The organism is Paractinoplanes bogorensis (assembly GCF_018829635.1).
In the GTDB taxonomy this organism is placed as follows: domain Bacteria; phylum Actinomycetota; class Actinomycetes; order Mycobacteriales; family Micromonosporaceae; genus Actinoplanes; species Actinoplanes bogorensis.
On record NZ_JAHKKG010000001.1, the window covers coordinates 1 to 226,884 of the forward strand.

General features: G+C 70.3%; 210 protein-coding genes, 3 tRNA genes and 2 pseudogenes (1 of these 215 only partly in view). 125 read left to right on the top strand and 90 right to left on the bottom strand.

Annotation, left to right across the window (positions count from 1 at the left end; all coding sequences use genetic code 11):
• Positions 1–167: 167 nt before the first annotated feature.
• The gene (locus KOI35_RS00005; RefSeq protein WP_215783892.1) at positions 168–737 is read right to left on the bottom strand and encodes a hypothetical protein; all 570 of its coding nucleotides are present in this window, start codon (positions 735–737) and stop codon (positions 168–170) included.
• A 189-nt stretch (positions 738–926) separates the two neighbouring features.
• Between KOI35_RS00005 and KOI35_RS00010 the strand changes: the two genes are divergently transcribed.
• The 4 genes from KOI35_RS00010 to rocD all read left to right on the top strand — a co-directional run bounded on the left by KOI35_RS00010 (position 927) and on the right by rocD (position 4,574).
• Positions 927–1,535, top strand: a complete 609-nt coding sequence (locus KOI35_RS00010; RefSeq protein WP_215783893.1) for an ATP-dependent Clp protease proteolytic subunit — start codon at positions 927–929, stop codon at positions 1,533–1,535.
• A 114-nt stretch (positions 1,536–1,649) separates the two neighbouring features.
• Complete coding sequence (locus KOI35_RS00015; protein ID WP_215783894.1) at positions 1,650–2,282, top strand: hypothetical protein; 633 nt, start codon at positions 1,650–1,652, stop codon at positions 2,280–2,282.
• Between the two features lie 277 nt (positions 2,283–2,559).
• Complete coding sequence (ddaH, locus tag KOI35_RS00020) at positions 2,560–3,366, top strand: dimethylargininase (protein ID WP_215783895.1); 807 nt, start codon at positions 2,560–2,562, stop codon at positions 3,364–3,366.
• Complete coding sequence (rocD, locus tag KOI35_RS00025; RefSeq protein WP_215783896.1) at positions 3,363–4,574, top strand: ornithine--oxo-acid transaminase; 1,212 nt, start codon at positions 3,363–3,365, stop codon at positions 4,572–4,574. Before ddaH ends, rocD begins: the two co-directional genes overlap by 4 nt.
• Here the strand turns inward: rocD and KOI35_RS00030 are convergent.
• A complete protein-coding gene (locus KOI35_RS00030) occupies positions 4,567–5,721 on the bottom strand; it encodes an FHA domain-containing protein (RefSeq protein ID WP_215783897.1) in 1,155 nt (384 codons plus the stop codon). The genes rocD and KOI35_RS00030 overlap by 8 nt on opposite strands.
• A 179-nt stretch (positions 5,722–5,900) precedes the next feature.
• Here KOI35_RS00030 and KOI35_RS00035 point away from each other — a divergent pair, with 179 nt between their 5' ends.
• Positions 5,901–6,707 carry a hypothetical protein gene (locus KOI35_RS00035; RefSeq protein WP_215783898.1) on the top strand — a complete coding sequence of 269 codons (807 nt, stop codon included), beginning with the start codon at positions 5,901–5,903 and terminating at the stop codon, positions 6,705–6,707.
• Here the strand turns inward: KOI35_RS00035 and KOI35_RS00040 are convergent.
• Together KOI35_RS00040 and KOI35_RS00045 are read right to left on the bottom strand one after the other, a co-directional pair.
• Positions 6,693–7,778 (bottom strand): 1-acyl-sn-glycerol-3-phosphate acyltransferase, encoded by a 1,086-nt coding sequence (locus KOI35_RS00040; protein ID WP_215783899.1) that lies wholly within the window; start codon positions 7,776–7,778, stop codon positions 6,693–6,695. The two genes, KOI35_RS00035 and KOI35_RS00040, sit on opposite strands and share 15 nt — an antisense overlap.
• Positions 7,778–8,617 carry a patatin-like phospholipase family protein gene (locus KOI35_RS00045; protein ID WP_215783900.1) on the bottom strand — a complete coding sequence of 280 codons (840 nt, stop codon included), beginning with the start codon at positions 8,615–8,617 and terminating at the stop codon, positions 7,778–7,780. The genes KOI35_RS00040 and KOI35_RS00045 overlap by 1 nt, the downstream gene beginning before the upstream one ends.
• Before the next feature lie 293 nt (positions 8,618–8,910).
• Between KOI35_RS00045 and KOI35_RS00050 the strand changes: the two genes are divergently transcribed.
• Both KOI35_RS00050 and KOI35_RS00055 read left to right on the top strand, forming a co-directional pair.
• Positions 8,911–9,096: a hypothetical protein gene (locus tag KOI35_RS00050; protein ID WP_215783901.1), complete on the top strand. Its 186-nt coding sequence runs from the start codon at positions 8,911–8,913 to the stop codon at positions 9,094–9,096.
• Between the two features lie 351 nt (positions 9,097–9,447).
• Complete coding sequence (locus tag KOI35_RS00055; protein WP_438870571.1) at positions 9,448–10,524, top strand: Fpg/Nei family DNA glycosylase; 1,077 nt, start codon at positions 9,448–9,450, stop codon at positions 10,522–10,524.
• Here KOI35_RS00055 and KOI35_RS00060 read toward each other — a convergent pair.
• From KOI35_RS00060 to KOI35_RS00070, 3 genes are all read right to left on the bottom strand, one after another.
• A complete protein-coding gene (locus KOI35_RS00060; RefSeq protein ID WP_246612342.1) occupies positions 10,502–11,725 on the bottom strand; it encodes a polysaccharide deacetylase family protein in 1,224 nt (407 codons plus the stop codon). The genes KOI35_RS00055 and KOI35_RS00060 overlap by 23 nt on opposite strands.
• Before the next feature lie 113 nt (positions 11,726–11,838).
• Positions 11,839–13,209, bottom strand: a complete 1,371-nt coding sequence (locus tag KOI35_RS00065) for an FAD-dependent oxidoreductase (protein ID WP_215783902.1) — start codon at positions 13,207–13,209, stop codon at positions 11,839–11,841.
• 9 nt (positions 13,210–13,218) lie between these two features.
• Entirely contained in the window at positions 13,219–14,388 is a 1,170-nt protein-coding gene (locus KOI35_RS00070) for a carboxylate-amine ligase (RefSeq protein WP_215783903.1), read from the bottom strand.
• Between the two features lie 174 nt (positions 14,389–14,562).
• Here KOI35_RS00070 and KOI35_RS00075 point away from each other — a divergent pair, with 174 nt between their 5' ends.
• The 3 genes from KOI35_RS00075 to KOI35_RS00085 all read left to right on the top strand — a co-directional run bounded on the left by KOI35_RS00075 (position 14,563) and on the right by KOI35_RS00085 (position 18,584).
• The gene (locus KOI35_RS00075) at positions 14,563–15,945 is read left to right on the top strand and encodes a carbohydrate-binding protein (RefSeq protein WP_215783904.1); all 1,383 of its coding nucleotides are present in this window, start codon (positions 14,563–14,565) and stop codon (positions 15,943–15,945) included.
• A 136-nt stretch (positions 15,946–16,081) separates the two neighbouring features.
• Positions 16,082–17,350, top strand: a complete 1,269-nt coding sequence (locus tag KOI35_RS00080) for a chitinase (protein WP_215783905.1) — start codon at positions 16,082–16,084, stop codon at positions 17,348–17,350.
• Positions 17,351–17,381: 31 nt separating this feature from the next.
• Positions 17,382–18,584 (top strand): glycosyl hydrolase family 18 protein, encoded by a 1,203-nt coding sequence (locus KOI35_RS00085; protein WP_215783906.1) that lies wholly within the window; start codon positions 17,382–17,384, stop codon positions 18,582–18,584.
• Between the two features lie 14 nt (positions 18,585–18,598).
• Here KOI35_RS00085 and KOI35_RS00090 read toward each other — a convergent pair whose 3' ends face one another.
• Positions 18,599–19,258: a DedA family protein gene (locus tag KOI35_RS00090; protein WP_215783907.1), complete on the bottom strand. Its 660-nt coding sequence runs from the start codon at positions 19,256–19,258 to the stop codon at positions 18,599–18,601.
• Between the two features lie 69 nt (positions 19,259–19,327).
• Here KOI35_RS00090 and KOI35_RS00095 point away from each other — a divergent pair, with 69 nt between their 5' ends.
• The 8 genes from KOI35_RS00095 to KOI35_RS00130 all read left to right on the top strand — a co-directional run bounded on the left by KOI35_RS00095 (position 19,328) and on the right by KOI35_RS00130 (position 27,087).
• Complete coding sequence (locus KOI35_RS00095; RefSeq protein ID WP_215783908.1) at positions 19,328–19,660, top strand: PadR family transcriptional regulator; 333 nt, start codon at positions 19,328–19,330, stop codon at positions 19,658–19,660.
• Positions 19,657–20,577: a hypothetical protein gene (locus KOI35_RS00100; protein WP_215783909.1), complete on the top strand. Its 921-nt coding sequence runs from the start codon at positions 19,657–19,659 to the stop codon at positions 20,575–20,577. Before KOI35_RS00095 ends, KOI35_RS00100 begins: the two co-directional genes overlap by 4 nt.
• A gap of 197 nt (positions 20,578–20,774) precedes the next feature.
• Positions 20,775–21,725, top strand: a complete 951-nt coding sequence (locus KOI35_RS00105; protein ID WP_215783910.1) for a hypothetical protein — start codon at positions 20,775–20,777, stop codon at positions 21,723–21,725.
• Positions 21,722–22,708, top strand: coding sequence for a hypothetical protein (locus KOI35_RS00110; protein WP_215783911.1), 987 nt, complete (start codon positions 21,722–21,724; stop codon positions 22,706–22,708). Before KOI35_RS00105 ends, KOI35_RS00110 begins: the two co-directional genes overlap by 4 nt.
• A 6-nt stretch (positions 22,709–22,714) precedes the next feature.
• Positions 22,715–24,361: an alpha-amylase family protein gene (locus KOI35_RS00115; RefSeq protein WP_215783912.1), complete on the top strand. Its 1,647-nt coding sequence runs from the start codon at positions 22,715–22,717 to the stop codon at positions 24,359–24,361.
• Positions 24,362–24,409: 48 nt separating this feature from the next.
• Entirely contained in the window at positions 24,410–25,174 is a 765-nt protein-coding gene (gene fabG / locus KOI35_RS00120) for a 3-oxoacyl-ACP reductase FabG (RefSeq protein ID WP_215783913.1), read from the top strand.
• Positions 25,175–25,222: 48 nt separating this feature from the next.
• Positions 25,223–25,621: a hypothetical protein gene (locus KOI35_RS00125; RefSeq protein WP_246612343.1), complete on the top strand. Its 399-nt coding sequence runs from the start codon at positions 25,223–25,225 to the stop codon at positions 25,619–25,621.
• A gap of 2 nt (positions 25,622–25,623) precedes the next feature.
• The gene (locus tag KOI35_RS00130) at positions 25,624–27,087 is read left to right on the top strand and encodes a glutathionylspermidine synthase family protein (RefSeq protein WP_215783915.1); all 1,464 of its coding nucleotides are present in this window, start codon (positions 25,624–25,626) and stop codon (positions 27,085–27,087) included.
• Here the strand turns inward: KOI35_RS00130 and KOI35_RS00135 are convergent.
• Both KOI35_RS00135 and KOI35_RS00140 read right to left on the bottom strand, forming a co-directional pair.
• Complete coding sequence (locus tag KOI35_RS00135) at positions 27,084–27,503, bottom strand: hypothetical protein (protein WP_215783916.1); 420 nt, start codon at positions 27,501–27,503, stop codon at positions 27,084–27,086. The two genes, KOI35_RS00130 and KOI35_RS00135, sit on opposite strands and share 4 nt — an antisense overlap.
• Positions 27,496–27,861, bottom strand: a complete 366-nt coding sequence (locus tag KOI35_RS00140; protein ID WP_215783917.1) for a hypothetical protein — start codon at positions 27,859–27,861, stop codon at positions 27,496–27,498. Before KOI35_RS00140 ends, KOI35_RS00135 begins: the two co-directional genes overlap by 8 nt.
• A 70-nt stretch (positions 27,862–27,931) precedes the next feature.
• Here KOI35_RS00140 and KOI35_RS00145 point away from each other — a divergent pair, with 70 nt between their 5' ends.
• Positions 27,932–28,837, top strand: coding sequence for a Gfo/Idh/MocA family protein (locus tag KOI35_RS00145; RefSeq protein ID WP_215783918.1), 906 nt, complete (start codon positions 27,932–27,934; stop codon positions 28,835–28,837).
• Here the strand turns inward: KOI35_RS00145 and KOI35_RS00150 are convergent.
• Together KOI35_RS00150 and KOI35_RS00155 are read right to left on the bottom strand one after the other, a co-directional pair.
• Entirely contained in the window at positions 28,818–30,047 is a 1,230-nt protein-coding gene (locus KOI35_RS00150) for a hypothetical protein (protein ID WP_215783919.1), read from the bottom strand. The genes KOI35_RS00145 and KOI35_RS00150 overlap by 20 nt on opposite strands.
• The gene (locus tag KOI35_RS00155; RefSeq protein ID WP_215783920.1) at positions 30,044–30,544 is read right to left on the bottom strand and encodes a SigE family RNA polymerase sigma factor; all 501 of its coding nucleotides are present in this window, start codon (positions 30,542–30,544) and stop codon (positions 30,044–30,046) included. Before KOI35_RS00155 ends, KOI35_RS00150 begins: the two co-directional genes overlap by 4 nt.
• A 141-nt stretch (positions 30,545–30,685) precedes the next feature.
• Here KOI35_RS00155 and KOI35_RS00160 point away from each other — a divergent pair, with 141 nt between their 5' ends.
• Positions 30,686–31,306 (top strand): sigma-70 family RNA polymerase sigma factor, encoded by a 621-nt coding sequence (locus KOI35_RS00160; protein ID WP_215783921.1) that lies wholly within the window; start codon positions 30,686–30,688, stop codon positions 31,304–31,306.
• Positions 31,303–32,046 (top strand): anti-sigma factor, encoded by a 744-nt coding sequence (locus tag KOI35_RS00165; RefSeq protein ID WP_215783922.1) that lies wholly within the window; start codon positions 31,303–31,305, stop codon positions 32,044–32,046. The genes KOI35_RS00160 and KOI35_RS00165 overlap by 4 nt, the downstream gene beginning before the upstream one ends.
• A 6-nt stretch (positions 32,047–32,052) precedes the next feature.
• Here the strand turns inward: KOI35_RS00165 and KOI35_RS00170 are convergent, their stop codons facing one another.
• Positions 32,053–32,343, bottom strand: coding sequence for a hypothetical protein (locus KOI35_RS00170; protein WP_215783923.1), 291 nt, complete (start codon positions 32,341–32,343; stop codon positions 32,053–32,055).
• Between the two features lie 303 nt (positions 32,344–32,646).
• Here KOI35_RS00170 and KOI35_RS00175 point away from each other — a divergent pair, with 303 nt between their 5' ends.
• On the top strand, positions 32,647–33,012 hold the full coding sequence (locus KOI35_RS00175; RefSeq protein WP_308120683.1) for a hypothetical protein: 366 nt from the start codon (positions 32,647–32,649) through the stop codon (positions 33,010–33,012).
• 291 nt (positions 33,013–33,303) lie between these two features.
• Here KOI35_RS00175 and KOI35_RS00180 read toward each other — a convergent pair whose 3' ends face one another.
• Positions 33,304–34,308, bottom strand: coding sequence for an AraC family transcriptional regulator (locus KOI35_RS00180; RefSeq protein WP_215783924.1), 1,005 nt, complete (start codon positions 34,306–34,308; stop codon positions 33,304–33,306).
• Positions 34,309–34,574: 266 nt separating this feature from the next.
• Between KOI35_RS00180 and KOI35_RS00185 the strand changes: the two genes are divergently transcribed.
• Entirely contained in the window at positions 34,575–34,931 is a 357-nt protein-coding gene (locus tag KOI35_RS00185) for an STAS domain-containing protein (RefSeq protein WP_127497678.1), read from the top strand.
• Here the strand turns inward: KOI35_RS00185 and KOI35_RS00190 are convergent.
• From KOI35_RS00190 to KOI35_RS00200, 3 genes are all read right to left on the bottom strand, one after another.
• Positions 34,838–36,469: an MDR family MFS transporter gene (locus tag KOI35_RS00190; RefSeq protein WP_215783925.1), complete on the bottom strand. Its 1,632-nt coding sequence runs from the start codon at positions 36,467–36,469 to the stop codon at positions 34,838–34,840. The genes KOI35_RS00185 and KOI35_RS00190 overlap by 94 nt on opposite strands.
• Positions 36,466–37,080: an acyl-CoA-like ligand-binding transcription factor gene (locus KOI35_RS00195; protein ID WP_308120687.1), complete on the bottom strand. Its 615-nt coding sequence runs from the start codon at positions 37,078–37,080 to the stop codon at positions 36,466–36,468. The genes KOI35_RS00190 and KOI35_RS00195 overlap by 4 nt, the downstream gene beginning before the upstream one ends.
• Before the next feature lie 132 nt (positions 37,081–37,212).
• Entirely contained in the window at positions 37,213–37,671 is a 459-nt protein-coding gene (locus KOI35_RS00200; RefSeq protein WP_215783926.1) for a hypothetical protein, read from the bottom strand.
• A gap of 35 nt (positions 37,672–37,706) precedes the next feature.
• Between KOI35_RS00200 and KOI35_RS00205 the strand changes: the two genes are divergently transcribed.
• The 4 genes from KOI35_RS00205 (at position 37,707) to KOI35_RS00220 (ending at position 41,290) form a co-directional block, all read left to right on the top strand.
• Positions 37,707–38,843, top strand: a complete 1,137-nt coding sequence (locus KOI35_RS00205) for a serine hydrolase domain-containing protein (protein WP_215783927.1) — start codon at positions 37,707–37,709, stop codon at positions 38,841–38,843.
• Positions 38,840–39,196, top strand: a complete 357-nt coding sequence (locus tag KOI35_RS00210) for a YybH family protein (protein WP_215783928.1) — start codon at positions 38,840–38,842, stop codon at positions 39,194–39,196. The genes KOI35_RS00205 and KOI35_RS00210 overlap by 4 nt, the downstream gene beginning before the upstream one ends.
• A 109-nt stretch (positions 39,197–39,305) precedes the next feature.
• Positions 39,306–40,943, top strand: a complete 1,638-nt coding sequence (locus KOI35_RS00215; RefSeq protein WP_215783929.1) for a serine/threonine-protein kinase — start codon at positions 39,306–39,308, stop codon at positions 40,941–40,943.
• Positions 40,944–40,978: 35 nt separating this feature from the next.
• Positions 40,979–41,290, top strand: coding sequence for a hypothetical protein (locus KOI35_RS00220; protein WP_246612344.1), 312 nt, complete (start codon positions 40,979–40,981; stop codon positions 41,288–41,290).
• Here the strand turns inward: KOI35_RS00220 and KOI35_RS00225 are convergent.
• A complete protein-coding gene (locus tag KOI35_RS00225; protein ID WP_438870572.1) occupies positions 41,278–42,042 on the bottom strand; it encodes an isocitrate lyase/PEP mutase family protein in 765 nt (254 codons plus the stop codon). The two genes, KOI35_RS00220 and KOI35_RS00225, sit on opposite strands and share 13 nt — an antisense overlap.
• Before the next feature lie 70 nt (positions 42,043–42,112).
• Between KOI35_RS00225 and KOI35_RS00230 the strand changes: the two genes are divergently transcribed.
• Positions 42,113–43,069: a DUF5937 family protein gene (locus tag KOI35_RS00230; RefSeq protein WP_215783932.1), complete on the top strand. Its 957-nt coding sequence runs from the start codon at positions 42,113–42,115 to the stop codon at positions 43,067–43,069.
• On the opposite strand, the gene KOI35_RS00235 is transcribed toward KOI35_RS00230, so the two are convergent.
• Positions 43,058–43,318: a hypothetical protein gene (locus KOI35_RS00235; protein ID WP_215783933.1), complete on the bottom strand. Its 261-nt coding sequence runs from the start codon at positions 43,316–43,318 to the stop codon at positions 43,058–43,060. The two genes, KOI35_RS00230 and KOI35_RS00235, sit on opposite strands and share 12 nt — an antisense overlap.
• Positions 43,319–44,363: 1,045 nt before the next feature.
• On the bottom strand, positions 44,364–44,777 hold the full coding sequence (locus KOI35_RS00240; RefSeq protein ID WP_215783934.1) for a MerR family transcriptional regulator: 414 nt from the start codon (positions 44,775–44,777) through the stop codon (positions 44,364–44,366).
• 83 nt (positions 44,778–44,860) lie between these two features.
• Between KOI35_RS00240 and KOI35_RS00245 the strand changes: the two genes are divergently transcribed.
• A complete protein-coding gene (locus KOI35_RS00245) occupies positions 44,861–45,718 on the top strand; it encodes an SDR family NAD(P)-dependent oxidoreductase (RefSeq protein ID WP_215783935.1) in 858 nt (285 codons plus the stop codon).
• On the opposite strand, the gene KOI35_RS00250 is transcribed toward KOI35_RS00245, so the two are convergent.
• Genes KOI35_RS00250 through KOI35_RS00260 form a run of 3 tightly spaced genes read right to left on the bottom strand, consistent with a single transcriptional unit; the run spans position 45,715 to position 48,403 of the window.
• Positions 45,715–46,701, bottom strand: coding sequence for an aldo/keto reductase (locus tag KOI35_RS00250; protein ID WP_215783936.1), 987 nt, complete (start codon positions 46,699–46,701; stop codon positions 45,715–45,717). The two genes, KOI35_RS00245 and KOI35_RS00250, sit on opposite strands and share 4 nt — an antisense overlap.
• 11 nt (positions 46,702–46,712) lie before the next feature.
• Positions 46,713–47,378: an NADPH-dependent F420 reductase gene (locus KOI35_RS00255; protein WP_215783937.1), complete on the bottom strand. Its 666-nt coding sequence runs from the start codon at positions 47,376–47,378 to the stop codon at positions 46,713–46,715.
• Between the two features lie 35 nt (positions 47,379–47,413).
• Positions 47,414–48,403 carry an aldo/keto reductase gene (locus KOI35_RS00260; RefSeq protein WP_308120690.1) on the bottom strand — a complete coding sequence of 330 codons (990 nt, stop codon included), beginning with the start codon at positions 48,401–48,403 and terminating at the stop codon, positions 47,414–47,416.
• A gap of 189 nt (positions 48,404–48,592) precedes the next feature.
• On the opposite strand from KOI35_RS00260, the gene KOI35_RS00265 reads away from it, so the two are divergent.
• Entirely contained in the window at positions 48,593–49,768 is a 1,176-nt protein-coding gene (locus KOI35_RS00265; protein WP_215783938.1) for an MFS transporter, read from the top strand.
• Here KOI35_RS00265 and KOI35_RS00270 read toward each other — a convergent pair.
• From KOI35_RS00270 to KOI35_RS00280, 3 genes are all read right to left on the bottom strand, one after another.
• On the bottom strand, positions 49,763–51,148 hold the full coding sequence (locus KOI35_RS00270; protein ID WP_215783939.1) for an MFS transporter: 1,386 nt from the start codon (positions 51,146–51,148) through the stop codon (positions 49,763–49,765). The two genes, KOI35_RS00265 and KOI35_RS00270, sit on opposite strands and share 6 nt — an antisense overlap.
• Positions 51,145–52,131: an aldo/keto reductase gene (locus KOI35_RS00275; RefSeq protein WP_215783940.1), complete on the bottom strand. Its 987-nt coding sequence runs from the start codon at positions 52,129–52,131 to the stop codon at positions 51,145–51,147. Before KOI35_RS00275 ends, KOI35_RS00270 begins: the two co-directional genes overlap by 4 nt.
• Before the next feature lie 66 nt (positions 52,132–52,197).
• Positions 52,198–53,058: a helix-turn-helix transcriptional regulator gene (locus KOI35_RS00280; protein WP_215783941.1), complete on the bottom strand. Its 861-nt coding sequence runs from the start codon at positions 53,056–53,058 to the stop codon at positions 52,198–52,200.
• Positions 53,059–53,159: 101 nt separating this feature from the next.
• On the opposite strand from KOI35_RS00280, the gene KOI35_RS00285 reads away from it, so the two are divergent.
• Genes KOI35_RS00285 through KOI35_RS00295 form a run of 3 tightly spaced genes read left to right on the top strand, consistent with a single transcriptional unit; the run spans position 53,160 to position 54,910 of the window.
• Positions 53,160–53,540, top strand: a complete 381-nt coding sequence (locus KOI35_RS00285; RefSeq protein WP_215783942.1) for a DUF2255 family protein — start codon at positions 53,160–53,162, stop codon at positions 53,538–53,540.
• A 9-nt stretch (positions 53,541–53,549) separates the two neighbouring features.
• Positions 53,550–53,885 carry a carboxymuconolactone decarboxylase family protein gene (locus tag KOI35_RS00290; protein ID WP_215783943.1) on the top strand — a complete coding sequence of 112 codons (336 nt, stop codon included), beginning with the start codon at positions 53,550–53,552 and terminating at the stop codon, positions 53,883–53,885.
• Between the two features lie 2 nt (positions 53,886–53,887).
• Positions 53,888–54,910 (top strand): zinc-dependent alcohol dehydrogenase family protein, encoded by a 1,023-nt coding sequence (locus KOI35_RS00295; protein WP_215783944.1) that lies wholly within the window; start codon positions 53,888–53,890, stop codon positions 54,908–54,910.
• A 587-nt stretch (positions 54,911–55,497) separates the two neighbouring features.
• Here the strand turns inward: KOI35_RS00295 and KOI35_RS00300 are convergent.
• From KOI35_RS00300 to KOI35_RS00310, 3 genes are all read right to left on the bottom strand, one after another.
• A tRNA-Arg gene (locus KOI35_RS00300) sits at positions 55,498–55,569 on the bottom strand.
• A gap of 72 nt (positions 55,570–55,641) precedes the next feature.
• Complete coding sequence (locus KOI35_RS00305) at positions 55,642–56,295, bottom strand: DUF305 domain-containing protein (RefSeq protein ID WP_215783945.1); 654 nt, start codon at positions 56,293–56,295, stop codon at positions 55,642–55,644.
• Positions 56,295–57,116, bottom strand: coding sequence for a thioredoxin-like domain-containing protein (locus KOI35_RS00310; RefSeq protein ID WP_215783946.1), 822 nt, complete (start codon positions 57,114–57,116; stop codon positions 56,295–56,297). Before KOI35_RS00310 ends, KOI35_RS00305 begins: the two co-directional genes overlap by 1 nt.
• 85 nt (positions 57,117–57,201) lie before the next feature.
• Between KOI35_RS00310 and argS the strand changes: the two genes are divergently transcribed.
• From argS to thrC, 4 genes are all read left to right on the top strand, one after another.
• Positions 57,202–58,869, top strand: a complete 1,668-nt coding sequence (gene argS / locus KOI35_RS00315; RefSeq protein ID WP_215783947.1) for an arginine--tRNA ligase — start codon at positions 57,202–57,204, stop codon at positions 58,867–58,869.
• Between the two features lie 2 nt (positions 58,870–58,871).
• The gene (lysA, locus tag KOI35_RS00320; protein WP_215783948.1) at positions 58,872–60,257 is read left to right on the top strand and encodes a diaminopimelate decarboxylase; all 1,386 of its coding nucleotides are present in this window, start codon (positions 58,872–58,874) and stop codon (positions 60,255–60,257) included.
• Positions 60,254–61,573 (top strand): homoserine dehydrogenase, encoded by a 1,320-nt coding sequence (locus KOI35_RS00325; RefSeq protein ID WP_215783949.1) that lies wholly within the window; start codon positions 60,254–60,256, stop codon positions 61,571–61,573. Before lysA ends, KOI35_RS00325 begins: the two co-directional genes overlap by 4 nt.
• 88 nt (positions 61,574–61,661) lie before the next feature.
• Entirely contained in the window at positions 61,662–62,711 is a 1,050-nt protein-coding gene (gene thrC, locus KOI35_RS00330; protein WP_215783950.1) for a threonine synthase, read from the top strand.
• Here the strand turns inward: thrC and KOI35_RS00335 are convergent.
• Positions 62,697–63,254: a MarR family winged helix-turn-helix transcriptional regulator gene (locus tag KOI35_RS00335; protein ID WP_308120695.1), complete on the bottom strand. Its 558-nt coding sequence runs from the start codon at positions 63,252–63,254 to the stop codon at positions 62,697–62,699. The genes thrC and KOI35_RS00335 overlap by 15 nt on opposite strands.
• 100 nt (positions 63,255–63,354) lie before the next feature.
• On the opposite strand from KOI35_RS00335, the gene KOI35_RS00340 reads away from it, so the two are divergent.
• Both KOI35_RS00340 and KOI35_RS00345 read left to right on the top strand, forming a co-directional pair.
• On the top strand, positions 63,355–66,582 hold the full coding sequence (locus KOI35_RS00340) for an efflux RND transporter permease subunit (RefSeq protein WP_215783951.1): 3,228 nt from the start codon (positions 63,355–63,357) through the stop codon (positions 66,580–66,582).
• Positions 66,583–66,603: 21 nt separating this feature from the next.
• Entirely contained in the window at positions 66,604–67,845 is a 1,242-nt protein-coding gene (locus tag KOI35_RS00345) for an MFS transporter (protein ID WP_215783952.1), read from the top strand.
• Here the strand turns inward: KOI35_RS00345 and KOI35_RS00350 are convergent.
• Positions 67,825–68,238 (bottom strand): hypothetical protein, encoded by a 414-nt coding sequence (locus tag KOI35_RS00350; RefSeq protein WP_215783953.1) that lies wholly within the window; start codon positions 68,236–68,238, stop codon positions 67,825–67,827. The two genes, KOI35_RS00345 and KOI35_RS00350, sit on opposite strands and share 21 nt — an antisense overlap.
• A 54-nt stretch (positions 68,239–68,292) precedes the next feature.
• On the opposite strand from KOI35_RS00350, the gene thrB reads away from it, so the two are divergent.
• The 3 genes from thrB to KOI35_RS00365 all read left to right on the top strand — a co-directional run bounded on the left by thrB (position 68,293) and on the right by KOI35_RS00365 (position 72,927).
• Entirely contained in the window at positions 68,293–69,204 is a 912-nt protein-coding gene (gene thrB / locus KOI35_RS00355) for a homoserine kinase (protein WP_215783954.1), read from the top strand.
• 352 nt (positions 69,205–69,556) lie between these two features.
• Positions 69,557–71,608: a transcription termination factor Rho gene (gene rho / locus KOI35_RS00360; RefSeq protein ID WP_215783955.1), complete on the top strand. Its 2,052-nt coding sequence runs from the start codon at positions 69,557–69,559 to the stop codon at positions 71,606–71,608.
• Positions 71,609–71,760: 152 nt separating this feature from the next.
• A complete protein-coding gene (locus KOI35_RS00365; RefSeq protein WP_215783956.1) occupies positions 71,761–72,927 on the top strand; it encodes a nitric oxide synthase oxygenase in 1,167 nt (388 codons plus the stop codon).
• On the opposite strand, the gene KOI35_RS00370 is transcribed toward KOI35_RS00365, so the two are convergent.
• Positions 72,911–73,540, bottom strand: a complete 630-nt coding sequence (locus KOI35_RS00370) for an RNA ligase family protein (protein ID WP_215783957.1) — start codon at positions 73,538–73,540, stop codon at positions 72,911–72,913. The two genes, KOI35_RS00365 and KOI35_RS00370, sit on opposite strands and share 17 nt — an antisense overlap.
• Before the next feature lie 163 nt (positions 73,541–73,703).
• Between KOI35_RS00370 and rpmE the strand changes: the two genes are divergently transcribed.
• Complete coding sequence (gene rpmE, locus KOI35_RS00375) at positions 73,704–73,928, top strand: 50S ribosomal protein L31 (protein WP_215783958.1); 225 nt, start codon at positions 73,704–73,706, stop codon at positions 73,926–73,928.
• A 96-nt stretch (positions 73,929–74,024) separates the two neighbouring features.
• A complete protein-coding gene (gene prfA / locus KOI35_RS00380) occupies positions 74,025–75,116 on the top strand; it encodes a peptide chain release factor 1 (protein WP_215783959.1) in 1,092 nt (363 codons plus the stop codon).
• A 22-nt stretch (positions 75,117–75,138) separates the two neighbouring features.
• Here the strand turns inward: prfA and KOI35_RS00385 are convergent, their stop codons facing one another.
• Together KOI35_RS00385 and KOI35_RS00390 are read right to left on the bottom strand one after the other, a co-directional pair.
• Positions 75,139–76,491: an outer membrane protein assembly factor BamB family protein gene (locus KOI35_RS00385; RefSeq protein WP_215783960.1), complete on the bottom strand. Its 1,353-nt coding sequence runs from the start codon at positions 76,489–76,491 to the stop codon at positions 75,139–75,141.
• Between the two features lie 8 nt (positions 76,492–76,499).
• Positions 76,500–78,023 carry a GGDEF domain-containing protein gene (locus tag KOI35_RS00390; RefSeq protein ID WP_215783961.1) on the bottom strand — a complete coding sequence of 508 codons (1,524 nt, stop codon included), beginning with the start codon at positions 78,021–78,023 and terminating at the stop codon, positions 76,500–76,502.
• An 80-nt stretch (positions 78,024–78,103) separates the two neighbouring features.
• On the opposite strand from KOI35_RS00390, the gene prmC reads away from it, so the two are divergent.
• The 18 genes from prmC (at position 78,104) to KOI35_RS00480 (ending at position 93,157) form a co-directional block, all read left to right on the top strand.
• The gene (gene prmC / locus KOI35_RS00395; protein ID WP_215783962.1) at positions 78,104–78,973 is read left to right on the top strand and encodes a peptide chain release factor N(5)-glutamine methyltransferase; all 870 of its coding nucleotides are present in this window, start codon (positions 78,104–78,106) and stop codon (positions 78,971–78,973) included.
• Positions 78,974–79,010: 37 nt separating this feature from the next.
• Positions 79,011–79,655 (top strand): L-threonylcarbamoyladenylate synthase, encoded by a 645-nt coding sequence (locus tag KOI35_RS00400; RefSeq protein WP_215784723.1) that lies wholly within the window; start codon positions 79,011–79,013, stop codon positions 79,653–79,655.
• On the top strand, positions 79,656–80,234 hold the full coding sequence (locus KOI35_RS00405; protein WP_215783963.1) for an arsenate reductase/protein-tyrosine-phosphatase family protein: 579 nt from the start codon (positions 79,656–79,658) through the stop codon (positions 80,232–80,234).
• The gene (locus KOI35_RS48700; protein WP_215783964.1) at positions 80,231–81,172 is read left to right on the top strand and encodes an L-threonylcarbamoyladenylate synthase; all 942 of its coding nucleotides are present in this window, start codon (positions 80,231–80,233) and stop codon (positions 81,170–81,172) included. The genes KOI35_RS00405 and KOI35_RS48700 overlap by 4 nt, the downstream gene beginning before the upstream one ends.
• A gap of 92 nt (positions 81,173–81,264) precedes the next feature.
• Positions 81,265–82,554, top strand: a complete 1,290-nt coding sequence (gene glyA / locus KOI35_RS00415) for a serine hydroxymethyltransferase (RefSeq protein ID WP_215783965.1) — start codon at positions 81,265–81,267, stop codon at positions 82,552–82,554.
• A complete protein-coding gene (locus KOI35_RS00420; protein WP_308120700.1) occupies positions 82,551–83,060 on the top strand; it encodes a hypothetical protein in 510 nt (169 codons plus the stop codon). The genes glyA and KOI35_RS00420 overlap by 4 nt, the downstream gene beginning before the upstream one ends.
• A 209-nt stretch (positions 83,061–83,269) precedes the next feature.
• The gene (locus KOI35_RS00425; RefSeq protein ID WP_184955242.1) at positions 83,270–83,500 is read left to right on the top strand and encodes an AtpZ/AtpI family protein; all 231 of its coding nucleotides are present in this window, start codon (positions 83,270–83,272) and stop codon (positions 83,498–83,500) included.
• Between the two features lie 15 nt (positions 83,501–83,515).
• Positions 83,516–84,307: a F0F1 ATP synthase subunit A gene (gene atpB / locus KOI35_RS00430; protein WP_215783966.1), complete on the top strand. Its 792-nt coding sequence runs from the start codon at positions 83,516–83,518 to the stop codon at positions 84,305–84,307.
• Positions 84,308–84,383: 76 nt separating this feature from the next.
• Complete coding sequence (locus KOI35_RS00435; protein ID WP_184955244.1) at positions 84,384–84,608, top strand: ATP synthase F0 subunit C; 225 nt, start codon at positions 84,384–84,386, stop codon at positions 84,606–84,608.
• A gap of 31 nt (positions 84,609–84,639) precedes the next feature.
• Complete coding sequence (locus KOI35_RS00440) at positions 84,640–85,203, top strand: F0F1 ATP synthase subunit B (protein WP_215783967.1); 564 nt, start codon at positions 84,640–84,642, stop codon at positions 85,201–85,203.
• A complete protein-coding gene (locus tag KOI35_RS00445; RefSeq protein ID WP_215783968.1) occupies positions 85,203–86,024 on the top strand; it encodes a F0F1 ATP synthase subunit delta in 822 nt (273 codons plus the stop codon). Before KOI35_RS00440 ends, KOI35_RS00445 begins: the two co-directional genes overlap by 1 nt.
• An 85-nt stretch (positions 86,025–86,109) precedes the next feature.
• The gene (gene atpA, locus KOI35_RS00450; protein ID WP_215783969.1) at positions 86,110–87,759 is read left to right on the top strand and encodes a F0F1 ATP synthase subunit alpha; all 1,650 of its coding nucleotides are present in this window, start codon (positions 86,110–86,112) and stop codon (positions 87,757–87,759) included.
• A 2-nt stretch (positions 87,760–87,761) separates the two neighbouring features.
• Entirely contained in the window at positions 87,762–88,691 is a 930-nt protein-coding gene (locus KOI35_RS00455) for a F0F1 ATP synthase subunit gamma (protein ID WP_215783970.1), read from the top strand.
• On the top strand, positions 88,691–90,133 hold the full coding sequence (gene atpD / locus KOI35_RS00460) for a F0F1 ATP synthase subunit beta (protein ID WP_215783971.1): 1,443 nt from the start codon (positions 88,691–88,693) through the stop codon (positions 90,131–90,133). The genes KOI35_RS00455 and atpD overlap by 1 nt, the downstream gene beginning before the upstream one ends.
• A gap of 159 nt (positions 90,134–90,292) precedes the next feature.
• The gene (locus KOI35_RS00465) at positions 90,293–91,417 is read left to right on the top strand and encodes an LCP family protein (RefSeq protein WP_438870573.1); all 1,125 of its coding nucleotides are present in this window, start codon (positions 90,293–90,295) and stop codon (positions 91,415–91,417) included.
• 107 nt (positions 91,418–91,524) lie between these two features.
• Positions 91,525–91,806: a F0F1 ATP synthase subunit epsilon gene (locus tag KOI35_RS00470; protein ID WP_203771829.1), complete on the top strand. Its 282-nt coding sequence runs from the start codon at positions 91,525–91,527 to the stop codon at positions 91,804–91,806.
• Positions 91,807–91,814: 8 nt separating this feature from the next.
• Entirely contained in the window at positions 91,815–92,273 is a 459-nt protein-coding gene (locus tag KOI35_RS00475; RefSeq protein ID WP_215783973.1) for a DUF2550 domain-containing protein, read from the top strand.
• 62 nt (positions 92,274–92,335) lie between these two features.
• Positions 92,336–93,157 (top strand): PhzF family phenazine biosynthesis protein, encoded by an 822-nt coding sequence (locus KOI35_RS00480; RefSeq protein WP_215783974.1) that lies wholly within the window; start codon positions 92,336–92,338, stop codon positions 93,155–93,157.
• Here KOI35_RS00480 and srmL read toward each other — a convergent pair.
• The 3 genes from srmL to KOI35_RS00495 form a co-directional block, all read right to left on the bottom strand.
• On the bottom strand, positions 93,132–94,190 hold the full coding sequence (srmL, locus tag KOI35_RS00485; RefSeq protein ID WP_215783975.1) for a PheS-related mystery ligase SrmL: 1,059 nt from the start codon (positions 94,188–94,190) through the stop codon (positions 93,132–93,134). The two genes, KOI35_RS00480 and srmL, sit on opposite strands and share 26 nt — an antisense overlap.
• 166 nt (positions 94,191–94,356) lie before the next feature.
• Entirely contained in the window at positions 94,357–94,737 is a 381-nt protein-coding gene (locus KOI35_RS00490; RefSeq protein WP_215783976.1) for a VOC family protein, read from the bottom strand.
• Entirely contained in the window at positions 94,737–95,312 is a 576-nt protein-coding gene (locus KOI35_RS00495; protein WP_215783977.1) for a cob(I)yrinic acid a,c-diamide adenosyltransferase, read from the bottom strand. The genes KOI35_RS00490 and KOI35_RS00495 overlap by 1 nt, the downstream gene beginning before the upstream one ends.
• Positions 95,313–95,354: 42 nt before the next feature.
• Here KOI35_RS00495 and murA point away from each other — a divergent pair, with 42 nt between their 5' ends.
• Positions 95,355–96,644, top strand: coding sequence for a UDP-N-acetylglucosamine 1-carboxyvinyltransferase (gene murA, locus KOI35_RS00500; RefSeq protein ID WP_215783978.1), 1,290 nt, complete (start codon positions 95,355–95,357; stop codon positions 96,642–96,644).
• Here murA and KOI35_RS00505 read toward each other — a convergent pair.
• Entirely contained in the window at positions 96,637–96,981 is a 345-nt protein-coding gene (locus KOI35_RS00505) for a hypothetical protein (RefSeq protein WP_215783979.1), read from the bottom strand. The genes murA and KOI35_RS00505 overlap by 8 nt on opposite strands.
• A 134-nt stretch (positions 96,982–97,115) precedes the next feature.
• On the opposite strand from KOI35_RS00505, the gene KOI35_RS00510 reads away from it, so the two are divergent.
• Positions 97,116–97,964, top strand: coding sequence for a 3-hydroxyacyl-CoA dehydrogenase family protein (locus tag KOI35_RS00510; protein WP_215783980.1), 849 nt, complete (start codon positions 97,116–97,118; stop codon positions 97,962–97,964).
• Between the two features lie 13 nt (positions 97,965–97,977).
• Positions 97,978–98,295 carry a hypothetical protein gene (locus tag KOI35_RS00515; protein WP_215783981.1) on the top strand — a complete coding sequence of 106 codons (318 nt, stop codon included), beginning with the start codon at positions 97,978–97,980 and terminating at the stop codon, positions 98,293–98,295.
• Here KOI35_RS00515 and KOI35_RS00520 read toward each other — a convergent pair.
• From KOI35_RS00520 to KOI35_RS00530, 3 genes are all read right to left on the bottom strand, one after another.
• Complete coding sequence (locus tag KOI35_RS00520) at positions 98,283–99,563, bottom strand: hemolysin family protein (RefSeq protein ID WP_215784725.1); 1,281 nt, start codon at positions 99,561–99,563, stop codon at positions 98,283–98,285. The two genes, KOI35_RS00515 and KOI35_RS00520, sit on opposite strands and share 13 nt — an antisense overlap.
• 63 nt (positions 99,564–99,626) lie before the next feature.
• Entirely contained in the window at positions 99,627–100,409 is a 783-nt protein-coding gene (locus tag KOI35_RS00525; protein ID WP_215783982.1) for an ABC transporter permease, read from the bottom strand.
• A complete protein-coding gene (locus tag KOI35_RS00530; RefSeq protein WP_438870581.1) occupies positions 100,406–101,236 on the bottom strand; it encodes an ABC transporter ATP-binding protein in 831 nt (276 codons plus the stop codon). Before KOI35_RS00530 ends, KOI35_RS00525 begins: the two co-directional genes overlap by 4 nt.
• 235 nt (positions 101,237–101,471) lie before the next feature.
• Between KOI35_RS00530 and KOI35_RS00535 the strand changes: the two genes are divergently transcribed.
• Entirely contained in the window at positions 101,472–101,666 is a 195-nt protein-coding gene (locus tag KOI35_RS00535; RefSeq protein WP_215783984.1) for a hypothetical protein, read from the top strand.
• Positions 101,663–102,025 (top strand): recombinase family protein, encoded by a 363-nt coding sequence (locus KOI35_RS00540; RefSeq protein ID WP_215783985.1) that lies wholly within the window; start codon positions 101,663–101,665, stop codon positions 102,023–102,025. Before KOI35_RS00535 ends, KOI35_RS00540 begins: the two co-directional genes overlap by 4 nt.
• Before the next feature lie 576 nt (positions 102,026–102,601).
• Here KOI35_RS00540 and KOI35_RS00545 read toward each other — a convergent pair.
• From KOI35_RS00545 to KOI35_RS00565, 5 genes are all read right to left on the bottom strand, one after another.
• Positions 102,602–103,216, bottom strand: a complete 615-nt coding sequence (locus tag KOI35_RS00545; protein WP_215783986.1) for a hypothetical protein — start codon at positions 103,214–103,216, stop codon at positions 102,602–102,604.
• 100 nt (positions 103,217–103,316) lie between these two features.
• Positions 103,317–104,075: a hypothetical protein gene (locus tag KOI35_RS00550; RefSeq protein ID WP_215783987.1), complete on the bottom strand. Its 759-nt coding sequence runs from the start codon at positions 104,073–104,075 to the stop codon at positions 103,317–103,319.
• Positions 104,062–106,662 (bottom strand): FtsK/SpoIIIE domain-containing protein, encoded by a 2,601-nt coding sequence (locus tag KOI35_RS00555; RefSeq protein ID WP_215783988.1) that lies wholly within the window; start codon positions 106,660–106,662, stop codon positions 104,062–104,064. The genes KOI35_RS00550 and KOI35_RS00555 overlap by 14 nt, the downstream gene beginning before the upstream one ends.
• Positions 106,663–106,696: 34 nt before the next feature.
• Positions 106,697–108,037 (bottom strand): hypothetical protein, encoded by a 1,341-nt coding sequence (locus KOI35_RS00560; RefSeq protein ID WP_215783989.1) that lies wholly within the window; start codon positions 108,035–108,037, stop codon positions 106,697–106,699.
• Positions 108,038–108,046: 9 nt separating this feature from the next.
• Positions 108,047–108,661, bottom strand: a complete 615-nt coding sequence (locus tag KOI35_RS00565) for a DUF4126 domain-containing protein (protein WP_215783990.1) — start codon at positions 108,659–108,661, stop codon at positions 108,047–108,049.
• A 47-nt stretch (positions 108,662–108,708) separates the two neighbouring features.
• Here KOI35_RS00565 and nucS point away from each other — a divergent pair, with 47 nt between their 5' ends.
• Complete coding sequence (gene nucS / locus KOI35_RS00570; protein ID WP_215783991.1) at positions 108,709–109,368, top strand: endonuclease NucS; 660 nt, start codon at positions 108,709–108,711, stop codon at positions 109,366–109,368.
• 48 nt (positions 109,369–109,416) lie between these two features.
• Here nucS and KOI35_RS00575 read toward each other — a convergent pair whose 3' ends face one another.
• Genes KOI35_RS00575 through KOI35_RS00585 form a run of 3 tightly spaced genes read right to left on the bottom strand, consistent with a single transcriptional unit; the run spans position 109,417 to position 113,070 of the window.
• Positions 109,417–110,913 carry a DUF6297 family protein gene (locus tag KOI35_RS00575; RefSeq protein WP_215783992.1) on the bottom strand — a complete coding sequence of 499 codons (1,497 nt, stop codon included), beginning with the start codon at positions 110,911–110,913 and terminating at the stop codon, positions 109,417–109,419.
• A complete protein-coding gene (locus KOI35_RS00580; RefSeq protein ID WP_215783993.1) occupies positions 110,910–111,548 on the bottom strand; it encodes an ABC transporter ATP-binding protein in 639 nt (212 codons plus the stop codon). Before KOI35_RS00580 ends, KOI35_RS00575 begins: the two co-directional genes overlap by 4 nt.
• A gap of 31 nt (positions 111,549–111,579) precedes the next feature.
• Entirely contained in the window at positions 111,580–113,070 is a 1,491-nt protein-coding gene (locus tag KOI35_RS00585; RefSeq protein WP_215783994.1) for an aldehyde dehydrogenase family protein, read from the bottom strand.
• Positions 113,071–113,231: 161 nt separating this feature from the next.
• On the opposite strand from KOI35_RS00585, the gene KOI35_RS00590 reads away from it, so the two are divergent.
• Together KOI35_RS00590 and KOI35_RS00595 are read left to right on the top strand one after the other, a co-directional pair.
• Positions 113,232–113,513, top strand: a complete 282-nt coding sequence (locus tag KOI35_RS00590) for an Rv1322 family protein (RefSeq protein WP_215784726.1) — start codon at positions 113,232–113,234, stop codon at positions 113,511–113,513.
• A gap of 55 nt (positions 113,514–113,568) precedes the next feature.
• On the top strand, positions 113,569–114,363 hold the full coding sequence (locus KOI35_RS00595) for an alpha/beta hydrolase (protein WP_215783995.1): 795 nt from the start codon (positions 113,569–113,571) through the stop codon (positions 114,361–114,363).
• Here KOI35_RS00595 and KOI35_RS00600 read toward each other — a convergent pair.
• From KOI35_RS00600 to mce, 5 genes are all read right to left on the bottom strand, one after another.
• Positions 114,332–115,324: a hypothetical protein gene (locus tag KOI35_RS00600; RefSeq protein WP_215783996.1), complete on the bottom strand. Its 993-nt coding sequence runs from the start codon at positions 115,322–115,324 to the stop codon at positions 114,332–114,334. The two genes, KOI35_RS00595 and KOI35_RS00600, sit on opposite strands and share 32 nt — an antisense overlap.
• Before the next feature lie 47 nt (positions 115,325–115,371).
• Positions 115,372–116,496, bottom strand: a complete 1,125-nt coding sequence (locus KOI35_RS00605) for an AI-2E family transporter (protein ID WP_308120704.1) — start codon at positions 116,494–116,496, stop codon at positions 115,372–115,374.
• A 97-nt stretch (positions 116,497–116,593) separates the two neighbouring features.
• Entirely contained in the window at positions 116,594–118,099 is a 1,506-nt protein-coding gene (locus tag KOI35_RS00610) for a coiled-coil domain-containing protein (RefSeq protein ID WP_215783998.1), read from the bottom strand.
• A 295-nt stretch (positions 118,100–118,394) separates the two neighbouring features.
• Positions 118,395–119,699, bottom strand: coding sequence for a DivIVA domain-containing protein (locus tag KOI35_RS00615; RefSeq protein ID WP_215783999.1), 1,305 nt, complete (start codon positions 119,697–119,699; stop codon positions 118,395–118,397).
• A 280-nt stretch (positions 119,700–119,979) separates the two neighbouring features.
• Positions 119,980–120,447, bottom strand: coding sequence for a methylmalonyl-CoA epimerase (gene mce / locus KOI35_RS00620; protein ID WP_215784000.1), 468 nt, complete (start codon positions 120,445–120,447; stop codon positions 119,980–119,982).
• A gap of 92 nt (positions 120,448–120,539) precedes the next feature.
• On the opposite strand from mce, the gene KOI35_RS00625 reads away from it, so the two are divergent.
• Positions 120,540–121,718, top strand: a complete 1,179-nt coding sequence (locus KOI35_RS00625; protein WP_438870575.1) for an acetyl-CoA C-acetyltransferase — start codon at positions 120,540–120,542, stop codon at positions 121,716–121,718.
• Between the two features lie 2 nt (positions 121,719–121,720).
• A complete protein-coding gene (gene meaB / locus KOI35_RS00630; protein ID WP_215784002.1) occupies positions 121,721–122,671 on the top strand; it encodes a methylmalonyl Co-A mutase-associated GTPase MeaB in 951 nt (316 codons plus the stop codon).
• A 6-nt stretch (positions 122,672–122,677) separates the two neighbouring features.
• Here the strand turns inward: meaB and KOI35_RS00635 are convergent, their stop codons facing one another.
• A complete protein-coding gene (locus KOI35_RS00635; protein ID WP_308120707.1) occupies positions 122,678–123,274 on the bottom strand; it encodes a PadR family transcriptional regulator in 597 nt (198 codons plus the stop codon).
• 53 nt (positions 123,275–123,327) lie between these two features.
• Between KOI35_RS00635 and KOI35_RS00640 the strand changes: the two genes are divergently transcribed.
• From KOI35_RS00640 to KOI35_RS46980, 5 genes and pseudogenes are all read left to right on the top strand, one after another.
• The gene (locus tag KOI35_RS00640) at positions 123,328–124,488 is read left to right on the top strand and encodes an FAD-dependent oxidoreductase (RefSeq protein ID WP_215784003.1); all 1,161 of its coding nucleotides are present in this window, start codon (positions 123,328–123,330) and stop codon (positions 124,486–124,488) included.
• A 184-nt stretch (positions 124,489–124,672) separates the two neighbouring features.
• A complete protein-coding gene (locus KOI35_RS00645; RefSeq protein WP_215784004.1) occupies positions 124,673–125,086 on the top strand; it encodes a hypothetical protein in 414 nt (137 codons plus the stop codon).
• A 459-nt stretch (positions 125,087–125,545) separates the two neighbouring features.
• On the top strand, positions 125,546–127,219 hold the full coding sequence (gene icmA / locus KOI35_RS00650; protein WP_215784005.1) for a coenzyme B12-dependent isobutyryl-CoA mutase large subunit: 1,674 nt from the start codon (positions 125,546–125,548) through the stop codon (positions 127,217–127,219).
• 106 nt (positions 127,220–127,325) lie between these two features.
• A complete protein-coding gene (locus KOI35_RS00655) occupies positions 127,326–128,264 on the top strand; it encodes a tetratricopeptide repeat protein (RefSeq protein WP_215784006.1) in 939 nt (312 codons plus the stop codon).
• A 15-nt stretch (positions 128,265–128,279) separates the two neighbouring features.
• A pseudogene (locus tag KOI35_RS46980) lies at positions 128,280–129,266 on the top strand (arginase family protein); the annotation flags it as partial.
• A 1,055-nt stretch (positions 129,267–130,321) separates the two neighbouring features.
• On the opposite strand, the gene KOI35_RS00665 reads toward KOI35_RS46980, so the two are convergent.
• Positions 130,322–132,253: a penicillin-binding transpeptidase domain-containing protein gene (locus KOI35_RS00665; protein WP_215784008.1), complete on the bottom strand. Its 1,932-nt coding sequence runs from the start codon at positions 132,251–132,253 to the stop codon at positions 130,322–130,324.
• Between the two features lie 206 nt (positions 132,254–132,459).
• On the opposite strand from KOI35_RS00665, the gene KOI35_RS00670 reads away from it, so the two are divergent.
• Complete coding sequence (locus KOI35_RS00670; RefSeq protein ID WP_215784009.1) at positions 132,460–137,391, top strand: NAD-glutamate dehydrogenase; 4,932 nt, start codon at positions 132,460–132,462, stop codon at positions 137,389–137,391.
• A 91-nt stretch (positions 137,392–137,482) separates the two neighbouring features.
• The gene (locus tag KOI35_RS00675) at positions 137,483–139,645 is read left to right on the top strand and encodes a heavy metal translocating P-type ATPase (RefSeq protein WP_215784010.1); all 2,163 of its coding nucleotides are present in this window, start codon (positions 137,483–137,485) and stop codon (positions 139,643–139,645) included.
• Positions 139,646–139,912: 267 nt separating this feature from the next.
• Here KOI35_RS00675 and KOI35_RS00680 read toward each other — a convergent pair whose 3' ends face one another.
• The 4 genes from KOI35_RS00680 to KOI35_RS00695 form a co-directional block, all read right to left on the bottom strand.
• Positions 139,913–140,617, bottom strand: coding sequence for a TetR/AcrR family transcriptional regulator (locus tag KOI35_RS00680; RefSeq protein ID WP_215784011.1), 705 nt, complete (start codon positions 140,615–140,617; stop codon positions 139,913–139,915).
• On the bottom strand, positions 140,598–141,026 hold the full coding sequence (locus tag KOI35_RS00685; RefSeq protein WP_215784012.1) for a DCC1-like thiol-disulfide oxidoreductase family protein: 429 nt from the start codon (positions 141,024–141,026) through the stop codon (positions 140,598–140,600). Before KOI35_RS00685 ends, KOI35_RS00680 begins: the two co-directional genes overlap by 20 nt.
• A gap of 4 nt (positions 141,027–141,030) precedes the next feature.
• Positions 141,031–141,477, bottom strand: coding sequence for a hypothetical protein (locus KOI35_RS00690; protein ID WP_215784013.1), 447 nt, complete (start codon positions 141,475–141,477; stop codon positions 141,031–141,033).
• A gap of 123 nt (positions 141,478–141,600) precedes the next feature.
• A complete protein-coding gene (locus tag KOI35_RS00695; protein WP_215784014.1) occupies positions 141,601–143,037 on the bottom strand; it encodes a glycoside hydrolase family 3 protein in 1,437 nt (478 codons plus the stop codon).
• Between the two features lie 130 nt (positions 143,038–143,167).
• Between KOI35_RS00695 and KOI35_RS00700 the strand changes: the two genes are divergently transcribed.
• Genes KOI35_RS00700 through KOI35_RS00710 form a run of 3 tightly spaced genes read left to right on the top strand, consistent with a single transcriptional unit; the run spans position 143,168 to position 146,111 of the window.
• On the top strand, positions 143,168–144,358 hold the full coding sequence (locus tag KOI35_RS00700) for an ROK family transcriptional regulator (RefSeq protein ID WP_215784015.1): 1,191 nt from the start codon (positions 143,168–143,170) through the stop codon (positions 144,356–144,358).
• Positions 144,355–145,209 (top strand): ABC transporter ATP-binding protein, encoded by an 855-nt coding sequence (locus KOI35_RS00705; protein WP_215784728.1) that lies wholly within the window; start codon positions 144,355–144,357, stop codon positions 145,207–145,209. Before KOI35_RS00700 ends, KOI35_RS00705 begins: the two co-directional genes overlap by 4 nt.
• A gap of 5 nt (positions 145,210–145,214) precedes the next feature.
• Positions 145,215–146,111, top strand: a complete 897-nt coding sequence (locus KOI35_RS00710) for a ribokinase (RefSeq protein ID WP_215784016.1) — start codon at positions 145,215–145,217, stop codon at positions 146,109–146,111.
• Here the strand turns inward: KOI35_RS00710 and KOI35_RS00715 are convergent.
• Complete coding sequence (locus KOI35_RS00715) at positions 146,108–146,461, bottom strand: DoxX family protein (RefSeq protein WP_215784017.1); 354 nt, start codon at positions 146,459–146,461, stop codon at positions 146,108–146,110. The two genes, KOI35_RS00710 and KOI35_RS00715, sit on opposite strands and share 4 nt — an antisense overlap.
• A gap of 9 nt (positions 146,462–146,470) precedes the next feature.
• Entirely contained in the window at positions 146,471–146,932 is a 462-nt protein-coding gene (locus KOI35_RS00720) for a DUF6232 family protein (RefSeq protein WP_215784018.1), read from the bottom strand.
• A gap of 57 nt (positions 146,933–146,989) precedes the next feature.
• Here KOI35_RS00720 and KOI35_RS00725 point away from each other — a divergent pair, with 57 nt between their 5' ends.
• Genes KOI35_RS00725 through KOI35_RS00740 form a run of 4 tightly spaced genes read left to right on the top strand, consistent with a single transcriptional unit; the run spans position 146,990 to position 151,727 of the window.
• Positions 146,990–147,763 (top strand): enoyl-CoA hydratase/isomerase family protein, encoded by a 774-nt coding sequence (locus KOI35_RS00725; protein WP_215784019.1) that lies wholly within the window; start codon positions 146,990–146,992, stop codon positions 147,761–147,763.
• Between the two features lie 39 nt (positions 147,764–147,802).
• The gene (locus KOI35_RS00730) at positions 147,803–148,396 is read left to right on the top strand and encodes a hypothetical protein (protein ID WP_215784020.1); all 594 of its coding nucleotides are present in this window, start codon (positions 147,803–147,805) and stop codon (positions 148,394–148,396) included.
• A 26-nt stretch (positions 148,397–148,422) separates the two neighbouring features.
• Positions 148,423–150,051: an Hsp70 family protein gene (locus KOI35_RS00735; RefSeq protein ID WP_215784021.1), complete on the top strand. Its 1,629-nt coding sequence runs from the start codon at positions 148,423–148,425 to the stop codon at positions 150,049–150,051.
• Between the two features lie 53 nt (positions 150,052–150,104).
• Positions 150,105–151,727, top strand: coding sequence for an acetolactate synthase (locus KOI35_RS00740; RefSeq protein ID WP_215784022.1), 1,623 nt, complete (start codon positions 150,105–150,107; stop codon positions 151,725–151,727).
• A gap of 4 nt (positions 151,728–151,731) precedes the next feature.
• On the opposite strand, the gene KOI35_RS00745 is transcribed toward KOI35_RS00740, so the two are convergent.
• The 3 genes from KOI35_RS00745 to KOI35_RS00755 are packed head-to-tail and all read right to left on the bottom strand — an operon-like array spanning position 151,732 to position 152,815.
• Positions 151,732–152,076 carry a PLDc N-terminal domain-containing protein gene (locus tag KOI35_RS00745; RefSeq protein WP_215784023.1) on the bottom strand — a complete coding sequence of 115 codons (345 nt, stop codon included), beginning with the start codon at positions 152,074–152,076 and terminating at the stop codon, positions 151,732–151,734.
• Between the two features lie 38 nt (positions 152,077–152,114).
• Positions 152,115–152,432: a DUF202 domain-containing protein gene (locus KOI35_RS00750; protein ID WP_215784024.1), complete on the bottom strand. Its 318-nt coding sequence runs from the start codon at positions 152,430–152,432 to the stop codon at positions 152,115–152,117.
• Entirely contained in the window at positions 152,429–152,815 is a 387-nt protein-coding gene (locus tag KOI35_RS00755) for a YidH family protein (RefSeq protein WP_215784025.1), read from the bottom strand. Before KOI35_RS00755 ends, KOI35_RS00750 begins: the two co-directional genes overlap by 4 nt.
• Positions 152,816–153,190: 375 nt before the next feature.
• Here KOI35_RS00755 and KOI35_RS00760 point away from each other — a divergent pair, with 375 nt between their 5' ends.
• From KOI35_RS00760 to ligA, 6 genes are all read left to right on the top strand, one after another.
• Positions 153,191–153,967, top strand: coding sequence for an electron transfer flavoprotein subunit beta/FixA family protein (locus KOI35_RS00760; RefSeq protein WP_215784026.1), 777 nt, complete (start codon positions 153,191–153,193; stop codon positions 153,965–153,967).
• Between the two features lie 14 nt (positions 153,968–153,981).
• Entirely contained in the window at positions 153,982–154,914 is a 933-nt protein-coding gene (locus KOI35_RS00765; protein ID WP_215784027.1) for an electron transfer flavoprotein subunit alpha/FixB family protein, read from the top strand.
• A gap of 75 nt (positions 154,915–154,989) precedes the next feature.
• Positions 154,990–156,174 carry a cysteine desulfurase family protein gene (locus tag KOI35_RS00770; RefSeq protein WP_215784028.1) on the top strand — a complete coding sequence of 395 codons (1,185 nt, stop codon included), beginning with the start codon at positions 154,990–154,992 and terminating at the stop codon, positions 156,172–156,174.
• Positions 156,175–156,184: 10 nt separating this feature from the next.
• Positions 156,185–157,264, top strand: a complete 1,080-nt coding sequence (gene mnmA, locus KOI35_RS00775) for a tRNA 2-thiouridine(34) synthase MnmA (protein WP_215784029.1) — start codon at positions 156,185–156,187, stop codon at positions 157,262–157,264.
• Positions 157,257–158,246, top strand: a complete 990-nt coding sequence (locus KOI35_RS00780; RefSeq protein ID WP_215784030.1) for a uroporphyrinogen decarboxylase/cobalamine-independent methonine synthase family protein — start codon at positions 157,257–157,259, stop codon at positions 158,244–158,246. Before mnmA ends, KOI35_RS00780 begins: the two co-directional genes overlap by 8 nt.
• Positions 158,247–158,543: 297 nt before the next feature.
• On the top strand, positions 158,544–160,898 hold the full coding sequence (ligA, locus tag KOI35_RS00785) for an NAD-dependent DNA ligase LigA (protein WP_498371303.1): 2,355 nt from the start codon (positions 158,544–158,546) through the stop codon (positions 160,896–160,898).
• Between the two features lie 62 nt (positions 160,899–160,960).
• Here the strand turns inward: ligA and KOI35_RS00790 are convergent, their stop codons facing one another.
• Complete coding sequence (locus KOI35_RS00790; protein ID WP_215784032.1) at positions 160,961–162,991, bottom strand: putative bifunctional diguanylate cyclase/phosphodiesterase; 2,031 nt, start codon at positions 162,989–162,991, stop codon at positions 160,961–160,963.
• Between the two features lie 224 nt (positions 162,992–163,215).
• Between KOI35_RS00790 and gatC the strand changes: the two genes are divergently transcribed.
• From gatC to gatB, 3 genes are read left to right on the top strand one after another with little or no spacing between them, the layout of a single operon-like run.
• Positions 163,216–163,515: an Asp-tRNA(Asn)/Glu-tRNA(Gln) amidotransferase subunit GatC gene (gene gatC / locus KOI35_RS00795; protein ID WP_215784033.1), complete on the top strand. Its 300-nt coding sequence runs from the start codon at positions 163,216–163,218 to the stop codon at positions 163,513–163,515.
• Positions 163,516–163,519: 4 nt separating this feature from the next.
• A complete protein-coding gene (gatA, locus tag KOI35_RS00800) occupies positions 163,520–164,995 on the top strand; it encodes an Asp-tRNA(Asn)/Glu-tRNA(Gln) amidotransferase subunit GatA (protein ID WP_215784034.1) in 1,476 nt (491 codons plus the stop codon).
• Entirely contained in the window at positions 164,992–166,491 is a 1,500-nt protein-coding gene (gene gatB / locus KOI35_RS00805; RefSeq protein WP_215784035.1) for an Asp-tRNA(Asn)/Glu-tRNA(Gln) amidotransferase subunit GatB, read from the top strand. Before gatA ends, gatB begins: the two co-directional genes overlap by 4 nt.
• 4 nt (positions 166,492–166,495) lie before the next feature.
• Here gatB and KOI35_RS00810 read toward each other — a convergent pair whose 3' ends face one another.
• From KOI35_RS00810 to KOI35_RS00820, 3 genes are all read right to left on the bottom strand, one after another.
• Positions 166,496–168,115, bottom strand: coding sequence for a metallophosphoesterase family protein (locus tag KOI35_RS00810; RefSeq protein WP_215784036.1), 1,620 nt, complete (start codon positions 168,113–168,115; stop codon positions 166,496–166,498).
• 66 nt (positions 168,116–168,181) lie between these two features.
• A complete protein-coding gene (locus KOI35_RS00815) occupies positions 168,182–169,357 on the bottom strand; it encodes a PQQ-dependent sugar dehydrogenase (RefSeq protein WP_308120717.1) in 1,176 nt (391 codons plus the stop codon).
• Between the two features lie 55 nt (positions 169,358–169,412).
• The gene (locus KOI35_RS00820; RefSeq protein ID WP_308120718.1) at positions 169,413–169,790 is read right to left on the bottom strand and encodes a PH domain-containing protein; all 378 of its coding nucleotides are present in this window, start codon (positions 169,788–169,790) and stop codon (positions 169,413–169,415) included.
• Positions 169,791–169,975: 185 nt separating this feature from the next.
• Between KOI35_RS00820 and KOI35_RS00825 the strand changes: the two genes are divergently transcribed.
• The gene (locus KOI35_RS00825) at positions 169,976–172,603 is read left to right on the top strand and encodes a putative bifunctional diguanylate cyclase/phosphodiesterase (protein ID WP_308120720.1); all 2,628 of its coding nucleotides are present in this window, start codon (positions 169,976–169,978) and stop codon (positions 172,601–172,603) included.
• Between the two features lie 4 nt (positions 172,604–172,607).
• Here the strand turns inward: KOI35_RS00825 and KOI35_RS00830 are convergent, their stop codons facing one another.
• Positions 172,608–173,621 (bottom strand): LacI family DNA-binding transcriptional regulator, encoded by a 1,014-nt coding sequence (locus KOI35_RS00830; RefSeq protein ID WP_215784037.1) that lies wholly within the window; start codon positions 173,619–173,621, stop codon positions 172,608–172,610.
• A 310-nt stretch (positions 173,622–173,931) separates the two neighbouring features.
• Here KOI35_RS00830 and KOI35_RS00835 point away from each other — a divergent pair, with 310 nt between their 5' ends.
• Genes KOI35_RS00835 through KOI35_RS00855 form a run of 5 tightly spaced genes read left to right on the top strand, consistent with a single transcriptional unit; the run spans position 173,932 to position 180,008 of the window.
• Positions 173,932–175,215: an ABC transporter substrate-binding protein gene (locus KOI35_RS00835; protein ID WP_215784038.1), complete on the top strand. Its 1,284-nt coding sequence runs from the start codon at positions 173,932–173,934 to the stop codon at positions 175,213–175,215.
• A gap of 57 nt (positions 175,216–175,272) precedes the next feature.
• Entirely contained in the window at positions 175,273–176,253 is a 981-nt protein-coding gene (locus KOI35_RS00840; protein WP_215784039.1) for a carbohydrate ABC transporter permease, read from the top strand.
• Positions 176,250–177,107 (top strand): carbohydrate ABC transporter permease, encoded by an 858-nt coding sequence (locus KOI35_RS00845; protein WP_215784040.1) that lies wholly within the window; start codon positions 176,250–176,252, stop codon positions 177,105–177,107. The genes KOI35_RS00840 and KOI35_RS00845 overlap by 4 nt, the downstream gene beginning before the upstream one ends.
• Positions 177,108–177,162: 55 nt before the next feature.
• Complete coding sequence (locus KOI35_RS00850) at positions 177,163–179,586, top strand: glycoside hydrolase family 2 protein (protein WP_215784041.1); 2,424 nt, start codon at positions 177,163–177,165, stop codon at positions 179,584–179,586.
• Positions 179,583–180,008 (top strand): immunity protein CdiI family protein, encoded by a 426-nt coding sequence (locus tag KOI35_RS00855; protein WP_215784042.1) that lies wholly within the window; start codon positions 179,583–179,585, stop codon positions 180,006–180,008. Before KOI35_RS00850 ends, KOI35_RS00855 begins: the two co-directional genes overlap by 4 nt.
• A gap of 130 nt (positions 180,009–180,138) precedes the next feature.
• Here KOI35_RS00855 and KOI35_RS00860 read toward each other — a convergent pair whose 3' ends face one another.
• From KOI35_RS00860 to ilvD, 3 genes are all read right to left on the bottom strand, one after another.
• Positions 180,139–182,655, bottom strand: coding sequence for an MFS transporter (locus tag KOI35_RS00860; protein ID WP_308120721.1), 2,517 nt, complete (start codon positions 182,653–182,655; stop codon positions 180,139–180,141).
• 72 nt (positions 182,656–182,727) lie between these two features.
• Complete coding sequence (locus KOI35_RS00865) at positions 182,728–183,477, bottom strand: siderophore-interacting protein (RefSeq protein WP_215784043.1); 750 nt, start codon at positions 183,475–183,477, stop codon at positions 182,728–182,730.
• Between the two features lie 285 nt (positions 183,478–183,762).
• Entirely contained in the window at positions 183,763–185,610 is a 1,848-nt protein-coding gene (gene ilvD / locus KOI35_RS00870) for a dihydroxy-acid dehydratase (protein ID WP_215784044.1), read from the bottom strand.
• 103 nt (positions 185,611–185,713) lie between these two features.
• Here ilvD and KOI35_RS00875 point away from each other — a divergent pair, with 103 nt between their 5' ends.
• The 6 genes and pseudogenes from KOI35_RS00875 (at position 185,714) to serA (ending at position 194,780) form a co-directional block, all read left to right on the top strand.
• Positions 185,714–188,047 (top strand): putative bifunctional diguanylate cyclase/phosphodiesterase, encoded by a 2,334-nt coding sequence (locus tag KOI35_RS00875; RefSeq protein ID WP_308120722.1) that lies wholly within the window; start codon positions 185,714–185,716, stop codon positions 188,045–188,047.
• Between the two features lie 201 nt (positions 188,048–188,248).
• Entirely contained in the window at positions 188,249–190,078 is a 1,830-nt protein-coding gene (locus KOI35_RS00880; protein ID WP_215784045.1) for an acetolactate synthase large subunit, read from the top strand.
• Positions 190,079–190,080: 2 nt separating this feature from the next.
• The gene (gene ilvN, locus KOI35_RS00885) at positions 190,081–190,596 is read left to right on the top strand and encodes an acetolactate synthase small subunit (RefSeq protein WP_215784046.1); all 516 of its coding nucleotides are present in this window, start codon (positions 190,081–190,083) and stop codon (positions 190,594–190,596) included.
• An 11-nt stretch (positions 190,597–190,607) separates the two neighbouring features.
• Positions 190,608–191,630 (top strand): annotated as a pseudogene (ilvC, locus tag KOI35_RS00890) (ketol-acid reductoisomerase); the annotation flags it as partial.
• A 165-nt stretch (positions 191,631–191,795) separates the two neighbouring features.
• Positions 191,796–193,037 carry a mannosyl-3-phosphoglycerate synthase gene (gene mpgS / locus KOI35_RS00895; RefSeq protein ID WP_215784048.1) on the top strand — a complete coding sequence of 414 codons (1,242 nt, stop codon included), beginning with the start codon at positions 191,796–191,798 and terminating at the stop codon, positions 193,035–193,037.
• Between the two features lie 87 nt (positions 193,038–193,124).
• Entirely contained in the window at positions 193,125–194,780 is a 1,656-nt protein-coding gene (gene serA / locus KOI35_RS00900; RefSeq protein ID WP_215784049.1) for a phosphoglycerate dehydrogenase, read from the top strand.
• Here the strand turns inward: serA and KOI35_RS00905 are convergent.
• Positions 194,716–195,051 (bottom strand): M14 family metallopeptidase, encoded by a 336-nt coding sequence (locus KOI35_RS00905; protein WP_246612450.1) that lies wholly within the window; start codon positions 195,049–195,051, stop codon positions 194,716–194,718. The genes serA and KOI35_RS00905 overlap by 65 nt on opposite strands.
• Before the next feature lie 440 nt (positions 195,052–195,491).
• Between KOI35_RS00905 and KOI35_RS00910 the strand changes: the two genes are divergently transcribed.
• From KOI35_RS00910 to KOI35_RS00925, 4 genes are all read left to right on the top strand, one after another.
• Entirely contained in the window at positions 195,492–199,208 is a 3,717-nt protein-coding gene (locus tag KOI35_RS00910) for an ALF repeat-containing protein (protein ID WP_215784051.1), read from the top strand.
• A complete protein-coding gene (locus KOI35_RS00915; RefSeq protein ID WP_215784052.1) occupies positions 199,198–199,533 on the top strand; it encodes a hypothetical protein in 336 nt (111 codons plus the stop codon). Before KOI35_RS00910 ends, KOI35_RS00915 begins: the two co-directional genes overlap by 11 nt.
• Positions 199,534–199,658: 125 nt before the next feature.
• A complete protein-coding gene (locus KOI35_RS00920; protein ID WP_215784733.1) occupies positions 199,659–200,684 on the top strand; it encodes a 3-isopropylmalate dehydrogenase in 1,026 nt (341 codons plus the stop codon).
• A 146-nt stretch (positions 200,685–200,830) separates the two neighbouring features.
• Positions 200,831–201,928 (top strand): branched-chain amino acid aminotransferase, encoded by a 1,098-nt coding sequence (locus KOI35_RS00925; RefSeq protein WP_215784053.1) that lies wholly within the window; start codon positions 200,831–200,833, stop codon positions 201,926–201,928.
• A 684-nt stretch (positions 201,929–202,612) separates the two neighbouring features.
• On the opposite strand, the gene KOI35_RS00930 is transcribed toward KOI35_RS00925, so the two are convergent.
• Together KOI35_RS00930 and KOI35_RS00935 are read right to left on the bottom strand one after the other, a co-directional pair.
• The gene (locus tag KOI35_RS00930) at positions 202,613–202,864 is read right to left on the bottom strand and encodes a hypothetical protein (protein ID WP_215784054.1); all 252 of its coding nucleotides are present in this window, start codon (positions 202,862–202,864) and stop codon (positions 202,613–202,615) included.
• A gap of 419 nt (positions 202,865–203,283) precedes the next feature.
• On the bottom strand, positions 203,284–204,027 hold the full coding sequence (locus KOI35_RS00935; protein WP_215784055.1) for a tyrosine-protein phosphatase: 744 nt from the start codon (positions 204,025–204,027) through the stop codon (positions 203,284–203,286).
• Positions 204,028–204,269: 242 nt separating this feature from the next.
• On the opposite strand from KOI35_RS00935, the gene cimA reads away from it, so the two are divergent.
• On the top strand, positions 204,270–205,841 hold the full coding sequence (gene cimA, locus KOI35_RS00940) for a citramalate synthase (RefSeq protein WP_215784056.1): 1,572 nt from the start codon (positions 204,270–204,272) through the stop codon (positions 205,839–205,841).
• 4 nt (positions 205,842–205,845) lie between these two features.
• On the top strand, positions 205,846–206,229 hold the full coding sequence (locus KOI35_RS00945) for a RidA family protein (protein WP_215784057.1): 384 nt from the start codon (positions 205,846–205,848) through the stop codon (positions 206,227–206,229).
• On the opposite strand, the gene thrS is transcribed toward KOI35_RS00945, so the two are convergent.
• Both thrS and KOI35_RS00955 read right to left on the bottom strand, forming a co-directional pair.
• Positions 206,207–207,403, bottom strand: a complete 1,197-nt coding sequence (gene thrS, locus KOI35_RS00950) for a threonine--tRNA ligase (RefSeq protein ID WP_215784058.1) — start codon at positions 207,401–207,403, stop codon at positions 206,207–206,209. The two genes, KOI35_RS00945 and thrS, sit on opposite strands and share 23 nt — an antisense overlap.
• A 188-nt stretch (positions 207,404–207,591) precedes the next feature.
• Entirely contained in the window at positions 207,592–208,434 is an 843-nt protein-coding gene (locus KOI35_RS00955) for a helix-turn-helix transcriptional regulator (protein ID WP_215784059.1), read from the bottom strand.
• An 86-nt stretch (positions 208,435–208,520) separates the two neighbouring features.
• Between KOI35_RS00955 and KOI35_RS00960 the strand changes: the two genes are divergently transcribed.
• Positions 208,521–209,417 (top strand): oxidoreductase, encoded by an 897-nt coding sequence (locus tag KOI35_RS00960; protein WP_215784060.1) that lies wholly within the window; start codon positions 208,521–208,523, stop codon positions 209,415–209,417.
• Here KOI35_RS00960 and KOI35_RS00965 read toward each other — a convergent pair.
• The 7 genes from KOI35_RS00965 to KOI35_RS00995 form a co-directional block, all read right to left on the bottom strand.
• Positions 209,404–209,850 (bottom strand): hypothetical protein, encoded by a 447-nt coding sequence (locus KOI35_RS00965; RefSeq protein WP_215784061.1) that lies wholly within the window; start codon positions 209,848–209,850, stop codon positions 209,404–209,406. The genes KOI35_RS00960 and KOI35_RS00965 overlap by 14 nt on opposite strands.
• A gap of 130 nt (positions 209,851–209,980) precedes the next feature.
• Positions 209,981–210,307, bottom strand: a complete 327-nt coding sequence (locus KOI35_RS00970) for a hypothetical protein (RefSeq protein ID WP_215784062.1) — start codon at positions 210,305–210,307, stop codon at positions 209,981–209,983.
• 252 nt (positions 210,308–210,559) lie between these two features.
• Entirely contained in the window at positions 210,560–211,078 is a 519-nt protein-coding gene (locus KOI35_RS00975) for a GNAT family N-acetyltransferase (RefSeq protein WP_215784063.1), read from the bottom strand.
• A complete protein-coding gene (locus KOI35_RS00980) occupies positions 211,075–212,085 on the bottom strand; it encodes an endonuclease/exonuclease/phosphatase family protein (protein WP_215784064.1) in 1,011 nt (336 codons plus the stop codon). Before KOI35_RS00980 ends, KOI35_RS00975 begins: the two co-directional genes overlap by 4 nt.
• A gap of 33 nt (positions 212,086–212,118) precedes the next feature.
• Entirely contained in the window at positions 212,119–213,129 is a 1,011-nt protein-coding gene (locus KOI35_RS00985) for an endonuclease/exonuclease/phosphatase family protein (RefSeq protein ID WP_215784065.1), read from the bottom strand.
• Between the two features lie 52 nt (positions 213,130–213,181).
• Positions 213,182–214,528, bottom strand: coding sequence for a M16 family metallopeptidase (locus KOI35_RS00990; RefSeq protein WP_215784066.1), 1,347 nt, complete (start codon positions 214,526–214,528; stop codon positions 213,182–213,184).
• Positions 214,525–215,853 (bottom strand): M16 family metallopeptidase, encoded by a 1,329-nt coding sequence (locus KOI35_RS00995; protein WP_308120724.1) that lies wholly within the window; start codon positions 215,851–215,853, stop codon positions 214,525–214,527. The genes KOI35_RS00990 and KOI35_RS00995 overlap by 4 nt, the downstream gene beginning before the upstream one ends.
• Before the next feature lie 27 nt (positions 215,854–215,880).
• Here KOI35_RS00995 and arfB point away from each other — a divergent pair, with 27 nt between their 5' ends.
• From arfB to KOI35_RS01010, 3 genes are read left to right on the top strand one after another with little or no spacing between them, the layout of a single operon-like run.
• Positions 215,881–216,321, top strand: coding sequence for an alternative ribosome rescue aminoacyl-tRNA hydrolase ArfB (gene arfB, locus KOI35_RS01000; RefSeq protein WP_246612452.1), 441 nt, complete (start codon positions 215,881–215,883; stop codon positions 216,319–216,321).
• 42 nt (positions 216,322–216,363) lie between these two features.
• Entirely contained in the window at positions 216,364–216,624 is a 261-nt protein-coding gene (locus tag KOI35_RS48705; protein WP_215784068.1) for a hypothetical protein, read from the top strand.
• 2 nt (positions 216,625–216,626) lie between these two features.
• Positions 216,627–216,827 carry an alpha/beta fold hydrolase gene (locus KOI35_RS01010; protein WP_369076843.1) on the top strand — a complete coding sequence of 67 codons (201 nt, stop codon included), beginning with the start codon at positions 216,627–216,629 and terminating at the stop codon, positions 216,825–216,827.
• A gap of 25 nt (positions 216,828–216,852) precedes the next feature.
• Here the strand turns inward: KOI35_RS01010 and KOI35_RS01015 are convergent, their stop codons facing one another.
• Positions 216,853–217,794, bottom strand: a complete 942-nt coding sequence (locus KOI35_RS01015) for a 3-methyladenine DNA glycosylase (protein WP_215784070.1) — start codon at positions 217,792–217,794, stop codon at positions 216,853–216,855.
• Positions 217,795–217,964: 170 nt separating this feature from the next.
• Between KOI35_RS01015 and KOI35_RS01020 the strand changes: the two genes are divergently transcribed.
• From KOI35_RS01020 to KOI35_RS01035, 4 genes are read left to right on the top strand one after another with little or no spacing between them, the layout of a single operon-like run.
• Positions 217,965–218,891, top strand: a complete 927-nt coding sequence (locus KOI35_RS01020) for an ABC transporter ATP-binding protein (RefSeq protein WP_215784735.1) — start codon at positions 217,965–217,967, stop codon at positions 218,889–218,891.
• Positions 218,888–219,730: an ABC transporter permease gene (locus KOI35_RS01025; RefSeq protein ID WP_215784071.1), complete on the top strand. Its 843-nt coding sequence runs from the start codon at positions 218,888–218,890 to the stop codon at positions 219,728–219,730. Before KOI35_RS01020 ends, KOI35_RS01025 begins: the two co-directional genes overlap by 4 nt.
• A 15-nt stretch (positions 219,731–219,745) precedes the next feature.
• Positions 219,746–220,003: a helix-turn-helix transcriptional regulator gene (locus KOI35_RS01030; RefSeq protein WP_215784072.1), complete on the top strand. Its 258-nt coding sequence runs from the start codon at positions 219,746–219,748 to the stop codon at positions 220,001–220,003.
• Between the two features lie 41 nt (positions 220,004–220,044).
• Complete coding sequence (locus KOI35_RS01035) at positions 220,045–220,836, top strand: fumarylacetoacetate hydrolase family protein (protein WP_215784073.1); 792 nt, start codon at positions 220,045–220,047, stop codon at positions 220,834–220,836.
• On the opposite strand, the gene KOI35_RS01040 is transcribed toward KOI35_RS01035, so the two are convergent.
• Positions 220,807–221,559, bottom strand: a complete 753-nt coding sequence (locus tag KOI35_RS01040) for a TetR/AcrR family transcriptional regulator (RefSeq protein WP_215784074.1) — start codon at positions 221,557–221,559, stop codon at positions 220,807–220,809. The two genes, KOI35_RS01035 and KOI35_RS01040, sit on opposite strands and share 30 nt — an antisense overlap.
• Positions 221,560–221,623: 64 nt before the next feature.
• Between KOI35_RS01040 and KOI35_RS01045 the strand changes: the two genes are divergently transcribed.
• From KOI35_RS01045 to KOI35_RS01055, 3 genes are all read left to right on the top strand, one after another.
• On the top strand, positions 221,624–222,421 hold the full coding sequence (locus KOI35_RS01045) for an NAD(P)H-binding protein (protein ID WP_215784075.1): 798 nt from the start codon (positions 221,624–221,626) through the stop codon (positions 222,419–222,421).
• A gap of 68 nt (positions 222,422–222,489) precedes the next feature.
• Positions 222,490–222,561: transfer RNA gene (locus tag KOI35_RS01050), tRNA-Gln, on the top strand.
• A gap of 89 nt (positions 222,562–222,650) precedes the next feature.
• Positions 222,651–222,723 (top strand) — tRNA-Glu (locus KOI35_RS01055).
• 771 nt (positions 222,724–223,494) lie between these two features.
• Here KOI35_RS01055 and KOI35_RS01060 read toward each other — a convergent pair.
• From KOI35_RS01060 to KOI35_RS01070, 3 genes are all read right to left on the bottom strand, one after another.
• Positions 223,495–224,049 carry a TetR/AcrR family transcriptional regulator gene (locus KOI35_RS01060; RefSeq protein WP_215784076.1) on the bottom strand — a complete coding sequence of 185 codons (555 nt, stop codon included), beginning with the start codon at positions 224,047–224,049 and terminating at the stop codon, positions 223,495–223,497.
• Between the two features lie 15 nt (positions 224,050–224,064).
• Positions 224,065–225,585, bottom strand: a complete 1,521-nt coding sequence (locus KOI35_RS01065; RefSeq protein ID WP_215784077.1) for an MFS transporter — start codon at positions 225,583–225,585, stop codon at positions 224,065–224,067.
• A 289-nt stretch (positions 225,586–225,874) separates the two neighbouring features.
• Positions 225,875–226,549, bottom strand: a complete 675-nt coding sequence (locus tag KOI35_RS01070) for an MBL fold metallo-hydrolase (protein ID WP_215784078.1) — start codon at positions 226,547–226,549, stop codon at positions 225,875–225,877.
• Between the two features lie 88 nt (positions 226,550–226,637).
• Between KOI35_RS01070 and KOI35_RS01075 the strand changes: the two genes are divergently transcribed.
• Positions 226,638–226,884, top strand: the beginning of a protein-coding gene (locus KOI35_RS01075) for a DUF998 domain-containing protein (protein WP_215784079.1). The gene runs 359 nt beyond the window's last position; 247 of the gene's 606 nt are visible here — the first part of the coding sequence; it begins with the start codon at positions 226,638–226,640; the stop codon falls past the right edge of the window.

A 226,884-nucleotide genomic window follows, 5' to 3' on the forward strand; every position in this document is an offset into this window, starting at 1 on the left:
TCCAGCGCGGCCGACCCAAACCCCAGGACCAGCACTTCGGAAAAGTCACAACCCGAACCCGCCAACCACCAGCCTAAAACACCACCCACCACAAACCCTTGACAGAGGGGTGCCGGGAGCGACGGTCTGCAACCCACCACCCCGCTGGGACCACATGAACTTGATCTTCATGCCTCCTGCCACATTTCTTTGGCGCTCAGGATGCGGCCGCCGTCGATGTGGAACTCGACCAGGCGGTGGTGGTCGCGGGCCTTTTTCAGGAGGGCGGCCATGCCGGTCGGGACCCAGTCGCCCTTGGCCTCGTCGATGACGGTGTAGCGGCCGGCCGGGTCGGCGCCCAGCCAGCGCAGACGATGGTTCTTGTTGCGGATGTAGTACTCGGCGCACCAGACACCCTCGCCGCTGGAGATGCCGTCCGCGACGCAGGCGGCGTGGGCCTTTGGGGATTCGAAGAACTCGACCAGGTCGAACGTGACGCGATTGCCCTGGTAGGCGGTGACGTAGGCGTACTGGGTGCCGTGCAGTTCCGACGCCGGTTTCTGCGGGCGCACGACGGGGGCCTCGGCCGGGGCCTTCTTGTGGGGCGAGACCGCCGGCATCTTGTGGGGCGAGACCGTCGGCTTTTGATGGGGCGAGACCGTCGGATCCGGGGTGGCCTGGGCGACCGCGGTGCAGGCGCCCAGCGGCAGCAGCAGGGTGAGCGAGGTGACAACGGCGAGGACGCGGGTAGTGGTCATGCACGTCAGGGGCTGTCGGAACCGCGCGGAGATACTGCCTGTCGGCCACCCGACGGGGGCGGTTATGCCGTGAGCTGATTCGCCCTGAGGGGAATCACTGGGAGGCGAGGGCCCGGCTGAGGAAAGCTGGGAGCGTCGAAACGGCCGGTCGGGTTCCGGCCCGGGCGGCGGATGCGAGAGGGTGTTGTCATGAGTGTTGACGAGTTGACGATGCGGGGCGGTGGCGCATCCTTCGATGACCAGGTGTTCGAGCGGCTCCTCCGGGAGCGGATCATCTTCCTCGGCTCCGAGGTCAACGACGAGGTGACCAACCGCATCTGCGCCCAGATGCTGCTGCTGGCCTCGGCCGACAGCGAGAAGGACATCGCGCTCTACATCAATTCGCCGGGCGGCTCGATCAGTGCCGGCATGGCGGTGTACGACACGATGCAGTACATCAAGAACGACGTGGCGACGATCGCGATGGGCATGGCCGCCTCGATGGGCCAGTTCCTGCTCTGCGCGGGCACGCCCGGCAAGCGTTACGCCCTGCCGCACGCGCGGATCATGATGCACCAGCTCTCCGGTGGCATCGGCGGCACCGCGGCCGACATCGCCATCCAGGCCGAGAGCATGCTGCACATCAAGAACGTGATGAACGAGCGGATCGCCTTCCACAGCGGGCACACGCCCGAGGAGATCGAGCGCGACTCCGACCGTGACCGCTGGTTCACCGCCGACCAGGCCAAGGAATACGGCCTGGTCGACCACGTGATCAGCAAGGCCAACCAGGTCACCGGCACGACGTCGCTGGTCTGACGCACGCAACATCCGGACGGGCACGTGGGGACTCCCCACGTGCCCGTTGTGTCGTTTCCGGGGGTTCGGGGTACAGGAGGGGCATCCCCCGAATTCGTCAAGGAGGTGCTGGACGTGAGGATCCCGACGTTCTCCCGCCAGACCACAAGCGATACCACGGAGACCACCGAGCGTCCGACCGCGACCGGCACCGGCTCGGCCACGACGCGCCCGGCTGCGACCGGCACGGTGACGCGGCCGCGCTCCGACAACACGACCGAGATTCGTCCCCGGCGCGACGAGGAAGACACGCTCACCGACCTGCCTCCGGCCCCGCCGACCGCCACCCGGCGGGACGCGCCGCCGCCCCCGCCGCCGGCGGTCACGACGACCCGGCCTTCCGGCAGCGCGACCGTGGAGAAGCCGGAGGCCCCGCTCGGCCCCAAGCCGCGGGCCAGCTTCCTGGCCACGCTCGGCCTGATCCTGGGTGTCGCGTCGGTGCTGCTGGTGCTGTCCGGCCCGCTGATGGGCTATGGCATCGGCCTGGCCGGCCTGGCCCTGATCCTGTCGCTCAGCGGCATCCACGCCACCGGCAAGCGTCACGTCGCGGGCAAGGGCAACGCCCTGCTCGGCATGGTGTTCTCGCTGGGCGCGATCGTGCTCGGCGTGCTCGCCCTGACCGGTTCGCTCAACTGGCTGGGCACCGACATCCCGGCCGTGGACAACGCCCGGGTGTGGCTCGACGCACAGTTCATCAACCGCTTCTGACGGTTTACCTTCGGCAATTGTCGGGTACCAGACAATCGCACCGGCGGTTCGCCGGACGCACTGATCGGAACCGGGACTGGCGCACACCAGTCCCGCCCCGGAACGGTCCGGCGGTTCGCCGGTGGCAGTGAACGCCGCGAGGGCGGCCCCGATTCAGGGCCGCCCTCGACGCTGTGCAACGAATCTCTGCGAACGGGTCCGATCACGCAACGATCGACCGCTGCGTGCATGGTTGAACTGAAGCATTCGACGGTCCCGCGCGCCTAGCGTTTTCTGCATGACGACCACGGCCTCGCCGCGCCGCTACCTGATGTGCCGGCCCACGCATTTCGCGGTGACCTACCGCATCAACCCGTGGATGGATCCCACGGCGCCCTACGACAACGCGCTCGCCGTCCGCCAGTGGGAGACCCTCCGGCAGACGTACCTCGACCTGGGACACACGGTCGAGCTGATCGAGCCGCTGCCCGGCCTGCCCGACATGGTGTTCTCGGCCAACGGCGCCACCGTGGTCGACGGCCGGGTGCTGGCCGTGCAGTTCCGCGACGCCGAGCGGGCCGACGAGGCCCCGGCCTACGCGGCCTGGTTCCGCGAGCACGGCTTCGAGGTCATCGAGCCCAAGCACACCAACGAGGGCGAGGGCGACATCCTGCTGGCCGGGGATGTGTTGCTGGCCGGCACCGGTTTCCGCACCGCGCACGCCTCGCACGCCGAGACGCAGGAGGCGCTGCGCCGCCCGGTGATCACGCTGCAGCTGGTCGACCCGTCGCTCTACCACCTCGACACGGCGCTGTGCGTCCTCGACGAGACCAACATCGCGTACCTGCCGGCCGCGTTCTCGCCCGGCTCGCAGGCCGTGCTCCAGCAGCTCTACCCGCACGCCGTGATCGCCGATGCGGAGGACGCGGCCGTACTCGGCCTCAACGCGGTCAGCGACGGCCGTACCGTTGTGCTGCCGGTGCAGGCCACCCACCTGGCCGCCGAGCTGGAGAAGGCCGGCTACCGGACCGTCGGGGTCGACGTCTCCGAGCTGCGCAAGGCCGGCGGCGGACCCAAGTGCTGCACGTTGGAGGTGCGTTCATGACGACCGTGGAGAACCGTACGCCGAACGAGCTGGCCGAGGCCGAGCGGTACACGGCGCACAACTACCACCCGCTGCCGGTCGTGATCACCGAGGGCGAGGGCGCCTGGGTGACCGACGTCGACGGCCGCCGCTACCTCGACTTCCTGGCCGGATATTCGGCGCTCAACTTCGGGCACCGGCACCCCGGCCTGATCGCCGCCGCGCACGCCCAGCTCGACCGGATCACGTTGACCAGCCGGGCCTTCGTGCACGACCAGTTCGCCGAGTTCTGCCGGTCGCTGGCCGAGCTCTGCGGCAAAGACCTGGTGCTGCCGATGAACACCGGCGCCGAGGCGGTGGAGACCGCGATCAAGGTGTCCCGCAAGTGGGGCTACCAGGTCAAGGGCGTGCCGGACGGCCAGGCCGAGATCATCGTGGCGGCCGACAACTTCCACGGCCGGACGACGACCATCGTCAGCTTCTCGACCGACCCGGACGCCAAGGCCGACTTCGGGCCCTACACGCCGGGGTTCGTCGTGGTGCCGTACGGGGATCAGGCCGCCCTGCGCGACGCCATCACCCCGAACACGGTCGCCGTGCTGCTCGAGCCGATCCAGGGCGAGGCCGGGGTGCTCGTGCCGCCGGCCGGCTACTTCGCCGCCGTACGGGCGCTCTGCGACGAGCACAACGTGCTGATGGTGGCCGACGAGATCCAGTCCGGTCTCGGCCGTACGGGTAGGACGTTCGCCATCGAGCACGAGGGCGTCGTCCCCGACATGTACGTGCTGGGCAAGGCGCTCGGCGGCGGCATCGTGCCGGTGTCGGCCGTGGCCGCCGACCGCGACGTGCTGGGTGTGCTCAAGCCCGGCGAGCACGGCTCGACCTTCGGCGGCAACCCGCTGGCCTGCGCGGTCGGCGGCGAGGTGGTGCGGCTGCTGGCGACCGGCGAGTTCCAGCAGCGCTCGGCCGAGCTCGGTGAGCACCTGCACGCCCGTTTGAACGCGTTGATCGGGCACGGTGTCATCGCCGTACGGGGAAGGGGTCTGTGGGCCGGGGTGGACATCGACCCGGCTCTGCTGACCGGCCGCCAGGCCTGTGAGCGGCTGGCCGAGCGCGGCGTGCTCGCGAAGGACACGCACGGCTCGACCATCCGCCTGGCCCCGCCCCTGGTCGTCACCCGCGAAGAGATCGACCACGCGGTGGACCAGCTGGCGGCGATTCTTAACTAGGCCGCTCGAACTTCCGGAGGGCCATCGTCGGCGCCTCGGCCATCACCGATTCGGGTTGGACGACGCCGCCGGTGGCCCACATCTTCGAGCGGCCCACGTTGACCCCGCCGTAGAGCTCGACCACGTCGGTCGGGCCCAGCGTGCGGCTCTCCTGGCGGTGCAGCGCGATGCGCTCGTCGTCGCTGGTCGAGCCGCCCGGGCGGACCCCGCTGCCGTTGGTGCTGATGTCCTGCACCGTGAGGTTGCCGTCGGTGCGCAGCGTGAACTGCACGTGCCCGCGGCTGATCCACTTGCGGGCGTCGTCGGTCAGCCACTGGCCGAGCATGACGCCGCGGCCGCCGTCGGGGGCGCGGCCGACCACGACCGGCTCGTCGGTCGAGACCACGAAGCGGCAGCGGATGACGCCGTCGATGCGGACCGACATCACCTCGACCGAGGGGCGGGGGCCGGCGTCCTGCAGCCGGGCGCCGTGCCGCGGGCAGGTCGGCGCGCCGGTGCGCAACGACGGCGGCGGCTGCGACACCGGGCTGGTGTAGGTGCGCATGTCGGCGAACGGGCTGTCCGGGTCGCCGCCGGAGCCGAAGCTCGTGCAGTTCGGCTCGGGGCAGCTCCAGATGCGGGCCAGCAGTCGCTCACCCACCTGGGACCGCTCGGCCGGCTTGGGCGGTTCGCCCCGGCCGACCCGGGCCATCAGCACCGTGCTGCCGCCCTCGCCGGCCACCGCGGCCAGCAGCCGGCCCGGCTCGTCGACCCACGGGTGCCGCTCGCGGTCGCCCCGGGTGCGGGTCAGCACCGGCAGGCCCAGTAGCTCGGCCACCTCGAAGACCCGGTCGTCGACCTGGGGTACGACCTCGACCTTGCCGTCGTCGGCCCAGCGCCGGATGACCATCCGCTCGTTCGAGGTCAGGTCGGTGTCGGAGAGCAGGCCGCGCGGCGCCACCACGTAGACGGGGACGTTTTCCTCGCTGACGCGCTTGCCAAGAGCGTCGATCACCAGTCCGAGGCGCACCGAGCTCGCGGGCCGACCGCCGTCGAGATCGGCGTAACGCACGATCTCCGACATGTCGACCACGGCCCGGGCGAGCGCCGGATCGGTGGTGAGGCGGGCCTCGATGGCGTCGAGGACCTTGCTGACCTCGAATCTCACGGGTCCTCCCGATGGTCCGCGGGTGTCTGTGCCACGGCAATCATGCCGCGTGCCTCCTAACCGTGGGTGGTGCGGGGTCCACCTGTCCGTCGTGTCCGTTTGCTAGGAGCGCCGTTGGGGGAATTGAGATCCATGAGCCGGAGTCAATCCCGACGACCGGCCGGGCGGAAGGGACGGACATGCGGACACCACGGCTCGCTGGGCTGGGGATCGCGACGATGGCGACGGCGGCTCTGGCCCTGACCGGCTGCGGCGACACCGGCTCCGGCAGCACCGCGGCGCCCGGCGCGAGCGCGCCCGCATCGACCGGCAGTTCGGCGAGCGCCGCCGACCCGGCCGCGGTCGAGGCCCTGACCAAGGGAACCTCGCAGCTCGGGACGACCAGCTTCAAGATCACGGCGACCTCCGGCCCCGGCTTCAAGCTGACCGGTCAGGTCGACCCGGCCCAGGGCGTCGGCACGGCCGACCTGGCCGCCAACGGCACCAACGCCTCGCTCACGGTCAAGACGCTGCTCGCCGGTCAGGACCTCTACGTCCAGATCCCCGGCATCACCAAGGCGAGCACCTGGACCCACATCGACGTGGCCCGGCTGCCCGAGGGCGCCAACATCGGTCTGCGGCCCGGTCAGCTCGACCCGGTGAACACCTCGAAGCTGCTCAGCTCGGCCACCGACGTGCAGTCCACCGGCGGCAACAGCTACGCCGGCACGCTCGACCTGACCAAGGCGGTCGGCCTGGCCGGCGTCTCCCAGGTGACGATCGACGAGTCCGGCGCCCAGGCGCAGAAGGTGCCGTTCACCGCGGGCCTGGACGACCAGGGCCGGCTGGCCGAGCTCACCATCCAGATCCCGGCCGTCAACGGGCAGGCCGCGCAGCCGCTGAACGTGCTCTACACCGACTACGGCGTTCCGGTGACCGTCACCAAGCCGGCCGCCTCCGAGGTGACCGAGGCCCCCGACAGCGTCTACAGCTCACTCGGCGGCTGACGAACCGGCTGACTCTGTGGGCGCGGATCGACGCGCCGTCCAGTCCGTGCTGAGCGGACGGAACGCCGGACGGTTGTCCTCGATCCACGAGTCGATCCGCGCCCACCAGTCGTAGAGCCAGGCCACCCGCTCCTCCTCGCCGGTCGGCACCTCCTCCGGCGGGACACTCCAGAACTTCATCACGAGCCGCTTGTCCATCGGCAGCTCCTGCCAGACGTCGGCGATCGTCATCATCCGGTCGAGCCCGGTGTGGGCCACGAAGATGACCCCGGCGTCAGGCGCGGCGTCGATCGCCGCGAACAGTCCGCCCGGCTTCGGCGGCAGGACGTGCTGCAGCTTCTCCGCCTTACGGGCCGCGTCGGCCAGACCCTTGGCCCGCAGCCGGGCGATCGCGCTCATCCGGCGGCGGGGCGTGAAGTTACCGCCCTCCGGAAAGATCACGAAGGCGTCGTTGTCGTCCAGCCCGTACGCGGTCTCGCCGATCTGCTGCTCGAGTGTCGACGTGCCGGTGCGGCCGGGCGAGATGAACCGGTTGGGCAGCCGGTTGAGCAGCACGTCGACGGCCGGATCCCACTGCAGCGTGGCCTTGAGGACGATCCTCGGTTCACGCTGGAACCAATTGATCAGGCCGTGGATCAGGATGAACGAGTCGCCCGGACCGGCGTGCCGGCTGACCACGATCTCGGGCCGGCCCGGCAGTGCCGTGTCCGGGTCGGTGCCGACCACGTCGACGGTCAGGTGCAGCGCCCACTTGGCGAACCAGAACAGGATCGCCAGGAAGCGACCGGTGATCACGTAGTGGGCCCGCTGGAAGCGCGGACTGCGGATGTTGTGGCCGAACCCGGAGGCCACCCACATGACGGCCAGCACAACCAGCGCCGCCGCGTCCCAGAGCAGATAGAGGATGGCCAGCAGCGCCAGCCGGGGCACCCGCAGATGGCCGGGCACGAGGGGCGACAGCAGCAGCGCCAGCACCAGCCAGATCGGGGTGGTGAGCAACAGCGCGGCGGCGAGCACCACGACGACGGGGGCGATGATCAGGCGGCGGACCCAGACCGGGGGAAGCGGCATCAGGACGCCGGTGGGACGTTGGCCGCCAGATAGCGGCGCGACGCGGTGTAGGCCCGGCTGATCCGGCGCCCGACCGCCGCCATGTCACGGTAGGCCCAGGGACTGTCGTCCCGGCTCTCGCCGCCGCCGGTGGGGAGCACATGCACCCGTACATCGTCGGGCAGCGACGCAAGCTCCCGCGCGAACCGGTGCCGCCGGGCGATCTCGAACGCCACCTGCGCCACCTCCCACGGCCGGCGGGGCACGCTCAGACTGCGCTCGACCCGGCCCACCTGCAGCACGAAGAGCAGCTTGGCGCCGAGCCGCACGGCCTCGCCGATCGGGATCGAGTTGACGATCCCACCGTCCACATAGTGCTCGCCCGCGATCTCCATCGGCGGCAGCAGCCCCGGCACCGCCGACGAGGCCAGCACGGCGTCGACCAGGGGCCCGCTGTCGAACCAGTGCTCGGCCGCCCGCTCGATGCTCGCCGCGCAACAGTGGAACGGCACCTTGAGATCGGCGAACGTCGTCTGCTCGCCCAGTTCGCTCTCCAGCAGCCGGCGCAGCGGCAACGGCGAGTGCAGATGGGTGCGGGCCGCGAACCGGCGCAGCTGCCGGCCGATCGAGTCGCCGTAGACCGTGGCCGCCTCGGGCGACGTCCAGAGCCGCACCAGCCGGTCGGTCACCGACTCACTCGGATCCGACGCCACCAGGGCCCCGTTGACCGCGCCGATCGAGGTACCGACCACCACATCGGGCCGATATCCCCCACGGAACAGGGCGCGCAACATGCCCACCTCGACCGCGCCGAGCACGCCGCCGCCGCCGAGCACAAACGCCACCGGACTGTTGACCATAGGTTCATCGTTCCACGAGTCGACGACGAACGAAGATCAAGACCTGCATGTCCCGGCTGGGTGGTGGGTTGCAGACCGTCGCTCCCGCGGGGACCGCGACGCACTTCGCTGGCCGCTGGCGCGTCCAGAACGCGAAGCACGCCACGGCGACCTGAGTGAGTGGTTGCGCCCAACCCCCGGTGATCACTCGCAAGGCGGGGTGGAACCGCGGTCGTGCAGCAGCTTCAGCGCCCACGGCACGTCGCACGCGTCGGCGCGGTCGCCGGTCAGCAGCACCGCCTCTGATACGTACGGTGACGTTGGCGCCCTCCAACCAGTACGTCGTGTGCGTGCAGATGGTGGCGAACTCGTCGCGCTGCACGGCGAAGGTGAACGTCTCGAGCAGGCCGATGATGCCGACCGCGACCAAGCTCTCCAGATCACGGGCCGACGCCAGCTGCCCCGCGGTCCGGCTCGCCTGGCTCGGCGGGCTCGCATGAAGTCCTCCACCGCCGTGATCTCGGCGCGTGCCGCGGCCACCTCGGTGGTCGGTCTGGCCCGGCCGGCCAGACCAGCGATCACCAGCAGCGTCTTGGTCCGGGGATCCAGCTTGGCGTTCAGCACGACCTGCCCTGGTGCGTCGCTGGTGAGCTTGAACGGCACGGTCGAGCCGGCTCCGGTTCGGGCTGTCCCGACGGACGCCCACTCAGACCACCGCCGAGTATCGGCCCTGCTGACCGTCCGTACCCGAGACGACGTTCTGCACGAGGTGATGCGTGCGTGGTGCCCGCCGTCGGGTCGGGGATGCCCTCGAGCCGAAGTTGTCTGTCGGCCCGCCGCGCTGGCCGAGAATGCTCGCCTACGTCGCGTCGAACGTGCAGCCGCCCGCCGATCCGCAGCCGCTGAACCAGCTTCCGCCCGCTGCACCGTTGATGACCTTGAGCGCATCTTCGACTGACACAGAAGAGGCCGCCGCAAGCCACCCGACCGTCCGTCTCGGAGCCCACCCGGCCCACGTGCTTCAGGCGTACTCGCCTCTGCCCGGGCGAGATCACACGAGCCGCTCACCAGCTCAGATGGCGTGGAAACGGGCGTGCTGGGTACTGTTGCTGACCGTGCCAGAGGGACACACCATTCATCGGCTTGCGGCCCGCCACCTGGAGTTGTTTGCCGGACAACTACTGCAGGTCAGCAGCCCCCAGGGGCGCTTCACGGACGGGGCCGGGCGCGTTGACGGGCGGCGGCTGACGGACACCGAGGCGTACGGGAAACATCTTCTGCATCACTATGATGGCGACCTCACCGTGCACGTTCACCTCGGGCTCTACGGCAAGTTTGCCGACGGGGAGCGGCCCGTGCCGGCGCCGGTCGGGCAGGTTCGCATGCGGGTGGTGGGGGGCGCGCACTGGCTCGATCTGCGCGGGCCGACCGCGTGTGAGGTGTTCGATCCGGCGCAGGTCCAATTGTTGCGTGATCGGCTGGGTGAGGATCCGCTGCGGGATGACTCGGACCCGCGGGCGGCCTTCCCGTCGATCCACAAGAGCGGCAAGCCGATCTTCGGGCTGCTGATGGATCAGTCGATCGTGGCCGGATGTGGGCTGATCTATGCCAACGAGGTGCTGTTCCGGGCCGGGCTCGCGCCGTCCACGCCGGGGCGCCTGATCACGGCCGACGTGTGGGACGAGCTCTGGGCCGATCTGCGCGCGCTGATGAAGGAGGGCGTGGCCCGCGGTCGCATCGACACCGTGCACACCCGGCACACGCCCGAGGCCATGCGGCGGGCGCCGCGGGTCGACCGGCACGGCGGCGAGGTCTACGTGTATCGCCGGCCGGGGCAGCCGTGCCTGGTCTGCGGCACCGAGGTGGCACGCGGGTCGCTCGCCGCGCGCAATCTCTACTGGTGCCCTAGCTGTCAGCGGGAACGCTAGAGGAGGGTTCCGGAGAAGGCGCGGGGATGCCCAGGGTGAAGTTCTCGGCCAGATAGGGGAGCAGTTTCTCGTACGCCGCAATGGTGTCCGGCTGGTTGAAGTCGTGCGACAGCACGATCGCGCCCGGCTTCACCTGCCCGCGGATGTCGTTGACCACCCGCGCGATGTGCTGCTCGGCCGTCTCCTTCTCGGGGTGGTCCCAGTCGCGCGGGTCGACCTCCCAATAGAGCGAGGTCATCCCGAGGTTGCCGGCCACGCCGACCAGACGTTCGGTGAAGTTGCCGCCGGGGGCGCGGAAGAACGGGACCTTCGCGTCGGGCGCGGCCGCCTGGATCGCGGCGTTGGTGCTCAGCAGGTCAGCCTGGATCTTGGCGGGCTGGTCCTTGCCGATCTTGAGGCTGTGGTCCCAGGTGTGGTTGCAGAGCGTGTGACCGGCGGCGACGATGTCGCGGACGATCTCCGGGTGCCGCTTGACCTGGGTGCCGACCAGGCAGAAGGTGGCCTTCACCTGGTATTTGTCGAGCAGTTCGAGGATGCGCGGCGTCTGCACCGGGTCGGGGCCGTCGTCGAACGTCAGCGCCACGACCTTGCTGCCCGTGGTGCGCAGCGACTTGCCCGGCCCGAGATCGGTGGCGGCCTTCTCGGCCTCGGGAGCAGACCGGCTCGGGCGGGGACTCGCGGCCGTCGGGGTGGGCGCCGGCTTGTCGGGCGCGGACTCTTCCGATGTGGACGGCGGCTTCTCGTCCTCTTCCTTCGGGGCGCTCTTCTCGCGCTCGGGGGTGGGCACGGCCTGCGGCTTCGCCGGTGTCTGCACACCGGCCACCGCCTGGGCGGCCGCGTTGACCGCGTCGAAGCCGTCGCGGCGCTGCTGGGCCGGCATGGCCAGCAGCACGATGCCGATCGCGACCAGCGAGGCGAGCAGGGCCTGCTGCCGCTTCTTGCCCATCAGCAGCCACGACTCGATCGGCAGGGTGCCGGGGGCGCGGTGGGTGCCGGTCACCGGGGGCCGGGTGGTGGCCGGGCGGGCCGCGGCGTGCCGGCCACCGCGGGTGGGACGCTGGTGCCGATCGGAGCGGCGCGGCCGCGGAATGTCAGCGCTCAGGACGACGCGTGGCCCACTGCGGATGTCGGCGAGGGACTCGGGCCGCCGGTGTCGCCCACTGACGGCCTGCGTCGATGGGGGAGACGAGATGGGCGGCATCCTGCGTTCCTACCGTGCCGCAAGATCAAGCGCGATACCGGATCGGTGGTCGATCCATTACCGTCCGGCATCGTTGCTGGCAGGGCGCTGAAGGCCCGCGCACCCAAATCCGGTCAAAGGCTGGCGTGTACCGCCTCGGTGGCCTTTCGGGCAGCGATCAGGACCGGATCCCACACCGGGGCGAACGGCGGCGCGTAACTCAGATCGAGCGACGTCATCTCCTCGACCGTCATCCGGTTCCACGTCGCGACGGCCAGCGCATCGATCCGCTTGGCGGCCTCGGCCCGTCCGACGATCTGGGCTCCGAGCAGCACGCCCGTACGCTTCTCGGCGATCAGTTTGATGGTCATCATCTCAGCGCCGGGGTAGTAGCCGGCGCGGCTGGTCGAGTCGACGCTCGCGGTCACGAAGGCGAAGCCGGCCGCCCGCGCCTCCTTGGACGTCAGCCCGGTGCGGGCCACCTCGAGGTCGCACACCTTGGTGACCGCGGTGCCGATCAGCCCGGGAAACGTGGCGTATCCGCCGCCGATGTTGATGCCCGCCACCCGGCCCTGCTTGTTGGCGTGAGTTCCCAGAGGTACGTGTACCGGCCGCCCGGTGAGCAGATGCCGTGACTCGACACAGTCGCCGGCGGCCCACACGCCCTCCACGCCCTCGACCCGCATGCGCAGGTCGGTGATCACGCCGCCGGTCGGCCCCACGGGCAGGCTGCTCTCCAGAGCCAGGGCGGAGTTCGGCCGTACGCCCAGACCCAGCACCACGATGTCGGCCGGCAGGGTGCCGTCGGGGGTGACCACCCCGCGCACCCGTCCGTCGGCGGTCTCGAGCCCCTCGACGTGGGCGTCGGTGCGCACCTCGATGCCGAGCGAACGCATCGCCTTCTGCACCAGGGCGCCCATCTCGGGGTCGACCGTCTTGCCCATCGGCTGGGGCGACTTCTCGAGCAGCGTGACCTCGAGCCCGCGCAGCACCATCGCCTCGGCCATCTCGACCCCGATGTAGCCGCCGCCGATCACCACCGCGCGCCGGGGCGTGGGCGAGCGGTCGAGCCAGGAGTGGATCGCCTCGCCGTCGTCGAGCGTCTGCACACCGAAGACCCCGGCGTCGCGTACGCGGGCCCACTCCGGCGCGAACGGGGACGCGCCGGTGGCGTAGACGAGGTGGTCGAACGGCTCGCGCACCTCGCCGCCACCGGCCAGGTCGTGGGCCACCACCTCGCGCCGGTCGAGGTCGATGCCGACCACCTCGTGCCGCAGCCGGACTTCGATGGCGTTCTTGCGGTGCTCCTCGGGCGTACGGGCGATCAGCTTCTGTTTCTCCTCGACCGCGCCACCGATCCAGTAGGGGATGCCGCAGGCCGAGTACGACGTGTAGTGCCCACGCTCGAAGACGACGATCGACAGGTCGTCCGGGCCGAGACGCTTGCGCGCCTGCGAGGCGGCCGACATGCCGGCCGCGTCCCCGCCGATGACCACGAGTTTCATGGTTCCAACCTATGCCGCCGGATCGGCTCCGCGGGTCAGGCGGGCAAAACGGTCGACGACGTCGCTGACCGACCCGCCCTGGGCCAGGATCGCCCGCTGCCGGGCGGCGCCGGTGCCGTGCGAGCGCAGGCGTCCCATCAGGACCGTGGCCGTCTCGAGGTCGCCGTGCCGCTCGAGCTCGGGAGTCACGTAGTCGAACAGCTGGCGCATCAGCCGCCAGGCCGGGCGCGGCTCGCGGGTGGCCATGTCGATGTTCAGGCCCTCGAGCCCGTCGTGGGCGGCCCGCCAGTGCGCGGCCATCAGCAGCGGGTGCGGCACATCGGGGGCCGGCTTGCCGTCGCGGACGTCGTTGAGCAGGGTGGCGACCAGTCCCCGGGCCAGGGCGGCCAGCAGCACAGCGTCGTCGGTGGTGGGCATGACATCGCCCATCCGGATCTCGACGGTGGGGTAGCGAGCGGCCAGGCGGGCGTACCAGTAGAGCATTCCTTCGTCGAGCATCGCGCCGCTCGACTCGAGGTCGCTGACCAGGGTCTCGTATTCGGCGAACGAGCGCAGGTAGGGCGCCGGGCCGACGGTGGGCCACCGCTCCCACAACATCGAGCGCCAGCTGGCATATCCGGTGTCCCGGCCGGCGAACACGGGGGAGTTCGTCGTGGCGGCCTGGAAGATCGGCAGCCAGGGGCGCAGATGGTTGAGGATCTGCACCCCGGTCTCATCGTCGGGGACGCTCACATGCACGTGCGTGCCGCACAGGCCCGGCCCGGGGGAGAGGTCGCCGAAGCGTTCCCGCATGCGGTGGTACCGGGGCTTGTCGACGAATCGGATGTTCCCGCCCGAGGCCGGCCCGGAGCCCATCGCGAGCAGCCGGGCCCCGGCCTGCTCGGCGGCGCCCGCGACCCCGCTGCGCAGACCGCGCAGGGCCTCGGCCAGAGCTCCGAGTTCGAGCTGCGGCGGGCTGGCGACCTCGATCTGGCCGCGGGTCAACTCGTGCTGGACGAAGGCGCTGATCTCGGCCGGTATGTGGTCGAAGACTTCTTCGACCGCCTCGACGGCCCGCGGCTCGACCGCGTCGACCAGCATGTATTCCTCTTCGACCCCGAGCGTCAGCAGTTCGCGTGACTCGGCCTTCTGCGCCAGGTCTTCGGAGATCGTGGTCGCGCCCGTGGCACCGGTGTCCATGCCGCCGGGGTTACCCGATCATCGCCGCACAGAAACGACCGGCTGGGCGATCCGCACTGTGCCACTTCCGGGTACGGGCGGGCAATCGACGACTGTCCATATTGACAACGTTCACATGGTGAGCGTGAAATCCGCTGAGAGCGCTCTCACACCCCCTCCAGGAAGGCGCAATCCATGTCTCGGAAGCGGATACGCAGTCTGCTCGCCACGGCGACGGCCCTGCTCGCGGTGGCCGCCACGGCGGTCTTCGCGATGAACGCGAACGCGGCCGTCCCGACCGCCCCGGCCGGCATGTCGCTGGTCTTCAGCGACGACTTCACCGGCGCCGCGGGCACCGGTCTCAACCGCTCCAACTGGCTCTACGACATCGGGTACGGCTACCCCGGCGGCGCGTCGAACTGGGGCACCGGCGAGGTCGAGTACATGACCGACTCGACGAACAACGTCTATCAGGACGGCAACGGCAACCTGGTGATCAAGCCGCTGCGTGACTCGGGCGGCAACTGGACGTCGGGCCGGGTCGAGACGCAGCGCACCGACTTCGCGGCGCCGGCCGGGGGCAAGGTGCGCATCGAGGCGCGGCTGCAGCAGCCCAACGTCAGCGGGGCGGCCGCGGCCGGCTACTGGCCCGCGTTCTGGGCCCTCGGCGCGGCGGCCCGCCCGGTCGGCGCGACGAACTGGCCGAGCATCGGCGAGTGGGACATCATGGAGAACATCAACGGCCGCAACTCGGTGTTCGCCGCCCTGCACTGCGGCAGCAACCCGGGCGGTCCGTGCAACGAGACCACCGGCCTGACCAGCGGCGAGCGCGCCTGCAGTGGCTGCAACACCGGCATGCACACGTACGCGGTGGAATACGACCGCAGCACGTCGCCCGAGCAGATGCGCTGGTATCTCGACGGCACCAACTACTTCACCCTCACCAGCAACTCGGTCGACGCGACGACCTGGAACAACGCCACCCACCACGGGATGTTCGTGATCCTCAACGTGGCCATGGGCGGCGGGTTCCCGGCCGCGTTCGGGGGCGGTCCCACGTCGGCGACCCAGCCCGGCGTGCCGATGATCGTCGACTACGTGGCCGTCTGGCAGAGCTCGGGCAGCACGACGCCGCCGACCACACCGCCGACCACGCCGCCGACGGGTGGCACGCGGGACGCCTACTCGCGGATCGAGGCCGAGTCGTTCAACTCGTCGGCCGGGGTGCAGGTCGAGACGTGCTCCGAGGGCGGGCAGGACGTCGGCTACATCGCCAACGGTGACTGGCTGCAGTTCAACAACGTCAACTTCGGTACGGGTGGCGTGAAGGACTTCGTCGCGCGGGTCGCGTCGGGCGCCGGTTCCGGGGTCAGTGGCCTGATCCAGGTGCGCCTGGACAGCCGCGACAACGCCCCGATCGGCAGCTTCGCGCTCGGCAGCACGGGCGGCTGGCAGACCTGGCAGTCGATCCCGGGCAACGTCGCGAACGTGACCGGCACGCACACGGTCTTCCTGACCTTCTCCAGCGGTCAGCCGGCCGACTTTGTGAACGTCAACTGGATCCAGTTCCGGCGCTGACGATCATCGATGGATCGGGGCTCCGGGCCCCGGTCCATCCATCTTTAAGGATGTTTAAGGGTTCGCCCTCTGGACTTTTACTGTTAACAGTCCTAATGATTGATACATCTCACTGGATGACCGTGGAAGGACGGCGATGAAGCGCTCCCGATCCGTAGTCTTGGCGACTGTCACGGCGCTCGTCGCCGCAGGTGCGGCGACCTACTTCACCAGCACGGCCTCGGCCGCCGCGGCGTGTGCCCCGGCCTGGAGCTCGTCGCAGGTCTACGTCGGCGGCAACACCGCCTCGCAGAACGGCACCAACTACAGCGCCAAGTGGTGGACGCAGAACGAGTCCCCGGCCACGCACAGTGGACAGTGGGATGTCTGGAAGAACGACGGCGCCTGCGGCAGTGGCCCGACCACGCCGCCCACGACCCCGCCGACCACACCCCCCACCACTCCGCCGACGACGCCACCCACGACGCCGCCGACCACCCCGCCCACGACGCCGCCGTCGAACGGGCAGCTGCCCAAGCACTTCCTGACCGGCTACTGGCAGAACTTCGACAACGGCGCCGCCCCGCTCAAGCTGGCCGCCGTGCCGAACAACTACGACCTGATCGCGGTCGCCTTCGCCGACGCCACCGCCACCCAGGGCGCGGTCACCTTCAACCTCGACCCGGGCCTGGCCAGCGCGGTCGGCGGCTACACCGACGCCCAGTTCAAGGCCGACGTCGCCACCCTGCACTCGCGCGGCAAGAAGGTCGTCATCTCGGTCGGCGGCGAGAAGGGCACGGTCAGCGTGTCCAGCTCGGCCGCGGCCACCGCGTTCGCCGACTCGGTCTACCGGCTGATGACCACGTACGGCTTCGACGGGGTCGACATCGACCTCGAGAACGGCCTCAACGCCACCTACATGGCCCAGGCGCTGCGCAGCCTGCGCGCCAAGGCCGGCGCCAACCTGATCATCACGATGGCGCCGCAGACCATCGACATGCAGAACCCGCAGTCCTCGTACTTCGCCCTCGCGCTGAGCATCAAGGACATCCTCACCGTGGTGTTCACGCAGTTCTACAACTCCGGCGCGATGCTCGGCTGCGACCAGATGAACGCGTACTCGCAGGGCACGGTCAACTTCATCACCGCGCTGGCCTGCATCCAGACCCAGGGCGGCCTGCGCCCCGACCAGGTCGCGGTGGGCCTGCCGGCCAGCACCCGCGCGGCCGGCGGCGGCTACGTGGCCCCGACCGTGGTCAACAACGCGCTCGACTGCCTGGCCCGCGGCACCAACTGCGGTTCCTTCAAGCCCCCGGCCACCTACCCGGGCATCGCCGGCGCCATGACCTGGTCGATCAACTGGGACGTCACGAACGGCAACGGTTTCGCCAACACCGTCAAGCCCCACCTCTCCACCCTGCCGTAACCCCCAACCCCCACCCCACGCAGGAGTCCCCATGAAGCTGAGCCGGAAGCTCGCTTTGCTCAGTGCGGTCGCCGTGGCCGGTACGGCCGCCGCCGTACTGCCCATGGCCACCTCGAACGCGGCCGCGGCCTGTGCGCCGGCCTGGTCGTCGAGCGCGGTCTACGTCAAGGACAACCAGGCCTCGCAGAACGGCAAGAACTACACCGCCAAGTGGTGGACCCAGAACGAGTCGCCGGCCACGCACAGCGGCCAGTGGGACGTCTGGATCGACAACGGCACGTGCGGTGGCACCACGCCCCCGACGACGCCGCCCACCACCCCGCCCACGACGCCTCCGACCACGCCGCCGTCGACCGGCACCAAGATGGCCTCGGCGCCGTACGTCTACCCGGGCTGGGGCAACCCGCCGGCGCCCGCGACCGTCGCGAACGCGACCGGCGTCAAGGCCTTCACGATCGCGTTCGTGCTGGCCAGCAACGGCTGTAACCCGGCCTGGGACGGCGAGAGCGGCCTGACCGGCGGCGTGCACGCCAGCTACATCGCGCAGGCCCGGGCGGCCGGCATCGACATCGTCCCGTCGGTCGGCGGCTGGAGCGGCAACAAGCTCGGCCCCAACTGCTCGACGCCGGAGGCGCTGGCCGGGGCGTACCAGAAGCTCATCGACGCCTTCCAGCTCAAGTCGATCGACATCGACATCGAGAACTCGGACGAGTTCGAGAACACCGTCGTGCAGGACCGGGTCCTGAACGCGCTGAAGATCGTCAAGCAGAAGAACCCGTCGGTGAAGACGATCCTGACCTTCGGCACCTCGCCGACCGGCCCGAACTACTACGGCACCCGGCTCGTGCAGCAGGCCAAGGCGCTGAACGCCAACATCGACATCTTCACCCAGATGCCGTTCGACTTCGGTGGCGGCGCCGACATGTACGCCTCGACCGTGGGTGCCACCGAGGGTCTGAAGAACCTGGTCAAGACGACCTTCGGGTTGACCGACGCGCAGGCCTACTCGCGCATCGGCATCTCGGGCATGAACGGTCTCTCGGACCAGCAGGAGCTCACCACCGTCGACACCTGGACGCGGATCCGCGACTACGCCAAGAGCAAGGGCCTCGCGCGGTTCACGTTCTGGTCGGTCAACCGCGACCGGGGTTGCGCCGGCGGCGGCGTGGTCTCCAACTGCTCCGGCATCGCGCAGGCCGACTGGGCCTTCACGAAGGTGAGCGCCGGGTTCTGATCCCTACCCGTTGATCAAGAAGCGCGGCCGCTCCGTCCAGCGGCCGCGCTTCGCCGTTTCCGCACCTTCTTCACGACCCAGAGCGCGACGGTCACGGCGAAGAAGATCCAGATCGCCAGATCAAAGAATTGGCTGTACGTCTCCAGGTCCTGATAGCGCGACCCGAGCAGATAGCCGCCCCCGACGAAGAGCGCGTTCCACACCCCGCTGCCGATCGCGGTGAACAGGGTGAACAGGCCGAGCGGCATGCGGTTGGCGCCGGCCGGCACCGAGACCAGGCTGCGCACCACCGGCATGCAGCGTCCGAACAGGACGGCGGCCTTCTCGTACTTCTCGAACCAGCGGTCGGCCTTGTCCAGATCGTCGGCGTCGACCAGCGGGATGCGGTCGAGCCAGCGCCGCAGCCGATCCTCGCCCAGGCCGTAGCCGAGCCAGTAGAGCAGCAGCGCGCCGCCGACCGAACCCGCCGTGGCGGCCAGGAAGACCAGAACCAGGTTGACCCGGCCCTCGCTGGCCAGGTAGCCGCCGAGCGAGAGCACGATCTCGCTCGGGATCGGCGGGATCAGGTTTTCCAGGGCGACAAGCAGGCCGACCCCCACCTCGCCCCACGACTCGATGACGGATGCCACCCACCCGGTCAGCCCACCCTGCTGACTCAGACCCGCTTCAGCCATCGACTCTCTCTACCCGCCTCGGATGAATCCAATCTTGGTATATGCCGACGGTCGGTATATGCTGCCGCGGTGAACGAGCCGACCTTTCTGATCCTCACGGCGCTGGCCGGCGAGTCCCGGCACGGCTATGCCGTGATCGAAGACGTCGAGCAGATGACCGGCGGACGGGTGCGTCTGCGCGCGGGCACGCTCTACGCCGCCCTCGACCGGCTGCGCGGCGAGGGCCTGATCGAGGTCGATCGGGAGGAAGTCGTCCAGTCCCGGCTCCGGCGCTACTACCGGCTCACGGGGGCCGGCGAGCAGAGCCTGCAGACCGAGACCGACCGGCTGCGCGCGCAAGCCACCATCGCGGAGGGCCGGCTGCGGGCCCGCCGCACCAACTTCGGGGGAGCCACCGCATGACCGAGATCCGCTACCGGCGCCTGCTCGCGCTCTATCCGCGTGACTTCCGGCAGGAGTACGGCGACGAGATGCTCGGCGTGCTGATGGCCGACCCGCGCCCGGGTGTGGTGCAGACGCTCGACATCGTGCGCGGCGCAATCCTGGCCCACCTGCGCGCCTCGGTGACCGGTCAGAGCCAGGCGGCCCGGATCGTCCAGATCTTCGGCGCGATGCTGTTGCTGGGCTTCTCGCTGCGCCGGCTGACCGGCGTGGTGATCATGATGGCCACCGCCACGGCCGACGGTTACACGCCGCACGTCCCGGCCGCCGACTGGGTCCGCCCGGTCGTCTGGGGTGTGGCGCTGGCCGGGGCCGTCCTCGGGTGGCGGGTGCTGGGCGCCGGGGCGGCGACCATCGGTCTGACCGCCGAGATCCTGGTGCCGTTTCAGTCCTATGCGGACACTCCGGCGACGGTGCTCTACGCCTACTGGCTGATCGTCGCGGCGGCGGTCGTGCTGATCGCCGGCCTCGCCGGCGACGACGCGGGTGTGCTGTGGCCGCGGGGCTGGTGGCTGGTCGCCGGAGCGGCGGCGGCTCTGGCGGTCGTCGTCGCGCGGGCTCCGTTCGCCTTCTTCGCGTTCGGCTACATCGGGTCGGCCGACCTGCTGACCATCGGTGTGACCGTGTCGCTCCTGCTGGTGGCGTTGCTGATGCAGGGCCGTGACCTGCGCCGCCGGCTGTTGTGCTGGGCCGCGCCGATCGTCGTCAGCGTGCCGCTCGTCCGGTACGGCTTCATCGGCTTCATCGAGTTCAACATGCGCAACCCCGACTCGACCCGGCTGCTCAACCCGCTCCACTGGGCAGTCCTGGTGATCGTGCCGGCCGCGGCCTTCCTCGGCGCCGCGATGCTCACCAATCGCACCGCCGCGGCCCGCTGAACAGCTGCACCGTCGTGGCCGGCCGGCGAACCGCATGGTCGCGGCCCGCTGAACAGCTGCACCGTCGTGGCCGGCCGGCGAACCGCATGGTCGCGGCCCGCTGAACAGCCGCACTGTCGCGGCCGGCTGACGAACTGCGCTGTCGCGGCCCACTGACCACCTGCACTGTCCGCTCCCGCTCACGAAGGAGTCCTGGCTTGAGTTCCGAGGCGCGCTACCGGCGGCTGCTCACGCTCTACCCGCGTGACTTCCGGCGGGAGTACGGCGACGAGATGCTCGGCGTTCTGATGTCCGACCCGCGTCCGGGTGTTCCGCAGGCGCTCGACCTCGTGCGCGGGGCGGTCCTGGCTCACCTGCGTCTCGCTTTCACCGGACAGAGCCGGGCGGCCCGCGTCGTACAGATCGTCGGTGCCACGCTGTTGTTCGCCCTGGCGCTGCACCGCGTGAGCGGAGTGCTGTCCACGCGGGCCGTCGTCGACGACCCGAGCTGGGTGACCATCGATACGACGAGCTGGGTTCGTCTGGCCGCCTGGGGTGTCGCGCTCGCCGGGGCCTGGCTCGGGTCGCGGTGGCTCGGTGCGGCGGGCGCGGCCGTCGGGCTGGGCAACGAGATCGCCGTGCCGTTCCAGTCCTACCTCGTCACACCGGCCTCGGTGCGCTACGCCGACTGGTTCATCGTCACGGCGATGGTCGTGCTGGCCGCCGGTCTGGTCGCCGAGCGCGGCGCCCTGCGGATGCGGGGCTGGTCACCGGCGACCGCGGAGGGACTGACCGTCCGCGCCTGGCCGCTGGTCGTCGCCGCCGGGGCGTTGATGGTCGTCCACGGCATGGCGTTCGCCTACCAGCTCGGCTCGATGCGCAACGGTTTCGTGCTCGTCGCCGGTCTGTTCGTCCTGGTCTTCGCCGTGCGGCAACCGCGCGAGCTGCGTGGCCGTCTGGCGGCCTGGGCCGCGCCGGTGCTGATCACGGTCCCGCTGATGCAGTGGGGCTTCGGCGACTTCATCGAGTTCACCGTGCGCAATCCCGACACGATCCGGCCGATCGGCCCGCTGCAGTGGGCGGCGATGGTGCTGATCCCGGCCGCGGCTTTCCTCGGCGTGGCCCGGCTGAACAACCGCATCGAGCGTGACCGGAGTGTGAACCGATGAAACCCGAGGCGCGCTACCGGCCGCTGCTTGCGCTCTATCCGCGCGACTTCCGGCAGGAGTACGGCGACGAGATGCTCGGCGTCCTGATGGCCGATCCGCGTCCTGGCGTGGCTCAGACGTTCGACGTCGTGCGTGGCGCGCTTGCGGCCCATCTGCGCGGGCTCGAAACCGGCCGGAGTCGTGCGGCCCGGGTCGTGCAGATCTTCGGGGCCATGCTGCTGTTCGCGCTCGGGGTGCGCCGGGTCGCGGGCGTGGCGATCAGGTGGGCTACCGGAGCCGACGCCGGCTTCGTGCCGCATCTGCCGGCGCTCGACTGGGCGCGTCCGGTGGTCTGGGGTGTGGTGCTGGTCGCGGGCGTCGTCGGGTGGCGGTGGCTGGGGGCGGCGGGCGCTGCCGTCGGGCTGGCCGCCGAGATCGTGGTGCCGTTCCAGTCCTATGTCAACGCTCCGGCGACGGTGCTCTACGCCTACTGGATCATCGTCGCGTCCGCGGTGGTGCTGGCCGCGACGCTGGTTGCCGAGGGTGGTGGTCCGATGCGGCCGCGGGGCGGGTGGCTGGTCGCTGCGGCGGGGGTGCTGCTGGTCTCGCAAGACACGTTCATGCCCTACCAGGTCTGGTCGAGCGGATCCGCTGCCCTGCACTTTGCGGTTCAGCTCATCGTCATGGTGGTGGCCGCGCCCGCGCTGGTTGTGGCCGCTCTTGTGCGGCAGGAGCCCGAGGTGCGTCGCCGGCTGCTCGTGTGGGTCGCGCCCGTGCTGATCACCGTGCCGCTGGTGCAGTGGGGGTTCGGTGGGCTCATCGCGTTCAACATGGCGCACACCGACGTGACCCACTACCTCGGGCCGCTGCAGTGGGCCGCGCTCGTGCTGGTTCCGGTGGCCACGTTTGTCGCGGTGTCGGCCCTCGACCGCCGGGTCAGCGCGGGCCGGCCGCGCGCGCGTCGTGCTGTCGCGGTTTCGAGGCGGCGGAGGCCGGACAAGTAAGGACGCATGACTGACCGGTGGTATCGGAAAGCCGTTGTCTACTGTGCCGACATCGACACCTTCGCCGACTCGAACGGTGACGGCTGCGGCGACATCCGCGGGATGATCGGGCGGCTCGACTATCTGGCCCGGCTCGGGGTCAACTGCCTGTGGCTCAATCCGATCCACCCGACGCCCGACCGCGACGACGGCTACGACGTGTCGGACTTCTACAACATCGATCCGCGCTTCGGCAATCTCGGAGACTTCGCCGAGTTGCTGCACCAGGCGGGCAACCTCGGCATCAAGGTCATCATCGACCTGGTCGTGAACCACACCTCGGACCAGCATCCGTGGTTCCAGTCGGCGCGGTCGTCGCCCGATTCGCCGTACCGGGACTGGTATGTCTGGTCGGAGACCGAGCCCAGTGACCGCAAGCAGGGCATGGTCTTCCCGGGCGAGCAGGACGAGACGTGGAGCTACGACCGGACGGCGAAGCTCTGGTTCTATCACCGGTTCTACAAGTTCCAGCCCGACCTCAACATCAACAATCCCGAGGTGCGCGAGGAGATCAAGAAGATCTGCGCGTTCTGGTTGCAGCTGGGTGTGGCCGGGTTCCGGATGGACGCGGTGCCGTTCATCATCGAGCAGACCGAGCCCGGTAACCCGGACTCGCCCAAGGACATGGACTTCCTCAGCGAGCTGCGGCAGCACGTGCAGTGGCGCAAGGGCGACGCCGTGCTGCTGGCCGAGGCCAACGTCGAGCCCGACCAGCTGGGCCAGTTCTTCGGCGACGGCGGCGGCTCGAACAACCGCATCCACATGCTGTTCGACTTCATGCTCAACGGCCGGATGATCCTGGCCCTGGCCCGCGAGGACGCCGAGCCGATCATCGACGGCCTCAAGGACACCCCGAAGCTGCCCGAGGGCGGCCAGTGGGCCACGTTCCTGCGCAACCACGACGAGATCGACCTGTCCCGGCTCACCGCCGAGCAGCGCAACGAGGTGTTCGCCAAGTTCGGTCCCGAGCCCGAGATGCAGCTCTACGGCCGGGGCATCCGGCGCCGGCTGGCCCCGATGCTGGGCAACGACCGGCGGCGCCTCGAGCTGGCCTACGCGCTGCAGTTCAGCCTGCGCGGCACCCCGGTGCTGCGGTACGGCGAGGAGATCGGCATGGGGGACGACCTCGGCGAGGACGGGCGCTACGCCATCCGTACGGGAATGCAGTGGTCTCATCTGCCCAACGGCGGCTTCTCGAGCGCGAAGACCACGGACCTGGCGCGTCCGGTGATCAGCGGCGGTGACTTCGGCTGGGAGAAGGTCAACGTCACGCGGCAGCGGCACGACCCGAAATCGCTGCTGTCGTGGTTCGAGCGCATGATCCGGACGCTCCGGGAGGCCCCCGAGGTGGGTACCGGCAGCTGCACGCATGTCGATGTTCCGGCCCCGACCAGTGTGTTGGTCCACCGCGCGGACGGCGAGACCGGCACGATGGTCTTCGTGCACAACCTGGGATCCGAGGCGGCCACCGTCGACCTCAGCTCGCTCTACGCCGAGGCCGAGATGCCGAACGACGTCCTGGCCGACCAGGAGTACGCCGAGCTCGGCCAATGTGACAAGGTCGAGGTCGCCGGCCACGGATACCGGTGGATTCGCCTACGCCGTACGGCGTGATCCCGGGTTAAAGTGCACTCCCAGTGCAAATAAATCGGAGGCAGCAGAGTGTCGCAGTCCGTTCCCACCCGCGTCGCCATCGTCACCGGGGCCGCCCGGGGCATCGGTGAGGCCACCGCCCGCAAGCTCGCCGCCGACGGCATGGCGGTCGCCGTCGTCGACCTCGACGAGGGTGCGTGTGCCAACACGGTGACGGCGATCCACGACGCGGGCGGCACGGCTCTCGCGGTCGGCGCCGACGTCTCCGACGCGATCCAGGTCGGCGCCGCCGTCGAGCGGGTCAAGGCCGAGCTCGGCACGCCGACCGTGCTGGTCAACAACGCCGGGGTGCTGCGCGACAACCTGCTGTTCAAGATGACCGACGACGACTGGGAGACCGTGATGGCGGTCCACCTGCGCGGCGCCTTCCTGTTCAGCCGGGCCGTGCAGAAGCACATGGTCGACGCCGGCTGGGGCCGCATCGTCAGCCTCTCCAGCACCTCGGCCCTCGGTAACCGCGGTCAGGCCAACTACGCCGCGGCCAAGGCCGGTCTGCAGGGCTTCACCAAGACGCTGGCGATCGAGCTGGGCCGCTACGGCGTCACCGCCAACGCGGTCGCGCCCGGATTCATCGTCACCGACATGACCGCGGCCACCGCGGCCCGGGTCGGGGTCGATTTCGCCCAGTTCGAGAAGGCTGCGGTGGCTCAGATTCCCGTGGGCCGGGCGGGTCGTCCCGAGGACGTCGCGAACACCGTATCCTTCCTCGTCAGCGAGGGCGCCGGATTCGTGTCCGGGCAGGTCATCTATGTTGCCGGAGGCCCCCGCGCATAGGCGGCGGTTGCTGGGAGGCGCTACAAAGAGATGATGATGAACCGACGCATGAGCTCGCGCAGCGTGTCGCTGACCAGCACGTTCTTGCTCCTCGCGGCGGGTGGAGCGGCGGCGTGCGACAACGACGACGACTACCAGGACGCGGGTTTCTACTGCGCTGACGCCAACGGGGTCGTCGTCGACGAGGACTACTGCGACGACGACAACAACAACTCCGGCGGCAGCGCCCTGCCGTTCTTCATCTGGTATTCGTCGGGCTACCGCTCGGGATACCCGGTCGGCTACAAGCTGCCCTCCGGCGGCAGCAAGTTCGCCTACAACGACAAGGCGGCGCGGCAGTCGTTCGGCCTGCCCTCGAGCGGCCGGATCGGCAACGGCACGGTGAAGACCAGCGTGGTGGGCAAGGGTGGCTCCGCCCGCAGTTCCAGCAAGAGTGGGGGCAGCTGAGCGTGCGCCGAGTTCCGCACGGTCCGGTTCGCGACGGCTGGAAGCTCACCAACTACAGCCTGGGCCTGACGTACAACGACACCGAACTGCCCGACGGGTCGATGGTGTCGTACTGGCAGGAGGGGCCGTACTACGACTTCACCGCGGCCGAGATCGAGGAACTCGAGGCGGCCACCGCCACCATTTACGAGATGTGTCTCGAGGCCGGCGACTGGATGGTGCAGCAGTGCCCGCGGCATACGGTGCAGGGTCGTAAGGACGGCTTCTTCGCGTCGGTCTGCAACCCGGAGAGCTGCTTCCTCGCGAAGATCGGCATCCCCGAGTTCGCCCACGAGCAGATCATCCGGACCTGGTTCGACGGCGACGCCGAGACGTGGACGCACTACGACAAAGACCCGGACATGCGGCTGCCGATGGAGACGCCGGACTACTCGCCGAGCGTCTACGGCCGGTTCGATCTCTGGTACAACGGCGCGGGCAGCACGCCCCGGCTGCTCGAGTTCAACGCGCAGACGCCCACCTCGCTGGTCGAGAGCGCGGTGATCCAATGGCACTGGGCCGACCAGACCGGACTCAGCAAGCACCCGTGGCGGCAGTGGAACTCGATCCACGACCGTCTGGTCGGCTGGCCCGCGACGCCGGACGAGCCGGCCGATCCGGGCGCGTGGCGGCGCAACATCGCCAAGCTCCGCGAAGCCCGCACCTGGCTCCCGGAAAAGCCCAAGATCTTTTTCGCGTACGAGACGTCGGAGCGCACCGGCGAGGACCGGATGAACGTCGCCTACCTGATGGCGACCGCCGAGGAGGCCGGCTACCCGGTCGAGCTGATCGCCATGAGCCAGATCGGCTGGGACGTGGCCGGCGACCGGGTGCTGTTCGTGCCCGGCCCGGGCCAGGAGCACAAGGCCGAGCCGATCGACATCATCTTCATGCTCTACCCGTGGGAGTGGTTCTGGAGCGAGGAGGGCGGCAAGGCCTTCTTCCGCAACATGGCCGACCCGACCAAGCACGGCACGGTCTGGATCGAGCCGCCCTACAAGGCCGCCCTGCTCGGCAACAAGGCCCTGCTCCCGGTGCTGTGGAAGCTGTTCGGCGACCACCCCGAGCGCGGGCGTCACCTGCTGCCGGCCTACTTCGCCGAGTCGTCCAAGGCGGCCACGCTGACCAGCTACGCCAAGAAGCCGATCTGGGGACGCGAGGGCGGCTCGGTCACGCTGGTGCGCGAGGGCGAGACGATCACCCAAAACCCATCCGAGTACGGCGCGGACGGGCGCTTCGTCGTGCAGGAGCTCTGTGAGCTGCCGTCCTTCGAGGGGCTGGAGGGCACGGTGCACCCGGTGATCGGCTCATGGCTGATCGACGGCGAACCGGCCGGCATGGGCATCCGCGAGGGACTCGGCACGTCGGGACTGGTGACGAACAACACCAGCTTCTTCGTGCCGCACACCATCGAGGCTTCTGATTAAGCCCGGGGGCGGTGGCGCCAGATCCACCAGAGGCCGATGAACGGCAGCACGAGCGGGACGTAGCCGTAACCGCTGCCGAAGTGCGACCACACCGTGTCGTCCGGGAAGTCGCCGGCGTCGGCCGTGGTCAGGATGCCGACCGCGAGCACACCGATCAGCTCGATGCTGCAGCTGATCAGAGCGATCATCCGGCCCCGGGCGCCGCCGATCGCGAGCCCGACGGTGGCCGAGATGTAGACCAGGCCGGCGAACGCCGAGAGCAGGTAGGCCAGCGGCGCCTCGCCGAACTTGGTGGTGATCTGCACGAGGGCGCGGGCGCTGGCCGAGAGCGCGAAAACGCCGTACACCAGCAGAAGGACCCGGCCGAGACCGGTGCCGAGCGCGGCGTCCTGGGGGCGGGTCGAGGCTTCAGGCACCGGTCACCGACGCAATCTGCTGCAGCCGCAGCACGAGAACCGGGATCACCAGACAGGCGACCCCGAGGATGAGACTGCCCCATCGCGTCGGCTCGAGGCGGGCCAGATAGGCGGCGACCGGGACGAAGGCGATCGTCGTGATGAGGTAGCCGGCGAAGGTGGCGGTGTCGCTCGGCCGGGAGCCGTCGAACAGGCCGACGACGGCGATCACCACCAGCACGGCGACCACCGCGCTGAGCACGAGCGAGGCCAGCAGGTCGAGACGGCTGGGCGCGCGGTTGAGGGCGGAGCGCAGCAGATACCACGCCGCCAGCACCAGGGCAGCGACGATCGTCACCACCGACAGAGGACCGTTCACCCGGCACAGCGTACTGATGGATCTCGGCCTGGTAGCTTGCGGCTCAGGGATCAGGAGAGGCAGGCACGGCATGCGGTTCGGACTGTTCGGCACGGGACCCTGGGCACATCTGGCACACGCTCCGGCGCTGGCCGCGCACCCGGATGTCGAGTTCGTGGGGGTGTGGGGCCGCAATCCCGACAAGGCCGCAGCACTCGCCGCCGAGCACGGCATCCGCCCGTACGCGGACCAGGCCGACCTGATCGCCGATGTCGACGCCGTGGCCGTCGCCCTGCCGCCCGACGTGCAGGCCCCGCTCGCCCTGCGCGCCGCCCGCGAGGGCCGCCACCTGCTGCTCGACAAGCCGGTGGCGTTCACCAACGCCGAGGCGGCCGAGATCGTCGCCGCCGTGGCCGAGCGCGACCTCGCCTCGGTGGTGTTCTTCACCCGGCGCCTGATGCCGCAGCTGGCCGAGTTCCTGACCGAGGCGGCGGCGACCGGCGGCTGGACCGAGGCCCGGGTCGACCACCTCGGCTCGATCTTCACCGCGGACAACCCGTTCGGCGCGTCGGCCTGGCGCAAGGAGAGCGGCGGCCTGTGGGACGTCGGGCCGCACGCGCTGGCCCTGGTGCTGCCCGTGCTCGGCCCGGTGACCGAGGTGACCGGCATGGCCGGCCCCCGCGACATGACCCACCTGCTGCTGCGCCACGCGAGCGGCACGATCAGCAACCTCACCCTGTCGGTGGACGCGCCGCCCGCCGCCGAGCGGGAGGACGCCCTGCTCGCCGGTGAGGCCGGGGTGCGTACCCCGCCCGACCAGCCGTGGTCGCCGGTCGACGCCCTGGGCCGCGCGATCGACCAGCTGATCGCGAAGGCGGGCGGCGGGCCCGCGTCCGAGCTCGACGTGCGTTTCGGGGCCGAGGTGACCGCCGTCCTGGTCGCCGCGCAGGAAGCGATCACCTCCGGTCGTACGGTCGCTATCGACACCGCCAGATGACCGGCACGGCGGGCTTCGAAGGGTCGGCGTTGCCGCTCCAGACGGTGCCCGCCGCGAACCGGGCGTCGTCGCTGACGTTCTCGACGACGGTGTTGCCGGTGCCGCTCATCACCGGCGCGCCATAGGCGGGCAGGTTCAGCACCTCCCGCCCCGCGAAAACTTCCGGCTTGGGCGTCATGAACTGCCCGAAGCTCGTCCCGGCGACCTGCACCTGCTGCGGATCGCCGGGGAGCTTCTGCCAGGTCCCGGTGTTCGGCTCGACCCGGTAGAGGTGGGTGTCACCGCCCCCGACGCCGGGCGGGGGCGCACTCGGCCCGGTGATCGGCGTCGTGACCGTCCCGTAGAGCCAGCCGAACGCGAAGGCCATCGGCATGAAGCCGTTCGCCTTCTTGCCGCCGACCGTCGGGAGTGGGAGAAAACCGCCGGTGCCGTCGGGCCGCCACAGATAGGTTCGCCAGCCGACCTCGGCCGCGATCGTCCCGTCCGGGGCGATATCGGTGATCCGTGTCTCCAGCGGGCTGACCTCCGGCGGCAGGGGCAGCGGGACCGGCTGCGCGGTGGGCGAGGCCCAGCGCACCGGCCGCCGTTTCGCGTCCCCGCCGGACTGCCCGGCGATCACCCCGGCGTCGTTGATCGCGACCGCCTCCCCGGCGCCCCCGGCCAGCTTGCGGACCTTGCCGTCGGCGAACACCCACGGTTCGGAGTTGCCCTCGAGGTTGCTGCCGACGGCGACGCCGGAACTGTTGATGTCGTTCATCCGCACCCCGATGCTGCCTTTGCGCAGACCAGGCGGCCGTACGTCGGCCACCAGCTCGCCGTCGTGCCAGACCAGGACCGAGTGCGGGACGGACGGGGTGGGATCGTGCGCGTCGGACACCCCGACCAGCCAGGCCCCGCTGCCGTCGCCGCCGCTCACCTCCGCGCTCTTGTGCGGCCCGGCCGGCAGCTCGGCCGCCGTGCACGAGGCCGGCAGGATCGGGTCGGGCGGCAGGTCGGGCTGCGGTCGCGGGGTGTCCTGGTTCGCCATCAGCAGCCCGCCGGTCAGGGCGGCGGCGATGGCCACGGTGAGCGCGGAACCGCCGCGCCACCAGCGGCGGCGGCGCATCCGGCGGCCATCGCGCATCGCCTTGACGACGTCAATCCGGGGCGGGCTCGTGGGCTCGCCGGCCAGGGGGCGCAGCAGCGCCGTGCCGTATTCGTCGTCGTTCATCGTCCGCCTCCGACCCGGTCGCCGAGAATCCTGCGCAGTGCGGCCAGCCCGTGCGAGGTCTGGCTCTTGACCGTGCCCTCCGAGCAACCCAGCAGCTGGGCGGCCTCGGCCACCGAGCGGTCACACAGGAAGCGGAGCACCAGCACGGCCTGCTGACGGGCCGGGATCCGGCCCAGCGCAGCCCGCAGCACCTCGCGGTCTTCCATGCCCGGCGTCGCCGCGGCCGGCCGTTCCGGGGGCACATCGCGCAGGCTCACCCGCCACCAGCCGCGGCGCTTCTCGTCCAGGAACGCGCGCACGAGCATGGTGTGGACGTAGGCGTCGACGTTCTCGACCTGGGCGATGCGCGGCCACTTCGCGTAGACCTTGGTGATCGTCTCCTGCACCAGGTCGTCGGCCTGATGCTCGTCCCCGCTGAGCAGGAAGGCGACCCGTCGCAGGGCCGGTATTCGCCCGTTCACGTAGTCGAGATAGCCCGTGTCCGATTCGTCGTCCATCCCCGCCCCCGTCCCTCGTCCACCAATAGACGGGGTTCATCCGGTCGAGGTTGTACGGAATTTTCGCCGGGCGCGACCCGTCCGGACGTACGGGCGTGCCGAATCCGGGGTTGAATGGCTTGACCAGCGAGAGGCGAACCCATGGCGGAACGCGGTATCAACCGGCGCCCGGAGCATCTGGCGGCGGTCCCGGACAGCGGCGCCCCGCCTCCGGCCGACGCGGGCGACCTGCTGCGGGCCGTGGCCCGGGGCGACGAGAAGGCCTTCGGAAAGCTCTACGACCTGGTCGCGCCGCGGGTGTACGGGCTGATCCGGCGCGTGCTGCGCGATCCGGCCCAGGCCGAGGAGGTCGCCCAGGAAGTGCTGGTCGAGGTGTGGCGCTCCGCGGCGCGGTTCGACCCGGAGCGCGGCTCGGCCACCTCGTGGGTGTTCACCATCGCGCACCGGCGCGCGGTCGACCGGGTGCGTTCCGAGCAGGCCGCGACCGAGCGGACCATCCGGGCCGGTGCGGCGTCGGTCGACACCCCGTACGACGCGGTGGCCGACGAGGTTTCGGGCCGGCTCGAACGGCAGCAGGTGCGCCGCTGCCTTGACGACCTGACCGAACTGCAGCGCGAGGCGGTGACGCTGGCCTATTACCAGGGTCATTCGTATCCGCGGGTGGCCGAACTGCTCGGCACGCCCCTGCCGACGGTGAAGACGAGAATGCGCGACGGGCTGATCCGCCTGCGCGACTGCATGGGAACGGGGGTCTCGGCGTGACCACGGAGATCCACACTTTGGTCGGCGCCTACGTGCTCGACGCGGTCGACGACCTCGAGCGGGCGTCGTTCGAGCGGCACCTGCGCGAATGCGACAGCTGCCGGGCCGAGGCCGACGAACTGCGCGAGACGACCGCCCGGCTCGCGCACGACACGTGGTCGGTGCCGCCGCCGTCGATGCGCGAGAACGTCATGGCCGCCATTGCCGAGACCCGTCAGTTGCCGCCCGCCGGGCCCGCGGCTCCGGCTCCCACGGTGCGGGGCAGTTCGCGCCGCTGGCGGGTCATCGCCGCCGCCGCCGCGGTGGTCGCCGCGGTCGGCACGGGTTCCGCCGTCTGGGTGGTGCAGGACCAGCGCGTCCAGGACCAGCGGGCGATCGCCGAAGCGGCCCGCGCCGAGGAGGCCCGCGTCCGGGCGATTCTGGCCGCGCCCGACGTGGTGCTGAACGAGCAGAACGTCATGAACGGCGGCCGGGTCACGGTGGCCACATCGAGGCTGCACAATGCGGGCGTGGTGATGCTGGCGGCGAGCGCCGCGCCGGCCGGGCGGGTCTATCAGTTGTGGACGATCCGGCCGGGCGGAGCGCCGGTCTCGGCCAGTGTGCTCCACGAGGGCCAGGAAGCCGACGTGCTGGTGCTCGACGGACTGCCGGGCGCGACCGATGTCGGCCTGACCATCGAACCGCCGGCCGGTTCGCGGACGCCGACCCTGCCGATGGTGGCCGACGTCAAACTGGTCTGACCGTCCTCAGGGGACCGTGCGCTCGATCGCGGCGGCGCCGTCGCGCTCGAGTTCCTGGCGGGCGCGCTCGATGTTCTCGGGTGTGGGGTCGCGGCCCTCGGCGACGGCCAGGTCTTCCGGGTCCCAGGGCTGGTCGGCGCCCGTACGCACATGCGGCTCTTCGCCCGGCTGCAGGAACTCGGGGTTGTCGCGGTCGGGCCCGCCGCCGGTGATGAACGCGTCGACCGCGACATCGTCCTCGACGGCGTCCGCGACCTCGGGCGACTCCTCCAGCGGCGGGCGCATCTCGTCGGTCATGGTGTCCTCCATCGCTCGGCTCTCTTCCGGTCTTACCCCATCGACCGGCGTCTCGACCATGGCACTTTTCGGGGGCCCGGTTGTGTGCACCGACGGTGCGGAAAGGGACGATCATGCCCTCGGGCGGTCAAACTGAGCGCTAACTGGACAGGACCTGCGCGTTACGGATGGACGCTTAGTAGTGGGCCGAATACATTTTCGCCTTGACGCCCGTGCACGGGGGTCCGGTGGGATGCGCCGGGCCGACGGCCGAGCGGGCGGGGTGAGGGGGAAACGCATGACCGAGAGTCCGGGAGGGCGGTCGTGACGAGTCTGTCCGATGCCGAACGTGACGCGTGCGACGTGATCCAGGCCCTGGCCGGCCTGGCCGCTCTGCTGCGCCGCCCCGCCGCGGACGTGCCGGGCCTCGACCCGGGCGACCCCGCGGCCGACGACGCCCGCCGCCTGCTCCTGAGCCTGGCCGACGACGGCAGCGAGGCGGCCGCGCGCGTGCTGGCCTATCTGCGGACCCAGCGCGGCGCCGGCGACGGCGATCTGGTCGCGGTTCCGCCCCGGCTGGGTCAGTGGCGTGAGTGGGTGCCGCCGCGCGGTCACCTGTTCGGCCTGACCACCGCGCGCCCGACCCCGAACGAGGTCCCCCAGCCCCGCCGGAGCGACCCCGGCGAGTAAAGCCCTGCTCCGCCACCCGGCCCGGCCGCGCTCAACCCCTCGACGCGGCCGGGCGCCCTTTTCCGCCACCCGGCCCGGCCGCGCTCAACCCCTCGACGCGGCCGGGCGCCCTTTTCCGCGCGCCGTGACTTGGGCTTCTGAGGTTTGTTCTTTTGGGCGTGACCACTCACGCAGGTCGCCGTGACGCGCCCCGCGTTCTGGACGCGCCAGCGGCCAGCGGGGCACGGCGCGGTCCCCGCGGGAGCGACGGTCTGTCACCCACCACCCCGCTGGGACATCCGGATCTTGATCTTACGGGGTTGAGCGCAGCGTTTCCGACGGCGAGACGCCGAAGCGCGACCGGTAGGCCGACGCGAATCGCCCCAGATGGGCGAAACCCCAGCGATGGGCCACGGCCGCCACCGTCGTGCGCACCGGATCGGCTCGGCGCAGGGCGTCGTGCGCACGGGCCAGACGCACCTGCTGCAGATAGCTCATCGGCGCCATCCCGACGTGCCGCCGGAAGCCCTCCTGCAGCGACCGGACGCTCATGTTGGCCGCGCGAGCCAGGTCGGTGACGGTAAAGGCGCGCTCCGGCTCGTTCTGGATGGCGTCGAGCACGCGGCGGATGGCCCGCGGCGGACCGGGAGTGACGGGGGCGGTCAGCTCGGCGTGATACCGATGGGGGAGGCTCAGCAGCAGGCCGCTCAGCACGGTGCTGCGCAGTTGCTCGGCCATCAGCGGCTCGTAGAACAGGCTCGTCTCGTATTCGAGCTCCTCGCACAGCAGGCGGATCAGCCGGCGCCAGCTGTGGCCGGGGCCGGACGAAAGGTCCACCTCCAGGGGGAGGCCCAGCGGTCCCTCGATCGGGCGACCCAACAGTCCTGACAATTCCTCCTCGAGAGCCTTGCGCTCGACTTTGACGGCCAGTTCGGCCGAGTTGGCCTCGCGGGACGTGTAGACCGGGCTGCCGGGTCCGAAGACGACCCCCGATGTGGGGTCGGCCACGATCTCGCGGCCGTCGTGCCGGGCGTGGAGTTTGCCGAGCGTGGGCATGGTGACGTGGTAGGCGTCGATCTCGGCCGTGCGCAGCGTCACGGGGGTCGCGAAGCTCAGCTGGCCGACGGTCAGGGGTCCGAGTTGGATCACTCCGACACCTAGCCGAAAGTCGCCGGCGTCGGCGGGCGTCCCGACTGCTACCGGGTAGTAGAAACGATTTAGCAGCGAGCGCGCCTTGTCGATGTTCGCGCCGCTGAAGTGGACTATGTCCGGTACTTCGGCCAACGCGTGGGCAGACCTCGGATAGACGTCAGCCATGCCGAGATGAGCTCCGATGCATACCGTGAGTATTCGACTCCGACACGTGGAACGTCAACGTTCCCGCCACACGCTGACCGTTCCAGCACATTCAGGCCATATGAACTACTCTGGCGTTCCGCGCCTACGTGGCGTAACTTGCAGACCAGCGGATTGTTGTAGGAACGCGGTTGGAGTGCGGCGCTCGGGACGGGGCGTTCGAAGCCCTTGGGGCCCTCCACGCGGACGAGGTGTCGGCCCCGCTCGACGCCAGGAAGAGGGCAGCCGTGTATCTGCCGATCACCACGCGCCAGTTGGCCGATGGCACCGTCGAGATCGCCCCCAGTGGCGAGATTGATCTCGACAACGCCCACGTGATGCGGGACGCCGTCAACGACGTGCTGACCAGCTCCACGCCGGGCAAGATCTGCCTCGACCTCCAGCGGGTGATGCTGATCGACAGCATCGGCATCGGCATCCTGGTCGCCTGCTTCCACACGGCGGCGGCGAGCGGCATCAAGCTGGTCGTGAGCCACCCCAGCCCGACGGTCTACCGCCAGCTCTGGGTCTCCGGCCTGGTCGGCCTGCTGGGCTGCGCCGAGCCGCCCTCGCCGCGCACGTCGGTGGGCCTGCGCCCCTCCTGAGGCTGCAGAGCCTCCTGGGCGCGCCGCTCGTCGCCGCTCAGGTCCGACAGCGGCTTCTCCCGGATGAAGAGCACCGCGATGATCGCCAGAAACGCGATCGGTGCTCCGATCAGGAACAGTTCCGAGGTCGCCGTGCCGTAGATGTCGGCGACCACGGCCTGCACCGAGGGCGGCAGGGTGCTCAGATCGGGCACTTCCGACGAGCCGCCGGTGGCCGGGCCGAACTTCTCCGCCGACAGGCTGGTGACCTTGCTCGCCAGCACGGCGCCGAGCGCGCTCACCCCGATCGCGCCGCCCATGCTGCGGAAGAACGTCAGCGTCGACGTGGCCGCCCCCAACTCGGCCGCCGGCACGTCGTTCTGCGCGGCCAGCACCAGGTTCTGCATCAGCATGCCGACGCCGATGCCCAGCACCGCCATGTGCAGTGACAGCGCCAGCACACTGGTCGTGGCGCTGATAGTGCTCAGCAGCAGCATCCCCGCGGTCATGATGACCGCGCCCGCGACCAGGTAAATCTTCCACTTACCGAACTTCGTGATGAGTGCTCCGGCGACAATCGAGGACGCCAGCAGACCGAAAATCATCGGCAGGCTCATCAGACCGGCCACCGTCGGAGACTTACCGAGCGCGACCTGGAAGTACTGCGACAGGAACACCGTGCCGCCGAACATGGCCACGCCCACCAGCACGCTGGCGACGATGGTCAGGCTGACGGTGCGGTTGCGGAAGATGCCGAGCGGGATGATCGGCTCGGCCGCCCGGGATTCGACCCAGACCGCCAGCGCCAGCAGCACCACGCCCCCGGCCACGAAGGCCGCGGTCTCGGCCGACGCCCAGGCGAAGTGCTGGCCGGCCAGCGTCGACCAGATCAGCAGGGTGCTCACGCCGGCGGTGATGAGGAACGCGCCGAGCCAGTCGATCCGCACACCCTTCCGCGGTACGGACGGCAGGTGCAACGTCTTCTGCAGCAGCGCGATGGCCGCGATCGAGAACGGCACGCCGATGAAGAAGCACCAGCGCCAGCCCAGCCACGAGGTGTCGACCATGACGCCGCCGATCAGCGGGCCGGCGATGGTGGCGACCCCGAACACCGCGCCGAACATGCCGGCGTACCGGCCCATCTCGCGCGGCGGGATGATCGCCGCGAGCACGATGGTGGCCAGCGCGGTCATGCCGCCGGCGCCGATGCCCTGCACGACCCGGCTGACGATCAGCACGCCGACGTCGGGCGTGAACCCGGCGATCAGCGAGCCGGCCACGAACAGCAGCAGCGAGATCTGGATCAGCAGCTTCTTGTTGTAGAGGTCGGCCAGCTTGCCCCAGAGCGGGACGGTGGCCGTCATGGCCAGCAGTTCGGCGGTGACGATCCAGGTGTAGACGGACTGGCTGCCGTTGAGGTCGGCGATGATCCGCGGCAGCGCGTTGGAGACGATGGTCGAGGCGAGGATCGACACGAACATGCCGAGCATCAGGCCGGACAGGGCCTGAACGACCTCGCGACGGGACATCCGGCCGACGGCCGGTTCGGTGACGGTCATCGGGGGGCCTTCTCTTCAGTGGGTTCGGTCAGGCCGGCGGCGAGGATGTCGAACGCCTCGCGCACGAGTTCGAGCAGGTCGCGGTCGTCGTGGGTGGCCCAGCGCATCATCGCGGTGCGCAGCGCGGCCCCGGCCGTGGTCGCGACGAGCTGCGGAAACATGTCGTCGGCAGCTTTTCCCGTACGGGCGGCGACGGCGGCCACGGTCTCCTCCTCGGAGCACTCGCCCCGGGCGACCAGGGCGGGCAGCAGCGACGAGTTGTTCTTGATCACGCGAAGGCGCAGCAGCCAGATGTCGCGCTCGGCCTGGATGCCGGCGACGTCCGGGGTGATCGCCTCGAACAGGGCGTGGACGAGCGGCACCTCGGCCGGCACGGCGAGGAGTCGTTCGTGGATGGAGGGCCCGTCCGGCACCGGGCCGCCGAGCAGCGCGTCGTCCTTGCCGGCGAAGTAGTTGAAGAACGTCCGCGGCGAGACGTCGGCCGCCTCGCTGATGTCTTCGACCGTCACGTGCTCGAGGCCGCGCTCGTCGACCAGTCGCAGCGCGGCCGTCATCAGCGCGGCCCGCGTCTGCTGCTTCTTGCGGTCCCGCCGGCCCGTCGTGGTGCTCACCGGGTCAGGCTAGGTCGAATATTGCAGAGGCTGCAAACTTTTATTGACTGCAGTGATGTGGGTTACGTGCGGCGACTGATCTTGAGGAGCAGGCCTTCCGGCGTACGCGTCACCATCAGGCAGCTCAACGACTCAGTCGTTCAACTGGGTGTGTGCAATCTCGGTCAAAGCCGCCGAAAACAGCGGTTGGGGCGGGCGCGCGCCGAGCTGGTCGGCCAGCAGCAGGGCGGCGTGCCGGGCCAGCACCTCGGGTTTCGGGGCGGGCACGGCATCCTCGTCGAGCACCCCGAGGGCACCGGCCAGCAGATAGAGCACGACCTGCGGATCGGCATCGGGAGCCGACCGTACGCAGCTGGTGAGCACCTCGCGGACGGCGTCGCTGTCGAGACCGTCGGGGTGGGCCTGCTCGAGCATCAGGCGCACGGCGGTGCCGAGGATCAGGCCGGTCTGGGCCGGGTCGAGTGCGCCGAGCTCGGTGGCCGCCGCGTCGAGGGCGGCGGTGTCGCAGGCCCGGGCCGCCAGCACGGCCGAGGTCGCCGCGGCCGCGATCGGCCGGGCCGGGGCCGGCAGGTGCCGCCAGTCGTCGTTCATGGCCGAGACCTTAACCAGCTGGCAGTCTGGGAAGCATGTCGAGTGAGCTCAGGCAAGCCATGGCCGCGCGGGTCGAGCGCGGCGAGTTCCCCGGTCTCGTCGGCCTCGTCGCGCGGGGCGACGACGTCCAGGTCGATGCGCTCGGGGTGACCGAGTTCGGCGGTGACGTGCCGATGCGCCGCGACACCGTCTTCCGCATCACGTCGATGACCAAACCGGTGCTCGCCGCGGTCACGATGATGCTGGCCGAGGACGACGTGCTCGACCTCGAGCAGCCGGTCGCCGCGTTCCTGCCCGAGCTGGCCGGTCAGCGGGTGCTGGTCCGGCCGGACGCGCCGCTCGACGAGACGGTCGAGCCGGTCCGCCCGGTCACCATCGAGGATCTGCTCACCTTCACCCTCGGCTTCGGCAACCTGATCGGGTCCGGCGGCGAGGTCGATCCGGACTATCCGATCGTGCGGGCCTGGCGCGACGCCGGGCTGCGTCTGGCCGAGCCGGAACCGCGCACCACGCTCGGCCCCGACGAGTGGATCGAGCGGTTCGGCGCGCTGCCGTTGATCCACCAGCCGGGCGAGAAGTGGATGTACAACACCGGCACGCTGGTGCTCGGTGTGCTGCTGGCCCGGGCCGCCGGCCGGCCGCTGGGCGACCTGCTGCACGAGCGCGTGTTCGCCCCGCTCGGCATGACCAGCACCGGATTCTGGCTGCCGGCCGAGCGGATCGCCGACCGGCCGACCCACTATCTGAACGGCGAGGCGCCGCCCGGGGAACCGGCCGACGTGTGGACCCGGCCGCCGGTCTTCCCCAGCGGGTCGGCCGGGTTGCTCTCGACCGCCGACGACTACCTGGCCTTCGCCCGGCTGCTGCTGCGCGGCGGTGTGCACGGCGGCACCCGGTTGATGTCGGAGAAGTCGGTGGCCGCGATGACCACCAACCACCTGTCGGACGCCCAGATCGAGGGCGGCGGGTTCTTCCTGAGCGGCTCGGGCTGGGGTTACGGTCTGGCGGTCACCGAGACCGGGCGGTACGGCTGGTCCGGCGGGTTCGGCACCGACTGGTTCAACGACCCGCGCCAGGACCTGACCTTCATCGTGCTCAGCCAGGTCAGTGATCTGCTGTGGAACGGAACGCTGGCCGAGTTCATCGAGGTCGTGGAGGGGAAGCGGGAATGACCAGTCTCGACGCGGTGACGGCGTGGATCGACAACTACCGAAAGGCCTGGGAGTCCAACGATCCGCGCGACATCGGCGGCCTCTTCGCCGAGGACGCGGCCTACTTCACCGAGCCCTATGCGAAGCCCTGGCTCGGGCGCGACGCGATCGTCGAGCAATGGTTGAAGATCAAGGACGAGGCGGGCACGACGACTTTCGAGTGGCACCCGCTGATCGTCACCGATGACCTGGCGATCATCGAGGCGAAGACCACTTATCCGGACGACACGTACAGCAATTTGTGGGTCCTCCGGCTCGACAATCTGGGTCAGGCTCGGCAATTCACCGAATGGTGGATGAAGCATCCGTCTTGATCAATTGCCCGGCGGGTCCGCTAGATCATTTGGGTAAAGGTGAAAGACGAAGGGGATTCGAGCCGTACTCGGATGTGCGAATTCGCGGCCGGGTTGGCAGACTGCCACGGTGGAGGTTCGGCAGGCGCTCGGTGGCCGCTACCAATTGCTGAATGAACTCGGCACCGGTGGCATGGCCGTGGTGTGGCGTGCCCGCGACGAGGTGCTCGGTCGTCCGGTCGCGGTCAAGGTGCTCGCCGGCCGCTTCACCGGCGACCCGCAGTCCCGGGCCCGTATCCGCGACGAGGCCCGGTCGGCGGCGACGCTCTCGCACCCCAACATCGCCCAGGTCTACGACTACGGCGAGGCCGACGACCTGCCCTACGTGGTGATGGAGCTGGTCAACGGGCCGACCCTGCAGCAGCGGGTGTCGACCGGGCCGCTGCCGCCGCGCACGATCTTCCGGATCTGCGGCGAGGTGGCGGCCGCGCTCGCCGCCGCCCACGCCGACGGCCTGGTGCACCGCGACATCAAGATGGCCAACATCATGATCTCGCCGACCGGGGTCAAGGTGGTCGACTTCGGGATCGCCGCCGTGGCCGGTCCCGCCGCGCCGGAAGACATGCTGGTCGGCACCCCGGCCTACCTCGCCCCCGAGCGTCTGACCGGCGACGACGTTCAGCCGGCGTCCGATGTGTACGCGCTCGGCGTGCTGCTCTACCGGCTGCTGGCGCACGAGTCGCCGTGGACCGTCGAGAGCACCACCCAGATGCTGCAGGCCCACGTCTACGTCGATCCTGAGCCGTTGCCGGCGATGCCGGGCGTACCCGGCGCGGTGGCCGAGATGATCGACCGCTGCCTGCTCAAGGACCCGACCGGCCGGCCCAGCGCGAGCGAGGTGTCGGGCATTCTGGCCGACGCGGCGGAGGCGGCGTCGGTTCCTCATCCCGTACGCGTGGAGTCGGCCGACCCGGAGCCGACCGCGGTCCGCGTGCCCCGGCCGGCCGAACCGCCTCGCTATGCCGCGCAGCCGGTCGGGACGCCGCGCAATGCCGGTGCCGGGTCGACCGGGCCCGGTCCGGCGCGTGGCAACATGGCCGCCACTCCGACGACCGGACCGGCCCACAACTCGGCCTGGCCGGTGACGGCGCTCGAGCGTCCGGCACGGCGGCGAGTCGATCCCGTACGGCGTAAATATCTCCTCGCCGGCGGTGGGATCGCCGTCGTGATCGTCGCGGCACTGGTGGCCTGGCTCCTGATCGGCGACCCGCAGGCGGCCGGGCAGCAGCAGGCCGTCGACGCGCCCACCTCGGCCGTCCCGGCCGCGTCCCGGTCCGCGCCGCCCAGCCCGGCCCGCGGCACCGGCACCGGCACCGAGCCCGCGGCGACCGACCTGCCCGGCCCCGGGGTGATCGTCGGGAGTGGACCGGTGCCGTCGCGAGGCCCCTCGGCTTCGGTCGTGGTGCCACCCAGCGCGAGCGCGGCGCCCGAGCCCAGCACATCGGGTTCGCCGTCCGAGTCGCAGGCGCCGCCCGTGGCACCGGCCGGGAAGCGGCTGGAGTCACCCGGCGGGGCCGCGTTCGCGACGTGCGCCGACGGCAAGGCGACGCTGACCGGGTTCGAGCCCGCCGACGGCTTCACGGCGGAACCCATCGAGCGGGGGCCGGCGCTGACCGCGCGGGTGATGTTCGACGGGTTGAAGTCGAAGTACCGCATGGCCGTGACCTGCGTCGGCGACACCCCGACCCCGGTCGTGCTGCCGCTCTGAGATTATCCGCACCTCTGTCCGGGAAGGTGAGCGACATGACCAGGGAGAACTTCAACACCGAAGCAGCCGAGGGCGAGCGCGATCGCCGGTTCCACGGCGGCGCGCCCGCCCACCTCGACGACGACGAACTCGCCCGCCGCACCGAGCAGGAGCGGGCCGACGCCGGGGTCAGCGACTACGACCCGGGCGACGTCCCGCCGGCCACCGACGACCCGGTGCCCTACGACCCGGACGCCGACGCCGTCGAGCAGGACATCGAGAGCGTCACCGCCCGGCAGGAGTCGGAGGGCGAGACCACCCCGCTCAGTCCCGACAACCCGTTCCCGCCCACGCGCTACGCCGAGTAGCCCGTCATCAGGTTGTTCAGGCGCCCGTAGTCCAGGGCGCCGTCCACCGCGGCGTACGTGCCGCTGGTCAGCGCTTCCACCGTGGCGCGCTCGACCACTGCGTACGCCGCCTGGGCCACGGCCGATCCCAGGCTGACCCGCGCCACCCCCACCGCCGCGAACTCGGCCACGCTCGGCCCGCCGCTCACCGCCATCACGTTGAGCGGCGCCGGGATGCGCGCGGCGAGCTCCTTCACCGTGGCCAGATCAACCATTCCCGGTACGAAGATGCCGTCCGCCCCCGCCGCGACGTACGCCTCGGCCCGCGCCACGACCTCATCGAGCTCGCCGGTGCCGCGCAGATAGGCATCCATCCGCGCGTTGAGGAACAGCCCCGGCCCGGCCGCCCGAGCCGCCGCGAGCAGTTTCACCTGCTCGTCCACGCCGCGATCGCCGTCTTCCAGGTTGACGCCGGCCGCCCCCGTCGCGGCCACCGCCCGTACGGTCTCGTCCGGTGAGCCATACCCCGACTCGATGTCGGCCGTCACCGGAACCCCGACCGCCCGCGCCACCCGGCCGACGAGTCCGATCGCGTCGTCCCGCCCGAGCGCGTCCCCGTCCGGCGCCCCCAGACTCCAGGCCACCCCCGCGCTGGTGGTGGCGACCGCCCGCGCCCCGGCCTGCTCGGCGATCCGGGCGCTGGCCACGTCCCACGCGTTGACCAGCACCAACGGCCGGCCCGGAACATGCAGAGAACGAAATTCTTCAGTCACCCGCACAGTCTTCGACCAGGTATCCGAGCGCCGTAGAGTTTGAGCCACCGCTCAATCCACGGAGCCGACCTTGGTCTCGATCGCCCTCTCGGCCGCGTCCGCCACCAAGATCCGGTTCGCTGTCTCCTGCTTGTGGGAGACCCTTTCCGGCGTACGCCTCCTGAACGCTCCCGGCGTCCCCGCGATCTACCGCCGGTGGGCTTCCGGCGTGGCCCTACCCGCTGACACTCTGCTGGCGGCCCTGGTCGCCCCGGCCGGCGCCTACACCCCCGATTTCCTGACACCGCCCCCGGCCGGTCTCTCCGCCGACCTCGACCTCGAGCTGGCGGCGTTGCGGGCCACCGCACCGGCCACCGTCCGCGAACACCTGGGCTACATGCCGGCCTTGTCCCCGTTGCTCGACGCCCTGCACCGTGACCCGGCGGCCGGCCTGGCCCGCCTGTCCGACGAGATCAAGGCCTATTGGTCCACCGCCGTGGCTCCCGATTGGCCGCGCATGCACGCTTTGCTGGCCGCCGAGATCCAACGCCAGGCCAACCGTCTGGCCACCGAGGGAGCCGCCGCCGTCCTGTCCGACCTGCATCCCCAGGTGAAATGGCAAAACGGAATCCTGACCATCAACCAGCCCCACTGCACAGCCCCCGACGTCCCCGCAGGCGCCGGCGTGATCCTGATCCCGTCGATCTTCGCGTGGCCGGCCGTGCTGACCGTCTCGGCCGGCCCGATGCCCCAGTTGGCCTACCCGCCGCCCGGCGTGGCCACGCTGTGGGAGCCGGCCACCACCCCGTCCGAGGCCCTCACCACGCTGCTGGGCCGCGGCCGGGCCCGCCTGCTGCTCGAGCTGACGTCGCCGCTGTCCACAACCGACCTGGCCCACCGAACCGGCATCACGCCCGGCGGCATCTCCCACCACCTGGCCACCTTGAGAGCGACCGGCCTGGTCACCACGCACCGAGCCGGGCGCCGCCTCCTGAACACCCGAACCCCGCTGGCCGAGTCGCTGCTGACCGCCGCCTCATCCGGGTAACCGTTCCCAGCCGAGCCGGTGCCAGCTCTCGGCCCCACAGAACCAGGCACCCGTCGCCGCTGAACAGCGATAGGTTCCCATCCACCCGTACGGCTTCACGACCACATCGACGGCGCGGGCCGGATCCTGCTCGCACAACCGCGAGTACCACCCGCCGTAGAAGTCCAGCAGCAGGCACGTCGGAGCCAGGTCGTTATTCGGTGACGGTGTTTGCGGCTTGACCGGGTCCGCACCCAGGAAGAAGTTCATCGCGAGGTGAAGCGGGTCCTGGCCGCCGTTCCACAGGTGCCCCCAGGGGCTCCGGGTTGCAGCCCGCCGGCCCACGGGGTGCCCCGCCCACCCGCGACGCCGAACATCTGCCGCGCGCCTTCCTCGGCGCGACGGGCCGTGGTGTCCAGTAGACGATCATGGCATTGAGGTCGAACGGCACGTCGTGGCCCCGCATGGCATCAGGCTTGGGCGGCGGTTCCGGCGGATGCTCCCGGTCGGCGACCGCGTTCCACGCCCGGCGCAGGAAGCCGATGCGGGGATCCTGGCGGTACGAATCTTCGCGCAGAGCACGTGGCTTCCCCGCGGCGCGATCGCTCTCCGCCGGATACACACACGCTTCGCGGCGCTCGCTGGTCCAGCGCAGGGCACGGTAGCCGTAGTGCATCCAGGTCGCCTCGGCGTCATAGAAGCCGGGATCGATGCCTTATCAGCTGGTCGGCCGGCGTGGTGGGAAGCCCGCAGCGCGCCCGAAGCCCCCTCCCGCCGTTCCGCACCGGTGATCTGCTCATCAGCGACCGCCGCCGCCCCCGGTGGCAGATACCTCACGGGCCATCGGCACAACCGAAACCGCCGAACGCCATCCACCACTAGGTGATAGCCACCTTTCGTACGCGTGAATCTGCCGGTTCGCGAGGAGCAGCCCGGGTGCCCGCCACCTGAGTGCGATCCGCCACGCCTGTGGCCGTGCCCTTGGTATTCCGGCGATGCCCACAGCCCCGATGCCCGTCCTCATGCTGAAGCTGTTCCAGAGCAACTCATGTAAACGTGAGGCAGGCCGAAGTCGAAGCCGCCCCAGCGCAACTCACGTAAACGTGAGGCGAGGCGAAGCCGAAGCCGTCCACCCAGCGCGAGGCGAGTCGGATGGGGGATCCGGGGGGCTTGCCCCCACGGCGTGGGGTCTGGGGCTCGGGCCCCAGGAACAGAACGAGCGACCACGGTCCGCGCTTTCCGCGGACAGGGTCGCTCCCGAGCTCGTGCCCCCGGCCGGATACATCCCAAACCTGCTCCCCATCGGGTCGGCTGGCTATCGCGGCTGAGATGCCCGTCTAGTGGATGCTGGCCTGGGCGGGAATTCCTGCGCAGGGGCGCAGTGGAGCTCTGGTGAGCGGGCGATGGCGACCATCTCCTCGAGTCGTTTGATTGCCGTGGACAAGCCGGCCAGGCGCTGCGCCAGTACCTCGCGTCGGGCCAGGAGTTCGGCGACGAGTTCTTCCGATGATTCACCGGCGGCTACGGCGTTCAGAATCGGTCTGATCTCGTTGCTGACCAGGCCGGCCCCGAGCAGTTGCTGGATGAGGTCGACGCGGTCCAGTGTCTCCTGCGGGTACTCGCGCTGCCTTCCGGGTGTCCGCTCAGCCTCGATCAACCCGTTGGCCTCGTAGTGGCGCAGCGAGCGAGGGCTCACCCCGGTCGCCGCGGACAGTTCGCCGATCTTCATTCGACAACTCCTTGCACTTGACATGCATGTCAAGTTTTTGCCTTGACAGGCAGGCATCCGCAACCCACTCCACGAGGAACGACATGCCGACTTCAGGCCAGCTCGCCATCGTCACCGGCGCATCCAGCGGTATCGGTCATGCCACCGCTGTGGCCCTCGCCCGCCACGGATACCACGTCCTCGCCGGTGTCCGGCGGCCCGCTGACGTGGACTTCGGGGGACAGCCGGGGATCGAGGTCGTCCGGCTGGACATCACGAACGACGACGATGTCCGCGCCGTCGCCGAACGGGTCGGGGACGGCTCCCGGTACGCCCGCATCGCTCTGGTGAACAACGCCGGTGTGAGCTCGAACTCGCCGGTCGAGCTGCTGCCGCTCGCGGGTTGGCGCGACCAGCTCGAGGTCAACCTGCTCGGACACATACGGATGATCACTGCGCTGCTCCCGGCTCTGACCGAGTCCGAGGCGGGACGCATTGTCAACGTCTCCTCCGCGGCGACGCTGGTGACCAGCCCGACCACGGGCGCTTACGCCGCCGCCAAGGCGGGCCTCGAGAAGGTCAGCGACGCCCTGCGCCGGGAACTCGTCGCGACCCGGACGAAGGTCGTCGTCGTGCAGCCCGGCGCGGTCAAGACCGGCGGATGGGAGAAAGCCATGAATTCGCACGGGCCGGAACTCACCCCAGCCCAGCACGGCCGATACGACGACCTCACCGCAGCCGTCGACCGGACCGCACAACGCTTCGCCGACGGCGGATCCGACGTCGCGGTGGCCGTCCGGACCATCGTCCGAGCCGTCGAGTCCCCCCGCCCGCGAACCCACTGCCGGATCGGCACGGACGCGAAGTTGATGCGCCTCATCAGCGGTGTGCTCCCGCCGAGCGCTCAAGACCGGTTGGTCGGCGTGCTGGCCGGTACGCGTGGAATTCGCCCCGCCGACTAGCGACCTGCCAGCGACATGTGGTGTTCGTTGTAGCGGTCGCCGTGCACACCTACCTCGGATACGAGGTTGCCGAGGATGGCGAGCTCGTCGGCCGACAGCGGCACCGTGGTGGCGGCGACGTTCTCGTCGATCCGGGACAAGCGCCGGGTTCCGGGAATCGGCGTGATCCACGGGTGCTGGGCGAGCAGCCACGCCAGCGCGATCTGGCCCGCCGTCGCACCCTTCGCCTCGGCCAGATGGTTGACCTGATCGACCAGCGCCATGTTGGCGGCCCGGTTCTCGTCGTCGAACCGCGGGATGGTTCTGCGGACGTCGTCTGCCGCAAACGCTGTGCCGGAATCGACGGTGCCGGTGAGGAAACCCCGGCCGAGGGGGCTGAACGGGACGAACCCGATGCCGAGCTCGGCGCAGGTGGGCAGGACGGACGGTTCCGGGTCGCGGGTCCACAGCGAGTACTCGCTCTGGACCGCGGTCACCGGGTGGACGGCGTGCGCGCGGCGGATGGTATCGGCGGCCGCTTCGGAGAGACCGAAGTGCCGGACCTTTCCAGCCTGGATCAGGTCCGCGACGGCACCGGCCACGTCCTTGATCGGTACGGCGGGGTCGACGCGGTGCTGGTAGAACAGGTCGATCCGGTCGGTCCGGAGTCTGCGCAGTGAGGCATCCGCGACCTGCGTGATGTGTTCGGGGCGGCTGTCGAGTCCTACCGACTTGCCGTCCTCGATGCGCCACCCGAACTTCGTGGCGATGACCACGTCGTCGCGCACTTGTGCGAGAGCGTCGCCGAGAAGTTCCTCGTTGACGTACGGTCCGTAGACCTCGGCGGTGTCGAAGAACGTGACACCGCGTTCAACCGCGCCGCGCAAGACACCGATCATGGCGTCGCGATCGCCGGGGTTGGGGCCGTAGCCCGCGGACATTCCCATGACGCCCAGGCCGATGGCCGAGACGGTCAGCCCCTGGCCAAGAGTTCGAGTGTGCATCGGTGCTCCTATCAGGCGGCGCGGACGACGTTGATGGTGAAGTTGAAGTCGCCGAAGGCGCCGACCAGGTCGAAGTAGAGGCGGGAGTACATCTCGGTACCGCGGGCGGTCGTGATGCCGCCGAGGTCGATGATCGCGTCCTGCGGCCAGCCGAACTCGCCCAGCAGCTCGCTGACGGTCTTCTTGGCCGCAGCGTCCTCACCAGCGACGAAGACGCTGTGCGGGCCGGGTATCCGGGCTGGGTCGATCATGATCTCGAAGTACATGGTGTGCAGCGACTTGACGACCCGGGCGCCCGGGAAGGCGCGCTGAATCCGCTCGCCGAGGCTGTCGTCGGCGGCGATCAGCAGCGTGGGCGGCAGCCCCTGGGAGAGGTCGAGCGGGATGGCGAGGTCGAGGAGCACCTTGCCGTCGAGGTTGTCGGCGCCGACGGCGTCCAGCGCGGCCAGGGAGCTGGCGCCGGCGGAGGCGTTGATCACCAGTTCGCCGAAGGCGCCCGCCTGGGCGAAGGGCAGCAGTCCGACGTCGGGATGCGCCTGCTGCCACTCCTGGAAATCGCTTCTACCGGCGGTGGCGTCGGCGTCCCGGGTGCCGACGACGACGTCGTGGCCGAGCCGGGCGAGCCGACCCGCCAGTCCGCGTCCGACCATGCCGGTACCGATGACTGCGATCTTCATGGGGGTTTCCTGTCCGTGTGAGTGAGATGCGGAGGTCACCAGGCGTACGCCTGCGGGGCTGCGCCGCCGGGGCCGGGCCAGATCTCGTCGAGCCGGGCCAGCGTCTGCGGGGTCAGCGAGATCGTCAGAGCACGTAAGGTGCCAGTGATCTGGTCGGCGGTACGCGGGCCGGTGATGGTGGCGGTCACGGCTGGTTGGTGGAGCAGCCAGGCCATGGCGACGTCGGCGGGTTGCTCGCCCAGCTCGCGGCAGAGCGCTTCGTACGCCTCGAGTTGGGCGCGTTTTCCCTCGATCTGTCGCTGGATGCGCTCGGAGGCCCGGCGCCCCTTGCTCGCCTTGTCGAGCGCCCCGCCGAGCAGGCCGCCCGCCAGCGGGCTGTAGGGGATCAGCCCGAGGCCGAAATGCCGGGCGGCGGGGATGACTTCCAGCTCGATCATGCGGGCGTTGAGGTTGTAGACGCTCTGTTCGCTGATCAGGCCGAGGAAGTGCCGGGCTGCGGCGTTGTTCTGGGCGGTGGCGATGTCCCACCCGGCGAAGTTGCTGCTCCCGACGTACAGGATCTTGCCTTCGCGGACGAGCTGTTCCATTGCCTGCCAGATCTCGTCCCAAGGGGTGCTGCGGTCGATGTGGTGCATCTCGTAGAGGTCGATGTGGTCGGTCTTCAGCCGCCGCAGGCTGTCCTCGCAGGCCCGGCGAATGTGGTAGGCGGACAGGCCGCGGTCGTTGGGGCCGGTGCCCATCGGCTGGTAGACCTTGGTGGCCAGGACGATCTGGTCGCGGCGTCCGGTGTCCTGGGACAGCCAGTCCCCGATGAATTCCTCGGAGATGCCGTAGCCCTGTTTCATGTCCGGCGATTGCGGGCCGCCGTAGACGTCAGCGGTGTCGATGAAGTTGATCCCGGCGTCCAGTGCCGCATCCAGGATGCTGACGCTGTCGGGCTGGTCGGTTTCCATGCCGAAGTTCATGGTGCCCAGCGCGATCCGGCTGACTTTCAGGCCGCTGCGGCCGAGGTTTCGGTACTCCACGATCCGTCCTTGCCATGAGCTGATGACGCCACTCAGCGTAGGCACGTCGAGGCCCGGTCTGGGATGTGCTGTCAGTACACCTGAAACCAGCAAATCCTTGCTGGGGAACCGTCGTGCTTGTATGAACGCATGGTTTCCCCTGGTCCGCGCGGACCGTCCACGTCACTCTCAGCGACTGAGAACGGCACCATGCGGCGAACCATGACGCCGGGACTGACCGTCCTGTTCGCGGCGGCGGCCGGGGCGGCCGTCGGCAATCTGTACTGGGCGCAGCCGCTGCTCGACCTGATCGCCGCTGACCTGCACGCCTCGCACACCGTTGCGGGCTGGCTGATCACCGCCACCCAGCTCGGCTACGCCGCAGGAATCCTGCTGATCGTGCCGCTCGGCGACGTCGTCGACCGGCGTCGCCTGATCCCCGTGATGATGTCGTGCGCCGCCGCGGCGCTCGTGGTTTGTGCGGTGTCGCCGTCGATCGGTGTGCTGCTGGCCGCCATCACGGTGCTCGGGCTCACCACCGTGGCCGGGCAGATCCTCACGCCTCTGGCCGGGGATCTGGCCGACGACGCCCACCGCGGCCGGACCGTCGGAACCGTCGCCTCCGGCATCCTCATCGGGATTCTGAGCTCCCGTACGATCAGCGGTCTGGTCGCCCAGGTCGCCGGCTGGCGCGCGATCTACCTGGCCGCGGCGGTGCTGACGCTGACGATGGGCCTGCTGCTTGCCCGGGCCCTCCCCACGCTGGCGCCCAAGACCCGGATGACGTACCCCGCTCTGATCGCATCGGTGTTCCGGGTGATCGCGCGGCAGCGCGCGGTGCGATGGACGCTGGTACTGGCGTCCACCGGGTTCGCCGCCTTCACGATGTTCTGGACCGCGCTCACCTTCCTGCTCAGCGGGCCGCCGTTCCACTACCCGGTCTCGATCATCGGTCTCTTCGGCCTGGCCGGTCTGGCCGGCGCGTTCGGCGCCCAGCGCGCCGGGCGGCTGCACGACCGTGGCTGGTCCCTGCCCGCGACCGGTATCGGCTGGGGCGTGGTCCTCATCGCGTTCGTCTTGCTGAGGTTCGCGGGGCACTCCGTGCCGCTGCTGATCGTTGCCATCATCATGCTCGATGTGGCGATCCAGGGCGTGGCGATCCTCAACCAGACCCGCCTGTTCGCCCTGTCGTCCGAAGCTCGCAGCCGGCTCAACACCGCGTACGTCACGAGCAACTTCCTCGGTGGGGCCGCCGGGTCGGCCGCCGCCACGGTGCTGTGGTCGGCCGGCGGCTGGACCGCCGTCACGGCAGCGGGGACCGCGTTGAGCCTGTTCGCGTTGCTGGTCTGGGTGATCGGCCGCCGTGGCCCGCTGCGCCCGTCATGAACGGGCGGCCGGTGCCGTGCGGATTCCCAGGCTGATGGCGGCGGTGACGAGTAACAGCGCCGCGGCGATGATGAGGCTGGTTCGCATCCCGTCGAGGAAGTTCGCCGAGGTTGCGAGCAGGGAGCCGAACACGGCGATGGCGACTGCTCCGCCGACCTGGCGGAAGGTGTTGTAGACCGCGCTGGCCGTGCCGGCCCGGTCGGGTTCGATGCCGTTGAGGACGACTCCGGTGACCGGTGGCATGGCCAGGGCGCCACCGCCGCCGATCGGGATGATGCACAGGGCGACCAGCAGGGGCGATCTCAGCTGGACGGTCACGAGGAGAGCAGCGAGCCCGGCCACCATGGCCAGTTGGCCGGTGAGGATCGGGATCCGGGGGCTGAATCTGTTGGTGATCCGGCCGCTGGCCAGGTTGCCGATGATCGCGAAGACGCCGGCCGGAACGTACATCAGGCCGGTGTGCAGCGGCGACAACCCGAGATCCTGCTGCAGGAACAGACTGGTGGTGAAGACGTTGGCGTAGTTGCCGACCATGAACGCGAACCCGACGGACAGCGAGATCCGGAAGCTTGCCGAGGAGAACAGCGTCAGCGGCATCATCGGGTGCGCGACGCGGGCCTGGACGATCAGGAAGGCGGCGAGGGCGAGCACGGCGGCGGTCAGAGTGCCGACGACAGCGGGGTTGGCGTATCCGAGATGGCCGCCCTCGATGAGGCCGAAGATCAGGCTGGCGAGCGCGACGATCGCCAGGACCTGGCCGGGCCAGTCGAACGGCACCGGGCGCTGCGGTGAGCGCGCGACCGTGCACAGGAACAGCGCCATGCCGATGCCGACCGGCAGGTTGATGATGAACACCCAGCGCCAGTCGATGGTCGTGAGCAGGCCACCCAGCGGCTGGCCGATCAGCGCGGCGACGGCCCCGCCGACCGCCCACACGCTCAGCGCCCGCGCCCGGCGGCGCGGATCGGGGTACGCCTCGCGGATCAGCGCCATCGACGCCGGGAGCATCACCGCCGCGCCGACGCCCTGCAGGCACCGGGCCGCGATCAGCATGCCGATGCCCGGCGCGAACGCGCATCCGGCCGACGCCACGGTGAACATGGCCACGCCCAGCCCGAGAGCGCGTTTGGCGCCGATCCGGTCGGCGAGGCTGCCCGCGGAGATCAGCAGACTGGCGAACACCAGCGTGTACCCGTCGATCGTCCACTGCTGACCGGTGGTGCCGCCGCCGAGATCCCGGGTGATGTCCGGCAGGGAGACGTTGACGATCGAGATGTCGAGGGTCATCAGGAAGAACCCCAGCGACCCGATCGTCAGGACGGTACGCGCGTGCGGTGCGTCAGCGGTCGTCGTCGGGGCTGCCGTCGTATCGACGCTCACAGGCCGGTCTGCCGTTCGAGGTGGTCGGGATAGCGGGCGCCCTTGATCTCGATCTTCCCTGCGGCGTCATCGATCTCGGCGAGATCCGAACTGGAGAGGCTGAGGTCGGCGGCGCCGAGGTTCTCCTCCAGGCGGGTCAGACGCCGGGTTCCGGGGATAGGGACGATCCACGGCTGCTGGGCCAGCAGCCAGGCCAGGGCGATCTGGGCCGGGGTGGCGTTCCTGCGGTCCGCGACCCGGCCGATCAGATCGACGAGATCCTGGTTGGCCTGCCGGTTGGCCTCGTCGAAGCGCGGGATGCTGGTCCGGATGTCGCCGGGCGTGAACGTCGTGCTGCTGTCGATCGTGCCGGTGAGGAAGCCCTTGCCGAGCGGGCTGAATGGCACGAACCCGATCCCCAGCTCGGCCAGGGTGGGCAGCACGGAATCCTCCTGCGTGCGCAGCCACAGGGAGTACTCGCTCTGCACGGCGGTGACGGGCTGGACCGCGTGGGCGCGGCGGATCGTGCCTGCGGCGGCCTCGGACATGCCGAAGTGGCGGACCTTGCCTGCCTCGATCAGCTCCTTCACCGTGCCGGCGACGTCCTCGATCGGGACGTCCGGGTCGACCCGGTGCTGGTAGTACAAGCCGATGGTGTCCAAGTCGAGCCGACGCAATGACCCCTCGACCGCTCGCCGGATCACATCGGGTCGGCTGGAGGTGCCGTATGACCTGCCGTCGCGCAGATCATGGCCGAACTTGGTGGCGATGACGACCTGGTCCCTGACCGGAGCAAGCGCCTTACCGACGAGTTCTTCATTGACGTACGGGCCATACACCTCGGCGGTGTCGAAGAAGGTGACGCCTCGGTCGACGGCGTCGCGCAACAGTGTGATCATGGCCTGCTCGTCGCCAGGGTTCGGGCCGTAGCTCTGGCTCATCCCCATGCAGCCGAGTCCGATGGCGGAGACTTCAAGACCTTGCCCGAGCGTACGCAATCTCATGCTTTATCCCTTTCGAAGGGCAGGGTGGAGCCGGCATTGGCCGGTGAGAGCGAGCGGCGAGCTTTGTCAGCGAGGAGTGGGGCTGTTCTGGGTTGCCGACCAGCTGGCCAGCATGCGCAGCCCGTCAGCCGACGGGCTGCCCGGCTCGGCGGTGAAGACCAGCATGGTCAGGCCCGGCTCGCCCGGCATCTCGAGCGACTCGTACGTCAAATGCAGCTCCCCCACCACCGGGTGACGGAAATGCTTCGCCCCGGTGCTGTGCAGCCGCACGTCGTGCGCGGCCCACCGGGTCCGGAACGCGTCGCTACGCGTCGACAGCTCGCCGACCAGGTCGGACAGCCCCTTGTCGTACGGATCCCGGCCGGCCTCGGTCCGCAACAACGCCACGGTCTCGTCCAAGGCGCGGTCCCAATCGAACCAGAAGTCCCTGGCCCGCGGGTCGAGGAAATTGAACCGGGCCGTATTGGCCGGTTTGACCGGGCTGTCGAACGCGGGCGCGTACAGCGCGCGGGCGAGCGCATTCGCGACCAGGATGTCGAGACGACCGTTGCGCACATACGCCGGAACCTCGGTCATCCCGTCGAGCATGTACTGGACGCTCGGCCGCAACGCCGTGCCCGGCGACCGGCGGCGGCGTTGCGTGGCCGGGCCACCGGCGCGGGCCAGATCGTACAGGTGGGACCGCTCGGCCTCGTCGAGCTGCAACGCCCGCGCGAGGGCGTCCAGGACGCTGTCGGACGCACCGGACAGGTTGCCGCGCTCCAGCTGCGCGTAATACTCGATGCTCACCCCGGCCAGCTCGGCGACCTCACCGCGGCGCAACCCGGGCACCTTGCGCCGCCCGCGTTCCGGCAGTCCGGCCTGCGCCGGGCTGATCTTCGCTCGGCGCGAGCTGAGAAACGTACGGATCTCGTCGCGGTTGTCCACCCACTCAGCGTAGGCAGAGCACGGGCCTTGTTGGGATGTGCTGTCAGTACACCTGAAAGCAGCAACTCCCAGGCAGCGGACCCGCAGGCTTCTATTGACCCATGGCCGCATGGGACACCGCCGACTTCACCCTGATCAGCTCCGCCGATGAACTGCGCATCACCTCAGCGGCGCCCGACGGACAGCTCCGGACGCCGGTGCCGATCTGGGTGGTTGCGCACAACGGCGCGCTGTTTGTCCGGTCCGCACGCGGCGTCTCCGCCCGCTGGTATCGAGGGATCCGGGAACGACACGAGGGACACATCGACGCGGCCGGCATCGGCGCCGAGGTCTTCGTGGCTGACATCGCCGCTGACGACGCCGTCCAGGAGCAGGTGGACGCCGCCTACCGCAAGAAGTACGGCCGCTACGGGGCCTCCTACATCGCCATGATGCTCGCCCCGCAAGCACGCGCCGCGACCCTCGCCGTCACCCCTCGTTGAGGAGAACTCATGAGTCAGAAAGAACCGTCGGGCGCCGAGAAGATGTTCGGCGACTTCGCTCCGGCGCTCGTGCACTACACCGATGACGTGCTGTTCGGCGAGATCTGGGAACGCAAGGAACTCGCCGCCCGCGACCGCAGTCTGGTAACCGTGGCCGCCCTGCTCACCAGCGGAAGCACTGAGCAGCTCGTCTTTCACCTCGCGTACGCCAAGCAGAACGGTGTGACCGAGACCGAGCTGATCGAGGCCATCACCCATCTCGCGTTCTACTCCGGATGGCCCAAGGCCATGTCCGCCATGGCGGTCGCCAAGCAGGTGTTCAGCCCCACGACCAAGGAGAACTGACGGTGCGTCAGGCAATCATGTACGGCCCCGGCGACGTCCGCGTCGAAGAGCGCGACAGGCCGGTCCTGCTCGCGCCGACCGACGCGATCATCCGGGTAACGGCCGCCTGCGTCTGCGGTTCTGACCTGTGGCCGTGGCGCGGCATCGAGCAGACGGCCGGGCCGACCCCGATGGGCCACGAGTATGTCGGCATCGTTGAGGAGGTCGGCGCCGAAGTCGCCCGGATCAAGCCGGGCCAGTTCGTCATCGGCTCCTTCATGGCTTCCGACAACACCTGCGAGATCTGCCAGGCCGGCTACCAGAGTCGATGCATCCACGTCGAGTTCGTCGGCGCCGGTGGCGCTCAGGCCGAGTACCTGCGTGTACCGCTCGCCGATGGCACCCTGGTCGCCACCCCCGAACTCCCACCTGCCGATCTCGTCCCGTCCCTGCTGACCGCCTCCGACGTCCTCGGTACCGGCTGGTTCGGCGCTGTCGCCGCCGAGGCCGGACCGGGTAAGACCGTCGCGGTCGTCGGTGACGGCGCCGTCGGCCTGCACGCCATCCTCGCCGCGAAACATCTCGGCGCCGAGCGGATCATCGCGATGAGCAGGCACGAGTCCCGGCAGAAGCTCGCCTTGGACTTCGGCGCCACCGACATCGTCACCGAACGCGGCGATGAAGGCGTAGCACGGATCAAGGACATGACCGGCGGGTACGGCGCCCACTCGGTGATCGAAGCGGTCGGCACCCAGGAATCGATGATGCAGGCCATCCGCTCCACCCGTGCCGGTGGCCACGTCGGCTACGTCGGCGTCGCCCACGGCGTCGAACTGCCCGGCACCGAACTGTTCTTCGCCGAGGTGCACCTGCTCGGTGGACCCGCTCCGGTCCGCCGCTTCCTGCCCGAGCTCATCGATCTGATCCTCACCCGTGAGATCGACCCGGGCCGGGTCTTCGACCTTGACCTCCCACTCGCCGAAGCGGCGCAGGGATACCGGGCCATGGACGACCGCCGCGCGATCAAAACGCTGCTCCGACCCTGATCGGAAGACACATGCAACTTCAGGCAGTACGACCGACGATCAAAACGCCGGCCCAGAACTTCACCCGCGACGCCTGTCAGACGGCACCGGGCGGAAACTGAGTGGTGGGAGCAGGTTGGTGACAACGGGGGAAACCTCGGATCGTGGCTCCGCGGTGGGGTAACAACCTGGGACCCCAGAGTCAGGTTGAGGCACGTTGCCATCAGATAGTTCTCGGCTCGTTGTCAAGGGTTGTTTCGTCGTTCCTGGTTCTGTATGGCGGCCGATCCACTCCAGGATCTCCAGTATGGAAGCCGCCTGTCCTGCTTCGAGTTGCCGACCGCGTTCACCGTCCACGAGGGTGATCTCGTAGTCGAACTCAACCTCCCGGCCTGCTCCCATGCTTCACCTCAGCACGAGCCCAGCCCAGCACGGAATATCGGTAACCCCACCGGGTGACCTGCCGCCTCAGCTCAAAGTGCGCCCGCGCCAACCTGCTCCCTGGCGGTGCTCTCGCGGCGTTAGTCTCTGAGGTGTATACACGCAGCTCAGCTGGGTCGCCGGAGGATCATCCAATCCGGACATTCACCCGAAAGTGGCGCAAAGGGTGCCCCCGGCAGGATTCGAACCTGCGCTTTCGCCTCCGGAGGGCGACGCTCTATCCCCTGAGCTACGGGGGCTCAGTGGTTTCAGAGACTAGCAGGCGGCAAACCGCCGCCGCCAACCGGTATCCGGCTTGCGGCGGCGATTCGTCACTTCGGCTGGAGTTGTTGCAGGAGGCTGTCGATGAGGCCGAGTTCGCTCTGCTGGCCCGAGACCATGGTCTGGGCGAGCCAGGTCACGTCTTTGTCGTCGGACAGCTGGATGATCTCTTGGGCCATGTGGATGCCGCCCAGGTGGTGGGCCCTCATCAGGGTGAGGAACTGCACGTCGAGGTCGTTTCCGGTGGCCTTGCGGAGTTCGGCCAGCTGGGCCGGTGTGGCCATGCCGGGCATCAGGCCGTTGACGACTGAGCCGGCCGAGCCGGGCATCCACGCCATCGGCTCTTGGGAGCTGGTCGGGCTGAGGCCCCAGTCGCGCAGCCACGCCTGCATGTAGCCGATCTGGCCGTGCTGGGTGAGGGCGATGTCGCCGGCCAGGGTGACGATGCGCGGGTTGGTCGAGTTGGCGTGGGCCAGCATCGACATCTCGACCGCCTGGGCGTGGTGGGTCGACATGTCGCGCAGGAAGCCGGCCTCGACCGAGTCGTCACCGGGGTGGGTGAACCGCGGGATGAGCAGGCCCGCGCCGACGCCGAGGGCCAGGCCGAGCACCAGGACGGCGACCACGAGCCAGGATCGGGTGCGCCGGTCGGCGGGAGCGGCAACCGCGGTCGCCGCTCCCGCCGGATCGGTGGTGACGGGCATCAGCTACCGCTCGTCATGCCCGGCGTCGTGGCGGCGGCCTGCAGCGGGCCGGTGGTGGTGTTGCCGCTGGAGCAGGCGGCTCCGGGCTCCATCGACGCGTTGAGGCGGGCGTCCTTGATGAAGTCGTCGATCTTGCTGTCGTTCACGTCGTCGGTCTTGTACTGGTAGCCCCAGACCTGGACGGACACGTTCTTGTCGAGGCCCGCGTAGGGCGACATGAACATGTAGTCCTGGCCTTCGACCTTCTTCTGCAGCACGGCGACCTGGTCGGCGGCGAGGCCCTGCTTGTAGGTCACCCACACGGCGCCGTGCTCGAGGCTGTGCACCGCGTGCTCGTTGGCGATGGGCTGGGCGTAGACGTCGCCCATGCAGTTCTGCCAGACGCTGTTGTGGGCGCCGCCGACGGGCGGGCTCGTCACGTAGGTCTGGGTGCCTTCCTTGTGGTCGCGGGCGTCGATCGCGGCGTTCTTCTGCGCGCGGTAGTCGACCACGCCGGAGATCGCGTTGAGCTTCTCCTCCCAGCCCTTCGAGCCCTGGACGGCGGCGAAGACGCCGTAGCCGATGATGCCGACGGCGACCAGGACGACCGCGCCGGCCACGGCGATGGGGCCCCAGTTGCGGCCGCCGGAGACCTTGACAGGGGCGACGGGCTTACGGCCCTTGCCGCCCTTGGCGCCGGGCTTCTTGGCGCCGGGCTTGGTCGAAGAAGAGCCGGGCTTGGTCGAAGAAGAGCCGCCGGCGGGCGGCTTGCCCTGACCGGAGGTCTTGGTGACCTTGACGGAGGACGGGACCCGCTCGGGACCCGGCGTGCTCATGCTCATCGTGCCTCGTCGATCTCTTGAATGCGGGAGGGCGGGGCTCGGGTGGCCACCGAGCGGCAAAGTCTACCCCCGATAGCATGGCGTAGTGACTCCCGCCAAGCTTGCTGCCACCGTTCTCTCAGCTGCTCGTGCCGTGTTCGAGACCCGCGGGCTCGACATCTCGGCTCTGCCTGAGGCGACGACGGTCGAGCGACCCCGCAACCCCGAGCACGGTGACTACGCCTCCACGCTGGCCATGCAGCTGGGCAAGAAGGCCGGGGTGGCGCCGCGTGAGCTGGCCGCCGCGCTGGCCGAGGAGCTGGGCCGTCAGCCGGGCGTCAAGTCGGTCGAGATCGCCGGTCCGGGCTTCCTCAACATCCGTCTCGACGCGGCCGCGGCCGGGGTGCTGGCCCGCGACATCGTGGTGGCCGGCTCCGCCTACGGGCATTCCGACACGTTGACCGGCGAGCGGATCAACCTGGAGTTCGTGAGCGCCAACCCGACCGGCCCGGTGCACATCGGCGGCGTGCGGTGGGCCGCGGTCGGCGACGCGCTCTCCCGGCTGCTGCGGGCCGCGGGCGCGACGGTCGGCACGGAGTACTACTTCAACGACGCCGGGTCCCAGATCGACCGGTTCGCGAAGTCTCTCTACGCGAGCGCGAAGGGCGAGCCCGCCCCCGAGGACGGTTACGGCGGCGCCTACATCGCCGAGATCGCAGAAAAGGTCGTCAAAGAAGCACCGGAGGTGACGAGCCAGGAGGAAGGTACAGCGCTCGAGACCTTCCGGCGGGTCGGCGTCGACCTGATGTTCGCCGAGATCAAGCAGTCGCTCGACGAGTTCGGTGTGCACTTCGACACCTACTTCAACGAGAAGGACCTGCACGAGCGGGGCGAACTGCAGGAGGCCCTCGACCGGCTGCGCGAGCAGGGCCACATCTTCGAGGCCGACGGCGCGACCTGGCTGCGGACGACCGAGTTCGGCGACGACAAGGACCGGGTGCTCCGCAAGTCGGACGGCGACTGGACCTATTTCGCGGCCGACTGCGCCTACTACCTGGACAAGCGCAAGCGGGGCTTCGACCGGGTCGTGATCATGCTGGGGGCCGACCATCACGGCTACATCGGCCGGATGAAGGCGATGTCGGCCTGCTTCGGCGACGACCCGGCGGTCAACCTCGAGATCCTGATCGGCCAGCTGGTCAGCCTGGTGCGCGACGGCGAGCCGGTCCGGATGAGCAAGCGCGCCGGCACCGTGGTGACCCTGGAGGACTTCGTCGACGCGCTCGGGGTCGACGCGACCCGGTACGCGCTGGCCCGCTATTCGTCCGACTCGCCGATCAACCTCGACATCGAGCGGTGGACCCGGCGTAACAACGACAACCCGGTCTATTACGTGCAATATGTCGCGGCCCGGTCGGCCAACGTCGCCCGCAACGCTCAGGAGAAGGGCGTGCGTCGCGGTGAGGCGGCCGACTTCCACCCCGAGTTGCTGACCCACGAGAAGGAGAACGACCTCCTCAAGGCGCTGGGCGAATATCCGGACGTGGTGGCCCGCTCGGCCGCGCTGCGCGAGCCGCACCACGTGGCCCGCTATCTCGAAGAGGTCGCCGGGGCCTACCACCGCTTCTACGACAAGTGCCCGGTGTCGCCCAAGAGCGGTGACGACCCGATCACCGACGTCAACGTCGCGCGACTCTGGCTCAACGACGCCACCCGTACGGTGATTGCCAACGGTTTGGCCCTGCTCGGCGTCTCGGCGCCCGAAAGGATGTAGGGATGCGAGCGCATGAGGCCGGGGCGCTGCACGGCGACCTCGGGCAGCGGGGTCCGGCCTGGCTGCGGACCCCCGACGACGTGAACGCGCTGGTGCCGCAGCTCTGGCCGCGGACCGTGAACCGGGCCGCGGCCGGGCACCTCGAGATCGGCGGCGTCAGCGTCCTCGACCTCGCCGCCGAGCACGGCACGCCGGCCTACCTGCTGGACGAGGACGACCTGCGGGCCCGCTGCCGTGACTTCGCGTCCGCGTTCGCCGGGTGTGACGTCTATTACGCGGGCAAGTCGTTCCTGTGCAAGGCCGTCGTCCGGGTCATCGACGAGGAGGGCCTGTACCTCGATGTCTGCTCGGGCGGCGAGCTCGCGGTCGCGCTGGCGGCCGGGTTCCCGGGCGAGCGGATGGGCTTCCACGGCAACAACAAGTCGCTGTCGGAGCTGCGCCGGGCCCTCGAGGCCGGGGTGGGCCGGATCATCGTCGACTCGTTCGACGAGATCGACCGGCTGACCGAATTGGCAAAAAAATACAACAAGAGCCCCAATGTTCTCGTACGCGTCACGGTGGGTGTCGAGGCGCACACGCACGAGTTCATCGCGACCGCCCACGAGGACCAGAAGTTCGGCTTCTCGCTGGCCGGCGGCGCGGCGTTCCAGGCCGCCGTCAAGATCCTGGACGAGGGCGTGCTCAACCTCCAGGGGCTGCACTCGCACATCGGCTCGCAGATCTTCGACACCAGCGGCTTCGAGGTCGCGGCGCGCCGGGTGCTCGAGCTGCAGGCGCAGATCCGCGACGCGCGCGGGGTCGAGCTGGCCGACCTCGACCTGGGCGGCGGCTTCGGCATCGCCTACACCACCCAGGACGACCCCAGCACCCCGGGCGACCTGGCCAAACGGCTCAACAAGATCGTCGAGTCGGAATGCGACCTGGCCAACCTGCGCAAGCCGCGTCTCTCGATCGAGCCCGGGCGCGCGATCGTCGGTCCCGCGGTCCTGACCCTGTACGAGGTCGGCACGGTCAAAGACGTCGACGGCATCCGGACGTACGTGAGTGTCGACGGCGGCATGAGCGACAACATCCGGACGGCGCTCTACGACGCCTCCTACTCGGCGACCGTGGCCGGCCGAGCCAGCGACGCCGAGCCGTTGCTGGCCCGCGTGGTGGGAAAGCATTGTGAATCCGGGGACATCGTCGTGAAGGATGAATTCCTGCCCGCCGACGTGCAGCCCGGAGATCTTCTTGCCGTGCCCGGCACCGGCGCCTACTGCCGGAGCATGGCCAGCAACTACAACCACGTCCCTCGGCCGCCCGTGGTGGCGGTGCGCGACGGCGCCTCGCGCGTGATCGTGCGGCGGGAGACCGAGGACGACCTGCTCGCATTGGATGTTGGATGACCCAGGGTGAACCAAAGAAGCCCGTCCGCCTGGCCCTGCTGGGCTGTGGCACGGTCGGGTCGGAAGTCGTACGCCTGCTGCACGACCAGGCCGGTGATCTGACGGCCCGGATCGGCGCCCCGATCGAGATCGTCGGGGTCGCGGTCCGCCGCATCGGCCGCGAGCGCGGTGACCTGCCGATCGACTCGAGCCTGTTCACCACCGACGCGCTGGGTCTGATCAAGCGCGACGACGTGGACGTGGTGGTCGAGGTGGTGGGCGGCATCGAGCCGGCCCGCACCTGGCTGGTCGAGGCGCTGCGGGCGGGCAAGAGCGTGGTCACGGCGAACAAGGCGCTGCTGGCCGAGGACGGCGCGGCGCTGCACGACGCGGCCACCGAGGGCGGTGCCGACCTCTACTACGAGGCGTCCGTGGCCGGCGCGATCCCGCTGCTGCGCCCGCTGCGCGAGTCGCTGCACGGCGACCGGGTCACCCGGGTCACCGGCATCGTGAACGGCACGACCAACTTCATCCTCTCGTCGATGGACACCTCGGGCGCCGGGTTCAGCGAGGCCCTCGACGAGGCGACCGAGCTGGGCTACGCCGAGGCCGACCCGACGGCCGACGTCGAGGGCTTCGACGCCGCGGCCAAGGCGGCCATCCTCGCCTCGCTGGCGTTCCACTCCCGGGTCACCGCGGCCGACGTGTTCCGCGAGGGCATGACCGGGGTGACCGCGGGCGACATGGCCAGCGCCAAGGAGATGGGCTGCACGATCAAGCTGCTGTGCATCGCCGAGCGCGGGCCCGACTCGTCCGGGCAGGAGTCGATCTCCGTACGCGTGCACCCGGCGATGATCCCGCGGAGCCACCCGCTGGCCGGGGTCGGCGACGCCTTCAACGCCGTGTTCGTCGAGGCCGAGGCGGCCGGTCAGCTCATGTTCTACGGCCGCGGGGCGGGTGGCACGCCGACCGCCAGCGCGGTGCTGGGCGACATCGTGGCGGCCGCGCGCAACAAGCTGTCCGGCACCCGAGCACCGAGCGAGAGCAATTACGCCGATCTTCCCGTACGCCCGATCGGCGAGGCCCTGACGAGATATCACATCAGTCTCGACGTGGCCGAACGCCCGGGCGTGCTGGCCAGTGTGGCCGGTGTCTTCGCCCAGCACGAGGTGTCGATCGCGACGGTCCGCCAGTCGGGCCGGGCCGAGGACGCCAAACTGGTGATCGTCACCCACGGTGCGCCGGACGCCAATCTGGCCGCCACCGTCGAAGACCTGTCGGGGTTGGACATCGTGCGCTCGATCGCCAGCGTGCTGCGGGTCGAGGGCGGCGCCTGAAGTCCCGAATATTGAACATCCGGTCTCAGGATTCGGCAGTCTGCGACACTCTTGGGGCCCGTCGAGGACAAGCGTGAGGAGCACAGTCATGTACCGGGGACTCATCGAGGCATATCGGGACCGCCTTCCGGTCACCGACAAGACCCCGGTGATCACGCTGCACGAGGGCAACACGCCGCTCGTGCCGGCACCCGTGCTGTCCGCTCGCACGGGGGCCGACGTCTACCTCAAGGTCGAGGGGGCCAACCCGACCGGCTCGTTCAAGGACCGCGGCATGACCATGGCCGTGTCCAAGGCGGTCGAGGAGGGTGCCAAGGCGATCATCTGCGCCTCCACCGGCAACACCAGTGCCTCGGCCGCCGCCTACGCGGCCAGGGCCGGTGTCACCTGCGCGGTGCTCGTGCCGCAGGGCAAGATCGCGCTCGGCAAGCTGGCCCAGGCCCTCGTCCACGGCGCGAAGCTGCTGCAGGTCAACGGCAACTTCGACGACTGCCTGGCGCTGGCCTCCAAGCTGTCCCAGGACTTCCCGGTCTCCCTGGTCAACTCGGTCAACATCTTCCGGCTGCACGGCCAGAAGACGGCGTCCTTCGAGATCGTCGAGGCGCTGGGCGACGCGCCCGACATCCACTGCCTCCCGGTCGGCAACGCGGGCAACATCTCGGCCTACTGGATGGGCTACCAGGAGGACCACGCGGCGGGCAACAGCACCCGGCTGCCGAAGATGTACGGCTTCCAGGCCTCCGGCGCGGCGCCGATCGTCACCGGCAAGGTCGTCGAGGAACCGTCGACGATCGCCACCGCCATCCGGATCGGCAACCCGGCCAGCTGGACCAAGGCACTGGACGCGCGGGACACCTCGGGCGGCCTGATCGCCTCGGTCACCGACCGCGAGATCCTCTCGGCCTACCGGCTGCTCGCCCGCGAGGTCGGCGTCTTCGTCGAGCTGGGCAGCGCGGCCAGCGTGGCCGGCCTGCTGCAGTCGGCCGCCGAGGGCAAGATCCCGGCCGGCTCGCGGGTGGTCTGCACGGTCACCGGCCACGGGCTCAAGGACCCGGAGTGGGCGATCTCGACCGCCCCGTCGCCCACCACCATCCAGAACGACGTGCTGATCGCGGCCCGCGAGCTAGGCCTGGCCTGACTCCGGGCCCGCCTCGGCGGCCTTGATGATCAGCGTGGTCGCCTGAGCGACCAGATCGAGCTCCTCGGCTGAGAGACGGCTGAGGAGCGCGCGCATCTTCTCCTCACCGGCGTTGAAGATGCTCCCGATGAGATCGCGGCCCGTGCGTGTCAGCGCGATCCGGCGTACGCGCCGGTCGTGCGGATCCTCCGCGCGCGCCACCAGATCCTGCACCACGAGCCGGTCGATCATGCCGGTCAGCGCGGCCGCGCCGATCCCGACCATGCCGGCCAGCTCGCTGCCCGAGACAGAGCCGTGGCGGGCGAGCAGCATGAGGATCCTGAGCTGCGACAACGTCAGGTGCGAGGAGAAGAGCGGATCGGCCCGGTCCTCGGCGATCAGCTCCTGCAGCCGCTGCTGCGCGCCCATAATGTCCGCAATGAGCGCAGCCTTGGTGGGCACAGTCTCGCCGGTGATCTCGAGTCTCCTTGTGTGTCGCGCCGATGGCTGACCTGGGTCCCCATCCGACCGCCCCGCCCGCCACCCGAAGCGGAAGAAGGGCACTTTTTCAAGGCGGACGGTACCAGCGCGCCCCGGCGGAAAACCATTTGTTCGTGTCGGGCAAACTATTAGTGCTGGACGAACTTTTACCGGGGGAGCGCACATGTCATTCCTGACCCGGATGAGCCTCGCCAACAGAGGCCTCGTCGCCCTGATCGCCGTCGTTATAGCCGGCTTCGGGATCTTCGCCATCCCATCGCTGAAACAGCAGCTGTTCCCGTCGATCGAGTTCCCCGCGGCCTTCGTGACCGCGACCCTGCCGGGGGCCGGCCCCGAGATCATCCAGGATCAGATCACGGAACCGCTGGAAGACGCGGCCAAGGGCCTCGACGGCATCGACAGCGTCACGTCGAGCACCCGCGAGGGCATCGCGACCGTGACCGTCGCCTTCGTCTTCGGCACCGACATCGACCAGGCGGTCAACCAGCTCACCACCGCGGTCAACCGGGTGCAGCCGACCCTGCCTGACAACGTCACCCCGACGATCTTCGCGGGCGGCACCGACGACATCCCGGCGATCGTGCTGGCCGCCTCGGGCGGCGGTGACGAGAGTGCCCTGCTCGACAAGCTCAACGCCACCGTCGTGCCCGAGCTCAACGCGATCAGCGGGGTGCGCGACACCCAGATCACCGGCGCCCGCGCGGCCCAGGTCGTGATCACCCCCGACCTGCCCAAGCTGACCGCGGCCGGCGTCAACCCGCAGGCGATCACCACCGTGCTCCAGCAGAACGGCATCTCGGTGCCGGCCGGCGCGGTCAACGAGGGCAGCCGGTCGCTGACCGTGCAGGTCGGTTCGCCGCTGACCTCGATCGACCAGCTCAAGCAGGTCTACCTGGCCGGTTCCAAGGGTCCGGTGCAGCTCGGTTCGGTCGCCACGGTCGAGAGCAAGCTGCCCGCCGCCACCTCCTACACCCGCACCGACGGCGTCGAGAGCCTGGGCATCGCGGTCACTGCCCGTCCCGACGGCAACCCGGTCGACATCTCCCACGCGGTCCGCGACAAACTGGCCGACCTGCAGAAGGACTCCGGCGCCACGCTGACCGTGGTGGTCGACCAGGCGCCGTTCGTCGAGCGTTCGATCGAGAGCCTCACCACCGAGGGCCTGCTCGGCCTGGTGATGGCCGTGATCGTGATCCTGGTCTTCCTTCTTTCCGTACGTTCGACCCTGGTCACCGCCGTGTCGATCCCGCTCTCGGTGCTGATCGCCCTGATCGCGCTGTGGATCGGCGACTTCACTCTCAACCTGCTGACCCTGGGCGCGCTGACCATTGCGGTCGGTCGCGTGGTCGACGACTCGATCGTCGTGCTGGAAAACATCAAGAGACATCTCGAATACGGCGAACCGAAGGTCCACGCGATCATCTCGGCCGTCCGCGAGGTGTCCGGCGCGGTGACCGCGTCCACCCTCACCACGGTGGCCGTGTTCGCCCCGATCGCCCTGGTCGGCGGCTTCGTCGGCCAGATCTTCTCGTCGTTCGCCATCACCGTCACCGTGGCCCTGCTGGCCTCGCTGCTGGTCGCCCTGACGATCGTGCCGGTGCTGGCCTACTGGTTCCTCAAGCCGCCGCCGGCCGACGCCGACACCGAGGCGATCCGCCGAGCCGCCGAGGAGAAGGAGCGGCGCAGCCCGCTGCAGCGCGGCTACCTGCCGGTCATCCGGTTCGCGACCAAGCGCCGCTGGACCACGCTGGCGATCGGCCTGGCCGTGCTGATCGGCACGCTCGGCCTGTCGACCCGGCTCGAGACGAACTTCCTCGACCAGTCCGGCCAGGACTCGCTGTCGATCACGCAGGCGATGCCGGTCGGCACCAACCTGGCCGCCACCGACGCCGCGGCCAAGCAGGTCGAGCAGGTGCTGGCCGACACCGACGGGGTCAAGACCTATCAGGTGTCGCTGGGCAGCGGCGGCGACTTCAACCCGTTCGTTGGGGGCGGCGGCGCCAGCACGGCCAGCTTCAACGTCGGCCTCGACGAGGACGCCGACGCGGTCGAGCTGACCGACCAGCTGCGTGACAAGTTCGCCGGCATGAACGGGATCGGCGAGGTCAGCATCGGTGGCGACAGCTCCGGCCTCGGCGGCGGCAACGAGCTCTCGGTGCAGGTCAAGGCGGCCGACCTGGAGGCGCTGACCCAGGCCTCCGAGCAGGTGCAGCAGGCGATGTCGCAGACCGGCGGCGTGGTCGAGGCCAAGAGCTCGCTCGCGGCCAGCGTCCCGCGGCTCAACGTGACCGTGAAGCGTCAGGTCGCGGCGGTGTACGGCGTGAACGAGGCGACCATCGCGCAGAGCGTCGCGGGGGCCTTCCGCTCCGCGCCGGCCGGGCAGATGACGGTCGACGGCGCCACCCAGGACGTCGTGATCTCGTCCGGCTCGGCCCCGGCCGACCCGGCCGCCCTGCGCGCGATGCCGCTGACCACGCCGCGTGGTGTGGTGCCGCTGAGCACGGTGGCCGACATCAAGGAGGTCAGCGGGCCCGAAGAGGTCACCCGCGTGGACGGCGACCGCACGGTGACCGTGACCGGCACGGCGACCGGCTCCGACCTCGGCGCCGCGACCCGTGAGCTGCAGAAGAAGCTCGACGGCCTGACCCTGCCGGCCGGGGCCACGGCGAGCATCGGGGGCGCCAGCGCCGATCAGGCCGAGGCGTTCCAGCAGTTGGGCCTGGCCGTGCTGGCCGCGATCGCGATCGTGTTCATCATCATGGTGGCCACCTTCCGCAGCCTCATCCAGCCGGTGATCCTGCTGGTGTCGATCCCGTTCGCGGCGACCGGCGCGATCGCCCTGCTGCTGATCACCGGCACCCCGCTCGGTGTACCGGCCCTGATCGGTGTGCTGATGCTGGTCGGCATCGTGGTGACCAATGCCATCGTGCTGATGGATCTGATCAACCACTACCGCCTGGCCGGCATGGGCGTGCAGGAGGCGGTGATCGAGGGTGGCCGGCACCGTCTGCGGCCGATCCTGATGACCGCCATCGCGACCATCTTCGCCCTGATCCCGATGGCCCTGGGCCTGACCGGCGAGGGCGGCTTCATCTCGCAGCCACTGGCCATTGTGGTCATCGGCGGTCTGGTCAGCTCGACGCTGCTCACCCTGGTGCTGGTGCCGACGCTCTACACGATGGTCGAGAACGGCAAGGAGAAGCGCCGGGCCAAGCGCATCGCCAAGCGCGGCGGTCCGGTGCCGGCCGAGCCGGTCGCGAGCGACGAGCCGGTGGCCGGGGAGCCGGACGTCGAGGAGCCGCAGCCGCAGCCGAGCGGCGCCCTGCGCGGCTACACCGACCAGTTCGAGGTCCTCAAGATGCCGAAGGGCCCGGAGGGCGCCAAGGAATGATCGGGCGTAACGTGCCGGTACGTGGCAACAGCGCTTTCGGTCGTTACTCGTAACCGCGATTTCCGTCGGCTGTTCGGCGCCGAGCTGGTCGTCTTCGGCGCCGACTGGTTCGTCATGATTCCGCTGCTGGTGCTGCTCCCCGAGCTCACCGGCAGCGGGATCTGGGGCGGGCTGGTGCTGGCCGCCGACACCGGCATCAACGCGCTGCTGCTGCCCTACACCGGCACCATCGCCGACCGGTTCGACCGGCGCAAAGTCATGATCACCGCGAACCTCGCGGCCTTCGTCGCCGTGCTGTTGTTGTTCGCGGTGCAGTCGGCCGCTACGGCCCCGCTCGCTCTCGTGGCGATCGGGGCCGTAGCCGTCGCCAAGGCCTTCTATTCACCGGCCGCGTCGGCCGCGCTGCCCAACGTCGTCGACCCGCCCGACCTGGCCGCGGCCAACACGGTCGCCGGGTCGGCCTGGGGCACGATGACGATTGTCGGCGCCTCGCTCGGTGGCATCGTAGGGGCGGCCTTCGGGCCGTACGCCAGTTTCGGCATCACCGCCGCCCTGCTGCTGATCGCGGCCGGGCTGACCGCCACGATCCGCCGTCCGCTGCAGTCCGCGCGTGCGGCCGGCGCGCCCGCACCCCGCACCGGGCAGGCCTTGCGCGAGTCGCTCGGCTACCTGCGCGACAATCCGCGGATCCGGGCGCTGGTGACCGTCAAGATGGCGGTCGGGCTGGGCAACGGCGTGCTCACCGTCTTTCCGCTCATCGCGGCTCTGCACGGTGCCGGGGTGCTGGGCACCGGCCTGCTCTTCGCCGTCCGTGGCCTGGGCGCGCTGATCGGCCCGTTCCTGCTGGGATCGGTGCTCAAGCGGCGCTCGTGGTTCTTCCCCGGGCTGGCGCTGTCGATGTCGCTCTACGGCGTGGCCTATATCAGTGTGGCCGCGAGTCCGTGGTTCCCGCTCGTGCTGCTGTTCGTCTTCGTCGCCCATCTCGCGGGCGGCGCGAACTGGATCCTGTCGAACTACGCGCTGCAGGCCGAGGTGCCCGACCGGTTGCGCGGGCGGGTCTTCTCGACCGACCTGATGCTGGCCACGCTGGCCATCGCGGTCAGCCAGCTGGGTGCGACCGCGGTCGTCGACATCGTCGACCAACGGGTCATCCTGGCCGGGTGCGGCCTGGTCACGCTGCTCTACGCGATTTGCTGGCGGATAGCGACCCGACGCCTGGCCCGGACCGCGAAGGGCGAGCCGTCAGCGGTCGGGACCGACTGAACCGGGGCCGTAGGAATCCGGCGAATACGGCGCCGCCTGAAAAGGGCCGGACAAGCGGGCCGTCTCGGAGCGCACCGTCGCGAAGCCCGCGACCAGCAGCCCGAGCCCGACCGCGAAGAAGACCGCCAGCATCAGCCCGACGATGCTGCTGATCAGGCCGAACTGGGTCGCCGTCCAGCCCGAGCGGGCGACGATCTGGGTGAACGTGATGTTCCAGGCGAGGGACGCGACCGTCTCGGCCAACAGCACGATCAGGCCGGCCCGGGCCAGCGTCTGGCTGCGGCCGGGCAGCCGTCGTTGCGGCGCCGACAGCATGACCAGGCCGGCCACCAGCACGACCACGACCGGGATCTGCACCACGAAGAAGCCGAGGTAGGAGCTCAGAGCAATCACGACGCCGAACGTACCGGCCGCATATGACAAAAGATCAAGCCCTAGTCTGTGGCGATGGGCCTGACCTTCGCCTCCGAGCCGGTTTCTGTTCGCACGCCGGCCACCAGCGCCAACCTCGGCCCCGGCTTCGACGCTCTGGGTCTGGCCCTGACCCTCTACGACGACCTCAGCGCGCGCGTCACCGAGAGCGGCTGGACGGTGACGGTGACCGGCGAGGGTGCGGGCGAGCTGCCGGGCGACGAGACCCACCTGGTGCTGCGCGCGATGCTGGCGACCTTCGACGAGTTCGGCGAGCGCCCGCCCGGTCTGGCCGTCGAGTGCGTCAACCGGATCCCGCAGGCGCGCGGCCTCGGCTCGTCGTCGGCGGCCATCGTCGGCGGTGTGCAACTGGCCCGGGGCCTGGTCGCCGGCGGCCTGCGGCGGATCGACGACGAGGCCGCGTTGCGCATCGCGGCCCGGCTCGAGGGCCACCCCGACAACGTGGCGCCGTGCCTGCTCGGCGGGTTCACCATCGCCTGGAGCGAACCGGCCGGGGCGCGGGCCGTACGGCTCGCACCGGCGAGCACCGTACATCCGACAGTCTTCGTACCGGCCGAACGCGGCTACACCGCCTCGGCCCGCGCGGCGCTGCCGGCCCAGGTCCCGCACGCCGACGCCTCGTTCAACGCGGGCCGGGCCGCCCTGCTCACGCACGCCCTGACCAGCGATCCGTCGCTGCTGTGGGCGGCCACCGAAGACCGGCTGCACCAGGGCTACCGGGCCGAGGCGATGCCGGGCACGGCGTCGCTCGTCGCGTCGCTGCGCTCGGTCGGCGTGGCCGCCGTGGTCAGTGGCGCCGGACCTTCCGTGCTGGCGTTGACGCAGGTCCCGGCCGACTTCCACCCGGGAACAGAATGGCGCGCCGAGTCGTTGGGCGTGGATGGCGCCGGTGCTCTTGTCAAAGGGAGTATGGTGGAACTCGCCTAGCGGGGCCCTGTTGCCGCAGGTCGCACGAGTTGACTACGCTCGAGACCTAGCACAGCAGTCAGCACAGCCGCGAAAGCAAGCTCACTGCGATTCGGCGCGCACCCCCGAGACTCCAGGCCTATCGGCCGTCTCACCTCCTCTCAAAGGCAAACGCCGGATCTCACAGGCACAAGCCGAGTTTGTCGCTGCACTCGCCGAGACCTACTCGCCGAACTCTGACGAGCAGGGACACCGTCGAGTTGCTGTGCCGCTCTGAACTCCCGCCCCGCTCTGCGACGGCGGGCACCGCGACACCCGGGCCGCCAGGCTGCAGAACCGGGAGTCTCGGGCTTTTTCCGACGGAAGGAATCCATTGAGCGACACCACCGACGTGACGTCGGGTGTTTCTGACGTCGCTGACGCCGGCGCCGGCACCACCGCGACCGCCACGAAGCGCCGCCGAGGTGGCACCGGGCTGTCCGCGATGCTGCTGCCCGAGCTGCAGAGTCTGGCCGCCTCGCTGGGCATCAGCGGCACCGCGCGGATGCGCAAGGGCGAGCTGATCACTGCGATCACCGAGCGGCAGAGCGGCGGCGCGCCCGCCGAGAGCGCGCCGCGTCCGCGCACCAGCAAGGCCGCCGCGGCTGCGTCCGCCCCGGCCGCCGAGGCCGCCCCGGCCCCGGTCGTCGCCACGGCTCCCGTGGCCGCGTCGGCCAAGGTCGAGGCTCCGGCCACCGCGCCGGCCGACACCCCCACCGGGCCGATCGAGTCCCAGCAGACCGTGGCCCCGCAGACCACCACGGCTCAGCCGGTCGCCGCCGAGGCCGTCGAGGGTGGCAGCCGCCGTGGCCGCAACCGCGGCGACCGCGACAACGCGCCGCGCGAGAACCGCGACCAGGCCCCGCGGGAGAGCCGCGACCAGGCCGCCGCGCCGACCGCCGAGCCCGAGACGGCCGAGCGGGTCGAGCGCCCCGAGCGCGGTGACCGCAACCGTGACCGCGGTGACCGTCAGCGCAACCAGCGTGACGACCGTGGCCAGCGTGACGACCGCGGCCCGCGGGAGGACCGGGGCCAGCGGGACGACCGCGGCGGTCGCAACGACGGCCGGAACGACCAGGGTCGTAACAACAACGACCAGGACGACGACGACAACGACAACGACGGTGGCCGCCGGAGCCGGCGCAGCCGCTTCCGTGACCGTCGCCGTGGTCGTGGTGACCGGGACGGCAACGAGGGCGGTCAGCGCGACGGTGGCGGCCGCGAGCCGCACGTCAGCGAGGACGACGTGCTCGTCCCCGTGGCCGGCATCCTCGACGTTCTCGACAACTACGCGTTCGTCCGGACCACCGGTTACCTCTCCGGGCCGAACGACGTCTATGTGTCGATGTCGCAGGTCAAGAAGCACGGGCTGCGCCGCGGCGACGCGGTCACCGGCGCCGTGCGGGCCACCCCGCGCGAGGGCGGTCAGGGCGACCAGCGCCGCGACAAGTACAACCCGCTGGTCCGGCTCGACACGATCAACGGGATGGAGCCCGACGAGGCCCGGCGTCGTCCGGAGTTCTACAAGCTCACCCCGCTCTACCCGCAGGAGCGTCTGCGTCTCGAGACCGAGCCGCACATCCTGACGACCCGCGTCATCGACCTGGTGATGCCGATCGGCAAGGGCCAGCGCGCCCTCATCGTCTCGCCGCCCAAGGCCGGTAAGACGATGGTGCTGCAGGCGATCGCCAACGCGATCACGCACAACAACCCCGAGTGCCACCTGATGGTCGTGCTGGTCGACGAGCGGCCCGAAGAGGTCACCGACATGCAGCGGACGGTCAAGGGCGAGGTCGTCGCGGCCACGTTCGACCGCCCGCCGCAGGACCACACCACGGTCGCCGAACTGGCCATCGAGCGGGCCAAGCGCCTGGTCGAGCTGGGCCACGACGTGGTCGTGCTGCTCGACTCGGTGACCCGTCTGGGCCGGTCGTACAACCTGGCCGCGCCGGCTTCCGGCCGCATCATGTCGGGTGGTATCGATTCGACGGCGCTCTACCCGCCGAAGCGGTTCCTCGGTGCGGCGCGCAACATCGAGAACGGTGGCTCGCTCACCATTCTCGCCACCGCGCTGGTCGAGACCGGCTCGATGATGGACACGGTGATCTTCGAAGAGTTCAAGGGCACGGGTAACGCCGAGCTCAAGCTCGACCGCAAGATCGCCGACAAGCGGACCTTCCCGGCGGTCGACGTCCAGGCGTCGAGCACCCGTAAGGAAGAGATCCTGCTCGGCAAGGAAGAGCTGGCGATCGTCCACAAGCTCCGCAAGGTCCTGCACTCGCTGGACTCCAACGCGTCGCTGGACCTGCTGCTCGACCGGCTCAAGCAGACCCGCACCAACGTCGAGTTCCTGATGCAGATCGCGAAGTCGACACCGGGCGAGTAACACCGGAACGACAAAGAGCGCGAGTTCCCCGTACGGGAAACTCGCGCTCTTTGCTGTTTAAGGTGCAAAACGTCGCACAGTGCGTGTGTCCGATACCGGTCAGGGTCGTGCGAACCTCCCATCTCACGGGGCAAACGGTGGGGAGGTGCTCGATGAACGTGCCCGGTTACCGGGACCACCCGGTCGAAGCCTGGGACCCGGCGGCGCCCGCGGACCCCGGTGAGGCGGAGGACTTTCTCCGGCAGTGCTACACCGAGAACGAGCGGCTCGGTCCGGTCGAGCCCCGGCTGGCCATCGTGCGGGCCCAGATCGCCGCCACCGGCAGTTACGTGCACACCACCGAGGAGCTCGCCTACGGCGCGAAACTGGCCTGGCGCAACGCGAGCCGGTGCATCGGCCGCCTCTACTGGCGCAGTCTGGTCGTGCTCGACCGGCGCCGGGCGCGGACCGCCGACGAGATCTTCTCGCTGCTGGTGAACCATCTGCAGACCGCCGGCACCGGTTCGCTCCGGCCGGTGATCAGCGTCTTCGCGGCCGCGCAGCCGGGCCAGCCCTACGCCAGGGTGTGGAACGAGCAGCTGATCCGTTACGCCGGCTATCGCGGGGGCGACGGCTGCCCGGTCGGCGACGCGCGGCAGGAGGAGTTCACCGCGGCCATGCGCGGGTTCGGGTGGCGCGGCAAGGGTGACCAGTTCGACGTGCTGCCGCTGGCGATCGAAACCCCGTCCGAGGGCGTACGCCTCTACGAGCTGCCCGAGCGAGCCATCCGTGAGGTCCCGTTGACCCATCCCGAGTACGGCTGGTTCGCCGAGCTCGGACTGCGCTGGCACGCCGTACCGGCCATCTCGAACATGCGGCTGACGATCGGCGGGGTGCACTATCCGCTCGCCCCGTTCAACGGCTGGTATCTCGGCACCGAGATCGGGGCGCGCAACCTGGCCGACCACGACCGCTACGACATGCTGCCGGTGGTCGCGGCCCGGATGGGGCTCGACACCAGCCGGGAGTCGACCCTGTGGCGCGACCGGGCGCTGCTCGAGCTCAACCGGGCCGTGCTGCACTCGTTCGAGCGGGCCGGGGTGAAGATGAGCGACCACCACACCGAGTCGCAGCGGTTCCTCAAGCACATCGCCAACGAGGAGCGGGCCGGTCGTCGCGTGCCCGCCGACTGGAGCTGGATCGTGCCGCCGATGTCGGGCGGGATCACCCCGGTCTTCCACCGCTACTACGACGAGATGGATCTGCGGCCGGCGTTCTATCTGGACGACGAGGCGGCCGCGCTGGCCCGGGACGGATGCCCGGTCAGGCGAACTCGTTGACGGCGAAGTCGCTTTTCAGACCCGGTTCCCGTACGGCCGCAGCCCGCTTCCACGTCAGCACCTTGACGGCGAACTCGTCGGCCGGGATTCGTCCGGCCGCCCGCACGACGAAGCCCTCGGACCGCGCCGGATCGCACCGCTGGGACCAGGCGGCCCGCGCCTCGGACAGGCTCCCGCCGCGGTAGAGCACCGGCACCACCGGCAGCTCCAGACGTTGCGCCCAGTCGACCGTGTCGTCCCAGCCCAGCAGGGTGTCGGTCTCGTCCCAGATGCCGAACACGATGAACACGCCCGGCAGGTCGGAGTAGGCGATCCCGCGCCGGGCCCACATCGACTCGCCGCAGACCCGCCAGTCGTCCGGGATCCGGTACGCCGTCATGGCCCACAACGCCTTGGCCGGGCGGTCCCAGGGTTCGGTCTCGGCCCCGGGTTCCGGCCCGTACATGGCGTCGCGGGTGAAGGTCAGATTTCCGCCGTCGAGCTTCTCGGTCACCACGAGCTCGCCGTCGAGCCAGGTCAGGTCGGGCTGCACCGGATCGTCGCCGGTCACGCCGGGCGAGTCGGGCAGGTGGGAGGTGCGCGGATATTGACGACCAAAACGGGAGGAAGGCATCGGGAATACCTCGCTGGGGGCGTACGTTGATGCGCAGGTCACGCCGATTTCGCGGCAGAGCGGCGGCATGGCAGACTAGTACATCGGCCAGCAAAGGTTCCGGTTCCCGTCCAGGTGAAATGGGCGACCCGGCGACCAGTTCACCGAGAGGGACCGAGAAACCATGAAGAACGGCATCCACCCGGAGTACACCTCGACCGAGGTCATCTGCTCCTGCGGCAGCACCTTCACCACCCGCAGCACCGCCAAGGGCGGCGAGATCCGCGTCGAGACCTGCAGCGCCTGCCACCCGTTCTACACCGGCAAGCAGCGCGTCCTCGACACCGCGGGCCGGGTCGCGAAGTTCCAGGCCAAGTACGCCAAGGTCAACGCCGCGAAGAAGAAGTAACTGCTTCCACGGCGCCCGTCCCCGGTCTTCCGGGGCCGGGCGCCGTTCGCGTGTCGGGGACAATGCCAGTCGGGGACAACGCCAGAGGGAGAGACCGTGAGTACGGATCGGCTGACCACCCTTCTCGAGGAGTACGCCGAGCTCGAGAAGCGGATGGAGGACCCCTCCATCCACTCGGACCAGGCGCTCGTGCGCCGGGTCGGCCGACGCTTCGCCGAGCTGGCCCCGATCTATGCCGCCAACGCCGAGCTCGAGGCGGCCCGGGCCGACCTGGCCGCGGCCAAGGAGCTCGCGGCCGAAGACCCGGCGTTCGCCTCCGAGGTCGAGTCGGTCGCGGCCGCGCTCCCGCCGCTCGAGGAGAAGCTCGGCGAGATGCTGATCCCGCGCGACCCGAGCGACGCCAAAGACGTGATCATCGAGATCAAGGCGGGCGAGGGCGGCCAGGAGTCGGCCCTGTTCGCCGGCGATCTGCTGCGCATGTACACGCGCTACGCCGAGCGCCACGGCTGGATCGTCGAGGTGATCGACTCGCAGGAGTCGGACCTGGGCGGTGTCAAGGACATCTCGGTCGGCGTACGCACCAAGGGCGTGCCCGAGGGTGGCCACGGCGTCTGGTCCCGCATGAAGTGGGAGGGCGGCGTGCACCGGGTGCAGCGCGTGCCGGTCACCGAGTCGCAGGGCCGCATCCACACGTCGGCCGCGGGCGTGCTGGTGCTGCCCGAGGCCGAAGAGGTCGACATCGAGATCGTGCCGAGCGACCTGCGGATCGATGTGTTCCGCTCGTCCGGGCCGGGTGGCCAGTCGGTCAACACCACCGACTCCGCCGTACGGATCACCCACATCCCCACCGGCACGGTGGTGAGCTGCCAGAACGAGAAGAGCCAGCTGCAGAACAAGGAGTCGGCGCTGCGCATCCTGCGGTCCCGGCTGCTGGCCATCGCGCAGGAGGAGGCGGCCGCGGCGGCGTCCGACTCGCGCAAGGCCCAGGTGCGGACGGTCGACCGGTCCGAGCGGATCCGGACGTACAACTTCCCGCAGAACCGGATCACCGACCACCGGATCGGCTACACCGCCTACAACCTCGACCTGGTGCTCGGCGGCGAGCTCGACGCCGTGCTCGACGCGCTGGGCGAGGCCGACCGCGCGGCCCGGCTGGCCGGCGACACCGAGATCGGCCGCCGGGGCTGAGCCGTGCCGCGCGAAGCGCAGTTCAGTTGACCGCCAGCACCTGGAAGCGGCCGGTGCTGTGGCAGGCCAGGTAGCCCGGGACGGTCTGGCAGGCGCCGTCCGGAATCCGGTCGACGGCACCGAGGACGCGCTGCCGGCCGGTCTCGAGGTCCCAGCGGACCACCGCCGTACGGTCCGGCGGCGAGACCGTCGTCCGTAGCAGCAGCATCGAGCTCTCCTTGAGGTCGCCCCAGGTCAGGGTGCCGTTGAGCGGCTCGCCGACCGGGGTGCCGGTGGCGACGTCGACCAGCTGGTTGGGGCCGTCGGGGCGGCCCAGCGAGTCACCGATCATCAGCCGGTCGGCGCTGACCATCGAGGCGTTGGACGCGCCGTCCAGCGTCCAGCGTCGTGCGCCGGTGACCGGGTCGTAGACCTCCAGACCGGTGCTGTTGCTGACGCAGAGCGTGGCGCCGCAGGGGAAGGCGAAGCCGTTGAAGCCCGATCCGTCCATCTTCCAGAGCTCGGTCATCGTGTCGAGCCGGTAGACGCTCATGTCGAGCTTCTCGCGGCGGGTGCGGTTGACCACCAGCAGCTCGCCGGTGCCGGTCAGATCGTTGTAGTAGCCCTCGGTGGGGTTGCCCTGGGACCACGGCACCGTGGCCGAGGTGATCAGCTTCCCGGAGGCGTACGAGAAAATCTTGATCGCCCCGGTGGCGGTGGCGGTGACGATCCGCTCGGGGTGAACGGTCGGCAGGACGGTCTGGTTCTTGACGCCGGGAGTTTCCCGGGTCCAGATCGTGCTGCGATCGCTCAGCCGGACCAGCCGCATGCGGGCGAGATCGGCCCGGTCGGTGTACTCGGTGAGCAGCACGGTGTCGTCGCCGATCGAGTAGGGCTCACCGGTCGCGCGCCACAGCTCGGCGCCGGTCGCCATCGAGATCGCGACCGTCCGCCGGTGGAACTCGGTCGAGTAGGACGACCCGTCGTCCGACGTCGACATCGTCACCACGTGGGCCTCGGACGGCACGAGAATCACGCCGGCCGGATCGACGGCCTGCAGGTAGCCGATCGTGCCGTCGAAGGCGTGCTGCCAGATGACCGTGCCGGTGGCCAGGTCGTACGCGGTGACCGTGGCCCGGCCGTTCAGCGAGCGGTGCACGAAGAGCCGGTCGCGGCTCAGCGTCGTGCTCTGCGCGTCGTCAAGCTCGATGCTCCACAGCGGACGGACACCGTGCGGCTCGGGCGCCACCGCGGAACCGGCCAGGGTGGCCGCGCAGAGAACCGTGGCGAGGACGGCGCCGGCCTGACGGATGTGCCGCCGGGGCCACCGGAACGAACCGGTGTGCTCCGGCTCCTCGTCGGCGGGGGGCAGTTCGCCCAGCTCGATCGTGCTCATCGGCGCGACTAGGTCATTTCGGAGAGCGGCCGGGTCGGCAACCGGCTCGCGGCCGCGGCGGCGAGCGCGGCGCTGAGTGTCCGCCCGTTGGTGCCCACCTCGGACCAGCCCGCGGCCAGGCTGATCGGCGTGCCCGGCACCAGGATCTGCCAGTTCTCGGCGTTGGTGGCGGCGGTGATCCGGCGCGACACCTCGGCCGCCTGGGCCGTGCCCGCGCCCGGCAGCACGACCACGAACTCGTCGCCGGCGAACCGGGCCACGAAGTCGCCCCGGCGCATCACCCGGTTCAGTACACCGGCTATCCGTTGCAGCACCAGATCGCCGCAGTGCCGGCCGTGCCGGGCGTTGACCTCGGTGAACCCGATCAGGTCGCAGACCCCGATCGCCGCCCGCTCGCCCCGGGCCAGCATCTGCGCGACATAGCGTTCGAGCTGGCGGCGGTTGGGCAGCCCGGTCAGCGGGTCGGTCAGCGTCTCGTCGCCGTAGCGGCTGGGATCGCGCTGGGTCTCCTGGGCGTCGAGCCGGGCCGCGACCCCGTCGAGATAGCCGTCGCGCAGCCGGTCGATCCGCTGGGCGGCCAGGCGGAACGCGTGCCGGTCGGCGGCGTGCGCGGCCGCGTGGTCGCCCGCGGCGGCGTGACAGATGCTGCGCAACCGGGCCGGCTCGGCCGCACCGAGAATCTCGGCCGACACCGGCACCGAGTCCAGCATGGACAGTGCCTGGGCGGGCCGACCGGCCGCCATGGCCAGGCAGACGTGGCCGAGATGCTGCAGGTCGCGGGTGCGCACGCTGTCGCCGCCGCCGGTCAGCCAGCTCGCCGCGTCGGCCTCGGTCTCTTCGCCCAGCGCGGCCCGGCGGGCCAGTGAGTAGCCGTAGGCGGCCCGGCTGCCGGGGCGCATCTGGTCGGCGCCGATCGCGACGTAGCGGGTCAGTTCGGCGTCGATGTCGCGCAGCACGCGCAGGCAGCCGTCGGTGTCGCCCTGGTGGTCGAGCGAGACCGCGTTACGCAACCGGATGCCCGGGGCGGCGAAGATCTCGGAGGCCAGCCCGACGGCCGCGCCGACCTGGCGGGCCTGTTCGATCGCGGTCAGCGCGTGACCGTGGAAACCGAGATAGGAGTAGGCCATCGCGAGGTCGTGCCAGCCCCACGCCGTCTCGGAGTCGTTCTCGCGCACCGCGGCCAGGGCCCGGGACGCCTGCACCAGGTGGGTGACGCCACGGTCCAAATTGCGCTCGAGGTGGGCGCCGAGGGCCGCGAACGCGTGCATCTGGCCGCGCAGGTAGGCGTCGGGGATCTCGCGGACGGCGTTTTCGGCCAGCGTCATCGCGGTGGCCAGCTCGGCTATCCGGCCCAGGTTGATCAGCGCACCGAAGCGCTGGACCAACGCGTAGGCGCGGGTGGTCGGATCGGCGGCCACGGCGAGCACCGCGTCGAGGATCGGCAACGCCTCGGCCGAGCGGCCGTTCTGTTGCAGCCGACCGGCACGGCGCAGTTCCTCGACGTGTTCCGCGAGCTGGTCCAACCAACTCACCAGGCGCCTCCCACCGCTGTCGCGCGTCTGCGTACCGACCCGGCCGATCGGCGTCGCGCGTGACGTTTGAAGATTATGCCGTGGATACGGACTCCGAAGACACCTCCCAGGCAACGGTACGGACACCCCTGAGCCGGGCGCTGGCAACGGCGGTCGCCGATCTCTCGGCGGCCGGGGTCGAATCGCCGCGGGTGGACGCCGAACTGCTGGCCGCGTACGTGCTGGGCATCCCACGTGGGCGGTTGCTCGTGGTGGACTCGTTGCGGGCCGGCGAGCTGAGTCGTTTCACCGGGCTCGTGGCCGAGCGCGCCCGGCGGATCCCGTTGCAGCACCTGCTCGGCACGGCGGCCTTCCGCTATCTCGAACTTCAGGTCGGCGACGGCGTCTTCGTCCCACGACCCGAGACGGAACTGCTCGCCGGCTGGGGCGTCGAGCACACCGCGCCCGGTGCGACGGTCGTCGATCTGTGCAGCGGCTCCGGCGCGATCGCGCTGTCGGTGGCCGACGAGGCCGCGCCGGGCCGGGTGATCGCGGTCGAGCGGTCGCCGGCCGCGCTGTCCTATCTGCGCCGCAATGCCGCTGCTTTTCCGGTGGTCGAGGTGGTCGAGGGCGACGTGACCGATCCGGGGCTGCTGGCCGGGCTCGAGGTCGACGTCCTGCTCTGCAATCCGCCCTACGTGCCGGTCGGCACGCCGGTGCCGCCCGAGGTCAGCGAGCACGATCCGGACGAGGCGGTCTTCGGCGGCGACGACGGGCTCACCGTGATCCGGCCGGTCATCGCGCTGGCCGCGGCGCTGCTCAGGACCGGTGGTGTGGTGGGTATCGAGCATGACGACGTACATGGGGAAGCCGTTCCGGAGTTGCTGCGGGCGGACGGGCGGTTCACCGAGGTGACCGCGCACGCCGACCTGACCGGACGCCCGCGATACGCGACGGCAAGGCGCACCTGATCGATATTCCGGATCGCATGGCAGACTGCACGGTGTGATGCTCTACGACTGCCGTACGACCGCGGACCGGGATCGCGGCATCGCCGCCGCGGTCGAGGCGGTCAAGAGCGGTGAGCTGGTCGTCATGCCGACCGACACGGTCTACGGCGTCGGGGCCGACGCGTTCACCCCGCACGCGATCACCTCGCTGCACCATGCGCGCAGCGTCACCAATCAGATTCCGCCGCCGGTGCTGGTCGGGTCCCGGCACACCCTCGACGGCCTGGTCTATTCGCTGCCCAAGGCGGCGCGTGAGCTGGCCGACGCCTTCTGGCCGGGTGCGCTGACGCTCTATGTCGAGCACTCGCCGAGCCTGCAGTGGGATCTGGGCGACACCGGGGGCCGGGTGGCCGTCCGCATGCCGCTGCACCCGGTGGCGCTCGAGGTGCTGCGCGAGGTCGGCCCGATGGCGGTCACCACCGCCAACAAGGTCGGGCAGCCCGCGCCGCTGACCGCCGAGGCCGCCCGCGATCAGCTCGAATACGCGGTCCGCGTCTATCTCGAGGCCGGTGCGGCGCACGATCCGGCGCCCAGCACGATCATCGACGTGACCGGCGAGGTGCCGCAGGTGCTGCGGGCCGGGGCCATCCCGTTCGAGAAACTGAAGGATGTCGTGCCGGACATCGTCGCGGCGGAGGCCTGAGTGGCGCCCTTCACCGTCCTGCACGTGTGCATGGGAAACATCTGCCGGTCGCCGATGGCCGAGCGCCTGCTGGCCCGGGCCGTCCGCGACCGTGCGGGCGACTCCGGTGACCAGCTCGTCCGCAGTGTCAGCGCCGGCACGGGCGGGTGGCACGAGGGCGAGGAGATGAACCCGCCGGCGGCCCGCCAGGTGCGGGCCCGCGGCGGCTCCGACAAGGGCTTCGAGGCCCGCAAGCTGCGCGGCGACTTCATCGACGAGGCCGATCTGGTGCTCACGGCGACCGCCGACCAGTACGACTACGTCATCGCGCTGCGTCCCGAGGCGGCCGCGCGCACGTTCGTCACCGGCGAGTTCGGCCGGCTGCTGGGTTCGCTCGACGCGGGCACGCTGCCCACCGGCGACGTCTACGCCCGGGGCGTGGCCATCGTCGAGGCGGTGCACCGGCTGCGGGGCGACAACCCGCCGCTGCCGGCCGACGACCTCGACGACCCGTGGGGCCGCGGCGACCAGACGTTCCAGCGCATCGGTGACGAGATCGAGGACACCACGGTCCCGTTCGCCACCCTGCTCCTCCCGTGACGGTCGTCCGACCCGATGCCGAGGGCCTGCGCCGCGCCGTCGAGGTGCTGCGGGCCGACTCGGTGGTCGCCTTTCCCACCGAGACCGTCTACGGGCTGGGCGCGAACGCGTTCTCCGAGAAGGCGGTCGCCGAGATCTACCGGCTGAAGAACCGGCCGTCCTGGAACCCGCTGATCGTGCACGTGGCCGGCGTCGAGGCGGCCCGCGGGCTGGCCGAGTCGTGGCCCGACCTGGCCGACGAGTTCGCCGCCCGGTTCTGGCCCGGCCCGCTGACCCTGGTCGTGCCGCGGGCCCGGCACCTCGCCGGGGTGGGGGCGAGCAACGACACGATCGCGATCCGGGTCCCGGCCCACGAGGTCGCTCTGCGGCTGCTCGAGGCGTCGGAGCTGCCGCTGGCCGCGCCCAGCGCCAACCGGTCCGAGGGCATCTCGCCGACCACGGCCGAGCACGTGGTGCGCAGCCTGCCCGACGTGCCGCTGGTGCTCGACGGCGGACCGGCGTCGTGGGGCATCGAGTCGACGGTGCTCGATGTGACCGGTCCGGTCCCGCGCCTGCTGCGGCCGGGCGCGCTGCCGCTACGGACGCTGCGCGACGTGGCCGGACAGATCGGTCTGTCCGATGGCGGCCCGGCCGACGGTGTGGCCCGCCCGTCCCCGGGGATGAGCCGCCGCCACTACGCGCCACGCGCGAAGGTCCTGCTCGTCCAGGAGATCGACCAGACCGGTCTGTCCAGTTCGGTGGGCGTGCTCACGTACGAGAACTCCGGGGTCGACGGGGCCGAGGTTCTCTCGGCCGACCCGCGCGAGTACGCGGCCGACCTCTACGCCGCCCTGCACCGCCTGGACGACGCCGGAGTCGCGACGATCCTGGTGCAGGAGCCGCCGTCGACCGAGGACTGGCTGGCCGTACGGGACCGCCTGAGCCGCGCCGCCGCCTGACTCCCGGCTCGCATAAATCGACTGTGCCCGGTAAAAGGCCTGGATAGGCCATATGCTCGAAACCGGTAGCGCTGCTCACTGGGGGAGGGCACGTGGACACCTTCTGGGGGCCGGATTTCGCCGCGCTCGAGGCGGGCGATCCGGAGATCGCGGGCGTCCTCCTGGCCGAGCTGGACCGGCAGCGCTCCGGCCTGCAGCTGATCGCCAGCGAGAACTTCACCTCACCGGCCGTGCTGGCCGCGCTGGGTTCGACGCTGGCCGACAAGTACGCCGAGGGCTATCCGGGTGAGCGTTACTACGGCGGGTGCGCCCAGGCCGACCGGGCCGAGCGGCTGGCCGTCGAGCGGGCCCGGGAGCTGTTCGGGGCCGAGCACGCCAACGTCCAGCCGCACTCGGGGGCGGCGGCCAACCTGGCGGCGTACGCGGCCCTGGCCGAACCGGGCGATGCCGTGCTGGCCATGGAGCTGCCGCACGGCGGGCATCTCACCCACGGCAGCCGGGTCAACTTCAGCGGCAAGTGGTTCCATCCGATCGGCTACCGGGTCTGCCCCGACACCGAGCAGATCGACTACGACGAGGTCCGCGACCTCGCGCTGGCCCATCGCCCCAAGATGATCATCTGCGGGGCCACCGCGTACCCGCGTCTGATCGACTTCGCCAAGTTCCGCGAGATCGCCGACGAGGCCGGTGCCTATCTGGTGGTCGACGCCGCGCACTTCATCGGCCTGGTCGCCGGGCAGGCCGTCCCGTCGCCGGTGCCCTACGCCGACGTGGTCACCTGCACCACCCACAAGGTGCTGCGCGGCCCCCGCGGCGGCATGATCCTGTGCCGGGCCGAGCTGGCCCAGCGCATCGACAAGGCGGTGTTCCCGTTCAGCCAGGGCGGCCCGATGATGCACGTCATCGCGGCCAAGGCGGTGGCGTTGCGCGAGGCGTCGATGCCGGCCTTCCGCACGTACGCCCGGCAGGTCGTCCGCAACGCGCAGGCGCTGGCCGCGGGACTGGCCGCCGAGGGCATGCGACCGGTCGCGGGCGGCACCGACACCCACCTCGCGCTGGCCGATCTGCGCGAGCTCGGCGTCTCCGGCCGGGACGCCGAGGCGAGGTGTGACCTGGCCCGCATCACGTTGAACAAGAACGCCATCCCGTACGATCCGGAGCGACCCGCGGTGGCCTCCGGCATCCGGGTGGGATCGCCCGGCGTGACCACCCAGGGGATGCGGGAGGGCGAGATGCGCCAGATCGCCGGCCTGATCGGCCTGGCGGTGCGCAGCGACCCCGACACGGCGGCGGGAGCCTCCCGCCTGGCCGACGCCGCGGACGAGGTGGCCGGCCTGGTGCGCCGGTTCCCCGCGTACGGGCGGCAGGAGGTGCTGGCTTGACCACGGAACTCGACGAGTTCGAGCTCGAACGACAGCGCGCGCTGGAGTTCCAGCGGCAGCAGGCGGCCGAGCAGGCCGATGAGGACGATCGCCCCCTGCCCGACCTGCCTCCGTTGCCCGCCGATCCGCGCTGGCGGGTGGCGCACCTGCCGTTCCTGAGCGCGGTCTCGGCCGCCCTGCTGCTCTTCGCCGCGTCCATCGGGTTCGTCACCGGCGGGCCGTCCTCGGCGCTCGGCGCGGCCGCCGGCGTGATGATCGTGACCGTCAGCTTCACGATGTCGACTCTGGTCATCGCGTGGGCCGACACCGTACGCCCGGCGCTTCTGATGCCTCTCGCCCTTTTTACCTATGTTTTGAAGTACGGAGCACTCGGTGTCGTGCTGTCCTATGGCGTGTCGACGACGTGGCCCGGTAAGAACGCTCTGGGCTACGGAATCGTCGCCGGCGTGGTCGTGTGGACCGCCGTCCAGGCGTGGTGGTTTCACAAGGTGAGTCGCCCGAACTGATCTTCTTACAGCCGTTTCGCCTCGTCAGCGCCTCATTCGTGGTTTGTTGACCACGAAACGGTGACGTGAACGGTTGTGTGTTGTCCGGTTATGGCGAAGGGGGAGTACCGTGTCCTTCCAGTTGCGAGACCCCTGACGCCTGGACAACTGCGGTTGTGCGGGGGGTCCCGCTTAGCCTCGTGTTTCCTGCTGATATCGTTCGGGCCGTCATGACCGGTCAAGAACCTCCCAGAAACCCCAGCGGTGACGACCAGCCCCCGCCCGACACGGGCATGGGAATGACGGCGGTCGCTTACCTCATCTCGGGCATGTTGGTGTGGGGAGCGATCGGTTGGCTGGTTGATCACTGGCTCGGCACCAAGGGCATCTTCGCCGGCATCGGCGCTGTCGTTGGTATCGGCGGCGGTGTCTACCTCATCGTGCGCCGTCTCGGCGCCTGACAGGAAAGGGCTACGGTGACCGGTCAGTCGACTGTTCTCGCAGCGGAAGTTCCGTTCCCGCCGAAGGTCGAGGACTTCTACCTGCCCAGCATCCTGCCGTGGGGCGAACACTCGGTCTGGTTGACGAAGATCACGGCGCTGCTGTGGATCTCGGTGGCCATCATCATCATCTTCTTCCTGGTCTCGTACCGGAAGCCGCAGCTCGTGCCGACCAAGAAGCAGTGGATCGCCGAGTCGATGTACGGCTTCGTGCGCAACAACATCGCGATCGACATGCTCGGCAAACGCGGTATCAATTTCGCGCCGTACCTGACCACGCTGTTCGTCTTCATCTTCTTGATGAACCTCTGGGCCATCGTCCCGATCGCGCAGATCTCGCCGAACTCGCACATCGCGTTCCCGGCCGTTCTCGCGGTCATCAGCTACGTGATGTTCATCTACATCGGCATGAAGCACCACGGCGGCCTGAAGTACTTCAAGCACGCGCTCATTCCGCCGGCGCCGTGGTTCATTCTCCCGCTGCTGATTCCGATCGAGTTCTTCTCGACGTTCCTGGTGCGGCCGTTCTCGCTCGCCGTCCGTCTGTTCGCCAACATGTTCGCCGGCCACATGCTGCTGCTGGTGTTCACGCTGGGCGGCTTCGCGATGCTGAACGCCAACGCCTGGTTCCTGCCGTTCTCGCTCGTCTCGTGGGCGATGACCATCGCCCTCACCTTCCTGGAGTTCCTGGTCATCTGCCTCCAGGCCTACGTCTTCACGGTGCTCACCGCGAGCTACGTCCAGGGCGCGCTCGCCGACGAGCACTGAGTTTCACGCAACACCCCGCATCACCCCGTTTGTCGTCCCGCGTGAACGTCACGCGAGATACCAGGAGGATCCTGAAATGCTTCTCGCCGAAGTTGTCGGTAGCACCGCTGCCATCGGTTACGGCCTTGCCGCCATCGGCCCCGGCATTGGCGTGGGTCTGGTCTTCTCGGCCTACATCCAGTCGACCGCCCGCCAGCCGGAGTCGTCGCGTCTGACCCTCCCGTACGTGTGGATCGGCTTCGCCGTTATCGAGGCGCTCGCCCTGCTGGGCATCGCGTTCGGCTTCATCTGGGCCGGCTAGTCACTCCCGTACTCCTCGTTGGGAGGTGTCCATGATCACCGAAGTTCTGACCGTTGCGGCCGAGGCCGGCGAGACGACTCACAACCCGATCATCCCGCTCTGGCAGGAGGTCGTTCTCGGCCTGATCGCGTTCAGCATCCTGTGCTTCGTGCTGATGAAGTTCGTCTTCCCGATGATGGAGAAGACCTTCGCGGCGCGGGTGGACGCGATCGAGGGCGGCATCAAGCGCGCCGAGGCCGCTCAGGCCGAGGCCAACCAGCTGCTCGAGCAGTACAAGGCGCAGCTGGCCGAAGCTCGCACCGAGGCCGCGCGCATCCGCGACGAGGCCCGGGCCGACGCCGAGGGCATCCGCCAGGACATCCTGGCCAAGGCCCGCGAGGAGTCGGACCGCATCATCGCGGCCGGCGGCGAGCAGCTCGCCGTGCAGCGCGAGAGCATCGTGCGTGAGCTCCGCTCCGAGGTCGGATCGCTCGCGGTCGACCTGGCCAGCAAGATCGTCGGCGAGAGCCTCGCCGACGAGGCGCGCAGCCGGGGCACCGTCGAGCGCTTCATCAACGAGCTCGGCCCGGCCGGCTCGGCGGGCGGGCGGCGCTGATGGCGTCGACCGTCAGCCAGCAGGCGCAGGCCGAGGCGAGCGCGAAGTTCGCCGCCGGCACCGCCACGGCCACGGCCGCGCAGGTCGCTACGGCCGCCGACGAGATCCTGTCGGTGGCCGGTCTGCTCCGGGCGCAGCCGCGGCTCCGCCGGGCGCTGACCGACCCGTCGCGCTCCGGCGCCGACCGGGGCGGGCTGGTGCGCTCGCTGCTGTCCGGCAAGGTGTCCGAGGTCGTCCTCGACACGCTCGCGACCCTGGTCGCGGGCCGGTTCTCCCGGCCCTCGGAGCTGCTCGACAGCACCGAGCGCCTGGGCGCCGACGCGCTGCTGGACGCGGCGGCCAAGGACGACAAGCTGGCCGACGTCGAGGACGAGCTGTTCCGCTTCGGGCAGATCGTCTCGGGCAACGGCCAGCTCGCGACCACGCTGAGCGATCCAGGTGCGCCGATCGAACGCCGGGTTAAGCTGGTGACGGACTTGCTCAAGGGCAAGGCCCAGCCGGCCACGGTGCGGCTCGCCGAGATCGCCGTCGAGGGTTTCGGGGGGCGTGGCTTCGAGGCGTCGCTGACCCGGTTGGTGGAGCTGACCGCCGCCAAGCGTGACCGTGAGGTCGCGTACGTGACGGTCGCCAAGCCGCTCTCCGACGCCGACGAGCAGGCGCTGGCTGCCAAGTTGTCCGACATCTACGGTCGATCGGTCTCGCTGAAGGTCGACGTCGATCCCGCGATCATCGGCGGCGTCAGTGTCCGGGTCGGCTCCGACCTCTACGACGGCACGATCCTGCGCCGGCTCAACGCCGCCAAGCAGGCTTTCGCGAAATAGTTTTTCCCCTCGGTCCGGCGGCAACGCGGATCGAGCAGGCCCCTCGGTGGCGGGAACGTCCCGAGCTAGACAGAGAAGGCAGAGGATGGCCGAGCTGACCATCTCCTCGGATGAGATCCGGGGGGCGCTAGAGCGCTACGTCTCGTCCGCTACCAATGAGGTCACCCGCGAAGAGGTCGGCATCGTCTCCGATGCGGGCGACGGTATCGCGCACGTCGAGGGCCTGCCCTCGGCGATGGCGAACGAACTGCTCGAATTCGAGGACGGCACGCTGGGCGTCGCCCTGAACCTCGACGTCCGCGAGATCGGCGCCGTCGTCCTGGGCGACTTCGCCGGCATCGAAGAGGGTCAGCAGGTCAAGCGGACCGGCCGCGTCCTCTCGGTTCCGGTCGGCGACGCCTACCTGGGCCGCGTCGTCGACGCGCTGGGTAACCCGATCGACGACCGGGGCGAGATCGCCAACGAGGGCTTCCGCGAGCTCGAGCTGCAGGCGCCGAACGTCATGGCGCGGCAGCCGGTGAAGCAGCCGCTGCAGACCGGCATCAAGGCGATCGACGCCATGACGCCGATCGGCCGCGGCCAGCGCCAGCTGATCATCGGCGACCGCAAGACCGGTAAGACCACGGTCGCGCTCGACACGATCATCAACCAGCGCGCCAACTGGGAGTCGGGCGACCCGCAGAAGCAGGTCCGCTGCATCTACGTGGCCATCGGTCAGAAGGCGACCACCATCGCCTCGATCCGCGGCACGCTGGAGGAGCAGGGCGCTCTCGAGTACACGACGATTGTCGCGGCTCCGGCGTCCGACCCGGCCGGCTTCAAGTACATCGCGCCGTACACCGGCTCGGCCATCGGCCAGCACTGGATGTACAACGGCAAGCACGTCCTGATCGTCTTCGACGACCTGACCAAGCAGGCCGAGGCCTACCGCGCCGTGTCGCTGCTGCTGCGCCGTCCGCCGGGCCGCGAGGCCTACCCGGGCGACGTCTTCTACCTGCACTCCCGTCTGCTCGAGCGCTGCGCCAAGCTCTCCGACGAGCTGGGTGCGGGCTCGATGACCGGTCTGCCGATCATCGAGACGAAGGCCAACGACATCTCGGCCTACATCCCGACGAACGTCATCTCGATCACCGACGGCCAGATCTTCCTCGAGACCGACCTGTTCGCCTCGGGTGTCCGCCCGGCGATCAACGTCGGCACCTCGGTGTCCCGGGTCGGCGGTTCGGCGCAGGTCAAGGCGATGCGCTCGGTCTCCGGCCGTCTGCGCCTCGACCTGGCCCAGTTCCGTGAGCTGGAGGCGTTCTCGGCCTTCGCCTCCGACCTGGACAAGGCGTCCCGCGCCCAGCTGGAAAAGGGCGTCCGCCTGGTCGAGCTGCTCAAGCAGCCGCAGTACTCGCCGTACTCGGTCGTCGAAGAGGTCATCGTGATCTGGGCCGGCACCACCGGCCAGCTCGACGACATCCCGGTCGCCGACGTGCGCCGCTTCGAGCAGGACTTCCTGGGCTGGGTCAAGCGGCACCGCAGCGACACCTACACCGCGATCGACTCGACCGGCCTGCTGTCGGACGACGACGTCGAGAACCTGAAGAGCGGCGTGACCGAGTTCAAGGAGCTCTTCAAGCGCGGCGAGACCGGTTCGGCGGTCAACGAGAACCCGGCCGAGCCGCTGGCCGAGGGCTCGCAGACCCGTGAGACGGTGACCCGCGAGGTTCCCCGCTCGACGGAAGCCAAGTAGTCATGGCCGGTCAGGTACAGGCACTTCGGCGGCGCATCCGCACCGTCAAGTCGACCAAGAAGATCGCGAAGGCGCAGGAGCTGGTCGCCACCAGCCGCATCGCCAAGGCGCAGGAGCGGGTGGCCGCTTCCAAGCCGTACGCGGAGGCGATCACCCAGGTCCTGACCGCCCTGGCGTCCAACGCCTCGATCGACAACCCCCTGCTGGTCCCGCGCGAGCGGGTCCGGCGGGCGGGTGTCCTGCTCATCACCAGCGACCGCGGCCTGGCCGGCGCCTACAACGCCAACGCCATCCGCACCGCCGAGCAGCTGATCGAGCGTCTCAAGGCGGACGGCAAGGACCCGGTTCTGTACGTCGTCGGCCGCAAGGGCGTCGGCTACTACCGGTTCCGCGGCCGGCCGATCGAGGCCAGCTGGACGGGCTTCTCCGAGCGGCCGTCGTTCTCCGACGCCAAGACGATCGGTGACGCCCTGCTGGAGGCGTTCGTCGCCGGCGCGGACGACACCGACACGACCTACGGTCCGGACGGGATCAAGGGCGTCGACGAGCTGCACATCGTCAGCACGCAGTTCAAGTCGCTGATGACGCAGACCGCCGAGGCGCACTTCCTGGCCCCGATGCAGGTCGAGGAGCGCGAGGTCGAGCCCGGACTGCGGCCGGCCTACGAGTTCGAGCCGGACGCCGACGAGTTGCTCGACGCGCTGCTGCCGAAGTACCTCAACACGCGGATCTACGCGGCGTTGCTGTCCTCGGCGGCGAGCGAGTCGGCCTCCCGGCGGCGGGCGATGAAGAGCGCGTCGGACAACGCGGACGACCTGCTCAAGCGGTACACGCGCGAGATGAACTCCGCGCGGCAGGCTGCGATCACCCAGGAAATCAGTGAGATCGTCGGCGGCGTCGAGGCGCTGTCCTCGGCAGGAAGTGATATGTGATGACTGCTGTTGCTGAGCCCACCAAGGCGGAGACCGGTGTCGGCCGCGTCGTCCGGGTCATCGGCCCGGTCGTCGACGCCGAGTTCCCCCGTGACGCCATGCCCGACATCTTCAACGCGCTGCACGTGTCGGTGACCCTCTCCGAGGGCACCAAGACGCTGACGCTCGAGGTCGCCCAGCACCTGGGTGACAACATCGTCCGCGCCATCTCGATGCAGCCGACCGACGGCCTGATCCGTGGCGCCGAGGTCTCCGACACCGGCTCGCCGATCTCGGTGCCCGTCGGTGACGTGACCAAGGGCCACGTGTTCAACGCCCTCGGCGAGGTGCTCAACGTCGACCCGTCGACCCTGGACATCCAGGAGCGCTGGGCGATCCACCGCAAGCCCCCGGCGTTCGCCGACCTCGAGCCCAAGACCGAGATGCTGGAGACCGGCATCAAGGTGCTCGACCTGCTCGCGCCGTACGTGCGCGGTGGCAAGATCGGCCTGTTCGGCGGCGCGGGCGTGGGCAAGACGGTGCTCATCCAGGAGATGATCATCCGCGTTGCCCGTAACTTCGGTGGTACGTCGGTGTTCGCCGGCGTCGGTGAGCGCACCCGTGAGGGCAACGACCTCATCCTGGAGATGGAGGAGGGTGGCGTTCTCGACAAGACCGCCCTCGTCTTCGGCCAGATGGACGAGCCGCCGGGCACCCGCCTGCGGGTCGCCCTGTCCGCGCTGACCATGGCGGAGTACTTCCGGGACGTCCAGAACCAGGAGGTGCTGCTCTTCATCGACAACATCTTCCGGTTCACCCAGGCCGGTTCCGAGGTCTCCACCCTGCTTGGCCGCATGCCCTCGGCCGTGGGTTACCAGCCCACGCTGGCCGACGAGATGGGTGAGCTCCAGGAGCGCATCACCTCGGTCCGGGGCAAGGCGATCACCTCGCTCCAGGCGATCTACGTGCCCGCCGACGACTACACCGACCCGGCGCCGGCCACCACGTTCGCCCACCTCGACGCCACCACGAACCTCGAGCGGTCGATCTCCGACAAGGGCATCTACCCCGCCGTGGACCCGCTGGCCTCCAGCTCGCGGATCCTGGCGCCCGAGTTCGTCGGCGCCGAGCACTACGCGGTCGCCCGTGAGGTGCAGCGAATCCTGCAGAAGTACAAGGACCTGCAGGACATCATCGCCATCCTCGGTATGGACGAGCTCTCGGAAGAGGACAAGGTCACGGTGCAGCGGGCTCGCCGCATCGAGCGCTTCCTCTCCCAGAACACGTACGCCGCCGAGCAGTTCACCGGCGTCCCCGGCTCGACGGTCCCGCTGAAGGAGACCATCGAGGCGTTCAAGAAGATCAGCGAGGGCGAGTACGACAACTTCCCCGAGCAGGCCTTCTTCATGTGCGGTGGCCTCGAAGACCTCGAGAAGAACGCGCACGAACTGATGAAGGGCTGACGCCCACTCAGCGTCAACGAAGCCGCGCCGACCGTAAAGGTAGGCGCGGCTTCGCCGTTTCTACGGAAAAGTTCGCCCGATTTGTCCAAGACGGTGGTGATTTGTGCCGCCTCGGTTCGTTACTCTTGTCGTTCGTCCGAACGGAGTATTGGGGAGCAAGTGGCGAAGTCCGGGAAACGACGCGCGCCCTTGTGGGCGCGGCTCAGCGCGATCTTCGGGTGCGTCCTCATGGTCGTCGCCGGTGGCACCCTGGTGGCCCAGCAGGTGCTGGTGTCCCGCTACGCGGGGGCCGTCGAGACCGGAAACCTGCTCGGCGCTCCGGCCGCCAACGCCGCCAAGCCCGCCTCGGACATCAAGGGCCCGCTGAACATCCTGCTGGTCGGCATCGACCCGCGGACGGACGAGCAGACCCCGCTCAGCGACTCGATCATCGTGGCGCACATCCCGGCCGACATGAAGCAGGCCTACCTCTTCTCGATCCCGCGCGACCTGGTGGTCGACATCCCGCCGTTCGAGAAGACCGGTTTCAAGGGCACCCGCACCAAGATCAATGCGGCGATGGGCTTCGGCAGCTCGGTCGGCAACGGCAAGCACGACGTCGTGCAGGGCTTCGAGCTGCTGGCCAAGACCGTGCAGCAGCTCACCGGCGTCCCCACCTTCGACGCCGGCACGATCATCAACTTCAACGGCTTCAAGGCGATCGTGGAGGCCATGGGCGGCGTCACCATGACGATCGACCAGAACGTGAAGTCGGAGCACCTGCAGCCCAACGGCAAGCCGCGCCCGCGCCTGTCCCGCTGCGCCGACAACTCCTGCGCCCACCCCTACTACGGCCCGCAGGCCGAATACAAGAAGGGGACCTACCACCTGCAGGCCTGGCAGGCGCTCGACTACGTGCGGCAGCGCTACGGCCTGCCCCGCGGCGACTACGACCGCCAGCGGCACCAGCAGCAGTTCATCAAGGCGATGGCCAAGCAGGCGCTGGGCAGAGACGTGGTGACCAACCCGGCCAAGCTCGACAAGGTGCTCAAGGCGGCCGGCAAGGCGCTGATCTTCGACGGCGGCGGCCACGACATCGTCGACTGGGCGTTCGCGATGAAGAACATCCGCTCCGACGAGATGACGCTGATCAAGCTGCCGGGCAGCTCGATCATCAACAACGGCAACTACCGGGGTGAGGAACTGGCGCCGAGTGCCGAAGACTTCTTCGCGTCCGTACGGGAAGATCGCGTGCAGGACTTCATCTTCCGTAACCCGGAGTACATCAACAACAACGCCGCCTGACCCGTGTGGTAGTGGACACCCCCTACTACAGCGGGTGGGCGCGCCGTTTAGACTTCACCCATTCGGCTGTTCCGGCCGTAATGAAGCAGGCTCAACAGGAGGACAGCGTGGCCAACCAGCTGCCCGTCAAGGTAGTCGCGGTCGAGGAAAGCGTATGGTCCGGCGAGGCCGAGATGCTCGTCGCGCGCACCACCGAGGGTGAGATCGGTGTGCTGCCCGGCCACTCGCCACTGCTCGGCCTGCTCAAGGAGCCGTCCCAGGTGCGGGTCAAGCTCGCCGGCGGCGAGCAGCTGACCTACGACGTGTCCGGCGGATTCCTCTCGATCGACGCCGACGGCGTGACGGTCCTGGCCGAGAGCGCCACGCCCGCCACCCCCGAGACCCACTGACGCCGGCGATGCGGATTCTGGAAGTCTTCGGAATCTGCGTCGTCGCTGCGCTCGTACTCCTCTTCGCGGTCTTCTTCCGCAGCCGGCTGCTCATGGTCGGCGGCGGGACGATCCGCCTCCAGATCCGCGTCAGCACGCTGGTCCCGGGTCGTGGCTGGTCCACGGCCATCGGTCAGTTCGCCGGCGGCACGCTGCGGATCCATCGCATGTTCAGCTTCGCCTTCCGCCCCAAGCGCATCCTCGACCGCGGCGCGACCGTGGTCGAGGAGCAGCGGCGTCCCGAGGGCCCCGAACGGCTGACCATGCCGGGTCACTGGGTGATCCTCCGCCTCGCCACCGCGCTCGACGAGATCGAGATTGCCATGGCCGAGTCGACCGTCACCGGCTTCCTGTCGTGGCTCGAGGCCGCGCCGCCCGGGCCGCCGGGCAGTGTCGCGCCCCGTCCCGCCATCCGGCCCGCCGAGTAGCCAGCCGCGCTTTCCTGATTGGCTGTCGCTCACGGCGTACGGGAACGCTTAGCTTTTGAATCATGCGTATCCGAATCGTCGACGCCTTCACCGACCGTCCGTTCGCCGGCAACCCGGCCGGGGTGGTCGTGCTCGACCGGCCCGAGTTCCCGTCCCTCGAGTGGATGAGCCGGGTCGCGGCCGAGGTCAACCTGTCGGAGACCGCCTTCGCCCACCCGCTCAGCGACGGGACGGCCGATTACGCGCTGCGCTGGTTCACGCCGGCCGTCGAAGTGGCGCTGTGCGGGCACGCCACGCTGGCCACGGCCCACGTGCTGGCCACGGCCCACGTGCTGCGGGCGCCGGGCACGGTGAGCTTCGCGACCCGCAGCGGCGTGCTGACCGCCACCGCGAGCGACGACGGTTCGTACACGCTCGACTTCCCGACCGCGCCGCTCAGCCCGGTGGCGCCCGACCCGGTTTTGCTCGACGTGCTGGGGGCGGTGCCCTTGTCGGTGCACCACACCGGGCCCAACACCGACGACCTGCTGCTGGAGCTGGCCGACGAGGCGGCGGTGCGCGAGCTGACGCCGGACCTTTCCACGTTGGCCGGCTACGAGCAGCGGGGCGTGGTGGTGACGGCCCGGGCCGCCTCGCCGGACGCCGACTACGACTTCGTGTCCCGCTTCTTCGGGGCGGCGGCGGGCGTGGCGGAAGACCCGGTGACCGGGAGTGCGCATACGGCGCTGGCGCCCTTCTGGTCTTCGAAGCTGGGCGGGCGCACGGAGATGGTGGGGTATCAGGCGTCGGCGCGAGGTGGCTATGTGCGGGTGTCGTTGCGGGGGGATCGCACGCTGCTGGCCGGCCGGGCCGTGACGGTCATCGACGGCGAGCTGCTGGCCTGAGGCCCATCAAGCCCTCGTACAGGCGGTCGCGCAGGGCGTTGGCGCGCTGTTTGGGCAGGGCGTGGTGCAGGTCGCGCAGGACGACTCGGAGCAGCACGTTCACCTCGTCCTCGCGTAGGGCCAGCCGGTCGCGGGAGGCCTGCGGGAGCTCGGACGACCGTGTGATCGACTCGATCGCCACCTCCTCGACCAGGTGGGCGTCGGAGCCCAGCAAGTCGCGGACACGGTCGCCCAGGTCCTCGGCGGTCACGTCGGCCGGCTGCGCCACGGAGAGATCTCGGCGGGCAGCTGGTTGAGTGGAGACCGAGCGGTAGGGCTCCAAGCCGATCAGCTGCCGGGACACGCGTGGGTCGGTCGAGCGCAGCAGCCGGATGTCGTCGATGCCCTTGCGCAGCATGAGCAGGCGATCGAGGCCCAAGCCGACGGCCAGCCCGTGCCGGGTGGGGCCGATGACATGAGCGGCCGCCACGCCACACTCGCCGATCTCGACCCAGGTGTCCCCCACTCGCGCCTCGATCTCCAGGCCGTCGGTCGTGTACGGGTGCGTGGCCGGGGTCGTGCGCCACTCCACGCCGGGGAGCGCCGCCTCGACTACGGCCGTGACGAGGCTGGGCAGATCCCGCGCGCCGTCCCCCAGCCACCACAGGTCGAGCTGGTGCGGGGTGCCGGTGTGCAAGCGGTCGATCGAATCGCGCCGGTAGACGATGCCTGGGCACGCTACGAGCGCCTCGGAGGGCACCAGTGCACGCAGCGCGCCCGGGATGAGGGCGGATGTCTGAGAGCGCAGCATCCGCCGCTCGTCGACATATCGGGTGTACCGACTGTCGCGCGCCGCCGCGGCGGGGCTGTACCCGAGCCGGTCGTAGTTGTCGGCCACGTCGACGATCCGGTCGCCGCGGTGGACGACCAAGGAAGCGTCCGGATAGAGCATGGCGGCGGCATCGAGGACGGCGGCGACGATCGCCTGGATGGCGTGCGGGCCCTGGGCGGGGTCGGTCAGGTCACGGACGGCGAGATCGGTGGACAGGGACATCGGCTTCTCCGTTCACGAGGAAAGGGGAGGCCGAAACGAGAAATGGCCGCCCCGATGGGACGGCCATGACTAGGAACGCGCAGGTCAGCAGGCCGCCAGAGGGGGCCGGCCAAAAACGAGTGCGCGCGAGGTCATGTCTCGATGGTGGCACTTCTCGAACAGCGTGTCATCCGGATTGCAGCTCGACCTCGAAACCCCACGCGTCCTCCAGGTAGGCGGCGTAGGAGTCGGGGCCGCCGGCGCGCGGATGCCGGTCGGGGAAGAGCAGTGCCCAGCCGTGCTCGGCCGACGCGGCGGTCAGGCGGTCGACCGACTCGCGGCTGCCCGCGTTGAACGCGAGGTGGTTGAGCCCGGGCGCGAGACGGTCGTGGACGTCGCCCGAGAGCGCAGGGGACTGCTCCAGCACCAGGTAGACGCCGTTACACAGCCATGAGCGGCCGCCGGGCCAGTCCTGGTACGGCTCCCAGCCCAGCTCGCCCAGCAGCCAGCCCCACGGCCCCAGGGCGCCGGCCAGGTCGGGGACCCAGAGCTCGACGTGATGCAGCATCAGGCCGTGCCGCCGCCGGGGACCCACTTCACGTCGCCGCCCGGGTTGGCCGTGCGGGACAGGATGAACAGCAGATCCGAGAGCCGGTTGAGGTATTTGGCGGGCAGCTCACCCGTACGGGAAGGATCGGATTGAAGCAGTGCCCACGTGGATCGCTCGGCTCGGCGGGCCACGGTGCGCGCGACGTGCAGCAACGCCGCCCCGGGAGTGCCGCCCGGCAGGATGAAGCTGTCCAGAGCGGGCAGCTTGTCGTTGAACTCGTCGCACCAGCCCTCGAGGCGGGTCACGTACTCCTCGGTGATCCGCAGCGGCGGGTACGGCGGATTCTCCGTCTCGGGGTTGCACAGATCGGCGCCGACGTCGAAGAGATCGTTCTGGATGGCGGTCAGCACCTTCCGGACGGCTTCGGGCAGGTCACCGAGGGCGAGGGCGACTCCGAGAGCGGCGTTGCACTCGTCGGTGTCCGCGTACGCCACGATGCGCGGATCGGTCTTGCCGGCGACCTCGTTGTTGCCGAGGCGCGTCTGCCCGCCGTCGCCGGCGCGGGTGTAGATGCGAGTCAGGTGAACGGCCATTCCCCCACCCTACGGAGGCGCGGCTGTGCGCTTGCCCATACCATGGCCCGCGTGGATGTGATCAGGGTGAAGGGCGGCACGCCGCTGACCGGTGAGGTCACTGTGGGCGGTGCGAAGAACTCGGCGCTCAAGCTGATGGCGGTGGCGTTGCTGGCGCCGGGCCGCAGCGTCGTCGAGAACGTTCCGCGCATCACCGACATCGCCATCATGGCCGAGGTGCTGCGCCGGCTGGGCTGCCAGGTCACCCTCGACGGCGGCCAGGCCACCATCGACGTGCCGGCCGAGCCGGGCAGTGAGGCCGATTACGACCTGGTCCGCCGGCTGCGGGCGTCGATCTGTGTGCTCGGGCCGCTGCTCGCCCGTACGGGCTATGTCCGCGTCGCCCTCCCCGGTGGCGACATGATCGGCTCCCGCGGGCTCGACATGCACGTCTCCGGTCTGGCCCGGATGGGTGCGCAGATCTCCGGCGAGCACGGCTTCGTGATCGCCTCGGCGCCGCACGGCCTGCGCGGCGGCAAGATCTGGCTCGACTTCCCGAGCGTCGGCGCCACCGAAAACCTGCTGATGGCGGCCGTGCTGGCCAAGGGCGTCACCGAGATCGACAACGCGGCCCGTGAGCCCGAGATCGTCGACATCTGCGACATGCTGACCGCGATGGGCGCCAAGATCGAGGGCGCCGGCACCTCCACGCTGACTGTCGAGGGTGTCGAGGGCCTCCAGCCGGTGCGGCACCGCACCATCGGCGACCGGATCGTCGGCGGCACGTGGGCCTTCGCCAGCGCCATGACCCGGGGCGACGTGACCGTGCAGGGGGTGCGGCCCGAGTTCCTCGACGTCGCCCTCGACAAGCTGGTCACGGCCGGGGCCGCGGTCGAGCCGGGTGACAACCATTTCCGCGTACGCATGAGCGACCGCCCCAAGGCTGTCGACATCGTGACCCTGCCCTATCCGGGCTTCGCCACCGACCTGCTGCCGATGGCGATCGGACTGGCCAGCGTGGCCGACGGGTCCTCGCTGATCACCGAGAACATCTTCGACGGCCGGTTCATGTTCGTGAACGAGATGGTCCGGCTCGGCGCCGACATCCGCACCGACGGGCACCACGCGGTCGTCAACGGGCGGGAGCGGCTCTCCGGGGCGCCGGTGCGCGCGACCGACATCCGGGCCGGGGCCGGGCTGGTCATCGCCGGTCTGTGCGCCGAGGGCGTGACCGAGGTCGGCGAGGTGCACCACATCGACCGGGGCTACCCCGACTTCGTGGAAGACCTGGCCAAGCTGGGGGTCGAGGTCGAGCGGGCCGACGTGCCCGAGCCGACGTTCGACTTCAGCTAGAACCGACGAGTCGCCGAGCGGCCTCGACCTGCTCGGCGAAGACCAGTACGACCGTACGGCCGTCGCGGTCATAGGTGTGGGTGGCGCGGATCCCCGCTTCGCCGAGCAGCCGCCGGACCTCGGCGGCCACTTCGTCGTCGATGGTGACCGCGGCCGGGCAGAGCAGGCCGTAGTCGTCGGAATCGCCGAAGATGGCCAACCCGGGTCCGTGGCCGGCCTCGGGTTCGGTCGCGAGCGTCCACTGCAGGCCCATGCGCCAGAAGATCGCACCGAGGAGGCCGACCAGACCGACGGCGATGAGAGGCCCGACGAGGTACCAGCCGTTGCCTGAGGGCATGGGCACAGTCTCGCACCGGCATGTGGGCAATTTCCGGGGAATTGCCCCGATCGTGGAAGCGACCCTGGGCTGAACTCACGTTAAGTAGCCCCGTTAGGGTGAGCCTGTCATTTCGCGTACAGGGAGGGCACACCATGGCGGGTCGACTCGCGGTCATCGGCTCCGGGCTGATGGGTTCCGGCATCGCTCAGGTCTCGGCGCAGGCCGGCTGGCACGTCACGATGCGAGACGTGGACGACGCGGCGACCAGCCGCGGCATGGCGGCGATCCGCGACTCGCTGAGCCGGTTCGCGGCCAAGGGCAGGATCACCGAGGAGGAGGCCGAGGCGACCATCGCCCGGATCACCCCCACGACCGATCTCGACGCCGCCGCCGACGCCGACGTGGTGGTCGAGGCCATCTACGAAAAGGTCGAGGCCAAGCACGAGGTCTTCCGCACGCTCGACAAGATCTGCAAGGCCGACGCGGTGCTCGGCACGAACACCTCGGCCATCCCGATCACGCAGATCGCCACCGTGACCCAGCGGCCCGAGTCGGTCGTCGGCATCCACTTCTTCTCGCCGGTGCCGATGATGAAGCTGGTCGAGCTGGTCCGCGGCTACCAGACGTCGGACGAGACGCTCGCCGCGGCCCGCGCCTACGCCGAAGAGGTCGGCAAGACCTGCGTCGAGGTCAAGCGCGACGTGGCCGGCTTCGTGTCCAACCGGCTGTTCAGCGCGATCCTGATCGAGGCGGTCCAGCTGGTCGAGTCGGGCGTGGTCAGCGCGGCCGACCTCGACACGGTGATGAAGCTGGGCTTCGGCCACGCGATGGGCCCGCTGGCCACGGTCGACCTGACCGGCCTCGACGTGATGCTGAACGCGGCGAGCAACATCTACCGCGACACCGCCGACGAGAAGTTCTTCCCGCCGGAGCTGCTCCAGCGCATGGTGCAGGCGGGCGACCTGGGTCGGAAAACCGGCAAGGGCTTCTACACGTACTAACTAAAATGCGCATATGACGCGTACGGGACCAAGCCCGGAAGAGATGCAGTGGGCGCTCGCCGAGGCGAGCCGGGAAGCCCTGGCGGTCGCTCCGGGCTGGTTCCGCGCGTGGCCGCCGGGGTCGGACGAGCGGTGGTCGGCTGTGAACATCCGGGCCGCCACCCAGGTCGTCGTCAACCACAGCCGCGAGGACGACCGCCACCCGAACAGCTGGACCGTGCGCGCCCTGTTCGGCGGGCACGCGGTCGAGCTGCGTGTGGGCCCGTACGACGCCAAGGAAGAGGCGATCCTGGTCGCGCACGCCGTGCTGTCGCTGGCCTACAAGGACTGATCGCGGGCGGCCACCCGCAGCCGGATCTTGGTGATGGCCCGGCCGGTGACCTCGACGACCTCGGCCGTGTGCCCGTCGACCTCCACGGTCTCGCCCGGCTCGGTCGGGATGTGCCCGAGGTGGGCCAGCACCAGCCCGGCCACCGTCGTGTAGTCGCCCTCGTCCAGGCGCTCGACGTCGACCCCGATGTCGGGCAGATCGTGGATCGGGAACGTGCCCGGCAGCAGCATCGAGCCGTCCGGTTCGCGTACCACCGACTGCACGTCCCGGTCGGTCTCGTCGTAGATCTCGCCCACGACCTCTTCGACCAGGTCTTCCATGGTGATGATGCCGTCGATCGCGCCGCGCTCGTCGACGACCAGGGCGAGCTGCTGCCGCTGAACCCGCATCTGCTTCATCGCGTCGGACACCTTGAGCGTCTCGGGCAGGAACAGCGGCGCGAACATGTGCCCCTGCACGGGACCCTCGGCGTCGACCAGATCACGCAGGTGCACCACGCCGAGCACGTCGTCGAGCCCCATCGGGCCGACCACCGGCGCCCGCGAGTGCCCGCCCTCGATCAGCCGGCGCAGCGCCTCGTGCGAGGGCGAGTCGCCCGGCACGGTCAGCACGTCCCGCCGGGGCACCAGGATCTCGCGCAGGATCCGGTCGGCGATCTCGAAGGCGCCGCTGATGATCGTGCGCTGCTCGGGGGTGAACTCCTGCTGCTGCGTCACCAGGTCGCGGATCTCCTCGGTGGAGACCTCCTCGCGCCCGGCCTCCGGGTCGTTGCCGGTGATCCGCACGACCACGTCGGTCGACTTGCCGAGCAGCCAGATGATCGGCCGGGACATCGTCGACAGCATGTCGAGCGGGCGGGCGACGGTCAGCGCCCAGGCCTCGGCCCGCTGCATGGCGATCCGCTTGGGGGCGAGCTCGCCCACGACCAGGGTGAAGAAGGTCAGGATGATGGTGACGACGACGATCGACACCGGCTCGGCGGCCGACCCGAGAAACGACAGCGGACCGGTCAGCGGGTGGGCCAGCGACACCGCGGCCGACGCCGAGGCCAGGAAGCCGGCCAGCGTGATGCCGATCTGAATGGTGGCCAGGAACCGGTTCGGGTCGCGGGCCAGCTTGGCCAGCGTGCGGCCGGTGCGGGTCTGCCGCTCCAGCCGCTGCAGCTGACTGTCCCGCAGCGAGATCAGCGCCATCTCGCTGCCGGAGAACGCCGCGTTGAGCAGCACCAGCACCACGACGAGCACGATCTGCCAGCCATATCCGCCCATGGCGGCGACCAACCCCTTTGCGTATGCGAAGACGCGGTTTTACCCACGAGTGGTGGAGCTCAATCAGCCGTCGCGTTTCGTGGTCCATTTAAACGTCGTCAGGCAGAGGACGAGGGCCAACACGCACCACACGCCGAGGACGATCGCGACCATGGGCAGATCGAACGAGCCGCCGGGCTCCTGCGCCCCGAACGACTCGGGCAGGAACACCGACCGCAGACCCTGGCACAGCCACTTGAGCGGGAACAGCCCGGCCACCGTCTGCATCCAGCTCGGCAGGCTGGTGAACACGAAGAACACGCCCGAGATGAACTGCAGCACCAAGGCGACCGGGGTGACCACGGCGGGTGCGCTGCGGCCGGTACGCGCCACCGACGAGAACGCGACCCCGCACAGCGTGCAGGCGGTGATCCCGAGCGCCGACACCCACAGGAACGTCAGCCACTTCGCGCCGGTGCCGGGCAGGTCGATCCCGAAGAACAGGGTGGCCACGGTCAGCAGCACAACCGTCTCGAGCACGGCGATGAACGCGACCATCAGCACCTTGCCCGCGAAATAGACCCACTTGGGCATCGGGGTGCCGAGGAAACGCTTGAGTACGCCGCGGTCGCGCTCGGTCGGGATCTGGATGGCCAGCGACTGGAACCCGGCGGTCATCAGTCCGGTGCCGATCATGCCGGTCACGAAGTACTGCGTGAACTTCACGTCCGGGCCGATGTCGCCCTTGAAGATCGACCCGAACACGATGATCATGATGACCGGGAACGCCAGCGTGAAGACGACCTGCTCGCGGCTGCGCAGGAACTGCTTGACCTCGAGAACGCCCTGATACAGCCCGAGTCTCACGCGTCGTGTCCGATCATCTTCAGGTAGACGTCCTCCAGGGTCGGCCTCGAGACGGTCAGACCCGGGATTTCCCCGTACGTCTCGGCGAGCTCCCGGATCACCTGCGTCGGCGTCGCGGTCGTTATCTTTTCTCCCGTACCCCAGGACACCGTGGCCTCGGCCGACTCCCGATCGCCGAGCCGGGCCGGAGTGTCGACCGCGAGCAGCCGGCCGTGCGCGATCACCCCGACCCGGTCGGCCAGCGTCTCGGCCTCCTCGAGATAGTGCGTGGTCAGCACGATGGTGGTGCCGCCGGTCTGCAGATCCCGGATCAGCTGCCAGAACTCGCGCCGCGCCTCCGGATCGAACCCGGTCGTCGGCTCGTCGAGGAACAGCAGCTCGGGCCGCCCGATGATGCCGAGCGCGACGTCGAGGCGGCGCTTCTGTCCACCCGAGAGCGTGTGGGTGCGGGCGCGGGCCTTCTCGGCGAGCCCGACCCGCTCGATGACGGCGCCCGGATCGTCGGCCTTCGGATAGAACCGCGAGAAATGCTGCACGACCTCGCCCACGGTCAGCTCGTCGAACTCGCCGGTGCCCTGCAACACGATCCCGACCCGGTCCCGCACACTCCGGTGCGCCGGATCCTCGCCCAGGACGCTGACCTCGCCGGCGTCGCGCTTGCGGTAGCCCTCGAGAATCTCGACGGTCGTTGTCTTGCCCGCCCCGTTGGGCCCGAGCAGGGCAAAGACTTCGCCGCGGGCGACATCGAGATCGACGCCGTCGACGGCCACGTTGCTCTGATACGTCTTCCGCAGGCCGCGCACGCGGATGGCCGGCTCCATGCTCACGACCTTAGATGGATCGCTCAAGGATGACCCTTTACCGGAAAGAGCGATCCCGGGGTTACCGTCGAAGAGCGAGATCGGCCCATGGAAGGGCCGTAGCAAAAGTTGTCCCCCTGGTAGTCGAACTGATCCGGGCTGCGGCTCGAGTTCGCATTGGATCGTGGGGGCCTGCCTTGCTACGGCACCTGGTTCCGGGGCCGTGGCAGACGGGCCCTGGCTGGAGCCGGAGGTTGCCGTCATGCTCGCTCTCTTGGAAGCCCTCAGCCCCGCGGCGGGCTGGGCCGGCGTGGTGATCGCCTGTGTCGTCGGAGTCCTCACCCTCTATGTGGGCGCCACCCTGGCCGTCACGCTCTTCCATCCCAACCCGCAGCGACGGAAGCACGCCGCCCAGGTGCTGCGCCAGTTGCTCGCCTTCCTGCGGAGCACCCGGTGACGGCACCACCCGTGCCCCACCAGCGGCGGGCCGTGGTGGTCTCGGAGGACGAGTTGCGGCGGCGCGTCATCGCCGACCGCACGGCCGAGGCGCTGGCGTCGCTGCGCAAGCAGGGCGTGCGGCTGGGCCGCCCACGCCGGTGCCCCGACGACGTGCTGCGGCGGGTGGTGGCGGAGCGGGCCGCCGGCGCCCGACTGGCCGACATCTGCACCCGCCTCAATGACGACCGGGTGCCAACTCCGGGCGGCAGCGGCCGCTGGTATCCGTCACACCTGTCCCGCCTGCTGCGCACCCAGGACGCGCGGCTGCTGGGCCGCACCGAGGCACGGAAAACTGGGACGTCTCTCACTCGTGGATAACCGTCACCGCCGTCCGCCCCGGGCATAGCGTGCCAGCCACGTCCCTGGGCGGGGGAGGCGGCGGCTGCTCCGCAAGATCGACTTGCGCCGGCCGGAGAGCGAGACGATCACCCCGGGCTGTGTGCCTTCGCCCGGCCGGTGCGGACGAGGTCGATCTCGACGCGCTGGACGCGGCGGGTGAGGCCGGAGACCACGGCGATCCGGTTGCTTCGCCGCCCTGACGTCGCCGGCGGGCTGGACGCGCTCCCGGCCTGGGCAGTGTTCGCCCCCACCGCCGTGCCCGCTGGGTCAGCCGGACCACTATCGGGACGCTCCGCCGTACGAGCCCCACCCGTGCCGGTACCTCGAGGGTCGCTGGGAGGACCGAAGAGTAGGCGATGCAGACCAGCCCTGCGGGGCCGGATGACTCGCCTCTCCGAACGTGAGGACCGAAGGCGGCGGCCCGAGCCGAGTGCGTCCGTGGCCTGCCACCCACGGGCGCAGTAGACCGGCGTCAGCGGGTGGCGACCAGATGTCGGCGGCACCGAAGGCGGCCGCGATTGGGGCACCCCAGCGGAGGCAGCGACCTCTGCGTCTCTAGGCGACGAACTTGGTGCGGCGGCGACGGGCGAACAGCAGGCCGATCAGGCCCGCGGCGAGGATGGCCACGCCGCCGGCGCCGACGAGGGCGATGTTCGATCCGGTGAGCGCGAGCCCGCCGCCGCCGTTTTCGGAGGCCGGGGGTTCGGTGGTGGCGACGGGGGCGGCCGGCTCGGTGGTCGCCGGCGTCGTGGCGGGCGCGGTGACTTCCGGCGTCGGCGTGGGTTCCGTGATGACGTCTGATTCCCAGTCCGGCTCGCCGCCGACGGGGATCGTCGGCGTGACCGTCGTGGTCGCGTGCGGGCTGGTCGGCGGCGGGGTGTGCTCGATCGGCTTGGTCGGCAGCGGCGTCGGGGTCAGCTCCGGCTCGGCGTCGCCCGGTGGCAGCGGCGGCGTGGCCGTCGTGGTCGGCGGCGGAGTGTGCGGAATCGGAGTGTCCTCGACCGGCTTGATCGGCGGCCGGGTGGTCGCCGGCGGGGCGCCAGGAGCCAGGGTGGTCGGCAGCGGGGCGGCGGCCGGGATCACGCGAAGGTCCGCCTGCGCGTAGCCGGGAGCGATCAACGCCCCGCCGGCCGCGACGGCGGCGGCGAGCAGCGGCAGGTACTTCTTCACGTGGTGACTCCCGGGTCCGGCGGTCAGGAAGGGGTCACCATATGTAAATCCATGCTGGACGACGATCGTCCGTCCAGGTGGCCGCCACGGCCGAAAAGCTTCAGTGGTTGGCCGCGAACGCCAGCGACATCAGGGTGGCCGCGATCATGCCGCCGAGCAGAGTCAGGCCGATGCCGCCGATGTCCAGGCGGGCCTGCAGGCGGCGGTGGGCCAGGAACGCCGCCACCGGCACCCCGGCCGACGGCGCGACCAGGAACGCCAGCCACCCGAGGAGCCGGATCGCCGAGCCGCCCCAGACGCCGGTGTCGCCAAAGGTCACCAGGCCCGAGCCGACCAGACCGGCCATCGCCGCGATCACCGCGCCCAGCACCGGCAGCAGCGGCAGGGCCCAGCGGGGCAGGGCGCGCCGCCGGCCGGCCGGGCGGATCGTGTGGTCGATGCGTTCGGCCGCTCGGGCCAGCAGGGCACGCGGGGACTGCCGCGGCACTGGCGGAGAGTCGGAACCAGCTTCAGAAAAACGGGGAAGCGCCGCCTGCGGCAGCGATTCGATCGACGTCGGCTCCGGAATCTCGCCGATCGCCCGAACGCGCAGGCCGCGGGCCCGGCGCAGCTCGTCCCAGAGGCGGGCCGCCTCCCGGTCGACGTCCAGCACCTGGGCCGCCGCGGTGCCGGCCCAGGTGTCGGCCGACTGCGCGTCGCCCTCGGCCCGGGCCAGTTCGCCCGCGGCCTGCGCCGAGCTGTCCTGATAGGCCTGTTCGGCCTTGCCCAGTTCGGCGTCCCGGCGCCGGGTGGCCTCGGCCAAGGCGCTCACCATCAGCTGGTAGTCGCGGCCGATCGGCTGGCGGTCACGTGTGGTCACTGTTCACCTCGTACGGGACGATGACTTCGGGGGTCCGGTGCACCGAGCGGTCGAAGAACAGCGCCCGCCGGGTGCGCGGATACCAGGCCGGACCGCCGGGCTGGGGATAGAGCGGGGCCAGGTCGGCGCCCTGCACGTCGAGCGCCACCCAGGCGCCGATCGGGTCGAGTCGCGCGGCCAGGCCACCCAGGGAGTCGCGCAGGCGGGCGACCGAGCGCCACCAGCCCAGCACGTGGGTGCGCTGTTCGGGTCCCTCGGTGAGCAGCTTCCGCAGCATCGCCTGGTCCGGCCCGGCGTCCAGCGCGTAGCCGATGACATAGTGCGGAATGTCGGTTTCGAACAGGGCCGGCAGGGCGGCGCACCAGTCGGCCGACGGCAGTTCGGCGATCAGGCGGGCGGCGGGCCGGGCCGCGTCGGGGTCCAGGCAGACGATGCTGAAGTGGGCCGGTCCCTGGGCGGCCAGCGACAGTGCGGCGGCGGCGAGGATGTCACAGGCTTCGTCCGTACGTGTACCGAGTACCGCCAGATTGCGTCCCGGCATCCGGCCCAGGCGTAACCGGGCGGGCCGGGCGGCGACGTCGATTCGTTCGCCGAGCACGGCGCCGGGGGACGAGCCGACCGGTGACGCCGCGTCGGGCACCGGACCGGCCGGGCGGCAGTTCTCGGGCAGCAGCGGCACCGCGTCGCCGTCGAAGAGGCGGGGCTCCTCGCAGCCGTCGGGCCGGTCGCGCCACAGCCGTCGTTGCAGGCTGCGCCAGACCAGCCGGTCGCCGGCGTCGGGCAGGCGGACGACCTGGTTGGCACCGGACATACCGGACTGGGTGTTCACCACCGCGTGGAAGCGGGGGATGACCGCGGCGGCCAGGTTGTCGTCGGCCAGGATGCGGCGGGCCTTGGGCAGGGCGATCCGCAGGGTGAACTGTCCGATCAGGCCGGACCGGCCCCACAGCGCCTCGATGCCGCTGACGTCCTGGCTGGCCAGGATCAGGTGGATGCCCTGGGAGCGGCCGCGGCGGGCCAGGTCTTCGAGCAGCGTCACGGCTTCGTCGGCGACCGCGTCCCGGCCGGCCAGCAGCACCTGGAACTCGTCGATCACGGCCACGATGCGGGGCCAGTGGCCGTCCGGGTCCTCGGCGCGCAACTCGGCCAGTTTGGACGCGTCGACGCGTTTGGCCGCCTGGGCCCGCGTACGCAGTTCCTCGCTCAGGTGGCGCAGCATGGCCAGCCCGAACTCGCGGTCGCCGTTGACGTTGATGCCGGCCAGTCGCACCTGGGGCAGCCAGCCGGGGTCGCGCGGCCCGGGCACGAAGCGGGCGAACGACACCCCCTCCTTGAAGTCGAGCAGGTAGAGGGCCAGTTCCTCGGGGCCGTAGCGGGTGGCCAGCGAGGTGAGCCAGGCGTAGATCAGGTTGGTCTTGCCCGATCCGGAGGGACCGCCGATCAGGGCGTGCGGCGGGTCGTCGCCGAGCGGTACGTCGATGAGCGATCCGTCGGTGCTGTCGCCGATCGGCGCGACCAGGCCGTGGGCCGACGACTCGGCCCAGAACTCGCGCGGCTCGAGGTCGCTGAGCTTGGCCGGGGGTGGCCCGGCGCGCAGGCGTTCGGCGGTGGCCCGGCAGAACGCGGCCACCCGGTCGGCGGGCGGCGGCGGGTCGAGCCGGATCTCCAGGTCACCGGTGATGTCGCAGGTCGCGGTCTGCTCGTGCACCGCGAGCCGGCGCACCGTGGTGTGTTCGGCCAGCTCCAGACCGCGTACGAGCAAATGCACCCCACAGGCCACGCCGGTGCGCACGATCCGGTCGAGCTGCGCGCGCTGGGCGTTGGTCAGCTCCTCGGCGGTGGCCGGGTCGGCCAGCAGCACGACCACCCGCCACGGCTCGGCGCGCGGGCCCGGGGTGGCCGCGGTCAGGTCGGCCAGCGACTGGTACTCGCCCGCCAGCACCGTCTCGTTGACCCGGCAGATGTGCTCGACCAGCTCGTCCAGGGCCGGCCCGAGTCCGCCCGGGCCGACGAACGAGATGCCGAGCGGCGCGAACGAGGCCAGCGTGCCGCCGAGGTATTCCGGGTCGTAAACGGTCAGCTGCAGGTCGCCGGGCCGGGTGGTGCCGAGCGCGCGCAGCAGCAGGCCGGTGATCACGCCGTCCGCGGTGGCCGGGGGCCCGTCGAGGTTGAGGTGGGCCGCGTCCAGGAACGGGACCAGGGCGGGCAGGGCGGCCGTGTCGTCCAGGGTCAGCGTGCCGATCCGGAGCAGGCCGGGCGCCGCGCCCAGTTCGGGTTCGCTCGGCGACCACATCCGCCAGGGCAGGCCGGCCGCCCCGGTCGCGGTGTGGGCGGCGAGCCGGCGGACGTTGCCGGCCAGGCGCGACGACTCGAACTGGAAACGGCGCTGGATGTCGCGGCGGGCGGCGTCGCGCGCCTCGGCCAGCTGGTTGAGGCAGGTCGCGTACGCGTCCCGGACCAGCCGCCGTCGACTCTGCGCCTCGCCCCGGGCCGACTCCGCCTCGGCCAGCACGGCCCGGGCCGCGCCGCGCGCCTCGGCCAGTTCCTGCCGGACGGCAGCGACCAGCGCGTTGCGGTGGTTAGCCACCTGACCCCCCGGAATTCACGTTGGGGGATTTTACCTATTTTCGCCCGAACTGACCGATTATGTGCTGCGTGTCGGGCCGTCGCGGGTTGGCGGCCACCAGTCCGTCCCACAGACGGGTGGCGACCAGCGTGGCGCCCTCGTTGTGCCAGCGGCGCAGCGTCCCGCGGGGCACATAGCGGCGCATCCAGTCGATCGCGCGCCGCGTCTCCCGCTCCAGACCGTCGGTGCGCATTTTCCGCGCGTACGGGTTCAGTCCGGCCACGGTGCAGAAATGCAGCGCGTTGTAGTGCCGCCACTCCTCGGTCGTCTCGAGTTCCCCGGCCGGGCGCAGCCGGTCGACCTCGTCCTTGAGCAGGGCCCGCAACTCCACCGCCCGGTCCAGCGGCTGGTCCGACGAGCGGCCGTCCAGCCGCCGGTCGACCTCGGGCAGATCGGTCAGCGGGCTGCGCATCAACCGGCCCAGGTCGCCGTAGTTGTCCAGCGCCTGCCGCGCGTACCGGAGGAAGTCCTCGCGGCTGGTGGCGGGCAGGCGGTGCCGTTCCCGGTGCCGGGGCAGCGCATCGGCCAGCAGCATCAGATCGGCGCGGTCGCGTCGCACCCGCTCGTCGCCGCGGAACGCGAGCAGGTCGAGCCCGCGGCGCACCGGTCCGATCAGGCCGATCACCGTCATCACGACGGCGACCAGGGCGAACTGGAGGAGCATGATGATCGGCTCGTCGACCGTGGTCAGGGTGACCGCGACCGGACCGCCGACCAGCACGATGGCGATCACGGCGGCGGTCGCCGAGCGCACCAGGTCGGGCCGCAGCCGCTCGCCGACGTCGAGCGCGTCCGACACCGCGATCAGGAAACCGAGGACGACCAGGTCGAGCCCGATCGCGGCCAGCACCAGGCCGGGCGCGCCCAGGTCGACCGGCAGCAGCAGGGCGACCAGGGCGAGCGCGTAGAGGGCGGCCGCGACGGCCAGCGCCGTGGTGAGCAACGGCGGGCGCACCTGATCGCGGAACCGCCAGAGCAGCACCAGGCCACCGGCCAGCGGCGCGAGCACGATCAGCCGGCCCGCCGACGGCAGCACGACCAGCACGATCAGGAACGCCCCGGCCAGGATCATCCAGCCCAGATCGATCTGGCGCCGCTCGGGCACCGACGACGGCAGCAACGCGACCGACGCCCCGGCCCAGAGCAGGGCGGGCAGGCAGAACAGCACCTGGGTGGCCGTGCCGTCGGCGTCGACGGTCCACAGTGCCAGCCCGGCCGCGTACGAGATCAGCGCCCCGGCCGCCCGCAGCGCCGCCGCCCGCGTCGGGTCACGGCCGGTCAGGTAGCAGGCCGCCCACCAGGTCAGGGCGAAGGCGGGTACGGCGATCGCGGGCACGGCGAAGAGTCAACCACTCAGCCCCGGGGCGCCGGAAGCCGCGAGGGCCTTCCGGCGGCGGCGCTTGCGCACCACCCAGACCGTGCCCAGCACCATCACCACCAGTCCGACCAGGACCAGAACGGGGAGCAAGATGGCCAGAACCGACATCAATACGCTGCCGATGTCTTCGGCCGTGCTGGCCACCGGCGCTCCGAAACCGGCTGTTGTGGTGTTCACCACGGGGCGTGAGAGCGCCTTCACACCGTGCACGACCAGCGCGATGACCACGCCGGCGGCGATCGGCACCCACTGATGGGATCCGAAGAACGACCCCGGGTCGCTCACCGTCACCGTCTCGCTCGACGAGCCGGCGCCGAAGGCGAGCCCGCCCGCGGTCGGCCGCACCACGGTCTGCACCACGTCGTTCACGTGGTCGACCACCGGCACCTTGTCGGCGACCATCTCGATGGCCAGCAGCAGCGCCAGGATCAGCAGGGTCCAGCCGTTGGACAGCCACGACCAGCCGGTGGGCAGGTCGATCATGTCGGTGTAGCGGGCCAGCAGACCCATGGTGATCAGGGGGATGTAGGCATTGAGCCCGGCCGATGCGGCCAGGCCGGTGCCGGTGAGCGCTTCGAGCACGACTCCAGGATGACAAACCCGCGCGAGGGGTCCGGTAGGGTCGTGCGGTGCGTCTGGTCATCGCGAAGTGCTCCGTCGACTATGTCGGCCGGTTGTCCGCCCACCTGCCCACGGCCACCCGGCTGCTGATGGTCAAGGCCGACGGCTCGGTCTCGATCCACGCCGACGACCGTGCCTACAAGCCGCTGAACTGGATGAGCCCGCCCTGCAAGCTGCAGGAGGCGCCGGGCGTGTGGAAGGTCGTCAACAAGGCGGGCGAGGAACTCCGGATCACCCTCGAGGAGATCTTCCAAGACACGTCGTACGAGCTGGGGGTCGATCCCGGCCTGGTCAAGGACGGCGTCGAGGCCCACCTCCAGGAGCTGCTGGCCGCTCATCCGGCCACGTTCGGCGAGGGGTGGACGCTGGTGCGCCGCGAGTTCATGACCGCGATCGGCCCGGTCGACCTGCTCTGCAAGGACGAGGCCGGCGGCTCGGTGGCGGTCGAGATCAAGCGGCGGGGCGAGATCGACGGCGTCGAGCAGCTCACCCGTTACCTCGAACTGATGAACCGTGACCCGTTGCTCGCCCCGGTGTCGGGCGTGTTCGCCGCCCAGGAGATCAAGCCGCAGGCCCGGGTGCTGGCCACCGACCGCGGCATCCGCTGCGTCGTCGTCGACTACGACAAGCTGCGCGGCATGGAACGAGACGAGCTCACTCTCTTCTAATGGCGTCGCTCCGCTCCGCAGGCGATCGCCTTGTAACCGGTGATCGCGTTAATGGGATAGCTCGGTGCGGTCGTCGGCTGTGGTGCCGGACAGGTAGAAGCGGGCACCCGCGATCCCGATCACAGCCTGGAGCAGCAGAGTTGTGGGTGACAGCCGGCCCTGGGCGATCGCGATCCAGGCCGGGATGCCGAGCAGCAGCATGTCGGGGCCCATCACGGCGTTGACCAGCGGTCCGGTCGAGAGCGTGCCCATCGGGGTGTCCAACGGCAACAGTTCATTCCGTACGAACCCCACGCGCGCCCGGTGCACGGCGGCCGCCGCCCCGACCGGTCCGAGGGTCAGGCCCAGCGCCCACCACGGGCCGGAGTCCAGGTCGCCCAGCAGGTCGAGCGCCGTCAGAGCCAGCGCTGCCCACACCCCGGCCAGCACGCCGGGCACGAGCAGCCGCTGCAGCACGGCGTCCCGCGAGGTCAGCCCGAGCATCCGCAGCATCACCGGATTACCGGCGTCGGTGCGTACGTTGCCGGTCGCGACCATGCCGGCGACCAGGCAGCCGACCAGCACGACGGCACCCAGCACCCAGCCCGGCGCGGCCCCGAACAGCACCGGCAGCGTTACCCCCAGCAGCAGCCACAGCAGGCGGCTGCCGCGGCGCAGGGTGAGCAGCACGTCCTGCGCCACCAGCACCGGCAGCCGGGGGAAGAGCGCGGTCGACCGCAGCCGGCGCCGGGCCCAGTAGCGCCGCTCGATCATGTCGGTGAGGAACGACGGCTCGATGCCGAACGCCGAGTCGAAGAGCGTTCCCGCCGTACGGGAGGCCTCCAGGATCCGGTCGTTGGGTGTGGCTCCGAGACCCCGGATGACCAGGGCGACCGCCACCACGACGACCACCGCGATGCCGGCCACGATCGGGATCAGCGTGCCGGTGGCGGGCCAGGCGGTGACGGCGATCGGCTGCTCGACGGCGACATCGGCGACCAGCGCGGCGAAACCGGCGGCGACCACGAGCCCGGCCAGCCGGTCCACGGCGACGCCCCACCGCCGGCCGGCCTGAGCGGTCGTCGCGACCAGCAGCAGCACGATGCCCAGCAGCGCGCCGCCGGTGATCAGCAGCGCGATCTGCTCGCCGTTCATCGAATGGTGCGGCCCGGCGTGGCCGACCACGGCGACCGCGGCCAGGGCGCCGAGCGCGGCGGCGGCGATGCCGGTCAGGCGCAGCGACGGCAGCAGCAGCATGCGGCGGCTCACCGGGGCGGTGAGCAGCCACGCGGCGGCCGGGCGGCTCAGCGTGAGCGGTCCGAGCCGGCGCAGGGCCAGGAACAGGAAGCCGTAACAGACCGCGGCCAGACCGCCCCCGGCCAGGCCCGAGAGGTTGGGCGCGTCGGGCCAGAAGATGTCGGCCAGCTGCCGGTGCAGCATGCCGCCGATGATCGCGACCGACAGTGCGCCGATGTAGAGACTGCCCAGGGTGGCGCCGCGCTCCCGGTGCGAGGACTGGGTGCGGCTGATCCAGCGCCGTACGGGGGAGAGCGGGACGGCCGTCATGCGCTCAACGACTCCATCGTGGTGATCTCGGCCCCGGACGCGACCGCGAAGTCGTCGTCGTGGCTGGCCATGAGCAGCGACCCGCCCCCGGCCACGTAGTCGGTGAGCAGGCTCGCGACGTCGGCCCGGCCCTCGCGGTCGAGGCGCTGCTCGGGCTCGTCCAGGATCAGCAGCGAGCTGGGCCGCAGCAGCGCGATGGCGAGCACCAGCCGCTGCTTCTGACCCGACGACAGCTGCGGCGGGATCGCGTCCTTGTGGCCGCCCAGCCCGAACCGTTCGAGTGCCTCGTCCACCCCGGCCTCGGACGGGTCCTGGCCGTGGGCGCGGCAGACCAGTTCGGCGTGCTCGCGCGCGGTCAGTCCGGGATACCAGGTCGGCGGCTCGACCGTGGTCACCACGGCTCGCCAGAACTCGGGGGTGGCGCCCGGATCGCCGCCGAACACCCGGATCGTGCCCTCGTCGGGCTGTTGCAGGCCGCTCACGCAGCGCAGCAGGGTCGACTTGCCGATGCCGTTCTCGCCGGTGACGCAGACACCCCCGCCGGCCGGGACGGTCAGGGAGACTCCCACCAGCACGGGGGTGGAGCCGTAACCGACATGCAGGCCGTCGACCTCGACAGCGGGATGATCCACCACTTCAGGGACGCTAGCACCGCGCCGCCGGGGACTACTTCCGGCCGTACAAAACTCGCAGGGCCTTCACGATGGTCGCGATCTGCGCCGGGGTGCGCTCAAAGGTCATCGCCGGCAGCAGCGACGGAGCCCGCCGTACGGTGACCGATTTTGCCCGCGCGAACTCGCGCAACCCGTCCTCGCCGTGGATGCGGCCGAACCCCGACTCGCCGACGCCGCCGAACGGCAGGTTGCCCATGCCGACGAACGAGAGTGTCGAGTTGACCGCCACCATGCCGGCCCGCAGCCGCCGTGCGATGCGCACCGCGTTCTTCCGGCCGAAGACCGCGCCACCCAGTCCGTACGGGCTGTCGTTGGCCTTTCGGATCGCCTCTTCGGCGTCGGCGACCTTGGTGATCGTCAGCGTGGGCCCGAAGGTCTCGTCGAGGATCTCGCGCGAGTCGGCCGGCACGTCGACCAGCACGGTCGGAGCGACGTAGGGCGGCTGGACCGCCGCGGACCCGCCGAGCACCGCGCGACCACCCTTGGCCAGCGCGTCGTCGATGTGGTCGCGGATGATGTCGAGCTGCCGGGGCATGGTGATCGGGCCGATCTCCTCGCCCGTCCGCAGCCGGCCCGCCTTTTCGGTGACCGCGCTGACGAAGGCGTCGTAGACCGGGGCGACCACGTACGCCCGTTCGATGCCGATGCAGGTCTGACCGGCATTGGTCATCGACCCCCACACCGCCGCCTCGGCCGCCGCCGGGATGTCCGCGTCGGCGTCGACGATCAGCGCGTCCTTGCCGCCGGCCTCGATCACCGCGGGCACCAGGTTTTCGGCGCAGGCGGCGAGCACCTTCTTGGCGGTGGCGGTCGAGCCGGTGAACGCCATCTTGCCCACGCCCGAGCGGCACAGCGCGGCACCCACGTCGCCCAGGCCGTGCACCGCCTGCAGCACCGGCTGCTCGGGCACCACCTCGGCGAACGTGTCGACCAGCCACTGGCCGACGATCGGCGTGTACTCGCTCGGCTTGAGCACCACGGCGTTGCCCGCGGCCAGGGCCCCGCTGATCGGCCCGACCGGCGTGAGGATCGGGTAGTTCCACGGACCGATCACGCCGACCACGCCGTACGGCAGGTATTCCAGGTGCCCGGTGTGCTCGGCCACCAGCAGCCGGGTGCGCATCCGGCGCGGGCCGAGCACCCGCTGCGCGTTGCGGGCGGCCCAGTCGAGGTGCTCGACCGCGGCGGTGGCCTCGACGATCGCGTCGGCCTCCGGCTTGCCGGTCTCGAGGCTGGTCAGCGCGGCCAGCTCCTCGATGCGGCGCACGATCAGCGACCGCCAGCGCAGCAGCCGTTCACGCCGCCCGTCGTAGCCCAGGGCCTGCCACCAGAGGCCGGCCTCGGCGGCGCGGCGCACGGTCTCGCGCACGGCCTCGGCGTCGGCCACCGGCACGCGGCCGGCCTCCGCCCCCGAGGCGGGATTGGTGGAGATCAGGACGCCGTCCTCGACGACCGGGTTGCCGGGCACACGGGTAGCGGTCATGAACGCGAGTCTAATTCGCTTGTTACCCGCGAGTCACCACCCGGTTTCCCGTCGGGCTCTCCGCTGGGAAGGTGATCAGCGTTACCCGTACGCTGGTAAATGTGAGCCCACGCCGGAACAGCCCCCGCCGCCGCGGTCCCGCGGCCGAGCCGCCACGGGAGCTGACCGACGAGCGCACCCGCCGGGGCATCGAGGGTGTCCAGCAGTGGCAGGACGGCGACTGGATGGTCCGGTCGATCTTCGGCGGGGCGGCCGTGAAGACGTACCTCTGCCCCGGGTGCATGCAGCAGATCCGGCCCGGCGTGGCCCATGTCGTGGCGTGGCCGGTCGACGGCAGCGGCGACCTCACCGACCGCCGCCACTGGCATACCGGCTGCTGGAAGGCGCGCGACCGCCGCAGCCCGGGTGTCGAGCGCTCCCGCAACGCCCCGAGATATGGATGACCCATCCGACCGCCCCGCCCTCCACCCGAACACGACTGAAGGCTTAGTCATTCAGATGAGCTCTCCCATCCGCGCCAACTCGATCCTGCCCGCGCACCGCGAGGACATCGAGCTGGCGACCGCCGACGGTCTGACCCTGGTCGGTGAGCTGGCCCGCCCGCTCGACCGCGACCCGGTGGCCACCCTGGTCTGCCTGCACCCGCTGCCCACGCACGGCGGGATGATGGACAGTCACGTCTTCCGCAAGGCCGCGTGGCGTCTGCCCGCCCTGGCCGGGATCGCCGTGCTGCGCTTCAACAGCCGCGGCACCTCGAGCGTGCGCGGCACCAGCGAGGGCACGTTCTCGGCCGGGGTCGACGAGCGCTACGACGTGGCCGCCGCGGTCGAATACGCCGAGTTCGCCGATCTGCCGAACATCTGGCTGCTCGGCTGGTCGTTCGGCACCGACCTGACGCTCATGCACGGGCTCGAGCCGGCCGTCGCCGGGGCGATCCTGCTGTCGCCGCCGCTGCGCTACTCCCAGCCCGAGCACCTCAAGGAGTGGGCCGCCGACGGCAAGCCGCTGACCGCGCTCATCCCCGAGTTCGACGACTATCTGCGCCCGGCCGAGGCGATCGAGCGGTTCGCCGCCGTCCCGCACGCCGAGGTCGTGCCGATGGCCGGGGCCAAGCACCTCTGGGTGGGCGACGCCGAGAAGGTGCTCGACCAGGTCGTCCAGCGGGTCGCCCCGGGTGTCGAGGTGCCGCTGCCGCGGACGTGGGACGGTCCGATGGAGACCGGCGACATGAACGCCTACGCCGACCGGACCGTCGCCGCCTTCAGCGACGTGCCCATGCCCAAGACCGACTGACGCCGCGGCCGGCCAGCAGAGCGTCGAGCAGGATCGCGAGTGCGGCAACGGTGCCGGCCACCTGCAGCAGGCCCAGCTCGTACTGGTAGATCAGGGGCGCCCAGAACGGCGCCCACGACGAGCCGCCGAGCATGCTCCCGCCGAACATCACAGCGGCCTGCCCGAGATTCGGCGAGACCAGCACGAACGCGACCGCGGTGAAGATCTTGACGCGGGCCGAGGCGCCCGGGTCGTGCTCGGTGCGCCGGCTCACCCACCCGGTCAGCAGCCACCCGATGAGCAGCCCGGGCAGCACCCCGGCGGCGGCCACCACGTCGACCCAGCGCGGGATGACGCGGCTCACCTCGACGCCCAGCGGCCGGGCGTTCTCCGGGTCGACGAAGATCTCGTCGGCGTCGGTCTCCACCGACATCAGCCACGACCCCCGCCGCGCGTCCAGCCACATCCGCTCGTCGTCGAGGTACGTCTCGTCGATGTGCCATCCGTCCGCCCGCAGGCGGGTCTGCAGACCGGCCAGGTAAGCCGTGCGGTCACGGGTCTCGGCCGTGTTACGCGAGCGATAGCCGGCACTGCCGTAGGTCACCTGGTCGACGTCCTGGACCAGCACGCCATCGGCTCGGACGAACTCGACATCTTGCGCCCCGGGGCTGACCACCTGCTGAATGCCGGTCAGCTGAGCCGCGTCGGGCAGGGCCGCCGGGCTCACCTCCACCGCCAGGCGCGACGCCATCGCCGCGGTGAACAGCCCGGCCATGAGGGCCACCAGCGTGGCGACCACGACCACCATCCGGCTGCGCGGCCGCCCGAGCCGGGCCCGCAGACCCCAGCGGATCAGGTTGGCCGCCTCGCGCAGGCTCGGCCGTCCCTTCTCGACCAGGGTGCCGTAGAGCTCCTCGCGGCGCGGCCCCTTCGGGTACGTGCGCAGGATCAGTCGGTAGAGCCGAAGCCCGGTGGTGACCATGCGAGGCAATATAAAGATTATCTGAGTATGCGGTCAAGGCCGGTGGTTCAGCGGGCCTCCTGGCTCGGGACGACGACCTCGCGCATGATCAGCTGGATCGCGGCCACCATCGGGATCGCCACCAGCGCCCCGATCACGCCGAACAGCGCCACCCCGAGCAGGGCCGCGACCACGGCCGCGACGTCGCTGACCTTGACCGAGCGGCGCATCACGTTCGGATAGATCAGGTAGTTCTCGATCTGCTGATAGAGGATGAAGAACACCGCGCACACGATGCCGTCGGACAGCGACGAGGCGAAGCCGACCAGGCTCACGATGACGGCGCCCAGGGTGGCGCCGATCTGCGGGATGAGGTCGGTGATGGCCACGACCACGGCCAGGGCGAACGGGTAGGCCAGCCCGAGGATCACGGCCAGCAGCCAGGTGCTCGCGCCGGCCAGCACCGCGATCGACAGCGCCCCGACCATGTAGGCGCCGACCTTGGTGAGGATCTCGTCGGTCAGCAGCCGTACGCGCACCCGCCGTGACGCCGGCACGAGCGAGTAACCCGTCTCACGGATGCGGTCGAACGAGGCCATGAAATAGATCGTCAGCACCAGCACGGTGAGCATGTTGAACACCGTGCCCGCGAGCACCCGGCCCACGCCGACCACGCCGCCGACCGCGTTGCCGACCGTGCCCGCGTTGAGCGCGCTGCTCACCCGGTTGACGATGTCGTAGCGCTGGACGAGCTCGTTGATCGTCTGGTTGCGCTGCAGGCTCTGGATGTATTCGGGCACGTTCTCGACCAGCTGGGTGGTCTGCTGCACCAGCGGCGGGATCAGCGCGACGATGCCACCGGTGAGCAGCGCCACCACGGTCAGCGCGACGATCGCGACCGCGAACCCGCGGGGCACACCCCAGCGGCGCAGCCGGACGATCGCGGGGTTGAGCCCGATCGCCAGGAACAGCGCGATGAAGATCAGGACCAGGATGCCGGCCGCGTTACGCAGACCCGAGAAGATCCCGTACGCGACGGCGAGCCCGAGCCCGCCGAGCAGGCCGATCATGAACGGGTTGCGCCTGTCGAGCGGCGGTCCGGGCCGGCCGAACCGGCCCGCGAGGTGATCCTCGGCCACCGGCTCGAGGGCTTCGTCCTCCGCTTGCGGGGTCTCGTCGTCTTCCCGGGCCACCCGGATCCTCCACATCGGTGGGTGAGCCGGTAGGTCAGGTCGTCCGCACGGTCTCGGCGGGGACGTTATCGCTGTGCGGCCCGGGCCGCCACTCGCATTACTCGGCGTCGACCCCGACCCGGGACGCGGGCGGCACGGTGACCTTCGCCGAAGCGGTGACCTTGGTCGGCGTGCCCGCGGGCTTGCCGGCTGCGAGCTTCTCGGCCGGCTTCTCCACCGCGGCGTGCTGACCCGTCGGCTTGTCGGCCGGCTTCTCGACGGCGGCGTGCTGACCGGCCGGCTTGTCGGCGGGCTTGTCGGCCGCGTGCGCCCCGACCGATCCGTCGGTGGCCGGCTCGTCCGCGGTGTCGTCGGGCTCCTCGGGCGAGTTGGCGGCGGCCATCACGGCGGCGGCGGCCAGCTCGGCCACCCGCTTCGCTTCCTTCTGCACCTGGCGGCGGACGTCGGCGGCGCGTCGCTCGGCGGCCTCGCCCGCCCGCTTGGCCTCGGCCACCCGGGCCTGCTCGGTCTCGAGCTGCTTGCGGGTGTCGGCCAGCCGCTGGAGCACCTGGGCGGCCTCGTCGGACCCGGCCCGGGCCCGCTCCTGAGCCGCCGCCAGGTCGCGCTCGGCCTCGGTGACCTTGGCCCGGGCGGCCTCCAGCTCGCGGCCGGCCTCGACGATCTTGTCCTGCTGCCCGGCGATCTCGTTGCGGGCCTTGGTGGCCTCGTCGTTCGAGCGGAGCAGCACCTCTTCGGCGTACTTGTCGGCCTCGCTGCGCAGGTCGGCGCACTGCTTCTCGGCCGCCGCGCGCATCTGGGCCAGCTCCTGGGTGAGGGTCTGACGCTTCTGCGCGGTCTCCTGCTCGACGGCGCCCCGCTGCTCGGCCGCATCGCGCTCGGCCGCCGCGCGCAGGCCGGCCACCTCGTGCTGGGTCTTGTCGCGCAGCGCCTTGATCTCCTGATCGGCCTGCATGCGGGTGGACTGCCCGTAACCGTCGGCCTCGGCGCGGGTGCGGTGCGCCTGCTGGGCGGCCTTCTCGGTGGCCTGCTGGGCGTCGGTGCGCGCCCGCTCCAGCGTGGTCTCGGCCTCGGTGCGCATCTGCTCGGCCGACTGCCGGGTGGCGGCCAGCGCCTTTTCCGAGGCGGCCCGCTTGGCCTGGTCGGCCCGCTCCTCCTCGGCGCGGCGGGCGGCCAGCGCGATCTCGAAGTCGCGGATGCCGTTGTGCGCGTGCGCCTCGGCCTCGGCCCGCACCCGCTCGGCCTCGGCCAGGCGGGCGGCGATGTCGTCGGTGGCCGACGCCTTGATCGCCTCGGCCTGCTCCTCGGCCAGCGTGAGGATCTGCTCGACCCGCGGGCCCAGGTGACGGAAGGAGACCTCGGGACCCGGGCCGACCTGCTTGCGCGCCTGCACGATCTCTTGCTGGAGACGCTCGATCTGCGCGTTCATCGCCTGCATCTGCGCGTACGCCTGCTCGCGCTCGGCCGCCAGCGCGGCGATCTCGTTTTCGGCGCGGGCGACGTAGCGGTCGACCTGCTTGCGTTCAAAGCCCCTTATGGCGATGTCGAAGCTGGGTTCGGTGGGTGCGTCTCCGCCGAGACCGAGAATTTCACCGCCGTGGGACATGCTTCCCATCCTCACATACGCGACGTCCAGCCTCAGGGGGATACACACCCACTCGGGCGGAATACGCGTCTAGTTGTGATATGTCTGACCCGGCTTGCGCCGGCGCCCGTCTCGTGCCGGAGCAAGGCTATGCCCACCCGGCACGGGTGCCGAAACACGGCCAAGCGCGAAACGAGTGAGGCCGTATCGGAGTCACTCCGATACGGCCCGCATCGATGAACAACGACGCCGGGCGCCCACTACGGTCGCGCACCCCGAGGGGTGGCGCAACCGGCGGCGCCCGGGTCGAGAGGGATCAGGAGTTGGTCTTGGCCGGCATCGGCTTGGGGGCCTCGGCCGCCTCGGGCTTGCCCGCCTCGGTGGCCCGCTGGGCCGGAGCGGCCTCGGCCGCCTTGGCCACCACCTCGGCCGCCTTGGCCGGGCCGACGCCGGGCACCAGGCCGGACAGACCGGAGAGCATCTGGCCGAGCTGGTTGGTGACCGCGTCCTTCTGGCGGGTCAGGTCTTCCACCTCGCGCTTGGCGGCCTGGGTGGTCAGCTCGGCCTCAGTGCGGGCCTCGCTGAGCAGGCGCTGAGCCTCGGACCGGGCCTCGCCGACCGTCTTCTCGGACAGCGCCCGGGCCTTGTCGGTGGTCTCGGTGGCGTTGCGCTCCGACTCGATGCGGCGCTGCTCGGCCCGCTGCGAGATCTCCTTGGAGCGGTCTTCGGCGGCGCGGGCGCGCTCCTCGGCCTCGGCCACCATCTTCTGCGTGGCGCTGACCTGGGCCGCGTGCCGCTGCGACTCCTCGCGCTCGGCCTTCTCGCGACGCTCGGCGATCTCGAGCGCGAGGGACTGCAGGTCCTTGTCGCGCTTGTCGCGGGCGTCGGTGAGCAGCTTGGTCGCCTCGGCGCGCTTCTCTTCCGCCTCGCGCGACGCCTTGGCCCGCTGCTGGGTGATCTCGCGCTCGGCGGTGGCCCGCAGCGACGCGACCTCCCGCTCGACGGTCGACTTGAGCTCGGCCACCTCGTGCGCGGTGACCGTGCGCAGCTGCTTGGTCTCGCGGTCGGCGTCGGAGCGCAGCGTGTCGGCCTCGCGGCGGGCCTGCACCCGGGCCTCGGCCGCCTCACGCTCGGCGTGGGTGCGGACCTGGCCGGCCTCGCGCTCGGCGGTGGCCTTCATCGCGGCCGCCTCGGCGCGCGCCTTGTCGGTGATCTCACGGGCCTCGAGGCGGGCGGCGGAGAGGATGCCCTCGGACTCTCGCTTCGCCTCGCTCCGGTGGTCGTTCGCCTGTTCCTCGGCCAGCCGCAGGATCTGCTCGACCCGGGTGCCCAGCCCGGAGAGCGTCGGCCGGTTGTTCTCCTCCAGCAGCTTGTTGCTGTCGGCGAGCTTCTGCTCCACCGCGTTGAGGCGCTGCTCGGCCTGGCGCAGCCGGCGTTGCGCGTCGTTCATCCGCTGCTCGGCCTCACCGCGGGCCTGCTCGGACTGGTTCAGCGCGGCGACCAGGCGGCCGAGGTGCGCGTCCACCTGCCCACGGTCATATCCACGGAGCACCACAGTGAAGTCGTGCTGGGAGTTCGCGGTGTCGAAAAACGCCAGATTCTGATCCTGCTGCTGGGGCATTGGGCCATCCTGGCGAAGACACACGAGCCACGCAAGAGCGGAACGGACACGGAAAAGACACGTAGATCAGCTTTGAGCTGGCCCGCAGCACGCGGGTCGCCCGTTCGGCCGCCAGGTCTCACCCGGGTGGCCGCCCGTGTTCGCCCCGGCGTCACCTGCTGTATCCGGGGTTCGGGTGATGATCGTCTCGCGACGGCCGGAGCGGCCGCCCGCCATGCCCCGAGATCCTGCCAGGCCGCCGACCGCTAGTCAGGATGATTCATCCGTAAGGCGTACGAAGCTACGCAGGATCCACCAACTCCACCAGAACGCCGCCGGCGTCCTTGGGGTGCACGAAGTTGATCCGCGAACCGGCTGTGCCCCGGCGCGGCTTGTCGTAGAGCAGGCGCAGCCCGCGGGCCCGCAAGGCCTCCGAGGCGGCCTCGACGTCGGCCACCGTGTAGGCCAGTTGCTGCAGGCCGGGGCCGCTGCGGTCGAGGAACTTGGCGATCGTCGAGTCGGGCCGGGCCGGGGCCAGCAGCTGGAGCCGGGGGCCGTCGCCGTCGCCGACCGCCACCATCGCCTCCCGGACGCCCTGCTCCTCGTTGGTCTCCTCGTGGACGCAGCGCATGCCGAGAACCTGGGTATAGAAGAGCAACGCCTCGTCCAGGTCGGGCACGGCGATGCCCACGTGATCAATGCGAAGCAGTCCTACCTCGCCGAATGTGAGATTCTCGGGTCCGGCGGCACTAGGTGGAGGCTGGGTCATCCTATTAGTCTGGCCTAAACGGCCGTTAAGGCCAACCGGTGGTCCCCCCTACATCCCCCCAGATGTTCCGCTCAGCAGATCGGAAAGTTGACGTGACCAGCTCGGTGATCGTGAGCGGCGCCCGGACCCCGATGGGCCGCCTGCTCGGCAACCTCAAGAACGTGCAGGCCACGACGCTCGGCGGCTATGCGATCGAGGCCGCCCTGGCGCGCGGTGGCGTCCGTCCCGACCAGGTGCAATACGTGATCATGGGGCAGGTGCTGCAGGCCGGGGCCGGGCAGATCACCGCCCGGCAGGCCGCGGTCGCCGCCGGCATTCCGATGAGCACCCCGGCCGTCACGGTCAACAAGGTGTGCCTGTCCGGGCTGGACGCGATCGCCCTGGCCGACCAGCTGATCCGGGCCGGTGAGTTCGACATCGTGGTGGCCGGCGGCATGGAGTCGATGACCAACGCGCCCCACCTGCTGATGACCCAGCGGCAGGGCGTGAAGTTCGGCGACGTGCTGGTGCGCGACCACACCGCGTACGACGGGCTGATCGACCCGTGGGACGGCACCTCGATGGGCGAGTCGACCGAGCGCAGCGGTGTGACGCTGGGCATCACCCGGGCCGAGCAGGACGCGTTCGCCGCGCTGAGCCACCAGCGGGCGGCCGCCGCGCAGCGCGAGGGCCGCTTCGCCGAAGAGATCGTGCCGGTGCGGTCGGGCGAGCGCGGTGACGACCCGGTGGTCGACACCGACGAGGGCGTACGCCCCGACGCGACCGCCGAGTCGCTCTCCAAGTTGCGGCCCGCGTTCACCCCGGGCGGCACGATCACGGCCGGCAGCTCGTCGCCCATCTCGGACGGTGCCGCCGCGGTCGTGGTGATGAACAAGGCCAAGGCGGAGGAGCTCGGGCTGACCTGGCTGGCCGAGATCAAGGCGCACGGCAACGTGGCCGGGCCGGACAACTCGCTCCAGTCGCAGCCGGCCAACGCGATCCGGCACGCGCTGGACAAGGCCGGTCTGACCGTCGATGATCTCGATCTGATCGAGATGAACGAAGCCTTCGCCCAGGTGGTGTTGCAGTCCATGCGCGACCTCAAGGTCGACGAGGAGATCGTGAACGTCAACGGCGGCGCGATCGCGCTCGGCCACCCGATCGGCATGTCCGGCGCCCGGCTCGTGCTCACCCTGGCGCTCGAGCTCAAGCGCCGCGGCGGGGTCTACGGCGCGGCCGGGCTCTGCGGCGGTGGCGGCCAGGGCGACGCACTGATCATCAAGGCCGCTTAGACGTGGGTCGACACGACATTCCCGCGCTCGTCGCGAAGGCGCGGGACGGTGACGCGCGCTCGGTGGCCCGGCTCATCAGTCTGGTCGAGAACGGCGATCCGCAGCTCCCTGAGGTTGCGGCGACGCTCGCGCCGTACGCGGGAAAGTCCTTGATCGTCGGTCTCACCGGCTCGCCCGGCGTGGGCAAGTCGACGACGACCAATGAGCTGGTGCGTGAGCTGCGGCGGAGCGGCAAGCGGGTGGGGGTGCTGGCGGTCGATCCGTCGAGCCCGTTCACCGGCGGGGCGATCCTGGGCGACCGGATCCGGATGCAGGACCACACCACCGATCCGGGCGTCTACATCCGCTCGATGTCGAGCCGGGGCCAGCTGGGCGGTCTGGCCGCGGCGACCCCTCAGGCCGTACGCGTGCTGGAGGGCGCCGGCTGTGAGGTGATCCTGGTCGAGACCGTCGGCGTCGGGCAGGCCGAGGTCGAGATCGCCTCGCTCGCCGACACCACCCTGGTGCTGCTCGCGCCGGGCATGGGCGACGCGATCCAGGCGGTCAAGGCGGGCGTGCTCGAGGTGGCCGACGTCTTCGTGATCAACAAGGCCGACCGGCCCGGCGCCGACGCCACCTACCGCGACATCCAGGGCATGCTCGGCCTCGGCGAACGTGGTCCGGGCGACTGGCGGCCGCTGGTCGTGCGGTCGACCGCGGTCAAGAGCGAGGGCATCGACGACATCGTCGCCGCGATCGACAAGCACCACGGCTGGCTCGATCAGTCGGGCCGGTTGCAGGCCCGTCGCGAGCGCCGGGCCGCGGTCGAGGTCGAGGCGATCGCGCTCGGCGTGCTGCGGGCCCGCATCGGTGACCTGCGCTCGGGGACGGCCCTGAGCGCGCTGGCCGCTGCCGTGGCGGCGGGGGCGATCGACCCGTACGCGGCGGCCGACGAGCTCATCAAGGGCCTCTGAGGCCCTTTAACCGAATTCCGCCAGCGTCTCCTGGATCAGCTGGAGATCCCAGGTGAACCGGCCTGCGTCGAGGTCGGCCACCACGCTCTTGAGCCAGGTGATCTCGGCCGTGAGCAGGGCGGCCCGGTATTCGTCCTCGATCAGGAAGATCCGGGGGAGACCCGGGGGCGCGACCTCGCGGATCTTGGCCAGCTTGTCCTCGAGAGCCTCGGAGCGCTGCGCGAGCAGTTCGCGGGCGTGGTGGGGCGCCAGCACCGAGAGGAAGGCGAGCGCGGCCGGGAACTCCGGGAACTCGCGCGCCGGCGTCGGCAGTGCGGCGGCCAGCCAGCGACGCATCGTGGCCGTGCCCTCGTCGGTGATCTCGTAGACCGTGCGTTCGGGCCGGCCGGCCTCCCGCGCGGTGGTCAGCCGGCGGGCCAGCCCGTCGCGCACCAGGCGGTCGAGGGCCTGGTAGACGCTGTTGCGCTGGGCCACGTTGACCAGTTGGTCCTGGCCTCGCTCCTTGATCATCTGTTGCATCCGGTAGGGGTGCATGGGCGCCTCCATGAGCAGCGCCAGCAGCAGCATGCCCAGCGTCGAGCGACGCGGTTCGGTGACGGCCACGCGACAAGCCTAAGGGGTTGACGACTCTTAGTCATGAGATGGATAGTCATGACATGACTAAACCAGTTGCTCTGATCGCCGGCGGGGGCATCGCCGGCACCGTCGCCGCGCTCGCCCTCGATCGAGCCGGCTGGGCGCCCCAGGTGTTCGAGGCGCGGGCGCACGACGCCGACGAGCGGGGTGCGTTCCTCACCGTGGCCGTCAACGGTGTGTCCGCCCTGCGTGCCCTCGGGCTCGATCCCGCCGTCGTGCTGGCGGCCGGCTTCCCGACTCCCTCGCTGACCATGACCAACGGGGCCGGGCGAGATCTGGGCGTGCTGTCGCTCGGCGGGCCGATGACCACCACGATCCGGCGCGTCGGCCTCTACTCGGCACTCCGCTCGGCCGTGGTCGCGAGGGGCATTCCCATCTCGTACGGGAAGGGCCTGCGCGATTTCACCGAGGAGCCCGGTGGTGTGTCCGTCCGGTTCGCCGACGGATCCGGCGCCGACGGCGAACTGCTGGTCGGGGCGGACGGGATTCGATCGCGGACGCGTTCCGTTCTCGATCCCACCGGCCCGGCGCCCACCTATCTCGGGCTGCTGAACGCCGGGGGTTTCACTGACCGGCCGGTGGGGTCGACCGAGCCGGGCATGGTGCACATGGCATTCGGCCGGAAGGCGTTCTTCGGCTGGACGTCGGCGCCCGACGGCACGGTGTGGTGGTTCGCGAACCCGCCGCGCAAGGAGCCGGTGCGGCCGGGCGACTTCACGCCGTCGTCCTGGCGCGCACATCTGATCGAGCTGTTCGCCGATGACGCGTTTCCGGCGGCCGGCATCATCCGGGCCACGCCCGAGGTGCTCGGCCCGTGGAACACCGACGACCTGCGGCGGGTGCCGGTGTGGCGGTCGCGTCGGGTGGTGCTGATCGGCGATGCGGCGCACGCGGTGGCGCCCTCGTCCGGTCAGGGCGCGTCGATGGCATTCGAAGACGGCGCGACGCTCGGCCTGTGCCTGCCCGCGGGTTCTGATGTGGCGGCCGGGCTTTCGGACTACGAGCAGCGCCGCCGGTCCCGGGTGGAAAAGGTGGTGGCGGTCGGCCGGCGCAACGGCAGCGGCAAGACGGCCGGGCCGGTCGGGGCGGCGATCCGTGACGCGATGTTCCCGCTCGTCATGAAGATGCTCTATCGCAAGGGCGACCCGCAGGCGTGGATCTACGACCACCGCGTGGCTTGAGTGTTTTTCGGTCACATTCGGTGAGCGTTAGGTTGACCGGGCACACCCCCCGTTGACCCGATCGGCAACCGCCCGGCAACGCCATAAGCTGGGAACACGTCTTCGTCACGAGAGGAGGGGCGCCATGGTCAACCCAGTGACGTTCCCCCGTGCAACCGGCACGACGGCCACCTATCTTCACCCTGTGTTGCAGTCGGCGGTGCTCCAGTCGACCGTCCTGCAGTCCACGGCGAAGCCGGTCGACCCGGCCGCGGCCACGGTGCCGCAGCCGGCCGTGCCCGCGGTGGCCGCCGTGCAGCCGACCGCGGCCTACGCCGACAACCTGGCCCGCGATGCCGCCACGGCGGTGCGCACGGCCACGGTGACGGCGAAGACGAACCGCAAGACCAGCACCGACGACACGCTCGAGATGGACCCGTTCGACGAGCTGATCCGGCAGGCGTCCCTCGACCGCGCATCGTCCCAGGTCGGCATGCTGCTGACCCGGGCCGCGGCCGAGCGGCGGGTCGCCGTCACGTCGGGTCTGCCGGCCTCGCGTCTCGTGCAGATCGATTCCACGACGTCGCGGCTCTACCACGCGCTCGACGTCCTCGTCTGAGGGGCGCGTCCTGACCGCGCCGCACGTCGGAGCAAACCCCGGCCGAATGGCGACGCCGTACCGCATCGGCCGATAGGCCAGCCCCAGATCTCTACCGACCTGGGGCTGGTGTTCGCTGTGCCTCAATCCTTCCGCGCCTCGCGAAATGCCTTCCACGTCTCGCTCACCCGGTGGGCGAGGAGAGCCTTCTCGCACGGTGAGGGCGTTGGCGGTGGACACCACCGCATGGCGATCGATACGGCACGTTTGTGCGAATGGCCGGACCTGGAGGGCGGCCCGGCGCTCACTGTTCAGTGGCTCAGGGACCGGCTCGTTGCCGGCGAGTGGAGAAATCCGGATGTCGACGAGACCGGGATGCGCAGTCCACGGATGATGCGATGGCCCGTGGGCGCAGTCTCGTCAACGGCTGGCGACGATTGGCCTTAGCGATCGTTCAGGTTTCGCCCTAGGATGGCGGACATGGATGCAGCCGACATCGCGGCCGGGCGGGAGCGCTGGCAGCGTCGCTACGACGCCGCGCGCAAGCGGGACGCCGACTTCACCACCCTGTCCGGTGCCTCGGTCGAGCCGGTCTACGGGCCGCCCGGCGACACCGCCTACCCCGGGTTCGACCGCATCGGCTGGCCGGGCGAATTCCCGTACACGCGGGGGCTCTATCCGACCGGCTACCGCGGGCGCACCTGGACGATCCGGCAGTTCGCCGGCTTCGGCAACGCGCGGCAGACCAACGAGCGCTACAAGATGATCCTGGCCAACGGCGGCGGCGGGCTGAGCGTCGCGTTCGACATGCCGACGCTGATGGGCCGCGACTCCGACGACCCGCAGTCGGGCGGCGAGGTCGGCCACTGCGGCGTCGCGATCGACTCCGCGGCCGACATGGAAGTGCTCTTCGACGGCATCGACCTCGAGCGGACCACGACCAGCATGACGATCTCGGGCCCGGCCGTGCCGATCTTCGTGATGTATCTGGTCGCCGCCGAGCGCCAGGGCGCCGACCTGCACAAGCTCGACGGCACGCTGCAGACCGACATCTTCAAGGAATACATCGCGCAGAAGGAATGGCTCTTCCAGCCCGAGCCGCACCTGCGCCTGATCGGCGACCTGATGGAATACTGCGCGGCCGAGATCCCGCGCTACAAGCCGCTCTCGGTCAGCGGCTACCACATCCGCGAGGCCGGCTCGACCGCCGCGCAGGAACTGGCGTACACCCTGGCCGATGGTTTCGGCTATGTCGAACTCGGCCTGTCGCGGGGGCTCGACGTCAACCAGTTCGCGCCCGGGCTGAGCTTCTTCTTCGACGCGCACATCGACTTCTTCGAAGAGATCGCCAAGTTCCGGGCCGCCCGCCGCATCTGGGCCCGCCACCTGCGTGACGACTACGGCGCGACCAGCGAGAAGGCGTTGTGGCTGAAGTTCCACACGCAGACCGCCGGGGTCTCGCTCACGGCTCAACAGCCGGTCAACAACGTCGTCCGTACGGCGGTGGAAGCTCTTGCCGCAGTCCTGGGCGGCACCAATTCGCTGCACACGAACGCGCTCGACGAGACGCTGGCGCTGCCCACCGACGAGTCGGCCGAGATCGCCCTGCGCACCCAGCAGGTGCTGATGGAGGAGACGGGTGTGGTCAACGTGGCCGACCCGCTCGGCGGCTCCTGGTATCTCGAGGAGCTGACCGACCGCATCGAGGCCGAGGCCGAGGAGATCTTCGCGCGCATCCGTGAGCTGGGCGACGACGGCAGCATCACCGCGGGCATCCTGCGCGGCATCGAGGACGGCTGGTTCACGGCCAACATCGCCGAGGCGGCCTTCGTCTATCAGCAGGCGGTCGAGAAGGGCGAGAAGCGGACTGTCGGCGTCAACGCGCACACCGCCACCGTGGCCAAGGAGCTCGAGATCCTGCGGGTGTCGCACGAGGTCGAGATCGAGCAGAACCGGGCGCTGGGGGCACGGCGATCAGAGCGTGATCCCGTACGGGTAAAAACCGCCCTCGACCTCATGGTGGCCGCGGCCCGCAGCGGGCAGAACATGATCCCTCCGATGCTCGAGGCGGCTCGCGCCGAGGCGACTCTCGGCGAGATCTGTGGGGCGCTGAAGGACGAGTGGGGCATCTATCGGGAGCCCGCTCGATTCTGAATCTTCCGGACAAAAAGTCGCCGCCGCACCATGCTCTTGTGACGTCCGATATCAGCTGCCTCGGGGCGCGGCGAAGTGCCTTGTCAGCGTGCGAGACTAGGTAACCATGAGCGACCCACGGACCACTCCGTCGATCTTCACCCGCGGCGCGGTCGATCTCAGCGCGCTGCGTGCCCCGGCGCCGTCCCCGTCGTCGGCGAGCCGACCGGCCGAGAGCGCCGCCCCCGACGGCCCGTCCAGCCCCATCCCCGGCGGTCTGCCCGGCGGTGTGGCCCCCGAGACGATCATCGACGTCACCGAGACCAACTTCCAGACGGCCGTCCTCGAGCGGTCCCTGAGCACCCCGGTCATCCTCGACTTCTGGGCCGACTGGTGCGAGCCCTGCAAGCAGCTGTCGCCGATCCTCGAGCGGCTGGCCCACGAGGGCGGCGGCTCCTGGGTGCTGGGCAAGGTCGATGTGGACGCGAACCCCCGCCTGGCCCAGGCGCTGCGGGTACAGGGCATCCCGATGGTGGTCGCGGTCGTCAACGGTCAGCTCGTCGAGGGCTTCACCGGCGTGCTGCCCGAGTCCCAGGTCAAGCAATATGTCGACGCCGTGCTCAAGGCGGGCGGCATCTCGGTCGAGGCCCCGGAGGACCCGCGTCTCGACGCCGCCGACGACGCGCTCATGGGCGGCGACCTCGACGAGGCCGAGGCGGCCTACCGCAAGATCCTGGCCGAGCACCCGGCCGACGCCGCCGCCGAGAGCGGGCTGGCCCAGGTCGAGCTCTACCGGCGGATCTCCGGCGGCGACGCGGCGAGCGCCGTCGCCAAGGCCGAGGCCGCCCCCGACGACATCGACGCACAGCGCCTCGCCGCCGACGTCGAGGTGCTGAGCGGGGAGGCGGACAAGGCCTACGCTCGGCTCGTCGCCCTCGTCAAGCGGACGTCCGGCGATGAGCGCGACGCCGTACGGAAGCATCTGCTCTCGCTGTTCAGCGTGGCCGGCCCGGACGACCCCGCGGTCGCCTCGGCCCGCCGGGCCCTGGCCAGCGCCCTCTTCTAGGCAGGGAGCCGCCCCGTGCGCCGCATCGCCGTCCTCGACGCACCGTCCAATCTCGGTCTGCGCCCGCCGACCGTGACGTCGGTGCCGGGCTGCGCCAAGGCGCCCGGGGCGCTGCGCGACCACGGCCTGCTGACCAAGCTCAACGCCCGCGACGCCGGCTGCCTGACCCCGCCCCGCTACGACGTGGGCGACTGGCGGCCGGGCGACGGGGTGGCCATGGCGCCGCAGATCGCGGCCTACTCGCGAGCGCTGGCCGACCGGATCGGCGCGATCCTCGACGCGGGTGAGTTCCCGGTGATCCTCGGCGGCGACTGCTCGATCCTGCTCGGGTCCGGGGTGGCCATGCACCGGCTCGGCGAGTCGGTCGGCGGGCGCATCGGCCTGGTCTTCGTCGACGGGCACTCCGACTTCCGGCACCCCGGCAACGCCTCCTATGTGGGCGCTGCCGCAGGTGAGGACCTGGCGCTGGTGACCGGCCGGGGCCAGGCCGACCTGGCCGCGATCGAGGGCCGCCGCCCCTACTTCCGCGACGTCGACGTGGTGGTGATGGGCATCCGTGCCCAAGACGAATACCGCCTCGACCTGCAGGCGGCCGGCATAGTGACCCGGCCGGTGCCGGCGTTGCGGGCCGAGGGCGCGGCGCGCAGTGCCCAGTGGGCGCGCGAGCAGCTGGTCGACTGCGCCGGCTACTGGGTGCACATGGACGTGGACGTGCTCGACCCGGCCGTGATGCCGGCGGTCGACGCACCCTCGCCCGGCGGGATCGCCTTTCCCGAGCTCGAGATCCTGCTGGCCGGCCTGGTCGAGTCGCCGCACTGCCTGGGCGTCGAGATCACGGTCTTCGACCCGGACTACGACACAGACGGCTCCTACGCGTCCGAGATCGTCAACGCAATCACGGCCGGCCTGGCCAACGCCCACACGGTGCCGTTGCGCCCCGACCTGGTGGCGGCCCGCGCCGACCTGAACAACACCGAGGCCGCCGCTCCCGCCCCGGAGCCCGACGACGACGCCGACCAGGTTGTGGCCGGTTCCCCGGGGTCGCGGGCGAGTCTCGACCAGGCGCTCGGTCTGGACGGGTCACGGCCTCGGCTGGGCGGTCTCGGCGCCCTGCGAACCGGCTTGGAACGATCGCGTCCCGACTCTGAGCCGGAGCCCGATACCGACGACGCCGACTCTCGTCCGGCGGTGACGGGCTCGTCCGGACTGCTGCGCCCCCGTTCCGGTGTCAACCGGGTGGGCCGGACCGAGTCGCTGATAGCGGGCTTCAACCGTGGCGACGCCCGGCCGGGCGGTTTGCGCCGACCGCAGCCGGCCGCAGCCACCGAGCCCGACGACGCCGAACGAGAGCGCCGGGCCAACGCCGCAGCGTCCAGCGTGGCTCTGGCCGCCGCCGGCATGTCCGAGGGCATCGCCGACGATGTGGCGATCCCCGACAGCACGCTGGCCGGTGTCGATGAGGCCGGCGAAATCCCGGCCGAAGCCGCCGCCTACGAGACCGAATCAGACCCGGCCGACGTGGCAGGTGCCGTCGAAGTCGAGCCGACCGCCGTCGACTCCTCCCGGGCCGATCAGCCCGCGACGCCCGGAGATGCGGAGTCGCTGGACGAGCCTGAGCCGACCGGCGAAGCCGAGCCGGTGGGCGAAGCCGAACTGCTGGACGATCCCGACCCGGTGAACGGCGAGCCCCCGGCCAGCCTGGTGCCCCGCCCACTAGGCCAGGCCCCATTGCTCGACTCGGCGCCACTGCCCGCGACCCGCCCCGGCATGCTGCGCCCGCGATCACCCGAGGAGCAGGAGCCGTTCTCGCTCCCGATCCAGCGCCCCGCCTTCGACCTGGGCTCCGACACCCCAGCCGACATCACCTGACCCGACCGAGCCCGCCGGCCGATCTTGCCTAGGCGATCACCACAGAGCCCACCCTCCCAAGGGGGCGACCCCCGCAACCATTATCGGGGATTTGGGCGATCTTTGCGTTTCGGTGCCGGCTGGCCTGTGGATAACTCCGCACTGTGGACACAGGCAGTTGGCGGCGACTGGTGCAGTAGGGCTATCGGCTACTTGGCGGCCAGGGTGGTCAGGAAACGGTTGACGATGGGGACTGCGGCCTCGGAACCTGCGCCGCCCTTTTCGACCATGACGGCGAAAGCCACGTCGCCCTGGTAGCCGATGAACCACGAGTGCGTGTCCTCGGTGCCCTCGCTGAACTCGGCCGTTCCGGTCTTGCCGAAGACTGCGCCTCCGGGGGTGCTGCGCAGCGCCGTGCCGGTGCCGGCCGTGACGACCTCGCGCATCATCTTGCGCAGGGCGGTCACGGCGGCCGTGTCCAGCGGCGAACCGTCGGCGGCGGGGGCGGCGGGGGCCGGGTCGAGCACCAAGGTTGGCTGCTTGAACTGGCCGCGCGCGATCGCGGCGGTTGCGCCCGCCATGGCCAGCGGGCTCACCGCGGTTGCGCCCTGGCCGAAGGTGGCTGCGGCGAGTTCGGTCGGGGTGTTGGCGGGGGAGAGTTTGCCGCTGAACGCGTCCACACCCAGGTCCCACTTTCCGCCGAGGCCGAGTGACGAGGCAGCCGAGTTCAGGCCGTCGGCGCCCAGCTTGGACGACAAGCCGACGAAGGCCGTGTTGCACGACTTGGCGAAGTCCACATGGAACGGAACGTTGCCGAGGGCCTCGTCGTGGGAGTTCTTGAACTGGCGACCGGCCACGACCGCGTTCTTGGGGCAGGCCACTGTGGTGTCGGCCGTGGCTACCTTTTTCTGCAGGATCCCGTACGCGGAAACCGCCTTGAACGTGGAACCGGGGGCGACCTGGCCGGTCAGCGCGGTGTTGACCGTGCCGCCGTCGGGGCCGTTGGCGACCGCGAGCACCGAGCCGTCGCTGACCTTGATCGCGACCAGTGAGCTGGCCTGCTTCTGGGTGCTCAGGGCCTGGTCGGCCGCGTTCTGCGTGCGTACGTCAATGGTGGTTTTAACCGATTTGCCGGCCACCGGATCCGTGGTGAAGACCGACTTAGGTGCAGTGTCCGCATTGTCCCCGGACCCGGAGGTGCCTCCACTGATCGCGACCGAGATGCCGGCCGTACCGCGCAGCACGCCGTCGTACTTCTGCTGCAGGCCGCCGTGACCAACGGTGTCGCCCTGAGCGAGGGTCTGCGGGTTCTTCTGGATGTCCTCGGCGGTCGCGGCGTCGACCGTACCGAGCAGCGCGCGGGCGAACACCCTGGTCGGCGCGAGGTTGCGGTTCTCCTTGATGAACACCGTGCCGTTGAGTGCGCGCAGGCCGGGGCGAATCTTGTTGTAGTCGGGCTCGCGCAGCGTGATCAGGTCGACGAAGGCGCCGGGGTCGGCGTTCTTGACCCGATCGGCCAGGTTGGCCGTGTCGACCGTCACGCCGATCTTCTTGAATTCGGCGGCCAGCCCGGTGCGCAGGGCGGCCAGATCGGTGACCCGCTGCGGTTCGACGCCGACCATCACCACCGGGCGCGGGGTGACGATCGGCTTGCCGGCGGCGTCGAGGATGCTCGCCCGGTCGGCCCGGAGCCGCTTCACCTGAAACTTGTCGCCACTGGTCAGCTCGTTGTGCAGCACCGACGGCTCCCACACCACACGCCAGCCGTCGCTGCTCTGCTTGGTCAGTCGCAGGGTGCTCTCGTACGACCATTTGATGTCGCCCGGCAGCGTCCAGTCGAGCTTGAGGGTGTTGGTCGCGTTGTCGCCGGTCGTCTTCGGATCGCCGGTGGCGGTGACCGTCAGCGGTTGCTTGGCCAGGTCGCCGGAGACCTCTTTGATCTGCTCCAGCACGGCCGGCGCCGCGATCTTGCCGCCATCGGCGCCGACGAATCCGATCTTGCTGAGGTCACCGGCCTTCCAACCGGCCACGAAGTCGTCGATCGTGCCGTCGGGGCCGTCCTTCGAGCACCCGGCCAGGGCGCCCGCCACCAGCGCGACGGTGGCCGCCGCTCCGATCGCGCGCCGCACGTGGAGGTGCATGAGGGCCCCTTTCAACGGGTATCGCCATAAAGCCGGGAACGAGGGTGACGGTAGTGAACGGACGCACGCCCCGCTGACCCGAAGGTCAAATTCTCCCGCCCTTCGGACCTTTCACCCCGCGCCTGTCCGCGCGTTCCACGCGGGGTTCTAGGCTGTGCGGGACACGTTCGAACCCACAGTGTCGTGGGTGAGGGGAGCGCCAGACCATGGCTGTCGCCGATGAGGCAGCGACCGAATCCGATGCCGACCAGGATCTCATCGCCGGACCGGGCCTGGCCCTGACCGGCCGCCTCGGGACCAGTGCCGAGGAGGGTGAGCTCGACGAGACGTTGCCCAACGGGGAACGGCTCATCGCCCAGGCCGTGGAGGTGGCGGGCACCGACCATGCCACGGCTTCCCTGGTCGGGCGTTACTGGCGGTTCGCGCCGGACGAAGAGCTGGTGGGGCTGACCCCGCAGGAGATGTACGACGCCGCGATCAGCCACCGCGAGCTGGCCGCGACCCGCCTGCCGGGCGAGCTGAAGCTCGCGATCACGCCGCCGACCGGGTCGGAGTACCACTCGATCCTGCAGGTCGTCACCGATGACATGCCGTTCCTGGTCGACTCCGTGATCGCCCTGCTCTCCGCGCATCAGCAACAGGTGCATCTGCTGGTGCACCCGTTGATCGTGGTGCGTCGTGAGCCGCTCGGCGCGCTGAACGAGCTCTGTGCCGAGGTCGAGCCCGACGACGCGATCGACGGCGACACGGTGGAGAGCTGGATCCGCATCGAGCTCGATCCGATCCGCAGCGCCGAGGCCCGGGAGCAGCTGCTCAACGAGGTGCGGCGGGTGCTGACCGACGTGCGGGACGCCGTCGAGGACTGGCCCCGCATGCGGCAGCGTGCTCTCGTCATCGCCGACGAGCTGGCCGCCGCCCGTGGCGTCGAGCGCAAGCTGCCGGTCCCCGACAAGGACGTCACCGACTCGATCGAGCTGCTCAAGTGGCTGGCCCACGACCACTTCACGTTCCTCGGCTACCGCGAATACCAGCTCGACGGTGACGTGCTGACCGCCGTGCCCGGCACCGGGCTGGGCATCCTGCGCGGCGACAGCGCCCCGCGCCGGCTCTCCACGATGGCCGACGAGGCGTTCCACCGCGCGCTCGAGAAGCGCCTGCTGGTGATCACCAAGGCCAACTCGCGGGCCACCGTGCACCGCTCGGCCTACCTCGACTACATCGGCGTCAAGGTGTTCAACGAGTCGGGCGAGGTGGTCGGCGAGCGCCGCTTCCTCGGCCTGTTCAGCTCGTCGGCCTACCGCACCAGCGTGCGTGAGCTGCCGGTGGTCAAGCGCAAGGTCCGCGAGGTGCTCGACCGCTCCGGCCTGTCACCACGCGGGCACTCGGGCAAAGATCTGCTGCAGATACTGGAGACGTATCCGCGCGACGAGCTCTTCCAGATCAAGACCGATGACCTGTACGAGGCGGTCATCGGGGTGCTGCGGATGGCCGGCCGCCGCCAGTTGCGCCTGTTCCTGCGCCGCGACGGTTACGGCCGCTTCATCTCGTGCCTGATCTATCTGCCGCGCGACCGGTTCACCACCGGCAACCGGCTGCGCATGCAGGAGATCCTGCTCCGCGAGCTGAACGGCGTGGGCGTCGACTACACGACCCGGGTGACCGAGCGGATGCTGGCCCGGGTGCACTTCATCGTGCGGACCGACCCGTCCGACCCGCCGGGCTCGATCGACCCCAACTCGCTGGCCGAGCTGCTGGCCGACGCGACCCGCATGTGGGACGACGACTTCTCGCTGGTGCTCGAGCGCAAGCTGGGCGAGGAGGCGGCGCGCGACCTGTTCTCCCGCTACTCGTCGGCGTACCCCGAGAGCTACAAGGACGGCCACACCCCGTACGAGGGCATGCAGGATCTGGCCAAGCTCGAGCTGCTCGAAGAGGAGGGCCAGCTCGAGATGCACCTGTATCGCAAGCGCCGGCCCGGCCGCGACGGGGCGCCCGAGCCGGACGATCACGACGTGCGGTTCAAGGTCTACCGCTACGGCGAGCCGATGGTGCTCTCGGCCGTGCTGCCGGTGCTGCACTCGCTCGGCGTCCAGGTGGTCGACGAGCGCCCGTACGAGATCCGCCGCACCGACGGCACGGTCTACCTGTACGACTTCGGGCTGCAGCCACCGGCCGCCCACCGTGAGCTGGCCGAGGTGCGTCCGCAGGTGGAGAACGCGTTCGCGGCCGCCTGGCGCGGTGAGGCCGAGGTCGACGGGTTCAACGAACTGGTGCTGCGGGCCGGGCTCACCTGGCGTCAGGTGGTGGTGCTGCGGGCGTACGCGAAATATCAGCGCCAGACCGGGAGCGTGTTCTCGCAGCGCTACCTCGAGTCGACCTTCATCGCCTACCCCGAGATCGCGCGACTGCTGGTCCGGCTGTTCGAGACCCGGTTCTCGCCCCGGCTCGAGGCCGGCGAGTCCGAGCGTTCCCGGCTCGCCGGTGAACTGGTCGAGCAGATCACCGGCCTGCTCGACGACGTGGACAGCCTCGACCAGGACCGGATCCTGCGGTCCTACCTGACGCTGATCCAGGCCACGCTGCGCACCAGCTTCTTCAAGCGCGGCGCGGACGGGCGGCCCAAGTCGTACGTGGCGTTCAAGCTCGACCCGCTGGCCATCCCCGACCTGCCGCAGCCCCGGCCCAAGTACGAGATCTTCGTCTACTCGCCGCGGTTCGAGGGCGTGCACCTGCGCTTCGGTTCGGTCGCCCGCGGCGGTCTGCGCTGGTCGGACCGGCGCGAAGACTTCCGTACGGAAATCCTCGGCCTGGTCAAGGCGCAGATGGTCAAGAACGCGGTGATCGTGCCGGTCGGCGCCAAGGGTGGCTTCGTGCTCAAGCAGAAGCCGGGCGACCGCGACGAGGCGGTGGAGTGCTACAAGCGCTTCATCACCGCGCTGCTCGACGTGACCGACAACATCCTCAGCGGCAAGATCGTGCCGCCGCGCGACGTGGTGCGCCACGACGGCGACGACCCCTACCTGGTGGTCGCGGCCGACAAGGGCACGGCGACGTTCAGCGACATCGCCAACGAGATCTCGGTGTCGCACGAGTTCTGGATGGGTGACGCGTTCGCCAGCGGCGGCTCGGCCGGCTACGACCACAAAAAGATGGGCATCACCGCCCGCGGTGCGTGGGAGTCGGTCAAGAAGCACTTCCGTGACCTGGGCGTGGACACCCAGACCGAAGACTTCACCGTGGTCGGCGTGGGTGACATGTCGGGCGATGTGTTCGGCAACGGGATGCTGCTCAGCGAGCACATCCGGCTGGTGGCCGCGTTCGACCACCGGCACATCTTCCTCGACCCGACGCCGGATTCGGCCACGTCGTATGCCGAGCGGCGGCGACTGTTCGACCTGCCGCGCTCGTCGTGGGACGACTACGACCGGTCGCTGATCTCTGCGGGTGGGGGCATTTTCCCCCGTACGGCGAAATCGATCCCGGTCAGCCCGGAGGTGCGCGCCGCACTGGACCTCGGTGACGCGCCCGCCGTCAGCCCGGTCGAGCTGATGCGGGCCATCCTGCGGGCGCCGGTCGACCTGCTGTTCAACGGCGGCATCGGCACCTACGTCAAGGCGACCTCGGAGACGCACGCCGAGGTCGGCGACAAGGCCAGCGACGCGATCCGGCTGAACGGCTCGCAGCTGCGGGTCAAGGTGGTCGGCGAGGGCGGCAACCTGGGCCTGACCCAGCGCGGCCGGATCGAGTTCGCCCGGTCCGGCGGCAAGGTGTTCACCGACTTCATCGACAACTCGGCCGGCGTCGACTGCTCCGACCACGAGGTCAACATCAAGATCCTGCTCGGCGGCATGGTCACCGACGGCGAGATGACCTTGCCGGAACGCGACGAGCTGCTGGCCGCGATGACCGACGAGGTCGCGGCGCTGGTCCTGCGGGACAACTACGAGCAGGCCAACGCGCTCGGGAACGCCCGGGCCCAGGCCCACTCGCTGCTGCCGGTGCACCGGCGGATGCTCAACGAGCTCGAGGAGAGCGGCCAGCTCAACCGCGAGCTGGAGGCGCTGCCGACCGACGCCGAGCTGGCCGCCCGCTACGACGCGGGCGAGGGGCTGAGCGATCCGGAGTTCGCCGTCCTGCTGGCCTACGTCAAGATCAGTCTCGAGCGCGAGGTGCTGGCCGACGAGATCGTGGACGAGGCCTGGACCAATGCGGTGCTGTCCCGCTACTTCCCGACGCCGCTGCGTGAACGGTGCGCCGGGCGGATGGCGGGCCACCGGCTGCGCCGCGAGATCATCGCGACCGCCCTGGTCAACGAGGTGGTCAACCGCGGCGGCACGTCGTTCGTCTTCCGCGCCATGGAAGAGAGCGGCGCCTCGGCGGCCGACGTGATCCGGGCCTTCACGGTGATCCGCGAGGCGTACGGGCTGTCCCAGATCTGGGCCGACGCCGAAGCCCTGGACAACAAGGTGCCGACCGAGGCCCAGACGCTGGTCTTCCTGGAGTCGCGGCGGCTGCTCGACCGGGCGGTGCGCTGGCTGGTCAGCACCCGCCGCTCACCGCTCGACGTGGCCGGCGAGATCAGCAAGCTCAGCGCCGGGGTGCAGTCGCTGCTGCCGCAGATGCCCCAGGTGCTGCGCGGTATCGAGCGCCGGTCGATGGACGAGCACATCGCCACCCTGGTCAACCGGGGTGTGCCGATGGACCAGGCCGAGCGGGTGACCTGGTGCAACTACGGTTTCGGCCTGCTCGACATCCTCGAGACGGGCAACGGCACCGGAAAGCCGCCGGTCGAGGTGGCGAGCGTGTACTTCGCGATGTCCGAGCGCTTCCACATCGACCAGCTGCTGTCGCACATCTCGTTCCTGCCCCGCGGCGACCGCTGGCAGACGCTGGCCCGGATGGCGTTGCGCTACGACCTGTACGCGGCGCTGGCCGCCCTGACGGCCGAGGTGCTGCAGTCGACCCCGTCCGGCGAGCCGGCCGACGAACGCATCTCGGAGTGGGAACGCGTCAACGCGGCCTCGATCGCCCGGGCCGCCAACGCCATGGGTGACGTCGCCAACACCCCGGCCGAGCTGGCCGCGTTGTCGGTCCTGCTCCGCCAGATCCGCACCCTGGTCAAAACCTCCGCCGCCTGACGCATTTCATCGAGAAGGGCCGTCCATCGGGCGGCCCTTCTTCGTACCCGCCTCCGGGCCAGGTACCCCCAAGGGGTATAGGGTAGGTGGCATGGAGCGGGTTATCGAGCTGGAGATCGGTGGGATGACGTGCGCCGCGTGCGCCAACCGGATCGAGAAGAAGCTCAACCGGATCGACGGCGTCAGCGCGACAGTCAATTACGCCACTGAGAAAGCCCGCGCCACCGTGCCCGCCGCGCTCAGTGCGGCCGACCTGATCGCGGTGGTGGAGAAGACCGGCTACACGGCGGCCGAGCCGCAGCCGCTCGAGGCCGCGAAACCCGAAGCGTCGCGAGACACGCTGCGTGACCGGCTGATCCTCTCGGCCGTACTCAGCGTGCCCGTCATCGTGCTCGCCATGGTGCCGGCCTGGCAGTTCGACTACTGGCAGTGGTTGTCGTTGACGCTGGCCGCGCCCGTGGTGGCGTACGGGGGATGGCCTTTCCACCGCTCGGCCGTCGTCAACCTGCGGCACGGCGCGGCCACCATGGACACGCTCGTCTCGATGGGCACGCTGGCCGCCTTCGGCTGGTCGGTGTGGGCGCTGTTCCTCGGCGACGCGGGCATGCCGGGCATGGTCCACCCGTTCTCGCTGACCGCGCGCGAGGGCGACGCGATCTATCTCGAGGCGGCCGCCGGGGTGACGACGTTTCTGCTGGCCGGGCGCTATCTCGAGGCCCGGGCCAAGCGGCACGCGGGCGACGCGCTGCGGGCGCTGCTGTCGCTCGGGGCCAAGAACGTGACCATCCTCGAGAACGGTGCCGAGCGCGAGATCCCGGCCACCGACCTGAGGGTCAACACCCTTTTCCTCGTACGCCCGGGGGAGAAAGTGGCCACGGACGGTGAGGTGGTCGAGGGGTCGTCGGCGCTCGACGTCAGCCTGCTCACCGGGGAGTCGGTGCCGGTCGAGGTGCGCCCGGGCGACCAGGTGACCGGCGCGACGATCAACGCGGGCGGCCGGCTCGTCGTCCGGGCGACCCGGGTCGGGGCCGACACGCAGCTGGCCCAGATGGCCCGGCTGGTCGAGGAGGCGCAGAACGGCAAGGCGGCGGTGCAGCGGCTGGCCGACCGGATCTCGGGCGTGTTCGTGCCGGTGGTGATCGCGCTCGCGGTCGGGACGCTCGGCTACTGGACCGGCACCGGGCAAGGGGTGACGGCCGCGTTCACCGCCGCGGTGGCCGTGCTGATCATCGCCTGCCCGTGTGCGCTGGGACTGGCCACACCGACCGCGCTGCTGGTCGGGACCGGGCGGGGCGCGCAGATGGGGATCCTGATCCGCGGGGTGGAGGCGCTCGAGTCGACCCGGCGGGTGGACACGATCGTGCTCGACAAGACCGGCACGGTGACCACGGGACGTATGTCCGTCACCTCGGTTGTCAGCGCGAGTGGAGACAGCGAGCACGAGGACGAGGTGCTCCGGCTGGCTGGGGCGGTCGAGACGGCCTCCGAACACCCCATCGGGCGGGCGATCGCCGAGGCGGCCCGCGCGCGGGGCCCGCTGCCGGCGATCACGGATTTTCAGGCGACGGCCGGTGTGGGCGTACGGGGAAAGGTCGAAGGGTTTGACGTTGCGGTCGCGGCCGGGGCGCCCGGCCAGGCTCAGGACGCGCAGACGTGGGTTGAAGTAACCAGGGACGGCGACACCGTCGGGTGGATCGCGCTGGCTGACACCGTGCGGCCGAGCAGCGCCGGTGCCGTCGCGCGGCTGAAGCGCCTCGGACTCGAACCGATGCTGGTCACCGGCGACTCGCGCGCGGTCGCGGACGCGGTGGCGGCCGAGGTCGGGATCACCCGGGTCGAGGCCGGGGTGCTGCCCGCGGGCAAGGTCGACGTGGTCAAGCAACTGCAGTCGCAGGGCCGGTCGGTGGCCATGGTCGGCGACGGTGTGAACGACGCGGCCGCCCTGGCCCAGGCCGATCTCGGGCTCGCGATGGGCGCCGGCACCGATGTCGCGATCCAGGCGTCCGACCTGACTCTCGTACGGGGTGATCTGACCGCCGCCGTGGATGCGGTGCGGCTGTCCCGGCGCACGCTCGGGATCATCCGGGGGAACCTGTTCTGGGCCTTCGCCTACAACGTGGCCGGTCTGCCGCTGGCCGCGGCCGGGCTGCTCAACCCCATGATCGCGGGGGCCGCCATGGCCTTCAGTTCGGTCTTCGTCGTGCTGAACAGCCTCCGGCTGCGCGGGTTCGGTCCTGACAATCAGACAGCGTGAGCCGGGTCGCGGCGGATTGCTCCCGAAATCCGTATGCCGCGCCCGGCTCACCGTCTGCGTCGCGAAGGCTCGAACTGGTCCCGAAGGCCGAGTCGTTCGCGACGTCCCCAGACCCACCTGCGGACATCACGCTACGTGCCGGCGGGCTTGCGCCGGAAGCTCCCCGTACGCGAAATAGCCGTTCGGACAACACGGATCAGGCGACAGATCCGGATATCTCTGGACAGCGAGGCATAAAAGACGACGCCCGGTTACTCACCGTAAAGATCAGTCGTCCTTACGTACGGTCTCGATCAGGGCCAGCACCTGACGCAGCGCGGGCCGTAGCACGCGCAGCCGGGAAAGCGAGACCATCCGGTCGATCAGCGGCACCGCGCCGTCGATCAGGCGCCGGGTGCGCCGCTGATCGGGTGATTTGTCGTAGACCCAGAACAGGATCACGCCCATCCAGCCCAGCCAGAGCAGCTCGGGCAGCTCCTTGCGCAGCTCGGGGTCGAGCTTCGCGGTCGAGCCGTCGACCACGTCGCGGAAGATGGCGATCGCCGCCTCGCGGGCCGGCGACGACTCGCTCGAGAACGGACTGAGCGGTGACGACGGCTCGGCCGCGGTCTTGAAGAAGGTGGCCGCGAACGAGTGGTAGGGCTCGTTCACGTCGATCCCCGCGTGCAGCACGCCCCGGAGCCGGGGCGCGAGCTCCTTCTCGGTCGCCAGCACCTGCTCGGCGGCGGCCCGGTGAATCGTCTGGTTGCGGTCGTAGAACCCCTGGATCAGGTGTTCCTTGGAGTCGAAGTAGTAGTAGGCGTTGCCGACCGCGACCCCGGCCTCCTTGGCGATCGCCCGCATCGTCGTCTCGGCGTAGCCCCGCTCGCGGAACAGCCGCAACGCCGTCTCGAGGATCAGCTGGCGCGTCTGCTCGCCCCGGGCCCGGCGAGGTTTCTCGTCTGGGCCGGGCTCAGCGGCAGCGGTCGTCACACCCGTCACCGTAGTACTCCGTCCCCGAGTCGGTTCGCGTACGCTCCCGGATCGCCGACGCCGTCGCGATGAACGCGCGGGCCGTGCCCGATCCCATCCGCCCGGCCAGCCCCCGATAGTCGGCCAGGGCCCAGAGGCAGGCCGACCACGCGCCCTCGCCGGTGTAGACCGATCCCTCGTCGCCGATCACCGTCACGTCCCGCAGCGTGGTCCGGTGATCGAGGGTCGGGAACCGTCGCCGCGCCTCGAACGATCCGGCCGGCAGGAACTCCAGCGGGACGAGCTGGGCCCGCCCCTGCAGCCATCGCCGGGCCGTACGGCAGATCGGGCACCCGTCGTCGTAGAGCACGGTGAAAGAGGTGATGGCCCGGCCGCCCCCTCGTTCGGCCGGGCCTGTCCCTGTTGCCATGCCGTCAGGCCCGGGCCGGCGGCGGGCCCTGCGGCGGCATCGGCATCGGCATCGGCGGGTGCATCGGCAGCCGCCCGGCCGGCGGCAGCGGCGGCACGACCTGCTGCTGACGCAGGCGTCCGCGGCGGTAGCGGCCGAGGAAGAACACGTTGAGGAAGTGCAGGACGCCGAGCACGAGCAGCGCCAGACCGACCTTGCTGGACAGCGTCTCGAGGGCCTCGCTGGTGTCGGTGATCGTCTGGCTCGATCGCATGGTGACCGTCACGTAGCCGAGGTTGAGCAGGTAGAACCCCATGACCAGCAGCTGGTTGATCGCCTTGGCGAGTCGCTCGTCGGCGAACGCGTCGACGAGGAAGACCAGCCCGTTGCGCGACAGCGTCGTCGCCACCCACACGGTCAGGCCGACGCTCACCAGCAGATAGACCAGGTACATCCAGACCTTCGGGTCCATCGTTCACGCCTTTCTCGAACATGTTCAACTTTGACGCCCTGAGCATAGGACACCTTCTTGAACGCGTTCAAGTGATGTGACGAAGAAGGCCCGGACTCTCGTCCGGGCCTCGTTCGGTGCGTCTCAGAGCGTGGCCAGGCCCAGCGCCTCGGCGGCGGCTCGTCCGTTGGCCAGGCTCGCCCCGTGCGTCGTCACGAAGGCCCGCGCCCGCGACGGCCGCCACGTCGACGGCCACCCCATCTCGACCACGCCGACCGGCATGGCCGCGGCCAACTGCTCGATCAGCTCCCGGCTCGACTCCTGCCGGTGCGTGTGCCGCCCCACGACCACGATCGGCCGCGACCCGGCCTGGGCCGCCAGCTGGTCCGCCGACGCCGACGACGCCACCACCTCGACCTGTTCCACGCCGGCGAGGTGCGGCGCCAGGCCCCACGGCACCTTGCCCTCGGCGATCGAGTAGCCCGACGTCAGTTGTACGACCAGCGGCGACCCGAGCTCGCTCAGGGATCCCTCGACCCGCACCGCGCGGCGGGCCGCGGCGTAGCCCAGATCGTCCGCGACCGACATGGCGGGGCGGGGCGACGTGGTCCACGACGCCATCGCGGTGTTGCGGGCCACCGCCTCTTCGAGCCGCTCGGCCGGGACCGAGCGGGCGACCTCGGCCGCGACCGCCTCGACCAGCTCGAGGTCGACCTCGGCGCCGATGCACAGCAGGTCGGCGCCGGCGGTCAGGGCTCGTACGGCCGCCAGCGGGATGCTCCCGGCCGCCTTGGCCGCGCCGGCCATCTCGAGCGCGTCGGTGACGATCACGCCCGCGAAGCCGAGTTCGGAGCGGAGCAGGCCGCGCAGCGTGGACGAGCTGAAGGTGGCCGGGCCGTTGCCGGTCAGGGCGGGCACCCGGATGTGCGCCGTCATCACGGCCTGGGCGGCCGGGGCGATCGCGGCGAACGGCGGCAGGTCGCGCTCGCGCAGCAGCGCGAACGAGGCGTCCACGGTGGGCAGCGCGAGGTGTGAGTCGTCGACCGTGGCGCCGTGGCCCGGGAAGTGCTTGGCGCACGCGGCCACGCCGGCCGACTGGAGGCCTTCGACGGCGGCCCGCGCGTGCCGGGCGACCAGCAGCGGGTCGGCCCCGAAGGAGCGGGTGCCGATGATCGGGTTGTCGTCGGCCGAGTTGACGTCGACGGTCGGGGCCAGGTCGAGGTTGATGCCGGCGGCGACCAGGTCGGCGCCGATCGCCGCGTACACCGTCCGGGTGAGATCCACGTCGTCGACGGTGCCGAGAGCCGCATTTCCCGGGTACGGGCTACCCGTGCGATGCCCGAGCCGGGTGACGTCGCCGCCCTCCTCGTCGATCGCGAGCAGGGCGTCGGGGCGGCCCTCGCGCAGCCGGGCGGTGAGCGCGGCGACCTGAGCGGGCTCCACGACGTTCGTACCGAAAAGGGTGTGGCCTGCGAGTCCTTCGCCGAGCAGGCGCACCGCCCAGCCGGGCGCGGTCTCGCCCTTGAAGGCGGCCAATAGGGTGCCGAGGGCGAGGCGGCGCAGAGCGGGGTCGATCGCCATGATGTCCTTCCGGTGACGCAAGTCTGGTCTGTACACCCCGCGAGCTGCCATGATCGCTCGGTGTCATTCGCCGACGATGCGGCGTCGCTAATCTAATAGGAAACTATCCTAAAAAGTAGAGGATCCTGCCATGGCCTCCACCCGCCTTCCGGGCACGCCTCGGCTGCTGCGCGCGCTCAACGACCGCGCGGCGCTGGAACTGCTGCTCAATCGCGGTCCGCTGACCCGGGCCCAGCTCGGCGAGATGACCGGACTGAGCAAGGTCACCGCGTCCCAGCTGGTGGAGCGCCTGGAGCAGCGCGGCCTGGTGCGGCGGGTGGGCGAGCAGGCCGGCGGGCGCGGGCCCAATGCCCAGCTGTACGCGGTCACGCCCGGCAGCGCCCATGTGATCGGTGTCGATGTCGGCCCCGACCGGGTGGTCGCGGCCTGCGCCGACATCACCGGCTCGATCATCGGCCGGGTCGAGCAGTCCACCAAGGACACCGACGACCCGGTCGGCGTGGTGCACAACGCCGTGGTCCAGGCCGCGACCGACGCCGGCACCGACATGACCTCCGTACGGCGGGTCGTGCTCGGCACCCCCGGCCTGGTCGACCCGGAGAGCGGCGAGATCTCGTTCGCCTGGGACCTGCCCCGCTGGCACCGCGGACTGCTCGACGACCTGCGCCGTGACCTGAGCACCCCGGTCGTCTTCGGCAACGACGTGAACATGGCGGCCGTGGCCGAGTCGAGCACGGGCGCCGCGGCCGGGGTCAAGGATTTTGTGCTGATCTGGGCCGGCCGTGGTGTCGGTCTGGCCAGCGTCATCGACGGCCGCCTGCACCAGGGCAGCTCGGGTGCCGCCGGTGAGATCGGTTACCTGCCCGTGGCCGGCGCCGAGGTGCCCCGGCACCTGGGCCGCAAGGCGACCAAGGGCGGGGTGCGCGGCGCGTTCCAGAGCATCGCGGGTGCCGACGCGGTCAAGGCGATCGGCAAGAAGTACGGCTTCCGGGGCGTCGAGGCGGCCGACGTGGTGCGCGACGCCGTCGAGGCCGGGCCGGCCGGCGAGCCGGTGCTCGACGAGCTGGCCGCCCGGCTCGCCCTGGGTGTGGCCGCGACCTGTGTGGTGCTCGACCCGCCGCTGGTCGTGCTGGCCGGCGAGGTGTCCCAGGCCGGTGGCCCGGCGCTGGCCGCACGGGTGCAGAACGAGGTGGCCTCGATCACCCTGGTCAACCCCAAGGTCGTGATCACCGGGGTGGAGGCCGAGCCGGTGCTGCACGGCGCCCTGCACACCGCGCTCAACGCCGTACGCGATGAGGTGTTCGGGTCGACCACCGCCTGAAACGGCCGACCGGTGCGTGGTTGGATGGACGCGTGCTCGAGCCTGCCGCCGCCATCGCCCAGCCCGACGACGACACCGTGATCGCGTTCGACCGCGTCAGCGTGATCCGCAATCAGAACTTCCTGGTCCGGGGTCTGTCCTGGCAGGTCGAGCTGGACGAGCGGTGGGTGGTGCTGGGCCCGAACGGCGCGGGCAAGACGACGCTGCTCAACCTCGCGTCCGGGCGGCTGCACCCGTCCCGCGGCACGGCCTGGGTGCTCGGCGAGCGTCTCGGCCGCACCGACATCAACGAGCTGCGCACCCGCATCGGCCTGGCCACCGGTCAGTTCGCCGAGCGCGTGCCGCAGGGTGAGCGTGTGGTCGACGTCGTGGTCACGGCGGCCTGGTCGGTCGTCGGGCGCTGGCGGGAGTCGTACGACCCGCTGGACGAGGCCCGCGCCCGTCAGCTGCTCGACCAGCTCGGCATGGGTTCGCTGGCCGAGCGTGACTTCACCACCCTGAGCGAGGGCGAGCGCAAGCGCACCCTGATCGCCCGGGCCCTGATGACCGACCCCGAGCTGATGCTGCTCGACGAGCCCGGCGCCGGCCTCGACCTGGGCGGTCGCGAAGACCTGATCGCCCGGCTCACCGAGCTCGCCCTCGACCCCGACTCGCCGGCCATGGTGCTGGTGACCCACCACGTCGAGGAGATCCCGCCCGGCTTCACCCACGGCATGCTGCTGCGCGAGGGCACGATCGTCGCGGCCGGACTGCTGGGCGAGGTGATGACGGCGGACAACCTGACCAAGACGTTCGGTCTGCCCCTCACCGTCGACCGGTTCGGCGACCGTTACGCGGCCCGGGCGGCCTGACCCGCATGGCCGCCCCGCGGATCGTCATCGCCGGCAGCGCCAACATGGACCTGGTCGGCGTCGCGCCGCGCCTGCCCCGGCCGGGCGAGACCGTGCTCGGCGACGAGTTCCTGATGATGGCCGGCGGCAAGGGGGCCAACCAGGCGATCGCGGCCGCCCGCGCGGGTGGCGAGACGGTGTTCCTGGGCGCGATCGGGTCGGACGCGTTCGGCGTCAACCTGAACGCCCGGCTCAACGGGTCCGGCGTCGACATGCGACACGTCCGTACGACGTACGGCGCCTCCGGGGTCGCGGTCATCATGGTCGACCGCGACGGGGAGAACTCGATCCTGGTCGCGCCCGGCGCCAACAACGCCTTCGTCCGGCTCACCCCGGCCGAGGAGGCCGCGATCGCCGCCGGTGACGTGCTGCTGTGCCAGCAGGAGATCCCGGTCGACACGGTGGTCGCGGCGGCCCGGGCGGCCCGCGCGGGCGGCACCCGGATGATCCTGAACGCGGCACCCGCCCGCGCCCTGCCCGACGAACTGCTGGCCAACATCGACCTGCTGGTCGTGAACGAGGGCGAGGCGCTGGCGGTCACCGGTGGCGACCACATCGACGTGCCCGGCCTGCTCGCGCTCGTGCCCCGGGTGGTGCTCACGCTGGGCGGCCGCGGGTCGCGTTACGCCGACCGTGAGGGCCGCGACGAGACGGTGCCCGCCTTCAGCGTCGAGGTGCGTGACACGACCGCGGCCGGCGACGCCTTCACCGGGGCGCTCGCGGTGGCCTGGGGCGAGGGACGCGACCTGGTCGAGGCGGTGCGCTGGGCCAATGCGGCCGGGGCGGCCTGCGTACGCCGGCTCGGGGCCTCGGACGCCCTGCCCACCCGAGCCCAGATCGACGAGGTCTTCCAGCAGGGTTAGCGGGCCACCCGGCGGGCCCACAGCACGAGGGGCACCTGGAGCGGCAACCGTCCGAAGGCGATCGCACGCCGGGCCGGGGAGGCGTGCCGCCAGTCCACGGCCATCTTGACGTTGGCCGGGAAGACCGCCGCGAACAGGCCGGCGGCGGCGAGTGCACCCATTTTTCGCGTACGCGGGTGGGCGATCGCCGCGGCCACGGCCAGCTCGGCCGCACCGCTCAGATAGGTCCACCGCCGCGGCGAACCCGGCAGGGAGCGCGGCACGATCGAGTCGAACGGGCGCGGCACCGCGAAATGCAGCACGCCCGTGGTGGCCAGCAGAGTGGCCAGAGCGGCCGCGTCCTTCTTCACGCGTCGAGCCTACCGGCGGGTAGCCGGCTCGAGGGCGCGCTGCAGGGCGCGGTAGATGCGGCCGAACCGGGCGGCGTCGGCCGACCGGAGCAGCAGCACGTCGCCGCCGGCCGTCCGGGCCCAGATCTCGCGGGTGCGGCTGCCGCGGTCGTACGAGCGGTCGATCCGCTCGAGCAGCACGTCGGCCAGCGGCAGGGTGGCCAGGCCGACCAGCACGCCACCGCCGCCGAGGGCGATCGTGGTCGACGTCGAGGCGTCGATGACGAAGGCGACCGCGAGCGCGAGCAGTCCGATGACCAGCGGGGTCAGGATGGCCAGCCCGACCATGCCCCGCCCGGCGATGGTGCCCCACGAGCGGCGCCCACGCGTGTGCCACACCTGGAGAAGCTCGTCCAGGCGCAGATCGCGGCCGTTCATCCGTACGCCGGTGGACGTGATCCACACATCGGCGTCGCGGTAGTAGGTAGTCATCTTCACGTTCGAATACCCGTCGTAGGCTGAGCTGAACCAATCCTCAGGAGGCGCGCGGTGGGCGAGTTCGTCACGTTGGAGAGCACCGATGGCATCGGCACGATCCGGCTGAATCGTCCCCCGATGAACGCGCTGAACACCCAGTTGCAGGAAGAGTTGCGGGCCGCCGCGCATTCCGCCGCGACCGACGAGCAGATCAAGGCCGTCATTGTGTACGGCGGTGAGAAGGTCTTCGCCGCGGGTGCCGACATCACCGAGTTCACCACGGCCGGCTACCCCGAGATGGCCGTCCGGGCGGCCGCGCTCTCCAGCGCCTTCGACTCGGTGGCCCGGATCCCCAAGCCGGTCGTCGCCGCGATCACCGGTTACGCCCTCGGTGGCGGCTGCGAACTGGCCCTGGCGTGCGACTGGCGGGTGGTGGCGGAGGACGCCAAGCTCGGCCAGCCCGAGATCAAGCTGGGCCTCATCCCCGGGGCCGGCGGCACCCAGCGGCTGGCCCGGCTGATCGGACCGGCCCGTGCCAAGGATCTGATCTTCTCGGGGCGCATGGTCGACGCCGCCGAGGCGCTCCGGATCGGCCTGGCCGACCGGGTGGCGCCCGCGGCCGAGGTCTATGCCACCGCCGTCGCGCTCGTCCAGCCGTACGTGTCGGGACCCTCGCTGGCCCTGCGGGCGGCCAAGCTGGCGGTCGACGGCGGTCTGAACACCGACCTGGCCTCCGGACTGGCCCTGGAGTCGCAGCTTTTCGCCGGTCTGTTCGCCACCGACGACCGGGTCGAGGGCACCACCGCGTTCATCGAGAAGCGTAAACCCACATTTACCGGCCGTTAGATCTCGACCACATCGACCACTTGCCATAAAGTCCGACAAGTGGAACCGGTTCCGGTCACGCACAAGGTGCGCCGCACCGTGCGCATGGCCGTTGCGCTGGTGGTCGGCCAGGCGCTGTTGTGCGCGCTGATCGGCTGGCTCACCCTGGGCCGGGCCCGGCCGGACGATCCGGCGCCGCCCGGTTCCGTGGTCGATCAGCTCGCGGCGCCGCCGCTGGCCGCCCCGCCGGTGCCGGTGCCGTCGTCGTCCTCCTCGCGCGCCCCGGCCGTCTCGAGCACCCGGGAGCGTAAAGCGATCCGCCCGGCACCGACGACCACCGCTCCGGTGCCGACGCGCACGCCACAGCCGATCTCGGTCCCACCGGAAGAGCCGGCCATCGTGCCCCCGGTCCCACCGGCGCCGTCTCCGTCGGCCTCGCCGTCGGTGTCGGTTCCGGTGTCGGCCAGTCCGATCACCGTGCCGAGTCCGGTGACCACTCCCTCGCCCCCGGCCAAGGCGCCGGACGAGGTGCAGCAGCCGGTCGTGGTGGGGGACGAATGCCGCCCCGAGGGCGCATTGGGGCGCACCGCGGAGGGCGAACTGGTGAAGTGTGTCCGCGACGGGCGTCACCGGGCGCGCTGGAAGATCGTGTGACAGCGGGGACCCCCTAGACTCAGGGGATGGCCATCGACCAAGGTGAGCCGAAAAGGCATGCCCTCGGCGTGGACTTCGGCACCTCGAACACCGTCGCGGTGGCGCGCTGGCCCGACGGCCGCGCGCGCCCGATCCTGGTCGACGGAAGCCCGCTGCTGCCCTCGGCGGTCTACGCCGAGCCCGGCGGCGCGCTGGTGGTCGGTCGCGACGCTGTGCACAGCGCCCGGCTCGACCCGGTGCGCTTCGAGCCCAACCCCAAGCGCCGCATCGACGACGGCACGGTGCTGCTGGGCGAGGAGGAATACCCGGTCGTCGACCTGATCGCGGCCGTGCTGGCCCGGGTCGCCGAGGAATGGCACCGCGCGGTCGGCCCGGTTCTGCCCGAGGTCACCCTGACCTGCCCGGCCACCTGGGGCGCGACCCGCCGGTCGCTGCTGGCCGACGCGGCCGCCCAGGCCGGGCTCACCCGCGCCCGGCTGGTCGCCGAGCCGGTCGCCGCGGCCACCTACTTCGCCGAGGTGCTCGGTCGTGACGTGCCGATCGGCTCGGTCGTGGTGGTGCACGACTTCGGCGCGGGCACGTTCGACGCGAGCGTGGTGGCCCGTACGGCGTCCGGCTTCGAGGTGATGGCGGTCGACGGCCGCGACGACATCGGCGGGCTCGACATCGACGCCGCCATCGTCGAGCACCTGCGCACCAGCGAGTGGGAGAGGCTGCTCGAGCCGACGACGGCTCAGGAACGCCGGGCCCAGCGCCAGCTCTGGGAAGAGGTGCGGATCGCCAAGGAGCGGCTGTCCCGCGCCCAGTCGGCCGACTTCGTGGTGCCTCTGCTCGACACCGAGGTGCACCTGACCCGCGACGAGCTCGAGAAGCTGGCGCGGCCGGTGCTGGAACAGACCGTACGGGTGACCAAGGGTCTGCTCGAGTGGGCCGATCTGCCCGACGGGCGCCTGGCCGGCGTCTTCCTGGTCGGCGGGGCGAGCCGGATCCCGCTGGTGGCCACGCTGCTGCACCGCGAGCTGGGCGAGGCGCCGGTGGTGATCGAGCAGCCCGAGCTGGTGGTGGCCGAGGGCAGCATCCTGGCCGGCGCGGCGCTGCTGGCCACCGGGGCGAACGCACCCGGACCGACCTCCGAGCTGCGACTGGTCTCGACCGGGCGGGCCGAGTCGGCGACCGTACGCGTCGCCGCCGCGACGGTGCGCATCCCCGGCACGACCGGCCTGCAACCCGCGGTCGACCCGTGGCCCGACGCCGACCACGGCTGGGTGCCCGACCCGCACGCGACAGTGCCCACGCCCAAGCCGAAGTTCGAGCGGCCGGTGTCCACCCCGCCGATGTCGTCCGGGCCGATGTCGTCCGGGCCGATGTCGCCGCCGCACGGCATGGCCTCGGTCAGCCACTCGATCAGCTCGCGGCCGGTCTCGCCGCCGCGCCCGCCGATCTCGCGGCCTCCGACGCAGGTCTCCCAGGCTGTCCGGCGCACCAAGAAGCGCAGCGGCTTCCTGCGCTTCCTCCAGGTGCTGTTCAGCGTCGCGGTCATGATCGTGGTGCCGCTGGCCGCGCTCGTGCTGGCCTACGGCTACGGCAACGGCCTGCCGATCCAGGACGACGCGGCCAACCTGATCCGCGATATCCGAGACCTTCTCGGCTTCTGACGGTACTGACCGGTAACGTACCTGCACCGACTAAAGGTCAGGGGGCACCAGGCATGGCAGAGGTGATCGAGGGTCACGGCGGCGAGCTGGCGCTGGCCGCGGCGCGGGCGTTCGGGGTGAACGAGATGTTCACCCTCTCCGGCGGGCACGTGTTCCCGCTCTACGACGCCGCACACAAGACCGGTTTCCCGATCTACGACGTCCGCCACGAGCAGACCGCGGTCTTCGCGGCCGAGGCGGTGGCCAAGCTGCAGCGCCGTCCGGGGCTGGCCGTGCTCACCGCGGGGCCGGGCGTGACCAACGGCATCTCCGCCCTGACCAGCGCCTTCTTCAACGCCTCGCCGGTGCTCGTGCTGGGTGGCCGGGCGCCCGCCTTCCGCTGGGGCTCGGGCAGCCTGCAGGAGTTCGACCACGTGCCGCTGATCGCCCCGGTGACCAAGTACGCGGGCACGGTCGGCGACACCGACGCGATCGCGGGCGAGGTGCGGGCTGCCCTGACCGAGGCGCTCACCGCCCACCGTGGCCCGGCCTTCCTCGACATCCCGCTCGAGGTCGTCTTCTCGACCGGTGAGGCGGCGACCCCCGGAGCGCCCGCCGTCCCGGTGATCGAGGCCGACCCGGAGGACGTGTCCAAGGCGGCCGCGCTGCTGGCCTCGGCCCAGCGGCCGGTGATCATCGCCGGTTCCGACGTCTGGGGCGGCGACGCGATCGTCGAGCTGCGGGCCGCGGCCGAGGCGCTCCAGGTGCCCGTCTTCACCAACGGGATGGGTCGCGGCGCGCTGCCGCCGACGCATCCGCTCGCCTTCGCCAAGGCCCGCCGGCCCGCGCTCAACGAGGCCGACGTGGTCTGCGTGATCGGCACCCCGCTCGACTTCCGGCTCGGCTTCGGCGAGTTCGCGGCGGCCCAGGTCGTGCACATCGTCGACGCCCCGAGTCAGCGGGCCACGCACGTCGAGCCGGCCGTCTCGCCGGCCGGCGACCTGCGGCGCATCCTGGCCGCGATCGCGGACCACACCGGCGACCGCGCCGACCACACCGAGTGGATCTCGGGGTTGCGCTCGGCCGAAGACGCGGGCAAGGCGCGCGACGCCGAGGCGATGGCGGCCGAGACCGACCTGATCAAGCCGGCCCGCATCTACGGCGAGCTGCGCAAGGTGCTGGCGCCCGACGCGGTGACCATCGGGGACGGGGGCGACTTCGTCTCGTACGCAGGAAGGTTCCTCGAGCCCTCGCAGCCCGGCACCTGGCTCGACCCGGGTCCTTACGGCTGTCTCGGCACCGGCATGGGCTACGCGATGGGGGCCCGGGTGACCTATCCCGACCGCCAGATCTGTGTGCTGATGGGCGACGGTGCGGCCGGCTTCTCTCTGATGGACGCGGAGTCGCTGGTCCGGCAGGGACTCCCGGTCGTCATGGTGGTCGGCAACAACGGCATCTGGGGCCTCGAGAAGCACCCCATGCAGGCCATGTACGGCTACGACGTCGCGGCCGACCTGCAGCCGGGGTTGCACTACGACGACGTCGTGACGGCGCTGGGCGGCGCGGGAGAGACGGTCGAGAAGGCGTCCGAGATCGGGCCCGCCCTGGAGCGCGCGTTCGCGGCCGGGGTGCCCTACCTGGTCAACGTGCTGACCGACCCCGGCGACGCGTACCCGCGCTCGTCGAATCTCGCCTAGCCTTTCAGGGTTTGTCCTCCTCGCGGTTGTTTAGGTCCTTTTCCCACTGGGCGAGCATTTCCCGGTCACGCCGGGACTGCTCGGTGTCCACCGACCGGAGGAAGTCGGGGTCGTCGTCGGGCGAGGTCGGCGCGTGACGCCGGCGCGCGATGCCGCCCTCGACAGGCGCGGGCCGCGGGCGACCCCACACGAAGTACGCGAGCGGGCCCAGCAGGGGGATGAGAAGGATCACCAGCACCCACACGACGCGGGGTGCGTTGCGCACGCGAGAGACCGACAGACAGCTGATCAGAGCGAGCACGAAAAGCACCAGCTGCACGGCAGCCAGGAAGATGAACAACCGGACCATGAGGCAATGATGACGCGCCCCGGCCGATCCGGCGACGATCAGAGCATGACAACCAGGCCTGCGAGCCCCGCGAGAGCGACCGTGATCAGGGCGTACGCCGTGATCGAACGGCGTCCGGGATGTGGCGGGCGCTGTTTCAGGGCCCGGGCCCGGCGGTAGGCGATCCGGATCAGCAGCGACCAGCACAACGCGGCCACCGCGGCGGTGATCCACTGGGCCGGCCCGGCGTCCGGGTGGAAGGCCGGGCGGGCGGCGAGCAGGCCGGCCACGGTGGCCGAGAGGGCGGTACGCCGCCAGGCCAGCCGGGTGCGCTCGGCCGAGGCGCCGTGGTCGGGTGTCCACTCCTGATCAGTCATCGGGGCGACTGCAGCAGCACCGCGATGATCAGCAGGATCGCGCCCAGGGCGACCACGACGGCGAGCACCGCGGGGAACTTCGAGCCGGGCAGCTCCTGGCCCAGGCGCATGGCCCGTTCGGTACGGGCCCAGTGGTCGACCGCGCGCAGCGCCACCAGGCCGCCGAGCACGAGCAGTGAGACGGCGATGATCTCGCGCAGATAGGCGATCGGCAGCGGCGGCAGGAACTGGGCGGTGCCGAGCCCGCCCGCGATCAGCGCCAGGCCGGTGCGGATCCAGGCCAGGAACGTGCGCTCGTTGGCCAGCGAGAACCGGTAGTCGGGCGTACGGCCGACCGTCGGGGTCTTCTCCGGGTCGATCCATTGCCGCAGCGCTCCGAGCACACCTGGGATTATTGACCTTCCAGGTCAAGAAGGTGCGTCCAGACGCTGCGGACTTCGTCACGTACGCAGAGTTCGCGCTCGCGCCCGCAGCGGCACCAGGGAGAGTCGGGAGCCACACGACCATGGGTGTCCAGCACCATGGCCGACCGGCGTGGTAGACGATGTGAGGCGGACGGGAGCAACCCGTCGGCCGCTGGAGTGATAAGGCCGGACATTTCGTACACCTCCCTGTACCGACTGTAGCGATCAGGCGGGCGGAGCGGGTGAGGTGAGTCACTCTCGGTGGCCGACGACGCCTAAGCTACTGACGGGTAACCTGTCGGGAGGCGTCCGGCCGCAACGGTGCGTTCATCAACAGGAGGTCGTAGGAGCGCGATGAATATCGTCGTACTGGTCAAGCAGGTACCCGACTCCGGTGCCGAGCGCACGCTGAGCGCCGACAACACGGTCGAGCGCGCTTCGGCGAGCAATGTCATCAACGAGATGGACGAATACGCCATCGAGGAAGCCTTGAAGATCAAAGAGGCGCACGGTGGCGAGGTCACCGTCCTCACGATGGGGCCGGCCGGTGCGACCGAGTCCATCCGCAAGGCGCTGAGCATGGGCCCCGACAAGGCCGTCCACGTCTCGGACGACGCACTGCACGGCTCATGTGCCGTGGCCACCTCGAAGGTGCTGGCCGAGGCCCTCAAGACCCTGAACGCCGACCTGATCATCGCCGGCGCCGAGTCGACCGACGGCCGCGTGCAGGTCATGCCGCACATGCTGGCCGAGCGTCTGGGCATCGCCGCGCTGACCGGTGCGCGCAAGCTCACCGTGGACGGCACGCAGCTGACCGCCGAGCGGCAGACCGACGAGGGCTATGAGGTCGTCACCGCTTCGACCCCGGCTGTGGTCAGCGTGTGGGACACGATCAACGAGCCGCGCTACCCGTCCTTCAAGGGCATCATGGCGGCCAAGAAGAAGCCGGTGCAGGCACTCTCGCTGGCCGACCTGGGCGTGGCCCCCGACGAGGTCGGCACGGCCGGCGCGACGAGCCAGGTGCTCGAGTTCGCCCCGCGTCCGCCGCGCTCGGCCGGCACCAAGGTCACCGACGAGGGCGACGGCGGCACGCAGCTGGTCGCGTACCTCGCCACCGAGAAGTTCGTCTGAGGGGGGCGGAGATCATGGCTGAAGTTCTGGTTGTCGTCGAGTCCGGCGTCAAGAAGGTCACGCTCGAGATGCTGACCCTGGCCCGCGGGCTGGGCGAGGTGTCCGCGGTGGTGTTCGGCGAGGCCGACCACGACAAGCTCGGCGAGTACGGCGCGTCGAAGATCTACGTCGCGTCCGGCGACGACGTCGACGGTTACCTGGTCGCCCCCAAGGCGTCGGTCCTGGCTTCCCTCGTACGGGAGAAGTCGCCCGCCGCCGTCCTGCTGGCCTCGACCCAGGAGGGCAAGGAGATCGCCGGCCGGCTGGCCGTCAAGCTGGACAACGGGCTGCTCACCGACGCCGTCGACGTGGCCGCCGACGGCACCGCCACGCAGGTCGTCTTCGCCGGCTCGGGCATCGTGAAGTCCAAGGTCACCCGCGGGCTCCCGATCGTGACGATCCGCCCCAACTCGACCACCCCGTCGGCGCAGGCCGCCGCGCCCGCGGTCGAGCAGCTGACGGTGACCGTCGCGGACAGCGACAAGCTGACCAAGGTCGTCGAGCGGGTCACCGAGCAGAAAGGCTCGCGCCCCGAGCTCACCGAGGCCGGCATTGTCGTCTCGGGCGGTCGCGGCGTCGGCAACGCCGACAACTTCAAGCTGGTCGAGGAGCTGGCCGACCTGCTCGGTGGCGCGGTCGGCGCGTCCCGCGCGGCCGTCGACTCCGGCTACTACCCGCACCAGTTCCAGGTCGGCCAGACCGGCAAGACCGTGTCGCCGCAGCTCTACGTGGCGCTCGGCATCTCCGGGGCGATCCAGCACCGGGCCGGCATGCAGACCTCGAAGACGATCGTCGCGGTCAACAAGGACGCCGAGGCGCCGATCTTCGAGCTCGCCGACTACGGCGTGGTGGGCGACCTGTTCAAGGTCGTGCCCCAGGCGGCCGACGAGATCCGTAAGCGCAAGTAAGTCCCGATCCAACGGCCCGGTGCTGACTCCCTTCAAGGGCCAGCGCCGGGCCGTTCGTCGTCTCAGGCATAAGCTTTGGCCGTGACGGCCTACTTGGATCACGCTGCGACCACGCCGATGCTCGACGAGGCGCTGGCGGCATATGTTGCGGCGGCCCGCGAGGCCGGAAACGCGTCGTCCCTGCACGCGGCCGGCCGGCATGCCCGGCGCACGGTCGAGGAGTCGCGCGAGCGCATCGCGGCCGCGGTCGGCGCCCGGCCGTCCGAGGTGATCTTCACCAGCGGCGGCACCGAGAGCGACAACCTGGCCGTCAAGGGCATCTTCTGGGCCCGGCGGGCAAGCTCGCTCAACCGCAGCCGGGTGGTCGCGTCGGCGGTCGAGCATCACGCGGTGATGGACACGGCCGAGTGGCTCGGCGCGCACGAGGGGGCCCAGCTGAGCTGGTTGCCGGTCGACGCGAACGGACGGGTCGATCCGGCGTCGCTGGGCGAGCTGCTGGAGGCGTACGGGGAAGAGATCGCCGTCGTCAGTGTGCAGTCGGCCAACAACGAGGTCGGCACCATTCAGCCGGTGGCCGAGCTCGCGCGTCTGGCCGCACAGGCGGGCGTCCCCTTCCACACCGACGCTGTGCAGGCCCTGGGGCAGATCCCGGTCGACTTCACGGCCGGCGGGGCCGCCGCGATGACGATCACCGGCCACAAGGTGGGCGGACCGGTCGGGGTGGGTGCGTTGCTGCTCGGGCGGGACGTGGCCTGCACGCCGCTGCTGCACGGTGGTGGTCAGGAACGCGATGTGCGTTCGGGCACGCTGGACACGGCCGGGGTGGCCGCCTTTGCGACCGCTGTCGAGATCGCCGTCAAGGGCCAGGCCGCGTACGCGGAAAGGGTCGGCTCGTTGCGCGACGACCTGGTGCGCCGGGTGGTCGCCGCCGTACCCGACGCGATCCTCAACGGTGACCCGGCCGACCGGCTGGCCGGCAACGCCCACTTCAGCTTCCCGGGCTGCGAGGGCGACGCGTTGCTGCTGCTCCTGGACGCGCAGGGCGTCTGCTGCTCGACCGGCTCGGCCTGCTCGGCCGGGGTCGCCCAGCCCAGCCACGTGCTGCTGGCGATGGGCGCCGACGAGGATCGCGCACGCTCGTCCCTGCGCTTCACGCTCGGCCACACCAGCACCATGACGGACATCGACGAGCTGCTGGCCGCCCTGCCCGGGGCGGTCGAGCGCGCCCGCCGCGCCACCGCCTGGAAAACGCCCCGTTAGGCTTGGTGTCATGCGAGTTCTAGCGGCCATGTCGGGCGGAGTCGATTCCGCCGTTGCCGCCGCGCGCGCCCACGCCGCCGGCCACGACGTCACCGGGGTGCACCTGGCGCTGGCGCGTAACCCTCAGACCTACCGGACCGGTGCGCGGGGCTGCTGCACGCTGGAGGACAGCCGCGACGCCCGCCGCGCCGCCGATGTGATCGGCATCCCGTTCTACGTGTGGGACATGGCCGAGCAGTTCCACGCCAACGTGGTCGACGACTTCGTCGCCGAATACGCGGCCGGCCGCACGCCCAACCCCTGCCTGCGCTGCAACGAAAAGATCAAGTTCGAGGCCGTGCTCGACCGGGCCGTCGCGCTCGGCTTCGACGCCGTGGTCACCGGCCACCACGCGCGCCTCGGCGCCGACGGGTGGCTGCGCCGCAGCGTCGACCAGGGCAAAGACCAGTCCTACGTGCTGGCCGTGCTCACCCGGGCCCAGCTCGACCGCGCGGTCTTCCCGCTCGGCGACTCGACCAAGGCCCAGGTGCGTGAAGAGGCGGCGGCCCGCGGGCTGGCCGTGGCCGACAAGCCCGACTCGCACGACATCTGCTTCATCGCCGACGGCGACACCCAGGGCTTCCTGCAGCGTCAGCTCGGGTCGGCGCCGGGCGACATCGTCGACGGCCGCACCGGCGAGCGCCTCGGGTCGCACGACGGGGCCTACGGGTTCACCGTCGGCCAGCGCAAGGGACTCGACCTGCGCGTCCCGGCCGCCGACGGGCGCCCGCGCTACGTGTTGTCGATCACCCCGGTGACCAACACGGTGACCGTCGGCCCGCGCGAAGACCTCGAGGTCTCGGTGATCGAGGCCGGCAAGGTCATCTGGCACGGTTCGTCCACGCCGCTCGAGTGCGAGGTGCAGCTGCGGGCCCACGGCGAGGTCTATCCGGCCACGGTGACCGTCGAGGGCGACACCCTCACCGCTCGCCTGGCGTCGCCCGCCCGCGGTGTCGCCGCCGGTCAGGCGATCGTGGCCTACCAGGGCGACGCCGTCCTCGGCTCGGCCACGATCAACGCCGCGGTGCCGCTGGCAGCCGCACGTGCCTGACTTCCCGTGGGCGCCGGGCTCGGCCACCGGCATCGGGTCGCTGCCCGGCACCGACGTCGCCGAGGCCCAGCGCATCGTCTTCGGTGAGCTGCCCGACCTGCCGCACCTGGCCGAACTGCCCGCCCGGGGCCCCGGCGCCGACATCATCGGCCGCAGCGCCGGGTTCCTGGTCGACCTGCCGGTGCAGCTCTACGCCGGCCGCTGGCAGGTCGCACCCCGTGCCGGCCGCGACATGCGGGTCACGGCCGACCTTCTCGAACGTGACCTCGACCAGCTGACCGATCAGGGCGACCGCTACGCGGGCCCGCTGAAGGTCCAGTCGGCCGGTCCGTGGACCCTGGCCGCCTCGATCGACCGGCCGATCGGCGGTCGGCTGCTGCGTGACGCCGGTGCCGTGCGCGACCTGACCGACTCGCTGGCCGAGGGCCTGCGCCGGCACGTGGACGAGGTGCGCAAGCGCCTGCCCCGGGCCGAGATCCTGCTGCAGCTCGATGAGCCGTCGCTGCCCGCGGTGCTGGCCGGGCGGGTGCCGACTGAGAGCGGGCTGGGCGCCTACCGGGCCGTTCCCGGTCCCGACGCCGCGACCGCGCTGCGCACGATCGTCGAGGCCGTCGGTGTGCCGGTGGTCGCGCACTGCTGCGCGCCGGCGGTCCCGCTGCAGGTGTTCCGCGACGCCCGGGCGGCGGCCGTGGCGCTCGACCTGTCGCTGCTCAAAGACCTCGACCCGCTGGGGGAGGCCCTCGAGGCCGGGCTGGGACTGTTCGCCGGGGCGGCGCCCACCGTGCCCACCGGGCGGATCACCGGCCAGCAGGTCGCCGAGCGGGTCTCGACGCTGTGGAAACGGCTCGCCTTCGCGCCGGCCCGGTTGCCGCAACAGGTGGTCATCACGCCGGCCTGCGGGCTGGCCGGGGCGACGCCGGATTACGCACGGGCCGTGCTGACCGCCTGCCGCGAAGCCGCCCGGCGACTTTCCGAGGTCTAGCCACAGACTGCCCGCACAGTCCGCCGTCACAGCCCGCCCGCACAGTCCGCCCTCACAGCCCGCAGTCACAGCCCGCCCTCCCAAGGGGGAACCCCCGCCACTGCCACAACCTTGGCAAATTTCGCGGATCTTGGAGCCGTGCCCTGTGGATAACTTCCGGGCTGTGGACAAACGCGTCCGGCAGCGAAATTGTCAGGGGTGGCGACTAACGTTCCGGCTATGTCTGATGAGCCCGCTCCCGTCGTCAAGGATCCGACGCCGCAGGCCAGCGCGCGCCACGCCGAGCTGAGCGACGAGCTGCGCGGTCATCAATACCGCTACTACGTGCTCGACTCGCCGACGATCTCCGACGCCGAGTTCGACAAGCTGCTGCGCGAGCTCGAGGGCATCGAGGCGGAATTTCCCGGATTGCGTACGCCGGATTCGCCGACCCAGAATGTCGGCGGCACCTTCTCGACGCTGTTCACCCCGGTCGAGCACGCCGAGCGCATGCTCTCGCTCGACAACGTCTTCGACGACGCGGAGCTCGCGGGCTGGGTCGAGCGCACCGTGCGCGACGCGGGCGGCCCGGTCGAGTTCATCTGCGAGCTCAAGGTCGACGGTCTGGCGATCAACCTGACGTACGAGAAGGGGCGTCTGGTTCGCGGCGCCACCCGGGGCGACGGCCGCACGGGGGAGGACGTGACCTCCAACGTCCGCACGATCCGCGAGATCCCCGAGCGCCTGGCCGGCGACGACCCGCCCGAGCTGCTCGAGGTCCGCGGCGAGATCTACTTCCCGGTGTCCGCGTTCGCCGATCTCAACGCGTCGCTGGTCGAGCAGGGCAAGGCCCCGTTCGCCAACCCGCGCAACGCCGCGGCCGGCAGCCTGCGGCAGAAGGATCCGCGGGTCACCGCCTCGCGGGGGCTGCGCATGGTCGTGCACGGCATCGGCGCCCGGGCCGGGTTCACGCCCACGTCGCAGTCGCACGCCTACGAGGCGCTCAAGGCGTGGGGCCTGCCCACCAGCGACCGGTGGAAACTGGTCGACGGCCTGCCCGGCGTGCGCGACTACATCGCCTATTACGGGGAGCACCGGCACGACGTCGAGCACGAGATCGACGGCGTGGTGATCAAGTGCGACCCGGTGGCCATCCAGGGCCGGCTGGGCTCGACGTCGCGGGCGCCGCGCTGGGCCATCGCCTACAAATACCCGCCGGAAGAGGTCACCACCAAGCTCCTCGACATCCAGGTCAATGTCGGCCGTACGGGCCGGGTCACCCCGTTCGCGGTGCTCGAGCCGGTCAAGGTCGCCGGGTCGACGGTCGGGCTGGCCACGCTGCACAACGCCCGCGAGGTCGAGCGCAAGGGCGTGTGGATCGGCGACACCATCGTGCTGCGCAAGGCGGGCGACGTGATCCCCGAGGTGCTGGGCCCGGTGATCGACCTGCGCCCCGACGACGCGCGCCAGTTCGTCATGCCGACGACCTGCCCGGCCTGCGGCACCGAGCTGGCGCCGGCCAAAGAGAGCGACATCGACATCCGCTGCCCCAACACGCGGTCCTGCCCGGCGCAGCTCCGTGAGCGGGTGTTCCACCTGGCCGGGCGCGGGGCGTTCGACATCGAGGTGCTGGGCTACAAGGCGGCCCAGGCGCTGCTCGACTCGGGCGTGATCAGCGACGAGGGCGACCTGTTCGCGCTCACCGAGGATCAGCTGCGCCAGTCGCCGTTCTTCGTCAACCAGGACGGCAGCCTCGGCTCCAACGCGGTCAAGCTGCTGGAAAACCTGCAGACCGTCAAAGACCGTCCGTTGTGGCGGGTGCTGGTGGCGCTCTCGATCCGGCACGTCGGACCGACCGCGGCGCAGGCGCTGGCCCGTCAGTTCGGCTCGATGGAGGCAATCGAGGCGATCGTCGCCGCCACCCCCGGCAGCGTCGAGGAAGCCGTGGCGGTCGAGGCGGCCGCCCTCGATTCGTCAGTGGCCGCAACGGCGACCGACGTTCTGCGAGCCGGCGAGAGCGCGGCGGCAGGCGAGGGCGCGGCGGTGGGTGAGAGCGCGGCAGCGGGCGAGGACGAGGTGGCCGGCGAGGGCGCGGCGGTGGGTGAGAGCGCGGCAGCGGGCGAGGACGAGGTGGCCGGCGAGGGCGCGGCGGTGGGTGAGAGCGCGGCAGCGGGCGAGGACGGGGTGGCCGGCGACGACGAGGCGGGGAGGCCGGCGAAGAAGGCCAAGGCCGAGCCCGACGTGCTGTCGACCGTGGAGGGCGTGGGGCCGACCATCGCCGACAGCCTGCGCGAGTGGTTCGCCGTCGACTGGCACCGCGACATCGTGCGCCAGTGGCGCGAGGCCGGAGTCAAGATGGCCGACGAGCGGGTCGACGAGGGCCCGCGGCCGCTCGAGGGCATGACGCTGGTCGTCACCGGCACCCTCGCGACCCACTCACGCGATCAGGCCACCGAGGCGGTCACGTCCCGGGGCGGCAAGGTGAGCGGCTCGGTGTCGAAGAAGACGGCCTTCGTGGTGGTCGGCGACAACCCGGGCAGCAAGTACGACAAGGCGCTGTCGCTCAAGGTGCCGGTGCTCGACGAGGCCGGCTTCGCGGTGCTGCTGGCCGACGGCCCCGACGCGGCCCGCGAGGTGGCCGAGATCGGCGGCGACGCGACCGGGAAAGGCTGACCCGACCGGGAAAGGCTGACCCGACCGGGAAAGCTGACGTCCTAGGCGGGCGCGCGCGGGTGCTACTGCGAAGGAGTAGGCAGCGCGACCGACGGGCGTAGCGGGCGGTAACGGGCCAGCCAGTCGGCCAGGTCGGTGGCTGGCATCGGGCGGGCGTGGAACCAGCCCTGGGCGGCGTGACAGCCGGCCTCGGCCAGCAGGCGCCACGTGCGCTCGTCCTCCACGCCCTCGGCCACGGCCCTCAGCCCCAGCGCCTCGGTCAGGTCGATCACCGAGCGCACGATGGCCGCGTCGCCGTGGTCGTCCGACATGCCCAGCACGAACGAGCGGTCGATCTTCACCTCGGCCAGGGGCAGGCGGCGCAGGTGCTGCAGCGACGAATAGCCGGTGCCGAAGTCGTCGAGCGAGATCGCGATGCCCATCCGGTCCAGGCGGGTGATCGTGCTCAGGACTCGATGTGGGTCGGCCATCAGCGCGCTCTCGGTGATCTCGAGCTGGAGCAGGTCGGGCGGGACGGCGTACTCCCGCAGCAGGTCGTCGACCCGATCGGCGATGTCGCCCGCGTGCAGGTCGCGCACGCTCACGTTGACCGCCGCGCGCAACGGCCGGCCGGCGTCGCGCCAGGCCGCCAGCTGCGCCACCACCTCGTGCAGCACCCGTCCGGTGAGCAGTCGCATCACCGGCGTCGGTTCGGCCACCCGGATCAGTTCCTCCGGCCCGACCAGGCCGCGCGTCGGGTGCCGCCAGCGCAGCAATGCCTCCACTCCGACCACTTCGCCGGTCGCGATGGCGATCTGCGGTTGATAGAAGATCGCGATGCCGTCAGCCGAGGAAGGGGAGGTGGCGGAGCCCAGAGCCTGCCGCAGGTCGGCCAGCAGGGCCAGCCGGTCCGGCGTGTGGTGCGGGGCGTCCGGGCCGTAGACCGCGACCTGGTCGCCGCGCTGCTTGGCGTCGTACATGGCCGACTCGGCCTCGCGCAGCAGCGTCGCACTGTCCCCGCCCGGTTCCCGCTGCACCGCGATCCCGATCGAGGCGGTCACGTCGACCGGCGTGCCGTTCAGCGCGAACGGCCGGTTCAGCGCCTCGGCCAGGTGCTCGGCGATGCGGCGGGCCGCGGGCGGGCCGTCGACCCGGGTGGCCAGCACCGCGAACTCGTCGCCGCCGAGCCGCACCACCAGGTCGTGGCCGGGTACTACGGCGGACAGCCGGCGCGCCACCTCGGCCAGCAGCAGGTCACCGACTCCGTGGCCGAGGGCGTCGTTGACCGTACGGAATCGGTCCAGATCGAGCAGGAGGAGCGCCAGGCGCCGCCCTTGGGGCTGGGACAGCACCGCCGCGTGCAGGGCCCGCCGGTTGGGCAGGCCGGTCAGCGCGTCCATCCGGGCCGCCCGTTCGAACTCGCCCGACGAGCGCACCATCCGATGGACGGCGTGCAGCGCGAGCAGCACCAGCGGCACGAAGGCGAGGCCGACCTGGGCGGTGGCCAGCACGACCGGTCCGAGCAGCAGCAGGGCCGCCGTGGCGAGCAGTTCGACGCCGAACCGCCGGAGCCGCCGGAGGCGCTGGAGGCGTCCCGGCCGGTCCGCCATCGAACGGGCCACGGCCGCGGCCAGCCCGTAGCGGGCGACGATCCAGGCCCCGGCAGCCGCGACCGTCAGCAGGGCGTCGCCCCAGTCCGGGCCCGGGCCGATCCGCAGCGACACCAGTTCGACGACCAGCGAGGCCGCCCCGAGCGCGACCGCGTGCTGCACGGCCAGGTGCAGGATGCGCCGCACCGAGTGCCGCATCCGGAAGCCGGCCACCGTCACTGAGATCAGCTGGACCGCCAGCGCGGGCCCGTAGCCCCAGGCCAGGGCGATGGCGAAGGTGAAGCAGATCGAGGGCAGGATGACCGAGCTGGCCCGCCGGTTGGCCACCACGTAGGGCCGCGCGTCGACCATGACGGCCAGCAGACCCATCATCCAGTACGCGGCCGGGAGCGCCCCGAACGTCTCCTGGTCGAGCCCCCACAGCAGGCCGTCGATGCCGGCCACGAGCAGACCGGTGACCACGAGGGCGCGCCGTCGTCGGGTGTGGGGGCGTACAGCGTCCATGCGACCTCCACCATGGCCTCGATCAGCGATCGTTCTCACGATAGATCCACATGGTCAATTCGCCGCGAAACCGCATTGCCGTTATCAAATCGGCATACGGTGCCAAACGCGCATTGAGCAGAAATTACGCCGTACGGGTGACGACTCCCCGGACGACGGTGGAATTGAAGAGCGAAATAGACTCGTACGGTCAGTGACATGTCTGGACAGAAAGTGGGGGCAGGATGGCCGCCATCTCCCGCGAAGAGGTCGCGCACCTCGCGCGCCTGTCGCGGCTCGCCGTGACCGAGGAGGAGCTCGATCGGTTTGCGGGGCAGCTCGACGTGATCCTGCAGTCCGTGGCCCGGGTCGGCGAGGTCGCCGCCGACGACATCCCGCCCACCTCACACTCCGTGCCGCTGACCAACGTCTACCGCGACGACGTTCCGGCGCCGAGCCTCACGCAGGACGAGGCGCTCTCCGGCGCCCCCGACGCGTTCGAGGGCCGGTTCCGGGTTCCGCAGATTCTCGCTGAGGAGGACTGACGCTGTGTCTGACCTGACCACGATGTCGGCGGCGCAGCTCGCCAAGGCGATCGCGGGCAAGGAGGCCTCGGCCGTCGAGGTCGCGACCGCCCACCTCGACCGCATCGACGCCGTCGACGCCCGGGTGCACGCCTTCCTGCACGTCGACCGCGAGGGCGCGCTGGCCGCGGCCGCTGACGTCGATGCCGGCAAGGTGACCGGCCCGCTGGCCGGTGTGCCGATCGCCGTCAAGGACGTCATCGCCACCAAGGGCGTGCCCACCACCGCCGCCTCCAAGATCCTGGAGGGCTGGCGGCCGCCCTACGACGCGACGCTCGTCGAGCGGCTGCGTGCGGCCGGCACGGTGATGCTCGGCAAGACCAACATGGACGAGTTCGCGATGGGCTCGTCGACGGAGTATTCGGCGTACGGCCCGACGAACAACCCGTGGGACCTCGGTCGCATCCCGGGTGGCTCGGGCGGTGGCAGCGCGGCGGCTCTGGCGGCGTACGAGGCTCCTCTGGCCATCGGCACCGACACCGGTGGCTCGATCCGCCAGCCCGGCGCGGTCACCGGCACGGTCGGGGCCAAGCCGACCTACGGCGGCACCTCGCGCTACGGCCTGATCGCGTTCTCGTCCTCGCTCGACACCCCCGGCCCCTGCGCCCGCAACGTGGAAGATGCCGCGCTGCTGCACGCCGTGATCGCCGGGCACGACCCGCGCGACTCGACGTCGATCCCGCAGCCGGTGCCCGATGTGGTCGGCGCGGCCCGGCTGGGCGCGACCGGCGACCTGAGCGGCGTCAAGCTCGGCGTGGTCAAGGAGTTCGCCGGCGACGGGTCCGAGCCGGGCGTGCTGAGCGCGTTCCACGAGTCGCTCGAGGCGCTGGTCAAGCTGGGCGCCGAGATCGTCGAGGTCTCCTGCCCGCACTTCCAGTACGCGTTGCCGGCCTACTACCTGATCGCCCCGAGCGAGGCCTCGTCCAACCTGGCCCGCTTCGACGGCGTGCGCTACGGCCTGCGCACCGGCGACGACGGCCGCCACTCGCTGGAAGAGGTCATGTCGCTGACCCGCGAGGCCGGTTTCGGCCCCGAGGTCAAGCGCCGCATCATCATCGGCGCCTACGCGCTGTCCAGCGGCTACTACGACGCCTACTACGGGCAGGCGCAGAAGATCCGCACCCTGATCACCCGCGACTTCGAGTCGGCGTGGCAGAAGGTCGACGTGCTGGTCTCGCCGACCACCCCGTTCGTCGCGTTCCCGTTCGGCTCGCGCACGTCGGATCCCTACCAGATGTATCTGGCCGACCTTTTCACCATTCCCACCAACCTGTACGGCGGCCCGGCGATCTCGGTTCCGTGCGGGCTCTCCGAGGGCCTGCCGGTCGGCTTCCAGGTGATGGCCCCGACGATGGCCGACGACCGGATGTACCGCGTCGCCGCGGCGCTGGAGTCGGCCGTCGGCACCCTGACCCCGCCGACCCTGGAGGCGTCCGCATGACCACCACCGCGCTGAACTCCTATGAGGACGCCGTCTCGCGGTACGAGCCGGTCATCGGCCTCGAGACCCACGTCGAGCTGGGCACGGCCACCAAGATGTTCTGCGGCTGCCGCACCGAGTTCGGCGGCGAGCCCAACACCCAGGTCTGCCCGGTCTGCCTGGGCCTGCCGGGCGCGCTGCCGGTGGCCAACCGCGCGGGCATCGAGGCGACCATCCGGATCGGTCTCGCGCTCAACTGCGACATCGCGTCGTGGTGCCGGATGGCGCGGAAGAACTACTTCTACCCCGACATGCCGAAGAACTTCCAGACCTCCCAGTACGACGAGCCGCTGTGCACCGAGGGCTACGTCGACGTCGTGGTCGGCGGTAAGGACTACCGCATCGGCATCGAGCGGGTGCACCTCGAGGAGGACACCGGCAAGTCGCTGCACGTCGGCGGCGCGACCGGTCGCATCCACGGCGCCACCGAGTCGCTGGTCGACTACAACCGGGCCGGCATCCCGCTGGTCGAGATCGTGACCAAGCCGGTGCCCGGCCTCGGCGCGCTCGCCCCCGAGGTGGCCAAGGCCTACGTCGCCGAGCTGCGCGACATCATCCGCTCGCTGGGCGTCTCCGACGTGCGGATGGAGCAGGGCTCGCTGCGCTGCGACGTCAACACGTCGCTCAACAAGCCGGGTGAGGAGTGGGGCACCCGCACCGAGACCAAGAACGTGAACTCGCTGCGGTCGGTCGAGCGTGCGGTCCGCTCCGAGATCATCCGGCAGTCGACCCTGCTCGACGAAGGCACCCGCATCTTCCAGGAGACGCGGCACTTCCAGGAGACGACCGGCGACACCCGTCCCGGCCGCTCCAAGGAGACGGCGACCGACTACCGCTACTTCCCCGAGCCCGACCTGGTGCCGATCGCGCCCGACCCGGCCTGGGTCGCCGAGCTCAAGGCCGCCCTGCCCGAGAAGCCGAGCAGCAAGCGGGCCCGGCTGCGGGAAGACTGGGGGATCAGCGAGATCGACATGGAGTCGGTGGCCAACGCCGGCGCGGTCGAGCTGATCGAGGAGACCATCGCGGCCGGTTCGTCGCCCGCCGGGGCCCGCAAGTGGTGGATGGGTGAGCTGGCCCGCCGGGCCAACGAGACCGGGGTCGACCTGGCCGCCGTGGGTGCCACCCCGGCCCAGGTGGCCGCGCTGCAGAAGCTGGTCGACGACGGCAAGCTGAACGACAAGCTGGCCCGTCAGGTGCTCGAGGGCGTCGTGGCCGGCGAGGGCGACCCGGCCGCCGTCATGGCCGCGCGGGGTCTCGAGGTCGTCTCCGACACGGGCGCGCTGACCGCGGCCGTCGATGAGGCGATCGCCGCCAACCCCGACATCGCCGCCAAGATCCGTGACGGCAAGGTGGCCGCGGCCGGGGCGCTGGTCGGCGCGGTCATGAAGACCACGCGGGGCCAGGCCGACGCCAAGACGGTGCGCGAGCTCATCCTCGAGCGCCTGGGCGCCGTGTAAGAGATCAGCCGCTGGGCGACACGGACACCGACGGGGAGGGCAGCGCACCGATCACGTTGCGCTGCATCTCCACGTTGGACTGGCCGGTGCCGCCCAGCTGGATGTCGTCGTACGCCTTGAGCTCGTGCTTCTCGTCGAAGTAGAGCACCGACAGGCTCAGCGGCGTCGGCTGTTCCTTCTCCAGCCCGCGCAGCCCGGCACCGCCGGTCGACCCCTCGACCATCAGCCGGGTGGACATCTCGGGCACGGTCGCACCCGCCGACGGGGCGGCTGAGGGCGACGCCGAGGGGGCCGGCGTGGGCGGCTGCATCAGCTCGACCGACCGCTGGTGCTTGTGCCCGGCCAGCACCAGCGGCACCACCCCGGAGAGCGGCGGCGCCATCGCCGGGTCGTGCACCAGCGCGATGTCGACCGGCTTGTCCGACGCCCGGATCGTGTCGGCCAGCTGGGTGCCCGCCCGCAGCAGCGGCGACTGGGCCGCGGCCTCGGCGTCGTTCTGCGCCGCGGGCGTCTCGCTCTTGTCCGGGGTGAACTCCGGGTCGCCGATCCCGCCGATGGTCAGCCCGGCCACCGTCTGGATCTTGTTGTCGAGCACGATCGCGTTGCGCTGCCGCCCGACCGCGGACTGGATCGACGCCGAATCGTGGTTGCCCCGGACCCAGACGTACGGCACGCCGACCGACGGGATCGACGACGCGTACCCCGTCTCGGCCGTGCTGCCCCAGTCGACCAGGTCACCCGTGTCGATCACGGCGTCGATGTCGAAGGTCTGCACCACCGTGCGGATCAGGCCGAACGACGACGGGTTCAGGTGCAGGTCGGAGACGTGCAGGATGCGGGTCGTGCCCTCGGCCGGCTCGTAGACCGGCAGCGACGACACGGTGGTGTAGAGCCGGCTCACGTTGCTGACGATCTGCTGCAACTGCTCGGAGTAGCGCCCGTAGTTGTCGGCGATCCGCCGCGCGTCACCGACCACGGCCGGCGCATTCACCAGCAGGCCCTCGTAGCGGGGCTCGGCGATCGAGTCGGGCCGCAGCGTGCTTGCCGCCAGCCCGAAGCTCCCGCCGGTGACCACCAGCGCGGTGACCCCGGCGGCGGCGACCCGGCGGACGTTCCGGAAGATCAGCGCGCTGAGCACCATGGCGCTGAGGATGGCGATGCCGAGGGTCCGGACGCCGAGCCGGATCACGCCGGTACGCACGTCGTCGACCGCGTTCTCGCCGGCCCGGCTGATCGCGGCCGGGTCGTCGATCAGGGCCTCGGTGCGGTTCTGGTCGAGGGCGGCCAGGTTGACCTTGAGGTGGACCGGGCCGTCGTGGCTGTCGAGGTGCAGCGAGCCGAGCGGCGGCAGATCGACCTCGGTGCCGCCGAAGATCGACGGGCTGATCGACATCTCGGCCCGGAACGGACCCACGTTGACGGTGGCGTGGCCGAACAGCAGCGTCCCGATCACCACGCCGCCCACGCCGATCAGGCCGACCATGGCCGAGACCCGGGCCCGCCGGCTCCACGGGTTGCGCCGGATCCGACCGAAAACCCGTCCCGTCCCGTACGTGAACCGCCGCCCCGCCGAAACGAGTCGTTGCCAGGTCGTCGGTGCCGTCGAGGCCGTCTGCTCGGTCATCGTCGGCTCACCTGCCCTGCCCCTCCGCTCGTCAAACCGTGTGTGGTCTCTCCCACGGTGGCACGGTCAGCTGCGCCCGGCGCCGCCGTCCGAGAAGACAAGCCGAATGATCCGGTCGTCGTCGGGGCCGGGCTCGCCGCCCTCCTCCTGGTTCGACGTGCCGACCCAGAGCGACCCGTCGGGCGCGGCCACGATGCTGCGCAGCCGGCCGTACTCGTTGGCCAGCACCTGCTGCGGCGTGCCGAGCACGGTGCCGTTCTCGGTCACGTTGAGCAGGTAGACCCGCTTGCCGAGCAGGCACGCGGTGGCGATCGTCTGGTCGAGCGCGGCCACCCCGGAGCAGCCCGACTCGTCGGTCGTCCAGCTGAACAGCGGGTCGGCCAGTTTCGGGTCGGTGCTGGTGCCGTCGGCCTTGGGCCATCCGTAGTTCTTGCCCTTGGCGATCACGTTGAGCTCGCCCGACTTCTTCTGGCCGCTCTCGCTCGCGTACATGCGCTTGGTCTTGTCCCACGAGATGCCCTGCACGTTGTGGTGGCCGGAGCTCCACACCAGGCTGGTCTTGACCGGGTTGCCCGCCGAGGGCTTGCCGGCCGTGGTCATCCGCAGGATCTTGCCGCCCAGGCTCTTCGGGTTGGGCGCCTGCGAGCCGGTCGGCGTGCCGTCGCCGGTGCCCGCGTAGAGCTGACCGTCGGGGCCGAAGGCGAGCGCGCCGCCGTTGGCGTCGGTCGAGCGCGGGATGCCGGTGAGGATCGGCGTCAGCTTCTGGCCGAGCACGAGCTTGCCGACCCGGTTGTCCTTGGCCGTGGAGTAGTACACGTAGACCGTCTTGTCGGTCTCGTACTTCGGCGAGACGGCGATGCCGAGCAGGCCGCCGTCGCCGGACGCCTGCACCTCGGACAGGCGTTGGGCCTCGGTGACGGTCAGGCCCTCGGCGTCGGACTCGGGCCCGACCTTGAGGATGCGGCCGGTGTCGCGCTCGGTGACCAGGGCCGACCCGTCAGGCAGGAAGGCCATGCCCCACGGCACGTCGAGCTGTTTGGCCAGCACCGTGACCGCGACCTCGGAGCTGCCGCCGCTGGGGTCGTCGGCCTCGCCGGACTGGTCGGACGACGGGGTCGGCAGGTTGGGCGGGGCGCCCTGCTGGTCGGGATCGGGCGGCCCGAAGCTGCACGCCGAGGTCAACCCCAGCACGGCGGCCAGCGCCACCGCGGCGGCCCGGACCCGGCGGGTACGCACGATCACTCGACCTCCTCGAGATGCGACGCACCCAGGGTAGCGAGGCCGCCTGGGAACGAGATCACAGTTCGTCGGAGTCGCCCACCGGCTGGCCACCGGCCGCCAGCACGCGCGGCAGATTGTCCCGGGTGACGCCGGTCAGCCGGATGACGTTGCCGTTGTCGAGCAGGGCGGACATCTGCCCACGCCGGCCCGGGGCCAGCTCGCTGATCCGTTCCCACGGCACCGGGGTGCTGCCGAACAGGGCACGGACCCGAAGCTCGTCGGGGTAGACGTCGGTGCCGGCGCGCCAGGCCCAGACGTAGACGGCGGCCGGGACGAGCAGGAGCAGAGCGAACCACCGGGACTCGCCGGTCAGCGGGATCCCGCCGACGAACGCGATCGCGGCGGCCACCATGAGGGCGCCGGATTTGCGGACGCGGAGGCGGGGCTTGGGCACGCGCCCATCCTCCCACCCGGGCCGGACAGCGCCGCCGCCGGACCCGTACGACCAGCGTCCATACCCGACTATTCTCCAGGTGCGCGGGGTAATGCCCGGCCGTAACCTGTTCGGGGGACGTTCGTTGTCCGGTGCAGGTCTCCCGACCCCCTCATTCAACGACGAGCATCGAAGGATCCGTCGACGTGGCAGTGCCAGCCCCCGCGCACGCCACCCGCCCCCGCGGCCGGGTGTGGTTCCTGGGTGTGCCCGTGGCGGCCGCGATCGTGCTGCTGGCCGGGGTGGCCGGGCCGGTCCCGCCCGCGCTCGCCCTCGCCGCCGGGGCCGGTGGCTGTGCCCTGTGGGCCTGCGCGCTCCTGGTCCGGGCCGCCCTCTCGATCCACCACACCGACCGCTCGTTCGTGGCCTGCCGGGGTGCCGGTTTCGTCGGGATGGGCGCTCTCGGCACCGCCGTGGCCACGCTGCTCACCGTGCTCTCCCCGCCCGACGTCGCGGTCTGGGTGACCGTGTTCTTCGGCCTCGCCGCCGCCTGCTACGCGGTCGGCACGCTGCTGCTGCCCGGGGGTGGCAAGGGCTGGGTGGTCCACTCGCGGCGCGCCTTCGACGGTCTCGGCCTCGGGGTGAGCCTGGCGTTCGCGGGCTACCTGCTCACGCCCGAGCGCTCGGCCCACCCGGGCAGCCTGCCGGTCATCATGGTCGGCGCCACCGGCGCCGCGGTCGTGCTGGTCGCCGTGCTGCGGGGCTGGCCGCCGCGCCGTCCGGTGCTGCGTTGCGGCCTCGGGGCGATCCTCGTGCTGGCCGGGCTGGGTGCGATCGCGACGCTGCTCACGGCCGGCCTCGACGGACGTCCGCTGGCCGCGTTCGGCCTGCCGATCGTGGCCGGGCTGGCGCTGACGGTCGAGGGCGGCACCCGCCGTGACCTGCCGGTGGCACCGCTCGAGCCGCGCAACCCGGATCAATACCTGGCCAGTTATCCGCTGCTGGCCGTCCCCGCCGGGGTCGGCGTGGTGGCCGCGGTCTGGCATCTGATCGTGGCCCGCGAGTTCGACACGACCAGCATCATCCTGGGCATCGCCATGGTGGCCGTGCTGGTCATGCGCGAGCTGCTGGTCGTGCACGACATCCGGCGCTACGCGGGGCAGTTGCAGACCGCCGAGGCCCACTTCCGGTCGCTGGTCGCCGGGGCCACCGACCTCACCCTGGTGCTCGACGAGAACCTGCGGATCCGCTGGCAGTCGCCGGCCGCGTCCCGGCTGTTCGGGCTCGACGACGACGAGGTGGTCGGCCGGGAGTTCCGCGACCTGATCCACCCCGACGACGCCGAGCAGGCTCGGGAGACGATCGACGCGGTGCTCGCCGGCCCGGCCGCCGACGGCCCTCCGGTGCTGCTCACGGCCCGCATGCGGGACGGCGCCGACCTGTGGCGCGACACCGAGTCGACGATCGCCGACCAGCGGTCGGTGCCCGAGGTGGCGGCGCTGGTGGTGCACGTCCGCGACATCGGCGAGCGGCGCCACCTCGAGCGGGCTCTGCACCGGCTGTCGGCCACCGACCAGCTGACCGGGCTGGCCAACCGGCGGGCGCTGATGCGCGACCTGCTGGCCTACCGGCGACGGGCGGGTCGGCCCGGCACCCTGCTGGTGATCGACCTGCACGGCCTGGCCGGGATCAACGACACCCGGGGCCGCGAGACCGGTGACGCGGTGCTGATCGAGGTCGGCCGGCGTCTGCGTGGCCTGCTCGGCCCCGACGACGTGCCGGCTCGTCTCGGCGGTGTCGAGTTCGCTGTGCTGACGACCGACGGCGCCGTGCTGGCCTACGCGCTGGCCACCCGGATCGCGACCGTGCTGGCCGAGCCGCACCAGCTGCCCGGCACGGTGGTCGAGCTGCACGCCAGCATCGGCCTGGCCGAGCTGGCCGGCGGCGCCGACTCGGACGAGGTGCTGCGGCACGCCGACCTGGCCCGCAAGCGCGCCCGGCAGCTCGGCCTGGACCGCGTGGAGTGGTACGACCCCGACGTCGAGATGAAGCTCAACCGCCGGATGGATCTCGAGCGGGAGATCCTCGGCGCGGCTGAACGGGGCGAGCTCGACCTGGTCTTCCAGCCCGTGGTCGACCTGCGGGACCAGCAGCCGGTGGGCGTCGAGGCGCTGCTGCGCTGGCGGCACCCGCAGATGGGCACGATCCTGCCCAACGAGTTGCTGCCGATCGCCCGGGCCGTGGGCATCTCGGCCGAGCTCGACGAGTGGGTGCTGGACGCCGCGTGCAAGCAGCTCTCCGGTTGGGCGGGCGGCGACAACGACTTCTGGCTGTCGGTCAACGTCTCGCCGCGTGAGCTGCTCACGGCCCGGTTCCCCGACCGGGTGGCGTCGACCCTGAAGCGCTACGGCGTGGCCCCCGAACGCCTGGTGGTCGAGGTGGCCGAGGCCTGGATCGCCGAGGACGTGCCGGCCATCGTGGCCTCGCTGGCCGGGCTGCGCAAGCTCGGGGTGCGGGCCGCCCTCGATGACTTCGGCGCCGGGCAGGCGTCGCTGTCCCACCTGCGGCGGCTGCCGGTCGACATGCTCAAGCTGCACGCCTCGCTGGCCAATTCGGCGCCCGAGACCACTGTGGGCCACGGCCCGGCCGTGATCGACGTGGTGGTCAGTCTGGGCCGCCGGCTCGGCCTCGAGATCGTCGCCAAGGGGCTGGAGTCGGAGGAGCAGATCGAGCGCGCGGCCAAGGCGGGCTGCCTCTACGGCCAGGGCTTCGCGCTGGGCCGCCCGGCCCCGGCCGAGCGCATCGAGGCCTATCTGGAGACGCACCGGGGCTGAGGCCTCAACGCGGCGGTGCGGTGCTCCCGCGCGGGGTCAGGTGGGCGGTGCCGGCCTCGACGTTGCTGACCTGCTTGCCGTCGATGGCGGCGAGCAACTCGCGGGCGGCGTGCGCGCCGTACTCGGCGATGTCGCGCGACAGGGCGGTCAGCGGCGGGTGCACCAGGCTGCAGAGCGGAGAGTCGTCCCAGGCCACGATGGACAGGTCGCCCGGGACGGCGAGCCCCATCTCCTGCGCCACGGCCAGCCCGGCCACGGCCATCACGTCGTTGTCGTAGATGACCGCGGTGGGCCGTTCGGTGCCGATCAGCAGGCGGCGGGTGGCCCGGCCACCCTCTTCGCCGGTGTAGTCGGACGGCACGGTCAGCGCCTCGGTCAGGCCGAGCGCGGCGCAGATGTCGTTGAACGCCCGGGTGCGCGTCTGGGTGTGCAACAGGCCGGGCAGGCCACTGACCCGGGCGATCCGCCGATGGCCGAGCGCCACCAGGTAGCGCACCGTCTCGGTGATCGCGCCGGCGTCGTCCGACCACACCTGGGCGATCTTGCCGGTGTCGCCCGGGCCACCGATCACCACCGCGGGCAGTTGCAGTTGCTGCAGCACCGGGATGCGGACGTCGTTCTCCCGGAGGTCGGTGACGATCACGCCGTCGATCCGGCGCTCGCCCCACCAGCGGCGGTAGACCTCCACCTCTTGCTCGGGGGTGGCGACGACCTGCAGGGTCAGCGCGTAGGACCGGGCGGCCAGCTCGGCCTCGAAGCCGCTGATCAGGCCCATGAAGAACGGCTCGATGCTGAGGATGCGGGCCGGCCGGGACAGCGTCAGCCCGACGGCGCGCGCGCTCGCCCCGGACAGCGCCCGCGCGGCGCTGTTGGGGTTGAAGCCGATCTCCTGGGCGATGGCCACGATGCGCTGCCGGGTCGCTTCGGAGACGCCGGGCTGGCCGTTCAGCGCGTAGGACACCGCGCCTTTGGACACGCCCGCCCGCCGCGCGATGTCGGCGATCGTGGGCCGCTTCACTCGGTCTCCTCTGTTCCCGCCGAGCCTACCGGCGGAGTTTACCGGGGCCGGAATCGGTAGAGCGCTCTCACGGCGAGACCTGCTGACCAGAACGAGCGGCTACTGAACTTCTTGATCGGTTAAGTGTTGGCGACCACACCGTGCTTTGTAAACCAGGCTGGCCGGGAAAGTCCGTTTCACACCGCTTAATCGTCACTGACAACGTTGACAAATCACCGGCGTAACACGGTATTGACACTCATCGAGTGGCGGCTTAGCGTCTCCACAACTTACCCGGTTCAGTAAACACTCACTCCGTACGGAGGATTCGATGAGACGGACTCTGGGCGTGGTTGCCGCCGGCCTGGCCGCAACCCTGGTGATCGCGGGATGCAGCGGTCGCGACCTCGAGGGCGACAGCTCCAGCAACACCGCGGGCGGCGAGCAGATCACGCTGAAGGTCGCGTTCTGGGGCGACATGGGCCTGGACAACCTGAAGGCCGAATACGAGAAGGCGCACCCGAACGTCAAGATCGTGCTGAACAGCGGCGAGTTCAACGCCCAGCACGAAGACCTGCAGAAGAAGCTGGTGACCGGCTCCGGGGCCCCGGACATCTCCGCGGTCGACGAGGGCTTCATCGTCCAGTTCCGCAACCAGGCCGACAAGTTCGTCAACCTGCTCGACAAGGGCGCCGGCGAGTACGAGTCGAAGTACCTGGACTGGAAGTGGAAGGCGTCGATGTCGGCCGACGGCAAGCAGATCGGCCTCGGCACCGACGTCGGCGGCCTGGCCATGTGCTACCGCTCCGACCTGTTCAAGGCGGCCGGCCTGCCCACCGACCGCGACCAGGTCTCCAAGCTCTGGTCCAACTGGGACCAGTTCATCGAGGTCGGCAAGCAGTACACGGCCAAGACCGGCAAGAAGTTCGTCGACTCCGGCACCAACATGTTCAACCCGGTGCTGGCCCAGCAGCCCGTCGGCTTCTACGACGAGCAGGAGCAGCTGCAGATGAACGGCGGCCCCAAGGTCGCGTTCGACGTGAGCATGAAGGCCATCGACGCCGGCATCTCGGCCAACCTGGCCAGCTTCCAGCCCAACTGGGACCAGGGCTTCAAAAAGGACCAGTTCGCCGTCCTGGCCTGCCCGGCCTGGATGCTCGGCCACATCCAGGAGACCGCGCCCGACCAGAAGGGCAAGTGGGACATCGCCGCGATCCCGGGCGGCGGCGGTAACTGGGGCGGTTCGTGGTGGACCGTTCCGTCGCAGGGCAAGAACATCGACGCCGCGGTGGACTTCGTGAAGTGGATGGTCGCCCCGGAGCAGCAGATCGAGGTCTTCGAGACGGTCGGCAACCTGCCCTCGCAGCCCGAGCTCTACAAGGACCCGAAGGTGCTGGCCTTCAAGAAGGAGTTCATGAGCAACGCGCCCACCGGCCAGATCTTCGCGGCCACCGCGGCCAACCTGAAGCCGCAGTACCTGGGCAAGAAGAACGGCCCCACCCGGGTGGCCGTGGAGAACGTGATCACGCGCGTGCAGCAGGGCGGTCTGAAGTCGGACGCGGCCTGGGCGGAAGCGGTCAAGCAGGCCGACAAGGTCGCCAAGACCGCCAAGTAAGGCAGTTCCGACGGCGGGGCGGCGCACACGCCGCCCCGCTCTCTCCTAGGAGTGGCCGTGTCCCTCACCGAGCTCCGGCCGGCGTCGCATCGCCAGGTCCCGCCGCCGAAGAACGTCAAAACCAGGAGCTGGCTCTACCGGTTCGACAACAAGACCGTCCCGTACGTCTTCATCTCCCCGTTCTTCATCCTGTTCGGCATCTTCGGGGTCTTCCCGCTGATCTTCAACGGGATCGTCGCCGTCCGGAACTGGCAGCTCGACGACCCGGCGGCGAACGGCTGGGTCGGCCTGGACAACTTCCAGCGCCTGCTCACCGACGAGGACTTCTGGAACGCGCTGGGCAACACGTTCGGCATCTTCATCCTCTCCACGGTGCCGCAGCTGCTGATCGCGCTGATCATCGCCAACCTGCTCAACCGCCGGCTGCGCGGTAACACGTTCTGGCGCATCGGCATCCTGCTGCCCTACCTGACGCCGGTGGTCGCCTCGACCCTGGTGTTCGCGATCTTCTTCGCCCGCGACAACGGCATGGCCAACTGGTTCCTGTCGCTGGTCGGCTTCGGGCACGAGACCCCGCTCGACTGGCGGGCCCAGAAGTGGAGCGCCTGGCTGGCCATCGCCACGATGGTCAACTGGAAGTGGATCGGTTACAACGCCCTGCTCTACCTGTCGGCGATGCAGGCGATTCCCAAGGACGTGTACGAGGCGGCGGCGGTTGACGGCGCCGGTCCGTGGCGGCAGTTGTGGCGGATCACCGTGCCCATGATCCAACCGGTCGTGGTGTTCACCGTGATCCTGTCGACCATCGGGGGGCTGCAACTGTTCAACGAGCCGATGATGTTCGACGAGAACCCGCAGTCGGCCAGCGGCGGCTCGGACCACCAGTTCCAGACGATCGCCCAGCTGATCTACAAGGTCGGCTGGAAGGACCTGGATCTCGGCTACGCGGCGTCCATGTCGTGGGCGCTGTTCCTGATCATCCTGATCGTCGCCGGCATCAACACCCTGCTCACACGGCGCATCGGAGGCGAGCGATGACCAAGACGTACGTGAATCGCGCTCCGCAGGACACCCGGGGGAGCTGGCTGACGTACGTGGGCCTGGGTCTGGTCCTGCTCTTCTCGGCCTTCCCGGTCTACTGGATGTTCGTCATCTCGACGAGCACCGACGAAGCCGTGGCGCAGATGCCGCCGTCGGTCATCCCCGGTGGCGAGTTCTGGACCAACGTCCACGAGGTGTTCACGCTCAACGAGGTGTTCTTCGCGGCGTCGCTGATCAACAGCGTCATCGTGTCGGGCGTGATCACGCTGTCCACGCTGTTCTTCTGCTCGCTGGCCGGTTTCGCGTTCGCCAAGCTGCGCTTCCGCGGACGCAACGCGCTGCTGGTCGTGGTCGTGCTGACGCTGACCGTGCCGAGCCAGCTGGGCATCGTGGCGCTCTACATCGTGATGGACAAGGTGGGCTGGAACCAGACGCTGCTGGCGGTCATCGCGCCCAGCCTGGTGAGCGCGTTCGGGGTGTTCTACATGCGCCAGTTCATCGCCCACGCCGTACCGGATGAACTGGTGGAATCCGCCCGGATCGACGGGGCGCTGAACATGCGCGTCTACTGGAACATCATCCTGCCGGCGATCCGGCCCGCGCTGGCCGTGCTCGGGCTGCTCACCTTCGTGATGGCCTGGAACGACTTCCAGTGGCCGCTGATCCAGCTCAACGGCACCGACTTCCCGACCTCGATGGTCGCCCTGTCCGACCTGGCCAGCGGCAACTACGTGATCTATCGGCGGGTGCTGGCGGGCGCGTTCCTGGCCACCGTTCCGCTGATCGTCCTGCTGTTGATCGGCGGGCGCCAGATCGTGCGAGGGATCATGGAAGGCGCCGTCAAGTCCTGATCTCCGTGCCCGCGGCTGACGCCAGTCGCGGGCACGGGCCCGCAAAAGGAGAACCGTGACCTCGTACCGACAGTTGCACGACGGCTGGACCGTCTCCGGCCTCCCGGCCACCGTGCCCGGCTGCGTGCACACCGACCTGCTGCGGGCCGGGCGGATCGAGGATCCGTACCTGGACGCGAACGAGACCGCGCTGTCGTGGATCGGGCGCTCCGATTGGACGTACGAGACGACGTTCGCGGCCGCGCCCCGGTTCGGGGAGCGGACCGATCTCGTCTGCGCCGGCCTCGACACGGTCACCGAGATCACGCTGAACGGCGAGCGGGTCGGCGAGACGGCCAACATGCACCGCGGCTACCGCTTCGACGTCGGCCCGCTGCTGCGCGACGGCGACAACGAGCTGAAGATCAAGTTCACCAGCGCTTACACGTACGCCGAACAGCAGCGCGATCGACTCGGGGCGCGGCCGAACGCGTACGAGGAACCCTTCAACTTCATCCGTAAGCAGGCCTGCAACTTCGGCTGGGACTGGGGCCCGACCCTGGTCACGGCGGGCATCTGGTCGCCGATCGGGCTCGAGACCTGGTCGGTCGCCCGGCTGGCCGAGGTGCGGCCCCAGGTCACGGTGACCGGTGGCGTCGGCCGGGTCGAGCTGCGGGTCCGACTCGACCGGCTCTCGGCCGACCCGGTGAAGATCACGGCATCGGTCGGCGGGCGGACCGCCCAGGCCACCGTCGACGGCATCGAGGCGCTGCTCATCCTCGAGGTCGACGAGCCCGACCTGTGGTGGCCGCGCGGCTACGGCTCGCCTTCGCTGTACGACCTGGTGGTATCGCTCTCCGCCGGGGATCAGCACCTCGACTCGTGGACGCGCAAGATCGGATTCCGGGATGCGCGTGTCGACACGACCGACGGGGGCTGGACCGTGGTCGTCAACGGCGTGCCGGTTTTCGTACGGGGAATCAACTGGATCCCGGACGACGTGTTCGCCGACCGCATCACCCGGGACCGGCTGGCCACCCGTTTCCAGCAGGCGGCCGACGCCAACGTCAACTATCTGCGGGTGTGGGGCGGCGGCCGGTACGAGTCGGACGACTTCTACGAGCTGGCCGACGAGATGGGCTTCCTGGTGCAGCAGGACTTCCTGTTCGCCTGCGCGGCCTATCCCGAGGAGGAGCCGTTCCGCTCCGAGATCGAGGCCGAGGCCCGCGAGAACGTCGTCCGCCTGGCGTCGCATCCCAGCCTGCTCGTGTGGACCGGCAACAACGAGAATCTGTGGGGCCACGAGGACTGGGACTGGAAGCCGGCGTTGAACGGGCGTACGTGGGGAGCCGGTTTTTACTACGACCTGCTGCCCCGGATCGTCGGCGAGCTCGACCCCACGCGCCCGTACTGGCCGGGCAGCCCGTACTCGGGTAACCCCGACCGCTACCCCAACGATCCGTCCTACGGCACGACGCACATCTGGGACGTGTGGAACACCGACGACTACACGAAATATGGCGCCTACCGCCCGCGATTCGTTGCCGAGTTCGGATTCCAGGCCCCGCCCACGTTCTCCACGCTGCGCCGATCCATTTCGGACGCCGCACTCGCACCCGACTCGCCCGGCATGGCTCACCACCAGAAGGCGATCGGCGGTGACCAGAAGCTGGCCCGGGGCCTGGCCAATCACCTGCCGGTTCCGGCCGACTTCGACGACTGGCACTATCTGACCCAGCTCAACCAGGCCCGCGCGCTGCAGTTCGGCATCGAGCACTTCCGGTCGCTGCGGGGCATCTGCGCCGGCACGATCATGTGGCAGCTCAACGACTGCTGGCCGGTCACCTCATGGGCGGCGATCGACGGCGACGGGCGCAAGAAGCCTCTGTGGTACGCGATGCGCGACGCCTACGCCGATCGGCTGGTGACCTTTCAGCCCCGTACGGGAAAATCTCTCACCGCCGGCGGACCACTCACCGACATCGAACCCGGCACGGTCGTCCCCGTTTCGGCCCCGCCCGCATTGGTGGCCGTGAACGACGGCACTTCCGTGTGGGCCCTGCAGACGACCGTCAGCCGCCGCAACCTGGCCGGCGAGGTCCTGGCATCGTTCGAGGCGGTCGCCGCCATCGAGCCGGGCGACGCGGTCACGCTGACCCTGCCCGACGAGGTGGCGACGCCCGGCGATCCGCTCACCGAGTTCCTGGTGGCCGGCGAGGTGACGTGGTTCTGGGCGTCCGACAAGGACATCCCGTGGCCGGCCGCCGACTACACCGCCTCGGTCTCCGGTGCCGAGGTGACTGTCCACGCGCGGTCGATCCTGCGGTCGCTGACGCTGTTTCCCGACCGGCTCTCCCCGGCCGCCGAAACCGACCGCGCGGCCGTCACCGTGCTGCCCGGCGAGTCGGTCACGTTCACGGTCACCTCGGCCGAGCCCCTGGATCCGGACGCCCTCACCAGCCGTCCGGTCCTGCGCTGCGTCAACGACCTGATCCCGTGACGGATCCGCGTCGGCACTCGGCGTTCTGCCCTCGCGGGCGTCCGCCGACCGGCCGGCGGCTCGAGATGTTCCCGGACTACGGCGCGTTCCCGGTGTGGGGCTGGTTCACCCTCCCCGCCCGGGGCGGCCACCCGGCCCGGGACGTCCACGGCGGCCTCGGCCCGCGCAACCTCGGCATCAGCGACGAGCTGGCGGTCGCGTTGAAGGAGTGGGCGCAGTGGCAGAACGACCACCAGCGCGGCCCGGACCTGCACTCGCTGGAGAACGCGCCGCCGACCACCCCCGAGGACTGGGCCGACTGGGATCGTCGCGGCCGGGAGCTGGCTTCGGAGTTGGCCCGAGAGACCGGCGACCTGGTCGTCTACCTCTGGCCCGCCGACGGTCGCGACGCGAGCTGCCCGCATTGCGGAGAGAAAAAATGAGCCCCGCACATCACCCACCCACCACCGGGGGGCCTCCGCCACTGGCGTCAGTCTGACGTGTTTTGCGAGGCCGGCCCGGTGCGGAGGCGATTCGCTGTGGATAACTCCCGGCTGTGGATAACTGTTGTCCTCAGTGGAGCGACGTGAGGACGGCCGGTGTGCCCAGCGTGATGTCATGGGCCGCGTGGTCGCCGGTCAGCTCGACCCGGGTCGCGACCGGGGCGTGCCCGCTGGCCGCCACCGTATAGATGCCCGGCGGCAGGTCGCGCAGCTCGTAGTGCCCTTCGTGATCGGTCGTGGCCGCGCCCGCCACCCGGCCGAAGCGGTCCACCGCCACCACCGACGCCTGCGGGATCGGGTGGCCCGACCCGGCCGCCCGCACGTTGCCGGTCAGCACGCCGCCCACGGCCAGGGCCAGGTCGACCGGCCCGGACTCGTTGGGGGAGACCGTGCGCGACGCCGGCCGGGCGTGCGGGGCGGTCGCGGTCAGCGTGTATTCCGGGCCGTCCAGACCGGGCAGCTGATAGCGCCCGTCCGGTCCGGCGGTCGTCGTCGCGACCACCTCACCCTTCTGGTTGGTCAGGGTCAGCGTGGCGCCGGGCAGGCCGCGTCCCGCCCGGTCGGTCACCCGCCCGGTGATCTGCCCGGCCCCGGCCAGCGACAGCACCCGCCTTATCTCGCCCGCGGCCACGTTGATCACCGCGGCGGCCGGCTGGTGCCGGTCGGCTGCGCAGATCAGCAGCAGTGAGCCGCCGGTGTGCAGCACCATCCGGTACGAGCCGTCCTCGGCGGTCACCGCGCGGGCCAGCTGCTGCCCGGCGAAGTCGGTGATCGTCAGCGTGGCCCCGGGCAGCGGCAGGCCGCCCGGTCCGTCGATGCGCCCGCGCACCACCGCGTCGCCCGGGCCGGTCGGCTCGTCGAACGAGGTGGTGGGGTCGTCGGTCAGCTGAGCAGTCTCCATGTTGGGTGTCCGTTCGAAGCTGGGCCCGGAATCGAAGAGCCGGGCGAGATCGGCGTCAAGGTCGGAAAGGTCGGCACGGGCGAGAGCGTGTTCAGGTGAGGACGGCGCTCCGGCCGCCGCCGTTCTCAGGGGCACGTGGGGAAGGAACAGGAAAAGGACGAACGCAACAAGCAGAATGGCCGCCGCGACGAGGAAAATGGCGTCCACCGCGTCCGAGAAACCCACTTTGAACGGATGGGCCAGCACCGGCGTCACCCGTTCGAGGAAGGACGTGTCGTCCAGGGCTGATTTGTCGCCGTGGAGTGCCCCGGTCAGGGCCGGGTCCGCGGCCGCGGCGGGGTTCTGCATCGCGCGTTGGAAGGCGGTGTCCGTCCGGAACGCGGCGGCGATCTTATCGCCCGCGGTGGCGAACAGGATCGACAGGAAGATGGCGGTTCCGGCCGTCGCGCCCATCTGCCGGAAGAACGTCGACGACGCGGTGGCCACGCCGATCTCGGTCGGCGGCATCGCATTCTGCACGGCCAGCGTCACCGGCTGGAGCACGAAACCGAGCCCGAGACCAAAGATTCCCATGTGGACACCAGTGTGCCAGAACGGCGTGTCCACACCCACGGTGTGCAGCAGGACGAGACCCACGATCATCAGAGCCGCACCGGATGCGGGAAAGACGCGATATTTTCCCGTACGGGAAATGGTCTGTCCCGAGACGAGCGAGCCGATCATGATCCCGGCCGTCATCGGCAGGAGCTGCAACCCGGATTCGGTCGGTGTCGCGCCGCGCACGATCTGCAGGTAGAGCGGCAGCAACGCCAGCCCACCGAACATGCCCATTCCGGTGACGAACCCGCCGCCCGCGGTCAGCGCGAACGTGCGGTTGCGGAAGAAGCGCAGCGGAATGAGCGCGGCCGGCCCCATTCGCGATTCGACGAACAGGAATGCCACCAGTCCGATGGAGCCCACGAGGTAGCAGGCGACCGACCGGCCGGAACCCCATCCCCACGTACGCCCCTGCTCGGCCACGGTCAGCAACGGCACCAGGCAGACGCAGATGGTCAGCGCGCCCCACCAGTCGATCCGGTGATCGCGCCGGTTGTGCCGGATGCGCAGCACCCGCGCCACCACGACCAGCGCGACCGCACCGATCGGCACGTTGACCAGGAAGACCCAGCGCCACCCGGCGATGCCGAGTAGTTCGTCGGTGCCGGCCAGGAACCCGCCGATCACCGGCCCGAGCACGCTCGCCGACCCGAACACGGCCAGGAAGAAGCCCTGGTAGCGAGCCTGTTCGCGGGGTGGTACGAGGTCGCCGACGATGGCCAGCGCGAGTGAGAACAGCCCGCCCGCACCCAGCCCCTGCACCGCCCGGAACGCGGCCAGCTGATACATCGATCCGGCGAACGCGCAGGCCGCCGACCCCACCACGAAGATCGAGATCGCGGCCAGGAAGAACCGCTTGCGTCCGTAGATGTCGGACAGCTTGCCGTAGAGCGGGGTCGAGATGGTCGCCGTGATCAGGTAGGCCGTGGTCACCCAGGCCTGCACGCTGAGCCCGTGCAGGTCGTCGCCGATGGTCCGGATGGCCGCGGTGACGATCGTCTGGTCGAGCGCGGCCAGGAACATGCCGAGCATCAACCCGGCGAGCACCTCCAGGGTCTGCCGGTGGCTGCGCGTCTCAGAGGTGCTCACTCATCGAGCAACGACCCGGCCCCGTGCGAAGTTGCCCTCTGGGAAAGATCAAATTCGGTTTCCCGTACGGGCTCAGGCCCCGTCCCGCCCTTTGCCCATCGCCTTGCCCTCGATCCAATACGCCTGCGTGTACGTGTTGTCCTTCGACGCTCCGGCCCGGCCGCGCGCGAGAGCCCGTACGGCTTTGAGCGATCCCGATTCGCCCGCCGCCCAGAACTGCCACCCCGGCCGCAGCTTCTCGCTGACGGCCGTGGCCAGTGAGTCGGCGCCCTCCCGCGGAACCCGGTGCACGGTCAGCCCCGGACGCGCCACCAGCGGAATCTGGTCGTCCTCGGCGTGCCCCTGCTCCAGCACCAGTTCGACGTCGACGCCGGCTTTCAGGGTGCGCAGAATGCCGTTGACCGCCGGAATCGACGCGGCGTCGGCCACCAGCAGCAGCCCGCTCACGCCGTCGACGAGCTCGAACGGCTGCGACCCGAGCGACACGACCGCCACCTGGCTGCCCGGCTCCACGGTGGTCGCCCAGGCCGAGGCCGGTCCGGCCGGTTCGTGCAGCACGAAGTCGACCTCGATGGTGCCGGCCGCCTCATCCGCTTCCGAAATCGTGTAGGCGCGCTGGTACTCGCGCTTGCCCCCGTCCGGATCCGGGATCCAAAATCGCAGCCAGGCCGCCGGCTCGGGCCGAACTTTGCTGAACAGCGTCGGCGCGGCAAAGCTGAGCCGCACAAAATGCGGCGTGATCTCCCGCCGCCCGGTCATCGTGAGCACGTGGTCGCGCCCGCCGAGCACCTTGATGACGGCCCCTTCCCAGCCCCGCCCCATCAGGCCACCCCCGCCGTCACCGCTACGAGCTTCCGCACGCCACTCACCCCTCACCTCTCATCAAGACAGGTAAGGCTAACCTAAGCTTTGGTCTTGCGGGAGCAGCCACCGCCTCCCCCGCCCACCCAGGGACGGGCCGACTCTACGCACCGCGCGACCCTGCGAGGCCGCGTTATCCACAGCCGGCGACGGGCAGCCCGGAGTTGTCCACAGGGCGCGGCGGTCCCGTCAACGAAAGCGGCCACTCACCCTCCGGGGTGGGTGGCCGCAGTGTGCTGAGCGCTTTTACTCGGGGACGCGGCGGTAGGCGCCGTCGCTGGCGCTGGTGGCCATCGAGGCGTAGGCGCGCAGCGCGGCCGAGACCGGACGCTGACGGTCGACCGGCGTGTACGGCTTGGCGCGGCGCTCCTGCTCGTGGCGGCGCTGGGCCAAGGTCTCGTCGTCGACGTGCAGGGTGATGCCCCGGCCGGGGATGTCGATGCTGATCTCGTCGCCGGTTTCGACCAGGGCGATCAGGCCGCCCGCGGCCGCCTCGGGGGAGACGTGGCCGATGGACAGGCCGCTCGTGCCGCCGGAGAAGCGGCCGTCGGTGATCAGCGCGCACGCCTTGCCGAGACCGCGGCCCTTCAGGAAGCTGGTCGGGTAGAGCATCTCCTGCATGCCGGGGCCGCCGCGTGGGCCCTCGTAGCGGATGACCACCACGTCGCCCTCGACCACCTGCTTGCCGAGGATGCCGTCGACCGCCGCGTCCTGTGACTCGAAGACCCGGGCGGGGCCGGAGAACTTCCAGATCGACTCGTCGACGCCGGCTGTCTTGACCACGCAGCCGTCGGGGGCCAGGTTGCCGAACAGGATGGCCAGGCCGCCGTCGACCGTGTAGGCGTGGTCGACCGAGCGGATGCAGCCCTTTTCGGCATCGGTGTCGAGCGTCGACCAGCGGTTGGACGTGCTGAACGGCTGCGTCGTGCGCACGCCGCCCGGCGCCGCGTGGAACAGCTCGAGCGCGGCCGCCGACGGGTTTTCGGCGCGGATGTCCCACTCGGCCAGCCACGGGTCGAGGCCGGTCGAGTGCACCGAGCGGACGTCGGTCTTGAGCGCGCCACCACGGTGCAGCTCGCCGAGCAGGGCGGGGATGCCGCCGGCCCGGTGCACGTCTTCCATGTGGTATTTCGGGCTGTTCGGCGCGACCTTGGACAGGCAGGGCACCCGGCGCGAGATCTCGTCGATGTCGGCCACGCTGAAGTCGACCTCGGCCTCGCGGGCCGCGGCCAGCAGGTGCAGCACCGTGTTGGTCGAGCCGCCCATGGCCACGTCGAGGGCCACCGCGTTTTCGAAGGCCGACCGGTTGGCGATGCTGCGGGGCAGGACCGATTCGTCGTTGTTCTCGTAGTACTGCTTCGCGATGTCGACGATCAGCGAGCCGGCCTTTTCGAACAGGGCCTTGCGCGACGCATGGGTGGCCAGCGTCGAGCCGTTGCCCGGCAGGGCCAGCCCGATCGCCTCGGTGAGGCAGTTCATCGAGTTGGCGGTGAACATGCCGGAGCAGGAGCCGCAGGTCGGGCAGGCCGACCGCTCGATGGTGTCGAGCTGCTCGTCGGTCACGTTCTCGTTGGCGCTGGCGCTCATCGCGTCGACCAGGTCGAGCTTCTCGTGCACGATGCCCTCGATCGCGATCGTCTTGCCGGCCTCCATCGGGCCGCCGGAGACGAACACCGTCGGGATGTTGAGCCGCAGCGCGGCGATCAGCATGCCGGGGGTGATCTTGTCGCAGTTCGAGATGCAGACCAGGGCGTCGGCGCAGTGCGCGTTGACCATGTATTCGACCGCGTCGGCGATCAGCTCGCGGCTGGGCAGCGAATAGAGCATGCCGCCGTGGCCCATGGCGATGCCGTCGTCGACCGCGATCGTGTTGAACTCGCGCCCGACGCCACCGGCCTGAGCGACCGCATCAGCGACGAGGCCGCCCATGTCCTTGAGGTGCACGTGACCCGGTACGAACTGGGTGTAGCTGTTGGCAATCGCCACGATGGGCTTGCCGAAGTCGTCGTCGGTCATCCCGGTGGCGCGCCAGAGGGCACGCGCGCCGGCCATGGTCCGACCGTGGGTCGAGGTCCGGGAACGCAGGTCAGGCATCCCCACAGTGTGCCACTCCCGGAAGTAAGGACCGCCAACTCCGTCCATAAGTCGGGACGCCGGGGGGCTTAATATATTGATCGGCATCGGGCAGAGTGTTCCCGTGCAAACACCGTCCGGCGTGGAGCTGGCCGGACTGGCCGGCCTTCTGGTCGCCGTCCCGGCCGTTGCCCTGCTGGGCGATTCCGGGCGTAAACACACCGGTGCGGCCCGCCGGGCCCACCTGCTGCTGGCCGCCGGTGGTGCGATCGCGACCGGGGCCGCCCTGGCCGGCGTGCTCACTGTGCTTCTCACCACCTCGACCCCGCCGCGCATGGGCCTGGGCTCGGCCGTCGCCACCGGCTTCGCGCTGGGCGTCCTCACGCTTCTGGTCGGCACGGCGCTGCTGCCGGGCGCGGCCGAGAACGCCCGGGCCGCCGTGCGGCACCTGCTCGACGGCCTGGTCATCGCGGCCGCGATCTGGTTCGTGGGCTGGGTGCTGATCGCCGAGCCGACCCGCATCCTGGGCGACGCGACCCCGATGGCCTGCCCCTCGGTGCTGGTGCCGGCCGCGCTCACGGTGGTCTCGCTGGGCCTCACCATCGTGCTCGCGCTGCACGCCCATCGGCCGAGGCTTATCACCGTACGGGTGGCCGCGGGCGTGAGCCTCGTCTCGGCGGCCGCGGTCGCCATCGCCAGCGGCATCTGTCAGGACTGGGACGGCGTGACCCTGGCCGGGGCCCTGATGCTGCCGGCCGGCCTGTTCGTGATCGCCCGCGCGGTCAAGGTGGCCGACCGCCCGGTCGAGGTGGTGGGCGACGTCACCGACCGCAACACGGCGTACGCGGTGGTCCCGATGGTCGCCATCGTGGTGGCGCTGGGCTACCACCTGGCCCGTGGCGGCGTGCTCGACCTGTACGGCTTCCTGGGCGCCGGCGTCGAGGGTTTCGCGCTGGTCGGGCGGCAGTTCCTGGCCCTGCGCGACGTGCGGCGTTACACGGTCGAGCTGCGCGAGCGGGAGTCCCACTTCCGCGAACTGGCCCACACCGACCCGCTGACCGGCCTGGCCAACCGCCGCGGCCTGCAACGGGCGCTGCGCGAGAGCGGCGACTCCCGGGTGCTGGTCGGCATCGACCTGGACGGCTTCAAGACCGTCAACGACATGCGCGGCCACGACGTCGGCGACGCCGTGCTGGCCGAGGTGGGCGACCGGCTGCGGCACAACCTGCTCGACGGCGACGTGGCGGCCCGGCTCGGCGGCGACGAGTTCGCGGTGCTGATGCGCGGGAACGCCGAGGAGGCGCTGCTCACCGCGCATCGGCTGCTGGCCGTGCTGGGGGAGCCGTACGAGGTGGAAGGGTCGGCGGTCTTTCTCTCGGCCAGCATCGGGGTGGCCGACTCGAACGCGCTCAGCCCGGCCGACACCGGCGAGCTGATCCGCGACGCCGACCTGGCCCTGCGCTACGCCAAACAGCGCGGTAAGAACCGGGTCGAGCGCTACCAGGCCCGTTACGACGAGCTGCTGCGCCGCCGGGGCACGCTGGAGAGCGAGCTGCGGCACGCGATCGACCGCAAGCAGCTCCGGCTCGTGTTCCAGCCGGTGGTGGCGCTGCCCTCGATGCGGCCGGTCGGCGCCGAGGCCCTGCTGCGCTGGCACCACCCGACGCTCGGTTCGGTGCGGCCGGACGAGTTCATCCCGGTCGCCGAGGAGTCCGGGCTGATCAACCGGATCGGCGCCTGGGTGCTCGAGCAGGCCTGCATCCAGCTCGCCGACTGGCTGTCCCGCGGTCACGACGTGTGGGTGTCGGTCAACATGTCGCCCAAGGAGCTGCACAACACCGATTACGCGGGTCACGTGGCCGACGTGCTCGAACAGCACGGCGTTCCGCCGCAGCGGCTGGTGCTCGAGGTGACCGAGCACGCCGTGGCCACCGACATGGAAGAGCTGATCAGCCGGCTGGCCGAGCTGCGGGCCACCGGGGTCCGGATCGCGCTCGACGACTTCGGCGCCGGCTACTCCTCGCTGGGCCAGCTGCGCACGCTCCCGGTCGACATCCTGAAGATCGACCACGCTCTGGTGGCCGAGCCGGAATCCCGTACGGGGACGGCCGCGCCCCTGGTCGACGTGGTGGCCCGCCTGGGTCACCGGCTCGGGCTCGAGGTGCTCGCCGAGGGCATCGGCACCCCGGCGCAGCGGGCCGTGGTCGAAGAGGCGGGCTGCCGGCTGGGTCAGGGCTCGCTGTTCGGCTGGGGCGTGCCCGCCGAACATCTCGAGGCGCAACTGCAGACGCTGCGCCAGGGTGGCCCGGCCCGGCCGATCCCGGCGCCCCGCTCGGCCCCGCCGGTGGACGCGGCCGCGCGCAGTCAGGTCGTCATGTTGGGGCCCGGAATGCGCCAGCTCAGGGCACTATTGCCTAGTGATCCGGGGTTCGGCGCCCAGCCGGGTGAGTCCGAGTGATCAAAATGTGGGATCAGTTGACTCGCCGGATGGGATGGGGCAAGGTTGGCAGCATGTGCTTCGCGTCCCGAGTACTTATGTGAGCGCACTCCAGTTGGGTTAACCCCAACCAGAGTGCGCTAGGTCCCGTGCTTCCCGGCACGAGGGCCTTTTTTGTTGCTCAAGTACCGGTCGCCCCAACCCGTAAAGGTATGAAGTGCCATGACGAGACCCACTCCTGAGTCCCTCGCCCACCGCGCCAACCCGGCCACTGTCGCGGCGGCCGCCACCCCGGCCCCGGCCGTAGCCTCTCCGGTTCCCACCTCGGGCGCCGGTTCGCTCGTGCGGTCGCTCGAGGCGCTCGGCGTCGAGGTCGCGTTCGGCATTCCCGGCGGGGCGATCCTGCCCGCGTACGACCCGCTCTACGACTCCAAGGTCCGGCACATCCTGGTCCGCCACGAGCAGGGCGCGGGGCACGCCGCCACCGGCTACGCCCAGGCCACCGGCAAGGTCGGTGTCTGCATCGCGACCAGCGGCCCGGGCGCCACCAACCTGGTCACCCCGATCGCCGACGCCTACATGGACTCGGTGCCGATCGTCGCCATCACCGGCCAGGTGGCCCGGCCCTCGATCGGCACGGACGCCTTCCAGGAGGCGGACATCCAGGGCATCACGCTCCCGATCACCAAGCACAACTTCCTGGTGCAGACGCCCGAGGAACTGCCCCGGATCCTGGCCGAGGCGTTCCACCTGGCGATCACCGGCCGCCCCGGCCCGGTACTGGTCGACATCCCCAAGGACGTGCTGCAGGCGCAGACCACGTTCACCTGGCCGCCGACGCTCGACCTGCCGGGCTACCGCCCGACCCTGCACCCGCACGGCAAGCAGATCCGCGAGGCGGCCCGCCTGATCGCCGAGGCCCGGCGCCCGGTGCTCTACGTGGGCGGCGGCGTGCTCAAGGCCGGCGCCACCGACGGGCTGCGCAAGCTGGCCGAGATGACCGGCATCCCGGTCATCACCACGCTGATGGCGCTGGGGGCGTTCCCCGACTCGCACCCGCAGCACCTGGGCATGCCCGGCATGCACGGCACGGTCCCGGCGGTCTACGCGCTGCAGAAGTCCGACCTGCTGATCACGCTGGGCGCGCGCTTCGACGACCGGGTCACCGGCAAGCTCGACTCGTTCGCGCCGGACGCCAAGATCGTGCACGCCGACATCGACCCGGCCGAGATCGGCAAGAACCGGCACGCCGACGTCCCGATTGTGGGCGACGCCCGGCACGTCATCGACGAGCTGATCGCCGCCGTCTCGGCCACCGCCGAGGGCGCCGGGCAGTACGAGCCCTGGTGGGCCACGCTGAACGAGCTGCGCAAGCGCTACCCGCTGGGCTACGAGGAGCCGACCGACGGCACGCTCGCCCCGCAGTACGTGATCGAGCGGCTGGGCGAGATCGTCGGTCCCGAGGCGATCTATGTGGCCGGCGTCGGTCAGCACCAGATGTGGGCCTCGCAGTTCATCAAGTACGAGCAGCCGGGCACCTGGCTGAACTCGGGCGGCGCCGGAACCATGGGTTACGCCGTCCCGGCCGCGATGGGCGCCAAGGTCGGTAAGCCGGACACCACCGTGTGGGCGATCGACGGCGACGGCTGCTTCCAGATGACCAATCAGGAACTGGCCACCTGCGCGCTCGAGGGCATCCCGGTCAAGATCGCCGTGATCAACAACGGCAACCTGGGCATGGTCCGGCAGTGGCAGACGCTGTTCTACGACGGCCGCTACTCGAACACCGAGCTGGGCACGCACAAGCACCGCATCCCCGACTTCGTGAAGCTGGCCGAGGCGCTCGGCTGCATCGGGCTGCGCTGCGAGTCCAAGGACGACGTCGACAAGATCATCAAGCAGGCGATGGAGATCAACGACGCGCCGGTGGTCATCGACTTCACGGTCGGCAAGGACGCGATGGTCTGGCCCATGGTCGCGGCCGGCACCAGCAACGACGAAATCATGTTCGCCCGGGACGTTCGTCCCAACTTCGAAGAGGACGACCTCTGATCATGAACAAGCACACGCTTTCCGTGCTGGTCGAGAACAAGCCGAGTGTGCTCGCTCGGGTCAGCGGCCTGTTCTCCCGGCGCGGTTTCAACATCGACTCCCTGGCGGTCGGCGAGACGGAGAACCCGGACGTCAGCCGCATCACGATCGTGGTCAACGCCGACTCCTCACCCCTGGAGCAGGTGACCAAACAGCTCAACAAGCTGGTGAACGTCCTGAAGATCGTCGAGCTGGACCCGCAGCAGTCGGTTCAGCGCGAGCTCCTGCTGGTCAAGGTGCGTGCCGATCGTGCGCAGCGCAGCCAGGTGCTCGAGACGGTGGCGTTGTTCCGGGCGAACGTGATCGACGTCGCTCCGGACACCCTCACGATCGAGGCCACGGGTAACCCCGACAAGCTGGACGCGTTGCTGCGCGACCTCGAGCCGTACGGCATCAAGGAAATGGTCCAGTCGGGCCTCGTGGCCATCGGCCGCGGCTCCCGCTCGATCACCACCGGCCCGGCGCTCCGCGCCGCCTAGTACAACGACGAAGGAAAGAAATGACCGCGGAAGTTTTCTACGACGACGACGCCGACCTCGCCATCATCCAGGGCAAGAAGGTCGCCGTGATCGGCTACGGCAGCCAGGGCCACGCCCACTCGCTGTCGCTGCGTGACTCGGGCGTCGAGGTGGTGGTCGGCCTGCAGGAGGGCTCCAAGAGCCGGGCCAAGGCCGAGGAGCAGGGCCTCGAGGTCAAGACGCCGGCCGAGGCGTCGGCCTGGGCCGACGTGATCATGGTGCTCGCGCCGGACACCGCGCAGCGCAAGATCTACTCCGAGTCGATCGCGCCCAACCTGTCCGCGGGCAAGGCCCTCTTCTTCGGCCACGGCCTCAACATCCGGTTCGAGCTGATCAAGCCGCCGGCCGACGTGACCGTCGCCATGGTCGCCCCCAAGGGCCCGGGCCACCTGGTCCGCCGCCAGTACGTGGACGGCAAGGGCGTGCCGTGTCTGGTCGCCGTCGAGCAGGACCCGACCGGCGAGGGCCTCGCGCTCGCGCTCTCCTACGCGAAGGCGATCGGTGGCGCGCGGGCCGGCGTCATCAAGACCACCTTCAAGGAGGAGACCGAGACCGACCTGTTCGGCGAGCAGGCCGTCCTCTGCGGTGGCACGGCGGCTCTCGTGCAGACCGGCTTCGAGGTGCTCACCGAGGCCGGCTACGCGCCCGAGATCGCGTACTTCGAGTGCCTGCACGAGCTCAAGCTGATCGTCGACCTCATGTACGAGGGTGGCATCTCCCGGATGCGCTACAGCGTGTCGGACACCGCCGAGTTCGGTGACTACGTCAGCGGCCCGCGGGTCATCAACGCCGAGACCAAGGCCGAGATGAAGCGGATCCTGGCCGACATCCAGTCCGGCGAGTTCACCCGCCAGCTGATCGAGGACGACGACAACGGCGGCCCGCTGCTGACCAAGCTCCGTCAGCAGGGTGCCGAGCACCCGATCGAGGTCACCGGCAAGAAGCTGCGCGACATGATGAGCTGGGTCGACCGCCCGATCACCGAGACCGCCTGATTTTCTGCTTTACGGCCCGGCTTTCACCCGAAAGCCGGGCCTTTTGCGTGACCCTGCGATTACCTGAAACGCCTGCGTTACTTGCCATTAACCGGGGTCACACCGAAACAGAATTGTGCGCTGTTCGGGCTCTTGAGACTGCCTCGGGTTGGGTATCTTCGCGATATGCGACTGGCTGATTCTTTTCGGAGTGAGCGCTTCGGCGCGGTCCGGATTCATGAGCTGCAGAGGGTGATCGAGCTCGACTCGGGCACCTCGGTCGGTGCGGGCAGCCAGATTGTGCCGGCCGAGGCGCTACGCGCCATCGAATCGCAAATGGTAATCGTCGTTCCGTGTATGAATGAGACACGGACTGTCATCGAGGGTGTCCTCTCCGGCATTCCGCACGACTGCCTCATCATTCTGGTGTCGAACAGCGACCGCGGTCCGGTCGACCGATACGAGATCGAGGCGCAGACCGTCGAGCAGTTCTGCCGGCTGGCCGGGCGGTCCGCCATCACGGTGCATCAGAAGGATCCGGGGGTGGCCGCCGCGATCAAGGCGGCCGGCATGCCCGAGATGCTGGACGACGACGGCCTGATCCGGAACGGCAAGGGCGAGGCGATGCTGCTCGGCATGGCGCTGGCCGCGATGACCGGCCGTCGCTACATCGGATATGTCGACGCCGACAACTACGTGCCCGGCTCGGTCCACGAATACTGCAAGGTCTACGCGGCCGGGCTGCACCTGGCCGGTTCGCCGTACTCGATGGTCCGCATCTCGTGGCACTCGAAGCCGAAGCTGCGCGACAACCGCCTGTTCTTCAGCCGCCGGGGCCGCAGCTCGCAGATCACCAACGAGTGGCTCAACCGGTTCCTGGCCGAATACTCCGACTTCGGCACCGAGGTGATCGCCACCGGCAACGCGGGCGAGCACGCGATGACCCTCGACCTGGGCCTCAAGCTGCGTCTGGCCGGTGGGTTCGCGGTCGAGCCGTACGAGTACATGGACATGTTCGAGCAGTTCGGCGGCGTGCTCGAGAGCACCGACCCGGACGTGATGGCCAGCTCGGTGCCGGTGCTGCAGATCGAGACCCGCAACCCGCACTTCCACGACAACAAGGGCGAGGAGCACGTCCAGGGCATGCGGATGCAGGCCCTCAACGTGCTCTACCACTCGCCGGTCACGCTCCCGGCGACCCGGCAGGCCATTCTCGACTTCATGGTCGAGCAGGGCGCGCTCGAGGTGGGCCAGGAACCGCCGCGCGAGCGGACCTACCCGCCGGTCGGCACGCTCGACCTCGACCTGCTCTACGACGCGCTGGACGCCGAGGCGCTCAGCTTCCGGCAGCCCGACGGACAGGTCATGGCGGGCCTCCCGGCGTCACCGCCCATCGACCGCGCTCAAATTCCACGTCGCGTCGCCTGAGTTTCCGGCGTGTGACAGCCGTCACACTCCGGTGGATCTCGGGACCCGCTTACGATCGGGTTCCGACGATCCACCGGAGGCAGCCGCGTGACGTCCGTCGTACTGATCGCCGAAGAACTGGCCCCGTCCGCCATCGACGTCCTTGCTTATGACTACGACGTACGCCAGGTCGACGGCACCGATCGCGCCGCCCTGCTGGCCCAGGTCGGCCAGGCCGACGCGCTGATCGTCCGCAGTGCCACCCAGGTCGACGCCGAGGTGCTGGCCGCCGGGGAGACCCTGCGCGTGGTGGCCCGGGCCGGCGTCGGTCTCGACAACGTGGACGTCCGCGCCGCGACCGCCCGCGGCGTCCTGGTGGTCAACGCGCCGACCAGCAACATCGTGTCGGCCGCGGAACAGGCCATCGCGCTGCTGCTGGCCGTGGCCCGGCACACCGCCACCGCCTCGGCCACGCTGAAGTCGGGCCGGTGGCAGCGGTCGCGCTACGTCGGCGTCGAGGTGCAGGGCAAGACGGTCGGCGTGGTCGGGCTCGGCCGCATCGGGGTGCTCTTCGCCCAGCGGATGGCCGCCTTCGGCACCCGGCTGATCGCCTACGACCCGTACATCCAGCCCGCCCGGGCCGCACAACTCGGCGTCCGGCTGGTCGGCCTCGACGAACTGCTGCGCGAGAGCGACTTCGTCTCGGTGCATCTTCCCCGTACGCCGGAGACCGTCGGACTGATCGGCGAGAAGGAACTCGCCCTGGTCAAGCCGGGGGTACGGATCGTCAACGCGGCCCGCGGCGGCCTGGTCGACGAGGACGCGCTGGCCGCGGCGCTGCGCGACGGCCGGGTGGCCGGGGCCGGTCTCGACGTGTTCGTCACCGAGCCGATCACCGAGTCGCCGCTGTTCGGCTTTGACAACGTGGTGGTCACCCCGCACCTGGGCGCGTCGACGGCCGAGGCGCAGGACAAGGCGGGCCTGTCGGTCGCGCGCAGCGTCAAGCTGGCCCTCGACGGCGAGTTCGTGCCGGACGCGGTGAACGTGCAGGCGGGCGGCGTGGTCGACGAGGACGTCCGGCCGATGCTGGGGCTGGCCGAGAAGCTGGGCAAGGTGTTCACCGCGGTGGCGGGCGGTGTCGCGGCCACCGTCACGGTCGAGGTGCGGGGCGAGATCGCCTCGCACGACGTCGGGGTGTTGCGGCTCGCGGCCACCAAGGGGCTGTTCACTGCGGTTGTGGACGAACGGGTGACGTACGTGAACGCCCCGCAACTCGCCCTGGATCGGGGCGTCGAGGTCGAGCTGGTGGCCAGCGACGAGCCGGCCGAACATCAAAACCTGGTTTCCGTACGCGGTGCGCTGCCGGACGGACGCACGGTGACCGTCTCCGGCACCCTGACCGTGCACGGCGCCCGCGAGATCGCCAAGCTGATCGAGATCGACGACTTCGACCTCGACCTCAACGCCGACGGCGTGCAGCTGTTCTTCCGCTACGGCGACCGGCCCGGCGTCGTCGGCACCATCGGCACCCTGCTCGGCGAGGCCGGCGTCAACATCGCGGCCATGCAGGTGGCCCGGCGTGAGGCGGGCGGCGACACGCTGATGACGCTGACCGTCGACTCGTCGGTCGACCCGGAACTGCTCAGCACGGTGGCCGCCGCGATCGGGGCCGACCGGGGGAGCATGGTCGACCTGCGGCTCAATGGGACCGAACCGGCGGTGGGTAGACCGTCCCGTCCTGCAGATCCAGCAGATCGAGGTTGAGCTCGCCGGCCAGGCGCTCGATCGTCTCGAGCACCACGTCCGGGCAGTTCTCGTCGAGCCGCATCTGGATGTGGTCGGCCGCGGCGTGCAGCGGCGGGTGCGCCCACGGCGAGCCGGGCGCCGAAGCGCGCGGCCCACGGTCGGGGTAATCGCTGGTCAGGGCGTCATAGAAGGCGACGACGCGCGGGTCGGCCGGGCGCTGCGGGTGCTCACCGCGCGCGCATCGCGCGTTGGCGGCCCGCACGGCGTCCGGCAGGTCCGTCTTGTCCATCGCCCACACCACGAGGTCGAAACTCACCGGCGCATGGTGCCATCACTATCCGCCGCAAGACGGAAGAACCGCCCCGACACGCGGGAGCGCTTCCGCGCCGGACGGCCGACACGCGGCCCCTTGCCTTGCGCGCGATAAGTCCGTATCGCTAGCGTTGTCGGTGCCGCCCGGCCGGGGTGGGCCCGTCTTCGGGTGACGGTGCTCCCTCCTTCCTGGTGCGCGAATTTGGCGGGACCGAGCCACGCGTACTCGTCGCTACAGCCCCCGTGATCGTTTGCCGCGATCACGGGGGCTGTTCGCTTTCGCCCGGCCGTCCCGCCTGCTTCCCCGTCACCCGCGCGACGCAGTCATGTGGTTCAATTTCGCGGCGTTCAATCCATCGACCGCGGTGACTAGCCCTCCCGCGCGTCGGCATGGCGTTTCACGGGGGATATCTGAATATGAGGGTGCTACTTCCGGCTGCTTTCGTGCAGCGAGTTCGTACGGCCGCGATCCTGTCGCTGGCCGCTGCCGTCGTCGGGACCGGCCTGCATGCGCCGCCCGCTCTGGCCGCGCCGGCGGCCGCCGATCTGCCCGTGGTGCAGCTTCCACCGCTGGTCACCGAGGTCTGGAACGGCACGACCGGTGTTCCGGCGGCCGACGAGCGGTGGCGCAAGGCCGTGACCGACATCGCCGAGTTCACACCCGAGCCCGAGGTCCGCGACGCCGCCCTGATCGCGCTGGCCACGGCCGACCCGGCGGTGATCCTCAAGTTCGCCACGGTCGACAAGCCCGCGCTCGAGAAGCAGGTCGCCGCGCGCAAGAAGCAGGAAGCGGCCGACAACCTGGCCCGCGTCCGCGCGATGGCCGGCACCGGCGGCGAAAACTTCAACACCGAGGTCCAGCGGGTGCTGGCCGGCACCGACAGCGACCGGGCCGCCTTCCTGGCCTACGGCGCCGACATCGCCCGCGACCGCGACGCCCAGGTGGCCCGGACGGCGGCCGAGCGCGCGGCCACGCTGCGCGAGCGGGTCCGGCTCGTGTCCGCGGCCGCGCCGGCCGAGTCGAACGTCCGGCGGGCGGCCGAAGCGGCCCTGGCCGGGGACGACGCGGCGATCTCGGCCTTCCTGAACACCGGCTACCTGACCGCCGCCCGGGCCGACGCGGCCGAGCGGGAGCAGTACCTCAAGGACCTCGAGGCCCGGAACAAGGCCGCCGAGGAACTGTCCGACCTGGCCCAGCGGTCGGCGCGGGCCAACACCGCGCGCAAGCAGATCCTGGTCGCGCACGGCGCCGCGATCCGGGCGCTGCAGCAGGCGGCCAATTCGATGGCGGCCGCCGCCAACGCGGCCCGGCACGCCTCGCGGGTGCTCGACGGCAGCGGCACGGCGGCCCAGAAGGCGACCGAGCTGACGGCGGACAACAACGAGGCGAAGCGGCAGCTCGGGTACGCCCGTACCGCCGCTCAGGAAGCCTCGGCGGCCGCTCAGACGGCCTCGTCGGCGGCGGACGACCTGATCGACACCGGCCTGGAGTACGGCGTCGAATGGTCGCTGATCTCGCAGGGCATGAGCGAGGCGGCCACCGCCGCGGTCGGGGCGACCCAGACGGCGCAGTTCGCGATCGACGCGACCGTGGCGACCAACAGTGCCCAGGGCGCCCAGGCGCAGGCCGAGGCGCACGCCCAGCAGGCGATCAAGTGGCGTCAGCACGCCGAGGAACACGCCAAGGCAGCGGCCAAGCTGGCCGCCGCGGCAGCGAAGCAGGCGAACGCGGCGAAGACGGCTGCCGCCCGTACGAAGAAGGCCCGGGAAGAAGCCGAAGCGGCCGAGGCCAAAGCCTGGGCCGAGGCCGAGAAGACCCGGCAGCACCGGCAGGAGGCCGAGCGGCAGGCGGCCGAGGCCAAGCGTCAGCGGCAGATCGCCGAGGCCGAACGGGCCAACGCCGCCCGGCACCGCGCCGAGGCGGAACGGCAGGCCTCCATCGCTCGCAGCGCCCGCGCCAACGCCGAGTCGCAGGCCGCGATCGCGCAGGGCGCACGTTCCAAGGCCGAGGCGGCCGACGACGCCGCGGCCGACGCCGACGGCCGGGCCTGGGACCGGGAGGACGAGGCCCGGGTGGCCCGCGACGAGGCCATGGCGGCCGAGCGGGCCGAGCAGACCGCGAAGGCCAAGGCGGCCGCACTGCGGTCGGCCGCGGCCGCGGCGAGCACCGACGCCGAGAAGGCGGAGGCGCAGCGCGAAGCCGACGAGGCCGGGCGTCAGGCCGGTGTGGCCGGAACGGCCGCCCGCTCGGCTCGCTCGTCGGCCAACACCGCGACCGGAGCCGCCGCCAACGCCCGGGCCGCCGCGACGCAGGCCCAGCAGGCCGCCGACCGGGCCTGGGCCGCTTCCGAGCGGGCCCGTGCAGCTGCCGCGGCGGCCGACGCCGCCGCCGACCGGGCCGAGGCCACCGCCCGGGCCACGCACGCCGCCCGGATGCAGGCCGACGCCAAGGCGGCCGTCGCCACCGCGGAGGAGACCAAGGCCGCCCGTGCCGCCGAGGCCGCCGTGCGCCTCAGCGACCAGGCCGCGGAACAGGCCGTGCAGGCGCTGTGGGCCGCCAACCGCACCCGCGACGAGGCCGAGGCCGCGACCCGCGAGTCGGTGGCCGCCGCGGCCCAGGCCGACATCGCCGTGCAGGCGGCATCCGCGGCGCGGCAGTCCGCGGCCGGGATCGCCGAGCCGGCCAACACCGCGATCGGGATGGTGAGCCCGTTCTCCGGCGCCGACATCGACGCCGACTTCGTGAAGCTGGTCGCCGAGCAGGCGCTCAGCATCGGCGCCGAACAGGCCGCCGCGGCCAAGGCCCGGGCCGACGAGGCGATCGTCGCCGCGGAACGGGCCGAAGCGGCCGCGGACCGGGCCAACGAGCAGGTCAAGCCGGCGTTCACCGCGGCCGCGCAGGCCGCGCGGTCGGCCGCCGCCGCAGCGGTCTCGGCCGCCGAGGCGAAGAAGTACGCCGCGCAGGCCGCTGTGGACGGCGCCGCGGCCCGGTCGGCCGCGGCCAGCGCGGCCCGCGCCGACGCCCAGGCCAAGGCGGACGCGATCGCCGCCCGGTCGGCGGCCAACGAGGCCGCCAACGACGCCGCGATCGCCGGGCGCAGCGCCGCGGCCGCCCAGTCCGACGCCGACGCGGCCGGCCGGGCCGCCTCGGCCGCCGAGGCCGACGCGGCCGCCGCCCGCGGTGCCGCCGACCGGGCCGAGGCCGACGCGGCTGCCGCTCAGACGGCGGCCGACAGCGCCCAGAAACACGCGGACAGCGCGGCCGCGGCGGCGAGCAACGCTCTGCAGTACGCCAAGGAGGCGCAGCAGGCGGCCGAGCGCGCCGAGGAGGCCGAACGCAAGAAGGCCAAGGCCGAACTGGCCGCCTCGCTGGAGAACCCGGGTCCGGCGGCGCCGCTCGACCCGGATCTGCTCGACCTCCTCACCCCCGAGGAACGCGAGCAGCTGCGGCAGGCGCAGGAGGAATCCGGGCAATCGCTGCTCGACTTCTTCAAGGAGAACGCCTGGGACCTGTTCCTCGAGCTGTCCGGGGTCGGCGACATCAAGTCCTGCATCATGGAGGGCGACGTCGAGGCCTGCCTCTGGAGCCTGGCCAACCTGCTGCCGGCCAACAAGATCCTGGGCACCGTCTTCAAGATCGGCAAGCTGCTGCCCAAGGTCTTCAAGTTCCTCGAGAAGATCAAGGCGGCGCGCAAGAAGGCCGACGAGCTGGCCGACCTGGCCAAGGCCAAAAAGGCGCAGAAGGTTCCGGACTTCTGCCCGATCCCGCCCGTGCCGAGCGCCTTGCGGGCCGGCAAGCAGGCCGCCGCCGCGGCGGCGACGCCCGATCCGTGCAAGCTCGCCTCGAAGATCGCCGACGACAGTTTCCTGACCAAGGCGGCCAAGAAGGCCGAGCGGAATCAGCGCATCAAGCAGGAGTTCGAGAGCCTGGAGAAGCAGCTGAGCGAGGGCAACATGAACCCCGGCCTGGGCAGCAAGGCGCTCACCGGAACCGACGTCTCCTACGCCCGCGGCCGCAACGGCGCCCGGCTGTTCTTCCGTAACGTCGACGGCAAGGTCGAGATCGTCGGAAAGGCCGACAAGAGCAACGAGAGCGCGGTTATCGACAAGATGAAAGAGCTGTATGGGAAGTAGTGACGCGATCCGGGTGCCGGGTGCGGAGATCGACTTCGTGCTCGGCGCCGCGGACGACCCCGAGACCGTCGACGACTTCGACGTGGTGGTCACCCTCGACGACGGCACCCGGTGGAGTGCCGGCCTGCTCACCATGGGCGCGATCCAGCGCATCATGGATCGGTGGGCGACCACCGGTGAGGCCGAGGGCGGCGACTTCTTCCAGTCGGACGATCTGATGATCCTGCGCCGGCCGGGAGTGCCGTTCGCCACGGATCTCCTCCGGCGCCTGGCCGCAGCCGGGCAGATCCAGTACACGCTGCGCCAGCTGCACGACGACGACTGACCGCCGGGCCGTACTCACCGGTAGTCATCCTTAACGCTCACTAGGTGGGACCGGCGTACCGAAGATCGGGACCCAGGCGCTAGCCTGGGTCCCGAATCGTTCGACCCTGAGGAGCAGACGTGAGCGTGGCGCGGATCGCGGTGGTGGCCGGCGACGGCATCGGAACCGAAGTGACCGCTCAGGCTCAGAAGGTCATCGAGGCCGTACTCCCCGGCACCGAGTTCAACGACTACGACCTCGGCGCGCGGTTCTACAACCGCACCAAAGAGGTGCTGCCCCAGGCCATCCAGGACGAACTGGCCCGCCACGACGCGATCCTGCTCGGCGCCATCGGCGACCCCAGCGTGCCGCCGGGCGTGCTCGAACGTGGCCTGCTGCTCAAGCTCCGCTTCGACTTCGACCAGTACGTGAACCTGCGCCCCTCGAAGCTCTGGCCCGGCACCACCAGCCCGCTCGCGGGAGTGAAGCCCGGCGAGATCGACATGGTCGTGGTCCGCGAAGGTGTCGAAGGCCTCTACGTCGGAGCCGGCGGCGTCCTGCACAAGGACACCCCGGCCGAGATCGCGACCGAAGAAAGCCTCAACACGCGCTTCGGCGTCGAGCGGGTCATCCGCGACGCGTTCGCCCGGGCCCAGCGCCGCGACCGTCAGCACCTGACCCTGGTGCACAAGACCAACGTGCTGACCAAGGCCGGCGGTCTGTGGGCGCGCGCGTTCGCCGCCGTCGCGGCCGAATTCCCCGAGGTCACCACCGAATACCAGCACATCGACGCGGCCAGCATGTTCATGGTCAGCAACCCCCAGCGGTACGACGTGGTCGTGACCGACAACCTCTTCGGTGACATCCTCACCGACATCGCCGCGGCCGTGACAGGCGGCATCGGCATGGCAGCCAGCGGCTCCGTCAACCCGGAGCGCAAGTATCCGTCGACGTTCGAGCCCGTACACGGCTCCGCGCCGGACATCGCCGGCCAGGGCATCGCCGACCCGGCGGCGGCCATCCTCTCCGCATCGCTGCTGCTCGAGCACCTGGGCCACCACGACGAGGCCCGCCGAGTATCCGAGGCGGTCGCCGCCGACGTCGCGTCCCGCACCCCGGGCGCGCCGCAGCGCACCGCCGAGGTCGGCGACCGCATCGCGGCCGCTCTCTAAGCTCAGCCGCTCCCACCACAGGCCCCGCACCAGGGGTCTCTCACCCGCGCGCGTTGATTTAACGAGCGTTCGGGGTAAATTCATGGAGCACTACGGGTGCTTCCGCATGCCTAAATCTTCTGTTGACGAAAGCAGGTCCACTTGTCATGAGCGGTGGTGACAACCTCGAGTTCGAGATCCGTCCGAACCCGGCACCCGTGAGCGACGCCGAGCGCAACACGCTCCTCGCCAACCCCGGCTTCGGCCGTATCTTCACCGACCACATGGTCACGATCCGCTACGCGGACGGCAAAGGCTGGTACGAACCACGCGTCGAGGCGCGGGCCCCCATCCCGATGGACCCGGCGTCCGCCGTGCTGCACTACGCGCAAGAGATCTTCGAAGGCCTCAAGGCGTACACGCTGCCCGACGGCGGCATCGCGATGTTCCGGCCGGACGCGAACGCGAACCGTTTCGCCCAGTCCGCCCAGCGGATGGCGATGCCCCAACTGCCCGGCGAGACGTTCCTCCAGTCCCTGCGCGAGATCATCACGATCGACCGCGACTGGCTCCCCCCGGGCGACGAGGGCAGCCTCTACCTGCGTCCGTTCGCGTACGCGAGCGAGGTCTTCCTGGGGGTCCGGCCCTCGATGGAATACCTGTACCTGGTGATCGCATCCCCGGTCGGCCCGTACTTCTCGGGCGGCGTCAAGCCGGTGTCGGTCTGGGTGACCCCCGACTACACGAGGGCGGCGCCGGGCGGAACGGGAGCGGCCAAGTGCGGAGGCAACTACGCGGCCGGCCTGTCGGCCCAGGCCGAGGCCATCGAAAACGGCTGTGACCAGGTCGTCTATCTCGACGCGGTCGAGCGAAAATACATCGACGAGCTCGGCGGCATGAACGTCGTCTTCGTCCTCGACGACGGCACCCTGGTGACGCCGCCGCTGACCGGCACCATCCTGCCCGGCATCACCCGAGACTCGATCATCAAGCTCGCTGAACGGGATGGCCGCAAGGTCGAGGAGCGCCCGGTGAGCCTCGAGGAGTGGCGTTCCGGGGCCACTTCCGGCCGCATCCGCGAGGCGTTCGCCTGTGGCACGGCCGCCGTCATCACCCCGATCGGCGCCGTGAAGTCGGCCGACGGCGAGTTCGTTGTGGCCGACGGGGGTACCGGTTCGGTGACCACTTCCCTGCGGAAGCAACTGGTCGACATCCAGCGTGGGCGGGCCTCTGACCCCTTCGGCTGGGTTCACCGCGTTCTCTGATCCGAGTATTGGTTGCGCTTTGACGGTCGGGGGGCCGGGGTAACCACGCTGGGCGGCGAGCATTTATGCCCTGCGTGGTCACCCCGGCCCCCCGACCTTGCATGGGAATCACTGGCGGCCAGGACTTTGGTCGCCGGTCTGCATGCGGATGTCTGGGCTTGGATTTCCCCCATCACCCTTCGTGGTCTGGCTCCGCCCGGGTCGGGCCAGGGGATTTTCGTCACCCGGGCCGGCCTGAGTGGTGGGTCGTGCGGACGTACCTCGCCGGTTGCGGCCAGCGCTTCGCGCTTAGCGTCATCGCTTCGCTCGTAAACCGCAACCAGCACCGTCGTCGCCAGGCCGAGAGTGCCGTCCAGCCCGGGTGGCCTGTTGTGCCTGGTCTGGGTGATAGCTGTCCGGCTAAGGGTTGGCCTGTTGTGGTCGGGCTGGGTGGCTTGGTCCGGCTGGGTGGGTGGCCTGTTGTGGTCGGGCTGGGTGGCTTGGTCCGGCTGGGTGGGTGGCCTGTTGTGGTCGCGCTGGGTGGCTTGGTCCGGCTCGGTGGGTGGCCTGTTGTGGTCGGGCTGGGTGGCTTGGTCCGGCTGGGTGGGTGGCCTGTTGTGGTCGCGCTGGGTGGCTTGGTCCGGCTCGGTGGGTGGCCTGTTGTGGTCGCGCTGGGCGGCCTGGCCCAGCTGGGTGGGTGGCCTGCTACGGCTTACCCGGCCGGACTTGTGCACCGGATGCAGGCCACCCACCCAGCCGGACGGCACCCCGGCGCGACCACAGCAGGCCACCCACGCGCCGGGACAAAAGCACCAGGCCGGACCACAGCAGGCCACCCACCCGCTGGGACAAAAGCACCAGGCCGGACCACAGCAGGCCACCCACCCGCTGGGACAAAAGCACCAGGCCGGACCACAGCCACCCACCCGCTGGGACGGTGCCGCCGAGCTTGACCACAGCAGGCCACCCAGCGGGGCTTGACGGTGTTGCTCAGCCCTACTTCGGCAGGCCACGCGGGTGGCGGGACGGCACCGTCGGCCTGGGCCAAAGACGGTGAGGGTTGCGGTTTACGAGCGCAGCGATGATCCAAAGCGCGAAGCGCTGGACCGCCCCCGGCGAGGTACGTCCGCACGACCCACCACTCAGGCCGGCCTGGGTGAGAACGACGCCCGGAACGACCGGCGCGGAGCCAGACCACTCAGGGTGATGGGGGGGAAGCCCAGCCCAGACATCCACATGCAGACCGGCGACCAAAGTCCTGGCCGCCACGGATTCCCATGCAAGGTCGGGGGCCGGGGTGACCACGCAGGGCATAAATGCCTCACCGCCCAGCGTGGTCACCCCGGCCCCCGACCGTCAAAGCGCAACCAAAAAGGTCAAGACGACAGGAGATGGTCACGCATAGAGGCAACAGCAGAAGACGACAACCCAATCTCAGCGACATAATCCTCAATAGACCCGTGCAAAGCGCGCAAATCAGAAAGGAACATCAGCATCGCATCAGGAGGCGAATCCCACATGTGCTGCTTGCCCAAGACAGCGGACGGATGCTTCTCGAGCAGATAGTCGGTCAACGGCCGCATCGCCTGAGTGGTCAGGGCGTAGTCAGCGGCGATGTCGGCGTCGGAAACGCCGAGCAACGACAACGTCAGAGCACAAACCGTCCCCGTACGGTCCTTGCCGGCCATGCAATGCACGATCACCGGGGCCTGCTCGGGCGAAGCGATGATCTGCAACGAGGCCAGGATCGCGGCCCGGCCGTCCTCGGCGAAGTTCAGGTACCGGTCGGCCAGCCAGCGCTCGTGCACCACGTCGTCGGGGTGGCCGATCTCTTCCCAGTCGACGTGTTCGAGCACCAGGTTCTGGTAGTCGAGACCGTAGCGCTCGGCCACCCGCCCGTACTTCTCGATCTCGAACGGCCGGCGCAGGTCGATCACCGTGCGGACGCCGAGCGCCTCGAACGCCGCCGCGTCGTCCTCGCCCAGGCGGTGCAGCGCGTCGGAGCGGAACAGCCGCCGCCAGCGCACCGTGCGACCGTCGAGGCCGCTGTATCCGCCCACGTCGCGGAAGTTGTAGGTCGCCGAGAAGCCGAGGTTGCGGGGGAACTGTTCGACTGCCACGGCCCCAAACTAGCCCGTACGGGTGAACGGCGCTGTGACGAAAAAAGGGGGGCCAGTGTCTCAGTCAGTGGATTTCCGGTTCCATCCTGAGGATGCCGTGGCATGCTTCGGAGCGTGACCCACCTCGTGCTGATTATTGGCACCTAGCGCGCCGGCTGACTCCTCGCCGACGCGCCGACCTCCCGCATCCGCGGGGGGTCTTTTTGTTGGGTCACCAAATTTTGCCTTGAAGGGAAGCCCCCATGGAGTACCAGGTCTTCGACACGACGTTGCGCGACGGTGGGCAGCGGGAGGGGATCAGCTACTCGGTCGCCGACAAGCTGGCGGTCGCGAAGCTGCTCGACGAGTTCGGGGTGGGCTTCATCGAGGGCGGCTGGCCGGGTGCGATGCCCAAGGACACCGAGTTCTTCCAGCGGGCCCGCACCGAGCTGGAGCTCAAGAACGCGGTGCTGGTGGCCTTTGGTGCGACCCGTAAGGCCGGCACTCCCGTTGACCAGGACCCGCAGGTGCAGGCACTGCTCGACGCCGAGACGCCGGTGGTGTGTGTGGTCGCGAAGAGCGACATCCGCCACGTCGAGCGGGCTCTGCGTACGACCGGGGACGAGAACCTGGCCATGGTCCGCGACACCGTGAAGCACCTGGTCGCGAACGGCCGGCGGGCGTTTGTCGACTGCGAGCATTTCTTCGACGGTTTCCGCTACGACCCGGAGTACACCGCCAGTGTCGTCAAGACGGCGATCGAGGCGGGCGCCGAGCGCGTGATCATGTGTGACACCAACGGCGGCATGCTCCCGTCGATGATCACCAAGGCGATCCATGAGGTTGTCGAGCGGACCGGCGTACCGGCCGATCTTCTCGGCATCCACTGCCAGAACGACACGTCGTGCGCAGTGGCCAACACTGTCGCCGCCGTCGAGGCCGGGGTCAAGCACTTCCAGTGCACCGCCAACGGCTACGGCGAGCGGCCGGGTAACGCCGACCTGTTCGCCACGGTCAGCAACCTCCAGTTGAAGCTCGGGCTGCCGGTCCTACCGGACGGCTGCCTGGAGAAGGCGACGCGGGTTTCGTCCGCGCTCGCCGAGATCGCCAACATCGCCCCCGACACCCACCAGGCCTATGTCGGGGCTGCTGCGTTCGCTCACAAGGCGGGGCTGCACGCGAGCGCGATCAAGGTGGATCCGCTGCTCTACAACCACGTCGACCCGGCGGTTGTGGGCAATGACATGCGGATCCTGGTGACGGAGATGGCCGGCCGGGCCAGCATCGAGCTCAAGAGTCGCGAGCTCGGGATCGACCTGGCCGGCCATCCCGACACCCTCAGCACGGTCACCCGGCGGGTCAAGGACCTGGAGGCGGGCGGCTGGTCGTTCGAGGCCGCCGACGCGTCGTTCGAGCTGCTGGTACGCGGCGAACTGGCGGGCGGCTCGTTCACCCGGCCGTTCGACCTGGAGTCGTACCGGGTGCAGGTCGAGCACCGCGAGGACGGTTCGGTGGTGTCGGAGGCGACGGTCAAGGTTCGCGTACGGGGTGAGCGGGTGATCGCCACCGCCGAGGGCAACGGTCCGGTCAACGCGCTCGACGAGGCCCTGCGGGCCGGGCTGACCCAGTACTACCCGCAGTTGAAGAACTTCGAGCTGAGCGACTTCAAGGTGCGCATCCTCGAGGGCAGCCACGGCACCAACGCGATCACCCGGGTGCTGCTGGAGACCGGCGACGGCGAGCGCGACTGGACCACGGTCGGCGTGCACGAGAACATCGTCGAGGCGTCGTGGGTGGCCCTGGTCGACGCGCTGACCTACGGTCTCGCGGAATAAAAGAGTGACGCGGATTTTCAGCGGCTCCAGCTTCGAGGAGCAGATCGGGTACGCCCGGGCGGTTGTCGCCGGAGACCACGTCTATGTCTCCGGCACCACCGGGTTCGACTACGCGACGATGACGATCGCCGACGGCGTGGTCGAGCAGGCCCGGCAGGCGGTCGCCAACATCGCGGCGGCGCTGGCCGAGGCCGGCTGCACGCTGGCCGACGTCGTACGGGTGCGTTATCTGCTGCCGTCACGCGAGGATTTCGAGCCGTGCTGGCCGGTCCTGCGCGAGGCTTTCGGCGAGGTCCGCCCGGCCGCCACCATGATGGTGTGCGGCCTGGCGGACCCACGCATGCGCATCGAGATCGAAGTCGACGCTAGGGTTTCGCTTCCGCGCTGAGCACTGCGAGAGCCTGCGCCACCGGCATCGCGGGCAGCTGCCGGCCGTCGCGATGCCTCAGGGCGACCAGCCCGTCCGGCGCCTCTCGTCGACCGATGATTCCCGCGTACGGGATCCGCCCCTCGGCCGCCGCGCGGATCCGCGCACCGATCGAGCCGTCCCGTCGTACGGAAACCCGCAGTCCGGCCTCGATGGCCGCGAGAGCCAAAGAGTCAGCAGCCGCATCCTGCTCCACCCCCAGGGGAAGAATGGCCAGCTGGACGGGGGAGTACCAGAGCGGGAACGCCCCGTCGTGCGCCTCGATCAGGTGCGCGAAGAGCCGCTCCATCGACCCGACCAGACTGCGGTGCACCATCACCGGCCGGGACCGTCCGCCGGCGGCATCGGCGTATTCGAGCTCGAACGCCGCCGGCTGGTGGAAGTCGATCTGGATGGTGGCGAGGGTCCACTCGCGGCCGCCCGGGTCGGCGACCTGCACGTCGATTTTTGGCCCATAGAAGGCCGCTTCGCCGGGCGCCTCCACATAGTCGACGCCCGCCGAGTCGAGCGCCCCGCGCAGCACCGCGGAGGAAAATGCCCAGCCCGCCTCGTCCCCGCCATACTTCTTCCCCTCGCCACGCAGCGAGAGCTGATAGGACGACGGTTCGATCCCGAGCACCCGGTGGGCCTCGCGCATGAGCCGCAACACGTCGGCGACCTCGGCCGCGGCCTGGGACGGGGCACAGAACACATGGGCATCGTTCAACTGCATCGCCCGTACGCGGGAAAGACCTCCGATCACCCCCGAACGCTCGGCGCGGTACATGGATCCGAGCTCGGCGATCCGCAACGGCAGGTCACGGTAGGAGCGGCCGCGCGACTTGTAGATCAGCGCGTGGTGCGGGCAGAGGCTGGGCCGCAGCACCAGGTCGTCGCCGCCCATCGGCATCGGCGGGAACATGTCGTCGGCGAAGTTGCGCCAGTGCCCCGATTTCTCGAAGAGCTGCCGCTTGCCGAGGGCCGGCGAATACACATGCTGGTATCCGTTGCGGCGCTCCAGTTCGTACAGATAGCTCTCGACCGCGTGCCGGGCCGCGGCCCCATCGGGCAGCCAGAACGGCAGGCCGGCGCCGATCAGCGGGTCGGAGTCGACGAGGTCGAGCTCGCGCCCGAGTTTGCGGTGGTCGACGTTCATCGGATTTCTCCCTGTGATGAGGGCGAGATCCGGCGCCGAAAAAGCCCCGGGCATCTCGCCCGGGGCCGTGGAATCGCGGAAAAGGTCAGCGCGTACCGACGCCGGGGTGTCCCGGCGTCGTCGTCAGCAACTGCCTGAAGCTCATGGTTGAAGATGGTAGGTCGATGGTCCGGCGCGGGGCACCCGATTTACGCGCGCAGCGACGCCAGCAGCCGCAGCCGGTCGGCGTCCGCACTGCCCGGCGCCGCGGTGTAGACCAGCATCACCGGGCCCGGGTTGCCGGGCAGCGGATAGGTGTCCCAGTCGAGCACGATCGGGCCGACCTCGGGCACCCGGAAGGTCTTGGTGCCGCGGACCGATTCGCGCACGTCGTGCCGCGCCCACAACCGCCGGAAATCAGCGCTGCGGATGCTCAGTTCGCCGACGATCGCCGTGGCCCGCGGGTGGGTCGGGTCGGTGGCCACGGCGGCCCGCATCATGCCGATGTAGTCGAGCGCCATCGTCTCCCAGTCGGGACAGTCGCGGTCGCCGGTCAGCGTGTCTTCGAACATGAGCAGCAACATGTTGAGCCGATCGGCCGGATGGTCCGCCGGGTCGCCGAGCAGCGCCACCGCCATCGGATTCCAGTCGAGCACGTCGAGGTGCCGCCCGAGCACGACGGCCGGGGTGTCCAGCACCCGCAACAGCCGCCGTGTGCTCTCCGGGACGACTTCAAGAGCAGGCTTTTCCCGTACGGGCACAGGCCGGCGGGCGGCCCGGGCCAGCGTGAACAGATGCCGCCGTTCCTCGTCGTCGAGGCTCAGCGCGCCGGCCAGCGCATCGAGCACGTCGTCGGACGGGTGCACCTCGCGGCCCTGCTCCATCCGCTGGTAGTAGTCGGTGCTGAGCCCGGCCAGCAGGGCCAGCTCCTCGCGGCGCAGCCCGGAGACCTTGCGCCGCCCGCCCGGCTCGAGGCCGACGTAGCCGGGTCGCAGCCGGTCGCGCCGGGCCCGCAGGAAGTCGCCGAGCTCACGAGCGTACGGATGGGTCATGCGCTCATTGTCCGGCCCTGTGCGCCCACCAGGGTAGGTCTGGCAGGCCCAGGGAATCAGCCCGCGCCGCCCCTAGCGTCGACGGCATGACTACTGCCTGGACTGCCGCCGACATCCCCGACCAGCGGGGCCGCATCGCCGTCGTCACCGGTGCCAACTCGGGCCTGGGCCGGGAGACCGCCACCCAGCTGGCCCGGCACGGCGCCCACGTCGTGCTGGCCGTCCGCAACACGGACGCGGGCCACGCGGTCGCCCGGGAGATCGGCGGCGACGTCGAGGTGCGGGCGGTCGACCTGGCCTCGCTCGAGTCGGTGCGCGCCTTCGCGGCCGGGCTGGACGCGCTGGACCTTCTGATCAACAACGCCGGCGTGGTGCTGCTGGGCCCGCGCCGGACGACCGCCGACGGCTTCGAGATGCAGCTCGGCACGAACCTGCTGGGCCACTTCGCCCTGACCGGCCGGCTGCTCGGCAAGCTGGCCGCCGGCCGGCAGCCGCGCGTGGTCAACCTCAGTTCGATCACCCACAGGAACGCGCACCTCGACTTCGACGACCTGATGTCCGAGCACGACTTCCGGGCGTCACCCGCCTACGGCCGTTCGAAGCTGGCGACCACCCTCTTCGGTGTCGAACTCGACCGCCGCCTGCGCGCGGCCGGCTCGCCGATCGTCAGCACCCTGGCCCACCCCGGACTCACCCGCACCAACCTCACCCCGCGGGCCTGGGAACACCGCCCGCGCTTCGGTGCCCTGATCGCGCGGATCGGCCTGCTGGCCACCCAGCCGGTCGAGCAGGGCGCGTTGCCCCAACTGCGCGCGGCCACCGACCCCACCCTGTCCGGCGGCGAGTTCTTCGGCCCGTCCGGCCTGGGCGAGACCCGCGGCCGGGTGACCGGGGCCCGCTTCAGCCGCGACGCCAAGGACCCGGCCATCGCCGAGCGCCTGTGGGCCGAGGCCGAGAAACTGACCGGAGTCAGTTACCTCTGATCTCGCCGCGCAGCCGGTCCGCGGCCCCGGTGGCCCGCATGATCTCCGGGTCGGCGTCGGGGAAGCCGAGGTCCCGCCCACCGCACCCGCAGGCCACGTAGTAGCCACCGGTGTCGCTGATCCGGCGTCCGGTGCCACGGCACAGGGCACACCGGATCCGGGTGCGGCGCCGCTTGATGTCGTCCTTCACCTGCGTCCGGGCCCAGGCGTCGTTGACCGCGAAGTTGATGCGCCGCCACAGCGACGGCTTCTCCAGGGCTTCCAGCGCCTTGCTGAACTCCCGCTGGGTGAAGTGCACGTTCTCGATGGCCTCGGCCAGATCCGGCGTCCACGGCAACTGACGGATGTGCTCCTCGAGCTCCTGGGCCTCCCGCAGCTTGGTGCGGCAGTAGGCGATGCGCTCGGCGTGGCTCAACAGGTTGTACTCGTTCACTTCATCCTCCGCGGCAGCTCGCTGATACCGCCACCACGGACCTCCACCCGATCCGGTTCACCGCCGCCAAGAAAAGCCGGTAGCCGAGCCCGCCCCGGCTCACCGCGCGACGCGGCACTCGACGAGATGCCTAGCGAGCGTCTTTGCCCTGTTCAGCAGGGCGACCGTTGGAGGCTCGCTTCCAATCGTCGTATGCGACCATGCGCCGTTGAAAGCTTCGGTCCTGCAGGCGGTATACAAAACCTGAGCAAGTAAGGAGCGCCACGCAGACCGCCAAGAGAACGAGACCTGACTTCTTGTCTCCTGGCTCGTCGCTGAGCATGTACATCACCGCAATCGGAACAGCGACGAGCCCTAGTATCAACGCGATTCCCGATGGCGACTGCTTGTAGCCGCCCCAGCGCTCGTAGTAGGTGAGGAAGCGCTTGGGGATCTCGTTGTTGTCTTTGTCGTACAAGCCCGATCGTCCCTCCCCCTTCGCCGAGGTGACTGGGTAAGCCAACACCGGCCATGGGCCATCAGCACCTTGACTGACTTCTCAGGTGGTGCGAGGCGGCCGTCTCCAGCGCACCGCGTGGCTACTGCGGCGGGAAGAGCCGTTGTAGCCCCGAGACCAGGAAGCGGCACTCCTGGCCCAGCACCGGGCGCGCTCTCGAACCACCCCGTGTCGACGTCCTCGACCAGCGGGCCGAGACCCGGGATGTGCATGTCAGTCCTCGGCCAGACGCTGGAACAGGACGTGGTCGCGCCATTCGCCGGCTATCCACAGGTAGCGCGGCGCCAACCCGTACCGGAGGAAGCCGTTGATCTCGAGCACCCGCTGCGAGGCGGCGTTGTGCACCAGGGTGCCGGCCTCGACACGGTGCAGGCGCAGCTCGCCGAACGCGAGCCGCACCACCCGGCCCACCGCCGCGGTCGCGATGCCGCGGCCGTTGGCCTCCTCGGCGACCCAGTAGCCGAGCGTGCCGGACAGGAACGGACCGCGGACGATGGCGGTCAGGGCGATCCGGCCCACGATCCGGCCGTCGTCGACGATCACGTGCGGCAGGGCCTGGCCCGCATCGTGCTGGCGGCGCAGGTCGCCGAGCACCTGACGCTGGCCGGTCTCGGTGAAGTATTCGTCGGAGCGGTCGGGATCCCACGGCGCCAGGAATTTCCGGTTGGCCGTCAGCACCGCGGCCATCTCGGCGGCGTCCTCGACCGTGGCCAGGCGCGTGGTCACGCTCATGACGCGGCCGGAACGGTCAGGCCGGCGACGACCGCGCGGTGGTCACTCCGGGGGATGCCGTGCACGCTGGTTTCCCGTACGCCGATCCGCACGTCGACAAGCACATGGTCGATCGTGACCGGCGGGATCGGGTCGCCGTCGTAGGGACCCCAGGTGCCGATCAGCCCTTGGCCGGTGGTGTCGGCGGCGTCGCGGTAGCCGTGCCTGATCAGTTCGCGCAGCGGCCCGTGGTCGAGGGTCGCGTTGAAGTCGCCGAGCAGGATGCGCGGTGTCGCACTGTTGTCGGCCCGCGGCTCGGCCAGCAGATCCTCGCGCCACTGACCGAGGACCGAGCGCGCGTACGGCGCCAGCGGGTGCGCCGATTCCACGATCACCGGCCCGGCCCCGGGCACCTGCACCGTCCCGTACGCCTGCATGAAACCCCCGCCGTTGCGGGTCGACCCGGCCGACGTGATCGGGTAGCGCGAGTAGAGCCCCGACCCCTCGGCCCCCGGCTTGTCGGCCAGCGACGAATACGGCAGCAGCGCACCCAGCCCGGCGTCGGCCAGTGCCTGTTTGCCCTCGCTGGTGAACTCCTGCACAGCCAGCACGGCGACGTCGCGGTCGGTGACCAGCTTGACGATCGCGGCCGCGTCGGCCCGTCCGAACAGCATGTTCGACGTCATCACGGTCAGCGGCACACCCTGCGCGGGTCCCTTGTCGCGGCTCGGGAGGGCGCGCGGCAGCACGGCCGAGGCGAGCAGGATCGCGACGATCACGGCCACCGCGCCGACGGTCCAGCGCCGGGTGGCCAGGGCCAGGATCGCCGGCACCCAGGCGGCCGCCGCGACATAGGGGGTGAACGCGAACAACTGGACCACCGGGCCCCGTTCCCACCCGCCGAGGCGGATCACGGCCCAGACCGCGAAGGGGAGGATGAGCAGCCAGAACAACACGGTCAGCGCGGCCTTTCGTCGGGAACGGGAACGGCTTGGCCTGAGCTCGCCCCGACTCGCGATGATCGTCATGGCGGCGAGGCTAGCCACCCCACGCCAGACCAACTATTGCGCAGCGGGCAAGGTGACTGTCGCGACGACCGCCCGGTGATCGCTTCCTGTGACGGAGTGCACAGACGTTTCCCGTACGCCGATCCGGCGGTCGACAAGCACATGGTCGAGCGTGACGGGCGGGATGGGCAGACCGTCGTACGGACCCCAGGTGCCGATCAGCCCTTTCCCGGTCGCGGCCGCGGCATCGCGGTAACCGTGGGCGATCACGTCGCGCAGCGGGGCGTGGTCGAGGGTCGAGTTGAAGTCACCGAGGATCAGCTTGGGCATGCCCGCCTGGTCGGCTCGAGGGAGTGCCTCGAGGTCGCCGCGCCACGCCTGCTCGGCGGCCAGCGTGTACGGCGCGAGCGGGTGCGCCGACTCGACGAAGATCGCCGCGGCGCCGGGCGGCTGGATCGTCGCGTACGCCTGCAGGTTGCCGTCCTGCAGCCCGCCCCCGTCGCCGCGCCGCGAGGCCTGCTGGGTCATCGGGTAACGCGAGTAGAGACCCGACCCGGTGGTGCCGATCTCGTCGGCCAGCGCGTGGAACGGCAGCAGCTTGTCGAGCCCGGCCTGGGTGAGCCCGGCCGCCGACTCGGGCGTGAACTCCTGCACCGCCAGCACCGCGACGTCGTGCTCGCGGACCAGCCGGACCACCGCCGCCGGGTCGGCCGCCCCGATGAACATGTTGATCGTCATGACCGTCATCGGAACGCCCGTGGCCGGACCGCGGTCGGAGTCGGGGATCGCCCGGGGCAGCACGGCCGCGGCCAGCATCACCGTGGCCAGCGCGGCCACCGCGGCGGCGAGCCACTTGCGGGCCAGCAGGGCGAGCGCCAGCGGGATCAGCGACCAGGCCGCCGCGTACGGCGTGAAGGCCACCAACTGCACCAGCACGCCGCGTTCCCAGCCGAACAGCCGCACCACCGCCCACGCCAGAGCCGGCAGGGCCAGCAGGATGAGCAGCGCGGTGCGCCTCACCCGCCGGCCCGGCCGGACCTCGGACGGGGTGGTGGTGATCGTCATGGCGGCAAAGCTATCGGTCGCACCTTGCCTTTATCTGAAAAGGGCGGGTGATTCAGATCTCCGCGTCGACCACTTCGCCGATCTGGGCGGCGACCAGCTCGTCGCGGATGACCGCGGCGTCGCCCTCGACGACCAGCGTGAGGCCGTGCGGGTGCAGATGCCGGGCCGAGGCCGCGCTGACGTCGGCCAGTGTGGCCTCCAGATATTGGGTCCGCAGCGACGGGTAGTAGTCGTCGGGCAGGCCGTGCACGACCAGCGTGCTCAGCGCGCCGACGATCGAGCCGGGCGTCTGCATCTCGACCGACAGCTGACCGGCCCGCCACGAACGGGCCACGGCCAGCTCGTCCTCGGTCACGCCGTCTTCCTGGGTGCGGGCGATCTCGCCCAGCGTGTCGACGATGGCCGGCACCGTCACCGCCGTCTGCACCCCGGCCGCCACCTCGAACCGGCCGAAGCGCCGGCTCATCGCATAGGAGCCGCGGATCCCGTACGTGTACCCCTTGACCTCGCGGATCAGGTGGTTGAGGCGGGACGTGAAGGCGCCGCCCAGCACCGTGGCGGCCAGCGTCATCGACACGTAGTCGGGCGTGGCCCGCTCGGGCGAACGGTGCCCGAGACGCAGCGTCGACTGCACCGAACCGGGCCGGTCGACCAGCAGGATCCGGCGCTCGGGCCGGGTGGTGAAGGTCAGCGGCGGCTCGGCGGCGAGCGGCTCGCCCCCGGTGCCGGCGAACGCGGCCTCGCCCAGCGCCTTCAGGTCGAGCGTGCTGAGGTCACCGGCGACCAGCAGGACCCCCGGACGCCGCAGCCACGCCTGGTGGAAGGCGGCCACGTCGTCGACCGTCACGGCCGCCACCGAGGTCGGGTCGCCGTGCATAGGGCGGCCGAACCGCTCGCCCGCCCCGAACAGGTCGGCCCGCAGCGCGGCGTCGGCCCGCGGACCCGGCTGGGCCCAGTCCATGCGCAGCGCGGTCACCTCGTCGTCGCGGACCCGGGTGACATCGGCCGGGTCGAGCCGCGGCGTGCGGACCGCCTCGGCGGCCAGCCGCACCGCGTCGAGCAGCTGCGGCACCGGCGCCGAGACACCGACCCGGAAGTTGTCCCAGTCGAGCGCGGGCGACAGCTCGGCGCCCAGGCTCTCCAGCGCGATCGCGTACGCCGCCGAGTCGCGCTTCTGCGTGCCCTCTTCGAGCGACTTGGCCAGCACGGTGGCCGTGCCCTCGCGACCGGCCGTCTCGCGGGCGGCGCCGGCGTCGAGCAGCAGCATGGCGGTGGCCAGGGCCTGGCCGGGCAGGTGGGCGCCGATCACGGTGCCCCCGCCGACGGTGACCCGCTGCAGATCGGGGAACGTGTAGGGGCGAGGCTCGCCGGAATCGGGGCGGGTGGCGATGAGGGTCATGCGTTTTCCCCGTTCTCGGGCTCTTCCGCCGGCAGATAGGTCAAGGTCACCCGGGACTCGGGCTTGAGCGCGTATTTCGCCGCGTCGGTCACGTCGTCGGCGGTCACCGCGAGCCACTGCGGCAACCGGTACGCCGCCGCGCCCGCGTCACCGAACTGGGTCGCGTAGCGCGAGAGCGTGTCGGCCCGGCCGCCCACCGTGGACACCTGCCGCCACCACGCGGTGGTCAGCAGCGCCTTGGCCCGGGACAGCTCCTCCTCGGTCACCGGCTCGGTCACCAGGCTGCCGATCACGTCGGACAGACCCTGCTCGAGCGTCTCGATCGGCACGCCGTCCTTGGCCGTGGCGGTGATGATCAGCGGGGCCGGGGCGTGGGCCAGATCGACCCCGTACGAACCGATGTAGTCGGGCTGGGCGATCCGGGCGCCGTCGGCCAGACGCTGGTAGAGCCGGCTGCCCCGGCCGTTGCCGAGCACGGCGGCCAGCACGGTGATCGCGTCGTATCCGGCCGAGCCGAACGGATGCGTACGGTGGGAAAGGTAGATCCGCGGAGCCGGCACCGCGGCGGTGACCGTCTCGCGCACCGGTGACGTGGCCGGACCGGGCAGATGACCGTGCGGCGCGGGCGGAATCGAGGGCACCGGCTCGAGGAGGCCGAAATACTTCTCGGCCAGCGCGAACACGGTCTCGGGCGACGCGTCGCCGGCCACGGTCAGCACGGCGTTGTTGGGCGCGTAATACTGCTGGTGGAACGCCTTGAAGGTGTCCAGACCGGCCGCGTTGAGGTCTTCCATCGAGCCGATGGTGGCGTGGTGATAAGGGTGGCCCTCGGGATAGAGCAGGGCCAGCAGCCGCAGCCAGGCGTCGCCGTAGGGCACGTTCTCATAGCGCTGGCGGCGCTCGTTCTTGACCACCTCACGCTGGTTGTCGAGCGTCTCCTGGGTGAGCGCCGGCACCAGGCCGCCCATCCGGTCCGCCTCCAGCCACAGCGCGAGCTCGAGATGCTCGGCCGGCATGGTCTCGAAATAGTTGGTGCGGTCGGGGTTGGTGGTCGCGTTGAGAGAACCACCGTTTCCCTGTACGAGCCGCATGTGCTCGGTCTTGGCCACGTGCTGCGAGCCCTCGAACATCAGATGCTCGAACAGGTGCGCGAAGCCGGTCTGGCCGACGGGTTCATGCCGCGACCCCACGTCGTACCAGAGGTTGACGCAGACCACCGGGGCGGTCCGGTCCTCGCTGACGACGACCCGCAGGCCGTTGTCGAGGCGCGTGGTTTCGATGGGCCACGGATAGCCGGTCACGACTGCCGGCGCGCTTGAGGTCACCCGTTCATAGTGCCCTGTCCGCGTGCCATGCTGGGCGGCGTGGTGGATGACGTCCGGGTCAATGACCGGCTGACGATCCCGGCGGCCGAGCTCGCCTGGCGCTTCTCGCGCGCTTCCGGTCCGGGCGGCCAGGGCGTGAACACGACCGATTCCCGGGTCGAACTGTCCTGGGACCTGGGCGGATCCCAGCTCCTGCCGCCGATGCTCAAGGAGCGTGCGGGCGAGCGGCTGGGCCACCGCCTGGTGCAGGGCGTGCTGACCGTCACCGCCTCGGAACACCGCTCCCAGCTGCGCAACCGGGAGGCCGCGGCGGCCCGCCTGGCCGGGCTGGTGGCCTCGGCGATTGCGGCGCCACCCCGCGTGCGGCGGGAAACAAGGCCGTCGAAGGGTTCGGTCGAGCGCCGCATAGCCGCCAAGAAACGCCGCGGCGAGACCAAGCGCAACCGTCGCTCCTACCCCAGTGACTGACCCCCGTCCGCAGCGCAAGACCCTTCCCGCGTACGCGTTCTGGTGCTGATCGAATCCGGCGTGGGCGGCTCGACCGACGACTATCCCGAGCAGTTGCGCGCGTATTTCGCATCGTGGCCGGTCCCGTTCGCCGACGAGGCCCAGGCCCGCGCCTTCCTGAGCGATAAGCCGATCACCGAAGCCTGGATCGCCGGCTTCGAACGCCGTCCCGACGGCCTGTGGCCGCGCTTCGACCCCGACGTGATGAAGTCCGCGATCGCACCGGTGGCCGCCGAGGCCGCTGGACCGAGTGGCGCAGCCTGACCATGCCGGTCCTGCCGATCCTGGGCGAACACAGCCTGATCCCACCCGACGAGGTCCACGAGATGGCCGCCGACCGGGTCGTCGTGGCGGGCGCAGGCCACGACGTGCATCTCGAGGCTCCGGACGAGACCGCCCGCCTGGTGCTCGACTTTCCAGGTGAGGTCCAAGGTCGTTGGTCGAGGAAATGCGACCACTCGATCTGACGGTCAAGGCCGGGTCCAGGTCGCGTCAGCGGTGGTTGTTCGGGGCCACCGACTCGCGGTTGCGGGCGGCGCTCTCGGCGCCCAGCAGTTCTTCGCACACCCGGATCAGACGGGCTCGCAGGGCGGCGGCCCGGCGGGCGAATTCGCGCTGGCGGGCCACATATTCGGCCTTGCCCTCGGCGGTCTCTATCTTCACCGGGGGATGACCGTAGGAGCTCAGGTCGTAGGGGCTGGCCTGCATGTCGAGCAGCCGGATGTCGGCGGCCAGGGCGAAGCAGTCGAGGGCGAGCGCGCCCGGCACGGCGGCGCCCAGCTTCGTCGCCCACTTGTGGACGTCCATCGCCGCGTGCAGGCAGCCCGGCTGGTCGAGGTCGACCTGGGTCGCCCGGGTCGGCTGCAACCGGTTGAGCCCGACCGCCTCGGGCGTGAAGAAGCGGAACGCGTCGTAGTGGGTGCAGCGGATCGGGTGATCCTCGACCACCCGGTCGGTCTCGGCCTGGCCGAGGCGTAGCGGCAGCGGATGGCGGTGCTCACGGTCGCGATAGACCATCGCCCACTCGTGCAGCCCGAAGCAGCCCGAGAACACCGGGCGCGACGCCGTCGCGGTGAGCAGGCCGTGGATGTAGCGGACGCTCTCGCCCCGGGCCTGGACGTAGGCGTCCTGGTCGAGGGTGACCACGCCGTCGGGGTAGGTCATGTAGAACTTCCACGTCGACTGCTCGGCCAGCCCGCCGGGCGCGGGGGCCAGGCCGGCGCCGACCCCGGGGTGCCAGCGGCGCAGCACCGACGGGCGGGTGCCGTAGTAGTCGTACAGGAAATCCTCGATGGCGTGCTTCTCGCCGGCGGCACGGCGGGCACGGTGGCCCGCGGTCATCTCGTCGGCCCGCTCGGCGTGCGCCCGGGCGAGGGGAATCCAGGTGACCGAGGGCAGCGTCGTGGTGAGTGCCCTCACCTGCTTGATCCCCATCGTGACAGCGTATCCAGCCGAGGCGATCAACACGATCACCGTGAGGTGCGAATGCATGTGGCGTCGCATCTATGACCGGCATATGCCTTCAATCCGGACAGGATGAGTTGACCTACCTCGACCTGTAGTACACCTACTACATTCTTGATAGTGTGCTGGACATGGGAGGAATGACTTTGGCGGGGGAGCTCGAGGTCGGGACCCAGGTTCCGGCCGACGAGCGGGTCATTGACGTCCGTGACCTCCGGATGCGCTACGGCGCGAAGGACGTTCTGAACGATGTGAGTTTCGCCGCTCGGCGTGGCGAGGTGCTCGCCCTGCTCGGCCCGAACGGTGCGGGCAAGACCACCACGATCGAGATCCTCGAGGGCTTCCGCATGCGGTCGTCGGGCGAGGTCCGGGTGCTGGGGGTCGACCCCGCTTCGGCCGGCGAGGCCTGGCGGGCCCGGGTCGGCGTGGTGCTGCAGTCATGGCGCGACCACGGCAACTGGCAGGTCGCCGAGCTGCTGCGTCACCTCGGTTCCTACTACCGCCGCTTCTCGACCGAGGCCAGGAGCCGGCCGTGGCCGGTTGACGACCTGCTCGAGGTGGTGGGCCTGACCGCCGCCGCCAAGACCCGGCTGACCCGGCTCTCCGGCGGTCAGCGGCGCCGGCTCGACGTCGCCATCGGCATCGTCGGCCGGCCCGACCTGCTCTTCCTCGACGAGCCCACGGTCGGCTTCGACCCCGAGGCCCGGCGCGACTTCCACGACCTGGTCCATCGGCTGACCGATGTGGACGACACCACCGTGCTGCTCACCACCCACGACCTGGCCGAGGCGGAGAAACTGGCCGACCGCATCCTCATCCTGTCCACGGGGCGGATCATCGCCGACGGCTCGGCCGACGAGCTGTCGCGCCGGGTGGCCGGCGAGTCCGAGATCCGCTGGACCCGGGACGGGCAGCGGTTCGTGCACTCGGCGACGAACCCGACGCCGTTCGTCCGGGAACTGCTTGTCCAGTACGGCGACGACATCGCCGATCTCGAGGTGCGGCGCAACAGCCTGGAGGACACGTACATGCGGCTGGTCCACGACACCGAGGGAGGCCCCCGATGATCGAGACGCTGCGGCTGGGCGCGGCCCGAGGCCTGATCGACTTCCGGCACACGCTGACCAATGCGCTCGACCTGTGGGGCTACTTCTTCCCCTCGTTCGGGCTGCTCATCACGCTCTTCTTCATGGGCGACGCGCACGTGCCGGGCACCACCTTCTCGCTCGGCGCGAGCACCCTGCCCAGCTCGATCGGCATGCTGGTGGCGTTCGGCGGCCTGATCACCATGGCGCAGTACCTGATCGTCGACCGCGAGGACGGCACCCTCCTACGGGCCAAGGCCACGCCGCACGGCATGAACGGCTACCTGATCGGCAAGGTCGTCGCGGTGGGCGGCATGACGCTGCTCTCGGTCCTGATCGTGCTGGTGCCGGGCACGTTCCTGGTCGACGGCCTGCGGATCGACGCGGGCGGCCTGCTGACCCTGCTCTGGCTGCTCCCGCTGGCGGTCGTGGCCACCCTGCCGCTCGGGGCCGCCATCGGCTCGCTGTTCGACAACTCGCGGGCCTTCGGCCTGGTCATGCTGCCGCTGTTCGGCATCGTGGCGATCTCCGGCATCTTCTATCCGCTGGGCGCCATGCCGGGGTGGTTGCAGGCCATCGGCCAGTCCTTCCCGATCTACTGGCTAGGGTTGGGCATGCGCTCGGTGTTCCTGCCCGACGCGTACGCCTCGGTCGAACTGGGCGGCTCGTGGCGCCATCTCGAGACGTTTGGTGTGCTGGGCCTGTGGGCCGTCCTCGGCCTGACGCTGGCGCCCGTGCTGCTGCGGCGGATGGCCCGGCGCGAGTCCGGTTCGGCCGTGGCCGCGCGGCGCGAGCGGATCATGAGTTCGATGGCCCGGTGATTTCGATGGAGATTCATGGCTACCAGTGGTGAGGTCACCTACAACCGGATCGCGATGCTGCGGGCCGAGCGTGGGGTCTCCCGACGGCAACTCGCCGACGCTCTCGGCGTCCACTACCAGACGGTGGGCTACCTGGAGCGCGGCGAGTTCAGCCCGAGCCTGCACCTGGCCCTGCGGATCGCGCGCTACTTCGAGGTATCGGTCGAGGTGATCTTCTCGCTCGATCCCTTCCCGCGGCTGGGCACGGCTACTGGTGCTGAACGCTCGGCGTAGATTTCTGGGTGAACAATCGCAAGCCGTAGAGGGGATCAACCGTGCGATTCGCCCGTTTTGTTCATGCCGGAGGAGTGTCGTTCGGCGTCGTCGAGGGTGACGCGTCGGGCCTGACCATCGCCGAGATCGGCTCGCTGCCCTTCGAAGAGGTCCGGTTCACCGGCCAGCGCTGGGCCCTGGCCGACGTCCGCCTGCTCGCCCCGATCTTCTCCAGCAAGGTGATCGGGGTCGGCCGCAACTACGCCGACCACGCCGCCGAGTTCGGCAACGAGGTGCCCAAGGAACCACTGATCTTCATCAAGCCGTCCACCTCGGTGATCGGCCCCAACGACGCGATCCGGCTGCCCCCGCAGTCGCAGCGGGTCGAAGAGGAGGGCGAGCTCGCCGTCGTGATCGGCGCGACCGGCGCCCGTCGCCTCGACCGGGCCGGCGCCGAGAAGGCGATTTTCGGCTACACCATCGGCAACGACGTCACCGCCCGCGACCTGCAGCGCAGCGACCCGCAGTGGACCCGGGCCAAGGGCTTCGACTCGTTCTGCCCGATCGGCCCGTGGATCGTCACCGGTCTCGACGTCAGCGACCTCGAGATCCGGGCCGAGGTGGGACGCAACCCCGAGGCGATGGAGACGGTGCAGCTCGGCCGTACGAAGGACATGGTCTTCGACGTCCCGACCCTGGTCTCCTACGTGTCGCACGTCATGACGCTGCTGCCCGGCGACATCATCCTGACCGGAACGCCGGCCGGGGTCGCGCAGATCACGCCGGGCGACACGGTGTCGGTGAGCATCCAGGGCATCGGTGAGCTACGAAACCCGGTCGTCTCCCTCGACTGAGCTCTCGATTCCTTTTAAAAGCAGGCCCAGGCCGTACGCGTACGCGTCCTGGGCCTGCTCGTCACTACCCCGGTCGAAGGCGCCGGCGTTCCAGATCGAGGTCATCGTGGGGTGGCTCTCGACGTCGAACCAGCTCTCCCACATCTCGCCGCGCTGCTGCCACCACTCGTCCGTGCTGAGCCCGGTGGTGCGCCGCAACAGCACGCCCTCGGCCTCGTGCCGGGCCGCCGCCGTGACCCACGACGAGATCGTGGTCGCCGCGACGCTGAGCTGATCGACCGGCCGGCCCAGCGTGGCCACCGCGGCCAGCAGGAACTCGGTCTCGGCGAGCATCCCGGGACCGACCGGCGGCCGTACGCGGGACAACTCGGCCAGCCACGGATGCGCCCGATACATCGCGAAGGTCTGGTCGGCGTAGAACGCCACCCGCTCGCGGAAGCCGCCGTCGCAGGTCAGCGCACGTGTCCACAACACCTCGTCGACCATCAGATCGACGAGTTCGGGGCGCGAGGGTGCGTACGTGTAAAGGCTCATCGTGGCCACCGACAACTCGGCCGCGACCCGGGCCATCGAGGCCGCCTCCAGTCCCTCGGCGTCGGCGATCCGGATGGCGGTCGTCACCACGACGTCGACGGTGAGGCGGGGCGGGCGGCCGACCGGTTTGCGGGCCGGGATCGAGCGTCGCCAGAGCAGCGGCAGGATCCGGGGGCTGAACTCTTCCATGATTCCGTATACCCTACGGTGATAGGTTTTCGTAGGGTATACGGAATCATGGGAGGCAGGCTCGATGAAGATCCTGGTCACCGGTGCTACCGGAAACGTCGGGCGGATGGTCGTGGACGAACTACTGGCCCTTGGGGCCACCGACATCCGGGCGCTGACGGTCGACCCGGCTCGAGCGGCGCTGCCGTCCACGGTCGAGGTTGTTCGCGGCTTCGTCGGCCGGCCATCGACGCTGCCCCTCGACGGCGTCGACGTGATGTATCTCGCGCCGCACATCCCCACCGTGTCCGAGATGTGCCGGCTGGCCGCTCAGGCCGGGGTCAAACGGATCGTCGACCTGGCCGGCGCCAAAGGCGACCACTGGCAGGCGATCGAAGACGGGGTGGAAGCCTCCGGGGTGCCGTACACCCACCTCGAACCCGGGGAGTTCATGGCCAACGCCACCCTCTGGGCCGACCAGATCCGCGCCGGCGACTGTGTACGCGACGCCTACCCGGAATCGGCCAACGCCGCCATCGCCCAGGAGGACGTGGCCGCCGTCGCCGCCCGAGTCATCGTCGAAGCCGGGCACGACGGAAAGTCGTACGAACTCACCGGCCCCGAAACCCTCACCCGCCGCCAGAAAGTCGAAAGCATCGGGCGCGGCATCGGCCGTGAGCTTCGCTACATCGAACTCACCCACACCGAAGCCGTCGACCAGCTCCGACCAGTGATGGGCGAACACGCCGAGTGGTACCTCGAAGGCGCCGCCGCCCTCGTCGACCATCCGCAGCCGGCCCGCCCCACGGTGGCCGAACTGCTGGGCCGACCTGCGACAACGTACGAACAATGGGCCCGCGAGCACGCCGATCTGTTCCGATGACCCAACCCGATTTGGCCGCCCCTGGAGCGTCAGGTAAAGTTCTTCCTCGGCACGGGAAACCGGGCCAATGGGGTATGGGGTAATTGGCAGCCCGGCTGATTCTGGTTCAGCTAGTCTAGGTTCGAGTCCTGGTACCCCAGCGCTGAAACTCCCGCAGGGAGGCGGCGCTGGACTTCTGATAGAGTTCGGCCCGTCGCAAACGCGGAAGCGAAAGCGGTTGAAAGTTCCTGGCCCCGTCGTCTAGCGGCCTAGGACGCCGCCCTCTCAAGGCGGTAGCGAGGGTTCGAATCCCTTCGGGGCTACGTTCGGGATGAGCCTGTCTGCAGAAAGCGCAGACAGGCTCACTTCGTATTCCGACCTGGGGGCCGAGCCCCCAGACCCCCACGTTACGGCTGGTTGCGGGCCGTTGTTGGTCGCTCTTTTTGGGGCTGCGCCCCTTGCCCCCAACTTCGTTGCTGGGCTTCGCCGCAGCGATCAACGTTTCGCTACTGCGCCGCCATAACTACGGCGGGCGACGTTGGTGGCGACCAACCTGTGCCACGGCCATGGCGTCAAGGCATGGCCCGCCGTGCCGCCACCTCTGTGCGCGCGCCATTCCGATCACGTCACCGCCACGCGCGGTGCTTGCCGCCGCCCCTGCCATCGGTACCGGCGCCGTGACCGGGACCGGGCACCGCGCCACGGCCGTCGCGCGACGGCCGTCGCCGAGCCACGGCCATTGCCCAACCGCCACCCCATCGCCATCGCGTGGGTCACGGGCGCTGTGCTGCCGTCGCTGTGGGGTGCCACGGCCACTGCGCCCTGCCAAGGTGCCGGCGCTGGCCCCACCGCCACCAGCACGCCGGATCGCCGAGAACAGGTCGACCTTTGACAACGCAAGAGTGGGCTTCCGTTCAGATCCGCCGATGCTCCCACCGGCTCAGGTGGGTCCGGAACTGGCGAACAGCGAATCCACGTGATCGAGGTGGGACCCGCGCTCGCGAACAAAACGCAGCTCAGCCCTGCTCGGGGTGCCCTGCCGGGCCGTCCGTTGCTGCGCGTCGGCCGAGTTCCTTCCTTCGCCCGGCATCGGGTCAGGACGGTTCCGGGTATCGGCCGGCGAGTTCGGCGATCTGCTCGGTGAGATATTGCAGCGTTTGCGGCGCAATGCTCGTTCCGGTAAGCGCCTCGTGCAGCCAGAGCCCGTCAGCGGCCAGCTGGGCGAGCAGCATGGTCAACTGGCGGTCGGACAACGGCGGGTTGCCGGGCGGTGGCGGCGCCCAGCGATTCAACACGCCGGTGACCGGCGCACTAACCGTCACGTCGCCAGCAGTGTCGAGCAGCAGGAGCAGCTCGGCTCGGGTCACGCTCTGAGTCGTGGTGCGGATGTAGGCGTCGAGGCGCTCGAGATCGGACAACTGGTCGGCCGGGGCGCCGGCCAGGCTGGTCATCGAGGCCTCCCACTGGCCGGCAATGTGCGCGTGGACCCCGTGCAGCAGGTCCTCACGGGTGGCGAAGTGATAGACCAGGCCTGCCTTGGTCAGGCCGGCCTCTTCCGCCACCGATTCGTAGGTCACCCCGGCCACGCCATCGCGGCCGATGACGCGCAGGGCGGCCTCGAGGATGAGGGTCCGTTTACTGGGGCGCATAGCTGCCCGCCTTCGTCAGTGACCGGAATTCAGGGCCGAAACAGTACCGGGGCCGTGATGGCGCAACAGTCGCCCGGTGACCGCGGCTCCGGCCGCCAGGACGAGGACAATGACTGCCGCCGTGACCAGATACCCCGTGTCGTAGGCGGCGTTGGCCGCCTCGATGATCGCCGGGTTCCCGGCGCCGGCCGCATGAGCGTCGGGCAGGCTCTCCCGCGCCGCGTCGGGTGAACCAGCCGGCAGATTCACCGACGTGGCGTAGACGAACGTGATCAGACTGCCCAACAGGGCGACCGCGACCACCGACCCCATCTCGTAGGACACTTCCTCCACGGACGACGCCATCCCGGCCCGGCGAGCCGGAACATTCCCGACGATCGCGGTCGACGCGACCGCCATCACCGAACCGAGCCCGGCGCCCGTGACGACCATGCCGGTGACCAGCAAAGCGAAACTCGACGACAGGCCAGCCGCCACCAAGATCACGCCGACGGCAGCCAGAGCCAGACCTCCGGCGATCATCGGCAGCAGCCCCGTGCGATGCAGGAACGCCCCGCCCAGCAACGCCGTCGGCAACGACCCGAGAGCGGCCGCGGCCACCAGCAAGCCCGCCGACAACGGGGTGAAACCCTCGACCAGTTGGAACCGTTGCGTAGTGACCAGCTGCAGGCCGCCGATCGCGAACATGGAAAGCCCGGCGGCCAGCACACCGGCGGCGAACGCCGGGTTCCGGAAGATCGCGAAATCGACGAGCGGGTGCGCGAGACGGTGCTGGCGGCGGGCGAACAGCCGGAAACCGATCACCGACGCGATGGCCGCGACCGCGATCACCACCAGGTTCGGCGGGCGGTGCCCCAGCTCCTTGATCGCGAAGACCGCGCCGACCAGGCCGACCATGACCTGCACCGAGGACAGCAGGTCCCACGACTTGGTGGCGTCCGGCTCGTCGCGCGGCGCGAGAAGCAGCACCGCGACGATGGCTGCGATCGCCACCGGCACGTTGACCAGGAACACCGACCCCCACCAGAACGCGTCCAGCAGGGCGCCCCCGGCGATCGGGCCGAGCGCCATACCAACCACCGACAACGAACCCCACACCGCGATCGCGATATTGCGTTCCCGCTCAACCAGGAACGTCACCCGGATCAACGCCAACGTGGACGGCATCATCGCAGCGGCCCCCACCGCCAGCAACGCCCGAGCAGCGATCAACAGCCCGGCGCTGGGCGCGAATGCCGCGACCAACGACGCGACGCCGAACACCGCCAGCCCCACCAGACACATCCGGCGATGCCCCACCCGATCACCGAGCGTGCCGCTGCCCAGCAGCAGACCCGCCATCACCACCGGATAAGCGTTGATGATCCACAGACTCTGCGAGCCGCTCGCGCCGAGATCCTCCGTCAGCGTCGGCAACGCCGTGTAGAGGATCGAGTTGTCCAGCGTGATCAGCAACAGACCCGCGCCGATCGTGACCAGCAGACCCCAGCGACGCGCGGCCGACCGGCCGACATCTTGCAGCTCTACAGAACTCATACCGTAAATATACGGTGCGTATAGTTATGATGCCGCCAGTGAAAGAAGTCACGAGCTAGAACCCTCAGCAGGTCATTCCGCTCAGGCGCACGCGACGTCCGACAGCCGGGCAAGCGGCCAATGGCCCGGGACCAGATCCACACCAGGTGGGGCCCAACAAGCACACAACGAAATCACTCACGATCAGGTGGGACCCGAACTCGTGGCGATCCGGGACCAAAAGCCACGCCCGTAGCCACTACCGCGCGGCCGTCGTCGCGGCACAGACCAACAACCAGCTAGGTGGGGGTTATGGGGTCCAGACGGCGTTGTCGTGGGCGAACAGGATCTGTCTGGGGTCCAGGGCCAGTAACCGGGGCAGCCAGGCGGGTGGGGCGGCTACACCGGTCTGGTGGTTGAGCGCGTCTGTGGTGAATTGGGAGGCGTTGTCGTGGGACTGGCCGGCGACAATCAGCGTGCCGTCGCGGCGGGTGATGACTACGGACTGGTGGCCCTCGGTGTGGCCGGGTGTGGGCAGGAGGCGTACGCCGGGCATGATTTCCGCCTCGCCGTCCACGGGCTCGATGGTGGCGCCCGGGTGGTCCACGAGTTCGGGCAAGGTGTGGCTTTCGGGGGCTCGGGCCAGGGCCAGTTCGGCGCGCTGGGCGAAGACGGGGCGGCCTGGTAGTTGCGGGTTGCCGCCGCAATGGTCGAAGTGCAGGTGGCAGTTCGCGACCATGCGGATGTCGGTCAGGTTGGCGCCGGCTGACTTCAGGGCGGCGGGCAACGGGATTCGGGTTGGCTTGTACCAGGCGTCGATCTCGGGGTTGCCGCCCATGCCGGTGTCCAGCAGGAGCAGGCCGTCTCGCGGATGGTCGATCAGGTAGCCGAAGGTCGGCTCGGCTCTTGGCGTGCCCGTGCCGGTCTCCTCGGCAGGGCGGATGAAGTGGCCGTAGGCGACCCGGCGGACGGTGATGTCGTTCACCGGGCCAAGTTATAACGAAAGAGTAACGGGCGTCATGCGGGTGGGGGCGTCTCCGAGGTAGCAGCAATCGAACCTCGGGGAGGAAGTCATGACCAGCCGAATCGGCCGCGGCGCGCTGCTGACCGCCGGCATGTGGGCCGGGCCGTTCTTTGTTGTCTCGGTGGTGGCTCAGATGCTGACCAGGGACGGATTCGACCTGCGGCGGCAACCGATCAGCCAGCTCGCGATCGGTGAACTCGGGTGGATCCAGTCGGCCACCTTCGTGCTGACTGGGCTCGCCGTAGTGGCCCTGGCTGCGGGCCTCGAGCGGCGGACTCTGACCGTCTTCGTCGGGC

Excerpts from the sequence above, each read along its gene's own strand:
- srmL (WP_215783975.1), bottom strand. The coding sequence starts at position 94,190 with ATGTCCCTGTCCACCGATCTCGCCGTCCGTGACCTGACCGACCCCGCC.
- mnmA (WP_215784029.1), top strand. The coding sequence starts at position 156,185 with ATGCGAGTTCTAGCGGCCATGTCGGGCGGAGTCGATTCCGCCGTTGCC.
- KOI35_RS00655 (WP_215784006.1), top strand. The coding sequence starts at position 127,326 with ATGAGCGACCCACGGACCACTCCGTCGATCTTCACCCGCGGCGCGGTC.
- KOI35_RS01065 (WP_215784077.1), bottom strand. The coding sequence starts at position 225,585 with ATGAGTTCTGTAGAGCTGCAAGATGTCGGCCGGTCGGCCGCGCGTCGC.
- KOI35_RS00925 (WP_215784053.1), top strand. The coding sequence starts at position 200,831 with ATGAGCGGTGGTGACAACCTCGAGTTCGAGATCCGTCCGAACCCGGCA.
- KOI35_RS00745 (WP_215784023.1), bottom strand. The coding sequence starts at position 152,076 with ATGGTCCGGTTGTTCATCTTCCTGGCTGCCGTGCAGCTGGTGCTTTTC.
- KOI35_RS01045 (WP_215784075.1), top strand. The coding sequence starts at position 221,624 with ATGAAGATCCTGGTCACCGGTGCTACCGGAAACGTCGGGCGGATGGTC.
- KOI35_RS00490 (WP_215783976.1), bottom strand. The coding sequence starts at position 94,737 with ATGCTGCATCACGTCGAGCTCTGGGTCCCCGACCTGGCCGGCGCCCTG.
- KOI35_RS00520 (WP_215784725.1), bottom strand. The coding sequence starts at position 99,563 with ATGGGCGGATATGGCTGGCAGATCGTGCTCGTCGTGGTGCTGGTGCTG.
- KOI35_RS00475 (WP_215783973.1), top strand. The coding sequence starts at position 91,815 with ATGCGGATTCTGGAAGTCTTCGGAATCTGCGTCGTCGCTGCGCTCGTA.
- KOI35_RS00205 (WP_215783927.1), top strand. The coding sequence starts at position 37,707 with ATGTCGAGTGAGCTCAGGCAAGCCATGGCCGCGCGGGTCGAGCGCGGC.
- KOI35_RS00060 (WP_246612342.1), bottom strand. The coding sequence starts at position 11,725 with ATGCCGCCCATCTCGTCTCCCCCATCGACGCAGGCCGTCAGTGGGCGA.
- KOI35_RS00750 (WP_215784024.1), bottom strand. The coding sequence starts at position 152,432 with ATGACTGATCAGGAGTGGACACCCGACCACGGCGCCTCGGCCGAGCGC.
- KOI35_RS00160 (WP_215783921.1), top strand. The coding sequence starts at position 30,686 with ATGGCGGAACGCGGTATCAACCGGCGCCCGGAGCATCTGGCGGCGGTC.
- KOI35_RS01020 (WP_215784735.1), top strand. The coding sequence starts at position 217,965 with ATGACTTTGGCGGGGGAGCTCGAGGTCGGGACCCAGGTTCCGGCCGAC.
- KOI35_RS00075 (WP_215783904.1), top strand. The coding sequence starts at position 14,563 with ATGTCTCGGAAGCGGATACGCAGTCTGCTCGCCACGGCGACGGCCCTG.
- KOI35_RS00955 (WP_215784059.1), bottom strand. The coding sequence starts at position 208,434 with ATGACCCATCCGTACGCTCGTGAGCTCGGCGACTTCCTGCGGGCCCGG.
- KOI35_RS01060 (WP_215784076.1), bottom strand. The coding sequence starts at position 224,049 with ATGCGCCCCAGTAAACGGACCCTCATCCTCGAGGCCGCCCTGCGCGTC.
- KOI35_RS00110 (WP_215783911.1), top strand. The coding sequence starts at position 21,722 with ATGAAACCCGAGGCGCGCTACCGGCCGCTGCTTGCGCTCTATCCGCGC.
- ddaH (WP_215783895.1), top strand. The coding sequence starts at position 2,560 with ATGACGACCACGGCCTCGCCGCGCCGCTACCTGATGTGCCGGCCCACG.
- thrB (WP_215783954.1), top strand. The coding sequence starts at position 68,293 with ATGGGCCTGACCTTCGCCTCCGAGCCGGTTTCTGTTCGCACGCCGGCC.
- KOI35_RS00600 (WP_215783996.1), bottom strand. The coding sequence starts at position 115,324 with ATGGTCACCACCGGGCTTCGGCTCTACCGACTGATCCTGCGCACGTAC.
- KOI35_RS00210 (WP_215783928.1), top strand. The coding sequence starts at position 38,840 with ATGACCAGTCTCGACGCGGTGACGGCGTGGATCGACAACTACCGAAAG.
- KOI35_RS01030 (WP_215784072.1), top strand. The coding sequence starts at position 219,746 with ATGGCTACCAGTGGTGAGGTCACCTACAACCGGATCGCGATGCTGCGG.
- KOI35_RS00305 (WP_215783945.1), bottom strand. The coding sequence starts at position 56,295 with ATGCCCGTCACCACCGATCCGGCGGGAGCGGCGACCGCGGTTGCCGCT.
- KOI35_RS00115 (WP_215783912.1), top strand. The coding sequence starts at position 22,715 with ATGACTGACCGGTGGTATCGGAAAGCCGTTGTCTACTGTGCCGACATC.
- KOI35_RS00480 (WP_215783974.1), top strand. The coding sequence starts at position 92,336 with ATGCGTATCCGAATCGTCGACGCCTTCACCGACCGTCCGTTCGCCGGC.
- KOI35_RS00085 (WP_215783906.1), top strand. The coding sequence starts at position 17,382 with ATGAAGCTGAGCCGGAAGCTCGCTTTGCTCAGTGCGGTCGCCGTGGCC.
- arfB (WP_246612452.1), top strand. The coding sequence starts at position 215,881 with ATGCTGGGCGGCGTGGTGGATGACGTCCGGGTCAATGACCGGCTGACG.
- KOI35_RS00325 (WP_215783949.1), top strand. The coding sequence starts at position 60,254 with ATGACCCAGGGTGAACCAAAGAAGCCCGTCCGCCTGGCCCTGCTGGGC.
- KOI35_RS00010 (WP_215783893.1), top strand. The coding sequence starts at position 927 with ATGAGTGTTGACGAGTTGACGATGCGGGGCGGTGGCGCATCCTTCGAT.
- KOI35_RS00675 (WP_215784010.1), top strand. The coding sequence starts at position 137,483 with ATGGAGCGGGTTATCGAGCTGGAGATCGGTGGGATGACGTGCGCCGCG.
- cimA (WP_215784056.1), top strand. The coding sequence starts at position 204,270 with ATGGAGTACCAGGTCTTCGACACGACGTTGCGCGACGGTGGGCAGCGG.
- KOI35_RS00385 (WP_215783960.1), bottom strand. The coding sequence starts at position 76,491 with ATGAGCACGATCGAGCTGGGCGAACTGCCCCCCGCCGACGAGGAGCCG.
- KOI35_RS00055 (WP_438870571.1), top strand. The coding sequence starts at position 9,448 with ATGCTCGCCTACGTCGCGTCGAACGTGCAGCCGCCCGCCGATCCGCAG.
- KOI35_RS00065 (WP_215783902.1), bottom strand. The coding sequence starts at position 13,209 with ATGAAACTCGTGGTCATCGGCGGGGACGCGGCCGGCATGTCGGCCGCC.
- KOI35_RS00365 (WP_215783956.1), top strand. The coding sequence starts at position 71,761 with ATGAACGTGCCCGGTTACCGGGACCACCCGGTCGAAGCCTGGGACCCG.
- KOI35_RS00760 (WP_215784026.1), top strand. The coding sequence starts at position 153,191 with ATGAATATCGTCGTACTGGTCAAGCAGGTACCCGACTCCGGTGCCGAG.
- ilvN (WP_215784046.1), top strand. The coding sequence starts at position 190,081 with ATGAACAAGCACACGCTTTCCGTGCTGGTCGAGAACAAGCCGAGTGTG.
- KOI35_RS00700 (WP_215784015.1), top strand. The coding sequence starts at position 143,168 with ATGGCCTCCACCCGCCTTCCGGGCACGCCTCGGCTGCTGCGCGCGCTC.
- KOI35_RS00665 (WP_215784008.1), bottom strand. The coding sequence starts at position 132,253 with ATGCACCTCCACGTGCGGCGCGCGATCGGAGCGGCGGCCACCGTCGCG.
- KOI35_RS00865 (WP_215784043.1), bottom strand. The coding sequence starts at position 183,477 with ATGGGGCGGGGCTGGGAAGGGGCCGTCATCAAGGTGCTCGGCGGGCGC.
- KOI35_RS00670 (WP_215784009.1), top strand. The coding sequence starts at position 132,460 with ATGGCTGTCGCCGATGAGGCAGCGACCGAATCCGATGCCGACCAGGAT.
- KOI35_RS00370 (WP_215783957.1), bottom strand. The coding sequence starts at position 73,540 with ATGCCTTCCTCCCGTTTTGGTCGTCAATATCCGCGCACCTCCCACCTG.
- KOI35_RS00515 (WP_215783981.1), top strand. The coding sequence starts at position 97,978 with ATGACGCGTACGGGACCAAGCCCGGAAGAGATGCAGTGGGCGCTCGCC.
- KOI35_RS00575 (WP_215783992.1), bottom strand. The coding sequence starts at position 110,913 with ATGACGGCCGTCCCGCTCTCCCCCGTACGGCGCTGGATCAGCCGCACC.
- KOI35_RS00455 (WP_215783970.1), top strand. The coding sequence starts at position 87,762 with ATGGCCGGTCAGGTACAGGCACTTCGGCGGCGCATCCGCACCGTCAAG.
- KOI35_RS00615 (WP_215783999.1), bottom strand. The coding sequence starts at position 119,699 with ATGCCCCAGCAGCAGGATCAGAATCTGGCGTTTTTCGACACCGCGAAC.
- KOI35_RS00720 (WP_215784018.1), bottom strand. The coding sequence starts at position 146,932 with ATGACTACCTACTACCGCGACGCCGATGTGTGGATCACGTCCACCGGC.
- KOI35_RS00220 (WP_246612344.1), top strand. The coding sequence starts at position 40,979 with ATGACCAGGGAGAACTTCAACACCGAAGCAGCCGAGGGCGAGCGCGAT.
- KOI35_RS00035 (WP_215783898.1), top strand. The coding sequence starts at position 5,901 with ATGCGGACACCACGGCTCGCTGGGCTGGGGATCGCGACGATGGCGACG.
- KOI35_RS00250 (WP_215783936.1), bottom strand. The coding sequence starts at position 46,701 with ATGCACACTCGAACTCTTGGCCAGGGGCTGACCGTCTCGGCCATCGGC.
- KOI35_RS00155 (WP_215783920.1), bottom strand. The coding sequence starts at position 30,544 with ATGGACGACGAATCGGACACGGGCTATCTCGACTACGTGAACGGGCGA.
- KOI35_RS00960 (WP_215784060.1), top strand. The coding sequence starts at position 208,521 with ATGACTACTGCCTGGACTGCCGCCGACATCCCCGACCAGCGGGGCCGC.
- KOI35_RS00690 (WP_215784013.1), bottom strand. The coding sequence starts at position 141,477 with ATGGACCCGAAGGTCTGGATGTACCTGGTCTATCTGCTGGTGAGCGTC.
- KOI35_RS00340 (WP_215783951.1), top strand. The coding sequence starts at position 63,355 with ATGTCATTCCTGACCCGGATGAGCCTCGCCAACAGAGGCCTCGTCGCC.
- KOI35_RS00145 (WP_215783918.1), top strand. The coding sequence starts at position 27,932 with ATGCGGTTCGGACTGTTCGGCACGGGACCCTGGGCACATCTGGCACAC.
- KOI35_RS00905 (WP_246612450.1), bottom strand. The coding sequence starts at position 195,051 with ATGGACAAGACGGACCTGCCGGACGCCGTGCGGGCCGCCAACGCGCGA.
- KOI35_RS00990 (WP_215784066.1), bottom strand. The coding sequence starts at position 214,528 with ATGACCCTCATCGCCACCCGCCCCGATTCCGGCGAGCCTCGCCCCTAC.
- KOI35_RS00125 (WP_246612343.1), top strand. The coding sequence starts at position 25,223 with ATGAGCTCGCGCAGCGTGTCGCTGACCAGCACGTTCTTGCTCCTCGCG.
- KOI35_RS00735 (WP_215784021.1), top strand. The coding sequence starts at position 148,423 with ATGGCCATCGACCAAGGTGAGCCGAAAAGGCATGCCCTCGGCGTGGAC.
- KOI35_RS00080 (WP_215783905.1), top strand. The coding sequence starts at position 16,082 with ATGAAGCGCTCCCGATCCGTAGTCTTGGCGACTGTCACGGCGCTCGTC.
- KOI35_RS00440 (WP_215783967.1), top strand. The coding sequence starts at position 84,640 with ATGATCACCGAAGTTCTGACCGTTGCGGCCGAGGCCGGCGAGACGACT.
- KOI35_RS00980 (WP_215784064.1), bottom strand. The coding sequence starts at position 212,085 with ATGACGATCATCGCGAGTCGGGGCGAGCTCAGGCCAAGCCGTTCCCGT.
- KOI35_RS00510 (WP_215783980.1), top strand. The coding sequence starts at position 97,116 with ATGGCGGGTCGACTCGCGGTCATCGGCTCCGGGCTGATGGGTTCCGGC.
- KOI35_RS00740 (WP_215784022.1), top strand. The coding sequence starts at position 150,105 with ATGGCAGAGGTGATCGAGGGTCACGGCGGCGAGCTGGCGCTGGCCGCG.
- KOI35_RS00975 (WP_215784063.1), bottom strand. The coding sequence starts at position 211,078 with ATGAGCGTGACCACGCGCCTGGCCACGGTCGAGGACGCCGCCGAGATG.
- KOI35_RS00790 (WP_215784032.1), bottom strand. The coding sequence starts at position 162,991 with ATGGACGCTGTACGCCCCCACACCCGACGACGGCGCGCCCTCGTGGTC.
- KOI35_RS00425 (WP_184955242.1), top strand. The coding sequence starts at position 83,270 with ATGACCGGTCAAGAACCTCCCAGAAACCCCAGCGGTGACGACCAGCCC.
- ilvD (WP_215784044.1), bottom strand. The coding sequence starts at position 185,610 with ATGCCTGACCTGCGTTCCCGGACCTCGACCCACGGTCGGACCATGGCC.
- gatB (WP_215784035.1), top strand. The coding sequence starts at position 164,992 with ATGACCACCACCGCGCTGAACTCCTATGAGGACGCCGTCTCGCGGTAC.
- KOI35_RS00275 (WP_215783940.1), bottom strand. The coding sequence starts at position 52,131 with ATGAGATTGCGTACGCTCGGGCAAGGTCTTGAAGTCTCCGCCATCGGA.
- KOI35_RS00810 (WP_215784036.1), bottom strand. The coding sequence starts at position 168,115 with ATGACCGAGCAGACGGCCTCGACGGCACCGACGACCTGGCAACGACTC.
- KOI35_RS00170 (WP_215783923.1), bottom strand. The coding sequence starts at position 32,343 with ATGACCGACGAGATGCGCCCGCCGCTGGAGGAGTCGCCCGAGGTCGCG.
- KOI35_RS00985 (WP_215784065.1), bottom strand. The coding sequence starts at position 213,129 with ATGACGATCACCACCACCCCGTCCGAGGTCCGGCCGGGCCGGCGGGTG.
- KOI35_RS00685 (WP_215784012.1), bottom strand. The coding sequence starts at position 141,026 with ATGGCAACAGGGACAGGCCCGGCCGAACGAGGGGGCGGCCGGGCCATC.
- KOI35_RS00595 (WP_215783995.1), top strand. The coding sequence starts at position 113,569 with ATGAGCTCTCCCATCCGCGCCAACTCGATCCTGCCCGCGCACCGCGAG.
- gatC (WP_215784033.1), top strand. The coding sequence starts at position 163,216 with ATGGCCGCCATCTCCCGCGAAGAGGTCGCGCACCTCGCGCGCCTGTCG.
- atpA (WP_215783969.1), top strand. The coding sequence starts at position 86,110 with ATGGCCGAGCTGACCATCTCCTCGGATGAGATCCGGGGGGCGCTAGAG.
- KOI35_RS00235 (WP_215783933.1), bottom strand. The coding sequence starts at position 43,318 with ATGAACTTCTTCCTGGGTGCGGACCCGGTCAAGCCGCAAACACCGTCA.
- KOI35_RS00710 (WP_215784016.1), top strand. The coding sequence starts at position 145,215 with ATGGCCGCCCCGCGGATCGTCATCGCCGGCAGCGCCAACATGGACCTG.
- KOI35_RS00190 (WP_215783925.1), bottom strand. The coding sequence starts at position 36,469 with ATGACCGTCACCGAACCGGCCGTCGGCCGGATGTCCCGTCGCGAGGTC.
- mpgS (WP_215784048.1), top strand. The coding sequence starts at position 191,796 with ATGCGACTGGCTGATTCTTTTCGGAGTGAGCGCTTCGGCGCGGTCCGG.
- KOI35_RS00910 (WP_215784051.1), top strand. The coding sequence starts at position 195,492 with ATGAGGGTGCTACTTCCGGCTGCTTTCGTGCAGCGAGTTCGTACGGCC.
- KOI35_RS01015 (WP_215784070.1), bottom strand. The coding sequence starts at position 217,794 with ATGGGGATCAAGCAGGTGAGGGCACTCACCACGACGCTGCCCTCGGTC.
- KOI35_RS00240 (WP_215783934.1), bottom strand. The coding sequence starts at position 44,777 with ATGAAGATCGGCGAACTGTCCGCGGCGACCGGGGTGAGCCCTCGCTCG.
- KOI35_RS00290 (WP_215783943.1), top strand. The coding sequence starts at position 53,550 with ATGAGTCAGAAAGAACCGTCGGGCGCCGAGAAGATGTTCGGCGACTTC.
- KOI35_RS00180 (WP_215783924.1), bottom strand. The coding sequence starts at position 34,308 with ATGGCTGACGTCTATCCGAGGTCTGCCCACGCGTTGGCCGAAGTACCG.
- KOI35_RS00835 (WP_215784038.1), top strand. The coding sequence starts at position 173,932 with ATGAGACGGACTCTGGGCGTGGTTGCCGCCGGCCTGGCCGCAACCCTG.
- KOI35_RS00435 (WP_184955244.1), top strand. The coding sequence starts at position 84,384 with ATGCTTCTCGCCGAAGTTGTCGGTAGCACCGCTGCCATCGGTTACGGC.
- KOI35_RS00495 (WP_215783977.1), bottom strand. The coding sequence starts at position 95,312 with ATGGCCGTTCACCTGACTCGCATCTACACCCGCGCCGGCGACGGCGGG.
- rocD (WP_215783896.1), top strand. The coding sequence starts at position 3,363 with ATGACGACCGTGGAGAACCGTACGCCGAACGAGCTGGCCGAGGCCGAG.
- KOI35_RS01040 (WP_215784074.1), bottom strand. The coding sequence starts at position 221,559 with ATGGAAGAGTTCAGCCCCCGGATCCTGCCGCTGCTCTGGCGACGCTCG.
- rpmE (WP_215783958.1), top strand. The coding sequence starts at position 73,704 with ATGAAGAACGGCATCCACCCGGAGTACACCTCGACCGAGGTCATCTGC.
- mce (WP_215784000.1), bottom strand. The coding sequence starts at position 120,447 with ATGACCCAGCCTCCACCTAGTGCCGCCGGACCCGAGAATCTCACATTC.
- KOI35_RS00200 (WP_215783926.1), bottom strand. The coding sequence starts at position 37,671 with ATGAACGACGACTGGCGGCACCTGCCGGCCCCGGCCCGGCCGATCGCG.
- KOI35_RS00640 (WP_215784003.1), top strand. The coding sequence starts at position 123,328 with ATGACTAAACCAGTTGCTCTGATCGCCGGCGGGGGCATCGCCGGCACC.
- thrC (WP_215783950.1), top strand. The coding sequence starts at position 61,662 with ATGTACCGGGGACTCATCGAGGCATATCGGGACCGCCTTCCGGTCACC.
- KOI35_RS00005 (WP_215783892.1), bottom strand. The coding sequence starts at position 737 with ATGACCACTACCCGCGTCCTCGCCGTTGTCACCTCGCTCACCCTGCTG.
- KOI35_RS00610 (WP_215783998.1), bottom strand. The coding sequence starts at position 118,099 with ATGTCCCACGGCGGTGAAATTCTCGGTCTCGGCGGAGACGCACCCACC.
- KOI35_RS00285 (WP_215783942.1), top strand. The coding sequence starts at position 53,160 with ATGGCCGCATGGGACACCGCCGACTTCACCCTGATCAGCTCCGCCGAT.
- KOI35_RS01025 (WP_215784071.1), top strand. The coding sequence starts at position 218,888 with ATGATCGAGACGCTGCGGCTGGGCGCGGCCCGAGGCCTGATCGACTTC.
- KOI35_RS00245 (WP_215783935.1), top strand. The coding sequence starts at position 44,861 with ATGCCGACTTCAGGCCAGCTCGCCATCGTCACCGGCGCATCCAGCGGT.
- KOI35_RS00535 (WP_215783984.1), top strand. The coding sequence starts at position 101,472 with ATGCTCGCTCTCTTGGAAGCCCTCAGCCCCGCGGCGGGCTGGGCCGGC.
- KOI35_RS00400 (WP_215784723.1), top strand. The coding sequence starts at position 79,011 with ATGCTCTACGACTGCCGTACGACCGCGGACCGGGATCGCGGCATCGCC.
- KOI35_RS00310 (WP_215783946.1), bottom strand. The coding sequence starts at position 57,116 with ATGAGCATGAGCACGCCGGGTCCCGAGCGGGTCCCGTCCTCCGTCAAG.
- KOI35_RS00090 (WP_215783907.1), bottom strand. The coding sequence starts at position 19,258 with ATGGCTGAAGCGGGTCTGAGTCAGCAGGGTGGGCTGACCGGGTGGGTG.
- KOI35_RS01010 (WP_369076843.1), top strand. The coding sequence starts at position 216,627 with ATGCCGGTCCTGCCGATCCTGGGCGAACACAGCCTGATCCCACCCGAC.
- KOI35_RS00445 (WP_215783968.1), top strand. The coding sequence starts at position 85,203 with ATGGCGTCGACCGTCAGCCAGCAGGCGCAGGCCGAGGCGAGCGCGAAG.
- KOI35_RS00695 (WP_215784014.1), bottom strand. The coding sequence starts at position 143,037 with ATGGCGATCGACCCCGCTCTGCGCCGCCTCGCCCTCGGCACCCTATTG.
- atpD (WP_215783971.1), top strand. The coding sequence starts at position 88,691 with ATGACTGCTGTTGCTGAGCCCACCAAGGCGGAGACCGGTGTCGGCCGC.
- KOI35_RS00265 (WP_215783938.1), top strand. The coding sequence starts at position 48,593 with ATGCGGCGAACCATGACGCCGGGACTGACCGTCCTGTTCGCGGCGGCG.
- icmA (WP_215784005.1), top strand. The coding sequence starts at position 125,546 with ATGGATGCAGCCGACATCGCGGCCGGGCGGGAGCGCTGGCAGCGTCGC.
- KOI35_RS00765 (WP_215784027.1), top strand. The coding sequence starts at position 153,982 with ATGGCTGAAGTTCTGGTTGTCGTCGAGTCCGGCGTCAAGAAGGTCACG.
- KOI35_RS00880 (WP_215784045.1), top strand. The coding sequence starts at position 188,249 with ATGACGAGACCCACTCCTGAGTCCCTCGCCCACCGCGCCAACCCGGCC.
- KOI35_RS00040 (WP_215783899.1), bottom strand. The coding sequence starts at position 7,778 with ATGCCGCTTCCCCCGGTCTGGGTCCGCCGCCTGATCATCGCCCCCGTC.
- KOI35_RS00100 (WP_215783909.1), top strand. The coding sequence starts at position 19,657 with ATGACCGAGATCCGCTACCGGCGCCTGCTCGCGCTCTATCCGCGTGAC.
- thrS (WP_215784058.1), bottom strand. The coding sequence starts at position 207,403 with ATGAACGTCGACCACCGCAAACTCGGGCGCGAGCTCGACCTCGTCGAC.
- KOI35_RS00585 (WP_215783994.1), bottom strand. The coding sequence starts at position 113,070 with ATGACCGCTACCCGTGTGCCCGGCAACCCGGTCGTCGAGGACGGCGTC.
- KOI35_RS00845 (WP_215784040.1), top strand. The coding sequence starts at position 176,250 with ATGACCAAGACGTACGTGAATCGCGCTCCGCAGGACACCCGGGGGAGC.
- KOI35_RS00150 (WP_215783919.1), bottom strand. The coding sequence starts at position 30,047 with ATGAACGACGACGAATACGGCACGGCGCTGCTGCGCCCCCTGGCCGGC.
- lysA (WP_215783948.1), top strand. The coding sequence starts at position 58,872 with ATGCGAGCGCATGAGGCCGGGGCGCTGCACGGCGACCTCGGGCAGCGG.
- KOI35_RS00045 (WP_215783900.1), bottom strand. The coding sequence starts at position 8,617 with ATGGTCAACAGTCCGGTGGCGTTTGTGCTCGGCGGCGGCGGCGTGCTC.
- KOI35_RS00255 (WP_215783937.1), bottom strand. The coding sequence starts at position 47,378 with ATGAAGATCGCAGTCATCGGTACCGGCATGGTCGGACGCGGACTGGCG.
- KOI35_RS00915 (WP_215784052.1), top strand. The coding sequence starts at position 199,198 with ATGGGAAGTAGTGACGCGATCCGGGTGCCGGGTGCGGAGATCGACTTC.
- KOI35_RS00505 (WP_215783979.1), bottom strand. The coding sequence starts at position 96,981 with ATGCCCTCAGGCAACGGCTGGTACCTCGTCGGGCCTCTCATCGCCGTC.
- murA (WP_215783978.1), top strand. The coding sequence starts at position 95,355 with ATGGCCCGCGTGGATGTGATCAGGGTGAAGGGCGGCACGCCGCTGACC.
- KOI35_RS00070 (WP_215783903.1), bottom strand. The coding sequence starts at position 14,388 with ATGGACACCGGTGCCACGGGCGCGACCACGATCTCCGAAGACCTGGCG.